Origin of the sequence: Pseudoalteromonas sp. P80D2 (assembly GCF_036680945.1) — a bacterium.
Classification (GTDB): domain Bacteria; phylum Pseudomonadota; class Gammaproteobacteria; order Enterobacterales; family Alteromonadaceae; genus Pseudoalteromonas; species Pseudoalteromonas shioyasakiensis.
The window spans coordinates 1-202,718 of the sequence record NZ_JAZDAR010000017.1 but is presented as its reverse complement, the minus strand read 5'-3'; the positions used below and the strand labels follow the sequence as shown (position 1 = coordinate 202,718).

The 202,718-nt window shown below is 41.5% G+C and carries 180 protein-coding genes, 10 tRNA genes and 1 pseudogene; 110 read left to right on the top strand and 81 right to left on the bottom strand.

What is annotated here, in order from left to right; translation table 11 throughout:
• The first annotated feature begins 417 nt into the window (after window positions 1-417).
• The 5 genes from VRK28_RS01965 (at window position 418) to ihfA (ending at window position 5,946) form a co-directional block, all read left to right on the top strand.
• On the top strand, window positions 418-1,473 hold the full coding sequence (locus VRK28_RS01965) for a DUF2066 domain-containing protein (RefSeq protein ID WP_062565108.1): 1,056 nt from the start codon (window positions 418-420) through the stop codon (window positions 1,471-1,473).
• Window positions 1,473-2,183: a DnaA regulatory inactivator Hda gene (hda, locus tag VRK28_RS01960; protein ID WP_171037157.1), complete on the top strand. Its 711-nt coding sequence runs from the start codon at window positions 1,473-1,475 to the stop codon at window positions 2,181-2,183. The genes VRK28_RS01965 and hda overlap by 1 nt, the downstream gene beginning before the upstream one ends.
• A gap of 77 nt (window positions 2,184-2,260) precedes the next feature.
• A complete protein-coding gene (pheS, locus tag VRK28_RS01955; RefSeq protein ID WP_054552893.1) occupies window positions 2,261-3,241 on the top strand; it encodes a phenylalanine--tRNA ligase subunit alpha in 981 nt (326 codons plus the stop codon).
• A gap of 15 nt (window positions 3,242-3,256) precedes the next feature.
• Complete coding sequence (pheT, locus tag VRK28_RS01950; RefSeq protein WP_062565109.1) at window positions 3,257-5,644, top strand: phenylalanine--tRNA ligase subunit beta; 2,388 nt, start codon at window positions 3,257-3,259, stop codon at window positions 5,642-5,644.
• Between the two features lie 2 nt (window positions 5,645-5,646).
• Entirely contained in the window at window positions 5,647-5,946 is a 300-nt protein-coding gene (ihfA, locus tag VRK28_RS01945) for an integration host factor subunit alpha (protein WP_002960690.1), read from the top strand.
• Window positions 5,947-6,010: 64 nt separating this feature from the next.
• Here the strand turns inward: ihfA and VRK28_RS01940 are convergent, their stop codons facing one another.
• Window positions 6,011-6,817 (bottom strand): DUF2989 domain-containing protein, encoded by an 807-nt coding sequence (locus VRK28_RS01940; protein WP_058584753.1) that lies wholly within the window; start codon window positions 6,815-6,817, stop codon window positions 6,011-6,013.
• Window positions 6,818-6,991: 174 nt separating this feature from the next.
• On the opposite strand from VRK28_RS01940, the gene VRK28_RS01935 reads away from it, so the two are divergent.
• From VRK28_RS01935 to ccoG, 9 genes are all read left to right on the top strand, one after another.
• Window positions 6,992-8,434: a glyceraldehyde-3-phosphate dehydrogenase gene (locus VRK28_RS01935; protein WP_054561210.1), complete on the top strand. Its 1,443-nt coding sequence runs from the start codon at window positions 6,992-6,994 to the stop codon at window positions 8,432-8,434.
• 202 nt (window positions 8,435-8,636) lie between these two features.
• Window positions 8,637-9,764, top strand: a complete 1,128-nt coding sequence (locus tag VRK28_RS01930; protein ID WP_054561211.1) for a M14 family metallopeptidase — start codon at window positions 8,637-8,639, stop codon at window positions 9,762-9,764.
• Window positions 9,765-10,049: 285 nt separating this feature from the next.
• On the top strand, window positions 10,050-11,552 hold the full coding sequence (locus VRK28_RS01925) for an alanine/glycine:cation symporter family protein (protein ID WP_062565110.1): 1,503 nt from the start codon (window positions 10,050-10,052) through the stop codon (window positions 11,550-11,552).
• A 151-nt stretch (window positions 11,553-11,703) separates the two neighbouring features.
• Entirely contained in the window at window positions 11,704-12,030 is a 327-nt protein-coding gene (locus tag VRK28_RS01920; RefSeq protein WP_054553080.1) for a hypothetical protein, read from the top strand.
• Between the two features lies 1 nt (window position 12,031).
• Entirely contained in the window at window positions 12,032-12,313 is a 282-nt protein-coding gene (locus tag VRK28_RS01915) for a YeaC family protein (RefSeq protein ID WP_054561213.1), read from the top strand.
• Window positions 12,303-14,984: a DUF349 domain-containing protein gene (locus tag VRK28_RS01910; RefSeq protein ID WP_062565111.1), complete on the top strand. Its 2,682-nt coding sequence runs from the start codon at window positions 12,303-12,305 to the stop codon at window positions 14,982-14,984. The genes VRK28_RS01915 and VRK28_RS01910 overlap by 11 nt, the downstream gene beginning before the upstream one ends.
• 54 nt (window positions 14,985-15,038) lie before the next feature.
• Entirely contained in the window at window positions 15,039-15,596 is a 558-nt protein-coding gene (locus VRK28_RS01905; RefSeq protein ID WP_332393178.1) for a DUF1439 domain-containing protein, read from the top strand.
• Window positions 15,597-15,708: 112 nt separating this feature from the next.
• Window positions 15,709-17,115 carry a sigma-54 interaction domain-containing protein gene (locus tag VRK28_RS01900; RefSeq protein ID WP_062565112.1) on the top strand — a complete coding sequence of 469 codons (1,407 nt, stop codon included), beginning with the start codon at window positions 15,709-15,711 and terminating at the stop codon, window positions 17,113-17,115.
• Between the two features lie 151 nt (window positions 17,116-17,266).
• The gene (gene ccoG, locus VRK28_RS01895) at window positions 17,267-18,649 is read left to right on the top strand and encodes a cytochrome c oxidase accessory protein CcoG (RefSeq protein WP_062565113.1); all 1,383 of its coding nucleotides are present in this window, start codon (window positions 17,267-17,269) and stop codon (window positions 18,647-18,649) included.
• A 36-nt stretch (window positions 18,650-18,685) separates the two neighbouring features.
• Here the strand turns inward: ccoG and VRK28_RS01890 are convergent, their stop codons facing one another.
• The 3 genes from VRK28_RS01890 to VRK28_RS01880 all read right to left on the bottom strand — a co-directional run bounded on the left by VRK28_RS01890 (window position 18,686) and on the right by VRK28_RS01880 (window position 20,847).
• A complete protein-coding gene (locus VRK28_RS01890) occupies window positions 18,686-19,102 on the bottom strand; it encodes a hypothetical protein (protein WP_062565114.1) in 417 nt (138 codons plus the stop codon).
• 185 nt (window positions 19,103-19,287) lie between these two features.
• Entirely contained in the window at window positions 19,288-20,193 is a 906-nt protein-coding gene (locus VRK28_RS01885) for a M14 family metallopeptidase (RefSeq protein ID WP_062565364.1), read from the bottom strand.
• Window positions 20,194-20,256: 63 nt separating this feature from the next.
• Window positions 20,257-20,847: a hypothetical protein gene (locus VRK28_RS01880; protein WP_062565115.1), complete on the bottom strand. Its 591-nt coding sequence runs from the start codon at window positions 20,845-20,847 to the stop codon at window positions 20,257-20,259.
• Window positions 20,848-20,999: 152 nt separating this feature from the next.
• Between VRK28_RS01880 and VRK28_RS01875 the strand changes: the two genes are divergently transcribed.
• Window positions 21,000-22,037, top strand: coding sequence for an AI-2E family transporter (locus VRK28_RS01875; protein WP_058584824.1), 1,038 nt, complete (start codon window positions 21,000-21,002; stop codon window positions 22,035-22,037).
• 63 nt (window positions 22,038-22,100) lie between these two features.
• On the opposite strand, the gene VRK28_RS01870 is transcribed toward VRK28_RS01875, so the two are convergent.
• From VRK28_RS01870 to VRK28_RS01850, 5 genes are all read right to left on the bottom strand, one after another.
• On the bottom strand, window positions 22,101-22,517 hold the full coding sequence (locus VRK28_RS01870) for a hypothetical protein (protein WP_062565116.1): 417 nt from the start codon (window positions 22,515-22,517) through the stop codon (window positions 22,101-22,103).
• Window positions 22,504-23,841: an ATP-binding protein gene (locus VRK28_RS01865; protein WP_058584761.1), complete on the bottom strand. Its 1,338-nt coding sequence runs from the start codon at window positions 23,839-23,841 to the stop codon at window positions 22,504-22,506. The genes VRK28_RS01870 and VRK28_RS01865 overlap by 14 nt, the downstream gene beginning before the upstream one ends.
• Window positions 23,835-24,509, bottom strand: a complete 675-nt coding sequence (locus VRK28_RS01860) for a response regulator transcription factor (protein WP_054552907.1) — start codon at window positions 24,507-24,509, stop codon at window positions 23,835-23,837. Before VRK28_RS01860 ends, VRK28_RS01865 begins: the two co-directional genes overlap by 7 nt.
• A 2-nt stretch (window positions 24,510-24,511) precedes the next feature.
• Window positions 24,512-24,763 (bottom strand): PepSY domain-containing protein, encoded by a 252-nt coding sequence (locus VRK28_RS01855; RefSeq protein ID WP_054552908.1) that lies wholly within the window; start codon window positions 24,761-24,763, stop codon window positions 24,512-24,514.
• A gap of 151 nt (window positions 24,764-24,914) precedes the next feature.
• Window positions 24,915-25,214 carry a YciI family protein gene (locus VRK28_RS01850; RefSeq protein WP_062565117.1) on the bottom strand — a complete coding sequence of 100 codons (300 nt, stop codon included), beginning with the start codon at window positions 25,212-25,214 and terminating at the stop codon, window positions 24,915-24,917.
• A 176-nt stretch (window positions 25,215-25,390) separates the two neighbouring features.
• On the opposite strand from VRK28_RS01850, the gene VRK28_RS01845 reads away from it, so the two are divergent.
• Window positions 25,391-26,815 (top strand): sodium-dependent transporter, encoded by a 1,425-nt coding sequence (locus VRK28_RS01845; protein WP_062565118.1) that lies wholly within the window; start codon window positions 25,391-25,393, stop codon window positions 26,813-26,815.
• A 60-nt stretch (window positions 26,816-26,875) separates the two neighbouring features.
• Here VRK28_RS01845 and VRK28_RS01840 read toward each other — a convergent pair whose 3' ends face one another.
• Both VRK28_RS01840 and VRK28_RS01835 read right to left on the bottom strand, forming a co-directional pair.
• Window positions 26,876-27,514 (bottom strand): CPBP family glutamic-type intramembrane protease, encoded by a 639-nt coding sequence (locus VRK28_RS01840; protein ID WP_054552911.1) that lies wholly within the window; start codon window positions 27,512-27,514, stop codon window positions 26,876-26,878.
• A 58-nt stretch (window positions 27,515-27,572) separates the two neighbouring features.
• A complete protein-coding gene (locus tag VRK28_RS01835) occupies window positions 27,573-28,160 on the bottom strand; it encodes an inner membrane-spanning protein YciB (RefSeq protein WP_054561224.1) in 588 nt (195 codons plus the stop codon).
• A gap of 194 nt (window positions 28,161-28,354) precedes the next feature.
• On the opposite strand from VRK28_RS01835, the gene VRK28_RS01830 reads away from it, so the two are divergent.
• Window positions 28,355-28,624 carry an HU family DNA-binding protein gene (locus VRK28_RS01830; protein WP_054561225.1) on the top strand — a complete coding sequence of 90 codons (270 nt, stop codon included), beginning with the start codon at window positions 28,355-28,357 and terminating at the stop codon, window positions 28,622-28,624.
• Window positions 28,625-28,761: 137 nt separating this feature from the next.
• Window positions 28,762-29,325: a type 1 glutamine amidotransferase domain-containing protein gene (locus tag VRK28_RS01825; protein ID WP_062565119.1), complete on the top strand. Its 564-nt coding sequence runs from the start codon at window positions 28,762-28,764 to the stop codon at window positions 29,323-29,325.
• A gap of 223 nt (window positions 29,326-29,548) precedes the next feature.
• Here VRK28_RS01825 and trpA read toward each other — a convergent pair whose 3' ends face one another.
• From trpA to VRK28_RS01795, 6 genes are read right to left on the bottom strand one after another with little or no spacing between them, the layout of a single operon-like run.
• Window positions 29,549-30,361: a tryptophan synthase subunit alpha gene (gene trpA, locus VRK28_RS01820; protein WP_062565120.1), complete on the bottom strand. Its 813-nt coding sequence runs from the start codon at window positions 30,359-30,361 to the stop codon at window positions 29,549-29,551.
• The gene (gene trpB / locus VRK28_RS01815) at window positions 30,358-31,542 is read right to left on the bottom strand and encodes a tryptophan synthase subunit beta (protein ID WP_062565365.1); all 1,185 of its coding nucleotides are present in this window, start codon (window positions 31,540-31,542) and stop codon (window positions 30,358-30,360) included. Before trpB ends, trpA begins: the two co-directional genes overlap by 4 nt.
• Before the next feature lie 7 nt (window positions 31,543-31,549).
• Complete coding sequence (trpCF, locus tag VRK28_RS01810) at window positions 31,550-32,914, bottom strand: bifunctional indole-3-glycerol-phosphate synthase TrpC/phosphoribosylanthranilate isomerase TrpF (RefSeq protein WP_332393175.1); 1,365 nt, start codon at window positions 32,912-32,914, stop codon at window positions 31,550-31,552.
• Window positions 32,907-33,926, bottom strand: coding sequence for an anthranilate phosphoribosyltransferase (gene trpD, locus VRK28_RS01805; RefSeq protein WP_062565122.1), 1,020 nt, complete (start codon window positions 33,924-33,926; stop codon window positions 32,907-32,909). Before trpD ends, trpCF begins: the two co-directional genes overlap by 8 nt.
• Before the next feature lie 9 nt (window positions 33,927-33,935).
• Window positions 33,936-34,541, bottom strand: a complete 606-nt coding sequence (locus VRK28_RS01800) for an aminodeoxychorismate/anthranilate synthase component II (RefSeq protein ID WP_062565123.1) — start codon at window positions 34,539-34,541, stop codon at window positions 33,936-33,938.
• The gene (locus VRK28_RS01795; RefSeq protein WP_062565124.1) at window positions 34,541-36,109 is read right to left on the bottom strand and encodes an anthranilate synthase component 1; all 1,569 of its coding nucleotides are present in this window, start codon (window positions 36,107-36,109) and stop codon (window positions 34,541-34,543) included. Before VRK28_RS01795 ends, VRK28_RS01800 begins: the two co-directional genes overlap by 1 nt.
• Window positions 36,110-36,633: 524 nt before the next feature.
• Between VRK28_RS01795 and rnm the strand changes: the two genes are divergently transcribed.
• The 8 genes from rnm to VRK28_RS01755 all read left to right on the top strand — a co-directional run bounded on the left by rnm (window position 36,634) and on the right by VRK28_RS01755 (window position 42,333).
• Window positions 36,634-37,473 (top strand): RNase RNM, encoded by an 840-nt coding sequence (gene rnm / locus VRK28_RS01790; protein WP_062565125.1) that lies wholly within the window; start codon window positions 36,634-36,636, stop codon window positions 37,471-37,473.
• 9 nt (window positions 37,474-37,482) lie between these two features.
• Window positions 37,483-38,103 (top strand): L-threonylcarbamoyladenylate synthase, encoded by a 621-nt coding sequence (locus VRK28_RS01785; protein WP_055021149.1) that lies wholly within the window; start codon window positions 37,483-37,485, stop codon window positions 38,101-38,103.
• An 8-nt stretch (window positions 38,104-38,111) separates the two neighbouring features.
• Window positions 38,112-38,948, top strand: a complete 837-nt coding sequence (locus tag VRK28_RS01780; RefSeq protein ID WP_062565126.1) for a segregation and condensation protein A — start codon at window positions 38,112-38,114, stop codon at window positions 38,946-38,948.
• A gap of 169 nt (window positions 38,949-39,117) precedes the next feature.
• Entirely contained in the window at window positions 39,118-39,411 is a 294-nt protein-coding gene (locus VRK28_RS01775) for a putative quinol monooxygenase (RefSeq protein ID WP_062565127.1), read from the top strand.
• Window positions 39,412-39,545: 134 nt separating this feature from the next.
• Window positions 39,546-39,908, top strand: coding sequence for a hypothetical protein (locus VRK28_RS01770; RefSeq protein ID WP_062565128.1), 363 nt, complete (start codon window positions 39,546-39,548; stop codon window positions 39,906-39,908).
• Between the two features lie 167 nt (window positions 39,909-40,075).
• The gene (locus VRK28_RS01765) at window positions 40,076-40,927 is read left to right on the top strand and encodes a GNAT family N-acetyltransferase (RefSeq protein ID WP_062565129.1); all 852 of its coding nucleotides are present in this window, start codon (window positions 40,076-40,078) and stop codon (window positions 40,925-40,927) included.
• A 271-nt stretch (window positions 40,928-41,198) separates the two neighbouring features.
• On the top strand, window positions 41,199-41,753 hold the full coding sequence (locus VRK28_RS01760; protein WP_062565130.1) for a cytochrome b: 555 nt from the start codon (window positions 41,199-41,201) through the stop codon (window positions 41,751-41,753).
• 1 nt (window position 41,754) lies between these two features.
• Window positions 41,755-42,333: a YceI family protein gene (locus VRK28_RS01755; RefSeq protein ID WP_054552925.1), complete on the top strand. Its 579-nt coding sequence runs from the start codon at window positions 41,755-41,757 to the stop codon at window positions 42,331-42,333.
• Window positions 42,334-42,394: 61 nt separating this feature from the next.
• On the opposite strand, the gene VRK28_RS01750 is transcribed toward VRK28_RS01755, so the two are convergent.
• Together VRK28_RS01750 and VRK28_RS01745 are read right to left on the bottom strand one after the other, a co-directional pair.
• A complete protein-coding gene (locus tag VRK28_RS01750) occupies window positions 42,395-43,258 on the bottom strand; it encodes a TIGR02285 family protein (RefSeq protein ID WP_062565131.1) in 864 nt (287 codons plus the stop codon).
• A gap of 113 nt (window positions 43,259-43,371) precedes the next feature.
• Window positions 43,372-43,539, bottom strand: a complete 168-nt coding sequence (locus VRK28_RS01745) for a hypothetical protein (RefSeq protein WP_165381452.1) — start codon at window positions 43,537-43,539, stop codon at window positions 43,372-43,374.
• Window positions 43,540-43,901: 362 nt separating this feature from the next.
• On the opposite strand from VRK28_RS01745, the gene VRK28_RS01740 reads away from it, so the two are divergent.
• From VRK28_RS01740 to icd, 6 genes are all read left to right on the top strand, one after another.
• The gene (locus VRK28_RS01740) at window positions 43,902-44,477 is read left to right on the top strand and encodes a hypothetical protein (RefSeq protein WP_062565133.1); all 576 of its coding nucleotides are present in this window, start codon (window positions 43,902-43,904) and stop codon (window positions 44,475-44,477) included.
• A 46-nt stretch (window positions 44,478-44,523) separates the two neighbouring features.
• Window positions 44,524-45,471, top strand: coding sequence for an acetoacetate decarboxylase (locus tag VRK28_RS01735; RefSeq protein WP_332393174.1), 948 nt, complete (start codon window positions 44,524-44,526; stop codon window positions 45,469-45,471).
• A gap of 2 nt (window positions 45,472-45,473) precedes the next feature.
• The gene (locus VRK28_RS01730) at window positions 45,474-47,705 is read left to right on the top strand and encodes an NAD(P)-binding protein (protein WP_332393173.1); all 2,232 of its coding nucleotides are present in this window, start codon (window positions 45,474-45,476) and stop codon (window positions 47,703-47,705) included.
• Window positions 47,706-47,847: 142 nt separating this feature from the next.
• On the top strand, window positions 47,848-50,112 hold the full coding sequence (locus tag VRK28_RS01725; RefSeq protein WP_332393172.1) for a TonB-dependent receptor: 2,265 nt from the start codon (window positions 47,848-47,850) through the stop codon (window positions 50,110-50,112).
• 37 nt (window positions 50,113-50,149) lie between these two features.
• Window positions 50,150-52,831 (top strand): 7TM diverse intracellular signaling domain-containing protein, encoded by a 2,682-nt coding sequence (locus VRK28_RS01720; protein WP_332393171.1) that lies wholly within the window; start codon window positions 50,150-50,152, stop codon window positions 52,829-52,831.
• Window positions 52,832-52,923: 92 nt separating this feature from the next.
• Window positions 52,924-54,198, top strand: a complete 1,275-nt coding sequence (icd, locus tag VRK28_RS01715) for an NADP-dependent isocitrate dehydrogenase (RefSeq protein ID WP_332393170.1) — start codon at window positions 52,924-52,926, stop codon at window positions 54,196-54,198.
• Here the strand turns inward: icd and VRK28_RS01710 are convergent.
• Together VRK28_RS01710 and VRK28_RS01705 are read right to left on the bottom strand one after the other, a co-directional pair.
• Window positions 54,195-54,638, bottom strand: a complete 444-nt coding sequence (locus VRK28_RS01710; RefSeq protein ID WP_054561244.1) for a hypothetical protein — start codon at window positions 54,636-54,638, stop codon at window positions 54,195-54,197. The genes icd and VRK28_RS01710 overlap by 4 nt on opposite strands.
• A gap of 111 nt (window positions 54,639-54,749) precedes the next feature.
• Entirely contained in the window at window positions 54,750-55,697 is a 948-nt protein-coding gene (locus VRK28_RS01705; protein WP_054561245.1) for a LysR family transcriptional regulator, read from the bottom strand.
• 105 nt (window positions 55,698-55,802) lie between these two features.
• Here VRK28_RS01705 and aceK point away from each other — a divergent pair, with 105 nt between their 5' ends.
• The 4 genes from aceK to VRK28_RS01685 are packed head-to-tail and all read left to right on the top strand — an operon-like array spanning window position 55,803 to window position 59,362.
• Window positions 55,803-57,632 (top strand): bifunctional isocitrate dehydrogenase kinase/phosphatase, encoded by a 1,830-nt coding sequence (gene aceK, locus VRK28_RS01700; protein WP_332393169.1) that lies wholly within the window; start codon window positions 55,803-55,805, stop codon window positions 57,630-57,632.
• Window positions 57,633-57,684: 52 nt separating this feature from the next.
• Complete coding sequence (locus VRK28_RS01695) at window positions 57,685-58,077, top strand: hypothetical protein (protein WP_332393168.1); 393 nt, start codon at window positions 57,685-57,687, stop codon at window positions 58,075-58,077.
• An 8-nt stretch (window positions 58,078-58,085) separates the two neighbouring features.
• Window positions 58,086-59,048: a zinc-binding dehydrogenase gene (locus VRK28_RS01690; RefSeq protein ID WP_332393167.1), complete on the top strand. Its 963-nt coding sequence runs from the start codon at window positions 58,086-58,088 to the stop codon at window positions 59,046-59,048.
• A 53-nt stretch (window positions 59,049-59,101) separates the two neighbouring features.
• Window positions 59,102-59,362, top strand: coding sequence for a DUF2999 family protein (locus tag VRK28_RS01685; RefSeq protein WP_054561248.1), 261 nt, complete (start codon window positions 59,102-59,104; stop codon window positions 59,360-59,362).
• A 58-nt stretch (window positions 59,363-59,420) separates the two neighbouring features.
• On the opposite strand, the gene VRK28_RS01680 is transcribed toward VRK28_RS01685, so the two are convergent.
• Both VRK28_RS01680 and VRK28_RS01675 read right to left on the bottom strand, forming a co-directional pair.
• The gene (locus tag VRK28_RS01680) at window positions 59,421-59,627 is read right to left on the bottom strand and encodes a helix-turn-helix transcriptional regulator (RefSeq protein ID WP_054552938.1); all 207 of its coding nucleotides are present in this window, start codon (window positions 59,625-59,627) and stop codon (window positions 59,421-59,423) included.
• Window positions 59,628-60,086, bottom strand: a complete 459-nt coding sequence (locus VRK28_RS01675; protein ID WP_062565141.1) for a hypothetical protein — start codon at window positions 60,084-60,086, stop codon at window positions 59,628-59,630.
• 186 nt (window positions 60,087-60,272) lie between these two features.
• Here VRK28_RS01675 and lepB point away from each other — a divergent pair, with 186 nt between their 5' ends.
• Complete coding sequence (lepB, locus tag VRK28_RS01670; protein ID WP_332393166.1) at window positions 60,273-60,932, top strand: signal peptidase I; 660 nt, start codon at window positions 60,273-60,275, stop codon at window positions 60,930-60,932.
• An 83-nt stretch (window positions 60,933-61,015) separates the two neighbouring features.
• Window positions 61,016-61,831: a hypothetical protein gene (locus VRK28_RS01665; protein WP_332393165.1), complete on the top strand. Its 816-nt coding sequence runs from the start codon at window positions 61,016-61,018 to the stop codon at window positions 61,829-61,831.
• A gap of 93 nt (window positions 61,832-61,924) precedes the next feature.
• Here VRK28_RS01665 and metG read toward each other — a convergent pair whose 3' ends face one another.
• Entirely contained in the window at window positions 61,925-63,949 is a 2,025-nt protein-coding gene (gene metG, locus VRK28_RS01660) for a methionine--tRNA ligase (RefSeq protein ID WP_332393164.1), read from the bottom strand.
• 178 nt (window positions 63,950-64,127) lie between these two features.
• Between metG and apbC the strand changes: the two genes are divergently transcribed.
• The 3 genes from apbC to VRK28_RS01645 all read left to right on the top strand — a co-directional run bounded on the left by apbC (window position 64,128) and on the right by VRK28_RS01645 (window position 71,207).
• Window positions 64,128-65,207: an iron-sulfur cluster carrier protein ApbC gene (gene apbC / locus VRK28_RS01655; RefSeq protein WP_332393163.1), complete on the top strand. Its 1,080-nt coding sequence runs from the start codon at window positions 64,128-64,130 to the stop codon at window positions 65,205-65,207.
• A gap of 318 nt (window positions 65,208-65,525) precedes the next feature.
• The gene (locus VRK28_RS01650; protein ID WP_332393162.1) at window positions 65,526-68,177 is read left to right on the top strand and encodes a family 16 glycosylhydrolase; all 2,652 of its coding nucleotides are present in this window, start codon (window positions 65,526-65,528) and stop codon (window positions 68,175-68,177) included.
• Window positions 68,178-68,255: 78 nt separating this feature from the next.
• Window positions 68,256-71,207: a TonB-dependent receptor gene (locus VRK28_RS01645; protein WP_332393161.1), complete on the top strand. Its 2,952-nt coding sequence runs from the start codon at window positions 68,256-68,258 to the stop codon at window positions 71,205-71,207.
• A 73-nt stretch (window positions 71,208-71,280) separates the two neighbouring features.
• Here VRK28_RS01645 and VRK28_RS01640 read toward each other — a convergent pair whose 3' ends face one another.
• Window positions 71,281-71,607 carry a hypothetical protein gene (locus VRK28_RS01640; RefSeq protein WP_062565147.1) on the bottom strand — a complete coding sequence of 109 codons (327 nt, stop codon included), beginning with the start codon at window positions 71,605-71,607 and terminating at the stop codon, window positions 71,281-71,283.
• A 281-nt stretch (window positions 71,608-71,888) separates the two neighbouring features.
• Between VRK28_RS01640 and dcd the strand changes: the two genes are divergently transcribed.
• Window positions 71,889-72,476: a dCTP deaminase gene (gene dcd, locus VRK28_RS01635; RefSeq protein WP_062565148.1), complete on the top strand. Its 588-nt coding sequence runs from the start codon at window positions 71,889-71,891 to the stop codon at window positions 72,474-72,476.
• Window positions 72,477-72,768: 292 nt separating this feature from the next.
• Window positions 72,769-75,105 carry an EAL domain-containing protein gene (locus tag VRK28_RS01630; protein ID WP_332393160.1) on the top strand — a complete coding sequence of 779 codons (2,337 nt, stop codon included), beginning with the start codon at window positions 72,769-72,771 and terminating at the stop codon, window positions 75,103-75,105.
• Here the strand turns inward: VRK28_RS01630 and VRK28_RS01625 are convergent.
• Together VRK28_RS01625 and VRK28_RS01620 are read right to left on the bottom strand one after the other, a co-directional pair.
• Window positions 75,071-75,847, bottom strand: a complete 777-nt coding sequence (locus VRK28_RS01625; protein WP_332393159.1) for a CLCA_X family protein — start codon at window positions 75,845-75,847, stop codon at window positions 75,071-75,073. The two genes, VRK28_RS01630 and VRK28_RS01625, sit on opposite strands and share 35 nt — an antisense overlap.
• Window positions 75,847-76,446, bottom strand: a complete 600-nt coding sequence (locus tag VRK28_RS01620; protein WP_332393158.1) for a tRNA-uridine aminocarboxypropyltransferase — start codon at window positions 76,444-76,446, stop codon at window positions 75,847-75,849. Before VRK28_RS01620 ends, VRK28_RS01625 begins: the two co-directional genes overlap by 1 nt.
• A gap of 129 nt (window positions 76,447-76,575) precedes the next feature.
• On the opposite strand from VRK28_RS01620, the gene VRK28_RS01615 reads away from it, so the two are divergent.
• A complete protein-coding gene (locus VRK28_RS01615) occupies window positions 76,576-76,920 on the top strand; it encodes an Hpt domain-containing protein (protein WP_058584795.1) in 345 nt (114 codons plus the stop codon).
• Between the two features lie 93 nt (window positions 76,921-77,013).
• Window positions 77,014-78,231: a pyridoxal phosphate-dependent aminotransferase gene (locus VRK28_RS01610; protein ID WP_054552951.1), complete on the top strand. Its 1,218-nt coding sequence runs from the start codon at window positions 77,014-77,016 to the stop codon at window positions 78,229-78,231.
• Between the two features lie 25 nt (window positions 78,232-78,256).
• On the opposite strand, the gene VRK28_RS01605 is transcribed toward VRK28_RS01610, so the two are convergent.
• The 4 genes from VRK28_RS01605 to VRK28_RS01590 are packed head-to-tail and all read right to left on the bottom strand — an operon-like array spanning window position 78,257 to window position 81,157.
• Window positions 78,257-78,724 carry a glycine zipper 2TM domain-containing protein gene (locus VRK28_RS01605; protein ID WP_130166277.1) on the bottom strand — a complete coding sequence of 156 codons (468 nt, stop codon included), beginning with the start codon at window positions 78,722-78,724 and terminating at the stop codon, window positions 78,257-78,259.
• 12 nt (window positions 78,725-78,736) lie between these two features.
• A complete protein-coding gene (lpoB, locus tag VRK28_RS01600) occupies window positions 78,737-79,348 on the bottom strand; it encodes a penicillin-binding protein activator LpoB (RefSeq protein ID WP_054561262.1) in 612 nt (203 codons plus the stop codon).
• Window positions 79,349-79,358: 10 nt separating this feature from the next.
• Complete coding sequence (locus tag VRK28_RS01595; RefSeq protein ID WP_054552954.1) at window positions 79,359-79,784, bottom strand: YcfL family protein; 426 nt, start codon at window positions 79,782-79,784, stop codon at window positions 79,359-79,361.
• A gap of 8 nt (window positions 79,785-79,792) precedes the next feature.
• Window positions 79,793-81,157 (bottom strand): COG3014 family protein, encoded by a 1,365-nt coding sequence (locus VRK28_RS01590; protein ID WP_332393157.1) that lies wholly within the window; start codon window positions 81,155-81,157, stop codon window positions 79,793-79,795.
• Window positions 81,158-81,294: 137 nt separating this feature from the next.
• Here VRK28_RS01590 and VRK28_RS01585 point away from each other — a divergent pair, with 137 nt between their 5' ends.
• The gene (locus tag VRK28_RS01585; protein WP_332393179.1) at window positions 81,295-82,164 is read left to right on the top strand and encodes a DMT family transporter; all 870 of its coding nucleotides are present in this window, start codon (window positions 81,295-81,297) and stop codon (window positions 82,162-82,164) included.
• On the opposite strand, the gene VRK28_RS01580 is transcribed toward VRK28_RS01585, so the two are convergent.
• The 7 genes from VRK28_RS01580 to VRK28_RS01550 form a co-directional block, all read right to left on the bottom strand.
• A complete protein-coding gene (locus VRK28_RS01580) occupies window positions 82,151-82,831 on the bottom strand; it encodes a M15 family metallopeptidase (protein ID WP_332393156.1) in 681 nt (226 codons plus the stop codon). The two genes, VRK28_RS01585 and VRK28_RS01580, sit on opposite strands and share 14 nt — an antisense overlap.
• Window positions 82,828-83,958 carry a succinyl-diaminopimelate desuccinylase gene (dapE, locus tag VRK28_RS01575; RefSeq protein WP_332393155.1) on the bottom strand — a complete coding sequence of 377 codons (1,131 nt, stop codon included), beginning with the start codon at window positions 83,956-83,958 and terminating at the stop codon, window positions 82,828-82,830. The genes VRK28_RS01580 and dapE overlap by 4 nt, the downstream gene beginning before the upstream one ends.
• Window positions 83,958-84,302 carry an ArsC family reductase gene (locus VRK28_RS01570; RefSeq protein WP_054561266.1) on the bottom strand — a complete coding sequence of 115 codons (345 nt, stop codon included), beginning with the start codon at window positions 84,300-84,302 and terminating at the stop codon, window positions 83,958-83,960. The genes dapE and VRK28_RS01570 overlap by 1 nt, the downstream gene beginning before the upstream one ends.
• Window positions 84,303-84,307: 5 nt before the next feature.
• On the bottom strand, window positions 84,308-84,805 hold the full coding sequence (locus VRK28_RS01565; RefSeq protein WP_054561267.1) for a PTS glucose transporter subunit IIA: 498 nt from the start codon (window positions 84,803-84,805) through the stop codon (window positions 84,308-84,310).
• A 3-nt stretch (window positions 84,806-84,808) separates the two neighbouring features.
• Window positions 84,809-85,201: an ACT domain-containing protein gene (locus VRK28_RS01560; RefSeq protein ID WP_054552960.1), complete on the bottom strand. Its 393-nt coding sequence runs from the start codon at window positions 85,199-85,201 to the stop codon at window positions 84,809-84,811.
• A 209-nt stretch (window positions 85,202-85,410) separates the two neighbouring features.
• The gene (gene pta / locus VRK28_RS01555; protein WP_063529714.1) at window positions 85,411-87,567 is read right to left on the bottom strand and encodes a phosphate acetyltransferase; all 2,157 of its coding nucleotides are present in this window, start codon (window positions 87,565-87,567) and stop codon (window positions 85,411-85,413) included.
• A gap of 4 nt (window positions 87,568-87,571) precedes the next feature.
• On the bottom strand, window positions 87,572-88,786 hold the full coding sequence (locus tag VRK28_RS01550; RefSeq protein WP_332393154.1) for an acetate kinase: 1,215 nt from the start codon (window positions 88,784-88,786) through the stop codon (window positions 87,572-87,574).
• Window positions 88,787-89,076: 290 nt separating this feature from the next.
• Here VRK28_RS01550 and yfbV point away from each other — a divergent pair, with 290 nt between their 5' ends.
• The gene (yfbV, locus tag VRK28_RS01545; RefSeq protein ID WP_054552963.1) at window positions 89,077-89,523 is read left to right on the top strand and encodes a terminus macrodomain insulation protein YfbV; all 447 of its coding nucleotides are present in this window, start codon (window positions 89,077-89,079) and stop codon (window positions 89,521-89,523) included.
• Here yfbV and VRK28_RS01540 read toward each other — a convergent pair.
• From VRK28_RS01540 to xthA, 3 genes are read right to left on the bottom strand one after another with little or no spacing between them, the layout of a single operon-like run.
• Window positions 89,520-90,317: a putative RNA methyltransferase gene (locus VRK28_RS01540; RefSeq protein WP_332393153.1), complete on the bottom strand. Its 798-nt coding sequence runs from the start codon at window positions 90,315-90,317 to the stop codon at window positions 89,520-89,522. The two genes, yfbV and VRK28_RS01540, sit on opposite strands and share 4 nt — an antisense overlap.
• Window positions 90,314-90,964, bottom strand: coding sequence for an energy-coupling factor ABC transporter permease (locus tag VRK28_RS01535; protein ID WP_332393152.1), 651 nt, complete (start codon window positions 90,962-90,964; stop codon window positions 90,314-90,316). The genes VRK28_RS01540 and VRK28_RS01535 overlap by 4 nt, the downstream gene beginning before the upstream one ends.
• Window positions 90,961-91,770 carry an exodeoxyribonuclease III gene (gene xthA / locus VRK28_RS01530; RefSeq protein ID WP_269407719.1) on the bottom strand — a complete coding sequence of 270 codons (810 nt, stop codon included), beginning with the start codon at window positions 91,768-91,770 and terminating at the stop codon, window positions 90,961-90,963. The genes VRK28_RS01535 and xthA overlap by 4 nt, the downstream gene beginning before the upstream one ends.
• Window positions 91,771-92,013: 243 nt before the next feature.
• On the opposite strand from xthA, the gene VRK28_RS01525 reads away from it, so the two are divergent.
• The 4 genes from VRK28_RS01525 (at window position 92,014) to rluB (ending at window position 94,763) form a co-directional block, all read left to right on the top strand.
• Window positions 92,014-92,445, top strand: coding sequence for an exonuclease III (locus VRK28_RS01525; protein ID WP_269407720.1), 432 nt, complete (start codon window positions 92,014-92,016; stop codon window positions 92,443-92,445).
• A 206-nt stretch (window positions 92,446-92,651) separates the two neighbouring features.
• The gene (locus VRK28_RS01520; RefSeq protein WP_054561272.1) at window positions 92,652-93,173 is read left to right on the top strand and encodes an EF-hand domain-containing protein; all 522 of its coding nucleotides are present in this window, start codon (window positions 92,652-92,654) and stop codon (window positions 93,171-93,173) included.
• A 130-nt stretch (window positions 93,174-93,303) separates the two neighbouring features.
• Window positions 93,304-93,894 carry an SMC-Scp complex subunit ScpB gene (gene scpB, locus VRK28_RS01515; protein ID WP_054552968.1) on the top strand — a complete coding sequence of 197 codons (591 nt, stop codon included), beginning with the start codon at window positions 93,304-93,306 and terminating at the stop codon, window positions 93,892-93,894.
• Window positions 93,891-94,763 carry a 23S rRNA pseudouridine(2605) synthase RluB gene (rluB, locus tag VRK28_RS01510; protein WP_055198703.1) on the top strand — a complete coding sequence of 291 codons (873 nt, stop codon included), beginning with the start codon at window positions 93,891-93,893 and terminating at the stop codon, window positions 94,761-94,763. The genes scpB and rluB overlap by 4 nt, the downstream gene beginning before the upstream one ends.
• Window positions 94,764-94,858: 95 nt before the next feature.
• On the opposite strand, the gene ald is transcribed toward rluB, so the two are convergent.
• Window positions 94,859-95,980, bottom strand: coding sequence for an alanine dehydrogenase (gene ald, locus VRK28_RS01505; RefSeq protein ID WP_054552970.1), 1,122 nt, complete (start codon window positions 95,978-95,980; stop codon window positions 94,859-94,861).
• A 142-nt stretch (window positions 95,981-96,122) separates the two neighbouring features.
• Here ald and lrp point away from each other — a divergent pair, with 142 nt between their 5' ends.
• The 8 genes from lrp to VRK28_RS01465 all read left to right on the top strand — a co-directional run bounded on the left by lrp (window position 96,123) and on the right by VRK28_RS01465 (window position 106,109).
• Complete coding sequence (lrp, locus tag VRK28_RS01500) at window positions 96,123-96,602, top strand: leucine-responsive transcriptional regulator Lrp (RefSeq protein ID WP_054552971.1); 480 nt, start codon at window positions 96,123-96,125, stop codon at window positions 96,600-96,602.
• A 141-nt stretch (window positions 96,603-96,743) separates the two neighbouring features.
• Window positions 96,744-99,236 (top strand): DNA translocase FtsK, encoded by a 2,493-nt coding sequence (locus tag VRK28_RS01495; protein WP_332393151.1) that lies wholly within the window; start codon window positions 96,744-96,746, stop codon window positions 99,234-99,236.
• Window positions 99,236-99,862 carry an outer membrane lipoprotein chaperone LolA gene (lolA, locus tag VRK28_RS01490; protein ID WP_062565165.1) on the top strand — a complete coding sequence of 209 codons (627 nt, stop codon included), beginning with the start codon at window positions 99,236-99,238 and terminating at the stop codon, window positions 99,860-99,862. Before VRK28_RS01495 ends, lolA begins: the two co-directional genes overlap by 1 nt.
• Before the next feature lie 3 nt (window positions 99,863-99,865).
• Window positions 99,866-101,203, top strand: coding sequence for a replication-associated recombination protein A (locus VRK28_RS01485; RefSeq protein ID WP_332393150.1), 1,338 nt, complete (start codon window positions 99,866-99,868; stop codon window positions 101,201-101,203).
• Window positions 101,196-101,582 (top strand): fluoride efflux transporter CrcB, encoded by a 387-nt coding sequence (gene crcB, locus VRK28_RS01480; protein ID WP_082389253.1) that lies wholly within the window; start codon window positions 101,196-101,198, stop codon window positions 101,580-101,582. Before VRK28_RS01485 ends, crcB begins: the two co-directional genes overlap by 8 nt.
• Before the next feature lie 9 nt (window positions 101,583-101,591).
• Window positions 101,592-102,896, top strand: coding sequence for a serine--tRNA ligase (gene serS, locus VRK28_RS01475; RefSeq protein ID WP_054552975.1), 1,305 nt, complete (start codon window positions 101,592-101,594; stop codon window positions 102,894-102,896).
• 174 nt (window positions 102,897-103,070) lie between these two features.
• Window positions 103,071-104,615, top strand: coding sequence for an arylsulfatase (locus VRK28_RS01470; protein WP_135925089.1), 1,545 nt, complete (start codon window positions 103,071-103,073; stop codon window positions 104,613-104,615).
• Between the two features lie 171 nt (window positions 104,616-104,786).
• The gene (locus tag VRK28_RS01465) at window positions 104,787-106,109 is read left to right on the top strand and encodes an ABC1 kinase family protein (protein ID WP_332393149.1); all 1,323 of its coding nucleotides are present in this window, start codon (window positions 104,787-104,789) and stop codon (window positions 106,107-106,109) included.
• Between the two features lie 28 nt (window positions 106,110-106,137).
• Here the strand turns inward: VRK28_RS01465 and VRK28_RS01460 are convergent.
• Window positions 106,138-106,214: transfer RNA gene (locus tag VRK28_RS01460), tRNA-Pro, on the bottom strand.
• Window positions 106,215-106,319: 105 nt separating this feature from the next.
• Complete coding sequence (locus VRK28_RS01455) at window positions 106,320-106,937, bottom strand: arylesterase (protein WP_332393148.1); 618 nt, start codon at window positions 106,935-106,937, stop codon at window positions 106,320-106,322.
• On the opposite strand from VRK28_RS01455, the gene VRK28_RS01450 reads away from it, so the two are divergent.
• The 21 genes from VRK28_RS01450 to VRK28_RS01350 all read left to right on the top strand — a co-directional run bounded on the left by VRK28_RS01450 (window position 106,938) and on the right by VRK28_RS01350 (window position 120,816).
• A complete protein-coding gene (locus tag VRK28_RS01450) occupies window positions 106,938-107,657 on the top strand; it encodes an ABC transporter ATP-binding protein (RefSeq protein WP_054553007.1) in 720 nt (239 codons plus the stop codon).
• Window positions 107,647-110,148: an ABC transporter permease gene (locus tag VRK28_RS01445; RefSeq protein WP_332393147.1), complete on the top strand. Its 2,502-nt coding sequence runs from the start codon at window positions 107,647-107,649 to the stop codon at window positions 110,146-110,148. The genes VRK28_RS01450 and VRK28_RS01445 overlap by 11 nt, the downstream gene beginning before the upstream one ends.
• A gap of 138 nt (window positions 110,149-110,286) precedes the next feature.
• Window positions 110,287-110,811 carry a crossover junction endodeoxyribonuclease RuvC gene (gene ruvC, locus VRK28_RS01440; protein WP_054561285.1) on the top strand — a complete coding sequence of 175 codons (525 nt, stop codon included), beginning with the start codon at window positions 110,287-110,289 and terminating at the stop codon, window positions 110,809-110,811.
• A gap of 1 nt (window position 110,812) precedes the next feature.
• On the top strand, window positions 110,813-111,433 hold the full coding sequence (gene ruvA, locus VRK28_RS01435; RefSeq protein ID WP_274167852.1) for a Holliday junction branch migration protein RuvA: 621 nt from the start codon (window positions 110,813-110,815) through the stop codon (window positions 111,431-111,433).
• Window positions 111,434-111,440: 7 nt separating this feature from the next.
• Window positions 111,441-112,445, top strand: coding sequence for a Holliday junction branch migration DNA helicase RuvB (ruvB, locus tag VRK28_RS01430; RefSeq protein WP_332393146.1), 1,005 nt, complete (start codon window positions 111,441-111,443; stop codon window positions 112,443-112,445).
• Between the two features lie 1,014 nt (window positions 112,446-113,459).
• Complete coding sequence (gene tolQ / locus VRK28_RS01425) at window positions 113,460-114,164, top strand: protein TolQ (protein ID WP_054561288.1); 705 nt, start codon at window positions 113,460-113,462, stop codon at window positions 114,162-114,164.
• The gene (gene tolR, locus VRK28_RS01420) at window positions 114,151-114,585 is read left to right on the top strand and encodes a protein TolR (protein ID WP_054561289.1); all 435 of its coding nucleotides are present in this window, start codon (window positions 114,151-114,153) and stop codon (window positions 114,583-114,585) included. The genes tolQ and tolR overlap by 14 nt, the downstream gene beginning before the upstream one ends.
• A gap of 1 nt (window position 114,586) precedes the next feature.
• A complete protein-coding gene (tolA, locus tag VRK28_RS01415; protein ID WP_332393145.1) occupies window positions 114,587-115,525 on the top strand; it encodes a cell envelope integrity protein TolA in 939 nt (312 codons plus the stop codon).
• Between the two features lie 9 nt (window positions 115,526-115,534).
• Window positions 115,535-116,893 carry a Tol-Pal system beta propeller repeat protein TolB gene (gene tolB / locus VRK28_RS01410; RefSeq protein WP_054561291.1) on the top strand — a complete coding sequence of 453 codons (1,359 nt, stop codon included), beginning with the start codon at window positions 115,535-115,537 and terminating at the stop codon, window positions 116,891-116,893.
• 34 nt (window positions 116,894-116,927) lie between these two features.
• Window positions 116,928-117,470 (top strand): peptidoglycan-associated lipoprotein Pal, encoded by a 543-nt coding sequence (gene pal / locus VRK28_RS01405; RefSeq protein ID WP_054553016.1) that lies wholly within the window; start codon window positions 116,928-116,930, stop codon window positions 117,468-117,470.
• A gap of 12 nt (window positions 117,471-117,482) precedes the next feature.
• A complete protein-coding gene (gene ybgF, locus VRK28_RS01400) occupies window positions 117,483-118,244 on the top strand; it encodes a tol-pal system protein YbgF (RefSeq protein WP_054561292.1) in 762 nt (253 codons plus the stop codon).
• Window positions 118,245-118,412: 168 nt separating this feature from the next.
• A tRNA-Lys gene (locus VRK28_RS01395) sits at window positions 118,413-118,488 on the top strand.
• Window positions 118,489-118,551: 63 nt separating this feature from the next.
• Window positions 118,552-118,627, top strand: a tRNA-Lys gene (locus VRK28_RS01390).
• A gap of 56 nt (window positions 118,628-118,683) precedes the next feature.
• Window positions 118,684-118,759: transfer RNA gene (locus tag VRK28_RS01385), tRNA-Lys, on the top strand.
• A 57-nt stretch (window positions 118,760-118,816) separates the two neighbouring features.
• Window positions 118,817-118,892: transfer RNA gene (locus tag VRK28_RS01380), tRNA-Lys, on the top strand.
• Window positions 118,893-118,950: 58 nt separating this feature from the next.
• Window positions 118,951-119,026, top strand: a tRNA-Lys gene (locus VRK28_RS01375).
• Window positions 119,027-119,077: 51 nt separating this feature from the next.
• Window positions 119,078-119,153: transfer RNA gene (locus VRK28_RS01370), tRNA-Lys, on the top strand.
• A 56-nt stretch (window positions 119,154-119,209) separates the two neighbouring features.
• Window positions 119,210-119,285 (top strand) — tRNA-Lys (locus VRK28_RS01365).
• Window positions 119,286-119,336: 51 nt separating this feature from the next.
• Window positions 119,337-119,412: transfer RNA gene (locus VRK28_RS01360), tRNA-Lys, on the top strand.
• A 129-nt stretch (window positions 119,413-119,541) separates the two neighbouring features.
• Entirely contained in the window at window positions 119,542-120,582 is a 1,041-nt protein-coding gene (nadA, locus tag VRK28_RS01355; RefSeq protein WP_332393144.1) for a quinolinate synthase NadA, read from the top strand.
• A 146-nt stretch (window positions 120,583-120,728) separates the two neighbouring features.
• Window positions 120,729-120,816 (top strand) — tRNA-Ser (locus VRK28_RS01350).
• Between the two features lie 62 nt (window positions 120,817-120,878).
• Here the strand turns inward: VRK28_RS01350 and VRK28_RS01345 are convergent.
• The 4 genes from VRK28_RS01345 to VRK28_RS01330 all read right to left on the bottom strand — a co-directional run bounded on the left by VRK28_RS01345 (window position 120,879) and on the right by VRK28_RS01330 (window position 124,663).
• Entirely contained in the window at window positions 120,879-122,603 is a 1,725-nt protein-coding gene (locus VRK28_RS01345) for a GspE/PulE family protein (protein WP_332393143.1), read from the bottom strand.
• Window positions 122,604-122,605: 2 nt separating this feature from the next.
• Window positions 122,606-123,028: a hypothetical protein gene (locus VRK28_RS01340; protein WP_054561295.1), complete on the bottom strand. Its 423-nt coding sequence runs from the start codon at window positions 123,026-123,028 to the stop codon at window positions 122,606-122,608.
• A gap of 18 nt (window positions 123,029-123,046) precedes the next feature.
• Window positions 123,047-123,901: a prepilin-type N-terminal cleavage/methylation domain-containing protein gene (locus VRK28_RS01335; RefSeq protein ID WP_332393142.1), complete on the bottom strand. Its 855-nt coding sequence runs from the start codon at window positions 123,899-123,901 to the stop codon at window positions 123,047-123,049.
• Between the two features lie 237 nt (window positions 123,902-124,138).
• Window positions 124,139-124,663 (bottom strand): carboxymuconolactone decarboxylase family protein, encoded by a 525-nt coding sequence (locus VRK28_RS01330; protein WP_332393141.1) that lies wholly within the window; start codon window positions 124,661-124,663, stop codon window positions 124,139-124,141.
• Window positions 124,664-124,892: 229 nt separating this feature from the next.
• On the opposite strand from VRK28_RS01330, the gene VRK28_RS01325 reads away from it, so the two are divergent.
• On the top strand, window positions 124,893-125,777 hold the full coding sequence (locus VRK28_RS01325) for an AraC family transcriptional regulator (RefSeq protein WP_332393140.1): 885 nt from the start codon (window positions 124,893-124,895) through the stop codon (window positions 125,775-125,777).
• A gap of 27 nt (window positions 125,778-125,804) precedes the next feature.
• Here VRK28_RS01325 and VRK28_RS01320 read toward each other — a convergent pair whose 3' ends face one another.
• Both VRK28_RS01320 and VRK28_RS01315 read right to left on the bottom strand, forming a co-directional pair.
• The gene (locus VRK28_RS01320) at window positions 125,805-126,203 is read right to left on the bottom strand and encodes a DUF2750 domain-containing protein (protein WP_054561299.1); all 399 of its coding nucleotides are present in this window, start codon (window positions 126,201-126,203) and stop codon (window positions 125,805-125,807) included.
• A gap of 85 nt (window positions 126,204-126,288) precedes the next feature.
• Entirely contained in the window at window positions 126,289-126,870 is a 582-nt protein-coding gene (locus VRK28_RS01315; RefSeq protein ID WP_062565206.1) for a TetR/AcrR family transcriptional regulator, read from the bottom strand.
• 121 nt (window positions 126,871-126,991) lie between these two features.
• Between VRK28_RS01315 and VRK28_RS01310 the strand changes: the two genes are divergently transcribed.
• From VRK28_RS01310 to VRK28_RS01275, 8 genes are all read left to right on the top strand, one after another.
• Entirely contained in the window at window positions 126,992-128,035 is a 1,044-nt protein-coding gene (locus tag VRK28_RS01310; protein ID WP_130166481.1) for an alkene reductase, read from the top strand.
• 212 nt (window positions 128,036-128,247) lie between these two features.
• A complete protein-coding gene (locus tag VRK28_RS01305) occupies window positions 128,248-130,605 on the top strand; it encodes a TonB-dependent receptor domain-containing protein (protein ID WP_253108681.1) in 2,358 nt (785 codons plus the stop codon).
• Between the two features lie 57 nt (window positions 130,606-130,662).
• Entirely contained in the window at window positions 130,663-131,790 is a 1,128-nt protein-coding gene (locus VRK28_RS01300; RefSeq protein ID WP_130166479.1) for a sulfatase-like hydrolase/transferase, read from the top strand.
• 41 nt (window positions 131,791-131,831) lie between these two features.
• Entirely contained in the window at window positions 131,832-132,848 is a 1,017-nt protein-coding gene (locus tag VRK28_RS01295) for an alkaline phosphatase D family protein (RefSeq protein WP_240701470.1), read from the top strand.
• Between the two features lie 153 nt (window positions 132,849-133,001).
• Window positions 133,002-136,346 (top strand): exodeoxyribonuclease V subunit gamma, encoded by a 3,345-nt coding sequence (gene recC, locus VRK28_RS01290; protein WP_130166477.1) that lies wholly within the window; start codon window positions 133,002-133,004, stop codon window positions 136,344-136,346.
• Window positions 136,333-139,908 carry an exodeoxyribonuclease V subunit beta gene (recB, locus tag VRK28_RS01285; protein ID WP_130166476.1) on the top strand — a complete coding sequence of 1,192 codons (3,576 nt, stop codon included), beginning with the start codon at window positions 136,333-136,335 and terminating at the stop codon, window positions 139,906-139,908. The genes recC and recB overlap by 14 nt, the downstream gene beginning before the upstream one ends.
• On the top strand, window positions 139,905-141,989 hold the full coding sequence (gene recD, locus VRK28_RS01280) for an exodeoxyribonuclease V subunit alpha (RefSeq protein ID WP_332393138.1): 2,085 nt from the start codon (window positions 139,905-139,907) through the stop codon (window positions 141,987-141,989). Before recB ends, recD begins: the two co-directional genes overlap by 4 nt.
• Window positions 141,976-142,431 carry a GNAT family N-acetyltransferase gene (locus tag VRK28_RS01275; protein WP_332393137.1) on the top strand — a complete coding sequence of 152 codons (456 nt, stop codon included), beginning with the start codon at window positions 141,976-141,978 and terminating at the stop codon, window positions 142,429-142,431. The genes recD and VRK28_RS01275 overlap by 14 nt, the downstream gene beginning before the upstream one ends.
• Here the strand turns inward: VRK28_RS01275 and VRK28_RS01270 are convergent.
• Both VRK28_RS01270 and VRK28_RS01265 read right to left on the bottom strand, forming a co-directional pair.
• Window positions 142,428-143,057: a trimeric intracellular cation channel family protein gene (locus VRK28_RS01270; RefSeq protein WP_062565213.1), complete on the bottom strand. Its 630-nt coding sequence runs from the start codon at window positions 143,055-143,057 to the stop codon at window positions 142,428-142,430. The genes VRK28_RS01275 and VRK28_RS01270 overlap by 4 nt on opposite strands.
• A 116-nt stretch (window positions 143,058-143,173) precedes the next feature.
• Complete coding sequence (locus VRK28_RS01265) at window positions 143,174-144,463, bottom strand: amidohydrolase (protein ID WP_055198688.1); 1,290 nt, start codon at window positions 144,461-144,463, stop codon at window positions 143,174-143,176.
• A 109-nt stretch (window positions 144,464-144,572) separates the two neighbouring features.
• On the opposite strand from VRK28_RS01265, the gene VRK28_RS01260 reads away from it, so the two are divergent.
• The 6 genes and pseudogenes from VRK28_RS01260 (at window position 144,573) to VRK28_RS01235 (ending at window position 150,608) form a co-directional block, all read left to right on the top strand.
• Entirely contained in the window at window positions 144,573-145,235 is a 663-nt protein-coding gene (locus VRK28_RS01260; RefSeq protein WP_130166474.1) for a Crp/Fnr family transcriptional regulator, read from the top strand.
• A gap of 54 nt (window positions 145,236-145,289) precedes the next feature.
• Window positions 145,290-145,694 carry a hypothetical protein gene (locus tag VRK28_RS01255; protein WP_130166473.1) on the top strand — a complete coding sequence of 135 codons (405 nt, stop codon included), beginning with the start codon at window positions 145,290-145,292 and terminating at the stop codon, window positions 145,692-145,694.
• A gap of 104 nt (window positions 145,695-145,798) precedes the next feature.
• The gene (locus tag VRK28_RS01250) at window positions 145,799-146,302 is read left to right on the top strand and encodes an Mpo1 family 2-hydroxy fatty acid dioxygenase (RefSeq protein ID WP_130166472.1); all 504 of its coding nucleotides are present in this window, start codon (window positions 145,799-145,801) and stop codon (window positions 146,300-146,302) included.
• Window positions 146,303-146,323: 21 nt separating this feature from the next.
• Window positions 146,324-147,112, top strand: coding sequence for an SDR family oxidoreductase (locus tag VRK28_RS01245; protein ID WP_063704783.1), 789 nt, complete (start codon window positions 146,324-146,326; stop codon window positions 147,110-147,112).
• A 178-nt stretch (window positions 147,113-147,290) separates the two neighbouring features.
• Window positions 147,291-148,292 (top strand): annotated as a pseudogene (locus VRK28_RS01240) (branched-chain amino acid aminotransferase); the annotation flags it as partial.
• Between the two features lie 162 nt (window positions 148,293-148,454).
• Window positions 148,455-150,608, top strand: a complete 2,154-nt coding sequence (locus VRK28_RS01235) for a prolyl oligopeptidase family serine peptidase (protein WP_130166471.1) — start codon at window positions 148,455-148,457, stop codon at window positions 150,606-150,608.
• 68 nt (window positions 150,609-150,676) lie between these two features.
• On the opposite strand, the gene VRK28_RS01230 is transcribed toward VRK28_RS01235, so the two are convergent.
• Window positions 150,677-151,768, bottom strand: a complete 1,092-nt coding sequence (locus VRK28_RS01230) for a DUF481 domain-containing protein (protein WP_130166470.1) — start codon at window positions 151,766-151,768, stop codon at window positions 150,677-150,679.
• A 101-nt stretch (window positions 151,769-151,869) separates the two neighbouring features.
• Window positions 151,870-153,165 (bottom strand): anti-phage deoxyguanosine triphosphatase, encoded by a 1,296-nt coding sequence (locus tag VRK28_RS01225; protein ID WP_055021046.1) that lies wholly within the window; start codon window positions 153,163-153,165, stop codon window positions 151,870-151,872.
• A gap of 214 nt (window positions 153,166-153,379) precedes the next feature.
• Between VRK28_RS01225 and VRK28_RS01220 the strand changes: the two genes are divergently transcribed.
• The 6 genes from VRK28_RS01220 to ttcA all read left to right on the top strand — a co-directional run bounded on the left by VRK28_RS01220 (window position 153,380) and on the right by ttcA (window position 158,233).
• Window positions 153,380-154,198, top strand: a complete 819-nt coding sequence (locus tag VRK28_RS01220) for a glucosaminidase domain-containing protein (protein WP_058584850.1) — start codon at window positions 153,380-153,382, stop codon at window positions 154,196-154,198.
• Complete coding sequence (locus VRK28_RS01215) at window positions 154,191-154,859, top strand: DUF2987 domain-containing protein (protein ID WP_054561320.1); 669 nt, start codon at window positions 154,191-154,193, stop codon at window positions 154,857-154,859. The genes VRK28_RS01220 and VRK28_RS01215 overlap by 8 nt, the downstream gene beginning before the upstream one ends.
• Window positions 154,860-155,355: 496 nt before the next feature.
• Complete coding sequence (ppk2, locus tag VRK28_RS01210; protein ID WP_138519627.1) at window positions 155,356-156,249, top strand: polyphosphate kinase 2; 894 nt, start codon at window positions 155,356-155,358, stop codon at window positions 156,247-156,249.
• An 11-nt stretch (window positions 156,250-156,260) separates the two neighbouring features.
• The gene (locus VRK28_RS01205; RefSeq protein WP_130166468.1) at window positions 156,261-156,575 is read left to right on the top strand and encodes a hypothetical protein; all 315 of its coding nucleotides are present in this window, start codon (window positions 156,261-156,263) and stop codon (window positions 156,573-156,575) included.
• A gap of 118 nt (window positions 156,576-156,693) precedes the next feature.
• Window positions 156,694-157,113: a hypothetical protein gene (locus VRK28_RS01200; RefSeq protein ID WP_138519626.1), complete on the top strand. Its 420-nt coding sequence runs from the start codon at window positions 156,694-156,696 to the stop codon at window positions 157,111-157,113.
• Between the two features lie 226 nt (window positions 157,114-157,339).
• Window positions 157,340-158,233, top strand: a complete 894-nt coding sequence (gene ttcA, locus VRK28_RS01195) for a tRNA 2-thiocytidine(32) synthetase TtcA (protein ID WP_054561325.1) — start codon at window positions 157,340-157,342, stop codon at window positions 158,231-158,233.
• 48 nt (window positions 158,234-158,281) lie between these two features.
• Here the strand turns inward: ttcA and uspE are convergent, their stop codons facing one another.
• The 10 genes from uspE to ccoN form a co-directional block, all read right to left on the bottom strand.
• A complete protein-coding gene (gene uspE, locus VRK28_RS01190) occupies window positions 158,282-159,205 on the bottom strand; it encodes a universal stress protein UspE (protein ID WP_054561326.1) in 924 nt (307 codons plus the stop codon).
• A 102-nt stretch (window positions 159,206-159,307) separates the two neighbouring features.
• Window positions 159,308-160,042, bottom strand: a complete 735-nt coding sequence (locus VRK28_RS01185) for an FNR family transcription factor (RefSeq protein WP_054553050.1) — start codon at window positions 160,040-160,042, stop codon at window positions 159,308-159,310.
• Window positions 160,043-160,080: 38 nt separating this feature from the next.
• Entirely contained in the window at window positions 160,081-160,752 is a 672-nt protein-coding gene (locus VRK28_RS01180; protein WP_332393136.1) for a sulfite exporter TauE/SafE family protein, read from the bottom strand.
• Window positions 160,745-160,912 carry a cbb3-type cytochrome oxidase assembly protein CcoS gene (gene ccoS, locus VRK28_RS01175; protein WP_054553052.1) on the bottom strand — a complete coding sequence of 56 codons (168 nt, stop codon included), beginning with the start codon at window positions 160,910-160,912 and terminating at the stop codon, window positions 160,745-160,747. The genes VRK28_RS01180 and ccoS overlap by 8 nt, the downstream gene beginning before the upstream one ends.
• Window positions 160,909-163,284, bottom strand: a complete 2,376-nt coding sequence (locus VRK28_RS01170; RefSeq protein ID WP_332393135.1) for a heavy metal translocating P-type ATPase — start codon at window positions 163,282-163,284, stop codon at window positions 160,909-160,911. Before VRK28_RS01170 ends, ccoS begins: the two co-directional genes overlap by 4 nt.
• A gap of 9 nt (window positions 163,285-163,293) precedes the next feature.
• Window positions 163,294-163,785, bottom strand: coding sequence for a FixH family protein (locus VRK28_RS01165; protein ID WP_062565225.1), 492 nt, complete (start codon window positions 163,783-163,785; stop codon window positions 163,294-163,296).
• A gap of 149 nt (window positions 163,786-163,934) precedes the next feature.
• Window positions 163,935-164,900, bottom strand: a complete 966-nt coding sequence (gene ccoP / locus VRK28_RS01160) for a cytochrome-c oxidase, cbb3-type subunit III (protein WP_054561330.1) — start codon at window positions 164,898-164,900, stop codon at window positions 163,935-163,937.
• A complete protein-coding gene (locus VRK28_RS01155) occupies window positions 164,897-165,082 on the bottom strand; it encodes a cbb3-type cytochrome oxidase subunit 3 (RefSeq protein ID WP_054561331.1) in 186 nt (61 codons plus the stop codon). Before VRK28_RS01155 ends, ccoP begins: the two co-directional genes overlap by 4 nt.
• Before the next feature lie 5 nt (window positions 165,083-165,087).
• Window positions 165,088-165,762 carry a cytochrome-c oxidase, cbb3-type subunit II gene (gene ccoO, locus VRK28_RS01150; RefSeq protein WP_054561332.1) on the bottom strand — a complete coding sequence of 225 codons (675 nt, stop codon included), beginning with the start codon at window positions 165,760-165,762 and terminating at the stop codon, window positions 165,088-165,090.
• Window positions 165,763-165,774: 12 nt separating this feature from the next.
• The gene (gene ccoN, locus VRK28_RS01145) at window positions 165,775-167,208 is read right to left on the bottom strand and encodes a cytochrome-c oxidase, cbb3-type subunit I (protein ID WP_036967883.1); all 1,434 of its coding nucleotides are present in this window, start codon (window positions 167,206-167,208) and stop codon (window positions 165,775-165,777) included.
• A gap of 346 nt (window positions 167,209-167,554) precedes the next feature.
• Between ccoN and VRK28_RS01140 the strand changes: the two genes are divergently transcribed.
• From VRK28_RS01140 to VRK28_RS01130, 3 genes are all read left to right on the top strand, one after another.
• Complete coding sequence (locus VRK28_RS01140; protein WP_138519624.1) at window positions 167,555-167,974, top strand: hypothetical protein; 420 nt, start codon at window positions 167,555-167,557, stop codon at window positions 167,972-167,974.
• Between the two features lie 590 nt (window positions 167,975-168,564).
• Window positions 168,565-171,156, top strand: a complete 2,592-nt coding sequence (locus VRK28_RS01135; protein ID WP_062565227.1) for a TonB-dependent receptor plug domain-containing protein — start codon at window positions 168,565-168,567, stop codon at window positions 171,154-171,156.
• Window positions 171,157-171,264: 108 nt separating this feature from the next.
• Window positions 171,265-172,641, top strand: coding sequence for a hypothetical protein (locus tag VRK28_RS01130; RefSeq protein ID WP_138519623.1), 1,377 nt, complete (start codon window positions 171,265-171,267; stop codon window positions 172,639-172,641).
• 49 nt (window positions 172,642-172,690) lie between these two features.
• On the opposite strand, the gene VRK28_RS01125 is transcribed toward VRK28_RS01130, so the two are convergent.
• The 10 genes from VRK28_RS01125 to VRK28_RS01080 all read right to left on the bottom strand — a co-directional run bounded on the left by VRK28_RS01125 (window position 172,691) and on the right by VRK28_RS01080 (window position 186,024).
• Window positions 172,691-172,954, bottom strand: a complete 264-nt coding sequence (locus VRK28_RS01125) for a hypothetical protein (RefSeq protein ID WP_062565372.1) — start codon at window positions 172,952-172,954, stop codon at window positions 172,691-172,693.
• Window positions 172,955-172,965: 11 nt separating this feature from the next.
• Window positions 172,966-173,796: a peptidoglycan binding protein CsiV gene (locus VRK28_RS01120; RefSeq protein ID WP_332393134.1), complete on the bottom strand. Its 831-nt coding sequence runs from the start codon at window positions 173,794-173,796 to the stop codon at window positions 172,966-172,968.
• Complete coding sequence (gene mfd / locus VRK28_RS01115; RefSeq protein WP_063529151.1) at window positions 173,796-177,269, bottom strand: transcription-repair coupling factor; 3,474 nt, start codon at window positions 177,267-177,269, stop codon at window positions 173,796-173,798. The genes VRK28_RS01120 and mfd overlap by 1 nt, the downstream gene beginning before the upstream one ends.
• A gap of 29 nt (window positions 177,270-177,298) precedes the next feature.
• Window positions 177,299-178,192, bottom strand: coding sequence for a carbon-nitrogen hydrolase (locus VRK28_RS01110; protein ID WP_054553061.1), 894 nt, complete (start codon window positions 178,190-178,192; stop codon window positions 177,299-177,301).
• On the bottom strand, window positions 178,185-179,243 hold the full coding sequence (locus tag VRK28_RS01105; protein WP_332393133.1) for an agmatine deiminase family protein: 1,059 nt from the start codon (window positions 179,241-179,243) through the stop codon (window positions 178,185-178,187). Before VRK28_RS01105 ends, VRK28_RS01110 begins: the two co-directional genes overlap by 8 nt.
• An 84-nt stretch (window positions 179,244-179,327) precedes the next feature.
• A complete protein-coding gene (locus VRK28_RS01100; protein WP_058584935.1) occupies window positions 179,328-179,921 on the bottom strand; it encodes a PilZ domain-containing protein in 594 nt (197 codons plus the stop codon).
• A gap of 105 nt (window positions 179,922-180,026) precedes the next feature.
• The gene (locus VRK28_RS01095; RefSeq protein WP_062565233.1) at window positions 180,027-183,200 is read right to left on the bottom strand and encodes an efflux RND transporter permease subunit; all 3,174 of its coding nucleotides are present in this window, start codon (window positions 183,198-183,200) and stop codon (window positions 180,027-180,029) included.
• 14 nt (window positions 183,201-183,214) lie between these two features.
• On the bottom strand, window positions 183,215-184,420 hold the full coding sequence (locus tag VRK28_RS01090) for an efflux RND transporter periplasmic adaptor subunit (RefSeq protein ID WP_054561341.1): 1,206 nt from the start codon (window positions 184,418-184,420) through the stop codon (window positions 183,215-183,217).
• 202 nt (window positions 184,421-184,622) lie between these two features.
• Window positions 184,623-185,315 (bottom strand): haloacid dehalogenase type II, encoded by a 693-nt coding sequence (locus tag VRK28_RS01085; protein ID WP_332393132.1) that lies wholly within the window; start codon window positions 185,313-185,315, stop codon window positions 184,623-184,625.
• 55 nt (window positions 185,316-185,370) lie between these two features.
• Window positions 185,371-186,024 carry a peroxiredoxin-like family protein gene (locus VRK28_RS01080; protein ID WP_332393131.1) on the bottom strand — a complete coding sequence of 218 codons (654 nt, stop codon included), beginning with the start codon at window positions 186,022-186,024 and terminating at the stop codon, window positions 185,371-185,373.
• Window positions 186,025-186,130: 106 nt separating this feature from the next.
• Here VRK28_RS01080 and VRK28_RS01075 point away from each other — a divergent pair, with 106 nt between their 5' ends.
• The 5 genes from VRK28_RS01075 to phnW all read left to right on the top strand — a co-directional run bounded on the left by VRK28_RS01075 (window position 186,131) and on the right by phnW (window position 192,987).
• Window positions 186,131-187,006: a LysR family transcriptional regulator gene (locus tag VRK28_RS01075; RefSeq protein ID WP_332393130.1), complete on the top strand. Its 876-nt coding sequence runs from the start codon at window positions 186,131-186,133 to the stop codon at window positions 187,004-187,006.
• A gap of 85 nt (window positions 187,007-187,091) precedes the next feature.
• Complete coding sequence (locus VRK28_RS01070; protein ID WP_055021034.1) at window positions 187,092-187,652, top strand: RNA polymerase sigma factor; 561 nt, start codon at window positions 187,092-187,094, stop codon at window positions 187,650-187,652.
• Window positions 187,649-188,719: a FecR family protein gene (locus tag VRK28_RS01065; protein WP_130166452.1), complete on the top strand. Its 1,071-nt coding sequence runs from the start codon at window positions 187,649-187,651 to the stop codon at window positions 188,717-188,719. The genes VRK28_RS01070 and VRK28_RS01065 overlap by 4 nt, the downstream gene beginning before the upstream one ends.
• A 125-nt stretch (window positions 188,720-188,844) precedes the next feature.
• Window positions 188,845-191,751 (top strand): TonB-dependent receptor plug domain-containing protein, encoded by a 2,907-nt coding sequence (locus tag VRK28_RS01060; protein WP_442961229.1) that lies wholly within the window; start codon window positions 188,845-188,847, stop codon window positions 191,749-191,751.
• A 141-nt stretch (window positions 191,752-191,892) separates the two neighbouring features.
• Window positions 191,893-192,987: a 2-aminoethylphosphonate--pyruvate transaminase gene (phnW, locus tag VRK28_RS01055; RefSeq protein WP_332393127.1), complete on the top strand. Its 1,095-nt coding sequence runs from the start codon at window positions 191,893-191,895 to the stop codon at window positions 192,985-192,987.
• 56 nt (window positions 192,988-193,043) lie between these two features.
• Here the strand turns inward: phnW and VRK28_RS01050 are convergent, their stop codons facing one another.
• From VRK28_RS01050 to VRK28_RS01020, 7 genes are all read right to left on the bottom strand, one after another.
• Complete coding sequence (locus tag VRK28_RS01050; protein WP_063527497.1) at window positions 193,044-193,730, bottom strand: UTRA domain-containing protein; 687 nt, start codon at window positions 193,728-193,730, stop codon at window positions 193,044-193,046.
• Between the two features lie 64 nt (window positions 193,731-193,794).
• On the bottom strand, window positions 193,795-194,355 hold the full coding sequence (locus VRK28_RS01045; RefSeq protein ID WP_062565240.1) for an HD domain-containing protein: 561 nt from the start codon (window positions 194,353-194,355) through the stop codon (window positions 193,795-193,797).
• A gap of 12 nt (window positions 194,356-194,367) precedes the next feature.
• Window positions 194,368-195,762: an FAD-dependent oxidoreductase gene (locus VRK28_RS01040; protein ID WP_332393126.1), complete on the bottom strand. Its 1,395-nt coding sequence runs from the start codon at window positions 195,760-195,762 to the stop codon at window positions 194,368-194,370.
• The gene (phnX, locus tag VRK28_RS01035) at window positions 195,762-196,571 is read right to left on the bottom strand and encodes a phosphonoacetaldehyde hydrolase (protein WP_332393125.1); all 810 of its coding nucleotides are present in this window, start codon (window positions 196,569-196,571) and stop codon (window positions 195,762-195,764) included. The genes VRK28_RS01040 and phnX overlap by 1 nt, the downstream gene beginning before the upstream one ends.
• A gap of 20 nt (window positions 196,572-196,591) precedes the next feature.
• Window positions 196,592-197,896 carry a DUF5690 family protein gene (locus VRK28_RS01030; protein WP_332393124.1) on the bottom strand — a complete coding sequence of 435 codons (1,305 nt, stop codon included), beginning with the start codon at window positions 197,894-197,896 and terminating at the stop codon, window positions 196,592-196,594.
• 48 nt (window positions 197,897-197,944) lie between these two features.
• A complete protein-coding gene (locus VRK28_RS01025; protein ID WP_332393123.1) occupies window positions 197,945-200,758 on the bottom strand; it encodes a TonB-dependent receptor in 2,814 nt (937 codons plus the stop codon).
• Window positions 200,759-200,897: 139 nt separating this feature from the next.
• Window positions 200,898-201,296, bottom strand: a complete 399-nt coding sequence (locus tag VRK28_RS01020) for an ExbD/TolR family protein (protein ID WP_055021032.1) — start codon at window positions 201,294-201,296, stop codon at window positions 200,898-200,900.
• A 290-nt stretch (window positions 201,297-201,586) separates the two neighbouring features.
• Here VRK28_RS01020 and VRK28_RS01015 point away from each other — a divergent pair, with 290 nt between their 5' ends.
• The gene (locus VRK28_RS01015; RefSeq protein WP_332393122.1) at window positions 201,587-202,564 is read left to right on the top strand and encodes a catalase family peroxidase; all 978 of its coding nucleotides are present in this window, start codon (window positions 201,587-201,589) and stop codon (window positions 202,562-202,564) included.
• Window positions 202,565-202,718 lie beyond the last annotated feature (154 nt).

The following is a 202,718-nucleotide window of genomic DNA, read 5'->3' as shown; positions in this document are numbered from 1 at the left end:
GTACAGAGACTCCCTCAGCAACAACCCCCGTAGGAGGCACTTCAGTGCCGAATCTAGACCATAACAAACACATTCACGGCTAAAGCCATTCCTACAAGGACACTTTGCCTAGAGCCTAGAGCCTAGAGCCTAATTGCATAGGAAGACGCAGCAACAAACACCCACACCGCGCGGCTGATAGCTGACGGCTTAAAGCTGATAGCTCTGTGATGTGTTGGGTTTCGCTTCGTTCTACCCAACCTACGCCAGACTTGCAAACTTTACTCTTGCTAACTTTCCCCTTGCTAACTCGCTAACTTTACTCTCGCTAGCTCGTAACTCACGAACTCGCTCAGCTACCGTTCATTAAATTAACTTTGCTTTGTTTATGGCTTTGATTTAGGATCAAATCAGTTTAAAAGCAAGAACTAATGGCCTGTGTCTAGATTACTTATTTGTTTATTATTATTATTTTCGAGTGCTTCAACTTTCGCTGTTGAGGTGACTAATTTATATCAAGATACTCTTAAAGTTGCAGACAAATCACGTGATGCTCGTTTGGCAGCAAGCCGTGAAGCACTGCTAAATGTGCTGGTGAAAGTGAGTGGTGATACAAGCGCAGATCAAAACCCTGTTGCTAAACAGCGCACGCGTGACATTTCAGATTACATGCTCAAATTCGAATATGACGAAAAAGCAGATGGAAGTTTAAATCTGGTTGTTAAGTTTGAGGCAAATAAGATTAATGCATTAATCAAAGATCTTGGCTTGCCATTGTGGGGCACGCGTCGTCCTTTAGTGGCTATCTGGTTAGGCATTGAAGATAACTGGCGCCGTGAATTGGTTACTCAAGAGTCTTATCCGCAGCTTGAACAGCTTATATACGACAAAGCTGGTCGCCGTGGTTTACCTGTGGTTGTGCCATTACTTGATTTACAAGACCGCGCTATTGTTGGTATCCCAGAAGTGTGGGGTAATTTCTCAGAACCCGTAGAGCGTGCATCGAGTCGTTATAGTGCAGAGCGCAGTATTACTGCAAGAATGTACCAACAAGCTGATTCAGAAACCTGGATCCTAGATTGGCGTTTCACTAATGCAGAATTATTTGATACCAATCGTTTGATGGGTGATAAGCAGCAAATTGTTGCAGATATGATTGACAGTTTAGCAGGTGGTTTAGCAGCAGAATATGCCATTGATCCAACAATGATTGGCCAACTTGCGACAGCAACCTTCTATCTTAAAGGTATCAATAACTTTGTTGATATTGAATTTGCTAAACGCCGTTTAGAGAGCTTAAGTGTTGTTACTCGCGCTGTGATATCTGTACGTACGCCTGATACCGTACAATTTATAGTTAATCACACTGGCAGCATGAATGATTTTAGAAAAGCGTTAGAACTTGATAGTGCCTTTAAAGCGTATCAGGACCCGCGTGATTTTTATCAAGTGGTCAATAAAGATGAGCTTGAATATCAGTGGCAGGGGCTTTAATCGAAGTGCAAGAACCAATGCAAATGGCATTGCCAGTTACTTTGCCTGATGATGAAACATTTACTTCTTATTTTGGTGGCGAAAACTCTCTTGAAGTGAGTCACCTTAAAGATGCGTTCACAAAGCTCAGTAATAAATTTCAATATACCTACTTATGCGGTTTAGGTGATTCTGGTAAATCCCACCTATTGTACGCGACCTGTATTCATGCCCAAGAGCGCGGTTTATCAACCATGTTACTTTCAATGCGTGAAGTGATTGATTATGGTCCTGTTGTGCTTGAAGGTCTGGAAAATCTTGATGTGTTATGTATCGATGACGTGCACTTAGTGGCAGGCAACGATGCATGGGAGAAAGGATTATTTAACTTTTTTAATCGCTTTAATGAGCCGGGCAAATACCTTGTGGTTACAGCTGATTTATTACCTGACATGCTGCATATCAATCTTCCTGATTTAGTATCGCGTTTGAAGTGGGGCACAACATTACAAATTCGCTCTATGAGCGATGATGATAAAGCGGAAGCCCTCGTACGCCGTGCTCATATGCGCGGCCTTGAACTAACTGATGAATGTGCGCGCTTTTTATTAACGCGATTAAGCCGTGATATGCGTGCATTATTAGACGTTTTAGACAAACTTGACCATGCCTCAATGGCTGCACAAAGAAAATTAACAATTCCTTTTATAAAATCAACGTTAAAGCTTTAGTAGGGCTAGAATCTAGTCCTTGCTTTCAGTTATCATTAGCTATTACAAAAATCCTTCTGTGAAAGACCAGGTACTCAATGAACTTAGAAAATATTTTAGCGCAAGCACTTGAGGCAGTTGCCAGTGCGAATGAAATCGCGCAACTAGAAGATATCAGGGTTAATTACCTTGGTAAAAAAGGTGAAATCACCAGCTTACTTAAAACGCTAGGCAAGATTGCCCCTGAAGAGCGTAAAGAAGCGGGTCAAGTGATTAACCAAGCAAAACAAGAAGTACAAACAGCCATTAACGAAAAGCGTGAGTTACTAGCAAGTAAGGCTCTTGAAGAGAAACTAGCTGCAGAAACGATCGACGTAACTTTACCGGGTCGTGTTATGCCAACAGGTGGCTTACACCCAGTAACTCGTACTATTGAACGTATTGAAAGCTTTTTTGGTGAGTTAGGTTTTGCGGTTAAATCAGGTCCTGAAGTTGAAGATGATTTTCATAACTTCGATGCGCTAAATATTCCTGAGCACCACCCAGCGCGAGCTGATCACGATACTTTCTATTTCAACCCTAAGCTTGTGTTACGTACACAAACTAGTGGCGTACAAATCCGTACTATGGAAACTGAGCAGCCACCACTACGTATCATTTCACCAGGTCGTGTTTATCGTAACGATTATGACCAAACACACACGCCAATGTTCCACCAAGTGGAAGGCTTAATGGTTGATACAGATGTAAGCTTCACTGAGTTAAAAGGTATTCTGCACGACTTCTTACGTAACTTCTTTGAAGAAGATATGGAAATCCGTTTCCGTCCTTCTTACTTCCCATTTACTGAACCATCAGCTGAGGTTGATGTTATGGGTAAAAACGGCAAGTGGTTAGAGGTATTAGGCTGTGGCATGGTTCACCCTAACGTTCTTAAATCAGTGGGTATTGATCCAGAAAAATACACGGGCTTCGCATTCGGTATGGGTGTAGAGCGCTTGACTATGCTGCGTTACGGCGTAAACGACTTACGTGCATTTTTCGAAAACGATTTAAAATTCCTAAACCAGTTCCGTTAAGAGTGAAGATATAAAATGAAATTTAGTGAAAAGTGGTTAAGAGAGTGGGTTAACCCAGCAATCGACACACAGGCTCTTTCGGAACAGTTATCAATGGCTGGTCTTGAAGTTGACGGTGTTGAGCCTGCAGCAGCAGAGTTCACAGGCGTTGTTGTTGGTGAAGTGGTTGAGTGTGGTCAACACCCTGATGCTGATAAATTACGTGTAACTAAAGTAAACGTAGGTGGTGATGAGCTACTTGATATCGTGTGTGGTGCACCTAACTGTCGTCAAGGTTTGAAAGTAGCTGTTGCGACAGTTGGCGCTGTATTACCTGGCGACTTCAAAATTAAAAAAGCCAAACTTCGTGGTCAACCTTCACACGGTATGCTGTGCGCATTCGTTGAGTTAGGTATCAGCGAGGAAGGTGATGGCATCATGGAATTACCAAGTGATGCACCAATCGGTACTGATTTACGTGAGTACTTAAGCCTAGACGACAACATTATTGATGTTGACTTAACACCTAACCGCGGTGATTGCCTAGGTATTAAAGGTTTAGCGCGTGAAGTAGGCGTACTTAACAGTGTTGATGTAAACACACTTGAAATCGCACCAGTTGCTGCAACGATTGATGACAAAGTATCGATTGAGCTTGTGAATGATGAAGCGTGTCCTCGTTATTTAGGTCGTGTAATTAAAGGTATCAACCTTGATGCAGAAACACCTCTTTGGATGGTAGAGAAGCTTCGTCGCAGTGGTATTCGCTCAATTGACCCTGTTGTTGATGTAACAAACTACGTGTTATTAGAGCTAGGTCACCCAATGCACGCATTTGATTTAAATGCGATTGAAGGTGGTATTAAAGTACGTAGCGCAAACGCGGGTGAAGAGTTAGTTCTGTTAGATGGCAACACAGCTAAACTAAACGAGTCTACGCTTGTTATTGCTGATCACAACAAAGCGCTTGCTATTGCAGGTATTTTTGGTGGTGAAAAATCAGGTGTAACTGAAGCAACATCAGATATTTTATTAGAAAGTGCGTTCTTTAATCCTGTCGCTATTGCTGGTCAAGCACGTAGCTACGGTTTACACACTGATGCGTCACACCGTTACGAGCGTGGTGTCGATTTTGCACTGCAAAAAGATGCAATGGAACGTGCGACAGCATTACTTCTTGAGATTGTTGGCGGTGATGCAGGCCCAGTTGTTGAAGCAGTCGCAACTGACAAGTTACCAAAAGTAACAGAAGTGCGTTTACGTCGTGAGCGTTTAGACCGTGTAATTGGCCACCACATTGATGATGCAAAAGTAACTGACATCCTAACGCGTTTAGGTTTAGACGTGAAAATTGTTGATGGTGTATGGAGTGCTGACGTACCTAGCTATCGCTTTGATATTCGTATTGAAGAAGATTTAATTGAAGAAGTTGCGCGTGTTTACGGCTATAACAGCATTCCTAACGTTGCACCAACTGCTAAATTAAAAATGACTAACCATGACGAGTCACATGTTGCGGTAACTAAATTCCGCAATACGCTTGTTACTCGTGGTTACCAAGAAGCAATTACGTACAGCTTCGTTGATCCAAAAGCACAAGCAATTTTACACCCGCAAAGTGATGCGCTTGTATTGCCACACCCAATTTCGGTTGAAATGTCGGCAATGCGCGTGAGCTTGATGCCGGGTCTATTAGCGTCTCTAGTTTATAATCAAAACCGTCAGCAACCACGTGTACGTTTATTTGAGCACGGCTTAAAATTCTTACGTGACGAAAATGCTGAAAACGGTGTAAACCAAGTTGCTGTCATTGGTGGTGTAATCTCAGGTCTTGCACACGGTGAACATTGGGTTCAAGAAAAGCGTAGCGTTGATTTCTATGACTTAAAAGGTGATGTTGAAGCACTTTTAGCAATTAGTAACGATTCATCACGTTTTGAGATAAAAGCAGAGCAGTCTGATGGCTTACATCCAGGCCAATCAGCCGTTATTTATGTTGATGGTAAAAAAGTAGGTTTCTTTGGTGCAGTGCACCCACAGGTGCAAAAGTCACTAGATATCAACAACACAGCATTTGTGTTTGAAATCGAAATGTCTGCACTAGAAAAAAGAAAATTACCAGAAGCAGTGGCAGTGTCGAAATTCCCGTCAAACCGCCGTGATATCGCGATTTTAGTGGAAGATCACGTAAAATCTGGTGATATTTTAAATGTCATAGAAAAAGTTGGCGGAAATCAATTGGTTGACCTAAACTTATTCGATGTGTATAAGGGCAAAGGTATTGAGCCAAATTATAAGAGTTTGGCGATTGCTCTAACACTGCAAGCGGTTGATAGAACGCTCGAAGAGAAAGATATCAATCAAGTAGTTGATAATGTGGTGGCCGCACTGGCCGAACAATTTAACGCATCGTTGAGGGACTAGATATGGCGCTTACTAAAGCCGACATAGCTGAACACCTATTTGAAAAACTCGGGATCAATAAAAAAGATGCCAAAGATTTAGTTGAAGCGTTTTTTGAAGAAATCCGCTCAGCGCTAGAAAAAGGCGAGCAGGTTAAGCTCTCTGGATTTGGTAACTTTGATCTTCGAGATAAGAAAGAACGTCCAGGCCGCAATCCGAAAACAGGTGAAGATATTCCTATTTCGGCGCGCAGAGTTGTGACTTTTAGACCAGGTCAAAAGCTAAAAACTCGTGTAGAAGTTGGCACAAGCAAAGCTAAATAAGAAAAGGCAGCGTTAGCTGCCTTTTTTATTTGTCTGAGCACTGCACATTAGCGAGTTGGAATTATCAAAACCCGCGTGGTGATACGAAGCTTCCTTCTTGGATACTGTCGTAGGTTTTTTGTGCTAAATCATCTAAGCTGTCTAGGCTTTTGCCTGCGGCAGCGAGTTGATGCTCAATAGGTAAAATATCGACATCTTCATACCCTGATAATTGTGCTACACGTGCAAAGGTGTAGGCATGCTTATACTTTTCGTGTTTGTAGAATAAGCTCACAAGAGTAGGGTAGATCTCAGGATTGGGTGTTTCACCTGCTTTATTTAACTCTAGCGTTTTGTAAAGCAAATCAATGGTTTTTTCATCATCAAACTTCACGTAGTAGCTTGCTAAGAAAAACTGCATTTCGGCATCTTCAGTCACCCGTTTATCTTGCTTTTCTTCCAGGGCGAGTAATTTAGTTAACGCAGATTGGTCGTTATTACGCGACCAATGGTAATACAACAAGCCTGGGTGGTCAGTATTTTTGGTATCTTGAAAAATTCGTGTCATTTCTTTGATACTTGTTAAATGACCCTCAACACGAGACGTGGTTTTTTCTTTTAGTTTTATATGCTCAATCTTGGCGGCAAGCGACACACATTGATCGTATTTCTCAAAATCCTTTAATAATTGGTATTTGTTTTCATCTGTTGGTGACTTATATTCAACATAACGTTGAATGATGACCTCGGCACGTTGCTCTTTACAGTGACTATCTTTATTTAAATCACTGCAGAAGCCAGGTGTTTCGTCGCACACTTTCGCTAGTGTAAGCGGATCTTCACAGCCTGCTAATGCCAATAAACCAAGCAACACGCTTGCTCTTAATAACATTCCTTAACCTCTACTTAATTTGTACTACTTTATTCTAGCGCAATGATTTGTTCTGTAACAGTGGAGAATCGTTCGAGTTTAAATTAGAATACCCCTGCCTGAGATGTGTTGCTCTCAAATCACAACACATTTTTTAAGGCTATCCGTTCAAAATTGTTTAATTAGGTAAAAAAAATGACCTCATCTCACGAGTTAGAATACACAAGCAGCTGGCAAGAACGTCAAGATTACGCAGAAAGTATGCAACCTATTATTGGTAGACTTTACCGTAATCGTGGTATCGAAATCGCTGTATATGGCCGTCCTCTCGTTAATGCCAGTACAATCGATATCATCAAAGCACACAAAACAGTTGCTCAGTTTGAAGGTACAAAACTACGTTTACGTGAAAGCTTCCCTTTCTTAGAAGCAATTAGCAAAATGGACTTAAACTCAGCACGTATCGATATTGGTAAACTAGCGTATGGTTATTTGTTTAACGATGCTGCGAAAGGTCGCTCAGTTGAAGAATACTTAACTGACGAACTAGCAGAAATCGCAAACTCAGAGCGCAAAGAGCCACGTGATGTTGTGTTATACGGTTTCGGTCGTATCGGTCGTTTATTAGCTCGTCTATTAATCGAAAAGTCAGGTCCTTATGCAGACCTTCGTTTACGTGCAATCGTTGTACGTGGCGGTAAAGACGGCGACTTAGAAAAGCGTGCAAGCTTACTTCGCCGTGACTCTATCCACGGTCCATTCAATGGCTCAATCACAATTGATAAAGAGCGCAATGCAATTAAAGCTAACGGTAGCTACATTCAAGTTATCTATGCTAACTCTCCTAGCGAAGTTGATTACACAGCTTACGGCATCGAGAACGCACTTGTTGTTGATAACACAGGTATCTGGAAAGACGAAGCAGGCCTTGGCCAGCACTTAGAAGCAAAAGGCGCAGCAAAAGTATTATTAACTGCACCAGCTAAAGGCAACATCAAAAACATCGTATACGGTGTAAACAACCAAGATATCAAATCTGAAGATAAGATTGTCTGTGCAGCAAGCTGTACTACCAATGCTATTACCCCTACGTTAAAAGCACTTAACGATAAGTTTGGTATCAAAAACGGTCACGTTGAAACAGTTCACTCGTACACAAATGACCAAAACTTAATTGATAACTACCACAAAGCTGAGCGTCGTGGCCGTGCTGCTGCACTTAACATGGTTATCACTTCAACAGGTGCTGCAAAAGCGGTTTCTAAAGCTTTACCTGAGCTTGAAGGTAAACTAACTGGTAACGCTATCCGTGTTCCTACGCCAAACGTATCAATGGCTATCTTGAACTTAAATCTTGAAAAAGGTACAACTGTTGAAGAACTAAATGCGTTCTTACGTGAAACAGCACTTCATTCAGACCTTCGTGATCAAATCGATTACACAGCGTCTACTGAAATCGTATCGACTGACTTAGTAGGTAGCCGTTACGCAGGTGTTGTTGATTCACAAGCGACAATCGTAGATGACAACCGCGTTGTACTTTACGTTTGGTACGATAATGAGTTTGGTTATAGCTGTCAGGTAGTACGCTGTATGCGTGATATGGCTGAAGTAACTTTCCCAAGCTTACCTCGCTAATACCTAAGTTATAAAGAATCTAGAAGCCAGCATTATGCTGGCTTTTTTAGTCGTGAAAGTTTTTGCAAATTTTCAGCATGTGATAGGCTGTTAAGGGTCTACACCATATTACTAACAAAACGTTCTAACTACAGAGCGTTGACTTAATTCTTAACTAACAAGCGAATAGCTAAGAATTATTTTTAACCAATAGGTTTATAGAATGAAAATCACCAGCAATTTTGACAGTGGTAATATCAAGGTTATTGAAGCCGTTGATCCACTGAATATTCAATTAGAAATTAATAAAGACAATCAGTCTGATTTTTTCCAGTGGTTTCACTTTCGTCTTGAAACAACTGCGTTTCAAAACCATAAATTACACATTAATAACCTAGAGAACTCAGCATACCCTGATGGCTGGGAAGGTTATCATGCGGTTGCATCATACGACCGTCAAACTTGGTTCCGTGTACCATCTGAGTACGCAAACGGCACACTATCATTTGAAGTAGAGCCTGAGTGTAGCAGCATGTACTTTGCTTACTTTGCGCCATACAGCTATGACCGCCACTTAGATTTACTAGCATGGGCACAAAGCCAGCATGCTTGTGAATTAGAAACATTAGGCGAAACCCTTGATGGTCGTGACATGAGTGTTTTACGAGTGGGTATTCCTAGCAGTGAGAAGAAAAAAATCTGGATCACGGCGCGCCAGCACCCAGGCGAAACTATGGCTGAGTGGTACGTTGAAGGTTTACTTCATAAATTACTTGATGATGAAGACCCACATGCAGCGGCACTATTATCTAAAGCGGTATTCTACATCGTGCCAAATATGAACCCAGATGGCAGTGTGCGTGGTCACCTACGTACTAACGCTAAAGGCGTTAACTTGAACCGTGAATGGCAAACACCGAGCATGGAAAATAGCCCTGAAGTTTTCTTAGTGCTTAACAAAATGCGTGAAACGGGCCTTGATATGCACTTAGATATTCATGGTGACGAGGCAATTCCTTATAACTTTGTTGCGGGTAGTGAAGGTATCCCAGGCTACGATGATCGCTTAAAAGAGTTAGAAGATAGCTTTAAAGCTGCGCTTTTAACTGTGACGCCTGAGTTCCAAGACGAACATGGTTATCCAAAAGATGAGCCGGGCCAGGCTAACTTAACTGTCGGTTCTTCTGCTGTCGCGCATGAATTTAATGCATTAGCTTACACGGTAGAGATGCCATTTAAAGATAACGATGATTTACCAGATCCAGATTACGGCTGGTCAGATCGTCGCTCGTATCAATTTGGTCAAGATACGTTAGCGGCTATTGTTAACGTGGTTGATAAATTAAGATAACGAACCTTACGGGCATCAGCAAAACTGATGCCCGTAATTGTATCTATTGACTGAAAAATGACGGTGTAGAGCAGGATGCATCAAATGTTAACGAGGTAGGTACATTTAGCATATTGAAAATTAACTGTTAACAAACTTGGTGGGTTTAAGTTAATATTCAATATGTTCAGCTGTGAAGTAACAAAATCTCATTTTTATTTCTCACAGTCATCGTGTCGCGCATTCTCACAAGCTCACGCTGAGTATCGTAACTAACAATAAAAAATATAATCATAGAGGATATCCATGGAAGCTTTAGTAAGCGCCGTTAATGACATAATTTGGAGTAGTGCACTCATTTATTTATGTCTAGGTGCAGGTCTGTTTTATTCCGTTTTAACCCGATTCGCACAAGTAAGACATTTTAAAGAAATGTGTAAATTATTGCTTAGCTCTAATAATTCAGATACGGGTATTTCTTCGTTCCAAGCACTTGCTGTATCGTTATCAGGCCGTGTAGGTGTCGGTAATATTGCCGGGGTTGCTGCAGCAATCGGCTTTGGTGGTCCAGGGGCGATTTTTTGGATGTGGATAGTTGCGTTCCTTGGCGCAAGTACTGCGTATGCCGAGTCAACTCTTGGTCAGATTTATAAATCAGAAGAAGATGGTCAATATCGCGGTGGTCCAGCATACTACTTCGACCGCTGCTTACAGCAAAAGTGGTTAGCAGTATTATTTGCAGTATCGGCGATTATTGCTTGTGGTGTGTTCCTTCCGGGCGTTCAAGCGAATGCAGTAGGTAATGCATTCACACAAGTTTTTGGTGAAGGCACATTGGTTAGCACCAGCTTTGGTGAAGTAGGTAGCTTTAAGCTTGTTGCGCTTGCAATCATCTTAATTGTACTTGCATTTATCATCTTTGGTGGCATTAAACGTATCGCAAACTTCACACAAATCGTGGTGCCATTTATGGCACTAGGTTACATCGTGTTAGCTTTAATCGTGGTGTTCTTAAACCTAGATAAAGTGCCAGGTATCTTCTCAATGATCTTATCTGATGCATTCACCGCGCAAGCAGGCTTTGGTGCTGCTATTGGTTGGGGTGTGAAACGTGGTATTTACTCAAACGAAGCAGGCCAAGGTACGGGTCCACATGCAGCATCAGCTGCTGAAGTTGATCACCCAGCTCAACAAGGCTTAGTGCAAGCATTTTCTGTTTATGTTGATACCATTTTTGTTTGTACAGCAACGGCGTTAATGATTCTAATCACTAAACAATACAACATTGTGGGTGAGTTACCTGCAGGTCAATTCATTGTGCAAAACGTTGATGCGGCAACAGAAGTAGGCTCTGCTGCTTTCACACAAATGGCATTATTTAGCGTATTTGGTGGCTTCGGTGAAGCATTCGTTGGTATTGCTTTATTCTTCTTCGCATTTACCACAATTCTTGCTTATTACTATATTGCTGAAACGAACGTTGCTTACTTAAACCGTTATTTCAAAGGCAACATTCCACTGGTTATTGTTAAGCTAGTCATCATGTTTATGGTTGCTTACGGCATGGTAAACAGCTCTGGTTATATCTGGAATATTGGTGATATTGGCGTAGGCTTAATGGCCTGGATTAACATTGTCGGTATTTTGGCTATTTTCTTTGTCGCAAAACCTGCCCTTAACTGCTTACGTGATTACGAAGATCAAAAGAAAGCCGGTGGCGAAATCACTTTTGATCCAGTTAAATTAGGCATTAAAAATGCGACTTTCTGGGAAAAGCGTCTAGCTGAAAAGGCGAAACAGAAACAATAAATCAGGTTTTTGAGTTTTTGTAGTGAATTTAGTTGTGCAGCTTTTCGAATCTTCACAAATGAATGAAATTCAAATAAGACATCGACTCATAAAACAAGTACAATAAAGGGCGCCTAAAGGCGCCTTTTTTATGCGTAGTATGGAGAAAGATATGGCGATTATTAGTTGCCCGCAGTGTGCAAAATCAATATCTGACAAACATAAGCAATGCCCGCATTGTGAATGCCAAGTCACCGATCTAAGCAATGAGCAATTGCAGCAAATGCAAAAAGAAACGCGCATTCGTAGACAACAAAAGTTTATGAATCAGTCTTTCCTCGCACTGATTTTATTTTTAGGGGGCTTTTTCTGTTATTACTTTATGCACCCCGAAGCAAAGTCTCTTGAGTGGTATGCCTATACATCGGCAATGGCAGTAGGTTTTGTGTGGTATCTTGTAAGCCGCATCTATTTAGTTGTTTTAAAAAAGAAAAAGTAACATGAATATTGATCACATCGTTAAAAATATCACCCCAGAAGTATTTGAACGTCTTCAGTATGGTGCCTCAACGGGTAAGTGGCCTGACGGCACTCCATTATCAGAAGAGCAAAAACAACAAACCGTTCAACTCGTGATGCTTTATCAAGCTAAAGTTTCGCAAAGCAATGAGCAGTTTACCATTGGCGCAAATGGTGAAATGGTGCAAAAGAGCAAAGCTCAATTGCAAAAAGAATTCGCATCAGAAAATGAAATAGCTAGGTTTAGTGAAAATGATCTTTAAACACCTGTTTACTCCAAAGTGGAAGCACCCTAAAAACCAAGTGCGTTTAGCTGCGGTAGAACGTCTTGATACAGAGCGTGACCTTAGCATCTTAAATAGCATTGCCCTTGAAGACAGCTCAGCTGAGATCCGCAAAAAAGCATTAAACAAAGTGAACGATATTGTTTTATGGTGGCAAGCATACAAGCAAGACCAAGCACTTAAAGACGTTGCAGAACAGCATATTAACCAAGCGGTTTTAAATACCGATAGCCAGCTAGATGCAAATATCAAAAATGAGTTTATTGAGCGTTATGCACCAGTCAAAACTCTTGAGAAACTCGCCTTTGCAGAAAAAGAACTTCAAGTTCGTGTTAAGTTATTAAAGCGTTTAGCAAACCCAAGCTTAATTGATAAAGCTTTTAAAGAAGGCCGTGAAGAGCTGCAATTGCAACTTGTTGAGCTTGTGATTAATCATCAACTTGCTAAATCACTATTAAAGCATGCAAAAGGTGAGGCACACACACAACTGGCGACTCATCTTGACAATGAACGCTTAGCGATAGAAATGCCTGCCAAAGTAGAAGCTGATACACGTGTAGTATTAGCAAAGCTTAATGCGCTTCGTGATAAAAATGACTTTCAGTTAGTGTCGATGCAACATGCTGAGTTATTACAGCATTGGCAAGCTATCGAACTAAAATGGCTGAGCGATGAGCAAGTAAGCACGCTAGATAAAAAATATTCAGCGATTACGCAAAAGCTTGAATCTCATATTGCAGTTTTAAGTAAAGAGCATGAAGCAGCGCAGCAAGCGTTAGCTGAGCAACAACGTCAGGTATTAGCACTTGCAAGCCTTGAAGCAATTGGCGAAGAAATTGAAAATGCATTGCAATTAGGCTTAGAAACGCCAGAGCAAATTCAGCAAGATTGGCTCGAGGCAAAAGTTGCAGAGGCAAAAGATGCGTTAGCAGAGGCGAACTTATCTGAGAACAAACATGTTAGTGATGTAAAACTGCACTTAACAAATTTATTTAACCAAGTCGAACAGTTACCGCAACTGGTTAGTGCTATTGCTGAGTTTAAAGAGGCATTTGATCAATTAAACTCAGTTGCGACAACCGAAGACGAAAGCGAGTTTGACGGGCTAAAACAGCAGTTTGAGCAACAGCAAAAATTAGCACGCAAAAAGCTGGCAAGTATTCCTAGTCGTTTACAGGGTCGCTTTAAAGCCAATTTAGCTGAAGTAGTAAACAGCTGGCAGCAAGCGATGGCACCGCTAACGAATAAGTTTGAGAAAAATCAACAAACAGCGAAGCGTAAAGCTCGCGATGTAAAACGCTTAATTGACCAAGGTCGCTTTAATGTTGCCTTTGGTGTGTTTAAAGGTTTTGAAGAGCTATACGCAACACTTACAGACTATTACAAGCAGCCATTAAATAGCTTGAAAGCTGATTTAGAAACACAGTTAGCAGAAGCAAAAGATTGGCAAAAATACGCATCAGCGCCAAAGCGTGATGCATTACTTGTTGAAGTAAATGAACTTGTTGCAACCGAGTGCACAGACCCTAAACAACGCGCAGAGCAAGTTAAACAGTTACGTCGTCGTTGGAATGAGTTAGGGCGTTTAGATACTGATGCAGAAAAGCAGCAAGGCGAGTTATTCGATCAACAAATTGAATTACTGTTTGCGCCGTGTCGTGAGTATTTTGCAGAGCAGGAGCAACAACGTGAGCAAGCTAAAGCACAGCGCGTTGAAATAATCTCGCAAATGCAGCAGTTAACAGAGCTTGATACCTCTTCTGATGAGTTTGATTGGAAGCAGTTTGAAAGCAAGTTTAACCGTACCGCTAAAGCGTGGCGCTCTGCAGGCAATGTAGATCCTAAAACATACCGTGAACTACAAACGCAATTTAAAGCTGCGCAATCACAAGTTCAAGGTCAACTTGCTGCATTTCATAAAGCAAATGCTGAGCAAAAAGCTGCACTTGTTGAGCAAGCAACACAGTTATCGCAAAGCGATGATTTAGCTGCTGCGTGCCAGGAGCTAAAAGCACTTCAACAAACATGGCAGACTATTGGCTTTGCTGGAATGAAAGCTGAAAACACTTTATGGCAGCAATTCAGACGAGTTAATGACGACACCTTTGCTAAGCGCAGTGCCGAGTTTGAACAGCAAAAGCAAGTTCAGCAACAAAATGACGAAGTTGCCGCAGAGCAATTAAGTGAGCTTGAGTCTGCACTTGAGACCGTGGTGCACCTTGCACAGCTTAAAGATTTAACAGTGAAGCTTGCAGAGCTTGAGTACTCAAAAGCATTATCGGCACGCGTGACTCAGTTAGAGACAGCGATTAGCGCAAAAACAGCGCAAATCAGCAAACAAGCAGAGCAGTCTAAGTTAACGGCTTTATTTGCTGCTCTTGAGAGCGGCAGTGAACTGCCTTCGCAGTTCCAAGCTTCATTAATAACTAATCTAAACGCTGCGCAGCTGTTAACTCGTATCGAAATTCTAGCGGGCGTTGAATCGGCTGATAGTCAGTTACGTATGACAGAGCAAGTTGCGATGTTAGATGATAAACACCGTGGCGAGCACGCAGATGTTTATTATTACTTAAAGCAATTACTTGCAGTCAGTGAGGGTTCAGTTTCAGCTGACACACTAGCAAGGCTTAAAGCAATATTTGCAATTTAACGAATAAAACCGCTTTTTTAAGCGGTTTTTTTCCGTGTGTTTTTGAGGAAAACAATGAGAATTTTATTACTACTTACCTGTTTATTTTTAGGGGCATGTAAAAGTACAGATCAAGGGATGTCTGTTTACTCGTTTACCAATTCTGAAATTGAAGCAGCCCTTGCTAATCAATTACCAAAACTAAGTGAACAGATTAAGCTGATGGGCTTACCAGTTGATTTTGCGGTAAACGACCTAAGTGTCAATGTTGGCCCAGATAAGCGTGATGTGGTGGTTTTAGGGGCCGATTCTAGCGCTGTTATCAAAGCGTTTGCACTTAAGTATCCAGTACGCTTAAAACTACAAATTGAAGGCAGCCCATTTTATGACAGCGAGAAAAAAGCGGTCTTTTTACGTAATGTAAAACTGGTTGATACAACAATCGACACCGCGGGTTTCAAGGGCAGCTTAAACTTATTAAATGACCAAGCAATGCAAGTAATTAACGGCTTTTTAGCGGTTAACCCTGTCTACAAGCTAAATATGAATGACCCTAAAGTCGCACTATTGAGTAAATTGCCATTAGATATGAAAGTATCTCAGGGTGAAATTATATTAGTGCCAACACTATAAAACTATTCGATATATTAAAGCGGCTTCTAGCCGCTTTTTTTGTAATTGCTTGTTAAGCATGTTCAACCTTGTCATAATTGCTTCGTGATATTTCGCGAATTGAGTGATGGCTATGATCAAGGAATTTTTAAACGACCCCACATTACTGCTAAATGCCGTAGGTGAAGGTATTTATGGCTTCGATTTATCGGGTAATGCAGTTTTTGTAAACCCTGCTGCGGAGCGCATGACGGGCTGGAAAGCAGACGAACTCCTTGGTAAAAAAATACATCAATATCATCATCATACTCGTAAAGATGGCTCACCATACCCGGCGGATGAATGCCAAATATATTGCACTATGTTCGATGGCAAGCACCGTCATGTAAACGATGAAGTATTCTGGCGTAAAGATGGAAGCTATTTTGCTGTTGAGTATACTTCAACGCCAGTTTATAAAAATGGTGCCTTGATTGGGGCAGTCGCGATTTTTCGCGATGTATCCAAACAACAGCAAACAGAAGTGGCGTTACGTGATGCCTTAGCACAAGTTCAGCACTTATCTGAGCAGCTACAAGCTGAAAATGCTTACCTTATTTCAGAGTTAAACGAAGATTGGCAAGACTCTGGCTTAGTTGGGCAAAGTCATTCATTTCAAAGTATGCTCGAGCAAATTACCTTGGTAAGCCAAACCAATAGTACGGTTTTGATTTTAGGTGAAAACGGCACGGGTAAAGAGCTGGTGGCTCGAAACCTTCACCGCTTGAGCAATCGTGCTGAGCAACCTTTCATAAAAGTAAACTGCGCGGCGTTTTCCGCCAACTTAATTGAGTCTGAGTTATTTGGTCATGAGAAAGGGGCGTTTACTGGCGCTAATGAACGCAGAAAAGGGCGTTTTGAACTGGCTGATAAAGGCACTTTATTTTTAGATGAAGTGGCAGAGCTGCCATTAGAGGCGCAAAGTAAATTACTGCGTGTCCTACAAGAGCAAGAGTTTGAGCGCGTTGGGGGCAGTCAAACTTTAAAAGTTGATATCCGAGTGTTAGCTGCAACAAACCGTAACTTGTGGCAAATGGTTGAGCAGGGTAGCTTTCGAATGGACTTGTATTATCGCCTAAATGTCTTTCCTATTCGTGTGCCTGCGCTTCGTGAACGCAAGGAAGATATTCCACTACTTGCAGCAAATATTATTACGCAGTTAAACAAGCGCTTAGGTAAACAGTTAAAAGGGCTAAGCAAAGCAACACTCACTAAGTTAGCTAATTATGATTGGCCTGGTAATATTCGTGAGCTACAAAATATCCTAGAACGTGAAGCTATTCTGTCTAAGCAAGCTGTATTACAGCTGTCTGCACCTTTGAGTAACGAGCAATCAAATGAGCAGGTGGTTTCTCTTGATGCTGTACAAAAGCAGCATATTTGTGAGGTGCTAAAACGCTGTAACGGGCAAATATCAGGTGAAAATGGTGCCGCAACCTTGCTGGGCCTGCCAGAAAGTACCCTTAGATCAAAGATGAAAAAGCTGTCAATAAAGCGCTAATTCGTGATATATCGCGAGTATTCGCGATATATCGTGCTTTTGAACGTTCAAATATAAATTTAATTATTTAATATCAATGACTTATTTTGAATTTGTGTTGGCCTGATTGTTGCTCTGTCAGGCTATTACCGACACAAAAGTAAGTAGCAAAATGAAATTTGATATTAAAGAGCAAGACTTAATCATCAAGCCCTACAACCAAGAAGGGCCAATTTATATTCGTGAGCAAAAGGGGTATTTCCAACGTATCCGCCGTTACTTAGGCTGGGTGCTAATGCTGACGTTCATCGCCATTCCGTGGATCCCCTATGATGGCCGTCAAGCTGTATTACTCGACGTAGCCAGCCAAAAATTTACTTTATTTGGCTTAACGCTATTACCACAAGATTTTATGATCTTAGCCATGTTATTTATGACAGGGGCGTTTGCTTTGTTTTTCGTCACTAACTGGTTAGGTCGTGTCTGGTGTGGTTACACTTGCCCACAAACAATTTGGATGCTGATGTTTACTTGGGTCGAACATAAAGTGGAAGGTAACCGTAATCAGCGTATTAAACTTGATAAAGCTGATTGGTCAGTGAGTAAATGGCAAAAGAAAATCACTAAGCATGCAGCTTGGCTGGTGATCTCTTTGCTTACATCTATGTCATTTATGGCTTATTTCATTCCCGCTAAGTCTTTATACATGAGCTTATTTACCTTAGAAATGTCTGGGATCGTCAGTTTTTGGGTATTCCTGTTTGCATTTTGTACCTATGGCAATGCGGGATTCTTACGTGAAAAAATGTGTACTGTGGCATGCCCTTATTCACGTTTTCAATCAGTGATGTTTGATAAAGACACGTTAGTTGTTACCTACGATCAAGCGCGAGGGGAGTCTCGTGGTGCGCGTAAACGTAAAGCCGATCCTAAAGAGTTAGGCTTAGGTGACTGCGTAGACTGTAACCTATGTGTTGAAGTATGTCCGGCGGGTATCGATATTCGTAATGGCTTGCAGTATGAATGCATAAACTGTGGCTTATGTATTGATGCGTGCGATAGCACTATGGAAAAATTCAACTATCAAAAAGGCCTTATCAAGTACGCCTCTGAAAAACAAATGGAAGGCAAAACGACCAATCCATTTAGGTTAAAACTGCTTGGCTATGGTGGTTTAACAGCGCTGTTTGTCGTTGGCATGGTTGTGTGGATGGCAATGCGTACACCTATTGAGGCTTCTGTCATTCGTGACCGTAATGCCCTGTACCGTGTAAATTTTGAAGGATTAGTAGAAAACCCATATACCTTATCAATTATCAACAAAACACAGCATAGCTTGAGCTATTCAATCGGCATCAGTGGTATTGAAGAAGCAAGCTTACAAGTGCCTGAAACGATAACTGTTGAGGCAGGTCAGATGAAGCGTGTGCCTGTCACTGTGGTTGCAGATGGCTACGAGCTGAAATCAAAAGTAACGCCTATCAGTTTTCACATTCAAGCATTAGAAGATGCTGATATAGCAATAACTAAAGAATCTAAGTTTTACCGAGATTAACCCAATCACGGGTCTAGAAACGAAAATGGCTTGTTTTTAACAAGCCATTTCTGCAAATTCGAGCTGCTTCAGCACATAAGCCTTAGCGCTGTCTAAATCATCAAATAAGCAGTCCATTATTTGAATCGGTGATTGCGCTTGTGCAATGATGCGTTTCATCTGATTAAGCACAATAGACGAGCTAAACATATAAGCGGTGGCTATACAGTTAGTGCCTTGCAGGGCACGAAATAATTGGGTAAAACCACGTTCTGCATCAGGGGTGGTAGCAAGTAATTGGGTAGAATGACTAATATACGCCCACGGCTTTCCAGCTAAAGCAGTAATATGCTTTTTTAAATCGACTGCAAAGTCATTGACCAAACGTGCGTTAATATTACCAGAAAATTGCCCAATAATAATTGGACCATCGGTGATGATACTGACACTGCCATAGTGATTCTTAAATTCCAATTTGCTTCCCTTTTGAATTAAAAAGAGCGCGAATTTTATACAATTCTATGTATGTGTCTAGTTATTTAGTATACAAATTTCAAAAAACATAACTTTTTCATTAAATTTGTATATGTGTAAATTTTATCTAGTTATTTAGGTTTGGGGTGGATAAATCATTCACCCCAGATTTAAAATATAACTAACTATTTGTTAACAATATAGTTCAAAGCACCGGTAATTGAGGCTACTTGTGCATCAATACAAATTGCGTCATTGGCCTGTGGGCTATCAGGGTAAACCTCTGTTGTTGTGACATATTCTGCATCGGTTAAGCCCATACATAACCCCAGTTTTTTCGCTTGGTAATTAATTACACCAAATTGAGTTTGTGGCACACCAATCAACTGGTTATTCTCATCACTTGGTGCGATGTGGGTTACTTTTTCAACTGATTTTATAATCGCTGTTTGAAATGCATCATGCGGGCGCTCACTATCAGCAACAAGGTAAAAGCCATCCGGGATGTTCCAGTTATCGTGGGTCGTTGCATCACGTGCTGCAAGCGCAGGGCGAAACTCACTATTATCAGTGTCTGTAGTTTCGTGTAGGTCAATATGCACATAAGGTGCAATAGCGTTGTCGGCTAAATACTGCATGATTGCTGCAGACTCTTCAGCTGGGCTATCTGCATAGAAAGAGCGATTTGGATCAGTGGCATTTGGATTCCAGCGGTTAATCGTTTCATAACCCCATGGGCTGATACACGGAGCCACTAAAATATTAAAATCAGCAAAGTAGTCTTTGGCACTTCTCTTAGCGAACGCTAAAGCACCATGCACACCACTTGTTTCGTAACCATGAACACCACCGGTAACCAGCACAACAGGTTTATCAGCTTGCCACTGCTTGCTCTTTAAAATGTAAAGTGGGTATTTGTCGCTGTCGTAACTTAATGCGCCATATTGCTCAATACTGAAATCGCTTGCTAAAGAGTCTAGTTGCGATACAACATCATCTAAATAGCTACGCTTTACTGACTGTAATTCAAACCATGCTTTCTTATCTTCTTCGTTCCACGGCTTACCTGGGGTTCCAATAGGGTAACTCATAAAATACCTTGTTGTGACTTGCTGCAAAACGCCAAGCTTATCTAAGCTGTTAAGCTGCTGCAACTAGATAAGCTCAGTAGTAAAGTTACCTTGCTCGTACAGCTTTGCATGATGGTGCTTATGGGTCTCAAATAAGTATTTACGCAGTGCATCTTCACCCTGACACACTTTCACTATTTTTCCGGCAATTCCTTTGCTGGTCGTTCGTATTGGCTTTACGCTAAGTATAACGTGTTCTTCACTAGGTAAATTAAATGCCAACAGTATCTCTTTATTAAGATCGGGTGATTGACGCTTTGGCTTGAGTAACACGCCTGTGCTTGATAAAGACAATATTTGAAATTGCTCTGTGTGTATTTCGAGATCAGGCGTACGCCAGCTGCGTTCGATACCTTTGGTATCTATTACTTCTGGTGCGCTAAGTACAGGGATAAGCTGGCCATTCTTGTCCTTGGTAAATTCAAGCGGAAACCACAACTGGTAAATTCCTACTTCAGCAAGTAGTGTCAGTTTGGCATTGGTAAGTAAGCCGTTTAATTTATCAGGCAAATTAAGCCTAACAGACATTTTTGTATCGGTTGGATCGCTATCAGTCCGTTCAGCCTCGAATAAACGGTTGAAAAAAGAGAGTTCTTGTTCGGATAAATGTGCCATATAAAGCTCCTTTTAAAGCACGCTTACTTATATGTATCATAAATTGTTCAAATTATGCACGTATAACGAGCATTAATTGTGCCAGCTGCTTTGTGATTTCTTTTGCGGCGTATTTCACTTACACTGATAAAAAAACTAACAAGGATTTTATTTTGTCGAGCCTGACTGGTGTAAATAAAAGTTTAGTGATATTTGCTGCTTTAGTCGTTGTTTTAGCGGGTATTAAAGCTGCAAGTGTGATTGTTATCCCATTTGTGTTGGCAGCCTTTATTGCCATTATTTGTAATCCCTTAATTCGTTTCTTTGCTAAATACGGTATCCCTAAAGGGATTGCCGTTGTGTTTGTGATGTTGATGATTGTTGGTGTAGGGATAAGCCTTGCCGGGTTGGTAGGGCAATCGATGACCGATTTCTCTGAAAAGCTGCCTGAGTATAAAGCACAACTAAAAGAAGAGTTTGTCTGGGTGGTTAATGTCGCAGCGAGTTATAACATTCTGATTGATAAAGAGCAGATCATCTCTTTATTCGATCCGGGCAAAATGATTGATGTTGCAACCAACATGCTCACAGGCCTCGGTGGCGTGATGGCGAACCTGTTTTTGATCATCCTAACCGTGGTGTTCATGTTGTTTGAAGGACCTATGCTGAGTAAAAAAGTGCATTTAGCACTGGACGATCCTGAAATGAAAATGCAGCAGGTTGATCGCTTTTTAGATTCAATTAACTCTTATCTGGCTATTAAAACGCTGGTTAGCTTAGGCACAGGTATGCTTGCAGGCTTTATGCTTTGGGCTCTTGATGTTGATTATTTTATACTTTGGGCTGTAGTGGCCTTTATGCTTAACTACATTCCTAATATTGGCTCTATCATTGCCGCTGTGCCTCCAGTGTTACTCGCTTTGATCACTCAAGGCCCACTGGTTGCAGGATTTATTGCTGGTGGCTATTTAGTTATAAACACGGTGATGGGTAATATCGTCGAGCCGCGTTTTATGGGTAAAGGGCTGGGTTTATCGACGCTAGTGGTGTTTTTATCCTTGATTTTCTGGGGCTGGCTGATGGGGACCGTGGGTATGCTGTTATCAGTTCCATTGACCATGATAGTTAAAATAGCCTTAGAGACTAGTCAAGAAGGGCGATGGCTTGCTACCTTGCTTGGCAATGGCGAAGAGCTAAAACTTGAAGATTAAAAAAGGCGCTTAAGCGCCTTTTTATCTTTCAAAATGATTAAGTGTTATTGCGGATTGGTATTATTACTTTAGAGGTCGCTGTAAAACCTGCACATGGTTTTTTAGGATCTCAATTTCACATTGCTTGTAGGCAATAGCGGCTTTCGTACCATTTGGCATTTTTTGTAAATAACGCCAACGACAGCTGTCTTCTAAATAACGCTCTTGGTTCTTGATGCTGCGATTAAAAATCGGTAGCAATTGGCTGTTACCGGTATCTTCTTTAATTTTCTCAAGATCCATAGTGAGCTTATTAATCCACATCTTTTGGTCACGCTGAATATCAGCGATAACTTGATCAAGACATTGAATATAGCGTTTTGTGTCATCGGTATTGTTGCTTGCAAGCTCACAGGTTTGCTCTGCTTGAGCATGCGATGCACTTGCAATTAAAGCTAAAAAGCTGCCTTTTACGAGTATTGATGTTTTATTTTTTATCATGGTAATTAAACTCTAATATAAACTCAGCACCGGCTAGTTTCTCTGCGTCTTTAATGGTTAATGTGCCATTATACGAGTTGACTAAATCCGACACGATAGCCATGCCGACACCATGGCCGCTTTCGTAGGTATCGAGTCTGGTACCGCGAGTTAGTAATGATTCACGCTTGTGCTCAGGTACACCTGGGCCATCATCACTTATACTGAGCGTTAACTTTTTGTTCTGCTTAACCTTTATATCGACCTGTGAACGGCAAGCTTTACAGGCATTATCGATTAAATTACCAAGTAGTTCCATCAAATCTGTTTTATCACCTAAGAAATAGTCTTTTTCACTAACCTCTGAGGTAAATATAATATCTTTGTCGCGATAAACCTTGCTCATCGCGCTTAAGATTGAATCAATAACAGGCTTGATATGAGTTTGTTTCTTCCAGGTGTCAGACGCACCTGTTGCAGCGCGCTTTAACTGGTGTTCGATCATCACATTAATACGGTCTAGCTGCTCTTGTGCATCCGCATCATTGGCCAATGGGCTAGATTTAAGCACTGCCAAAGGTGTTTTTAATGCATGAGCAAGGTCGCTTAATGACGCGCGATAACGTTCTTTTTGGCGCTGCTGCGATTCAAGCAATAAGTTTAAATCGGCTTTAATGGTTTGTAGTTCAACCGGGTAAAGACCTTTAATTTGTTGGTTATCACCCGACTCAATGGCTTTAATTTCTTTATCGAGTCGTTGCAGTGGCCTTGCGCTCCAAACAAAACCAATCGCCATTAGCGCTGCAATGGCCACACCCATCACATACATCCAATTTACGAGTGTTTGCTTAAAGCCATCCATCAGCCTCAGTAGGGCATCATTACGCTTTAATAGAATAAAACGTGCATGCTCTGATTGGTCAATGTTTTCTAAAATAACAGTAAGCGTTAATTGCCAGTAAACAGTATTGTTGTATTCAACACGGCGAAAATCCGCAGAGCCTGCGGGGGCTTCAAAGTTATCAGGAATAAAGTTGATATTGGTCGCCGACTCAGAGTACCAAACCGGCAAGTCACCGCGATAAACCATCGCATAGGTGTCTGAGTTTAATCGGTTTAGCTCTGGCGTTAAGATAGTACTTGGCATAACGATGCCGCGTTCAGTGAAATCAACTTCAGAGATTAATGAATATAAGTGAGCTTCGAGGGTTTTTTCGGTCGCTTCGACCAAAGAGGCGTAGTAAGCCTTACCAATTGAGAAAAACAGAATTGGTAGGGCGACTAATAAAACAAAGACAAGGATAAATCCTTGCCTTACTTTAAGCGGTATTTGCGATGCTACCACTGACTTTTTAGCCTATAACCACGGCCGCGTAATGTTTCAACTGGGTTAAGGGTACCATCAGGGTCAAGCTTCTTACGTAAACGCAACACGAATACTTCGATTACGTTTGAATCAAGGTCGAAGTCTTGGTCGTAAATGTGCTCTGTTAGTTCAGATTTAGAAATTACCTTTTGTGGGTTAACCATTAGGTATTCTAAAACTTTGTATTCGTATGCCGTTAAGCTAAGTTCTTTATCGTTAACCCATACTTGCTGTGAGCGAGTATGAATTTTAATAGGGCCAGCTGTCATTTCTGGGTTTGCTTTACCTGCACTGCGGCGGATAAGTGCATTGCAGCGGGCAATTAGCTCTTCAACGTGGAAAGGTTTAGTTAGGTAGTCATCTGCACCTGCATCTAAGCCTTCTACTTTATCTTGCCAACGGTCACGTGCCGTTAAAATCAAAATAGGAATAGTAATACCTTGCGCACGTGCTTTGGTAATTAATTCAATACCATCTACTTTTGGTAAGCCTAAATCGACTACCGCCATATCTAGCGGGTATTCGGTAATATGGAATAAACCAGCTTCACCATCGTGACAAAGGTCAACGCTGTAACGCTCTTTTTCTAGGGCATTACGAAGGTTATCTGCTAAGTGTAAATCATCTTCAATAACTAAAATTCGCATTCTTAATCCTTTTTCACTTCGCCAGTCTTTTTGTTCACATGGACATCAACCACGTGGCCGTTCGTTTTTAAAATTCTTACGGTAAATACTTTATCTTGCTCTGTGATTTTTAGGGTTCGGCCGTCTTCAGATTTTTTGGCGATCGTCACAGCCTGCTTTTTAGTCACCTCTTGGGCTTGTTTCTTATTGGCATCAGCATGAAAGCTTGATAATGCAAATAAAAGACTAAAACTGAAGGCTAATAATATGCGCATGACGGGGAACTCCTAAACCAGACCCATTTAGTTTAATTAACCAATTAACTAAAATTCAAGTAATTACGTTAAATTCTGTAATTCAATAGCCAAATCTTAGTTAATAAGCCGTGAACAAACACTGAATTATTGATTCAGTTAAGTTCAGAGGTTAACCAAATACTTTTTTAAATGGTTTTACGACTGAGTTGTCGTAAACACCCGCCGCAATATACGGATCGTTTGCAGCCCATTCGCGTGCTGCTTCTAATGACTCAAATTCAGCAACCACTAATGAACCAGTAAAACCTGCTTCAGCCGGATCTTCACTATCTATTGCTGGTAATGGGCCTGCCGTAAATAAACGGTTTTGATCGTCTAACTCTTGAAGGCGTGCTAAGTGAGCAGGGCGTGCAGATTTGCGAGCTTCTAAACTATTTTCAACATCAGTTGAATAAATCATATACAGCATGGTGTGTTCTCAATGTTATTTTTAAAAAATAGTAGCATATTCTTAGCAATAGACGAGAGATTATTCGCGTAATAATCTTTACACAAACCCATATAACTTTAACTTATAAAGCTTGAAATACGCGGTGTAACACTGGTAGAGTCGCTGGGTTGAGAAAATAATAATAAGGTTTTTAAATGAGCGAAAAACGCGAGCATTTTAGCTCCCGCCTCGGTTTTATTTTAGCGGCAGCCGGTTCTGCTGTAGGTATCGGAAACTTAGTGGGTTTTCCTGTTTCAGCTACAAAAAACGGCGGTGGTGCTTTCCTTTTAGTCTATGCATTGTTTGTCATTTTCATCTGTTTGCCAGTGATGATGGCTGAAATGGCCATGGGTCGTAAAGCACAAAAAGATCCACTTGGTTCATACAAATTTTTAGCGGGCAACGATCCAAAATGGAACTTTGCTGGCTTTTTAGCCGTATTGACGCCATTTATGATTGCTGTTTTTTATATGGTGATCACAGTATGGATTTTCGGTTATTTATCGCAAACCGCTTTTGGTAATCTAGATGCTTTGGCACAGCCAGATAATTTTGGCTCTTTTATCAATAGCTACACCGTGTTTGGTTATATGGCCGTGGTTGCCATCATCGTTAACTTGATTTTAGTGGGCGGTGTTAAAGAAGGTATTGAAAAAGCGGCTAAGTTTATGATGCCAGCTTTATTTGTACTACTCACCGCATTGGTTGTATACGTACTAACACTTGATAACGCAATGGCCGGTGTTAAGTACTATGTTGTGCCTGATTTTTCAAAAATGGATGCCAGCGTATTAAATGGTGCATTAGCTCAAGCGTTTTTCTCGTTGTCGTTAGGTATGGGTATTTTAATGACCTATGCATCGTATATTTCTAAGAAAGATGACATTGTTGGTAGTGCAAAAATGGTTGCAGTTACTGATTCGATGGTGGCATTTATTGCTGGTCTAATGGTGCTTCCAGCTATTTTCAGTTTTAACCCAGATACTGACCCAAGTACTTTATCTGACTCGTCAGTATCGATGATTTTTGTATACCTACCAAAAATTTTATTAGCGTTACAAGCTGATATTGGCTACGTGGGTGCATCAATTGTTGCGTTTGTATTCTTCTTACTTGTCTTTTTTGCTGCAATTACGTCACTTGTATCAATTGTAGAGGTGCCAACAGCAACATTAAGTGACCGCAAAGGTATCAGCCGTAAAAAAGCACTGGCTATCTTAACTTTATCTACAGGTGTATTGACTGTGCTGTGTACCATGTCATTTGGTATGGTTGACTCGCTTACAAAGTTTGTTAGCTATGGCGGTGCAGATAAGAGCTTATTTGATATTGTTTATGATGTGTTTTACGACACAATTTTACCGCTAAATGGTTTAATGGTGTGTTTATTCGTTATGTATCGTTGGAAAAAAGCAAACTTATCGGCAGAGCTAAGCCAAGGCTGTGAAGGCTATGTTGGTAGCTTTACAGAGAAGTATGTGAACTTCTCGCTATCAACGTTTATCCCTGCCATTTTATTACTAATCTTTGTAAATACGGTGGCGACTAAGTTCTTCGCATTTAGTATTTTCGGATTTTAAAAACCAGCTCAATACTTGGCCGCGCATTTTGCGCGGCTTTTTTATACCTACCTTTTTATTTTAAAAGGCCCCGGCATCGAGCACATCACCCAAGCCAAGGGTAAACATCCACAGTCCCCATAAGCTGTGTTCAATCACGCACACGAAGGTCGAGCGGCTTTGCGCATAGGTGTAAGAAAAAAGCAGCCCACCTAAAAATGCCAACAATACGGCCAATACATTCGCATAGACAATGTGAGCCAACGCAAACACTGATGCGCTGACAATAATACGCACTGTTTTACTTGGCATAATGCGTTTATAACGATGGAAAAAATAGGTTCTAAAAATAAGTTCTTGCGGCATCACCGATAAAATGGGGTAGAGCAATAACAACATTAGCCAATCGTTAAATGAGTTTCGAGGCAGTGAAAACCAATTTTCTTGATTCATGATGCCGTAAAACATTCCAGAGAATAGCGCCCCTAAAAAGAAGAAACTAAATAAGCGACGTTTTACCGCACTAAATTGCCCAAGGCTTGTTAAACGAAAGCGTTTAAAATGGGGATCAGATAAAAGCAACATGCCGCACACAGCCATTAAAATAATAAGGGCAGGAATAAGCCAGTTAGCGAGGTAGGCACGAAGAAAGAAGCCTAATAGCGGCAAAGAAACAAATATGAGGGTAAATTCAAGCCAGCGGTATTGGTTAGCGTTCAATGTCGTCTCAGCGTGTTTTTTGTTTACGCTAACAAGCTAAGACGACAGATTTATGACATTAAGATTGCTTTGGATCTTTCTCTTCGTCATCTTCAGGTAAGTATTTGAACAGGGTGATGATCGTTGCTAACACGCAAACAAAGGTAATGCCCATTAAGCCAAACACTTTAAAGTTAACCCAAAAATCGAGCGAGAAGTTATAGGCAATGTAGATATTCAGCGCCGAGATACCTGCAGTCACGGCAACCCAAAATAGGTTAAGCTTATTCCAAAGGGCTTCAGGTACATTGATTTCTTGTTTACTTTCAGAGGCATTTTCTAAAATCGAGCTAAGTGCTTTTTTCACTAAGTTTTTGCCAAGTACATAGCGGCTTACTAACAAAGTAACACTGAAAATGGCATACACAATGGTGGCTTTCCATTTAACAAACTGCTCATCGTGGAACACTAAGGTGAGGGTACCTAACACCACCGCTATAGCAAAAAACACCCAGTGACGGGTTGGCACTTTACCATCTTTAAAATAACAGTAAGCAACTTGAATTAAGGTGGTTAGCATCAGCAAGGCTGTTGCCCAATAAATATCAACTAACTTGAAAACCGCAAAAAATAAAATCAGCGGGATGTATTCAATAATCGCATGCATAAATTTATAAATGCTCTAATTTAAAAAGATACTGGGTTGTATCAAGTTATCACGCAAGATACAAGGTTGACTTAACAGCCCTGAAAGCTTAGCCTCCCGGGCCAATCTGGCCTAAACCTGCGTTTAGGTTGTTTTACCTTATCTTTTTCCGCTTAACCTCAGATGATTAAGCGGCGTATTTTGGAGCACTTTTTATGAATAAAGCCGCGTTAGTATCGCAAATGGCTGCCCACAGTGAATTAACAAAAAAAGACACACAAGCTGCATTAACCAGCATGTTAAATGCTATCGAAAAGTCTCTTTCTGAGGGCGACCAAGTGCAAATTAATGGCTTTGGTACGTTTGCTCTAAGTTATTACCCAGCACGCAAAGGACGCAACCCACAAACCGGTGAAGAAATTGAAATAGAAGGCGCTAACAAGCCAGTTTTTAAACCTGCTAAAGCACTCAAAGACGGTTTATAAGCAGGATTTGCAAAGCGGGTGTAGTATTTACAGAGCATAAATAGAACACCTGGAAATTTATTCAATATTTTCAACCTATTAAGTTTGGCATGTTGTCTGCTATTAATTGTTTAGGTTTACCTAAATAAGGAGATAGCATGTCAAATTTAAATAGCCAACTGAATGGTAAAAAGATTGCCATTCTTGCAACCAATGGTTTTGAGCAAAGCGAGCTATTGTCACCACGAAGCGCATTATTAGAAGCTGGTGCACTTGTCGAAGTTGTGTCACTTGAGCGTGGTGATATCACAGCATGGGATGAAAACCAATGGGGTGAGCGAGTCAGTGTTGACCGTGTAGTCAGTGAAGCTGACTCTGCAGAGTATGACGCGTTACTTCTGCCTGGTGGCTTATTCAACCCAGATACGTTACGTCAAGATAGCGAAGCAAAAGCCTTTGTTGATGGTTTTTTCAGTGCCGGTAAAAATAAACCTATCGCTGCGATTTGCCACGGTCCATGGCTATTAGCCGAAATTAACAAACTACGGGAGCGCAAAGTAACCTCATACCCAAGTATCAAAACAGATTTGATCAATGCAGGAGCTAATTGGGTTGATCAAGAAGTATGTGTTGATGAGGGTATAGTCACAAGCCGAAGCCCAGCCGACTTAGAGGCCTTTAATCGAAAATTCATAGAAGAGATAGATACCAACTCGCACTAATACGCACTCATTTTGAGGGATTAAACCTTACGTTAACGGCGTTAAAAATTTTTTATTTAGAACAACTAAACTACAAAATTTTTGCCTTGTTACCGAACAGGTTTTCTTGCCTCAAAAAGCCCGCTTAATTAAGCGAATTGGTATTGAGGGCATTCACCGCCATCATTAATTGTTAAGCACAAAAAAGGGCCTTTATGGCCCTTTTTGAAGTAATAAAACAAACTTACTTTGTAGCTGCTTTCATACTGGCTACAAATTCTTTTAAACCAGTTAGCATCGCTGCTTGGTCATCAAGGTTTGCCTCGATAATTTTAACAACAGCTGAGCCTGAAATCGCACCAGCGGCTCCTGACTCAAGTGCTGATTTAACATCTTCTGGTGTTGATACACCAAAGCCTAATAATGCCGGTGCAGCATGGTAATCTTTTAGTTTTTTGACTAATGAATCTGCTGGCATTTGTGCCTTGGTTTCTGTGCCTGTTACACCTGCGCGTGAAAGAAGGTATGTATAACCACGGCCATATGACGCACATTCTCGAAGAGTGTCATCATCTGCATTCGGTGTAGCAATAAAAATTGGGTCGATGCCATTTTTCATTGCTGTTTGGCGAAATAGCTTTGATTCATGCAGCGGTACGTCAGCCACTAAAATTGAATCAACACCTGCTTCTTTAGCATCTTGATAGAACTTTTCAAGGCCACGCTTAAAGACTAGGTTTGAATACAATAATAGGCCAATTGGAATATCGGCATTGTACTGGCGCACTTGTTTAATGATATCAAAGCAATCTTGGGTATTAATGTTTTCATCAAGTGCACGAATGTTAGCAGCTTGGATCACTGGGCCATCAGCAATCGGATCAGAAAATGGAATACCTAGCTCAAGGGCATCAGCGCCGCCATCAATTAAGCTTTTGATTATTTCTACACTCAGTGCTTTATTAGGATCGCCAATCGTAACGAAGGGTACAAAAGCACCTTGGTTTGTTTCATTTAATGTGGCGAACAGTTGTCCGTAACGGTTAGTCTGGCTCATAGTGCGCCTCCTTCTGATAAAACACTGTGTACGTGAGCCAAATCTTTATCGCCTCGGCCGCTTAGGTTAACCACTAAAATGGTGTCTTCGGTTTGTTGCTCGGCATATTTAAGGGCATATGCAAGGGCATGGCTTGATTCAAGTGCTGGAATGATCCCTTCGTTTTTAGCCAGTAGTTGGAATGCTTCAAGTGCTTCAGTATCGGTAATACCTACGTACTCAGCACGGCCAGTTTCATGCAAATGAGCATGCTGTGGGCCAACAGCTGGGTAATCAAGACCTGCTGACACTGAGTAAGACTCTTCAATTTGACCATCATCATCTTGCATAATGTAGGTATAGGTCCCGTGTAAAATGCCTTTGGTGCCTTTACATAAGGTGGCACCATGCTGGTGGGTATCTAAGCCTTTACCAGCAGGCTCTACACCAATTAGTTTTACGCTTGGCTCATCAATAAAGTCTGTGAACATACCAATGGCGTTAGAACCACCACCTACACAAGCCAGCACCGCATCCGGTAAGCGACCTTCAGCTTTAAGCACTTGTTGTTTTGCTTCTTCACCAATCATTTTTTGGAACTCACGCACCATGGTTGGGAATGGGTGAGGGCCTGCTGCAGTGCCTAGTAAATAGTGAGCATCTTTATAATTTGCTGACCAGTCACGCAGTGCTTCGTTTACTGCGTCTTTTAAAGTACCAGAGCCCGCTGTGACAGGAATAACCTCTGCGCCCATTAGTTTCATACGAAATACATTTGGTTGCTGACGTTCTACGTCTTTTGCACCCATGTAAACGCGGCATTTTAAGCCAAGTAGGGCACAGGCAAGGGCCGTTGCAACACCGTGTTGGCCGGCACCTGTTTCTGCAATGACTTCTTTTTTACCCATGCGTTTGGTAAGGAGTGCTTGACCAAGTACTTGATTGGTTTTGTGCGCACCACCGTGCAGTAAATCTTCACGCTTTAAATACAGTTTTACCTTAGGGTTTTTAACTAAGTTACGTGTCAGTGTTAATGGTGTAGGGCGACCTGCGTATTCATTTAATAGTTTTTCAAACTCAGCCTGAAAAGCTGGATCGTTTTGTGATTTATTAAACTCTGCTTCTAGTTGCTTGAGAGCTGGCACAAGCAGCTGTGGTACAAACATACCACCGAATTCACCGAAATAAGCTGGATTTTGCATTCTAACCTCAATAATTTCTGATATGCGAAAACGCATTTTGTAATTTTGTTTGGCACTTTTTACCCGCTGACGCTTCAACGCCAGAATTTAGGTCAAGGCCGTTAGCACCGCGATAAAGCGCTGCATGGATATTCTCTGGGTTTAAACCCCCGGCTAACATAAACGGCACGGTTGCCGTCTCTAGCACTGACCAATCAAATGCTTCACCTGTGCCGCCTTTTTGGCTCTTGCTGTAAGTGTCGTATAAATGGCGATCAACCCCTTCAAGCGGTTTAGGTAATTCGCCTTTAACTGCTTGGGCTTTCCAAATTTCACAGCCAAGCGGTAATTGCTTTCTGAGACTTTGAATATACTCGCTATTCTCATCGCCATGTAATTGCACGGCCGCTAATTTTAAGCTTTGTGCATAATCGACCACTTGTTCAAGCGGTGCATTGACAAACACACCCACATACGCGAGTGGGGCACTTTGCGTAACTTGCTTGGCACAGTCGATATCGACATAGCGCGGTGACTTAGGATAAAAAATTAAGCCACCATACACAGCACCACTGGCGTAGGCTGCCATCGCATCTTGTGAACGGGTTAAACCGCACACTTTGTTCTCACCTAAAATCACTTTACGACATGCGGCTTCTAAGTCTCGCTCAGCCATCAGTGAGCTGCCAATTAAAAAGCCATCACACAATGGCGCAAGGCGTTTTACATCTTTATGGGTATAAATGCCCGACTCTGAAATCACCACTTTGTCATTTGGGATAAGCTGACGTAAACGCTCTGTTGTTGCAAGGTCAGTACTTAAATCACGAAGGTCGCGGTTATTAATACCGATAAGGCTGGCATTAAGTGCAAGAGCACGGCTCACTTCTTGCTCATTGCTAACTTCAGTGAGCACCGACATATTTAAAGAATCAGCCACCTTATGAAGCGCTAAATATTGCTCGTCATCAAGGACAGAGAGCATTAATAAAATGGCATCACCACCAGATAAGCGTGCTAAATAAACTTGGTACTCATCAATAAAGAAGTCTTTACAAATAAGCGGCTGTTCAACTTGGCTGCGCACATACTCAAGGTACTCATAGCTGCCTTGGAAATATTTTTCATCCGTTAGTACGCTCATACAGGTTGCGTACTTTTTATAAACCGATGTAATTTCCTCTAAATTGAATGGTTCGCGAATAAGTCCTTTTGACGGTGAGGCCTTTTTACATTCTAAAATAAACTGCGTACCGGTTGCTGCTAATGCGCCTTCAAAGTCTCGCTTGGTTGGCACAACCTCGCTAATGAATGACCCAAGCGGGCGCTGTGCTTTTCTTTGTTCTAATTCAATACGTTTGTCGGCAACAATTTTGTCTAACACGTTAGCCATGACTTACCTCAATAATTGCGTTCAATGTGTCCATCGCTTTGCCTGATGCTAAAAATTCGCTTACTTGATCTGCGGCTGCTTTTAAATCACTTGCTTTATCGGTTAAATAAAGAAGAGCGGCAACGTTGGCTATAATGGCTGCGTTATGCGCCATTTCACCTTGACCTTGTAAAATCGCTAAGCTTGCTTTTGCGTTATATTCTGGGCCTTGGCCTGCTAGTTGTTCAAGTGAATAGTTTGCAAGACCAAAATCGCTCGCTGTTAGCGTGTATTCGCTCAGTTCACCGTTATTAAGTTCAACCACTTTGGTTGTCCCGTGTAAGGCAATTTCGTCAGTGCCTGCACCGTGAACCACCATAGCGCGTTTTGTGCCAAGGGTTTTTAAGGTTTCGGCCATTGGTAAACACAGCGATGGGTCATAAACACCAAGCAATTGCACCTCAGGGGCAGCAGGGTTGGCCAGTGGCCCTAAAATATTAAAAATTGTGCGGCTTTTAAGGGCCGTACGCACACCCATCGCATGGCGTACACCACTGTGATAATGCGGGGCAAATAAAAATGTAAAGCCGGTATTTTCTAAACAATGGGCAGCTTGCTCAGGGCTCACATCAATATTGATACCCAAGGCCTTTAGTAAATCCGCAGAGCCCGAATTACTCGACACACTGCGATTACCATGTTTGACCATGTTGATGCCCGCAGCGGCGGCAACAATAGCAGCCGTGGTACTAATATTGATTGTGTTTGATCCATCGCCACCGGTACCACAGCTATCGGCAAGCAAGGTTTTGTTGGTTTGAAATGGCACTGCATTGGCGCGCATTGATGCTGCAGCACCGGCGATTTCATCACTTGTTTCGCCTTTTAGTTTTAGGGCGATAAGTGCGGCAGTTAATTCAATATCATTAAGCTTGCCATTCATGATGGCGTCAAACAATTCAGTTGCTTGCGAAAATGATAAATCTTGCTTTGCTAATAATTGGTTTAACTGGGTTTGAGTTGTTGCTTCCATGTTATTCCTCTACTGCACGCGTGCTGTTAAAAATTCAATGCTTTGCTGTAATAGCAATGCGCCATTTGGCGTTAAAATTGACTCAGGATGAAACTGATAGCCAAGGGCATTATCTTGTTGATGGTAAATTGCCATTGGAATATTTTCATAACAAGCAATTACTTCAACATCATCAGGGACTTTAGTTGCCATTAATGAATGATAACGAGCAACCGGCATTTTATCGCCCATACCCGCAAATACAGGGTGCTCAGTCAACGTAATAATTGATGACTTGCCATGCACAGTTTCGCCGGCATGACCAATAACCCCGCCGTAGCTTTGTGTTAGAGCTTGCTGTCCTAAACAGATACCCAGCATAGGGAAGCGGCCTTTACATAGTTCAATGAGTTCCATTAAACAACCCGCATCAGATGGCGCGCCAGGGCCTGGTGAAAGCACTAATAACACGGGTACTGTCTCTTGGCACATTTTGTCAAAGATGCTTTGTGCACTGATGTTATTACGGTATACCACTAACTGGCACCCTAACATAGAAAGTTCATCGACTAAGTTATAACTAAATGAATCAAAGTTATCTAAAAAGTAGATTTTATAGGCTGATGTTGTCGTCATTATTGTGCCTCGTAAGTCGATTGAATCGCAGTGATCACAGCTTGTGCTTTAGCGCGGGTTTCATTGGCTTCTGATTGTGGGTCTGAATCAAACACCACACCTGCACCTGCTTGTACGTAGGCCGTGCCGTTTTTAACAAACGCAGAGCGAATAACAATACAGCTATCCATGGCGCCATCGCCCGTTAAATAACCCACTGCACCTCCATAGCTGCCGCGGCGTTTTTGTTCGGTTTGACGAACTAACTCAGCAGCGCGTACTTTAGGTGCACCCACTAAGGTGCCCATGTTCATACAAGCTTGGTAAGCATGCAGCGCATCGAGTTCAGGTTTTAAAGTACCCACCACACGTGAAACTAAATGCATTACTTGTGAGTAGCGGTCTACTTTTAATAATTCTTTTGCATGACGTGTGCCTGGTACGCTAATACGGGCTACATCATTTCGCGCTAAATCAACTAACATCAGGTGCTCGGCACGTTCTTTTTGGTCGTTACGAAGTTCAAGCTCAATGCGGCTGTCTAGGTCTGGATTAATTTGCCCGTTAGCAAACTTGCCACGAGGGCGAGTACCAGCAATTGGGTATACCTCAACTTGTTTACTCTCTGCGCAATATTTGAGGGCTGACTCGGGTGATGCGCCGAATAACACAAATTCTTCATCGCGCATGTAAAACATATATGGGCTTGGGTTTTGTAGTTTTAATTGGCTGTAAGCATGAAGTGAGTCTGGGCAGGCGAGAGAAAAAGTACGTGACGGAACAACTTGGAAAATATCACCATCAACGATGTTGTTTTTTAACTTGATGACGTGTTCGCAGTATTGCTCGTCGCTAACATCAACAGAAATTGGGTTTGAGCCTGTTTGCTTTTGCCCTTGGTAGCTTTGTGCATTGTCACATACGGCATTTAAACGCTCTAACTGTTGACCAACCTCAAAGCAATTAGCATGAACTTCAGGGCCGTTAAATACATTGCCAATTAGTTCGGTTGTTTTTGCTTGATGGTCGATGACAACTAACGTTTCGGCTAGGTAGAAAACATAATCAGGGCAGCTGTTTTCGCCGTCAGGCACATCAGAAAGAGTTTCGAAATTAGCAACCATATCGTAGGCAAATACACCGCCTAAGAACACAGAAAATGGGTTATCTGTGGTGCTTTTAATACTATTAATACAGCTACGTAGCGCACTAAAAGCGTTATCTGCTACTAATTTACTGGCTTCATCAATGTCGCTTGCTACTTCGTTGTAGGTTAACGTTAATGTGTCTTCTACAAGCTCAGCAGAGCAGTTTTGCACATGAGTTTGTAAATAAGGCAGTAATTGTTTGCCGTTATTTGACTGTGCAGTGAGTGTGACCTGTTTGCCTTGGCAAACAATACGTAGCGCTGAGTCAACCAAAATTAGACTTTTTACACTGTCTTTAGAATCAATTTCAGCAGACTCTAACAGCAGTGAATTAGGCTTATCGAGTAAACTGTATAACGCAAGTGGGCTACTGATGTAGTCGCGCACTTGAGTGATACTGGTTACTTCACCCGGTGTCGTTGTTATATGACTAAAAATCAAACCTCATTCTCCCTCATTCCCAAAAACTCTTTAAAAAACAAAACCCCGCGAAGCTATGCTTGGCGGGGTTCGTATAAAGATGCCTATAAATTAGATAGACCCTTACCGTCCCGCTAAGCCAGGCGCCACCACCAATGATGTGTAAGAGTTGCTATGTAATTCATTATAAAGCCTTAAAATTTAGATATAAAAAAACCCGCTACATGAGCGGGTTTTGAAATCGTTAGACACGACAATTCGTCACCCGCTAGTTACGAGTGCCACCACCAAATTGTGATTTGAATTGTTTTGTTCATTGTTATTACTTATTTAACGTGTCTGAAAGTGCATACAGTAAAGCGTACCTAAGCCGATACTGTCAAGCATTAATTTACATATTAATACGTGTTGGGCATTTACCTCTCGTAATTGCCCAATTATGTGGGTATATATGTCTAACCTAAAAAGATAATCACGCCCTGACACTAAATTTTTGTTATACTCACATCATTGATTCAAGAACTTACGTAAAGCAGTCTTTCCCTTTGATAAAATACGATTTACATAGCCATACCACATACTCAGATGGTCAGCTATCAGTCGAGCAATTGTTACACCGCGCGGTTGAGAAAAACATAGATGTGTTTGCAATTACCGATCACGACACGTTAAGTGCAATAAAACCAGCACGCCAAGTTATTGCAGATGATAATTTACCGCTTAAACTAATTGCTGGTGTTGAAGTATCGACAAAATGGGAAAGCTTTGAAATTCATATTGTTGGCTTAAATGTTGATGATGAAAATGACGCACTTTTGTCATTATTACAGGCGCAACAAGCCAAGCGTGAAGAGCGCGCTTTAGAGATAGGTCGTCGCCTTGCGAAAAATGGTTTTGAAGGCATTTACGACCAAGCAAAAACATTTGCTGAAAACGCCCAGATCACACGCGCGCATTTTGCCCGTGCACTGATTGAGCGTGGTGTTGCTAAAAACTTTCCTGGAGTATTTAAAAAGTACTTAGGGCGAGGAAAAACAGGCTATGTACCAAGTAGTTGGTGTGATATGCAAACCGCAATTGCTGCCATTCACCAAGCCGGTGGGGTTGCCGTTCTTGCTCATCCTGGGCGTTATCAAATGTCTAACAAATGGCTACGTAAGTTAATTATTGAATTTAAAGACGCAGGTGGCGATGCGATGGAAGTTGCACAACCACAGCAAGCACCCAGTGAGCGCCAGTTTTTAGGTGAACTGAGTCGTGAATATGGCTTACTTGCATCACAAGGGTCAGATTTTCATTTTCCGACCAGTTGGTTGGAGTTAGGTAAAAATTTATACTTACCAAAAGATTGCCAAGGGGTTTGGCAAGCATGGGAAGGGCAATAGGAGCGTGTAATGAGTCAGTTTTTTCATATTCATCCAGATAATCCGCAACCACGCTTAATCAGCCAAGCGGTTGATATTATCAAGCAGGGCGGTGTTATCGTATACCCAACCGATTCGGGTTATGCACTTGGCTGTAACATTGGTAATAAGCAAGCAAAAGAGCGCATCGAACGTATTCGTGGTATTGAAAAACACCATAACTTTACTTTGGTCTGTCGTGACTTATCAGAGCTATCTACTTATGCTCGTGTTGATAATCAGTTATTCAGATTAATTAAAAATAACACCCCTGGGCCTTATACGTTCATCTTTAAAGGCACTAAAGAAGTACCAAAGCGTTTATTAAACGAAAAGAAAAAAACCATTGGTATTCGTGTTATCGAACACCCAATCACCTGTGCTTTATTGGCTGAATTAGGTGAGCCGTTAATGTCGTGCTCTTTAATTTTACCGGGTGAGCAATATACCGAGGCTGATCCTGATGAAATTCGCGATCGCATTGAAAAGCAAGTTGATTTAATTATTCATGGTGGTTATCTTCCTGAACAGGCAACCACAGTAATTGACTTGTCGGATGATGATATCGAAATCTTACGTGTCGGTTGTGGTGATACTAAACCATTTGAGTAGAGACTTCATTGACTAGCCCAGAGCTTGACGCGCCAGATAATTTACAAGAGCCAGTACAGCAAAAGCTGCCACTGGCTTTTTTGCATGGCAAAGCGGTGGTCGATAAACCTGAAGACTTATATATTCCACCCGATGCGTTAGAGATCATTTTAGAAACCTTTGAAGGTCCTCTCGATTTACTTCTGTATTTAATCAAAAAACATAAACTCGATGTACTAGAACTCTCTATTTTTAGTATTACAGAGCAATACGTTAGTTATGTTGAAATGATGAGTGAGTTTCAGCTTGAACTGGCTGGTGAATACCTTGTCATGGCAGCGTTATTAGCACAAATTAAATCAAGATTATTGCTACCAAAACATGAAGAGCTTGAAGAGGAAGAAGACCCACGAGCTGAGCTTGTAAGACGTTTACAAGAATACGAACAATTTAAAAAAGCCGCAGAAAATCTTGATGAGATCCCTCGCGAAGGCCGCGATATATTTGTAGCCGAAGCACTGGTGCCAGAATTGAGTGAGCGTGAGGTACTGTTACCTGACGTTGACATGAAAGACCTGTTAGTTGCCCTAAGCGACGTTATGGCCCGAGCCAAAACATTTGAACACCATCATATTACCGCAGAAGCCTTATCGACCCGTGAGCGCATGAGCTTAATTTTAGATAAACTCTCAGAAGCGCAATCACAGTTGCCTTTTAGTACTCTTTTTACGGTAGAAGAGGGCAGAAGTGGTGTTGTAGTAAGCTTTATCGCGATGTTAGAGCTGGTGAAAGAAAACCTGATCAGCTGCTTTCAGGTAGATGCCAATAGCCAGATTTATGTTGGTTTGGTGGAAGAAGGCGAATAGCTGAAAGTTAATAGTTTTAAGCTTTAAGCGGTAAGTTTTAAAGGCAGTAGATCAATTATTAAAACTGGGTCATTACTAGTTGAGGGCCTGATAAATATATCAGGGCGCCTGCAATTTGCGACTACCCAGTTCTTGTCGTTATGTTCCGACTCGTTCTAAAAGGATATTTATGTCAAAAGTAACGTTGAAAGGGTTTATTTTAGTTCCTGAGTCTGACTTAGAGAACGTTAAATCTGAGTTGGTGACTCATAGGCGTCTTACCCTAGAAGAGGCAGGTTGCATTACTTTCAGTGTTACTGAACATACAGAAAACCCACTTCGCTTTGATGTATACGAAGAGTTTATAGATAAATCGGCATTTGAATATCATCAGCAAAGAGTTAAAAACTCTTTATGGGGTAAAGTAACAACTTGTGTTGAGCGACATTACGAGATCTTTGAGTCATCACCAGTCAAGAAGTAGCTCGTAACGAAAGTTTGCTTCATATGGAATAAAAACACTTAACTTACAGAATGTTAAAAAATTGCACCAAGTCTCAGTACCTGATAAGTTGGCTTTCCCCATTTTGGGGTAAGCCTACTATTAAGGAAAATATAATGAAAAAGTTAGGAATGGTACTGTTATCTCTCGTTGCATTTGGAGCCTCAGCTGCAGAAAATTTGCAATTAGACCTTAACCTTTATTTGAATAATCAACTTGTAAAAACGCACGTTGTTAAAACTGAAGAAGACAAAACTCAAACAGTGACTGCAGATGATATTCTTAAATTTGATGTAACCCCTACATTGGACGACCAAACTGTGACACTAACATCAGCACTCTATAAATTTGAAAATGGCTCTTACAATAAATTTCAAGAACCTAAGTTAATGGTAAACCTTAATGAACCTGCAACGATTGAGGTTGGGACTGAGGGTGTTGAAGTGTATAAGATTGAAATAACAGCAAGTAAAATATAATTGTAATAGCATCTTTTATACGTTCTTATAGCGGCTAACTTTAGTGTGCTCCAATTAATTAGCCGTCTATATTTAGGTATGCACTTGTAAAAATAGGCATGCTCTAAGTAGCATCATTTACAAGTATCTTTAAGTTTCACCTATATTCAAATTTTTAAGGAAATCAGATGCAAAGTAAACACATTACAATCAAAACCATGACCAAGAAGGAAGTTGAACTCATGATTGATTGGGCTGCAGCAGAAGGCTGGAATCCAGGCCTTAATGATGCAGAGTGTTATTTTGCTGCTGATCCTGAAGGATTTCTTGTTGGTTTTCTTGGCGATGAGCCTATTGCTACAATTTCTGCCATTAATTATCACGATGCATTTGGCTTTATCGGCTTCTACATTGTTAAACCTGATTACCGTGGCAAAGGTTACGGAATACAAATTTGGAATGCCGCGTTAAAGCGCCTTGAAGGGTTGAATATCGGCCTTGATGGTGTGGTGGAACAGCAAGAAAACTATAAAAAGTCTGGTTTTAACCTGGCTTATCGCAATATTCGTTTTGCAGGAGTCGGTGGTGGTAATTCACAGCAAAATTCAGATATTGTTGATCTTGCTACTGTGCCATTCGAAATTATTGACGCATACGAACAGGCTTTTTTCCCAGTAAATAGAGCAAACTTTACCAAAGCCTGGTTAAGCCAACCCCAATGCGACGCTTTGGGCGTAATGCACAATGGGGAATTGGCAGGATACGGGGTAATTCGCAAATGCCAGAACGGCTTTAAAATTGGCCCTTTATTTGCCGACTCACCAGAATTGGCCGAATCTTTGTTCCTTGCTTTTAAATCTAAAGTGAGTGCATCTGAAGCTATTTTCCTTGATACGCCAGAAATTAATCAAGCTGCTGTTGTTCTAGCACAGAAGTACAACATGCAAGTGTCGTTCGAAACCGCCAGGATGTATACCGACGAATGTCCTAGCTTGCCATTAAACCGTATTTTTGGCGTGACTTCTTTTGAAATCGGCTGAGTTTATTGGGTTGAGTGATTAAACGGTTGTGAGTAAAACTAAAAATTTATCACGTTAAAAATTAAACGCTTTTATCAACGAGTATTCATAATATTGCTAGCACCTTGCACCTAGCACCTAGCACCTTTTTCTCTTTCCCCTTTCCCCTTACAACTTTCTCCTTTCCCTGGGTGTGCATATACGCACAGAAGCTGTTCGTTTTACGCTATTTTCATTATATAACCCATCGGTTAATCTATATTTAGTTTCACGATTCTCATGGGAAATGAGCATGTTAAAGAATTCAAAGTCAAGTTATGGCTGGGTTGCCATCTTATTGCATTGGTTAATGGCACTTGGGGTGTTTGGTTTGTTTGGCTTAGGCGTGTATATGGTTGAGCTAACCTATTACGACGCTTGGTACAAAGGCTCTTTGGACTTACATAAAAGCGTGGGCATTACCTTAGCGGCATTATTGCTGTTTCGATTTGGTTGGCGCTTATTAGGCACCCAACCTGAGCCTGTTGCAGGTAGTCCAAAAGCAATGAATCGAGTTGCACACTCAGTCCATAAACTAATTTATTTAGCTTTAATCGTCATTGTGACATCAGGCTATTTAATCTCTACGGCTGATGGCCGTGCAATTGAAGTATTTAATTTATTTGCTGTACCGGCATTACCCGAGTCGGTCGCGAACCAAGAAGATATTGCAGGTAAAATTCACTTTTATGCCGCGTATGGGCTAATAGCTGTGGTTGTTTTACATGCTTTAGGGGCACTAAAACATCATTTTATCGATAAAGATAAAACCTTAATTAGAATGATCAAACCATTGAAGGATGATTAATATGAAAAAATTACTATTAGGCACAGCACTAAGTGCTGCACTTTTCTCAACAGCAAACGCAAATGCAGCTGACTACGTTATTGATACAGACGGTGCCCACGCATTTGTTACATTTAAAATTAAGCACTTAGGTTACAGCTGGTTACATGGTCGTTTTAATACTTTCTCAGGTGATTTTAGCTATGACGATAAAGCGCCTAATGCATCTAAAATCAATGTAACGATTGATACTAAAAGCATCGACTCAAACCATGCTGAGCGTGACAAGCACTTACGCGGTAAAGACTTCTTAAATGTTGATAAATACCCAACTGCAACATTTAAAAGTACCTCAATCAAGTTTGATGAAGACGGTGATGAAGCAGATGTTACTGGTGAATTTACCTTAAATGGTGTGACTAAAACCATTACTTTTGAAATTGATAAAATTGGTGAAGGTAAAGATCCATGGGGTGGTTACCGTGTTGGTTTTGAAGGTGAAACAAGCCTAAAACTAGCTGACTATGGTATTGACTACAACCTTGGCCCTGCGTCAACGCATGTTGATATTGGCTTATTTATTGAAGGTGTGCGTAAGTAAGCACCATTCATACGACCACCAATTCGCTTTATTCTCGGATTGGTCAATATAAAAGTGCCGCTCAATGAGCGGCACTTTCGTTTCTATCTTTTAATCTCTTTTCTAAAATTGGTTGCAAATTATCGGGTAGCCAGCGTACTAAAACGTCATGAAAAGCATCTGTATGCGCTATTTTTTCAAGGGCTTCATCTAATAATTTTGCTGTTTCTTTACCTTGTTCGTTGTTTGTACAACCTATGTAACCAACACTTAATGCAGGTGCTTCAGTGAGTGACAGTTGGGTCAATTCATCTTCAAAGCCCATAGAATGCGCCAAATAGTAATGCTCGCTTGGGTAGCCAAGTAATATATCAATACGCTTTTTTTGTAGCATATAAGTCAAGCTTGCGAGGGTGTCTCTGCCGGGGCGTGAGATGATATTTGAATCATGGCTTTCGTTAATCACGCTATCTATATCAGCGCCAAAAGAGCGGCTCATTGATACCCCTAATGCCAAGTGTTTATCGTCTAATAACGATTTTAAGGACACTGGTTTTGTGACGTCTAACTCAAGTTTTGCGGCTAACTCTTTACGTATGGCAATGGAGGGTGATAAGCCCACTGTTGATGAGTGTTTTGTAAACTGAATATGCTGCTTACGGTGCTCGTTTTGATACAACGACAGCATACAGTAATTGTTGTGCGGGTTTGATAGTTCATGTACGGCACGACTAGCCGGCAATAAAGTGCGTTTAAATGACACTTCAGGGAGTGCTTTTTCTAGTAATTTGATCACACTTTCATCACGACCTGTGCCTTCGTACTTGTCATTCATGATGTAGTAGGGGGCAAAATCGACCATGATCCACTCAATGGTCTTCGGTTGCTTGGTTGCAACAACGGGCAGGCAAAAAAGTAATAGTAAAATAGACCACACACAACGCATTTTTACTACCTATTTATGGGCTAAAAATATAAGTGTAGCAGGAATTTAGCTATATGCAGGCTGGTGGTAAAAACTAAAACGCCAGCTTGTTGGCTGGCGTTTATCGGTAGGGTTTAGTTGGCTTTTAACCACTTCACAAATTGGCGTGCATCACTGGCCTTTTGGAAGATGGCATTTTTTAAGCCCTGCGTGTCACTAAAAATTACACGCTGTTTATTTACCGAGATTGATTGCACTGGATGTGCGATCTGGATCAAAGATCCGTTGTATTTATATGACATAATAAAACTCACTCTTTCTTTTGTCAGTGTCTGTAGAGCTTTAAAAGGCATTTAAAAATACAGACCGACATTTGTTGTCTTGCTAACAGTGTTGACTAAGTTTGTGACAGTTTGGTGATGATTTGAAAATTCATCAAAATGTCATTTAGCAAACAAGTTGCAAGTATTTATACGAATATGCGGGAATTACTGGATCAAGGTAAGGGGTTAACCGCGTGGTTTCTAAAAACCAGACAAGTAGATTACTGTAAGAATTAACTAAGCGCAAGGTTTATTTTTTAAACATCAAAAATAATCTCTGGATGTTTAACAGAAACAGGCGTATTGTGATTAGGCACAAAATAACAATAAGAAGTATGCTTATGAATTACCTTTTGGTATCAGATATATTCGGTAAAACAGCGCATTTATCGCTGCTTGCTCAGCAGCTTCGCGGTAAAGTGAGTCTTTGTGACCCTTACATGGGGGAAATTCAGCTCCCCATAAATGAGCAGTTTCAATATCAACATTTTATGACTCAATGCGGCCATGACAGTTATTTTGAGCTAGTGCATTTAAAAATGGCTACTATTCGTCAGCCAACCACGATTATTGCATTTAGTGCAGGCGCAGCCGCTGTTTGGCGAGCTCAAGCAGAGTTAAAAAATTCTTTCATTAAAAAAATCATTGCCTTTTATCCATCCCAAGTTAGACATCATCTTGAGCTTGAGGCTAACGTTCCTTGTCGATTTATTTTTCCTCACAGTGAAGAGCATTTTGATATTAAGCCTGTGATTGCAACATTAAAAAGTAAAGCCAAGGTGAGCTGTGAAATAGCCGACTATGGTCATGGGTTTATGAACCCGCTATCTGAGAATTTTAATCAGCTCGGTTATCAGCAATTTACCGAACAGCTACTAAAAGAGTGTTGTAACTCAGAACTTGTCCCCAACGATTAAAAAACTGGTCTATAGTCATTACTAAACAACAATATAAGTAATGACTATGATGGACCAAACAAATTACAGCCACTTTTTATCTAACCCTGTTGCTAAACCACCTTGTCGAATGATCAACGCGCAAATGTACGGATTTTTTGTGTCTGGCTGTGAGCAAAAAATGCAGCAGTATGTTGATGCAACTTTAAACCTACTAGCAACCGAATCAACCTCGTTTAATGTGTTAGGAAGCACGTGTTTACTTACCTTCACTGATATCGAAAAAATTTCTTCCTTAACGCCACCGTTTTCAGAGCATGGCTGGATGCAAGAAACCGATATTATTATTTGGCTCCCAGTAGCAAAAATGCTCGATGGAGATATTAGTCATTTATATTGGTATCCGGCATTTATTAGCGTCAATAACATTTATGCTTTGATTAATGGCCGAGAAGCCTGGGGCTACAATAAATACCTCTGTGAATATCAAATGCCTGCGACTGTGAGTGATGCGGGCGCCTTTAGTATTTCTTTAGAATGTTTTGATGTGTTTAACCCTGACTCTAAATTAGCGATGCATGAGCTATTAACCATTGAGCAAACACAGGCAAGTACCAAGGAAAACTTACTCGATAACTTATCGCATTTTTCTAAACACGTTACCGATTTGTTTGATGCGCAAATTAAAGGCATTGATTTATCGCTTCTTAAACAATTGTTAGACGGGTTTATTCATCCGCAGATGGATCAGATTTTGTTTAAACAATTTCCCGATGGCCAAGGAGATAAAGCCGTTTATCAAAGCGTGGTTCACTCACCATCGTTAATCAAAAAAATTCACCAATTAAAACTTTTACACAATGATTTTAGTTTGGATGTAAAAGCTCTTGCGAGCTTTCCTCTAAATGACATGTTTGGTATCGCACTTGGCAAACAAACGGTTCATTTACCTTTTTACGTCAATATGGACTTTGACCAGCTTGGCGCAACACAACTGTTACCAGCACAGGGGTAACCATGGAAAAAGAAAAAATCACCATTGTCGGTGGCGGTGTTGCAGCGATGACTGCGGCAGTGTATTTAACCGAGCAAGCTAATTGGCAAAGCCAGCGCGAAATTACCGTTTATCAACAGGGTTGGCGACTTGGCGGTAAAGGGGCGAGTGGCCGAAACGCCCATTTTGGACAGCGAATCGAAGAGCATGGTTTACATGTTTGGTTTGGCGCCTACGTGAATAGCTTTCGCACCTTAGAAGGGGTGTATAACTCACTCAATCGACCAGCTAGTTGTTCATTGGCAACTTGGCAGCAGGCATTTAAACCACACAGTTTTATTGCTTTACAAGAGTTTATTGATAACGAATGGCAAACTTGGCCGATAGATTTTCCTACCGTTGAAGGGAACCCCGCTGATGGCAGTCTAGATATAACAGTGTGGGACTTTGTCACCATGACATTAGCATGGCTAAAAAAATGGACCGAAGGCATTGAGCATGTTTGTCAGCAGCAAGATGCTAAAACCATTTTAGTGACTAAAAAATCACGGGATCAATCGTTACTCAAACACATGTATCAAGAAATCAAAGCAGACATTGATACCCATTTAAATGGCGCAAAGCAGTTTATTGATGATATTGAAGCAGGTGCAACTGAAATTGCCTCGAACCCACGAACATTGATAACTCATTTGCTGCAGTTCACCGAAAAGCAGGCCACCCATACAGATAAACAGGCCGATCGACTGGTTATTTGGTATATCGTCAGAAAGTTAAAACGTTGGTTTAAAGACCAAGTTATTGATTTACTCGAAGACAACCCAGAGCTGCGCAGACTTTATATTTGTGCCGATCTTGCGATTGCAATGCTCACAGGACTGATTAAAGACAAAGTATATCGCGACGGTTTTGGTGTCATTAATTGCTACGATTTTCGTCAGTGGCTCGAAAAAAATGGTGCTAACAAAACTTACAGCGTTGATTCAGCGCCAGTGCGCGGCTTTTATGATTTGGTGTTTGCTTACCCTAAAGGTGACTTTAGTAAACCCAATGTTGAAGCAGGCGTTGCCGCCCTTGCTATGTTACGTATAGGGCTTTGCTATAAAGGCGGCGTGATGTGGAAAATGCAAGCAGGCATGGGCGATGTCATTTTCGGACCAATTTATGAACTTTTAAAGCAGCGCGGTGTTAAGTTTAAGTTTTTCCATCAGTTAACTAACTTATCTGCTGGGCAAACTGCCCAAGGTGAGCCGCTGGTGAGTGAAATTGAGCTTTGCCAACAGGTGAGTTTAGTTGGCCAAGATTATCAACCGCTCATTGATGTAAAACAGCTGCCATGCTGGCCAAGTGAGCCACTGTATGAGCAAATCAGCCCTGAACAAGCGCACTTATTGCAAGAATATCAAATTAATTTAGAGTCATTTTGGAGTAATTGGCCAGAGGTGTATCAAGAACACTTTAGTACCCCATTGCCAACAGTGACGCTTCGCTACGGTATTGATTTTGATACACTGATTTTAGGGGTCTCGGTTGCCTCTCTTGAACACGTTGCCTCTGAACTTTTAGCTGTAGATTACGCGCTTTCTCAACAAGCAACAAAAGTGCAAAGTGTGGCGACTCAGGCTTGCCAAGTATGGTTGAATAAAACCGACCCACAACTTGGCTTTACGCAAACTAATGCTGCTCATGAAGGGCCTATTTTAAGTGGCTTTGTAGAGCCGTTTGATACTTGGGCTGCAATGGGCAACTTGCTCGATAAAGAAGATTGGCCAAGTGACAACTCACCAGTTAATGTTGCCTATTTTTGCAGTGCATTTAGCTGCGAAAACTACCCACCTGCCAGTGCACATCAATTCCCAGAGCAAATGAAAGCCGAAGTAAAATTGAATATGCATAATTTGTTTAGCTCAGATATGCGGCCACTTTGGCCTGAAGCCTATACTGATAACAAGTTTGATTGGCAGGTTTTTTACAGTGATCCGCATAGCATTTTACCTGTACTAGAGCAGCAATATTGGCGCGTAAATTTCGATCCCAGTGAGCGCTATGTCCTATCTGTGGTTGATTCGAGTAAATACCGCCTGGCTACAGATGGCAGTCAGTTTGTCAATTTGCGCATCACTGGCGACTGGATAAAAACCGGCGTTAATGCAGGCTGTGTTGAGGCTGCTGTGATGGCCGGTATGCAAACAGCGCGGGCACTATGTGGTTGGCCAAGCGAAATCAGCGGAGAGCATGCATTCGAAAAAGGTTAGTGTGAATAAAGTTGTAAAAAAGTATGCGTATAAGTCATGAAATTTCATGATTTATATGCGACTTTAATCTATTGTTTGGTCTATACTTACCACTAAATTACAACAATTTAACAATTTTCCCTCTTTTAAGGTCTAAAAGCCAATGAAGCGTCCTTTTCTTAAAGATCCTAAGTTTATGATGTTGTCGAGCACCAGCTTGGCGGCATGTGTAATGGCAAGCGCTGTTGCACAAGGAGCTGAGACTGAAAAAGACATGGAAGTTATTAGCGTTTATGCACAAAAGCGTCCGCAAGCAATTGAAGACGTAAGTGTGGCGGTAAGCCAAGTGAATGGCGAAATTTTAAAAGCTCAGCATTTTAAAGATTCAACTGAAATTGGTTTGTTTGCGCCAAACGTTAAAATCACCCAAAACGCCGCAGAAGGGACGCCTCCCGCTGTGAGTATCCGTGGGGTGGGGTTACTTGATTATAATACGGCGAACACTTCACCTGTTGCCATGTATATTGATGGTGTTGCGGTGGGGTCTGCCAATAATCAAATTGTTAACTTGTACGATATTGAACAACTCGATATTTTACGCGGCCCGCAGGGTACTTTGTTTGGTCGTAATTCTACCGGTGGTGCAATACTTATACGCTCAAATCGCCCTGAGTTTGATAGCTATGGCTCGCTAACATTAGGTGCTGCCAATAACAACGCCACCAGCATCGATGGTGTGTGGAACCAGCAACTCTCAGACTCCAGCGCAATGCGTATTGCTGTTAACTATCAAGACTATGAATATTCAACAAAAAATACTTATGCAGACTCACCAACAGCAGGCATGGAGCAAAAAAATGCACGTGTGTCTTTTTTGTCCGAGTGGGATGATGTTGATCTTTACCTGCAAGCGCATATTGAAGATTGGGATGGTATTGCCCAGCCAGTTGGTAGTATTGGTATTGTCGCAAACCCTTTAACGGGTGAGCTGTGTTCACCAGCAGATGCGGGCTCAACACGCTGTTTTGATAACTTTGGTTTTAATGATGGCAGTGATGATTTCTTTGCTGTGAGCGTCAATAACGACTCACCTCATAAATCCGATGGTTATGGTTTTATTGCTGAAGTGAATTGGCATTTAAACGAGCAAAGTACATTTACCTCGCTGTCAAGCTTTAACGATTTAGAAAGAAGCCATGCTTTTAACTGCGATGGCTCGCCAGCTCGTTTGTGCGAAGGAGTATTAGGGTTAGATACCCAACTACTCAGCCAAGAATTCAGGTTATTAAACGAATTTGCTGATTACACACTCACCAGTGGTGTTTATTTTGCCGATGAGACGATTGAGCAAGATAATCTAAATGATATTTTGCGTGATTTCCGGGGTATTTTACCGACAAACTTAACCGCGACCTTTATTTACGATAATGAAATCAAGATGCAAAATTTGGCTGTATTTAGCCAAATTGAAGTACCAGTCGCAGATAAATGGATGATCACAGCCGGTCTTAGATATGACTATGAGTCACTTGAGTATGACTCAATCGCCACGTTAAATGCGGTGGTTGATGTGAATGACTTAGGCGGAGTGCTTGTACCATTTTATCGCGTTACCGATGAGCAATCAGACAATGGCTTTACTGGTCAATTTGCCGTTAATTATCGCTATTCAGATGCAAGCAATCTTTATTATCGTTTTGCTAATGGTAGTAAAAGTGGTGGCTACAACGGCGGCTTTTTGTCATCTGAAGAACAAGCAATCTTAGCAAACTACGGTAAAGAGCGCTTAAATGCCCATGAAGTTGGCTTAAAGTCGTTCTGGCCTGGAAAGCAACTTAGAATGAATTGGGCGGCGTTTTACTATGACTATAACGACCAACAAGTGTTTATGAACCAAGCGTCAGAAACACCGCAAATGCCTCCTGTGCAGTTGCTTGAAAATGTCGCTGATTCAACTATTTATGGTCTTGAAACTGAAATCAATTACCAAGCAACTAAGCAATTAGCCATGCTACTTTCAGTTGGCTATATCCCTCATGCTGAGTTTGAAGAATACGTTGACCCACTTGGCAATAGTATTACTGATAACCAACTACCATTTACTTCTAAATGGAATGTATCAGCGGGATTAAAATATGATACCAGCTTGGCGTCATATCCGTTATCGGCCAATATTATTTACGATTATCAGTCTGAGTTTTATTTTGATCAGAACATGAACCCTTATGCCCGCCAAGACGGCTTTAGCATTGTTAATGCGCATCTAAAATATGATGTTGATAATTGGTCATTTACTTTATGGGGCAAAAATTTATTTGATACTGAATACAGTCAGTTAAAGTTCGATTTAAGCTCGTTCTTAGGCATGCTTGAAGACTTTAAAGGGGAAGGGCGTCGCTATGGCTTTGATGTTTCACTGCAATTCTAGTCGTTGCCAACTCCACGATGGTACAGGGGTTTTGTGAATGCGGTTAAAGCTGTATTTTAGCACTCTGCTGTTTGTGGTTTTATTAAGTGTTTCGGCTAATGCACAAGATACGTTTGTCTACACCGACGCTGTAGCTGAGCAAAACCTTCATGATGTCGGTGAAGTGTTTACGGCAAATGATAATATGTTTCCACAATCTGTGGCTGCGATTGATGCTTGGCGAGCCAGCAAAAAACCACAATCTAGAATAAGCTCTGTCGGCGGTAGCTATTGGTTAATTGTTGAAATTGAAAATCTAAGTGATATCGAAGATTTAGTTCTCTACCCTTACAACACCCTGGTTTCGAAAATAGAAAGCCGCATATACGATATAACTGATCCAAGTGCCCCGATACAGCACTTTGTAACCGGCGGGGTCGAGCCTAACCAATTTGCTTTTCACTATGGTAATCGCTTATCTCTTGAAAAAGGTAAGCGCTACACGCTAATCACTTATTTTGAGAGTGACTACTTTTATACTCCCGCAAAGCTGGTATTAACGCCTTATCAAGATTATTTTCAGAACATAACCGTCGAAAATATGATCATGATGCTGTGCTTTGGGGTGGGCATTGCACTTGGTTTATATAATTTATTAATTTACTTGGTTTCCCGTGATGTTACACACCTGTATTACGCATTATTTACAGCATCCTGGGTGTTTGCTTGGAGCCATTTTTTCCATATTTCTGATCAGCTGTTTGGTTACTATAATCCCCATCTTCACTGGCTCGGCTTTGCCCTCACACCCTTAACCAATATTTTGTTTTACAACAACTTACTTAAACTCAAAGAAACATTTCCGAAACTGGCGCAATTATCACTCACGGTGGGTGTAATCGCCACTTTGGGTATTCCGTTTTGTATTTTATGGCCAAGCTTTGGTTTTTATTGGTCAACGTTAGTAACGGGTGTTGCTTTATGTTTAGGCTTATACATAGGTATTCGCTGTATGCTCATTGGCTTCAAGCCAGCACGCTATTTTGTGCTTGCTTACATTGCCATGATGCTACCGAATATGGTCGGTAATTTAACTAATTTAGGCTTGCTGCCAGCTACTTCCATTAATTTATATTTATTGGGGTTGATAGGCACAGCCATGGACGCCATGTTGCTGGCGTTTGCTGTGGCCGATAAGTTTAGGTTGCTTCACGATGACAACGTAGAGCTCAACAAAAATCTAGAAGAAAAAGTCCATTTAAGAACCTTGGAGCTTGAAGAGCTTGCCTCTGAGCTTCGCGATGCGAATGAAGCTAAAAGCCGTTTCTTAGCGAATATCAGTCATGAGATTCGCACCCCAATGACATCAATTATTGGCTATGCAGATGGCATTATGCTCGGGGACATTAAGCCTCATGAGCGCAACCATGGGATTGGCGTTATATTGCAAAATAGCCGCCATGTCCTTGGATTAATAAACGATATACTCGATATGTCGAAGATTGAAGCCAACAAGCTAGAAATAGATTTAGTCGAAACAGACTTGTTTGCCACGATTGCCAATATTGAGTCACTTATCGGCAAGCAAATTCGCGATAAGGGCTTAAAGTTCAGTGTTGATTATCAGTTCCCGTTGCCAGACTACCTAATTACCGATCCGAGTCGTTTAAGGCAGATCTTATTAAACTTAACAACCAACGCCCTTAAGTTCACTCAAGTGGGGCGTATAACTTTAACGGTGAGCTGTCATAACGATAAGTTGTCGATAAGCGTAAAAGACACAGGTATTGGCATGACAGACAAAGAGCAACAAGCCCTGTTTAGTGCCTTTTATCAAGCGGATTCAAGTATTTCTAGGCAGTATGGTGGCACGGGTCTTGGCCTTAATATTTCAAAGAGCCTTGCGCAGAAATTGGATGGGGATATCAGCGTTAAAAGTAATGTCGGCTCTGGCAGTGAGTTTATTTTCACCATGTCGATTTATACTACAGATAATACACGCTGGCTTAATGATATGAGCGAAGTGAAGCTCGTTGAAACCTCACCGTTTAGTAAGCTTGATGCACCAGAGAACTTAAAGGGCAGAGTATTACTTGCCGAAGACCACCCAGACAACCGACGTTTAATTGCGCGAATATTAGAGCGTATGGGGCTGACAGTGACCACCGTTGAAAATGGTAAAGACGCAGTGCAAGCAACCCTCGAAGACAGCTTTGACCTTATTCTACTGGATATTCAAATGCCGATTATGGACGGTCAAGAAGCATTAAAAATGATGCAAGCAACGGGAGTGAGTGCGCCAATCATTGCACTGACAGCGAATACCATGAAGCATGAAATTGCCCGTTATATGAAACAAGGCTTTAATGATTTAATCGCCAAACCAATTGATAGAAACGCGTTTAGCCATAAAATTGCCAGTTACTTAGATTGCGATGAGTTAGCCGATATCAAGTTACCTGAAAAAGAGTTTCAGGCGCTTAAAGATGACTATATAAAAGGTCTGGAAGAACAGTATCGAGAAATGCGCGAGCAATACAAAAAGATGGATATTGATGGCTTAAGCAGAAATGTTCATATGCTTAAAGGCGCTGCGAACATGTTCGAATGTGAAACGCTTTATGTTAAAGCGGTCGCCGTTGATGCAGCGCTTAAAAAAGATACCGTCACGCTCGATACGCAGCTTATTGCATCCTTATTTTGTGCCATGCAAGACGAGATAACCAAGGTAACGCATTGATTGCTTGAATAGCGGCTATTTCTTTGTAAGCACAGACAAATTAGCTATTTCTTGATATTAATATTGTTAAAACTCTTTGCTGGGAAAGCATGATGCAGTATCAACACATTTCAGTACCCTCGAATGGCGCGCAAATTACTATCGATAGTAAGGGTCAATGGCATATTCCTGATAACCCGGTTATTGCTTACATTGAAGGCGATGGTGTGGGTCAAGATATCAGCCCGGTGATGCGAGATATTGTTGATGCTGCAGTGAATCAGGCTTATCAAGGCGATAAACAAATACATTGGATGGAAGTGTTCAATGGCGAAAAAGCAGCAGCGCTTTACGATGGTGACTGGTTCCCGCAAGAAACCCTGCATGCTGTTAGGCAGTATAAAATTGCCATAAAAGGGCCATTAACAACCCCCCTTGGCGGTGGTTTCCGTTCTTTAAATGTGGCTCTTCGTCATGAGATGGACTTATTCGTTAACATGCGGCCCATTCGCAGTTATCCGCATTTACCATCGCCCTTAAAAGAGCCTGAAAAAACCCAAATCACAGTAATACGTGACAGCTCAGAAGACGTTTACTCAGGCATTGAGTGGCAGGCTGGCAGTATTGACAACGAACGTATGCTTGATTTTCTGTGCCAAGAAATGGGGGTCACCCGACTTCGTTTTGATAACCAATGTGGCATTGGCATAAAAAATAGCTCGAAAGAGGCAGCAGAGCGACTAATGCGTTACGCCCTAAACTTTGCCCTCAAAGAGCACAGTGAATCACTGACTGTGGTGCACAAAGGCAATGTACTTAAATTTACCGATGGCGCCTTTAAACGCTGGGCATTTGCCCTTGCTGAGCAAGAGTTTAACGCTGTAGCGCATGAAAATGGTCGTTGGTTAGTGATCAAGCGAGACAAGCAAGATGATTTAATCATCAAAGAAGTCATTGCTGATAACATGCTACAACAAGCGCTACTCACCCCAGAGCAATTTGATGTGGTGGTAACAACCAATCAAAACGGCGATTACTTAGCTGATATGCTAACCGCACAAGTTGGTGGCGTGGGTATTATGCCTGCGGCAAACTTAAATAATGAAGTGGCCTTTTTTGAACCGACTCATGGCACATTTAATCGCATTGCCGGAGAAGACAGTGCAAATCCAACAAGCAGTATTTTAAGTGCGGTCATGATGCTACGTTTTATGGGCTGGCACGAAGCGGCGAATAATATAGAAAAAGCCCTAGAGCAGACGCTTAGCGCAAATGAAATGACGTTTGATTTGGCTAACCTAGTAGCCGATGCGACGATGCTTAGTTGCAGTGATTTTGCAACAAGCATCATCGCGCGAATAAGTAACTCAAATAATGAACCATATTAAGCGGCATTGGCGCTTTTAACTGCGTAGACACATGGTTTACCTGTTAACTGTGCTGCACGTTGGTAAATGTGCTCTGCACCAGGTTCGTTGCTTGTCATGCCTGTTAATGTATCCATTAACGCAACCACTAAAATAGCTGGTACTTGGCAGCAGTATTCATCTAGCACTGCGGTTGTTGTTTGTGCATCAACATGACAGTGAGGGTGAGTACGTACTGTGCTATACGCTTTTAACAGTGTCTCTGCTTGTAAAACATCATCATCTTGATGTTTGGTTTTACGGCATTGGCAACCAAACTCATCAACCATTGTTGCCAGTGTTTGGTAAATCTCATCGCAGGCTAAATCGCTTTTTTTACAAAGCTGCTGCTCGATGAATGAGTGTAATTGACCATTGATGTAAAGGCCGTCCTGTTGAGTGAATTGCGCTGAAGTTTCCATAATCATTTTCTCTTTGTTTATGTGCTTAACTTCACTCTAGCCCTTCACTCATTATTAATGAAATTGTTGTTTTCAATAACTGATATTGATTTTATCAATATTATACTGTTTTTAACGATCAGCCACGGTACTGGCAAAGGCAAGTAGCTCTCTACGCAGCCACTGATGCGGGTTTGCGTGATGTAGCAAAGGGCTCCATAACATTTTTACTTCAATAGGCACGATTTGAAATGGCACTGGACTTATTACCAAATCAGTGTGTTTTGCTAATAACATAGCTTGGCGACGGGGCAATGTGGCAATAAGTTGAGGTGATTGGCAAAGTAGGCTCGCCACCATGTAATGGCGGGTGAATACGCGAATATTGCGGGTTTGTTCTAGTTGCCATAATGCCTCATCGACCCAGCCGAGTTTTTGGCTGCCTGATTTATTTGTTACTGCCGCTTCTACGCCCCAACCAGCCCGATTCACCCAAATGTGTTCTTGTGCAAGGTAGCCTTCGAGGTTTTGCTGTTGTAAGTAAGAGTTGTCTGGGTGTGTTAAGCAGCAGTAATTGTCGCGCCACACACTTGCCTGGTGGAATGAGCGGGGCAGGCCGTTAAAGCGATTAATGGCAAGGTCGATGGTGCCTTTTTCCATATCTTGAAGGTTAACATCGCTTGGGCTCAAAATATCAAAATTAAGCCCCGGATTTTTTGCTAGCTGCTGGGTGATAAACGGCGCAATAAGGGTTGATTCAAGATAGTCGTTTGCCATGATCCGAAACGTAATATTCGCGGTGCTCGGGTCGAATACCTCACTTGGCTGAGTAATTTCCTCAGCCATTTTTAACAGTGATTCTATTTCAGGTTTAAGGCTGAGCGCTTTTGCCGTTGGCGTCATTGTGCCAGCGGCTCTCACTAATAATGGATCATCAAACAAATCTCGCAAACGCTTAAGGGCGTTACTCATTGCAGGTTGAGTCAAAGCTAGTTTATTGGCGGCTTTAGACACACTTTGTTCGTCAATGAGGACATTTAAATACACCAATAGGTTGAGGTCGACGTGCCTAATATTCATTTGATCAATCTTATTTATTATCTTTATTAATTACCTAAATTAAAGCGCGCTTGCTATTGTGTGTAAACAAGGCGACTAAAATAATCAGCATAAGCGATAAAAATAATGCCACAGCAAAGTTCACATTTGGCTGTTAAATCACACAGCGAACAGTTAAATCAGGTCGTAGCGACTAAGCTTGCCCGTGCGGTGTATGCTGGCTTTGAGGCTATGTTTGCAGAGTTTTTAAATATTACCCTAGGTGCACAAAGTCGTTTTGAACAGCGCCAGTGGCATCAAGTTCAAGGGGCTATGAAATCGCGATTGCAAGTTTACGAAGGGCAAGTCAAAAAGGTAAGCCAAGCGGTAAAAATTATTGCTTATAGCGAAGTAGACGACCCAGCGCTTTGGTTATTAGCCAAGAAAATATACGCAGAAATGGTGCAAAGCCACGAAAACCAGCCCATTGCTCATACCTTTTTTAACTCAACCTTCGGTGCAATTTGGGACTCACGAAAAATCCGCAATGTGCACTTGTTTGTACTAAAAGCGCGCTATCAACTGGGGCCAAGACCCTTTGATTCATTGGTTAGCCGCATTTCCCTGCAAAATGGCTTTGAAAGTGCGATTAGTAGCTTGATCAAGCGCCATGTATTTCGGTCACAATACGCTGATTTTAATGATGATATTGCCATGTTACAGCGCACCTTGATTGCTGGAGCGAAACAGCAGTGCCCACAAGTTTATGAGCTGCTTGCTCTCAACGATGGCTATATCGAATATGCGAATTCATTGTTTTTCAGAAATAAAGCGTGCTACATAATAGGCCGCTGTATTGCTAAAAATGGCGATAACATGCCATTTGCGATTGCGTTATTAAACAGTGAAAAAGGTCTGCACATTGATGCTGTGATGATGGGAGCTGATCAACTTAGCTTGTTGTTTGGCTTTGCGCGTACTTATTTTATGGTCGACACAGATCAACCCGCCCGATACGTTGATTACCTCAGTGATTTAATGCCTCATAAGCAACGTTTTGAGCTGTTTAATGCCATAGGCTTTATCAAACACGCGAAAACCGAGTTTTATCGTTATAAAGTTGATACCACCCGTAATAGCCCCGTTGACGATAAATACACACTTGCGCCGGGGACGCCGGGCATGGTGATGCTGGTATTTACCACCCCAGGCTCAGATTATGTGTACAAGGTAATAAAAGATAAATTTAGTGCACCAAAAACAGCCACCAAACAACAAGTAATGGCCAAGTACGACTTTGTTAAACAAGCCGACCGAGTAGGACGGCTAGTTGATACCCACGAATTTCGTTATTTAGCGTTTGATTTAAGCCGATTTAGTGATGAGCTTATACAAATAATGCAGCAGCAAATTGGCGATAGCTTAGTGATCTCGGGGAATGCACTTATTTTGCGCCATGTTTATGTAGAGCGCAAAATGACGCCGCTTAATTTGTATATCAACGACTGTGATGAGCGAAAACTGCAGCAAGTAATGGTTGATTACGGTAAAGCGATAAAAGAGCTTGCGGGGGCTAATATTTTCCCCGGTGATATGCTGATGAAAAACTTTGGTGTAACCCGTTGGGGAAGAGTGGTGTTCTACGACTACGATGAAATTTGCCCGATGACAGAGTGTCAATTTAGAGAACTGCCAAAAACCGATGACTCATTAGATGAGCTAAGCAGCGAAAGCTACTTTGATATTGCCGAAAACGACGTATTTCCGAGCCAGTTTAGAGTATTTTTTAGCGCTAATAAGCGAGCGTTTGATCACTTCAATGCTGCACATCAAGATATTTTCACTGCCACGATGTGGCAGCAATTACAAACTGCGATAAACGATGGGCAATTGCTTGATGTTTATCCTTATAAGCAGTCTTGGCGCTTTTCGTCGATGAGAGATCAAATGAAAAAATCTCAACCTATAACTGTTTAATAGGAACATAGTGTTAGCGTATGCTATTGAAAAAATTGCTAAGGAACGCACTATGAAAAACACACTGTTATTATCGAGTTTATTTATTTCGTCTATGGTAAGCGCCAATCCGTTATTAGGTAGCTGGCAATTTGTTGAAGGCAAATATGCAACCAATGACGGCTATGTGACGGCAAAAGCGCCAGAAATTACCTCTGTTAAACTGATTACACCCAGTCATTTTAGCTATATCACCCAAAAGCAAGGCAACTTTCATTATGCTGGTGGCGGCAAATATGTTATGCAAGATCAGCAATTTATCGAAACTTTTTCCTATGGTAATGTACCTTCACTACTTGGTAAGACCATGTCATTTGATTACAAAATAGAAGGTGACTTGTGGCACCACACTTTGTATGAAAATGGCAAATTAGTCGAAGCTGAGATCTGGCAACGAATTAAATAGAAGGTGATATGCGTTATATTAAGCACGAAGACTCACAGTTACATTTTGCGCAAACAGATAAACCAGCCCTAAAAGATAACGAAGTTCTTATTGCTGTTGCAGCAATCGGCGTTAATCGGGCAGATTGTTTACAGCGACAAGGTAAATACCCTGCGCCCAAAGGTGACAGTGAAATATTAGGTTTAGAATGCGCCGGTACCATTGTTGAGAAAGGTAGTGCAGTATCCGGTGACTGGCTTAATAAACGTGTTTTTACCTTGTGCTCGGGCGGTGCTTACAGCGAGTATGTTGCCGTTGATGCTGCGCAAGTGATGCCGTTACCAGATGAAATGACAATGGCAGAGGGCGCTGCTATCAGTGAAGTATACTTAACGGCTTTCTCTGCCTTATTTCAATTTGGTCAGCTCAAAGCGGGGCAAACGGCACTGATCCATGCGGGAGCTAGTGGTGTCGGAGGGGCGGCAATTCAAATGGCAAAACGCGCGGGTGCTCAAGTAGTGATAACCGCAGGCAGCGATGAAAAGTGTGAGCATGCCAAACAGCTTGGTGCAGACCACACCATTAATTATAAAACCACCGACTTTGTAGAGTATTTCAAAGCCAATAATTTACAGGCTAATACCATTGTTGATCCTGTCTCAGGAAGCTATTTAAATAAAAATGCTGCCGTTGCAGCAATGGATTGCCAAATTGTAATGTTAGCGTTTTTAGATGCGCGCTTTGCTGAGGTTGACTTTGCAAGGTTGCTTAGTAAGCGCATATCATTTCATGCATCAACCTTGCGTAACCGTTCAATTGAGTTTAAACGTGATTTAAAAGAGCAGTTTATTTCGCGCTTTTATGATGACTTGGCCAACGGGCTGTTCGATTGCAATATCTATAAAACCTTAAATTGGCAAGAAGCGAATGAGGCGCACCGTATTTTAGATAACAACGAAAATTCGGGAAAAGTGGTGATGTTAGTTGAATAACATCAATTTGCCCATATTATTGGTTTTATTAGTAGTTAAAAGTAAAGGTTAATATGAACCCTATTATTGCAATGCTCAAAGAGCACAATGTAAGTGACGAGAAAGTGCGTGAGCTGTTTCAAGCGTTTATGGAAAACCCAATGATGGCAATGGGTCTGGTCCAACAGTTAGGTATCCCACCAGAAAAGCTTCAACAATTGATGGCATTAGTGATGACGCAGCCACACCTTATTAAAGAAGCGGCTGAATCAGTTGGCATCAGTGATGATGAAGTTGAACAAGCCAAAGCGCAGTTCAAAAATCAGCAGTCATAAAATTTAATGATTCGAATTGAAAAAAGGTTAGCTATTTGGCTAACCTTTTTTGTTGGTATTATTGATACGAAAACACGTCGTCTAGTTTCTTATCAAACAACTGTGCAATCTTAAAAGCCACCTCAAGAGAGGGGGAATATTTACCTTTTTCAATCGCTACTATAGTTTGCCTTGAAACACCAACAGCCTCTGCTAATGCTTGCTGAGTCATTTCATTGTGATGAAATCGAAGTTCTCGAATGGTATTACTGAGCTGTTTTGTCATTTAGCTGTCTCTTCGATATAAATACGCTTTGCTAGCAATAGTAATAATTTCACTCACTAAAAAACCAATAATAAGAAAGTGCATAATATTATATAGATCAGAGACCTCAGGTAACAGCATACGTCCAGACACACGCTCAATTTGCGTTGTTAAAAATACACACATTAAGATAATTGCAGAGCAAAACCAATGACCAAGTTTGGTGCTTTTTAGCTCGATGAGCTTATCGCGCTCATCATCTCCTAAGTCTGCTTCTTTGTGTTTAATACCCGCAAGCACAGATTGCATAATGATCTCTAAGATCACCGCTACTACAACAACCTTATACAAATAAGATACCATGGTCTCTTGGCTAAGAGCCCCCGCGGCTTGTAGTGAATTAATACCTAACAGGTAATAGCTTAAAAGGCCTATGGTTACCACCAAGGTGCCCCAAATTGTCATTTCTTTGTAGCTCATTTTATATCATCCAATGTAAAAAATATTTGACTTGGTGTTAAGTAAACTACTCATTGCTTACTGTGTCAAATATTTTTAACATCATGTATGGTTTTTTTATCATTGACGTATTTCGTTACATTTAGTTAAGAACTAATTTGTATCGCAGTGGCTCTTATGAAAACAAACAACAAATAAGGAACGAATATGAACTGGCTTTTGAAGGTATGGAAAAATAACCGCTCTTTGATTTTATTCATCTGTTTGATGAGTGTTTTTAGAAGTGCGGTGGCTGATTGGTATGAAGTGCCAACAGGTTCAATGAACCCGACCATCGTTGAAGGGGATCGAATTTTAACGGATAAAATGGCTTATGATCTGCGTGTGCCATTTAGTCATATTTCGCTAATGCGCACAGATGAGCCAAAAGCCGGTGATATCATTGTATTTGATTCTAAGGCTGCAAATAATCGCTTAATAAAGCGTGTTATTGGCGTGCCGGGCGATACAGTGACATTAGTAGATAATAAATTGATCATTAACGGTAAAGCACTTGATTACGCATTAACTGATGATAAGCAAGAGCAGCAAACACTGATTGAAAACCTTGCAGGTGTTCAGCACGCTATTCAGGTATCAAAAACGCCCTCGGTGATGCAGCATTTTGCACCTGTCGTTATTCCCAAAGATATGTATCTAGCGATGGGCGATAACCGTGATAATAGTGCAGACTCACGAGTGATTGGTTTAGTGCCTCGCAGTGAGTTATTAGGTAAAGCTAAAAGGGTGCTTGTGTCACTTGATTATGATGATTATTACTTACCTCGAAAAGAGCGAGTTTTACATGATTTGTACTTAGCACCCTAGATAAAAATCGTACAAAAATTGGCAATTTATAATTTTGTGTTTCAATATTAACGACATAAAAATAATAAGCCAAAAGGTAAAGTATGATAAATGATAAGTTTACTAGATTAATTCGATATTATTTGTTACTCGTCTTTTTGATTAGCCTAGTTGCATGTGGTTCGAGCTCAAAAAACGAATCTACAAAAGTTGATGACACTAACAGCTCAACACCAGATACAGGTGCTCAGCTTGTCGATAACAGTGGCAGTGCTGACTATCATATTATTATTTATGGCAATAGCCATAGCGCTAGATTAGGGGATTTGCTTGAACAGCTTATTTCCAGTGAGTTAACCAACGCTCAAGTTTCAACTCTTACCGTCAGTGGTCGCTTTTTAGATGAAATAGTGAACACATCGGGCAATGTTGAAAAGCTACAGCAAGCCAATTGGAGCCATGCTATTTTTCAAGGTCAAAAGTATTCTCAGTCTGGCTCTGTTAATTATTCTACAAGTGAGGCTGAGCGATTAATTGCCAGTGCAAAAGAGCTGGAAATTACACCTATTTTGTTTCCAGAGCATCCACAGCAAGGTGACAGCAAAGAAGGGGAGCTTGTCTATCAATTGCATTTGTCGATTAGCGAAAAAGATGCAAGCTGTGTAGCACCAATCGGCTTAGTTTGGGACAAAGCAATCGCCGCATTACCGGAGCTTAATTTTTACAGTGCAGATGGAAATCATGCTTCAGATGCAGGGCACTTACTGACCGCGATGACTTTTTATGAAGTTATAACAGGTGAGCTTGCAGATACCCTAGCTTACAATGCTGCTTTTGCGATTACCGAACAACAACACCAGCAGTTTGGGCAAATAATTACTCAAGTACTGACTGAATATCCTGCATGCCCCAGCTCTTAAGCTAACAACATTAATCTAAAGCATTCATTAAATACAAAAAAACCGTTGTGTCTGAAACACAACGGTTCTTTATATTAACTAGCAATTGTGTAATTACATTACACGCATGCCAGGCTCTGAGCCTTCATCTGGATTAAGAATATAAATTTCTTTACCGCCAGGGCCTGCAGCTAATACCATGCCTTCAGACATACCGAAACGCATCTTACGAGGCTTAAGGTTCGCTACCATTACCGTTAGCTTGCCTTCAATGTCTTCTGGTGCATACGCCGATTTAATGCCTGCGAATACTTGGCGTGTTTCGCCACCTAAATCTAAAGTTAGTTTTAATAACTTATCTGCGCCTTCAACGTGTTCTGCTTTAGCAATTTTTGCTACACGTAAATCAACTTTCGCAAAATCATCAAATTCGATTTCTGGGCTGATTGGCTCTTTTGCTAGTGGGCTGTTTGGATCAATCTTGTCTTTTTCAGCAACTAGGCTTTCTTTTGATTCTTCAATCATTTTATTTACTTTATCCATTTCAACACGCTGCATTAGCGGTTTGAACTTATTAATTGCGTGACCAACAAGCGCAGTTTGCGCGCCTTGCCATGTTAAATCGTCGTTTAAGAAAGCTTCAACGTTTGCAGCCATACCTGGAAGAACAGGTTTTAAGTAGGTGATAAGTACACGGAACATATTTAAGCCAAGTGAACAAACATCGTGTGTTTCTTGTTGTTTTGTTTCGTCTTTAATCAATACCCAAGGCGCTTTAGCGTCGATAAATTGGTTTGCTTTATCAGCAAGAGCCATGATTTCACGAATTGCACGGCTGTAATCACGGTTTTCATAGTGGTTTGCGATGCTTGCAGCAGCTGCTTGGAACTCACCTAATAGCGCTTCGTCCATTACGGTGTCGCTAAGCTTGCCGTCAAACTTCTTGGTGATGAAGCTTGCACAACGACTTGCGATATTAACCACTTTACCTACTAAGTCTGAGTTTACACGTAGTGCAAAGTCTTCAAGGTTTAAATCAAGGTCAGTGATGCCGTTGTTTAGTTTTGCTGCGTAGTAATAACGAAGATATTCAGGATCTAGGTTATCAAGGTAAGTACGTGCCTTAACAAAAGTGCCTTTTGATTTAGACATCTTCGCGCCATTCACAGTTACAAAACCGTGGGCAAATACATTTGTTGGCTTTCTGAATTTTGCGCCATCTAACATTGCAGGCCAGAATAAGCTGTGGAAATAGATGATATCTTTACCAATGAAGTGGTAAAGCTCTGCATCTGAGTCTTCGCTCCAGAATGCATCAAAATCAATCCCTTTTTTATCACACAGGTTTTTAAAGCTTGCCATGTAGCCGATTGGTGCATCGAGCCACACGTAGAAATATTTACCCGGTGCACCAGGGATTTCAAAACCAAAGTAAGGTGCGTCACGGCTGATATCCCACTGCTGTAGGCCATCTGCAAACCATTCATCAAGCTTGTTCGCCATTTCTTGTTGAATCGTACCTGAGTGTAACCACTCTTTAAGCATGTCTTCAAAAGCAGGTAGGTCGAAGAAGTAATGCTCAGAATCTTTTAAGATTGGCTCAGCACCCGACATAACAGAGCGTGGGTTGATAAGCTCAGTTGGGCTGTAAGTTGCACCGCAAGAATCACAGCTGTCACCGTTTTGATCTTCAGACTTACACGTTGGGCAAGTACCTGTTACAAAGCGATCTGGTAAGAAGATACCTTTCTCTGGGTCGAAAAGTTGAGAAATAGTGTGCTTTTTAATGTGACCCGCTTCATTTAAACGGTTGTAGATTAACTCGCTGAAATGACGGTTTTCTTCACTGTGCGTGCTGTGATAGTTATCAAACTCAATGTTGAAATCAGCAAAGTCGCGTTGACGTTCAACACTCACGTTTTTAACCATCTCTTCTGGCGTGATCCCTTGCTTTTGCGCATTAAGCATAATTGGTGTGCCGTGAGCATCATCCGCGCAAACGTAGTAGGTTTCATGACCTTGTTGTTTTTGGAAACGCGCCCAAATATCAGTTTGGATATATTCTAGTAAATGACCTAAGTGAGTCGGGCCATTGGCATAAGGTAATGCGCTAGTAATCAGGATCTTTCGCTGTGCCATAATCATTCCGAATTGAGATTAGTTCGATGCAAATATGCTCGAATATCATTATTTAATTCATTGTGAGTTGCTTATATACAACCTAAAGCAATGATATTATCTAATTGTCTGGTTTTAATGCCATGAATGTTACATAATTCCGCAGCACTTTTCATCAAAGAAACGCTAATTTATTGCTATGTTTGGACTGTCAAAACTATTCTCAAGTAAATCGGCTGAAAAAGCACCTATCATTGCTGCCTTAGCCGCCTACCGTAGTAGCGCATTTGCCATTGGCATTGAGCAAGACTGGCTCGAAGAGCTTAATCAAAACAGCGATAAAAGCTGGCAGGTAAAACTTAGCCTACCTTTTGCTGGCTGTGGCGAAATTAACGAGATTGAAAAATTTGTCGCTGATAAACTATCAGTGCCTGTGTCAATTAGCGCTAAAGTGAAATTACCTAGCACATATAGTTTTAAGCAAATTAAACATATTGTGCTCGTTGCTTCAGGTAAGGGCGGCGTAGGAAAGTCAACTACGGCGGTGAATCTTGCCTCGGCTTTAGAGCAAGAGGGTGCCAAAGTGGGTATTCTTGATGCTGATATTTATGGCCCTTCTATTCCGCTGCTTCTTGGCCTACAAGGTGCTGAGCCGAAAACAGCAGATAATAAAAACTTACTTCCTTTTGAAGCGCACAACCTCAAGGCGCAGTCGATCGGCTTTTTAGTACCTAGCGATGATGCAACCGTTTGGCGCGGACCGATGGCATCGGGAGCACTTAATCAATTAATGAACGAAACCGCCTGGGGGGAGCTTGATTACCTAATTGTTGATATGCCTCCAGGCACCGGTGACATTCAATTAACCATGAGCCAAAAAGTACCAGCAAGTGGCGCTGTGATCATTACCACGCCTCAAGATTTGGCCTTAGCCGATGCACATAAGGGCATTGCTATGTTCAATAAAGTGAACGTGCCTGTGCTTGGTTTAATTGAAAACATGAGTTATTTCTTGTGTGGACATTGTGGTGAGCCCAATCATGTATTTGGTAAAGATGGCGCTGTGACATTAGCGCATCGTCATGGCGTGCCTGTGCTTGCTAATATTCCGCTGGCTATTGAAATTCGCGAAAGCTCAGAGCAGGGCAATTTAATAGCCAAAGACAACGCGGCTAAAATAAGTGAAACCTACAAAACCGCTGCCCGTGTGCTTGCTAGTAGCTTGTATTATCAACAGGCGCAGTCAAGTTCTGTAGAAATCATCATTACCGAAGACTGATCGCAGCAAATATTTTTACAGCGAGACTTTTTCAATTAATAAAGTTGTTATTAGTGAATTTGTCTTGCTGTGAGGGTACTTCCTCATTTTTTGTTCACGTATTGCCTTGTTAATCACTTAGACTAAAAACAATTTCGCAGTAAATGTTAATATTTTATTGACGTTTTAGTAACCGTGTCATACTCTAATGAAAGCGCTTACATTAAAAGGGCTTTTTATTTGACCTCCAATGTAAGCGCTTACAATTGACTGATTAAAACTATACTCTATATATATCAGTTGAGTACTAACAAACACATAATGTTAGGGTTCAATGCAATGAACAAATTCAAAACACACTTAACACAACTAGCAATGGCGCTTTCTGTAGCGACTTTAGCTGGCTGCGGTGGCTCTGCCACAGATACAAAAATAGACACTGTCGATCCAACTGAACCAGTTTCAGATTGGGTGATGGTTTGGGAAGATAACTTTGACGGCGATGCCATTGATGACAACAAATGGAATTTCGAAATAGACTGTGCGGGTGGCGGTAATAACGAAAAACAATGTTATACCGACAGTGAAGAAAACGCTTTCGTTGCAGACGGTATTCTTAATATTGTTGCATTACCTGCAGAAGAGGGTGCAGCAAAACCATATACATCTGCACGTATCAATACTCGCTATAAAGCTGATTTTAAATATGGTCGCTTTGAAGTACGCGCAAAGCTACCTAGTGGGCAAGGCTCTTGGCCTGCGTTTTGGATGATGCCAACCGACGAAGTATACGGTGAATGGCCTCGTTCTGGTGAAATCGACATTGTTGAGTCGGTGAACCTAAAAGTCGAAAATGATGATGGTCTAGAGTCAAATATCTACGGCACATTACATTATGGTCAAGCATGGCCAAATAATGATAGTAGTGGCAAAGCCTATACCTTCGCGCAAGATTCTAATCCTGCTGATGATTTCCATACTTATGCTATTGAATGGCAAGAGGGTGAAATTCGTTGGTACGTAGATGACTATTTATATGCAACACAGCGCCAATCAGAATTACTATATAACGCTGACGGTGAGGCACTGGCTCTTAAACATAAGGGTTGGTACACAGAGTACTTTGATCAAACAACTGGTGAGTTAACAACTTTCTGGGATGCAGCGCCATATAACCAAGAGTTTTATTTAATCTTAAACTTTGCTGTTGGCGGTGATTGGCCTGAAAATGTTAATGCCCTTGGTGTTGATGCAACTGCATTCGAAAATGGTCAAACTTTTGAAGTTGACTATGTACGTGTTTATGAATGTGCTCAAGACCCAGACACAGGTAAAGGCTGTGAAACAGTTCGCCCAGGTTATGACAATTTAGAAGATGCACTTGTGCAAGGCGCAGCTCCTGCTCCAACACCACCAAGTGATGGCACTGTAACACCGCTTACTATCTTTGATAGCAGCTTTAACCCTAACTGGCCTGCATGGGACTGTTGTGGTGGCACAACGCCAGGGTTAGTTGAAGATGCAGACCGTGGTAATGTAGTTGAATTTAGTGTGGGTGCAGAGCCTACAGTAAATGGCTTTATTAGCCGTGATGCCTTTATTACCGATGAAAACGGTGAAGCGTCACCTTATGATGCAAGTGCAATGTTAGAAGACGGCTATGTAACTTTTGATATGCAAGTGACTTCGCTGCCCGCTACACCAGATGCACCTTGGTTATTTAAAATCGAAAGTGATGAAGGCGCGACAGCCGTTGAGCTCAACCTAAGTGATAGTACTGAAGGTGTTAGCCCAGTTGCTGGTGAATGGCAAACATATACCTTCCCACTGCAAACATTAGCTGACGCAGGTTTAAATGTATCGCTAATTGATGTAATCATGATTTTCCCTGCATGGGGTCAAGGTGAGGGTGCTGTTTACCGTGTTGATAATGTTGAAATTACCAATGGCGGCACAACAACATTACCTTCATTAACTTTATTCACTGATGAAACTAATCTTGATTGGCCGCTATGGGATTGTTGTGGTGGTTCAACACCTGTTGAAGTAGTCGACGACGAAGAACATGGTGTTACTGCAGAGTTCTCTATTGGTGCAACTCCTACGGTAATGGGCTTTATTAACCGTACTTCATCAGGTGGTAGTGGTACGCAGTTTGATGCATCAGCATTGGTTGATGATGGCATGCTGCAGTTTGAGATGAAGATCACCTCTTTATCATCAACACCAGATGCGCCTTGGCTATTAAAAGTTGAGTCTAATGAAGGTGCAACAGCAGTAGAAGTTAACCTTAACACAAGCTCAGAAGGTGTTGACCCTGTTGCTGGTGAATGGCAAACATACACGTTCCCAATCAGTACTTTATTAAACGCAGGTTTAGATGTAAGTGCTATTGATGTAATCATGATTTTCCCTGCATGGGGTCAAGGTGAAGGTGCAGTTTACCGTGTCGACAATGCTCGCATTTATGCACCAGAGCAAGAATCGGCAGCATCAGAGCTGACGCTGTTTGCCGAAAACGTGGCAGATCAGTGGAGCATTTGGGATTGTTGTGCTGGTAGCACGCCAACAGTCGAAACTGACGATGAAACTCATGGCTCTGTGGCAGAATTCCAAATTGGTTCTACCGCTACGGTAATGGGCTTTTTAGCTGATGATGGCGTGAGCTTTGATGCATCACACTTATTATCTGAAGGTGTGGTTCGTTTTGAAATGAAGATAGTTTCAAACGCCAGCGACCAAGATGCTCAGTGGTTATTTAAAATTGAATCAAACGATGCAGGTCAAGCTGTGGAGCTTGCGTTAAGTGCAAGCCAAGAAGGTGTCGAGCCTGTGGTTGGTGAGTGGCAAACCTATACTTATACACTTGCCGATTTACTAAGTGCAGGTCTTGATATTAGTGCAATCGACGTTGTTATGGTGTTCCCGTCATGGGGGATGGGTGAAGGTGCGGTTTACCGTATTGATAATGCAGTTATTGCAAACCCGTAATTAACATTGGCAACAAGTGATGGGTGCTGATTACAGCACCCAGTATCCATGACAACATATTGCAAAAGCAGGTATATCATGAAAAGCACAAAATTTATTAAAACACCTCTTGCAGCGTCAGTTGCGATGATTTTAACCGCAGGGCTAGGCACTATGTCTGCCTATGCACAGGATGAGCAAGAGAAAGCTGATAACGATATTGAAGTTATCGAAATTAAAGGTATTCGTGGCAGTATGATCCGCGCCATGGATATGAAACGTGATGCAACAGGTGTTGTAGATGCGATTTCAGCAGAAGAGATGGGTAAATTCCCAGATACTAACTTAGCTGAATCATTACAGCGTATTACCGGTGTATCAGTGAGCCGTTCAAACGGCGAAGGTAGCGAAATTACGGTACGTGGTTTTGGCCCTGAGTTTAACCTAGTAATGTTGAATGGCCGTCAAATGCCAGGCACGGGTTATACTCGTTCTTATGCCCTTGAGAATATTGCCGCTGATGGTGTAAGTGCACTTGAAGTTGCAAAATCAGGTCAAGCTGATGTACCAAGTGGTGGTCTAGGCGCTACCGTAAATATTATTACAACTCGCCCATTAAATAGCCCAGGCGAAAAGTTTAGCTCGTCTATTAAAGCTATTCATGACTCGTCAAATGAAAAAGGTGATGATGTAACGCCAGAGTTCTCAGCGATGTACAGCAATACCTATGCTGATGATACATTTGGTTTTGCGGCATCATTCTCTCATCAAGAACGTGATTTTCAACAGCAAAGTGCCAATATTCAAGGTTGGCAGGCCAATGTTGACCTACCAACCCTTGATGAAGGTGACTACATTGACCCACGTGCAGTAGATAGCGAAGGCAACCGTGTCGGTAATCATTTCTTCCCGAAAGACATGAACTACAGTATTGCTGATGTTGAACGTGAGCGTACTAATGGCCAAGTAACTTTGCAGTACTCGCCAATTGAAAGCTTTACTGCAACGGTTGATTACACGGCAAGTCGTGCAATCACCGGTGTTGAAACTGCAGGTTGGGGTATTTGGAATGAGTTTGGCAGTAACATCAATAGTTATGAGCTTGATGAAAATGGTACAGCACTTTATGCCGATATCAGTGGTAATGATGGTTCATTCACCGCAAGCCGTGCCACTACAGAAGTTAAAGCACGTTCAATTGGTTTAAACCTAGAATGGCAAATCAATGACCAGTGGGAAGTTGAGTTCGATTATCATGATTCGAAAAACGAAACAGATAACGGCGCAGATGATGGCTTAGGTTCTGATGGTCAAATCATTCTTGGCTCAGATCAGTTACAGAGCAAAGTATATGATTATCGCACTGGTGAAGTTCCGCATGCCTATGTTAATTGGAACAATGGCACTACTGTACTAGACCCAAGTGAAATAGATTCGAACTTCAGTCAGTTTATTTACTCTCCAGGTGAGTCTAATGTTGAGCAAGCTCAGCTTCATGCAACTTGGTTCAATGAAAGCTTTGAAATTCCACTAGTTAAAGTGAAATTCGGTGCAGCCAATACTAAGCAAACTATGGGTGGTTTTACTGCATGGAGTGGCTTACGTGGCGGCCCTGGTTTTAATCCATCATTCACCGAAATTTTCCCTGATGGTATGTTCACTTATAATGATACTGGCGACATGCTAGATCAGTTTGCAGGTGGTGGTAGTGCCCTTGAACCAAATTACTATTACACCTATAGCTTTGAAGAAGCGTTAGCTCGTCAGCTTGCTTATTTAAACGAAGATTTATTAGGCGATAATCAATATTCAATTGACCCATTCTTTGATGGTATCGACAGTGAAAGCTACGTAGAAGAAAAAACACAAAGCTTCTATGTGAATAGCTTGTGGGAATTTGAATTGTCTGATTACTTTGTTCAAATCAACGCAGGTCTTCGTTATGAAGAAACTGATGTGACCAGTACGGTTCGTCAACGTGTTGAAAGCCAAGTTAACTGGGTGAGTGCATCTGAGTGGATCATGCAGTACGAAACTGGCGGTACAGATAACTTTTACCAAGAAGAAGGTAACTACGATATCTGGTTACCAAATATCGACGTAAAAGTTGAAATTACAGACGAGCTTGTTGGTCGTGTTTCGTGGGGTAAAACCATGGCACGTGCGCCGCTGGGTAATTTGGCTGGTGGCCGAAGCTTGACGGGTAGCCCGAAACCAGGTTCGCGTACAGGTAGCCAAGGCAATACTAATCTGTTGCCATTTGAATCAACTAACCTCGATTTATCACTTGAGTACTACTACGGTGAAGGTAGCTACGCGTCGGTTGGTTACTTCAAAAAAGACGTAGATAACTTTATTCAAACGCAAATCACTGAAACAACCATTGAAGGTTTATACGATATCTTAAATGGTCCTCGTTACCTTGAAGCTGTTGCATCTGTAGAAGCACGTGGCGAGCAGGCAACGAGTGACGCTGTGTTCAATGAAATGCTGGCATTAGGTTATGGTAATGCGGATGGTGCCATTGAGCCAACGAGTGCAGATCCACTGATGGTATGGAACATTTCTCAGCCACAAAATACTGATAGCAAATCAGTTGATGGCTTTGAACTTGCTGTTCAACACTTATTTGGTGAAAGTGGCTTTGGTTTAGGGGTTAATGCTACGTTTGTTGATGGTGATGTTGAATTTGATGTAGCAAGTTTGACTCAACAAGCTCCTTTATCTGGCTTAAGTGATTCAGCTAACTTCCAAGCTTTTTACGATAAAGACGGCTTATCAGTAAAAGTAACCTACGCATGGCGTGACTCTTACTTAATTGGTGTTGGTCAAGCGCAAGGCTCGTCTGATGCTCCGCCACAGTTTGGCGATACCTACGGTCAATGGGACTTAAGTGTTAACTACGACATCAACGAAAACATGACTGTTTTCTTTGAAGGTATAAACCTTAATAACGAAACTGAGCGTGGCTACGGTCGTTACGAAGAGCAGTTCTTATTTGCTCGTCAATACGGACCTCGTTACACAATTGGTGCCCGTTATAGCTTTTAATATGTGATCCCGATGGAACAAAAGCCGCTCAATGAGCGGCTTTTTTTATTTTAATCTGATAATTAAGACGTTTTTAAAGAGGCTTCTTGCGATAAAGTAAGTAGCCCAAAAAATAGCAAAAAATAGCAATACCAGGATTAATTAATAAATTAGGCATGAACACAATATCGGTTTCACCAAAACAGTAGAAGTAAAAGGCAATAGTGAGTAATGAAGGTAGCGGGAAAAAGAAAGTTTCGTTAGCAACTAAGCCCACTACCGACCAGCTAGTTAATAGTAGTGAACCGACAAAAACGAGAAAGCCATGCCATAAATCGTGCTTTTTAGCATAGTGTTTGGCTATTAAAATTGCGACAACGCATGCTGGCAATGTTATTACGGATAAAATAACGTAATCCATAACAACTTATCCTCATTCTCCTTGTAATCGCGTAATTAAAACAAAACCCAGTACTTTAGATAAATCAGAAAACACTGATCTTATTAGCTGAGATGGCTTATCTTATTTTGTTGAGAATTATTCGCGCAACACGCTGTTGATTTGTGTAATATATGTCACACTATATCCACCCCATTTGGCTTTACTGATACACACTCGACTTTTGTTGTGTTTCAACTAGAGCTTAGCGTGTTTTTTCAGCTTAAAATCATATGTTTAAGTTGTATTAGGTAGAATAATAAATGAGATTATCAGATACCCATATTCAGCAGTTTATTGACGAAGGCCGCATTGTTATTGAGCCAACACCGAGCAAAGAAATGATTTCAGGTGTTACGGTGGACTTGCGTTTGGGCAACAAGTTTAGAGTTTTCCAAGATCATACCGCAGCCTATGTTGACTTAAGTGGTCCAAAAGACCAGCTTAACAAGGCGATGGAATCAATCATGAGTGATGAGATTGTGCTTGCTGAAGAAGAAGCATTTTTCCTCCACCCAGGTGAACTGGCACTGGCTATCACCCATGAAAAAGTTACATTACCAGCAGATATTGTTGGTTGGTTAGACGGTCGCTCATCTTTAGCACGTCTTGGTTTGATGGTTCATGTAACAGCACATCGTATTGATCCAGGCTGGTCGGGTAATATCGTGTTAGAGTTTTACAATTCAGGTAAATTGCCATTAGCTTTACGCCCAATGATGAAAATTGGTGCTATGAGCTTTGAAACCATGACAAGCCCTGCAGAAAACCCATACAACGTTCGTAAAGACGCAAAATATAAAGATCAAAATTCGGCGGTTGCAAGTCGTATCAGTGATGATAATAAATAATTAGAGTTTGTGTGGCTTTCGGGCCACATAACATTTTGTTACTGAACTTTTTACCTAATAAAAGCCTGCATAATTGGCAATTTAAGCGTATTCCTCCCATACTTTTAGCTGGTGTTTAAAGCACGGAGCTAAAATGCACTTTATTGGCAAGCAAGTCCAACGGGTTATAAAAAAATTGCTCGTATTTCTCTGTTGTGTGTTGTTACACAGCGTAAGTACTTTTGCTGCCAGTGATAGTGCGTCAGTTTGGCTGCTTGACTCCGCTGAGCCACTTGCCAAATTAAGTGAATCCTTGGAACAATCACTACAAAATGCTAAAAAGCTAAATGCACTCGAAAGTAGTTCTATTCGCCTTGCCCCGCAAACATCTCATTGGTTAATAATCGATTTATTCCAACTTCCCGACAATAGAAATTATGTTGTATATCTTGGTGAGCCTAATTTAACCTGGGCTAAATTTTACCTTTTAGATGAAAACTATCAGGCTACCAATAATCAGCGACTCGCTTCACTAGAAAGTTTATCAAATGTTCGACCGCACTGGTTGATTGAGCATAGTCAGGGGCATCGCTGGGCGTTAGTTAACTTTGAGCATGATAGGGCACTGACAATTGAAGTTGGGGTGATTTCAGCCAAGATATTTGAAACCAATTTACATCAAATAATTTTAAGCTATGGCGCTATTTTAGGCGTGCTAATTTTATGTATGTTTGTGTGTGCTATTTATTTTTTTGTATCACAGCAACCAAAATACTTGGTACTGGATGCGTACTTCGTGTTGGTTTGTATCGGATTTTTGATTGATAACGGGTTAATAAGCTATCTTGTTAATGGTTTAGATTGGGAAACAAAATGGCCTGTTAATGAGTTTGCATTATGTTTTGTAAGCTATTTTTTATATCACTTTCTAGCGATCCATACCTATACAGTTAAATTTAAAAAGGCTTGGCAAGCTATGATGGTTTGTTTACTAAGCGCAGCTGTGTTGTCATCAATATTGCCTCAGTTTAATCGTCAGTGGCTTTTTATAGTCAGCTGTTTGGGCTTTTTGTGCTTTGCTTCTATAATCTTTTATCGTTTGATTAAGCGTAAAAACAACCGTACTCACCTGCGTGTTTTTATGCTTTTAACTATTGTTATTCAGGTGCTTAGTCTATTTATTTGGAATGGCTTTGGCATTGGTTACCATGGTGTCCATAACACCATCTTACTTATCACATCACTGGCGATATGTTCCGTTCTATTGTTAAAAGATCGTCAGCAAATTTCAGCATTTAATTATTCGATGCTGCATGATGCAGATACTAAACTGCCAAATAAGCAATTTTTGCTCGCGCAGATTGTGAAAAAAGTTTCGAAAAAACAACACTTTTCAGTTTTATTATTTAAGGCTCATGTACTTTCAAATGCCCGTTCTACCTTTGGCTTTGAACAGGCCAATATTTGTATCAATGAAAGATTAAGTATCTTAAATACTCAGTTGCAGAGTATGAATGCACTAAAGCTCGAAATCCAAACCAGTAGAAGCGCTTGGCTTGCGCATGTAGATGACAGCACATTTGGTTGCCTAATAATGGGAGAGCTTGAACTAAGCCACATAGAGCAGTTTGCATGTTTGATCCATGGTGTGTTTGAAGAAGGGCTCACCCATGAAGAAATTAATTTAGTCGACAGTGTTGATATCGGCGTTGCTTATTACCCAATGCACGGTAATACCGCGAAGCAAATTTTCCAATGTGCGATACAAGCAATGTCTGAAAAGCGTTTACAAGGTGAGCGTTGGCGAATGTTTGATTCAGAAACTGCACGCCTGTCTGAGCAAAGGTTATCGATTGCTGCAGCGCTTAAAATAGCGATTGATGAAGACCAACTCAGCTTGCATTTTCAGCCACAGATTTGCTTAAAAACAGGCAAAGTTGTTGGCTGTGAAGCATTACTGCGTTGGCAGCATCCCGTATTTGGTGCAGTAAGCCCTGATGTGTTTATTCCAATTGCAGAGTCAGCCGGGGTGATCAATCAGTTAACTGAATGGGTTGTTGAAAGAGGTATTGAGTGGCAAGCAAAATTTTGCAAACTGATACCCGATCACGTTATTTCTATAAATATTTCAGCAAAAGATTTATTAAATAAAGACTTACCCGTGCTGTTAATTACTATTTTAAATGAGCAAAAAGTAGCGGCTGAATCTGTGATGTTAGAGCTTACAGAATCAGCCACTTTAGAAGAAAGTAAAAAGATTAAAGCAACACTTGATGACTACCGTTTAATCGGCTTAAAGCTTGCAATTGATGATTTTGGTACTGGCTACTCATCGCTTGCATATCTGAGCCAGCTAGGCTTTGATGAGGTGAAAATAGATAAACAATTTGTGTTAAACCTGCCATTTTCATTGAACGATCAGAGTATCTGCCGGGCAACCTGTGACATCGCCACTACTTTGGGTGCACATGTTGTTGCTGAGGGTATTGAAGATGAGCAAAGCCTAGCAATGCTGCAAAGTTATGGCTGCCAATTTGGACAAGGGTATTATTTTTCAAAACCGCTTTGTGCAGATGATTACTTAACTTGGATAAGCGAGGTGCAGAAAGTTGAAATTAGCCTTGATGCAACAGCGAACCTAACTGATTAAAGTAATTCAGCAGTGCTGAAAAGCAGCGCATTGTATGCTGCTCATCCGGGTAGATTAAGCCACTTGTCGATAACCCACTCACTAAAAAGCTATTTTTTATATCAGGGTGCATGGCAATACACTTTTCAAAACAGCGAGCCGCTAGTTCTTCAGGCATACTCATATAAAGTTGCTTTACCTGCCTATCAAAAGCGATAGATTGCTTCACGAACGCATTTGGGTTTTCACCTGAGGAGTCTAAAAATACCTGATGATAAAACTCATTTAAGCGCTGATTAAGTGGATGACTCAAATCTGGTGACTGTTCGAGCCACAGTGCTGAGCAAAATTGCATGCTCTTTCTGCCTTTGAATAAATGCTGACAAATATGATGATCAAACGCATGAAACCATTCATGGGCGAGAGCGCCTCCGCCGGCATTTTTTGCAAGTGCAAGGGTTTGGCTGTGGGCATTGTAATGAGCCTGCACACCTTTTTGCCCACCATGACCAAAGGCAAAATTAAGCTTACCCCTAAGGCCAATTGCTGTTGGGGGTAAAGCCAGTATTTGTGCAAGATCAGCTAAGGCATCGTAAATTAAATTCGCCGCTAATAGTCGCTCTTGCTTATTAACCCAATTGCCAACCACCATGGTACGAAAACCAAAGGTATCGCGAATATCGACAAAATCAACCTGATCATCAAAGCGATAATCTGGTCCTTGACGATGAAAACCCGCGCTAAGTCGTTTTGATACACGCATTATAGATAGCGTGCCTTAACATCATCTGGCATATGCTGGATTTGCTTATCGACTAGTGCTGCTAATAATTTGTATAAAGGTGTTACATCAAGGCCTTCAATTAATTTAAGGCTATGAGCAACAGCTTCTAAAGTTGACAAACTATCTGCTCGTGGTGCTTTACGGATGACATATTTGTTTTGTGGTACTTGCTTAAAACTCACGGCTTGAAATGCGTGGAGGCTAGGAGTTAATTGCAGCATTTTGTAGGCTTTTTTCCATGTACCATCTATCACGATTAAATGAGTTAAAGACTGTTTGAAAGCATCTGTAGTGGCAGTGTGTTCATCTAAACATAATGCATTATCAGCAGGGTAGAGTACCGCTGTTGTTGCTTTTGGCAATGTTGCAAGCTGTAAGAAGTCTTGTTCTGACTCACCCGCAAGGATCTGGCAATTATCTAAGCCTAAATTCAGTAAATTAGCGGTGTTTTTAGTAACTTTTTCCTCATTAGGGTGGCGTAATATAATGATTTTTAGTCTATTATTGATTATGCTTATTGAATCACATAAACAAGTTTTAACTGAAAAGCCACAATGTGAGCACAATTCTCTAGCCATACGAACTCAGGTGTAAATCAAAACTATGCCTAGTATACATGAGCTTAACTCGCAAAGCAGGTTTGCTTTTTAGCTATGAACGGCTAAAGTTGCGATTTATATAATTACGATTTTGATTAAGGGATAAAGATGACGACAATCACAATTGATGAGAGTGCACTTGAAGGGATGGAATCACTTTTAGGTGACCAATTTGCCGACACCTTGACCTTTTGTTGTAGTGAATTTCAGCGTTTAGGCTCTGAAGTACTTGCAAATCTTGGTTCAGATAATGAAGCTGCAGCACGACATGCACACAGTTTAAAATCAAATGCAGCCCAATTTGGTGCCGCGAGTTTATCATCGCTTGCGCAAGAAATTGAACTCACCCTAAACCAAGGTGATGTAGCTACTGCACAAGAAAAATCTCAAACCCTTGATGAACAAGTTTCAGGTTCTGTAGAAAAATTACAAGCTTGGTTCGCTACTCGCTAAAAACTTGAATTTATTTCAGTTATAACCGCAAAAATCCTCTGGCATGGTACCCCTTTACTAGGGTAGTCTTAAGGCTAATTAGTAGAGGTAACCATGTCACAAATCAAAAAGAGTCACAAACTAGACGGTGTCTGTTATGACATACGTGGGCCTGTGCTTGCACAAGCTCGAAAAATGGAAGACGAAGGGCAAAAAGTATTAAAGCTAAACATTGGCAACCCAGCTGCCTTTGGCTTTGATATGCCTGAAGATATGCACAAAGATATCATCCGTAACTTATATTCAGCCCAAGGCTACTGTGACTCTAAAGGCCTCTACTCAGCCCGTGTGGCTGTCTATCAACACTATCAGCAACGCGGTTTATTTAATCTTGATGTCGATAATATTTATATCGGCAATGGGGTCAGCGAACTAATTCAAATGACCACACAAGCATTACTTGATAATGACGATGAAGTGCTTATTCCTGCACCGGATTATCCGTTATGGACAGCATCAGTTAAATTAGCAGGGGGTAACCCTGTGCATTATCTATGTGATGAAGAACAAGATTGGTTCCCTGATATTGCTGATATTAAATCGAAGATCACCTCAAAGACCAAAGCATTGGTGCTTATAAACCCGAATAACCCAACAGGGGCGGTGTATAGTGATGATCTGTTGATGGAACTTATCAATATTGCTCGCGAGCACAAGTTATTGTTACTGAGCGATGAAATTTACGAGAAAATCTTGTATGACGGTGTCAGCCACAGCTCGATTGGTGCGCTGTGTGATGATGTGCCAATTATCACCTTTAATGGCCTAGCAAAAACGTACCGCGCTGCGGGATTGCGTATGGGCTGGATGGTGTTAAGCGGTCGTACTAGCATGATGGACGACTTAAGCCGTGGCCTAGATATGCTGGCATCAATGCGCTTATGTGCCAATGTGCCTGCTCAGTATGCTATTCAACAAGCTTTAGGCGGTGTGCAGTCAATCGATAACTTGATAAACCCAGGTGGTCGACTGTACGTTCAGCGTGATATTGCATGGCGTGGCTTAAATGCCATTGATGGTATTAGCTGTAAAAAGCCTAAAGGAGCACTTTACGCATTTGCGAAAGTGGATACGGCGCACTTTAACATTAAAGATGATGAGCGCATGATTTTAGATTTACTCAAAGCTGAGAAAATCTTATTAGTGCATGGTCGCGCATTTAATTGGCCTGATCCTGATCATTTCAGGTTAGTATTTTTACCAAACAAAGATGATTTAACAGAAGCCATGAGTAAGATGCAGCGATTCTTCGCTGATTATCGACAAAGCTAAAAAAAGCGAGCCGAGGCTCGCTTTTTTAATAAGCTTTATCAACACGCACCGTGTTATCGGTGAGGTACACCAAACGTACTTTATCACCTTGGTTGAACAGCATTTGGTTGTCTTTATCTTGCACAACCATAAATTGTTCGCCGCTTTCTACTTTGATCATCAATTCAACGAGCTGATACTGTATAATGCGACTGTTTTGTTGGCGGTTGTGGGCAACAGAGCCACCAATCATCGAACCTAAAATGGTTGCTACAGTGCGGCCACTGCCGCCACCAAACTGATTACCGATAACACCGCCAATTAGCGCACCACCAAACGTTTCCCAGCCGTTGGTTTTATCTCTGACCAGCTCTTGTTCAGTAATGGTTCGCACTGACTGTACTGAGCCGAACAACACCTGCTGTACTGGTACTGCTTTGTTACGCTGATAGTCAGCATAACTTGGCGAGCTCAGTAATAAACAGCTTGCTAGGATTGCTACTAGGTATTTCATAAATCCTCCTGACTACCAGCCAAAAGTTGATTTCTCACGTGTTTTACGGATTTCAGTTTCATCAGCCCACTCAACTAGGCCGCTTTTTAAATCCATTAAACGCATAGTGAATTTATAATACACATCAGCCTTGTCAGCATTTGATTTAACAATGCTCGATAAGTTGCCGTATAACATATATTGCGCACCAACTTGCTGGCCAAAAGCAATAGCGGTATTTGGGTTTACAAGTGGGTCAACGTTTTGGAAATTAAGTTGCTCGCGCACAGCTTCAACGCGGGTCATATCAACAAAGCGGAACTTACCACTGCGTAATAACTGTGTTGAGATTGAATCAGTAATAGATTCAGTATCAATATGCTCGCTCGTTTTGTTTTTAATACGCTCAACAAACACGATAGGGCGGGTATTTGCTGTCATGGTACCTACCACAGGTGAAGCAAGTAACGAGTCTGTCATTTGGCTTGCTACTTTTTGTAGATCTGTTGAACCAAAGTTGATATCTGTGGTTTCTACGGCTTGCGCATCACCATAGCTAACAACGGCTTTATTAGCACAACCAGACAGCAATAAAGCGCTTGTCATTGCAACGGCCGCAGCCGACTTAACAGAAAGTAATTTCATTGTAGTATCCTTAATCTTCAAATTCTTGTGCTTCTGTTGACACTTCACGCACTGCAAGCGAGAAGGTGACAGCATTTGCTGTCGGGGCTAGGCCCGGTAATTGGGTCTTGGCAAATCCAAATAATGTAATAGGTTGCCAAGGTGAGTGGTTGCCGCGAATAACAAAGCCATCAGCGTCATACCAAGTAAATTGATACTGTAAGTATTGAGACTTTTTATACTGGCTTGCCAGTGTCACAACAACATCTGTTAAGCCATTTGTTTGGCGTGTTTTTACATCTGTAATGGCTAATTTCTTGCCAAGTTCAGGGTTATTAACAATCAGTTGTTGGTTATACTGTTGTGATGCCTGCTCAACACCAATGCCAGAAGTGGTAGGGCGTGAGGAGCAAGCCGCAACAAGTAAAATGGTTAATAGTGGCACTAAGTATTTCATCATTGCTCCTAGAGTTGTACGACATGTGTGTCGTAGTAGTTATTTATAGAGGTTAGAAAAATCAAGGTTAACCCTTGCTTACTAACCGTAAAGTCTATTTCGCCGTGCCCTGGCACGCTTAAAGCGTGCTGACCTGCTGGCATCGCGTGCTGCGCAATACTCAGTTGACTAGGTAAAGTAGACCAACTTCGCGTATCAGCCTGCTCTGATGCAATGTTATAAATATTCGCTAAAATATTACCGACATCGCCGCCGCTTCTTGCCAATTCTGCGCGCATCTTTTCTTTCGCAACCAAACGCATAACTTGGCGGGTTATTCTACCAGCACTTTGATCTTTCAAAGTTTTTGCTGCCAAGGCTTCAAGCCTAACAATGGGCGTCAGTGGCAAATTTTCGCCACCGAGACTCACGGTTTTATCACTGCCTGCATAAGGCCCATCGCGATAAACTGGCATGGCAATACTGTAAAAGCGTGCATCACCACGGGAGGTATAAATGGGTAATCGTAAATGAAACTCTTGCCTTGCTGGTATCAAACCTTGCTCTGCAATTACAATTACTTGGCCCGTGTTTGCTTGAGTCTGTTTTAGCTTGCCAAAGCGTTTGCTAAATTCTTCAAAGTCCTGATCAAACCCTTGTTTTTTGGCAAGGCGTAACACTGTTTGCTGTAAGTAGCTATTTTCGCTATTTATTTCGAGTGCTTTCTTATAATCGATATAGGCATCATCAAACTGTTTATCTGCCTCATAAAGTAGGCCAGACAAATAAAACGTAAAGGCATTTTGAAAGCCATTTTTGACATTACCAATAAGCTCAGCCATATCAGGGTAGCCTTCGGCTGCCTTTTCTGCTTGTTCATCAAGTACAGCTTGGTTGTCTTTTAGTGCATCTTCTTGCACTTTATTTGCACGTCTAACTTCAACTAATGCAGATTCAAGTTGTTTATCAAATACATAACTCAGTGCTTTGTAGCTATGCAGCATCGTCATTTCATAGGCTGCTGGCTCATAACCAATCACTGAGTCATTGGTTAATAATGAATTTGTTTGCTCAAGGCCTGCACTTAGCTGTACTTTGGCTGCTTGACGCTTTTTTTCCATATTTTGATAAACAGCTTCAAAGGTCTCATTGGCCTGAGAATTTTGTTTAGCCAAAAAATCAAGACGGGCCGTTTCAAGCTGATTTAACAAATAGTTACTATGGCCTCGGCTGTTACTTGGCAAAAGTTGCTGCGCACTTGCTATGTTATTTTGAGAAATAGCTTGGCGCACAGGTCTTAGCTGCGTCGCATAATCTTGGAATAGATCAGTAATACCTATGGTACTGCAACCAGATAACAGTAGAGCAGCTCCAATAAATAAACGTCGATGCACTGAACACTCCTTTTAAACAATGTACTGAGATTAGCATACGCGGCTTAACCTTCTATGATAAATTATGTAAAAAATCGTAAGTTAATTGTCTAATTTTAGGTCTTATCTTTTTTAAAACCAAAAGGATAACTCATTTGTTGAGCACCATACTGTATACCTTGATTGCACTTTGTGCGTTTGCAGCTAATTCTTTGCTGTGCCGGATGGCATTACAAAGTGGTGATATTGATCCGTTAAGTTTTACTGCTATTCGCTTAGCCAGTGGGGCATTTATGTTGCTTGGCTTACTTTTATGGCAAATAAAGCTAAGGCGAACAAAATCGCCAACAGCACAACCTTTAACCGATAAAGGTAACAATATCAGTGCCCTTAGTTTATTTGTTTACGCGCTGTGCTTTTCAGTTGCCTATGTTGATTTAAACACAGGCACAGGCGCACTTATCTTATTTTCGGCAGTGCAGTTAACCATGATAGGCCATAGTGTTTTAAATAAAGAACCACTCAGTAAAGTGCAGTGGGGGGCTTTGTTTGTTGCTTTTGCGGGTTTTATTTACTTAATGCTGCCCTCAGCCACAGTGCCTTCTTTCATGCCAGCAATGCTTATGGCGTTAAGTGGCGTGGCATGGGGTGTTTACAGTATTCGCGGAAAATCATGCAGCTCACCGTTGCAAGCAACCAGCTTTAACTTTCTAAGAAGTTTAATACTCGTGCCAATTTTAGTGTTTCTAGCCGTGGTTGATTGGCAAGGTATTACTGCGAGTGGGGTTTATTTAGCGATAGCTTCAGGAGCGCTTGCATCCGGGCTTGGTTATAGCATTTGGTACATAGCATTACCTAGGCTTAAAAGTAGCCAAGCAGGGGTGGTGCAGCTAACCGTGCCTGTGCTTGCCACATTAGCTGGGGTGGTGGTTTTAGATGAGCAATTAACAGCGCGTTTAGTTTTAGCCAGCGCCTTAATTCTTGGCGCTGTACTGGTGTTTTTAATGGCTAAAATTAGGGCGTATTAATATTTAATACGTAGCGTTCATACAGAGTGTTAAGTTCAGCTAGTATCGCTTGTTTGCCGCTGAGCTCACTTTGTTCAATACAGTGTTGTAATGTTGCAACTGATAAATACTCCATCATCTTTGCAGATACACCGATATGGCTGATATGCCAAGGCTCAGGGGCAACCCCACCTTTGTATTCTTGGTAAGGGCGATAAAAACCATACTTTTCTAGGTTATCGTCAAGCCATACCGCAAGCTTGGCAAAGGGCCCTGTGGGCGAATACTCATCAGGCGTTAATTGCAGCTGGTAATTATCGTCAATAGGGCGGGTATCGTAGATATCGAGGTCGGTACCAAAGTGGTGCCTGCTTGCCCCAGGCAGTGCTGAGTAAAGCATAATAGCATGGCACTTTTCAGTATCACTTAGGCTTTCTATGTCTACCGTTTGTTGCTCAAGGGTGTAAACCGGTCGAAGGCCCTGAAATTTAGCATTCCAAATAGCACTTTGACGATGAAAATCGCGAAAGCTAGAGGCAATTGTCAGATCAATACCTGCTTCTTTTGCTCCTTGCTGCAGAGCTAAAAAATCATTAACAATATCACGATGCAAGCGATGATTTTGTAGCTCAACTAAATGTGAGCTACTTAACCCCGTGGCGCATTGTTTAAGCTCGGTTTGGTTCATGTAAGCAGTTGCTCTAAAATGACTTCGTAAATATCAGCTAGTTGAATTAAATCATCCGTGCTAACACATTCATCTACTTTATGAATAGTTTCATTACGAGGACCAAGCTCAATGACTTTGGCACCCGTTTGCGCGATAAAGCGGCCATCAGAAGTACCGCCGGTGGTTTCAAGTGCGGTGTCGCGTCCAGTCACCTGCTTAATAGCGTGCACGGTGGCATCAACTAACGGGCCATGTTCGGTTAAAAACGGCAGTCCATTGACAATCCAATTTAACTCGTAATTCAGGTTGTGTTTCTCAACAATTTCCACGACTCGCTGCTGTAGCTGTTGGTGAGTTACTTCGGTGCTAAAGCGAAAGTTAAATTGAATTTCAAGCTCACCAGGGATCACATTACCGGCACCAGTGCCACCGTTAATATTCGAAACCTGAAAGCTCGTTGCAGGGAAAAATTCGTTACCTTGATCCCACTCGGTTTGACTCAGCTCAGTTAACGCAGGAGCAGCTAAATGAATTGGGTTTTGCGCTAAATGCGGGTAAGCAACATGGCCTTGCACACCTTTAACAGTTAAAAAGCCAGTTAAAGAACCGCGACGACCATTTTTTACTACATCGCCAAGTACATCTCGTGAAGAGGGTTCGCCAACTAGGCATAAATCAATTTTTTCGCCTCGTGCTTCAAGAGTGTCGATAACACGGGTTGTGCCGTTGATAAACGGGCCTTCTTCATCAGACGTAATTAAAAACGAAATTGACCCTTTATGATCTGGGTGCTTAGCAACAAAACGCTCGGTGGCAACCACCATGGCAGCCAGTGAACCTTTCATATCGGCTGCGCCGCGACCATGTAACATACCGTCTTTTACCAGTGCAGAAAAAGGCGGGTGCTGCCAATTTTTTGCAGGACCTGTTGGTACAACATCTGTGTGACCAGCAAAACAAAAATGCGGTGATGCATCTCCCTTACGAGCCCAAGTATTCAAGGTATCAGTGAAAAACAGTGATTCAATATTAAAGCCTAGTTTTTCAAGGCGTTCGTTCATTAACGCTTGGCAACCAGCATCTTCAGGCGTTACTGATTCACGCTGAATAAGCGCTTGAGCAAGTTCAATAACAGGGTGAGTCATTAGGCAAAGATCTCATCGTATTGAGCTGCTTTAAAACCTAAGTGGTATTGGCCGTTATGCACAAGTACCGGGCGCTTGATCATCGCAGGTTGCTCAACCAGCAATGCTAATGCAGATTCTTTATCTAGGTTTTGCTTTTGCTCATCAGATAATTGACGGTAAGTTGTGCCGCGTTTATTAACTAAATCTTGCCAATCAATGTGCGCTGCAAATTCGTTAACTAGCTCAGCACTAATGCCGTCTTTACGGTAATCATGGAAAGTAAATTCTTGATTGTTATCAGTTAAATATTTCTTGGCTTTTTTGATTGTATCGCAATTGCTGATACCGTACATGATAGTCATAAATTCTACTTTTTAGTTACAGTGAGTAATGTGTCTACCCCAGCAGTGACCTGAGATAGTGAATAATATAGGGGTCCAAGGTGTTGGCTATTGAGAACGCACAGTGTACCAAGCATAGGGCTGCTCAGCTCGCGTAAATCAAAATAGGCTAATCGTTCACCTTTGCTAATTTTACTGCCGTTTAATTTAGCAATATTGGTGTGGTTGATATGTTCTTCAACCGAAGAAAACGATAAGTTTAATAAAACTTTTAAACCGTTTTTTGCCTGTAAAATGTATTCTTTACCGGCATTTTTAACTTGTAATAGGGTGCCATCGAATGGCGCGATGATGTTGTGGCTAGTTAGTTCAACACTAATCCCTGGACCAAGGGTAGCAAAACGAAAAAATGGCTCAGGGTGCTCGCTAATGCTTTTAACACGCCCTGTAAATGGGCTTTTAATGGCCATGCAGCGCGCTTTTCTGAGGCTGCGTTCGGGTAAGTATTGAACTTCGTTAGTCATGGCTTATTTAACATCACCTAGCACATGGTAACCGTCTTTTTTCAGGGCTGTAATAGCTTTTGCCATACTTTGCTTTTTCACCAATACATAATCTGTATCGTAGGTTGATAATGCAAAAATTGAAATCGACGCTTTTGCTAACACGCCAGAAATATTCGCCATAATACCAGTTAACGAAAAACCAAGTGGGCCAATAACTTCAAGTGCTTGCCAGTCGGTTTCTTGATCAAGACTGTCGAGCTGGAAACTACTTGGGCAGACAATAGACAGCTCATCAGCCGTTTTTGCAATAAAGAAAATAGCTTGTTGGAGTAAGGCAGGATCAATCGTCGCATCGACATCTAAACTATGAATGGTAAGTTCTTCACTATGAAGTTGTAACGTTTGTTTTGACATCTGCGATCCTATCTTTGAAGCCTTTGAATTTATAGTATAGGTAAACAAAGTTAAGATAAAGCGCAATAATTTTGATTGCTGAGGTTTTACTCAATATCACTGTTGAGGTTGTCCACAGAATCTGTGGATAAATATGGGAATAGGTCAGTATAAAGAAGCTAATAGGCTAATTTATAAAGGTTTTATAAATTAGCCTAAATTTTGAAGGGTTAATTTTCTAAGCTTTCAACTTGCTTAGCTTGAATCGCTGTAAGGGCAATGGTGTAAACAATATCGTCTACTAATGCACCACGACTCAAGTCATTTACCGGCTTACGCATACCTTGCAGCATAGGGCCAATACTAATTAAATCGGCACTACGTTGTACGGCTTTATAGGTTGTATTACCCGTATTTAAATCAGGGAATACAAACACTGTTGCTTTACCTGCAACCGGGCTGTCTGGTGCTTTTTTAAGTGCTACGTTTTCCATAATTGCAGCGTCGTACTGAAGCGGGCCATCAATCACTAAATCAGGGCGCTTTTGCTGGGCAAGCTTAGTGGCTTCACGCACTTTTTCTACGTCAGCACCTGAACCCGAGGTACCCGTACTGTAGCTGATCATTGCAACACGAGGCTCAATACCAAACGCGGCCGCTGAATCCGCAGATTGAATCGCGATATCGGCCAGTTGCTCTGCCGTTGGATCAGGGTTGATAGCACAGTCACCGTAAACCAGAACTTGATCAGGTAACAACATAAAGAACACTGACGATACCAACGATGAACCCGGTGCAGTTTTAATTAACTGTAGCGGTGGGCGAATCGTGTTGGCTGTGGTATTTACCGCACCCGACACTAGGCCATCTACTTTGCCTTGCTCAAGCATCATAGTACCAAGCACCACGTTATCCAGTAGTTGCTCTTGGGCAACCACTTCTGTTAAGCCTTTGCTTTTACGAATTTCGACCATAGGCGCAACGTAATCGTTGATCACATCACCTGGCTCAACAATGGTTACATTATCGTTAAGCTCAACACCTTGTTGCTCAGCAATACGTAAAATTTCTTCTTTGTCACCAAGTAGGATTGTTTTTGCAATGCCACGTTGACCACAAATTGCTGCGGCTTTAATCGTGCGCGGCTCATTACCTTCAGGTAAAACAACCGTTTTCTTCGCTTGACGGGCTTTGTCTGTCAGTAAGAAGCGAAACGCTGGCGGAGACATTTTACGAGTACGACCAACACTTTGTGCAAGGCTGTCTAACCAGTCAGAGTCAATGTTACTCGCGTTGTGATCTTTTACTTTATCGATACGTTGGTCATCATCACACGGTACTTCCATATTGAAGTTGTGCAGTAATAAAGACGTGCGCCATGTATCTTCTTGTGTTGCAAGAATCGGCAGGCCGGTATTCATAGCTTGTTCGCACAATTTCATGATGCGATCTTCAGGTTTAAAGCCACCGGTTAATAAAATAGCCCCAAGCTTGGTACCATTCATGGCTGACAAACAAGCGGCAACGAGTACATCAGAGCGATCGCCCGGAGTGACCAGTAATGCACCCGGGGTAAAGTGGCTTAAAATATTCGATACAGTACGAGCACAGAAAGTAACGCGACGTAAACGACGGTGAGCCATGTCGCCTTCGTTAATAACTTCGGCCTTTAGGTATTCACATAAATCTCGCACACGTGGCGCTACTAGGTCGAAATCCCACGGGATTGAACCTAATAATTTAAATGGGTGCTTTCTGAAAATAGGCAATGATGCTAAACGGTTTAATTCGTTTTCAAGTTGCTCAGGCTCATGGGCTTCAACAAGGTCTGCACGTGCGCGACCTTCGTCATCTAAAGGAGCATTAACTTTATTGAAAATACAGCCTAGCACGCGAGGGTGGTTAACACCGCCATAGTTGCCAGAAGCAATTTCTAAACGGTCTTCAATTTGGTCGTTGCTATCGTTACTAGGTGTTAAAACAAAAACAATATCAGCACCCAGTGTTTGCGCGATTTCACGGTTTACACGGCCAGCATAAGGCTGACGACGTGTTGGCACCATACCTTCAATAATAGCAATTTCGTCTTCTTTAATGGTGCTTTCAAAGCGCTCTACGATTTCTTCTAGTAAATCGTCGCCTTTACCATCACCTATCATTTGCTCTGCATAGCTAAGCTCAAATGGTGTCGGCGGATTAATTGGCGAGCCATGGGTGACAATTTGCGTCGACTTTTCAGGTCCTGTATCGCCAGAGCGCGGCTGCGCAATTGGTTTGAAAAAGTTCACTTTAAGCGCTTTTTGCTCAAGTGCGCGCACTAAACCAACAGAAACAGATGTTAAACCAACCCCAGTCGAAATAGGGATCAACATAATTCTACGTGCCATTTACTTAACCCTCCTTTGCAATGCGGGCTGCATCGTTAGCAATAACCCATTCTTCGTTAGTCGGGATCACAAACGCTTTAGCATGCGATTGGCCTTTTGAAATTAAGCCTTCTTTACCAAAACGTGCCGCTAAGTTTGCAGCTTCGTCACACTCAAGGCCTAAAAAGCCTAATTGAGTGATTACTTTGTCACGAATGATATCTGAGTTTTCACCAATACCACCGGTGAAAATAAGTGCATCAAGGCGTTGTACTGGCACCAAGAATGCGGCGATTTGTTTTGCTAAGCGGTAGCAAAAAATATCGAGTGCAAGGTTCGCTTGTGGGTGGCCCTCAACGGCGGCTTCTTCAATAGTGCGACAATCATTTGATAATTCACTAATACCTAACAAACCGCTTTGTTTATTAAGTAAATCATCAATTTCTTGCACTGAATAATTTAGTTGCTGAGTTAAAAACGTGAATAAACCCGGGTCGATACTACCACTGCGGGTACCCATCACTAAGCCTTCAAGCGGTGTAAGGCCCATACTAGTATCAACACTCTTACCATCTTTAATCGCACATACCGAACAACCATTACCTAAATGCGCACTGATCACATTGGTTTGTTCGCGCTCTTTGCCTAATAATTTTGCCGCTTCACCTGCAACATAATAATGGCTCGTGCCATGGAAACCATAGCGTCTTACGCCGTGCTCTTTATAAAGCGAGTAAGGCAGGGCGTATAAGTACGCAATATTTGGCATGCTTTGATGAAATGCCGTATCAAATACAGCAATTTGTGGCAGCGCTGAGAACGCTTGCTGTGCAGTGCGAATGCCCAATAAGTTCGCTGGGTTATGAAGTGGAGCAAGTGCGGCTGTTTTTTCGATAGCTGCAAGTACATTATCGTCGATAAGCACAGATTCAGTGAAATGCTCACCACCATGCACAACACGATGACCCACAGCAATTAAATTATCCGCAAGGCCTAACTCATTAACTAGCTTCACAAGCTCAGCAATGGCTGCATCGTGGGCTTGGCCCTTTGCAAGCTCAATAAGTTGTTTTTCACCATTATATTTATATTTGATTGAAGGCGTGTCTGAGCCAAGGCGCTCAGCTAAACCAGAAATAACTTCGTCAGAAGTGGCGGCATCTAAAATGGCAAATTTTAAACTTGAACTACCACAGTTCAGTACTAAAACATGTTGTGGTGAGCAAAGGGGCGTCGGCATAGCTAGGTCCTAAAAGTACGATATCAGTCAGTGTATATTAAGGCTTGATAATTAGAATTCTTTGCCAGTATAGTAAATAAGTATTTTGTTGCTACACTTAACAAAGCTAGGCTGTAATTATACTAAAGTCTGGTTGACTTAAGCCGATAACATTTTATCTCATTTAGACTTTAAACGTTAGTCTCCTAACCATTAATTTGGTATTAAAACTAGGACAGGTTTTGCAGGGATTGTATCCGGGAGTGTGTTACACTCGGTTGTGAAACAAGTTGAAAACCCTAGGAGTGATGATGCAAAAAGGTGTCATGTCACAAGTGCAAACAGGTCGTCAATACGCTAAAAAATGGCCGATGCGACAAGAGCTCGCTCCATTGTTTGCCGAATTCAGAGTGATCAAGGCCACTGATCTGGCAATTACAGTGATGCCAATATTGGCAATGCTGACCGTTTTTATGCAAGTGAATTACTTAGGTAGTGATTATTTTCCACAAGCTATCACTATCGCGCTTTTCTTTTTATCACTACCACTTCAAGGTTTGTTGTGGCTGGGCCGCCGTGCAGAAACCCGTTTAGAGCCAGCAATGCTAAGTTGGTATACCGAGTTGCACAGTAAAATGAAGGCGCATGGTTATCAGTCACAATTAACGACTGAAAAACCACGCTACACTGACTTAGCTCAATTATTAAAAGATATGTTCGAAAAAATGGATAAAGCCTTCACTAAAGAACACTTCTAATCGCGAACAAACTGGCTCACATAAAACGATAACGTTACTTTTTGTGGGCCTTGTTGCTCTATCTGCTGCCAATGCTCTGGGCGAAACTTCCACGCAAATGGCGTCATCATAATTAAATGTTTTATCTCATCGACAGACAACAGCACCTGTTGCTCTAACAAGTTTATTGACTCTTTGCTGAAGCCTGCTGGTGGTTCTATCTCTGTATGTGGTTTCACATCAGCATAAATAAACGCTTTTAACTCTTTAAGGTGCCAAGGGCCAGGGCTTGCAACAATTAAACTAGCTTGCGGTTTGGCAAGGCGAGCAAGTTCTTGTGCAAATAAAGGGGCAAACACACTAACAAGCACATCAGCCTGCGCATCTGCAAAAGGGGCTTGGCTAATCGACGCGACACTAAAATGCGCATTTTCATAACGCTTAGCGGCGTATTTTACCGCGGGCTTAGAAATATCAACACCATATACATCGGCACTAGACTGCGATGCAATTGCTTGAGTGTAAAAGCCTTCACCACAGCCTAAATCAATCACTGAACTCGGTTCGAGAGATGCCACTAGCTCTGCTAAAGCTTGCTGTAAAAACAAATAGTGTCCGGCACTTAAAAAAGCGCGGCGAGCTTGCACCATTTCAAGATTATCACCCGGTTGTTTAGACTTTTTATTTTGCACGGGAAGTAAATTGACATAACCCTCTTTGGCGATATCAAAACTGTGGTTGTTGTCACAACGGTAAGTTTTGTCGTTTAGAGTAAGTTCAAGTTTGCAAAGCGGGCAGTGATAGTGAAGACTCATGAGTCTAAATAGTCCTTATCATAAAAGGTTTTAACCCAATGAGGGCGATAGGTGATCATCAAGGTAATGGCCATGCCATTGAGCATTGCTTCAGGAAACCAAATTATGGCACACAGGATCAGATAGTTTTCTGAAATCTCAATAAAACTGTAATCACCAAGCAAGTAATAAAACACACCGCTGGTAAGTATTTTAATACAGGCGATAACAGCAGCGGTTAAAAACGCGCATAAAAAGATATAAATAAAAAAGTGTCTTGGTAAATAGGTATAGCAAATTACAAAACACAAATAGCTCAATGTAATTGGTAAAAAAGCAGTAAACAATAAATGCACTGGCAGTATTGATACTGGCAACTGAGCGACTAATACCAAGAGTAAACTTGCAAGAAGGCTTGCAAAAATAGCCAGTCGCCAGCCTAAAATTAGGGTCACTGCAGTGACCCCTAAAATATGCAATTCGAGGCCTGGCAATATCCCCGCTTTAATGCGCCACAGTACCGCAAGTACTAAAGCACATGCGAGCACACCAACTTGTCTTATTGGCGTTGCCAATAATTGTGATGCGCTTTGCTTATCAAAGCTGAGCCAAAGTATTAGAGCCACACAGCTCCACAAAGGGAGCTGCCATTGCAGTGTGTCTATCATGCGTTAAATGTTGACCAAATTGGCGCATGATCAGATGGTTTTTCGATACCACGTAATTCGTAATCGATACCAGACTCAACGCAACGCTCAGCAAGAGCAGGGGTTGCTAAGATCACATCAATACGTAGACCGCGGTTGTCATCAAAACCTTTTGAGCGGTAATCAAACCACGAGTATTGCTCAGTTTTTTCTGGGTAAAGTTCACGGAAGGTATCTTTAAAGCCCCAGTTTAATAAAGTGCTTAACCATTCACGCTCTTCAGGTTGGAACGAACACTTACCTGTTTTTAACCAGCGCTTACGGTTTGGTTCACCAATACCAATGTCGAGATCGGTCGGTGAAATATTAATGTCGCCCATCACAATAACATCTTGCTCTGGCGTGTGGTTATCTTCTAAGTGAGTCATTAAATCTTTATAGAATTGACGCTTGTAAGGAAATTTGGTTTCGTGGGCAATATTATCCCCTTGTGGGAAGTAGCCATTCATCACCGTTAGGTCACGACCATTTTCTTGTCTCACGGTAACACTGATCATACGACGCTGTGATTCGTCAGTATCGGTAGCAAAGCCTTTAACAACTGATTTCGGCTCTTGTTTACATAACATAGCCACGCCGTAATGCGCTTTTTGACCGTGAAAATAAACGTGATAACCCATTTTTTGCACGTCTTCGAGAGGGAAGGCCTCATCATGTACTTTGATTTCTTGTAAGCCAATAATATCTGGTTGATGTTTATCAATTACGGCTTGCAATTGGTGTAAACGAGCGCGCAGGCCGTTAATGTTAAATGAGATTACCTTCATGGTGCACCTATTATTTTTGTTTCAGTGTTTAGCGCAATTCTATCATCAAACTAGGGCTTATTCATGAGCTAATTACGAAAATCAAATTGGGTAAATGTTGATCAATTGCTGCTTAATTTAAAAACATTGTTAACTCACTATTAATTATTAAATTAAATAAATAATTCAGTTGATCTACTGGTTTTTGTTTATATAATGCGCGCAAACCATCCGTTCATATTATGTACTATTTAAAGGTAAACCATGAAAAAACAATTAGTGATGCTTTCTCTTGCATGTATCTCATTTGGCTCATTAGCAAGCAACCCGCACTACTTTTCAGCTGATAACCGTATTGAATCAAAGTTATGTATCTTAAGTGCGAACGAAGGGTTTACCGCTGCACGTAAAGAAGCAGCAAAGCATGGCATTTCAATGTCACGTTTTTCAAAAAGCATTTTATGTAACGGTACTGACATCCGTGAAATTGCTAAAAAAGCACAATCACAAGAAGCAGCAAAAGCAGCTGTTGAAGTGTTTGCTAAAAATGAGCAAAAAGAAACTCAACTTTGCATCACTGCACTTAAAAAAGGTTTAACACCTGTGCGTGAAAAAATTGGTAACTTAAATACGTTAAAATGTAATGGCGAAGCAGTAACAGACTTCGTTAAGCGTTACCAAAACGCAGCTATCTAATAGCGGCATTTTTGTTATTTGTAAAAAGCGCTCTTCGGAGCGCTTTTTTTATGAAAAAATTACAGTAATCCATGAAAGGCTTGCTAAATCATAGGCTTAACCTCAACTTAACCAGGCTGTAAGTGCTTGATTTTAGCCAATAAGGCATTTTGGCATTCAACTTGTAACAGTCGAAGTGAATCTAATCGACTACAAGGAAATGTCTTATGAACAAGTTAACTTTAGCATCAACAATTTTAGCAGCACTAAGTCTTTCAGCATGTTCTGCAAGTAACTCTTTAGCAAAAATCGACAGCGATTTTGGCAGCCTAGATAATGACAATGACGGTTATATCTCTAAGGTAGAAGCTGACGATGATGCAATTTGGGATCATTTTTCAAATATCGATACCAATATGGATGAGCAAATCAGCCGCACTGAATTTAATGCATACATGCAATTAAATACGGGCAAGGTAGCAACTGATAGTGAGGTATCTGAATCAGCATTTAAAGCTGAAATCGCTAAATTTGACCCAATCGAAAATGACTTTAAATCGTTAGATAACGACAAAAATGGTTATGTTTCTATTGAAGAAGCCGATGACGACGATATCGCAAATCACTTTGGCTATATGGATAGCAACAAAGATAAGCGTGTAAGCCGCACTGAGTTTGTTAATTACATTAGCAAATATGGCAGCGACGTTGCCGAAGATGATGCCCTTGAAATGGTTAAAAATAGCTAATTTCAATATTCATTCGTAAATATCCCCTAAAGCCAGTGTTTTACACTGGCTTTTTTACAATAATTTTTCCAACCTTGGCCGACTTCTGTCATAATAGAGCGTTAGTGATTTAAAATGACCTTTAGTAGTGATGGCCACAAAACGTATCAGTGATGAACAGTTAGTCGAAATCATAGAAGCCGCGATTTTTGTTGCTGGAAAACCTGTGTCTAAACGTCATTTAAAAGAGACAGTATTAGCTGATTTAAGCGTTTCTATGCCGCGCATTAATAATGCAATTGAACAAATTCAAACGCATTATCAAACCCGAGGCATTAAGCTTGTTGCAGTAGGCAGCGGTTACAGGTTTCAAGCCTGCGCTAGTTTAGCGCCTTGGCTGGCAAACTTATGGCAAGAGCGCGCACCTAAATACTCACGAGCACTACTAGAAACTTTATCCTTGATTGCCTATAGACAACCTATTACCCGTGGTGAAATTGAACAAGTACGGGGGGTTGCTGTTGGCTCAGGAATTATTAAAACCTTATTAGAAAGAGAGTGGGTCAGAGTTGTTGGCCATAAAGAGGTGCCTGGGCGCCCAGCGTTATATGCCACAACATCCGCTTTCTTAGATTATTTTTCATTAGCTGGTTTAGATGAATTACCGCCGTTACCTGAACTTCAGGAGAGTAAAATCAACCAGCTATTGAGCGATCCTTCTGTGAGAGAACTATCTGAATGAGTAATGTAGAAACTGAAAAGTTACAAAAAGTATTAGCCCGTGCTGGCGTGGGTTCACGTCGTGAGATGGAAAAATACATCGATGCCAACCGTGTGAGCGTAAATGGTAAAGTGGCACGTTTAGGCGACCGTGTTGAAGCAACCGATGTAATTCGAGTTGACGGTCACGTAGTAAAAATTGAAGACAAAGCCGACCGTATTTGTCGTGTACTTATGTATAACAAGCCAGAAGGCGAGTTATGTACACGTAAAGACCCTGAAGGTCGTCGTACGGTATTTGATCGTTTACCACGTGTTGATGGCGAGCGTTGGATTGCAGTTGGCCGACTAGATATTAATACCGCTGGTTTAATGCTGTTTACTAACGATGGTGAACTTGCTAACCGTTTAATGCACCCAAGCTACGAAGTAGAGCGTGAGTACTCCGCTCGTGTGTTTGGTGAAGTGACTAACGAAACGCTACGCACTTTAACAAAAGGCGTTGAGCTTGAAGATGGTCCTGCAAAATTCTTAAACATCAAACCTATGGGTGGTGAAGGTATCAACCGTTGGTTCAATGTCACTTTAACAGAAGGTCGTAACCGCGAAGTACGTCGTTTATGGCAATCACAAGATGTTGAGGTATCGCGTCTTATCCGTATTCGTTACGGTAAGTTAGAGCTTGATAAGCGCTTGCCACAAGGTGGTTGGGCTGAGCTTGATTTAGACACGGTTAACTATTTACGTAAAACAGTACAACTAGGCCGCGAAACGCAAACTAAGCTGTCGGTTATTCCTGAAAAGCGTAAAGACAAGCGTGCTAAAATTAACCAAATCCGTAAGGCGGTTAAAAAGCACAATCAACGTGCTAAACAAACTAAGCGTCGTTAATCAGAAATATAATTGTTTGCAGATAAACTAATTTATTTGCAAACAGGCATAAAAAAAGCAGCGATATCGCTGCTTTTTTTGTTTCAAAATGCTACTTATGCATTTTCAACTGCTGTACGTGGGTCAACATATTCCATGTTGAAAGCTTCAGCTACTTCTTTATAAGTAACTTGGCCTTTGATCACGTTTAAGCCTTTTAAGAAGTTAGCATCGTCAAGAAGCGCTTTCTTATAACCTTTGTTAGCAAGGTTGATGATGAACGGTAATGTTGCATTATTAAGTGCGAACGTAGAAGTACGTGGAACAGCACCTGGCATGTTAGCAACACAGTAGTGAACAACGTCATCAACAATGTAAGTAGGATCAGCGTGAGTTGTCGCTTTAGAAGTTGCGATACAACCACCTTGGTCGATTGCAACGTCAACGATTGCAGAACCAGGCTTCATTGCTTTGATGTGCTCAGCTGTTACTAGTTTAGGCGCTGCTGCACCTGGGATTAGTACGCCACCGATCACAAGGTCAGCTTCTAGTACGTGTTTTTCTAGTGCGTCAGCAGTAGAGTAGATAGCTTTAACTTTATTACCGAACTGTGCGTCTAATGCACGTAGTACGTCGATGTTACGGTCAAGAACAACAACGTCAGCACCTAGACCAACAGCCATTTGCGCTGCGCTACGACCAACCATGCCGCCGCCGATAACAACAACTTTAGCTGGCTCAACACCTGGTACACCACCAAGTAACATACCACGGCCGTGGTTTGATTTTTCAAGCGCTTGTGCACCAGCTTGGATAGACATACGACCTGCAACTTCACTCATAGGAGCAAGAAGAGGTAAACCGCCACGTGAATCAGTTACTGTTTCGTAAGCGATACACACTGCGCCACTTTTAACTAGGTCTTCAGTTTGTGGAAGATCCGGTGCTAAGTGAAGGTAAGTAAATAGAATTTGGTCTTCGCGTAACATTGCACGCTCAACAGCTTGTGGCTCTTTTACTTTAACGATCATTTCAGCTTTAGCAAAAACGTCTGCTGCTGTTGGTAAAATTTCAGCACCAGCTGCAACATAATCTTCGTTAGTGAAGCCAATGCCCATACCAGCATCAGTTTCAACAAACACTTGGTGGCCATGGTTTACTAGTTCACGAACACTCGCAGGAACCATACCTACACGGTATTCATGGTTTTTGATTTCTTTAGGTACACCAATAATCATAGTTTTTCGCCTTAATAGAACGGGATAAAATTTTTGACTATTATATTCATGACCAGCCAGTGTGTCTCACCTTTTTTAAGTGTCATTCTAGTGATATAATCTGAAAATAAATTTTAAACAGTGCAAAACTCTGGTTTGGCTTATGCATCAATTACTCGACAGAATAGACCGTAAAATTTTAATGGAATTACAGCTCGATGGTCGGATCTCTAACGTAGAGCTGGCAAGGCGTGTAGGGCTAAGTGCCACCCCTTGTTTGGAGCGGGTAAAAAAGCTCGAAAGAGAGGGTTATATACTCGGATATAAAGCAGTAGTGGATCCTGCTAAACTTGGCCAAGGTTTGTCGGTTTATGTAGAAGTAACCATCACTAAAACCTCACCAGATGTTTTCGAAGAGTTTAACGCTGCAGTTAAAAAGCACGACGAAATAATTGAGTGCCATCTAGTATCAGGTAATTTCGACTTTCTATTAAAAACGCGGGTAAATGATATGTCGGAATATCGAAATGTACTGGGTGATATTCTACTAAAACTACCAAATGTCAGTGAAAGCCGAACTTATGTGGTAATGGAAGAAGTAAAAGGTGAAGAAGGGGTCATTATTCGCCCATATATTGCCTAAACTGTTAAAATACATATTGAGTAACAAAAACTTGTTCATTATCAGTCCATCAAGGCTAAGATAAAGTGCATCAAACGGCATTTCCTGCTAAGGTATTTCACTGCTAATCGATCAGTAAAGAATAATAAGGAATAGGGAGCTATGCGCCTAAATGGTGTTCAAAGACTGTTAGAAACGGGGCTAATCATCAGCACCTTTGCTGCAGTATTTATTTTATGTGCATTAATCAGTTTTGATCCTGCGGACCCTTCATGGTCACAAACCGGTGAATTTGTTAATGTTAAGAATATTACCGGCACAGCGGGAGCTTGGGTTGCAGATATCCTATTACTCACTTTTGGCTGGCTTGCTTATTTAGTGCCTGTTGCCATTCAATTGTTCGGTTATTTATTGTTTAAACAGCCACACCGTATTTTCCAGCTAGATTACACCACGCTTGCCTTACGTGTTATTGGTTTTGCGCTGTTTATTACTTCAGCGACGGCAATCAGCAGCATTAATTTTGACGATATTTATAACTTCTCATCTGGTGGGGTAGTGGGGGATGTTATTGCGACAGCAATGATGCCTACCTTTAATTTTACCGGCACCTCAATTTTATTACTGTGTTTTTTCTTTGCTGGTTTAACCCTATTAACCGGTATTTCGTGGGTGCAATTTGTCGATTTTGTCGGCAAGTGGGTAATGAAAGCATTTTACTTTTTACGTGAGCAATTTTCTGCTTGGTTACATCGTGAAAAAGAAGCTGTTAAAGATATCGGCACTTCAGAGCCAGACGCTAACTTTGTAGAACCAGAAAACGAGCCAGCTATAAGCTTTAATGATGCAGATGAAGAAGAACCAAAACCTACTAAGGCTAAGCAAAAGCCTGCTGAAAAAGCTGATGATGACTTTAAAGGCTTTGATGAACTAGACGATATTCTTGACCAAGAAATTGGTTTTAGTGCCCTTGATGATGAATCATTCGATACCGTATCGGCACTGAATGCGCTTGATCAGAGCCCAGTTGTTGAGCCAGAAAAACCTGTCACAACGGTTGTTTCGCCTGCCCGCCCTATGCCTAAACCAAAACCTGCATATGAGCCACCGCCAACGGCAAAGGAAAAGTTTGAAGCACTGCTTGAAGAGCAGCCGCCTACAAACCCGTTACCATCACTTGATTTATTAGACCGCCCAGATAAAGCGAAAAACCCATTATCGCAAGAAGAGCTTGATGGTATTTCGCGTTTAGTTGAAACCAAATTACTTGATTTTAACATTCAAGCTGCGGTTGTGGGTGTGTACCCAGGTCCGGTTGTAACGCGCTTTGAGCTTGATTTAGCGCCGGGTATTAAAGTCGCTAAAATCACTGGCCTAGCGAAAGATTTAGCGCGTTCACTGTCTGCTGTAAGCGTGCGTGTAGTAGAAGTTATTCCGGGTAAAACCTATGTTGGTTTAGAGCTGCCAAACAAACACCGTGAAATAGTGCGTTTAAGTGAAGTTATTAACGCGCCTAAGTTCGAATCAAATCCATCACCACTGACTATGGTGTTAGGTAAAGACATTGCTGGCGAGCCGGTATGCGCTGACCTTGGCAAAATGCCACATTTACTTGTTGCGGGTACCACAGGTTCAGGTAAGTCAGTGGGCGTTAATGTAATGATATTAAGCTTACTGTACAAATCGGGCCCTGATGATGTTCGTATGATCATGATCGACCCGAAAATGCTTGAACTTTCTGTGTACGAAGGCATCCCACATTTATTATGTGAAGTTGTTACCGACATGAAAGAAGCAGCCAATGCATTGCGTTGGTGTGTAGGCGAAATGGAACGTCGTTATAAGCTAATGTCGGCACTTGGGGTACGTAACTTAAAAGGTTACAACCAAAAAGTGTTGGATGCCAAAGAAGCGGGTCAACCGATTCTAGATCCACTGTTTAAAGACACCGATGGCATGGCCGATGGCCCTGAAGAGCTAGATAAACTGCCAAGTATTGTGGTGGTCATTGACGAATTTGCCGACATGATGATGATCGTGGGTAAAAAAGTGGAAGAGCTGATTGCACGTATCGCGCAAAAAGCCCGTGCTGCAGGTATTCACTTAGTGCTAGCAACACAGCGCCCATCGGTTGACGTAATTACAGGTTTGATTAAAGCGAATATTCCAACCCGTATGGCGTTCCAAGTTTCAAGTAAAATTGACTCGCGTACCATTTTAGATCAGCAAGGTGCTGAAAACTTACTTGGTATGGGTGACATGCTTTACTTACCGCCGGGTACTAGTGTACCAGTGCGTGTGCATGGCGCGTTTGTTGACGACCACGAAGTACATGCGGTTGTAGACGATTGGAAAAAACGTGGCAAACCAAATTATATTGATGAAATTTTAAGTGGCGATGCCACAGAAGAAATTTTACTACCAGGAGAAACCAGTGAAGACGGTGATGAAGAGTCAGATCCGCTTTACGATGAAGCAGTATCATTTGTAATTGAAACCGGCAAAGTGTCGGTATCGAGTGTACAGCGTAAGCTCCGTGTAGGTTATAACCGCGCAGCACGCTTAGTTGAACAAATGGAAACATCAGGCATTGTTAGCGCACCAGGACATAACGGTGCCCGCGAAGTCTTAGTGCCAAATGGTGGAGCAAATTAATGAAAAAAATTAAATACCTAGCCCTAATTATGGGTTGTTTATTAAGTGGTCAAAGTTTTGCAGACGACAGCGAAGCGTTGCAACAACAACTGGCTGCGATTAAAAGTTTTAAAGCAGAGTTTTCACAGCAGGTTACCGATTCGCAAGGCGAAGCTATCATGCAAGGTGAGGGGAATATTGCCCTTCAGCAACCTATGATGATCCGCTGGCAGCAACAAAGCCCAGACGATACTTTGTTTGTATCAAATGGCGACAAAACGTATTACTTCGACAGCTTTGCTGAGCAAGTAACGATTATGAATACCCACAGCCTGATTGATTCAACACCGTTTGTATTGTTGACGTCAAAAGATCCAGAGCAGTGGGCTAAATACCAAGTTGTGGCAACTGATGCAGGCTTTAGTGTCACACCAAACAAAGGCGTTGAGAGCCAAGTTGAAAAGTTAGATATTAGCTTTAATGCTAAAGAGCAAGGCCTAGCATCACTGACAGTATTAGATACCTCTGGTCAGCAGTCTTTATTTACTTTTAAAGATGCTAAAGTAAACGAAGCACTTGCAACTCAAACCTTTGAATTTACCATTCCAGAAGGCGTTGAAGTTGACGACCAAAGCCAAGGTGATTAAGGCTTGAGTAATCTCGGATTTAATTTTGGTCCTGATGTGCGCCCACTTGCGGCGCGCATGCGACCAGAAACACTCAATGACTACATAGGTCAGCAGCACCTTTTAAGCCCCGATAAACCTCTTTACCAAGCGATTCTTGCAGGTCGATGCCACAGCCTCATTTTGTGGGGGCCGCCAGGTGTTGGTAAAACCACGTTAGCGCAGATTATTGCAAACCATGCCGATGCCAGCCTTATTCAAATGTCGGCAGTCACAGCAGGTGTAAAAGACATTCGTGAGGCTGTAAGCGAAGCAAAAGCAAACCTTGCTGGGCGAGGGCAGCGCACTTTATTGTTTGTTGACGAAGTGCATCGCTTTAATAAATCTCAGCAAGATGCATTTTTACCACATATCGAAGATGGTACTTTTATTTTTGTCGGCGCGACCACCGAAAACCCATCATTTGCACTTAATAACGCGATATTGTCTCGTGCCCGTGTATATGTATTAAAAGCACTTGAACAAGCCGATTTATTTAACGTAATTGAACGCGCCTTACGTGAAGACGTAGAGCTTAGCCAAAAACACATTGCAATTGCCGAAAACGCTAAACAAGCGCTTTGTCAAGCAAGTGATGGCGATGCACGTAAAGTGCTTAACCTGTTAGAACAAGCGGTTGATTTAACTACGGAGCAGCAGGGCAAATACCTTGTTGATCAACATGTTTTAAGCCAAGTGCTGCCAACTCACTTAGCCAAGTACGATAAAGGCGGCGATGAGTTTTACGACTTGATTTCAGCGTTTCATAAGTCAGTACGAGGTAGTTCACCTGATGGCGCCTTATATTGGTACTGCCGTATTTTAGCAGGTGGCGGCGACCCACTTTATGTGGCTAGGCGCTTATTAGCGATTGCTACAGAAGATATTGGCAATGCCGACCCGCGAGCAATGGAAGTCGCACTCAATGCGTGGGATATTTTTCAACGTGTTGGCCCAAGTGAAGGTGAGCGCGCTATTGCACAAGCCACCATTTATTTAGCCAGTGCTCCGAAAAGTAACGCAGTTTATATGGCGTTTAATCAAGCTATGCAAGATGCTAAAAATGAGCCGAGCCATCCGGTGCCAGAGCATCTACGCAATGCGCCAACTAGCTTAATGAAAGACTTAGGTTATGGTGCTGAATATCGGTATGCACATAATGAGGAAGGTGCGTTTGCAGCAGGTGAGAAGTATTTCCCTGAGGCAATTAATGATCGCCAGTATTACTTCCCAACCGACCGCGGGCTTGAACAAAAAATAAAACAAAAGCTGGACTATTTAACTCAGCGCAACGAGCAAAGTGATATTAAACGTTATGAATAGTTTGAAACTTTACATGATGATTGCAATGGGTGGCGCTTCAGGGGCATGTTTACGCTATTTTCTTAGCGAAACCATGCTAAAACTGCTCGGAAGGGGATTCCCTTTTGGCACGTTGACAGTTAATATTCTTGGTTCATTGTTAATGGGCATTTTATACGGCTTGATTGAAAAAGAAATAATCGCTGTTAGCCCCGCTAAAACCTTAATTGGTATTGGCTTTTTAGGTGCATTGACCACCTTTTCAACATTCTCAATGGATTCGTTGTTGCTCTTGCAACAAGGTCACTTTTTTAAAATGGCCCTCAATATCACCTTAAACGTGGTGGTGTGTATATTTATGGCTTGGCTGGGCCTTCAGCTGGTAATGCAAAAAGGTTAAAAATCGAACATGTTAGATTCTAAATATTTACGTCAAGATATCGAACAAGCGGCTGCACGTTTAGCATCACGCGGTTACGAACTTGATACTGCAGCGGTAACTGCACTTGAAGAAAAACGCAAAACATTACAAGTAAAAACGCAAGAACTTCAAAGCGAGCGTAATGCAAGTTCCAAAGCTATCGGCCAAGCAAAAGCGAAAGGCGAGCACGAAAAAGCACAACAGCTGCTTGATTCAGTCAGTAATCTTGGCGATCAACTAGACAGCGTTAAAGCAGAGCAAGACGCAGTACTTGAAGAGCTTAAGCAAATTGCGCTTGCTATTCCAAACCTACCTGATGAGTCTGTACCAGTAGGTGAAGACGAAGATCAAAACGTTGAAATTTCAACCTGGGGTACGCCTAAGTCATATGACTTTGAAGTAAAAGATCACGTTGATGTTGGTCAAGACGTAAACGGCCTAGACTTTGAAATGGGCGTTAAAATCAGTGGCGCACGTTTTACTGTTATGCGTGGTCAAGTTGCACGTATGCACCGTGCTCTTACGCAGTTCATGCTTGATACGCACACAGAGCAAAACGGCTATACAGAAATGTATGTGCCTTACCTTGTTAATAGCGCAAGCTTATACGGCACAAGCCAATTACCTAAGTTTGCTGGTGACTTATTTCACACTTTAGGTTTAGTGGATGACGACGGCCAGCAACAACCAGGTTTTAGCTTAATTCCTACTGCTGAAGTACCACTTACGAACAGTGCTCGTGACGAAATTTACGACGAAAGCGACTTACCAATTCGTTTAACAGCGCATACGCCTTGTTTCCGTAGTGAAGCGGGTAGCTATGGCCGTGATACACGTGGTCTTATTCGTCAGCACCAATTCGACAAAGTTGAATTAGTACAACTAGTAAAACCAGAAGATTCAATGCAAGCGCTCGAAGAGCTAACAGGTCACGCTGAGCAAATCTTACAAGCATTAGAACTTCCATACCGTAAAGTGATTTTATGTACGGGTGATATGGGCTTTGGTGCAGCAAAAACTTACGATTTAGAAGTATGGTTACCTGCACAAAACACTTATCGTGAAATCTCATCATGTTCAAACATGGTTGATTTCCAAGCACGTCGTATGCAAGCGCGTTTCCGTCGTCAAGGCGAGAAAAAGCCAGAGCTACTTCATACACTAAATGGTTCTGGTTTAGCGGTTGGTCGTACACTGGTAGCAATCTTAGAGAACTACCAACAAGCAGACGGCTCAATTGTTGTACCAGAAGTATTACGCCCTTACATGGGTGGCTTAGAAGTAATTAAATAGGCTTAATTTTTAGTCATTTTATGAAACCGCATTGGGAAACCATGCGGTTTTTTTTTATTTTTTGATAATAATTAATTGCGGTAAGCAGTATGTTTAGTAAACTAAAAATAGGTACTATCAGTTTTAAAACTAAATCACATAGTATTTTATTACAATACACGAAGGACTGCTGTTATGAAAAAACTACTCGCCGTAGCATCTGCTGCTTTGTATTTAGCAAGCTCTGTCGCTTTTGCTAAAGATAAGCCCAATATCCTCATAATATTCCCCGATGATGTAGGCTGGCAAAACGTCAGTGCATATGGGCTTGGTACCATGGGTTATAAAACCCCAAATATTGATAAACTTGCCCATGAAGGTGCAATGTTTACCGATCACTATGCACAACCATCATGTACTGCTGGTCGCGCTGCCCTTATTACCGGCCAGTACCCAATCCGTAGTGGCATGACAACTGTTGGCAGACCAGGCGCAGAGCTTGGTTTAAAAGCGGGCTCTTATACCCTTGCTGAGGTTCTTAAAGAGCAAGGTTACGCTACAGGTCAATTTGGTAAAAACCACTTAGGTGATCGCAACGAGCACTTACCAACCGTTCATGGTTTTGATGAATTTTTTGGAAACTTATATCACTTAAATACGCAAGAAGAATTCGAGCAACGTGATTATCCAAAAGACCCTGAATTTTTCAAAAAGTATGGTACGCGAGGTGTTTTACATACTTACGCAACTAATGTAGATGATAAAACGGTTGATCCACGTTTTGGTAAAGTAGGTAAACAAAAAATTGAAGATACCGGCCAGCTTTCTCGCGAACGTATGAAAAACGTAGATAAAGAGTTTATGGCTGCGAGCCTAGATTTTATCAAGCGTGCAAAAAAAGCTGATAAACCTTTCTTTGTTTGGTTTAACCCAAGTCGTATGCACATGTATACGCGTTTAAGTGACGAAAGTCGTTATTTAGCTGAAGAGTACACCACAGAGCATGATTTATACGGCAGTGGCCTAATTGAACATGACCAGCAAGTGGGTGAGTTAATGGCTGCGCTAGATGATATGGGTGTACTTGATAACACTATCGTTATTTACTCAACAGATAATGGTCCTGAGCACAGCGCTCGATTACACGGCGGTACAACACCTTTCCGTGGTGAAAAGATGACAACTTACGAAGGCGGCGTACGCGTTCCTATGATTGTTCGTTGGCCAGGTAAAGTCCCTGCAAATACGATACTAACGGGTATTCAATCGCACATGGATATTTACACAACCCTTGCAGCAGCAGCGGGTGAACCAAATATCGCGAAAAAAGCCCTTAAAGAGCATAAGCAACCGATTGATGGCGTAAATAACTTAGATTATTGGTTAGGTAAAACAGACGAAAGTGCGCGTGATAGTTTCCTTTATTATTACGAATCAAGCATCAAGGCTGTGCGTTATAAGCAGTGGAAACTTCATTTCGAAACGAGCGAAAACTATTACGCTCAGTATGAGAAGCAAAAGTTCCCGATCATCTATAACTTACGTATGGACCCGTTTGAAAGCTTTGATGGCCTAACAGACCGTTCAGACATTGTGCAAGCTAAGCAATGGTTAAATGAGCCTGTGCAACATCTACTTGGTGAACACATTAAGTCATTGACTGAATATCCACCACTGCAAAAAGCAGCGAGCTTTGACTTTAGCCAACTGATGGAACAGTTGATGTCTGGTAAGCAGTAACACTCAATAAAACGATTTATTAAGTTGTTAATCTAAATAAATAGCCGCATCGGGAAACCATGCGGCTTTTTTAGTTTTATGCTAATGGGCAAAAGATTGTAAAAAGCTAAAGTGGATCTAAAACCGAGCAATCAACGTATTCAAAGCATTAAGTTAATAGTGTGAAACATTATGAGTAATAAACAAAAATCTGTTCCAACATCACGGTTTTCACGCGCTGTTCGGCTTGGCTCTTTAGCTGGTAAAGTGGCGGGAAATATGTTGTTTGAAGGCACAAAAGCATGGGCGGCTGGCAAGCAAACATCACGACAAGAGTTATTGTTACAACCAAAAAATATTCAGCGCTTTGCCGAACAGCTTGCAAATCTTCGCGGGGCTGCAATGAAATTGGGCCAGCTGTTATCTATGGATAGTGGCGAATTACTTACTCCTGAGCTATCTGCAATTTTAGCAAGGCTGCGTTCAGAGGCGACAGCTATGCCGCAAAAGCAGCTAGTTAAAGTAATGCGTGAGCATTGGGGTGATGCGTGGTTAGAGCAATTATCGCATTTTGAACTCAGACCATTTGCTGCGGCATCAATAGGGCAAGTGCATATTGCTTACAGAGAATCGGGCGAAAAGTTAGCAGTTAAAGTGCAATACCCAGGTATTGCAAAAGGCATTGCCAGTGATGTTGATAACTTAGCTTACCTTCTTAAGCTCAGTGGCTTATTACCTAAAGAGGTAGAAATACAGCCTCTTATCGATGAAGCAAAACAACAGCTTATAAACGAAGCTGACTACGAATTAGAAGCTAATTATTTAAAACGCTACAGCGAGTGTTTAAAAGGTGACGACAATTACCTTATTCCTAATGTAGTAGATTCGCTTAGTTCTTCTCAAGTTTTAGTAATGAATTTTGTTGAAGGACAAGAGCTAGATGAACTAGTAAACACTGAGCAAGCGCTGCGTAATAAAGCGGTTGAACAGTTACTCAGCCTATTTTTACGTGAATTATTTAGCTTTAAACTAGTTCAAACAGATCCAAACTTTGCCAATTATCAATATCAAATCGACAATCAACGCTTAGTACTTTTAGATTTTGGCGCCACCCGCGAACTACCTCAGCATATTAGTGATGGTTACTTACAGTTATTATCTTCCGCGATTAGTAACGACAGAGCAGGCGTTGCAACAGCAGCACAGCAAATTGGCTATTTTCAACAAGGGCTTGCTCAAGAATATATAGATAATGTCGTCGATATATTTCTACTCGCCTGCGAGCCACTGCGCCATCAAGGTGAGTATGACTTTGCAAATAGTGACTTACCAAAACGCATTAAAGAACTCGGCCTTAAAATGAGCACCGCCTCAGAGCATTGGCATGCACCACCGGTAGATGCCTTGTTCGTTCACAGAAAACTAGCAGGCCTCTTTTTAATCGCTGCAAAGCTTGGCGCAAAAGTGAATGTGAACAGTATTTTTAAGGAGTTTGAAGCACAGAGGGATAAATAATAGAGCGGGAGTTTGGGGGGTAGAAAAATGGTCGGCATAGCAGGATTTGAACCTGCGACCCCTGACACCCCATGACAGTGCGCTACCAAGCTGCGCTATATGCCGACATTGCAAGCCATAGTACGGCTTTTTTTATAAAAATCAATATCTCCGCTGTTCGATTGCTTGTTTATTGTTCAGGTAATCCACATTAAATCAATGGGCTAGAGGTTAATCTAGCCAATCGTTGATCGTTTTGTACATAAAGTCGCGTATTAATGGCTGAGCATCGGCATTAGGGTGCAGGTTATCGTTTTGCATAAGTTCTGGACGGCCTGCAATACTTAGCATGAAAAAGGGCATGAGCTCGGAATCTGTTTCATCGGCAATGGTTTTAAAGCTATCGGTGAAAAGTTTGGTATAACGCGGGCCATAGTTAGGTGGAATTTGCACTTCCATTACGGCGGTTTTCGCCCCGATTTGTTGGCTTTTTGTTATTAAATCACGTAGGTTAGTTTGCAGGCGTTTAATAGGGAAACCTCGTAAACCATCGTTTCCGCCTAGCTCAATGAGTACATGAGTGGGTTCAAATTCGCTCAGTAACGCGTCGAGTCGTCTTAGGGCACCGCCTGTGGTTTCACCGCTAATACTGGCGTTTACTAGGTATACAGATTGGTCTTTTTCATCGTACTTATCTTGTAACAATTTAACCCAGCCTTGCTCTTGTTTAAGTCCGTAAGCGGCGCTTAAACTGTCACCTAGAATTAAAATTGTGTTGTCAGCTGCTGCCGTAAGTGGTTTGATTACTAACAGTAAAACGAATATAAAACGTAGGATTGGATGCATCATATGTCAGCGCTTTCTCAATTAAACATCATTCAAGTTAAAGGACTTTCTAAAACGGTCACCACGGTTGAGGGCGACCTGACCATCCTCAGTGACATCAGCTTTAATGTCAAGTCGGGCGACTCAGTTGCAGTGGTAGGCACCTCAGGTTCGGGTAAGTCTACTTTATTAAGTTTATTAGCAGGCCTTGACCAATCTACCGGTGGTAGTATCCATTTAGATGGAGCCGCATTACACGAATTAGATGAAGAAGCACGGGCAGCACTTCGCGCTGAAAAAGTAGGTTTTGTGTTTCAGTCTTTCATGCTTGTACAAAGTTTAACAGCCCTTGAAAACGTAATGCTTCCCGCTGAGCTTGCGGGTAGCAAAGACGCTAAGCAGCAAGCACTTGAGCTACTCGAAAAAGTAGGCTTAAGCCATCGTGTTGGTCATTACCCCTCGCAATTATCTGGTGGTGAGCAGCAACGTGTAGCAATTGCGCGAGCATTTATTGGCACACCGAAAATTTTATTCGCCGATGAACCATCTGCGAACCTAGATAGCAAAAACGGTAAGTTAATTGAGTCTTTATTATTTGAACTAAATAAAGAGCACGGCACGACACTCATTTTAGTAACCCATGATGAGCAGCTTGCACAAAAGTGTCAGCAAATTTTACATATTGAAGCAGGGCAGCTAGTAACTGTAAAAGAAAACGAAGGAGTGCAAGCGAATGTGGGCTAAATTAGCACTAAAACTGTTTTCACGTGAGTTTAAGCGTGGCGAATTAACAGTGATCAGTGCAGCAATAGCCTTAGCTGTTCTCACTGTTTTAACACTGTCTATGGTTACCGACCGAATTGGTCAAAGTATTGAAGAAAAAAGCAGTGCCTTTATTGCCGCTGATCGCGTTTTAGCAAGTAACCATGCTTTACCTGCTGAGTTTTTAGATAAAGCCAACCAAGATAACTTACGCACCGCTAAAATAACTTACTTCGATACCATGTTATTTGCCGGTGACGAAATGCAACTTGGCTCGGTTAAAGCGGTATCAAATACCTATCCATTAAAAGGCGAGCTAAAAGTAAAAACCAGCCTGACTGGCCAACCACAAGTAACAAACGACATTCCAAGTCGTGGTGAAGTGTGGTTAAGTGAATCTGTGTTTTATGCGCTGAATATTAAGGTGGGGGATAAAGTAGAGCTTGGCGCTGCTACGTTTACGGCTAGTCATGTTGTAGCCGAAGAGCCAGATGCACCGTTTAATGTATTTTCAAGCAGCCAGCGAATCTTAATCAATGAAGCAGACATTGCTGTTACAGAGGTAATTCAGCCGGGCAGCCGGGTGTTTTACCGCCAACTTTATGCTGGCGACAAAGACAACTTAGATAACTTCTATGCGTGGTTAAAACCACAAATGAAAGAAAACCAGCGTTGGTATGGTGTTAAAGACCGCCAGTCACCTATTTCTAATAGTTTAAATCGTGCCGAAAGCTATTTATTGCTAGCTGGTTTACTTGGCATTATTTTAGCAGCTGTTGCTATTGCGGTATCGGCAAAACGGTATTGTGAGCGTCAGTACGACCCAGTTGCAATGATGAAAACGCTTGGCGGTAGCCGCGCTATGATCCGTAAAATCTATTTATTACATTTGAGCCTTGTATGTTCAATGTCGGTGATTGTCGGTTTACTGATTGGTTATGGTTTACAAGCGGTTGCCACTGATTATTTGGCACAAACCATGGGCTCAGCATTGCCAAGTGCATCGGCAAAACCTTGGATCATTGCGATTAGCACGGGTGTGATTTGTGCGGTTATGTTTTCAATTAAACCGCTACTCGATTTATTTGATATTCCGCCGCTACGTGTACTTCGCCGTAACTTAGGCGACCGTTTATTAGTAAGTAAAGTGCACCTTACTATGTCGGCGCTTACTGTGTTTTTACTGATGTGGTTATTTAGTAACAACATCAAAATTAGTGCAATTTTGTTCCTTTCGACGGCATTTTTAATAGCTGTGTTATTTGGCTTATCAAAGGTTATTTTTGGTGGTGGCCGAAAGCTCGGTTTAAGCCCTGGTAACAGTTGGTCATTGGCGATTGCGTCAATTCAAAAGCGTGCCAATGTGAATGCAGTACAATTAATTAGCTTTGCTTTGGCTATCAAGTTATTACTGTTTTTAATTGTACTTAAGAACGACATGATTTCGGATTGGCAGTCTCAGCTTCCTGAAAATGCACCTAATTCATTTTTAGTGAACATTACTGAGCAAGAGTTAGAGCCTATAACTAGCTTCTTAGCGCAAAACGATATGCCAACGTCTGATTTCTATCCGGTTGTGCGTGGCCGTGTAAACGCCGTAAATGGTGAGTTGGTTGCCCGCGAAGTATCGCAAGAAGATAACGAAAAGAAAGATGAAGAAGCCCGCTCTGGTATTGGCCGTGAGTTAAATCTAACTTGGCGTAAAGACTTGCCTAATCAAAACGAGCTTATCGACGGTGCATGGTTTAGTGAAGACTCAGTAGCTGAGGCATCGGTAGAAGAGTCGATGCTTGAACGCCTTGATGTAAAAATTGGCGATACGCTTACCTTCTTAATTGGTGCACAATCATTCGATGCAAAAATTACCAGTGTGCGTAAGGTTAATTGGACCACGCTTAAACCTAACTTCTTTATTATTTTGAGCCCTGATGTGCTTGCGAGTTTTCCTGCTACTTATATTTCATCAGTAAATGTTAAAGCAGAGAAAAAACGAGAGTTTAATGAGCTAATGCGTCAATACCCCACGGTTAACGTGATAGATGTTGAGAGTTTTATTAAACAAATTCGTTCAACCATAGAGCAAGTATCGTTAGCGATTGGCTTTGTACTAGCGATTGTGGTTGCCTGTGGCGCTTTAGTACTTATTTCGCAAGTGCAAGCAAGTTTAGGCGAGCGAATGCAAGAGATTGTTATTTTGCGAACTTTAGGTGCTAAAGGGCGCTTAATTAAAAATGCCACCTTATATGAGTTTTTACTATTAGGCGTTACTGCTGGTTTAGTCGCTGCCATTGTCAGTGACATCGCTCTGTTAATAGTACAAAAACAAATGTTCGATTTAGCAGGTAAGTTCCACCCCCACATTTGGGTGATTGGCCCAGCCGTCGGAGGCTTATTTGTGGCATGTTTGGGCTATTTGATGATAGCGCGAACAATGCGAAAAAATACCCAAGGCTTATTACGCTCGCTCGCGTAAATGTCTTACTTAAAGGTTGGCTATAAAATGCTCGCAATTGCGGGCATTTTTTATGAATTGCAATTGGTTACTGGTAATTTATACAGTGCTCTGGCATTATTAACCGCAGATAATAATGATAATAGACGGATCAGTTAGTTGGCGATTATTTTAGGGATTGATCCTGGTTCACGATTAACAGGGTACGGCGTGATTGCTCACCAAGGTGCTAAGTTCACTTATTTAGGTAGTGGCTGCATTAAATTGGCCGATCACGATTTTCCGGTACGCTTAAAAATGATTTACCAAGGGATCAGTCAATTGGTAGAGCAATTCTCACCAGACAGTTTTGCTATCGAAAAAGTGTTTATGGCACACAACCCAGACTCAGCGCTTAAACTCGGTCAAGCACGTGGTGCAGCGATTGTTGGCGCTTCAATGGCAGAGCTGCCAGTTTATGAGTATTCAGCTAGGCAAATTAAGCAGGCCGTTGTAGGTAATGGCGGCGCCGATAAGTCTCAAGTACAGCATATGGTTAAAAACATTTTAAAGCTGCCAGGTACCCCTCAAGCCGATGCCGCAGATGCCTTAGCAATTGCTATTTGTCATGCACACTCAGAACAAAATTTAATAAAACTTGCGGGCAGTGCAAGCAAAACCGTAAGAGGAAGATTAAGGAAGTAATATGATTGGTCGATTAAATGGCTTACTAGTAGAAAAACAGCCGCCAGAAATTCTTATTGAAGTAAGTGGTGTAGGCTACGAAGTACAAATGCCCATGACTTGCTTTTATGATTTACCGGCAGTGGGTGAGCAAGCGATTATTTATACCCATTTTGTGGTACGTGAAGATGCCCAGCTATTATTTGGCTTTAACAACAAAACCGAGCGCGCTTTATTTAGAGAGCTTTTAAAAGCCAATGGTGTAGGGCCAAAACTTGGTCTAGCTATTTTATCGGGTATGTCGGCGCAGCAATTTGTAAGTTGTGTTAATAATGAAGATGCGACCACACTGGTAAAATTGCCGGGTGTTGGTAAAAAAACGGCTGAGCGTTTAGTGCTCGAAATGAAAGACAGACTCAAAGATTGGGGTAATGACTTATTTACACCATTTAGCGATAATGCCGTCATTGAGCCATCAAGTGATGATACCCTAGTGGCAAATAATGCTGCTGATGACGCTGTATCAGCACTAGTGGCATTAGGCTATAAGCTACCGCAAGCACAAAAGGCGGTTAAAACAGTGAACAAACCAGATATGACGACCGAGGTTCTAATTAAAGAAGCTCTAAAATCAATGTTGTGAGTAAACCATGATTGAAGCAGATCGCTTAATAGATGCGAGTGAACAAAGTAACGAAGACAGTGTTGACCGTGCCATACGACCAAAGCTGTTAACCGATTACACAGGCCAGCCGCATGTTAAGCAACAAATGGAAATTTTTATCGAGGCAGCTCGCCATCGTTGTGAAGCGCTGGATCACTTATTAATATTTGGTCCACCGGGTCTTGGTAAAACCACACTTGCAAATATTGTAGCTAACGAGCTTAACGTTAATATTAAAACAACATCAGGGCCAGTACTCGAAAAAGCAGGCGATTTAGCCGCACTTTTAACGAACCTTGAAGAAGGCGACGTACTGTTTATTGACGAAATTCATCGCTTGAGCCCGCAAGTCGAAGAGATTTTGTATCCCGCAATGGAAGATTATCAGCTGGATATAATGATAGGTGAAGGCCCTGCAGCACGCTCAATAAAGCTTGATTTGCCGCCATTTACTTTAATTGGTGCAACAACTCGTGCTGGCTCACTCACCTCACCACTTAGAGACCGTTTTGGTATTGTTCAGCGATTAGAATTTTATTCGGTTGAAGACTTATCAAAAATTGTTGCCCGCTCAGCAAGCTTTTTAGACTTAACCATGTGTGATGAAGGTGCAACCGAAATCGCCAAGCGTTCACGCGGTACACCGCGCATAGCAAACCGTTTATTACGCCGCGTTCGTGATTACACCCAAGTGAAATCAGACGGTAAAGTGAACGCCACAGTTGCAGAGCAAGCCCTCGATATGATTGATGTCGATAAAAGCGGTTTTGACTACATGGATAGAAAATACTTGCTAGCTATTATCGAAAAATTTATGGGCGGCCCCGTTGGCCTTGATAACCTAGCGGCTGCAATTGGCGAAGAAAAAGAAACCATTGAAGATGTCATAGAGCCGTTTTTAATTCAACAAGGCTTTATTCAGCGTACCCCCCGCGGACGACTTGTTTCAGACATTGCTTATTTACACTTTGGGCTAACGCCAGAGAAATAACTAAAACCCCGCGAAGCGGGGTTTTTTGTAGTTAGACATTAGAAGTTAGGTTTTTTAGTAGTTAGACTTCAGAAGTTAGATTTCAGTTGACCGAGAGGGTGGTTTTATTTGTGTAATTAAACAAAAAGCTTGCTATAGATGATATTAGTTTTACTTTGTTCTAACCACTAACCACTAACCACTAACCACTAACCACTAACCACTAACCACTAACCACTAACCAGTGGGTTGTTGTCTCATTTTAACATCTGTAATTCACATGCTGTTAAGTTATCGGTAGGTATTCTCATTGGCGTTTGTGTAGGCAAAAAAAAGCCCGCATAAGGATGCGGGCAAACAACAAGTTGAAGGAAGTAATCCAGGGAACTACGGTCTACTTGAATAAGGTTTTATCCCGATTTAAGTAAACCTAGAGCAATACGAAACTTCATATTGCTAAAAACGGAGCTTGATGAAAGAAACTTTCATGAGGTTGCTAGCTCGGTATAGGTAAATAATACGCAATGATGGATTTTTCTTCAAACTAGAAAAATTTTATTTTCAGATAAAAAAAACTAATGTGAGCTAAAAATTGAATTGTTTTCTTTTTGTTCACTTTGTAACTATTTTGTTTTTAACCTTCTGAATAAAAGGGTTTTTATAAATTTTGTGATCTTTATTCAGGATTAGTTTAAGTATTCTGTAGTAGATTTGCAAAAGTGCTTTTGGGTGTTTATGCGTAATTTATGAATAAACGTCGTGTTTTTGGCTGTTTTGGTTGCTTTTGAGAGCTATTCTAGTGACTTATTATTAAGGTGAAAATATGCGTAAATGTGTTGATAAAACCTAATATGGCTAAAAAATAACTAAGCAAATTGCTTTTTACCGTTATTTGCCGCTAATTCACAGCAAGAGCGTTGTCAGTTTATAACTGACTAGATACACTAGATGTAACTTTTGGCCATGATTGTGGTCAATAAATGCAAGTGTAAAAAATATAACAAATTACATAGAAATCTATTTTAGGAGTTTAACGTGGGATCAGGGCTTAACTTTTTAGATCTTATTCTAGAAGCCAGTGTACTTGTCCAGCTAGTAATGTTGGCATTAGTCGGTATGTCGGTAATGTCATGGGCAATTATTTTTCAACGTAAAAAAGCGATTTCTGATGCACTTAATGGCGCTAAGCGTTTTGAGCAAAAGTTTTGGTCAGGTATTGATTTAAGTAAATTATATAACGAAGTATCTGCTCGTCCTGGTGGTGCATCAGGTGTTGAAGCATTATTCGTTGCAGGATTTAAAGAGTTTGCACGTCATAAGAAAAATACATTTCAAAGTGCAGGCATCGTAATGGAAGGCACACATCGTTCAATGCGTGTTGCGCTATCGCGCGAAGTTGAAAAGCTTGAGTCTAGTTTATCGTTTTTAGCAACAGTGGGTTCAATTAGTCCTTACATCGGTCTGTTTGGTACGGTATGGGGTATCATGAACGCATTCATCGCGTTAGGTGAAGTTAAACAAGCAACGCTACAAATGGTAGCGCCAGGTATCGCCGAAGCGTTGATTGCAACTGCAATGGGCTTATTTGCTGCAATCCCTGCTGTAATTGCTTACAACCGTTTTGCTAATAAAGTAGAAAAGCTTGAAGGTAATTACATTAACTTCATGGAAGAATTCGCCAATATTTTACACCGCCAAGCAGCTGCGCAAATAGAGGCTAAAGCGAATGTATCAGCGTAAGAAACGTCGCCCTGTAGGTGAAATAAACGTAGTACCTTACATTGATGTAATGTTGGTACTACTAATTATATTTATGGCAACTGCGCCACTTATTACCCATGGCGTAAAAGTGGACTTGCCGAAAATGGAAGAATCGGATTTAGTTGATACCAAAGATACGCCACCTATCATTGCGTCAATTGATGCTGAAGGTAAGTACTATGTAAGTATTGGTACTGACCCAGAAGCACCAATGGAAGCGCTGGATGTTGCGGCGGTAATTAAACTTCAACTGCAAAAAAATCCAGATACACCTGTGATGATTAAAGGTTCTGGCCGTGTTTCTTATCAAGAAGTGCTGCTGCTTATGGACTTTTTGAAAAATGCTGGTGTGCCTTCAGTGGGTCTTATGACCGAATCATTCGAGGGGACGAAAGGCTAGTATGGGTGCATCAGTAGTAAAATCGATTCTTTTGCACCTTGCAATAGCAGGTTTATTAGTAGCAACAGCTAATTTTCATATGCCAGCGCCTAAGGTGATGGAAGTAACGCTGAACCCTGCTTTACCAGAGCCAGAAAAAGCCGTTGCCGCAGTAACGGTTGATCAGCAAAAGGTTGAGCAGAAAATTGCCGAGCTTAAAAAGCAAGAAGAAGCAAAAAAACGAGCCGAAGCAAAACGTATTCGTGACCTTGAGCGCCGTGCAAATGATGCGCGTAAGCAACGTGAAGCTGAAGACAGACGCCTTAAAAAGCTAGAGCAGCAACGCCGCGCGAAAGAGAAGGAAAAAGCAGAAGCAGAAGCACAAGCGAAGAAAGCACGTGAAATTCAAGAGAAAGAACGAGCTAAAGCGCAACAGGCTGAAAAGCAAAAGCAAGAAGCTGAAGCCGCAGCGAAAGCTGCAGCTGAAAAACGTAAAGCTGAAGAAGAAGCGTTAAAGAAAGCGGAAGAAGAGCGTAAGCGTAAAGCTGCCGAAGCTGAAGCTGAACGTAAACGCAAAGAAGCTGAAGCAGAGCGTAAACGCCAGCAAGCATTGCAAGAGCAAATGCTACAAGAACAATTAGCTGCTGAGCAGGCTGCACGTAATAAAGTGCGCCAGCAACAAGTAGTGGGCGAAGTTGAAAAATATAAAGCGTTAATTATGGCGCGCATTCAACAAAACTTCTTAAAAGATGAGAAGATGAAAGGTAAAGAATGTCGTCTTAATATTCGTCTTGGTTTTAATGGCTTAGTGACTCAAGTAAAATCACTGGGCGGAGATACCTTGGTATGTGAAGCTGCAATGCGCGCGGTGCGTATGGCAGACACACTACCAGTATCACCAGACCGTGAAGTATTTGAGCAACTTAAAAATATTAATTTAACAATAGCGCCTCAATTTTAAAGGAATGATATGTTTAACCAGATAAAAACAGCATGTTTTATTGTATTACTGGGCTTTCATGGCATTGCCAGTGCTGCACTAGAAATTGTGATCACCGATGGTATTGACGGTGCACGTCCAATTGCGATTGTACCTTTCCAGTACAATGGTGTAGGAACTATCCCTGAAAAATTAAGCTCAGTGATTGCAGCTGACTTAATGCGTAGTGGTAAGTTTAAGCCAATTGACGTTAACACAATGCCGCAGCTTCCAGCTACTGACACCGACGTTGATTACGGCGCTTGGGTTAATAAAGGCGTTGAAGCGGTTCTTGTAGGCCAAGTCGAGCAGCAAACAAATGGCCGTTACTTAGTTAAGTATGAGCTTATTGATGTTATTCGTGGTCAAATTACCGGTGGCGAAACGCAAATGATGAGCAATGGCCAATTAGTTAAAAGCCAAGATCACATTTTAGACGCACGTGAAAGCGTAATTGCTGAAACAGGTTTTCGCCGTTACGCGCACCGCATTAGTGATGTAGTTTACGAAGCGCTTACGGGTGAAAAAGGTGCATTCTTAACGAAGATTGCTTATGTGATTGTTCGCGAAGAAGAACCTAAGCCATACCAGCTTGTAGTTGCTGATTACGATGGTTTTAATGAGCAAGTGTTACTTCGCTCTAAAGAGCCATTAATGTCACCAGCGTGGTCACCTGATGGTACTAAGCTTGCGTACGTAACATTTGAGAATCGTCAAAGCCAAATTTACATTCAAGATTTATACACAGGTAAACGTGAGCTGATCACAAGCCACCCTGGTATTAATGGTGCACCGCAGTTCTCGCCTGATGGTAAAAAGTTATTATTAGTGCTTTCTAAAGACAGAAATGGTGCAACAGAAGTATATGTTTTAGACCTTGCAACTCGTAAAGAAAGACGTCTTACAAACCACCGTAGTATAGATACTGAACCATCTTGGTTCCCTAATGGGCAAGATATTGTGTTTACGTCTGAAAGGGGTGGTAATGCCCAGATTTATAAGTTAAATTTGCAAACTGGTAGGTCAAAACGCATGACGTTTGACGGAGATATGAACCTAGCAGGTTCGGTTTCTCCAGACGGAAAAGAATTAGTGATGGTGAACCGTACCAACGGTCAATACCATCTTGCTAAGAAAGAGCTAGCTACAGGCGCGTTCCAAGTATTAACTAGAACTCGCTTAGATGAATCACCGAGTATCGCTCCAAACGGCTCGATGATTATCTACAGCACGCTTCATAATAATAAACAGGTGTTGGCGTTAGTTTCTATGGACGGTCGCTTTAAAGCACGCTTACCTGTGCTAAACGGACAAGTAAAGGCACCAGCTTGGTCGCCTTATTTACAGTAATTTTACTGGTTTACTCAATATAGGAATCAATTAAATGCAACTTAATAAAACTTTAAAAGGCCTGCTAATTGCTGTGCCAGTGATGACATTAGCGGCGTGTAGCTCTTCTTCAGGTGTTGACGAAGGTGCTGCAAACCAATCTAACCAAGGTATGGTTGAGCAATCAAACAACACTGATACTGTTGAAGTTGCAACGCTTACTCCAGAGCAACAAGCTGAAGAAGCACTTCGTGAAAAATACGAAGCGTTACGTCAAGAGCAAATCATTTATTTTGGTTTTGATAACGCAAAAATCCAAAGCAAATATGCTGAATTATTACAAGCACACGCTGAGTTTTTAGTACAAAACCCTTCAGTGAAAGTACTAATCGAAGGTCACGCAGATGAGCGCGGTACGCCTGAGTACAACATCGCACTAGGTGAGCACCGTGGTCAAGCAGTAGAAAAATACCTACAAAGTTTAGGTGTTTCTGCTAGCCAAATGTCAGTAGTGAGCTATGGTGAAGAGAAGCCAATGGTTAAGTCTCGCACTGAAGAAGCGTTCGCGAAGAACCGTCGCGCAGTATTAGTTTACTAATAAAGAGTCATTATGAAGCCGAAAATTATTTTGGCAGCAATGATCTTAAGCGGGAGCACCCAGTTATGGGCTGCTCCCGCTCCTGTTTCAGAAGCTGCAAGCTCGCAATCGAGCATTGAGAAGCGTTTAGTCGCTTTAGAAAACATGATGAAGTCACGTAATTTATTGCAAGCTGAGCTTCAGCAGCAGCTTAATATTTTACAAGACGAAGTGAGCCAAGTACGTGGTATTACTGAAGAGCAAAGCTATAAGCTTGAAAAAGTATTACAACGTCAGCGTGAGCTTTATCAAGAGATTGAGAACCGTGTAAGCCAAGCTTATAGCCAGCCTGCTGCAACACAAACTCAACCTACTAACACTTATACGGATGTGGGTGCATCACAGGCAATCAGTTCAGACTTATCTGAAAACGAAGCCTATGAGCGTGCTGTAGCGTTAATCATGAAAGATAAACGTTATGAGCAAGCAATTCCTGAGTTCCAAACATTCTTAACTACTTACCCTAATTCAGTGTATGCATCTAATGCGCATTATTGGTTAGGTCAGCTGTTAACAATCCAAAACGATCAAGCTGGTGCAACTGAGCACTTTAAAGTTGTTGTGAATGAATACCCTAATTCTAATAAGCGCCCAGATGCGATGTTAAAGTTAGGAAACTTATTAGCGGATCAAGGTTTAGGCGAGCAAGCCCTTAAAACCTTTAATGATTTAATTAATCAGTACCCAAGTACTACCGCTGCTAAATTAGCCACAGAACGTCTGTCGCAAATGTAGATTTGACCTGATTAGACTGCTTTTTGACATAAGCGGTCTAAAATTAGGCAACTAGACATAAAAACTTAAAAAAAGAGATATTTTCTGTTGCACTCAGCATTTAAATAAGTATTATAAGCGCCCGCAGCAGGCGATTGGTAACAACAGCCAAAATGCGGAAAAAAGAGCGGGTCATTAGCTCAGTTGGTAGAGCAGTGGACTTTTAATCCATTGGTCGATGGTTCAAGTCCATCATGACCCACCATTCTCTTAGAATGGTAATCTTTAATCGACGGATTTACGTATAGCTTTTATAAGCAATTAGAGCGGGTCATTAGCTCAGTTGGTAGAGCAGTGGACTTTTAATCCATTGGTCGATGGTTCGAGTCCATCATGACCCACCATTCTTTGAATGGTCTTATATCGGCGGATTTACGTAGCTTATTACAAGCATCAGAGCGGGTCATTAGCTCAGTTGGTAGAGCAGTGGACTTTTAATCCATTGGTCGATGGTTCGAGTCCATCATGACCCACCATTCTTTTGAATGGTTCTATATCGGCGGATTTACGCAGCTTTTTACAAGCATCAGAGCGGGTCATTAGCTCAGTTGGTAGAGCAGTGGACTTTTAATCCATTGGTCGATGGTTCAAGTCCATCATGACCCACCATTCTTTTTGAATGGCCTTATATCGGCGGATTTACGCAGCTTATTACAAGCATCAGAGCGGGTCATTAGCTCAGTTGGTAGAGCAGTGGACTTTTAATCCATTGGTCGATGGTTCGAGTCCATCATGACCCACCATTCTTCGAATGGTCTTATATCGGCGGATTTACGCAATTCAACATCCAGAGCGGGTCATTAGCTCAGTTGGTAGAGCAGTGGACTTTTAATCCATTGGTCGATGGTTCGAGTCCATCATGACCCACCATTCTTTGAATGGTCTTATATCGGCGGATTTACGTAGCTTATTACAAGCATCAGAGCGGGTCATTAGCTCAGTTGGTAGAGCAGTGGACTTTTAATCCATTGGTCGATGGTTCGAGTCCATCATGACCCACCATTTTTCGAATGGTCTCATATCGGCGGATTTACGCATCTAAATATTCAGAGCGGGTCATTAGCTCAGTTGGTAGAGCAGTGGACTTTTAATCCATTGGTCGATGGTTCAAGTCCATCATGACCCACCATTGCTGATTTATCTTTTCTTTCTAAGTTATCCTTTATTTATCTTAACAGCCCACAGCAATACTGTTCTTTAGCTTAAGATTCTCGTATAATTCGCGCCATGAATGCACTGTGGACTAAGTGGTCGAGAAATGAGTCTAGCTGAACAATTTATGCCTGAAGATTATATCTTCCCTCCAAAGCCAGCTCCGTTATCAAAAGACGAGCAAGCTGAGTATAAGGCACGTATCAAACAATTATTAAAAGACAAGAACGCGGTTCTTGTTGCCCATTATTACACTGATCCTGAAATTCAAGCTCTAGCTGAAGAAACAGGCGGTTGTGTTGCTGACTCGCTAGAAATGGCGCGTTTTGGCGCTAAGCACGACGCAGATGTAATTGTGGTAGCCGGTGTTCGCTTTATGGGCGAAACAGCAAAAATCCTAACGCCAAATAAAACAGTTGTTATGCCAACACTTGCTGCAACTTGTTCATTAGACGTAGGTTGCCCAATTGAAGAATTCTCAGCGTTTTGTGATCAGCACCCTGATCGCAAGGTAGTAGTGTATGCAAATACATCAACAGCTGTTAAAGCGCGTGCAGATTGGATTGTTACTTCTTCATGTGCCCTAGAGATCGTTGAGCACCTTGATGAGCAAGGCGAAAAAATCATTTGGGGTCCAGATAAACACTTAGGTTCTTACATTCAAAAGAACACAGGTGCAGACATGATAATGTGGAATGGCGCCTGTATCGTTCATGACGAGTTTAAAACCAAAGCACTTAAGGATATGAAAGCCTTACACCCAGATGCGGCTGTATTGGTTCACCCAGAGTCTCCTGCGGAGATTGTAGCCTTAGCTGATGCGGTTGGCTCAACAAGCCAACTAATCAAAGCAGCGCAAACTATGGACAACAAAAAGTTCATCGTAGCGACTGACCGAGGCATTTTCTACAAAATGCAGCAGTTATGCCCAGAGAAAGAATTCTTTGAAGCCCCAACAGCGGGTGAAGGCGCAACATGTAAAAGCTGCGCACATTGCCCGTGGATGGCAATGAATGGCTTAAAAGCGATTGAAGAAGCACTGACAGACCCAGAAGGTAAAGAAGTGTTTGTTGATATGGACTTACGCGAAGGCGCATTAAAGTCGCTTAACCGTATGTTAGATTTTTCAGCAACGCTTCAGCGTTAAGAACGAACCGTCTATACAAAAGGCAAGGTGTTTACCTTGCCTTTTTTGTTTGATTACTAATCACTTAACTGCACGATTTTAAAAAGCCCTTGCGTCTATAGGGTTGTTTTCATACTATAACGCCGCGCTTTACTCTAAGCGCCTTAGGTGACGTGTCCGAGTGGCTGAAGGAGCACGCCTGGAAAGTGTGTATACGGCAACGTATCGAGAGTTCGAATCTCTCCGTCACCGCCATTTCTAATCTTATAAGCTAACTTTAGTCATTTACAAATACTTTAAACCGCATTTTAGCTTGTCTAATTATCTAAGCTGTTATTTCTTTCACACTCTTTCCAAAAAGACTGTCCTAATACTCTATTTATTTCTTCTACTGAAGTGAGGCCTTTTGAAAGTGCTTCTAAGGCTACTTTATATAAAGATCTCGCACCGCATTTAGCTGCAATCTCTCTTAACTTACTGGTACTTTCTCCAGCACGAATTGCATCGGCTAGTTGATAATCAATAGTGATTATTTCGAACAGAGGAATACGTCCTTTGTAACCGGACTGATCGCAGTCATCGCAACCCGATGGCGACATAATATTTATATCAGGAAAGATGCTTTTAAAGCGTTTACCATAGGTATCTGTGGACAACGGGCCACTTAGGTTACATTTAGGGCATAGTTTTCTAATTAATCGCTGCGCTGCAACACCTTTTAAAGAGTCTGCAATAATAGGACGTGACACACCTAAACCTATTAACCTTGAAATAGTCGTAATTGCATCACTTGTATGTAAGGTAGTCATCACAAAATGCCCAGTTATTGCAGCGCGAAAGGTCATTTCTGCCGTTTCTTCATCGCGAACTTCACCCATTAATATTACATCGGGGTCTTGTCTTAAAATGCTTCTGAGGGCGCTGGAGAAGGTGAGGTTCTGATGTGGGTTAATATTAACCTGGGCAATACCTTCAATCTCATATTCAATTGGGTCTTCAACAGTTACAAGGCATTTTTCCGGAGTGTTTAATTCTTTTAGAGCAGCATAAAGCGTACTTGTCTTTCCTGACCCAGTAGGGCCTGTTATTACAAAGATACCTTCGCTACTTTGCAGTAAGTTTTTAAATGTATTGAGCTCTTGCTGTTGTAAACCAATATCATCTAACTTGTTTACAACAGATTTAATCAGTAGACGGATGACTACTTTTTCTCCCCCTTTAACTGGTAGTGTCGATACCCGTAGATCCACATCCTGACCTTTGAGCTCTAAACTAGCACTTCCATCTTGTGGAACCATTTTTTTTGCTAAGTTAAGGCCAGATAATGCTTTTATTCTTTGTACTATTGGAATAAAAACTTGTGCTGGTAATTCTGATATGACCCTTAACATACCATCTATTCTGTAACGAATTATGCCGCCATTATTAAAGGGTTCAATGTGAATATCACTGGCTTTGAATATAAACGCTTCTAACAGCATTTCGGATACAATTTTAACTATGGCTGAGTTTGAAGAGTCGGGCTCATTTTGTTTTGTTCGTGTGTTGAGTTGGTTTGATTTTATAATAATGTCATTTTCAGATAGCATTTGCTCCTGATAAAACATTTCCGTCCATTTTGCTATGAGCTCGGGTGATGCCAATACCGATTTAACATGAAGGGTCGTTAAAAATTCAACCATTGATTCCATATCAGTATCAAATGGGTGAGGGGAAGCTACTGTTAATAAGCCATTTTTAAAGCCTAAAGGAAAAATTCCATACTCTCTAGCTACTTTAAGAGAAACATAATGAAGCAATTCTTCTGATATATCATCAGGAGGTTTTGCTACATCTAACTGGTAACTTTTTGCAATCATTGCTGTTAACACTTTGCTGTCGACTTGCAAAATTGCCTCTGCACTTTTCCATGCTGAAATGGCTGACTCACCGTTATACATTTCTTCAATATTAATATTGCTGTTAGTCGATTTTTCAATGCAAAATCGTTTTAGCCAGTTAAAAGTGGCATTACTTCTGTGTACCTCATTTTTATCTATCATACTCATTCCATATATATTTTGTCGTCTTTGGCATCAAACGTGATTGTTGAATCACCATGTGGAATGGTTAAGCGAAAATGTTCATTGGTAATTTTTTCATAAGTTACATCCATGACAGACGCGATAGGGCTTGGTAAATCGTCTGGCAGTTCTCCGTAAGTTGTGCGGTAATGTTCAACATCTTCTGCAATCATTAATAATGCCACTGAGCTGCCTGTTTGATAATCTCTGTCGTAATTTACAGGGTGGGTTTCATGGCCAATTAGTAGAGTTTTTGCTAACAAAAATCCAAAAGCAATATATGCGGCATAAGGAAGCCAGCTAGGTAATACAATGGAAGCTCTATTTTTATTTCGTTGATTATTTTGCGTTTCATCCATCGCTTCCGCGATACTTTCTTGCCATCGTTTATTGGTTGAAATCATTTTTATCTTCCTAATTTTTTAATCATGATGCCCATGCTGTTGGCCTATATGTTGATCTGGATGTTTTACCCAGCCAGGAGGCCAATTCAAGTTAGAACCAGCATTGCTTCGACTGCCCGATTCTGAATCACCATTGGTACTAGTTTCTGTACTTGTACTCGTTTGGCTACCTGTGTTGCTATCTCCACTATTTCTATCTGGAGGTTGGGTGTTACCTGTGTTACTTGCGTCAGGAAGTTGAGTATTACCTGTATTGCTAGCATCAGGTTGCTGATTAGTCCCTGCATCAGTTAGTTTTGGTGGTTGATTTATTTTGGGAGGGTTTGTATTTGTTTCTGAAGGTATTAAATTGGTTTGGTGAGTCTCATAAGGTGTTGCTAATGCAATAATCATCATATTAGGAGTCACAAAAGAATGTTTTAATTCAGTTACATGATCCAAGGCATTGAGTACATTCAATCCGTTTTGACTATTTGCTTTTAAAAATAAAACAGGAAAAGCCTCATGACCCGTAAAATTAAAATAACCAGAGTGATTAACTAACTGAGCTGAAAATTGAATACCAAACTCTTCTGAAAATTGATTGGCAAGCCCAGGTAAATAGCTTGGGGCTTGACTAAAGCTTGAACTCGAAAGCTGGTTTGGCTTTGCTAATGCGTCAGGTGAAGTTGCAATAACATCCTGATAAGCAAGGCCAATAGAGTGGATTCTATATAATAAGGTGGCTGCCTTAGATTCATTTACATAGCCTTGATAATTAGGCAAGGCGATTAAGGATAAGATCCCTATAATTGAGATTGCTACCATAAGCTCAACTAATGTGAACCCTTTACTTTTAAAAGAGTTGAGCTTTATCAAAATCGTTGATTTCATTAATACAATTCACTATTTAAGTAATATCTTCTTAAATATAGACAAACTTATAGTTTTTTCATCTTAGTAGTATTTTTATTTTTTATAACTTAAGGCGGGTTAATCAAGTGATTTCAATACTCTATAATTTATTTAGTTGAAGCTTAGCAGAGGCGTTTTCTAAACTATCCGAAAACTTAGCCAAATTTCAATGTGCAGCAAAGTTCTCGGATAAAATAGAGTACTTATACGCTTTTCTTAACCCACCTTAGCAAAGTGTTTTTCAAGATTACATTTAGCGCGCATTGCTATGTGGCTACTGACCTTTCTGGCAAGTTCTATTACTAATAATTCAAGTTGTTCACGACTATAACCAAGCAATACACAGCGTTTAAGTTGCTCGCTAACTAAGCTGCTGGCATCGTCTAGGGCAAATAAAGCGCCTAAAGAGGCAAGCTCAAATACTGTGTTGTTTTGCTGCTCTATGCCAAACGGCAGCTGACCAAATGTGAGTGCGGTTTTTAGCTGTTGCTCTGTGCGCTTGATAAGCAACGTATTTAAACCTTGAATATCATCAAGGGACTTTAAAATCTCTAGCGCCAGCAATGCTTTTGGCACCCCAGAATACACACTAATATGCGGTAAAATATCACACAACTCTTGCATTGAAACGCCATCATTCAATGCGTGCTGACATGCTCGTTTTAACAAAGGCTTGTCATGAACGGTGACCAAAGCAGCGATCGCGACAAACACAAATAAATCCGTGTTGTTATGGTTCATAATTTCTCTTTTGATTTTAGATATTGAATGTATTGAGGTTTTGTAGCTTTGGCTGATTGCAAAGAGCATGCAATCGAAAAATTGAAAATACATTATGGTTGATGATGGCGATTTCTGCTTGCCATAAATGATTTAATTTTTGCCTAAAATAACGAACTGTTACCCAAAATGGTCCTAACCTCAAATTACGGTGATACACTTAATTGAGTATTTCTTAGAGGTAATCTAAATGCGTCAGGCATTAATAGAAGCGGTTAAAGCGATAGCGATTTCAGACGGTAATTTTGAAACAGCAATTCCTGAGTTATTGGTGTTTAGACGAAGCGAAGTTTCATTACCGATGGCCTGCGTGTATGAGTTAGGGCTGGGTATTAGCTTGCAAGGTGCAAAGCGAGTTGTGTTGGGTGAACATAGTTATGATTACACTGACGGCCAATCATTAGTGACCTCAGTCGATGTGCCCGTAGCTTCACAAATAACGCGTGCTAGTAAAGAGCAGCCATTTTACGGCATTTACTTACGCTTAGATGCCCATGAGATCAGCCATATTGTTGCTGAAATGGATTTTGCCGGGCAAGACAAGTTCCCTAAACACCAAGCTATGTCGGTGGTTGATACTGATAATGGCCTGCTTGATGCTTTACTTAGGCTTATTCAACTCGACAAAGAGCCTCAATTAAAAGCTAACCTTGCGCCACTTATTAAAAAAGAAATTATATTGCGCTTGTTAAATAGTCCGCACAGCCCTTATTTAAGGCAAATTGTGATGTCTGGTTCTGCCCATCAAAAAATAGCCAAGACCTTATGTTGGTTAAAAGAAAACTACACGAGTCAATTTTCAATTGATGATTTAGCCCGTGATGCGCACATGAGTCCGTCGACATTCAGGCTACATTTTCGTGATGTGGTAAAGATGAGCCCATTGCAATACGTAAAAAACCTACGGTTGCAAGCGGCAAGGCAATTAATGCTGAATGAGCGAATTGATGTAGGCTCTGCGGCTTTAAAAGTGGGCTATGAGAGTCCATCCCAGTTTAGCCGCGAATACACACGCTTTTTTGGCAAGCCACCGATAAAAGATATTTCGGCACTTCGGTTACAACAAATCGCATAAAAAAGGGAGCGCTTAGCTCCCTTGTACTTAAAATCGTCTTTTTGGCATTCTCAGTTGTGAGTCAAACTCATCGGGGAATAAAATTGTGCCGTCGTCTTGGTCTGTTGGGAATACAGCGATGAGTAAGTCATCTTGCTCAAGGCCAGGTGTCCAGCGACTTAACCAGTCTTTTACAGGGATGGCTTTTGGGGTGCAGTCTTGCCATTCACCGGTTGCCCAGCTTTGGGCAAATTCACGGCTAGGCCATACAGGCACGCAGTCGTCGTCTTCGTTTGAGAGCATGACGCAGCCATGTTCATCATTGAGGATCCACACTTGTTTAAACTCTTGAACCGTTTCAAACATATAAGCGAGTCGTTTCTTAGCGCCTAAGGCGAGTACAGCATCAAACTCAGTTTCAACACGTTTAGCAGTTGCATTATTCATGACAGGCTCACTCTTTTAGTTATACACAGCTACACCTTAATCATAAGGTGATAAATTAATATGACAAGTAAAGTTAATAGCTAAATTAATTTACTAATGCAGCAAATAGATCGTCAGCAAGTTGTTGCAGAGATTTAGGGTCTTGATTTGTTAGCGCATAGGTACGAATACCGTATATGCCCATGACTAAAAAGCGCGCCAACTGTTGCGCTGACTTGCTACTTACAAATTCGTTGTTATCTAGCGCTTTTTGAAGTTGTTCAGCGAGGGCATGCTCATAAGCGTTTAAGTTACCACGAAGCACAGTACAAATCTGAGGGTCGTTGCCTTCAACCTCAGAAATACTCTTTGTAAGTAAGCACACTTTAGCTACTTCACCTTCAATACATTCATCAACAATCACAGTTAAGTAATGTTTGAGGGTCGATAAAATTGATTGTTGGTCATTGAAAAGAGCAGTAAATTGTTGGTTTCTATCTTTTTGATACTGCTCCGTAGCGGCTAAAAACAAGCCTTTTTTGTTGCCATAAGCCGCGTAAATTGAACCCGGGTGAAGGTGAGTTACTTCTTTTAATTTTTGCATACTGGTCTTCGCATAGCCATATTGCATAAAAGCATGCATGGCTTGGCGTAGTACAAATTCAGTATCAAATTCAGCAGTTCTCATTAAAGCTCCTCACGGTATATAAACGAAGTTTACGTAATCTTGAACGATTATTCAAAATAAACCTTGAAGTGTGTATGTTTCGCCCTTATCTTGAATGTATGTTCAAGATAAGGATAAAACCATGACAACCGATTTACTTTCTCCGTTTAAATTAAACGACAGCATTGAGCTGCAAAACCGAGTACTAATGGCACCACTTACGCGCTGTATGAGCGACGATAACCTAGTACCTACACAAGCAATGGTTGATTATTATGCACGCCGTGCTGATGCGGGCTTAATTATTAGTGAAGCAACGATTATCCGCCCAGATGCCCAAGGTTATCCAAATACGCCGGGTTTATTTACCAGTGAACAAATTCAAGGTTGGAAGAAAGTGACCGATGCTGTGCACGCCAAAGGCGGCAAAATGTTTGCTCAGCTTTGGCATGTAGGTCGTGTTGCTCATCCTCACTTTTTTGGTGGTGATGTACTGGCACCATCAGCAATTGGTATTGAAGGTTCGGTACCAAGAATGCGTGAATTAACTTACGTTACTCCAAAAGCGGCAACCATCGAAGACATCCAAGGTTTGATTGCTGACTACGCAAAAGCGGCGGAAAATGCAATTGAAGCGGGTTTTGACGGGGTTGAAATTCATGGTGCGAATGGTTACTTAATTGATCAATTCTTACACTTTGCTGCCAACCAACGTGAAGACCAATACGGTCAAACACCAGAAAACATGTCGCGTTTTGCTCTTGAAGTCGTTGATGCAGTAGTGGCAGCAATTGGTGCAAATAAAACTGCATTACGTTTATCGCCAGGCGCGTATTTTAATATGACTGAAAGTGACGGTGATAAGGCGGTATTTGATTATCTATTACCAGCCCTTGAAACACGTAACCTTGCGTACTTACATGTTGGTATTTTTGATGACAGCATGCGCTTTGCAAGCTTAGGTGATAAGTCGGCGTCTGAATATATGCGCGGTGCATACAAAGGTACCTTAGTCGGGGTAGGCAGCTATAGCTTTGAGACAGCTAATCAAGCTATCGATAATAACCAATTTGACTTAATTGCGATTGGTCGCCCATTCATTGCGAACCCAGATTACATCAGTAAAGTTAAAAATGGTGAAGCGTTAACACCATACAGCGACGAAATGCTGGCTGAACTGATTTAAGCAAACCTAATAATATTGTCCAACCAACAAGCGCTCAGTTAATTTAACTGGGCGTTTTTTCTAATACTTTCTTATTTATTAAACAGTTAAGTCTTAAATCTGCCATGAAAATGCATTAATTGTTTAATTGTTGTGTCAAAAATTTTGACCCTAAATGTCATACACGCTCTGCATACTGTGCCCGCTTTTAAATACGTAACCTTGGAAAAACAATGAGCACAGTAACTAAAAAAACAAAGCTAAGCCTTATAGTCGCAACGCTTTTAGCAACATCGGCAAATGCAAACTCGAATAACGAAATTGAAGAAATTACCGTTGTTGCAAAGCCAACCAGTTATGCAAATAACGTTATTGAACCTGCCATGCTTGAGCAACAAAGTTCAGTATCAAGCGTGTTAGCCGTGATTGATAACCTACCGGGTATCAGCATCAACGAAGGTGATGCGTTTGGTGGTGACGATTGGTCAACCACCATTACTATGCGTGGCTTTAGTATTGATGGTAATCAACAGCAATTAGGAATGACGATTGATGGTATTCCTAATGGTGGTTCTAACTATGGTGGCGGTGCAAAAGCAAACCGTTACTTAGACAGCGAAAACTTAGCAACAGTTGAAGTAGGGCAAGGTACGTCTGATATTGCCTCAGCCTCACTCGAAGCATTAGGCGGTACTTTCAATTTTGTGAGTGCACAACCGAGTACCGAGCAAAGCACCACGTTTGCTTACACAACGGGCGATCATAACGCTAGCCGCTACTTTGTGAAGCACGAAACCGGCACTGTGTTTGATAACACGCAAGCCTATATCAGCTATTCGCAAACAGACACTAGCCGCTGGGTTGGTGATGGCAGCAATGGTGGTAAAGACAATCAGCACATCGAAGCGAAGTTTGTATCAGACTTTAGTGACTTAACTGTAACAGGTCGTGTTTCGTATGATGATGTTCACGAAATTAACTATAACAGCATCAGCATTAGTGAGTTTGAACAAAACCCTGATTGGGATCGTTTAACTTGGAATTGGACTGGCGTGCCGCATTTTGATCAAATGTTTGCTGAGGGCTGGGGTACACTGCGTGAAAATACCCTTGCGTATGTAAAGTTTGATTACGCGTTAAGTGCCACTTCAAACTTAAGCTTGTCACCTTACTATCATAAAAATTCAGGTCGTGGTGATTGGATCCCGCCTTATTTAACGTCACCGGTTGATGGCGATGGCAATCCAACAACAATTGGCGGCGAAAACGCTGGCAGCTACGGCTTTACAGATAGCGACGGTAATCCACTTGCACCAGCTGCGGGTTGTACTGCAAGTTTAGAATGGCCATGGTCTTCAGGCCCTGGCTTAAACCCAGCCTGTTACCCAGATGATGCTATTCCGGTTATGTCGTATCGTCATACTCACTACAAAAAAGACCGCTTAGGTATGACCGGTGAGTACCAAGTAACCCTTGGCAATCATGATATTGAAGCCGGTTTTTGGTTTGAGCAAACAGACCGTGATGAGTCACGTGACTGGCATAAAGTTATTGATGCCCGTATTTATCATCACTTTGACCATACGCCGTATTGGACACAGTATAAAAACACCTTCGAAACAGATACATTCAAGTGGTACGTACAAGACTCAATCAGTTTAGGCGACTTCACACTTAATTTAGGTGCTAAACAGTATCTTGTTGAGCTGCAGCGTTATAATCATTTTGAAGATGAATACTCAGATAAAATCGACAGTGATTCAGACGTCCTATTCAGCGGTGGTGTGCTTTATCAGCTATCTGCAAGCACAGAGTTATTTACCAGCTACAGCGAAAACTTTGCAGCAATTAAAGATGGTGTACTTGAACGAGATTCATCAACACTGACCGAAATTGAACCTGAAACAGCTGAAAACATCGACCTAGGTGTACGTTACAGTGATGACCGTTTACGTTTAACGGCAACCGCTTACAGCATCGAATTTGATAACCGTATTACCTTTATTGCTCCGGGCAGTGATACCGATGGTATTGACTACACCATTGGCACGAACGGTTCTTACATCAACGTTGGTGGTATTGAGTCAACGGGTGTTGAGCTTTCAGCAACCTATATGCTGACTGACAAATGGAATCTTTACACATCGTATACCTACAATAACTCTGAGTATCAATCGAACGATCCAAGTGCTTACAACAGCGAGGGTGAGTTACTTGAAGAGGCATCAGCCAGCTTTAAAGCGGGTGATGAAGTGATTGACTCAGCACAAGATTTATTTGTGGTATCGGCAGACTACTACAGCGGTGATTTCCGCTTTGGTTTATCGGCTAAATACACAGGTGAGCGTTTAGGTGCATGGACTGATGAGCAAACCCGTTCGCGTAACGAGGTTGATGGTTACACCTTGGTTGATTTAAACATTGGTTATAACACCAGTCTTGATGCAGGCGTGTTTAAATCAATCGACCTTGCATTTGTGGTGAATAACCTGTTTGATAAATCATATCTAGCGGGTGGTACAGGTAATGGTTCAACCTACTTTATTGGTGCACCACGTACCGCAGCTTTAACACTTACAGCGCAGTTTTAAGTAATAAGCTAAAGTTTTAAATAGCCCATCGTTGATGGGCTTTTTTACAGGTGAAATATGAAAAAATTAATTTTAGCCACGGCGGTTGTAGCGGCATCACTATTAAGCTTAAACAGTAAAGCTGCCGACAATGTTGTGCTCGTAACTCTTGATGGGCTTCGCTGGCAAGAAGTGTTCTCTGGTGCAGATAAAAACCTAATCGATAACACTGATTTTGTTGCAGATACAGATGAACTAAAGGCGCTTTTTTGGCGAGATGACCAAGCACAGCGAACTCAAGCGTTAATGCCATTTTTTAGCGAAACATTGGCAAAACAAGGCGTTTTGATTGGCGATAGAACGCAAGGCTCATTGATGTCGGTAAGCAACCCGTGGTATTTCTCATACCCAGGTTACAGTGAAATTTTAACCGGTATAGTAGATGAAAATATCGATAGTAACGATAAAGTGCCTAACCCCAATAAAACCATTTTAGAGAGTTTAAATACTCAGCCAGAGTTTAAAGATAAAACCGCGCTTTTTGGTAGCTGGGATGTGTTTCCCTATATTGTAAATCGTGAGCGCAGTGGGGTTTATGTTAATGCTGGCTTTGAAGCTTTTGATGCTGTGAAGTCAAAGGAAGTGACTCTGCTAAACCAAATGCAAAGCGAGATCCCAAGTCCTTGGCACAATGTTCGCCTCGACAGCTTTACCTACCGATTTGCCAAACAATATTTATTAAATAAACAGCCGCGTTTGCTTGTTATTAGCTTGGGTGAAACCGATGACTTTGCCCATAACGGTAAATACGATGCCTATTTAAAATCGGCTAAACAAAGTGATGCGTTTATTCGTGACCTTTGGCAAACAATTCAACAAACACCGGGCTATAAAGACAACACCACAATGATCATTACCACCGATCATGGCCGTGGCAGTCATGCAGATGATTGGCAGCATCATAGTTCGAAGCGTGCTTTGGCACGTTCAGAGCAAGGTAAGCAACGTTTTCCAAACGGCATTGTTGGCTCTGAGCATATTTGGTTAGCGGCCATTGGCCCAGATATAAAAGCAAAAGGCTTAATAAAGCCCAAAAATGAACTTAAACAAGCGCAAGTGGCTGCAACCGTGTTGAGCGTTTTAGGCATCAACAGTCAGCAAGTTAACCCGAAGATGGCCGCGCCGATTAAGGAGATTTTAAAATGAGTTTAACGCTTAGTTTTTTTAGAAGCGCCTTATCTGGATTAATGCTGGTTAGTTGTGCGAGTGCGATTGCCGCACCGAGTAAAATTTTGTTTGGCTCATGTGGTCATCAAGACAAAGCTATTCCAATTTTTGATGCTATCAACAAAGAGCAAGCCGATTTATTTATGTTCCTTGGCGATAACATTTATGGAGATACCGAAGATATGTCGGTACTTGCCGATAAATATCAACGTTTAGGGCAAAAGCCGGGCTTTAAAACATTACGTGCAAATACACCAATAATAGCCATGTGGGATGACCATGATTATGGCGAAAATGACGCTGGCAGCGAATACCCAAAAAAACAGCAATCACGAAAAATCATGCTCGACTTTTGGCAAGAGCCTGCGGATTCTGCTCGTAGAACTCGCGAAGATGGTATTTACACTTCGTACACGTACGGTGAAGGTGAGCAAACAGTAAAAGTCATCATGCCTGATCTGCGTTTTAATCGCGCACCGTTGAATCACGTATCGGCGATAACCTATCAACTGGAACGAAAGCCTGCAAAACAAGGGCCTTATAGCCCAACAACTGATAAAAACGCCTCTATGCTTGGCGAAAGCCAATGGCAATGGCTCGAACAAGAGCTTAAGTCAGACGAAAAGATAAAAATCATTGCCTCAAGCTTACAGCTATTGGCTGATTTTACAGGTTGGGAGTCATGGGCTAATTATCCGGCTGATCGTGAGCGCTTATTTGCGCTTATTAAAAAGCATAAAGTAAATGGTGTGATTATTGTCAGTGGTGATACCCACTGGGGTGAGCTGTCTAAGTATCAACAAAATCTAGATTATCCTTTATATGAAATGACCAGCTCGGGGCTTACAGAAAAGTGGAAAGATGTTAGCCCTAATAAACACCGTGTGGGTGATTACACTCATGAGGTTAACTACGGCGATTTAACAATCGATTGGCAAAAAGCAGACCCTACCATTCGTATTGCGCTTAAAGGTATCAAGGGTGATGAGATAATGCACACAGAGTTCGCGTTATCGACGATAAGCCCATACCAGTAAATATTGCCAGCTGCGCATATATTTAACACATGCCCGCAGCTCATGCCCGCAAACATGGAATAAGCCTTGTTTGCGGGTATTTCTCTCTATCCCATCTAATTAAAATATCTTACACTGTGTCAATTAGTTAGTTTCAAGCAAGGACAGTGTAGAGTGCTGAATATAATTCAATCAAATCGCATGGAAGCACTGCAAGCGCGGTTTCACGCTCTTCTTAAAGTTAATCCATTAACGAGTCCCTTTAAAAAAGAAATTGTGCTTGTGCAGTCACCAGGTATGTCGCAGTGGCTAAAAATAGGTTTAAGTGAACACTTAGGGATTGCCGCTCAGGTTGATTTTCCGCTACCTTCGAGTTTTATATGGCAGCTTTACCAACAATTATTGCCAGATGTACCCAGTGAATCACCGTATAACAAAGCGAACCTTGCTTGGAAGCTGTTTGCTATTTTACCAAACTGCATTGATGAGCCGCTGTACTTACCGCTGAAAACCTATTTGGATGGTGACAGTGAAGGGCAAAAAACCTTTGCCTTGTGCGAGAAAATTGCCGACGTTTATGACCAATATTTAATGTATCGCCCCAATTGGATTGCCACTTGGGAGCAGGGCATCGATGAACTTGATGATGTTGATGTGGGCATTGCGCCATGGCAGCCAGATCTCTGGCGTAAGCTGGTGGCGCACAGTAAAGAACTAGGGCAAAGCCAATATCACCGCGCCAATATGCAAGACAAACTCCTTGCAGCCCTTGAAAAAATGGACGCAAGCCAATTACCTGAGCGTATTAGCTTATTTGGTATTTCTGCAATTGCGAGTAGCCAGCTTGAAGTGTTTCAGGCCATTGCGAAAAAAACGCAGGTGTTTTTGTTTTTCTTTAACCCAAGTGAACATTACTGGGGCGACACACTCGATGAAAAAACAGCAGCCAAAATTGCTGCTAAATATGCCAAACGCCCGCAGTTACAAGCGCTTGAAGACAGCGCTAAAAACCCTGATCACGAGTACTTTTTTATTGGTAACCCGTTACTATCGTCGTGGGGTAAATTAGGCCGAGACTATTTTGAGCAGTTACTACAACTAGACGCGCAGTGGCTTGACGGATTCGATAACGAGTTTGATCAAAGCTTGCTATCGCAAATTCAGTCTGAAATTTACCAATTAGCTTTTAAGGGTGAATCACTAACGCCTGATAAAGAATGGTTTATTAATGATGAAGGCAAATTGCCAATTCAGGCTGATGACACCAGTATTGTGCTGAGCGATTGTCACACGCCACTTCGTGAAGTCGAACGACTACATGATTATTTACTCAATTTATTCAATGAAAATAAAGCGCTAACACCAAAAGATATTATTGTAATGATGCCGGATGTTGGCACATACAGCCCGTATATTGAGGCGGTGTTTGGTGGTGCAGAAGGACGACGCTTTATCCCTTATGCGTTAGCCGATTTAGCCATAGAGCAAGAAAAACCTGTGCTTAGTTCGTTTGCTAGTTTAGCTGACTTACCATACTCACGCTTCGGTGTATCTGACATTCTTGATTTACTGCAAGTCACACAAATTGCCGAGAAGTTTAACCTCGAAGCCCATGAATATGAGCAAATTGGTTTTTGGCTTGAACGTGTTGGCGTTAAATGGGGCTTAGATGCCGCCCACAAAGACAGTTTTGGCTTACCCGCAATAGATTTAAACACTTGGCAACATGGCCTAAACCGCTTGTTACTTGGCGTTGCACAACGTGATGAACAATTGCCGTTTTCGGGGATTTACAGTGCCGATGAAGTTGAGGGCATGGCATTAAATACCTTAAATAAACTCATTGAATTTATTGATGTACTGGCCCGTTATAAAGCCAAGCTGCAAGCTGATGCACCACTTAACGAAAAAGCAGAAATTCTAAAAGAATTATTAAACGATGTGTACAGCGATGAAGGCGAACAAAGCTGGGATTTATTAGTGCTGCAAAAAGTGCTCGATACACTGATTAAGCATTATGACAATGGCGATTACCAACAAGCTGTTTCGCAGCGCATTGTTAGTTACCTTGTAAAACAAGGTATTCAAGAAAAAGGCGTAGGACAGCGCTTTTTAGTGGGGCAAGTTAACTTTTGTACGCTGATGCCAATGCGTGCAGTGCCATTTAAAGTGGTGTGCATGCTAGGTTTAAATGATGCAGATTACCCGCGTACCGTTCAGCCAATCGGTTTTGACTTAGTGCCTTTCTCAAAACGCCAAAAAGGCGACCGCTCTCGCAAACTTGATGACCGTTACCTGTTTTTAGAAGCGATTTTAAGTGCCCGTGAGAATTTATACATCAGTTATATTGGCCGTTCTTGTTTTGATAACCAACCAAGAATGCCCTCAACTTTAGTGAGCGAGCTTTTGGAATACATAGCCCGTAGCTTTGAGTTTGCTGATCAAGACACTCACTTAAAGCTACCAGAGGCGCTGATTAATTATCAGCACTTACAGCCATTTAACTCGGCTTATTATCTGACCACTAACAAAGAAGGTAATAAAAGCCAAACTGATGACGAGCAAAAAGCAAACAAACCGTTAGCCACACAATTACACAGCTATAACCCTGTGTGGATGCCAACTCAAGCTGTTAACCCTGAGCCACAGCAAGCGCTTAGTGTTCAGCCAGAAAGTAGTGTTGAGTTAACTCAGTTTATTCGCAGTATTTGCCAGCCGCACGAGAGCTTTTATCAGCAAAGTTTGGGTTTACGCCTACCGCAATTTAACGATATCGCTAAAGATGAAGAGCCATTTAGTTTAGATGCATTACGCCGCTACTTTTACCTTGACGAAATTCTCGAAGCTAGCATTCAAGAGCTACCGCTTAACAAAGCGCAAATAATGCAGCGCGGTGAATTACCCCAAGCCCATGTTGGCGATCTTGTATTTGAAAGTATGCAGCACCGAGTTGATGCGCTTGCTGGGCAAGTAAAAGCGCATATTCAAGGTGATGAAGCATTACCCGTTGAAGTAAATATTAAAATAGCCAACACCACTTTAGAAGGTTGGTTAAATCATATTTATGGTCAAAAACAGGTGTTTTATCGCACCGCCAGCATTAAAGCAAAAGATGTTATTCGCGGCTTTGTGCATCATTTAGCGGCGCAAATAATGGGGCAACCTGTTGAAACCCTTATTCTTGGTTTAGACAAGCAAATTAGTTTTTCCCCCTTGTCAGAAGACGATGCCCGCAGCTATTTAAATGATTGGTTTTTGCTTTATGAAACGCTTTTAACTCGCCCAGTGGCGTTTTTTCCGGTCAGTGGTTACGAGTACATAAAAACAGATAAAGACATGGTCAAAGCAAACAATAAATTCACGCCGCAATACATAGGCATAGGTGAAGGTGAAAACCCATACATTCGCTTAACCATAAAAAGCCTTAAAGACTGTGAAGAAGAGTTTATAAAATGGAGCGAGCTGCTGTTATCGCCAATTGTTGAATTAGCACAGGAGGCAGATCATGCAAACGCTTAATCCAATGAGTATGGCGCTGTGTGGGCAAAGCCTTATTGAAGCCAGTGCCGGTACAGGTAAAACCTACACCATCACAGGTTTGTATTTGCGGTATTTGTTGGGCTTACAAAAAGCGACCGTTGAAGATGAACAATTAAATACGCCGCTGAGTGTTGAGCAAATACTGGTGGTGACCTTTACTGAGGCTGCAACTCAAGAAATTAAAGACCGTGTACGGGCGCGTATAATCAATACCAGAGATGCACTGCTTGGTAAAAAGCCAGATGATGAGCTGATTGAACAAGTAATTAACGAGGTAACTGACAAACACGCCGCATTTGATTTGCTAGACGCTGCAGCAAAGTCGATGGATGAAGCCGCTATATTCACCATTCATGGCTTTTGTCAGCGAATGCTGAAACAACATGCTTTTGAGTCAGGGGTGGCGTTTAACTTAGAGTTTATTTTAGATGAGCGTGAGCTTATTCAAGAAACCCTTAATGACTTTTGGCGTGCCTTTGTTTACCCACAATCAAAAGAGCGCACGCAAGCAATTACCGATATTTTCCCAGTGCCGGCGTCACTGTATTCACAGGTAGTGAGTTTACTCAATAAACAAGGGGCAACAATTACCCCTGAGTACGACCTTGACGATATATGGCAAGCGCGCGACAACTTTGTGGCAAAAGTACCGGCATTTAAAACGGCGTGCCGTGAGAGTGAGTTTATTAATGCTGTAAAAGCATCAGATTTAAGTGGTTCAAAAACCCCAGGGCGAAAAAACAGCCTTGCAGCGCTTGAAGAATACTTAAGCAATGACGAGTTGTTTTTTGTATTTGGTACCAATAAATACTCGTTTGAAGTGTGGAGCACAGAGAATTTAAGCGACCCTGCAAATTATAAGAAAAACGGTAGCTTACTCAGTCACGAAATGCTGGCTCAGTTTGATGAAATGGCTAAACTCAGTAGCCTTATCAATAACGGATTGAATATTGCGATAGTTCAATACGCAGCTAAATGGGTGGCAAATGCATTAGCTAAACGCAAGCAAGAGCAAGGCGTTATTACTCCAGATGATTTACTGAGTAACTTGCATCAGGCGCTTTTAAGTGAGCAAGGCCAAGCATTAAGTGAAAAAATTGCCGCTTTGTTTCCGGTTGCCATGATTGACGAATTCCAAGATACCGACCCAGTTCAATATGGCATTTTTAGCCGCATTTATGGCATTAAAAACACCACGCTTGCCATGATAGGTGATCCAAAACAGGCTATTTATGGCTTCCGTGGTGCAGATATTTTTACTTATATTGGCGCAAAACAAGCCGTTTCAGATGACAAGCAATACACCCTAGATACCAACTACCGCTCAAGTGAAGGGGTTGTTGATAGCGTAAACCGCTTATTTGCTAAAAATGCTAATAGCTTTATTTACAACGATGCGATTCCATTTCAAAAGGTCAATGCCAAAGGAAAACAGCAAGACAAAGCGTTTTTAATAAACGGTGAAATGCCCAGTGCGTTTGAATTTTCGGTTTTTGTTGATGAGTACGCCGAAGCCAACAACAAGCCAACCAGCAAAGGGGTGGCTCAACAGGCACTGGCTTTGCAGTATACGAAAAAAATTACTGAGCTACTCAAGCAAGCTAATGCAGGCGCTGCAACCATTGCAGGAAAGCCTCTCACCGCCGCTGATATCTGTGTGTTAGTGCGTGACCGCAACGAAGCACAGTTGATGAAAAACGCACTAGCAGAAGCCGCCATTGCCAGCGTGTATTTGTCCCGTGACAGTGTGTTTAACCAAGAGCTTAGTCATCATTTACTGAACTTTTTAACGGCATTGCATGGACAGTATGATGAATCATTACTGCGTGGTGTGCTTGCTGGGCCATTGTTTTGTTTAAGCTACAACCGTATTTATGAGCTTCACGAAAATGAAAGTGCATGGCAAGAACATCTAAACTTTTTTGCTCAACTTGCCCACATTTGGCATAAACAAGGCGCTATGGCGATGCTCGAGCGTTTATTAAGCCATAATCAGCTCGCAGCGCGTTGGCAAGGCTTAGGCTACAACGTTGAACGCTGGCTCACCGATTTCCGTCATTTAGGGGAAATCTTGCAGCAAAAGCAAATTGAGCTTGAGGGCACCCACAGATTACTGCGTTGGTTTGCACAAAAAGTCAGTCAACAAGATGGTGAAGCGGTGCAAGTACGCCTAGAAAGCGATGCTAACTTGGTGAAAATTGTCACTATGCACGCCTCAAAAGGCTTAGAGTACCCGATTGTATTCATGCCGTTTGCCTGTGGCTACCGTGAAAGCAAAGAAGCCCTTTACCATAAAGACGGTAAGCTTATTTATGACCTTGCTAAAAGTGACGACGCAATGCAAAAAGCAGAGCAAGAGCGCTTAGCTGAAGATTTACGTTTACTTTATGTGGCATTGACACGTGCCGTGCATTTTTGTTCTGTGGGTATGTATAACATTGCCCAAGGTCGTAGCGCTCGCCCTGGTATTCAAAGTACCAGCATTGGCCACGTATTATTTGCAGGGTTAGAGATTAAATCGGGCGATGAATGGCGCGCATTGTTACAAACATTTTGTGAAGGCTCTGCACACATGTACTATGAGGCGTTTAGCGAAGCGGATGAGCTTGAAAAGTTAACATTTGCTGGCGCTGACAGTGAGCAAGCCTATCAAGTTAATACTGTTAAAGCAGACATTCAGCGTGATTGGCGCTCAACCAGCTTTAGTAGCTTAACGCTGAAAAAGCATACTGATCATATTGAGCTTGGTCGCAGTGATGAAGATCACGAAAAGGATGAGTTTTTAGCCCAAAATGCCAATGCTTTAACACCGTACAGCTTCCCTAAAGGGGCAAAGCCAGGTAGTTGTTTGCATGAAATATTTGAGCAATTAGACTTTACCGACCCTTATGCGTTAAAGCGTCCAGCGAGTGAGCAAGACGACCACGCACTAGATAAAGTGATCAAAACGTTATTCGAAAAATACCATATTGACGATAGTTGGCAGGAAATGACCGAGCAGTGGATCCTTGCTGCACTGAATTGCCCATTAAACGATAAAGGGCTTAGTTTATCAGTACTTGAGCCTGATACCTGTTTGGTCGAAATGGAATTTAACTTACCGCTGTTGTCACTCTCAAGCGATAAGCTTAATCAAGTGTTGGTAAAGCACTTTAATTTACCCGGGCAGCTTGATTTTAGTGAGGTACAAGGCTTACTAAAAGGCTTTATAGATTTAATATTTTGCTGGCAGGGTAAGTATTATATTCTTGATTATAAATCGAACTTTTTAGGTAACAGTGCGGCTGATTACCAACATGAGCAACTAGAACAAGCCATGACCAGTCACCAGTATCATTTGCAGTATTTGATATATACCGTGGCATTGCACCGTTTATTAAAACAACGTATTCATGATTACGATAGCGACACGCATTTAGGCGGTGTTTACTACACCTTCTTACGTGGTATGAGCGAAGGGCAAGGGGTGTACTTTAATCAGCTTACTAAACAGCAAATAACTGAGCTTGATAGCTTATTCGCACAAGGAGCCATGCTATGAGTCAAATGACATTCGGCTTTGATGACCATGAGCAAAACGAGCCAATTAATAAGCAACCACAGCAGCCAGCACAACATGCTGAGAGTAACTCAGTGTTGCCTGCCAAAGAGATTAAAACGCAGCCATTACTGAGTTATTTACTTGAGGCAAAACGTATTCGCTTAGTTGATGTGAAACTTGCAGAGCTATTGACTGGTACAGAAACAGTAGCCGGTTCACAATCGTTGATAGAGAATAACGATGCAGCGCACAATGAGGTTTTTTACCTGATTTTATTACTTGCGGCTGCGCAGCAAAGTCAGCACAGCTGTTTAGAGCTCGTGAATATAAACTGGCAAAACCCGTTTGAAATAAGAGAGCAAAGCCTAGCTGATGCCAGCATTGCAGCCCCTGAGGTTTTAACCTCGTTTGATATGGAATTTGGCCTTAATGAGGCTGTTAATAAACTAATGAATGCTGAGTGTGTCGGGGACGACAAACCACTGCTATTGTTTGCGAATAAACTTTACTTTGCCCGATTGGCAGAGTACGAAACCACACTGGCTTCGCGTTTACATCATTTAGCAACGAAAGAACTCACCCTTGATGAAGCCGAATTAACGGCATTACTTGAGGTGTATTTTCCTAGCAGTGAACATACACCCAACCCAAGCGATCCTATTAAAACATTAAACTGGCAAAAAGTAGCCTGTGCGATTGCTGCAACAAAAGGTTTTAGTGTGATCACCGGTGGCCCGGGTACCGGTAAAACCACCACAGTAACTAAGCTACTAGCAATATTACAATCCTTGTATGCCAGTGCACCGCTAACAATAAAGCTGGTTGCACCGACAGGTAAAGCGGCAGCTCGTTTAACCGAGTCGATTTTAGGGGCAAAGCAAAAGCTTAGTATGATCCCTGGTAATATCGCGCCACTTATTCCTGAAAGCGCGCAAACGATTCACCGTTTACTGGGCGTTATTCCGCATACCAATAAGTTTCGCCATAACAAGCGTAACCCACTGCATTTAGATGTACTGATCATTGATGAAGCATCGATGGTTGATTTGTCACTTATGGCAAAACTCATCGAGGCATTACCGAGCCATGCAAGGCTTATTTTACTGGGTGATAAAGACCAATTAGCCTCGGTTGATACGGGCAGTATTCTTAGCGACCTATGCCAAGGGTTAGAGCTTGGCAAAATGCCTGCTTACAGCAGTGAAAGAGCAGCGCAGCTTAATCGCGTTTGTTTTAATAATCAGAGCGAGATACCTGCGGCGAGCAGTCATTTTGTACTTAACGATTGTATTGCGTTTTTACAGCAAAGTTATCGTTTTGATGGCAGCAGCGGCATTGGTCAATTAGCACAAGCTGTAAATACCAATAACACAGGCTTACTGGGCTATGTAGAGCAAACGATTAATCAAGGTGGCTTTAAAGACCTTAAACTTAATTACAGCGTAATTAGTAAACCGATAGAGCAGTTTGTGCAACAAGCGGCGTTGCAATACCACGATTATTTGCAACTTATCCAGCAAGGGGCAAGTGTTGCAAGTGTGCATAAAGCATTTGCGCATTATCAGTTACTGGCAGCCGTCAGAGAGGGTGATTACGGTGTAAATAGCCTTAATCAACGTATTGAAAAAGCACTGGCTCAACAAGGTTTAATTTCGCCATATCAAAGGCATTATGTCGGTATGCCAATTATGATCAGCCAAAACGACTACCAGCTAAAACTGTTTAATGGCGACATAGGTATTTTAATGCATGATGAGCAAGGTCAGTTAAAAGCCATGTTTGTTGATGAACAAGAAAATATTCGCGCCTTTTCGCCCGCACGTTTACCTGCTCACGATAAAGTGTATGCCATGACAATTCATAAGTCGCAAGGCTCTGAATTTGCTTATACCGCAATGATTTTACCGCCAATAAAACAGGCTAATCAGGGCATTAACAGGCAATTGGTTTACACGGGTATCACCCGCGCGAAAACCACATTTGAGCTGGTGGCAGATAAAAATGTATTGCTTATGGCAATGAATAAATCTGTTACTCGTGCATCAGGTTTATACGATAGGTTAAAACATGAAGCTAGTTAAAGTAACGAGTGATCAACTCAACGAGTTAATGGGTTGGTTTAACACAGAGGCCGAACTGCGTATTTGGTCTGGGCCATTTTTTAATTACCCATTTGATAAGCAAAGCTTTAAAAACGATTTAAACCTAGATGCGCTGAATTCCTTCGTGCTGGTTAATGACGAAGGCCGCATGTTAGGGTTTGGGCAATACTATTTACGCGAAGGGCGTTGTCATTTAGGGCGGCTAGTTATCGCGCCAAGCGAGCGTGGCAAAGGTCTTGCAAAAGTGTTGATAAACTTACTAGGAGAGCAGGGCAAACAACAGTTGCAGTGCAATAGCTTGTCGTTGTTTGTGTATAGCCACAATACCCTTGCTAAAACGGCCTATGAAAAGCTGGGGTTTATTCAAACTCAGTACCCCGCTGACATGCCACTCGATGGCTGTATTTATATGACTTGCTAAGAGCGTTTAAAGCTGCTTTTACGAAACAGATTAGGTTGCCAGCCAAAGTGTATGGCGCCTAATCTTAAACATACTGTCACAGCAAATGCGCCAAGAATGCACCAAATATAACTCACCTCAAGGGTGAATAAAGCCGCGTAAGTTAATCCGCCAGATAAGCAAGCGGTTGAATAAAGTTCTTCGCCCATTACTAAAGGCACTTCTCGGCAGATCACATCACGCATCAGGCCACCAAAAATACCTGTGGTCATACCCATGGTGATGGCTACAACCATATCTGCGCCGCCGATCAGTGCCTTTTCGATACCAATAATGTTGAAAATAGCCATCCCTACGGCATCCATTAATAGCATGGTGGTGTTACTTAAATCGGGTAAGTGACGAATAGATAAAATAGACGCGAATATGGCTATGTAAGTTGCGTACAAATAATCGGGCTGAGCTATCCAAAATACTGGTTTGTTGAGCAATATGTCTCGAAGTGTGCCACCACCCAGAGCTGTGACTGTGGCAACAACCACCACACCAAAACCACCGACACTTTTTTCATGGCCCAGCAAGGTGCCAGAAATAGCAAAAAACGCTACACCGATAATGCTTAAAAAATGAAAGTATTCTGATGTCATGGGGTTTCCTTACCTGTTTATAGTAATCTAACCCTAGCAAAATGAACTTTATTGATGCTGAACAGCTAAGAAAATAGGGCGGGTAGTGATGTCACCCGCCGGTAAGAAAATTTTTATTATTTTAGGTAATCAACCACTAATTGCGTCATTGCATTTACGCCAAGCTGTAAAGCTTTTTCGTCTGCAAAAAAGTGTGGTGAATGGTTACTAGGTGCTGTAACTGCATCTTGACCTTTTGGTGTAACACCTAAGAAAAAGAACATGCCTGGTGTTTCTAAGGCGTAGTAACTAAAGTCTTCGGCACCTGTGATAAGTGGCGTTGTGATCAGGTTTTCTTTGCCAACCACACCAGCAAGAGTTGGTGTCATTTTCTTGGTTAATTCAACATCGTTCACTGTTACTGGGTAACCATGATCAATGTGAACATGGGCTTCTGCGCCACCTGATTCAGCTACCATCTCAGCGGTTTTAGCTAAACGTTTTTTAATGTCAGCACGCATTTCTTGGTCAAAGGTACGGATTGTGCCAACCATTTCAACTTCATCAGGGATGATGTTGTTACGCACACCGCCGTTAATGGCACCAAATGAAACCACAGAAGGCGCTTTGGTTACATCAACTTGGCGTGAGGCAATGGTTTGTGTTGCCATAATAATTTGTGATGACGCCACAATTGGGTCAACCCCATTCCAAGGACGTGAGCCGTGAGTTTGGCGACCTTTTACTGTGATTGTAAATTTGTCGGCGCTGGCCATTAGCGGCCCTTCACGAAAACCAATTTGTCCGGTATTAAGTGAGCTGGTTACGTGTAAACCAAATACGGCTTCTGGCTTTTCTTTAAATAAGCCTTCTTTAAGCATCAGCTCAGCACCACCTTCTTCGCCATCAGGAGCACCTTCTTCAGCAGGTTGGAAGACAAACAGAATATCACCCGCTAGTTGGTCTTTAATTTTTACTAAAGACTCAGCGGCTGCCATTAAAATAGCCACATGGTTATCATGACCACAGGCATGCATTACGCCAACGGTATTGCCTTTGTACTCTGTTGTTTGAGTTGACGCGAAAGGTAAGTCTACTTGCTCTTTTACAGGTAGTGCATCCATATCTGCACGTAGCGCAATGAGCGGACCTTTTTTGCCCCCTTTAAGTTTGGCAACCACACCGGTATGAGCCACACCTGTTTGAACCTCAAGGCCTAACGAACGTAAATGCTTAGCCACGTATTTGGCTGTTTCAAACTCACGGTTACTAAGCTCTGGGTATTGGTGTAAATGACGGCGCCATTTAATGACTTTTTCGCTGACGCTTTTATTGGCAGATTTAAGTTCAGTATTAATATCACTAGCAAATGCAGGTGTAGAAATAGCACTGAGAAGTAGGCTGGTCGAAAGTAGTTTGTTTAACATCCCGTATCCTTTTATTATTTAGATATCCAAATAACCTGTGAAACGCTGAATTCTGCATTTTGAGGTGGCTTGGATATATGCACACTACAACAATGTAAAGGATAAACACTTGAATGAACAAGACCTTTCGGTAATTAACCAAGACAAATGGTTTAAAAATCGCACACAATTATTTAGGGACAAGCTAGTAAAAAATGCTAAATTAATCACCTTAAATGCGGGTGATGCATTGTTTTTGCGTGGTGATGAAAATACCGGTCTGTATTGTGTTATTAATGGCGTGCTTAGAGTTTCTGGGGTTAATAGCCAAGGCAAAGAAGCCGTGCTCAGTTTTGTAACCAGTGCTATGTGGTTTGGTGAAGTTGCTCTGTTTGATGGTGGTAAGCGCACCCACGATGTGTATGCTCAAACTGCGGTACGACTTTTACACGTACCTGAGCGGGCATTAACTCAGTTATTACAAGAGCATCCTGCTTATTGGCATGATTTTGGTCTGCTGCTTACCAACAAAGTGCGAAACCTGTTTGACTCATTAGAAGATCACGCACTCCTTACAGCAAAGCAAAAGGTGAGTAAGCGGTTGTGCATGCTTTATCAGTCGTCACTCCAAAGTTGTTTGCCGCTTACCCAGCAACAACTTGCCGATATGACCTATTTAACACGGCAAACCATTAACCAAATTTTACAATCTCTGCAAGCTGATTCAATTATTAATCTTAAATATCAAACGATTGAGATTATTGATATCGATAAATTGCAATCTCAATGCTAGCTTGGAACTAAAATTGCTACAAGGTTGTAATCAAGCTTAAATGGAAGACAACTTGTGGCGATTACATTTCATAATCAATATAACCCTTATCACGCTTCGGCTACAGCTAAGCTGTCGCAAACGGCTCGCACTGAGGGTGTGAAAGCCATACATACGCCTACATCTTCAGCACAACAACTTTTACAAAAGCAGCCTGAGCCCAGCTCTTTTTTAGCGCAGGCACAAGAAGCTTTGGTTTATCAGCGACTCGGGGTTGATAAAGAGAAAATTGATGAAATAAAAGCGCAAATAGAGAAGCTTGCTGAACAAATGCAACAACAAGGTGCCGATACTAAAGCACTGCAAGAAAAAATGAATGAGCTGCAAGCGATGCTCGATGAAGAGTATCAAAAAGGTCGCGAACGCATGGATATGCGACCAGAAGCTGAAAAAGGCAAAGATATTGATGCGCTGGTTTAATGTGTGAGTTTAAGCTAGCAACTTAAAATGTCGGCTAGTTGACATTCTTGTTGGTGAATTTTCTGCTAATCTGAATTTTGAACACAGTTTTGGCAGGAAAAACAATGAAAACATTAAAACAACAACTGACAAATTACGCCCTCTATCACCGTTCTAAACGCAATATTTACACTCACTTTATTGGCATTCCATTAATTGTGTTTGCAATTACTTGTTTATTACAACGCGTCACGCTTATCTCAGAGCCTGCTGTCATCTCTTTAGCAACCATGGTGATTGTACTCACCTGTCTTTATTACTTAATGCTTAGCTTATCTATGGGGTTAATTATGGCTGTTTGCTTAAGTTTGTTAAGCATTGCTGCTGAGCCTGTGGTGTCGCTTTCAACAGAGTTATGGCTAGCTGTGAGCATTGGCAGTTTCGTTGTTGGTTGGGTGTTTCAGTTTATTGGTCACTATTTTGAAGGTAAAAAGCCAGCCTTTGTTGATGATTTAATTGGTTTGGTCATAGGGCCGTTATTTGTATTAGCAGAGTTCTTGATTATGCTTGGTTTTTATAAAGATATTGCTGATCATATTGAACAACATGCAGGGCCTAACAAAGCATAACAACAATAATAAGGAACACACATGCAATTAAATGGCAAAACAGTTTGGGTTACAGGGGCATCTTCTGGGATTGGTGAGGCACTTTGTGAGCAACTAGCAGCTAAAGGGGCAACGCTAATACTGTCTGCCCGCAATGAAGATAAGCTCAATAAGCTGAATAAACGGCTCGGTGGCAATCATCACGTGGTCGCTCTTGATTTGGCGAAACCTGAAGCCTTACTTGAAGATATGCCCGCAGTGATTGAGCGAATTGGCCGCATTGATGTGCTTATCAATAACGGTGGAGTGTCGCAGCGCAGTTTATTTTTAGAAAATGAATTCACTGTGTATCGCCAACTGATGGAAGTAAACTACTTTGGTTTAATTGCCTTAACCAAGGCGGTCGTACCCCAGATGGTTAACCAAGGTATGGGCATGGTGGTCTCAATTAGCAGTGTGGCGGGTAAAGTCGGTTCAAAGTTCAGAACTGGTTATTCGGGCTCTAAATATGCGGTTGTTGGCTTTATGGATTGCTTAAGAGCAGAATTAGCCGATAAAAATGTGAATTGCCTGACTATTTGCCCGGGTTCAATTAAAACAGCGATTGCGCATAATTCGTTAGATGGCCAAGGTAAGCCGCAAAATAAACCAGAACAATCAATCGAAAACGGCATGGATGTGGCAAAAGCGGCTGCAAAAATGATCAAAGCCATTGAAGCCGAGAAAGATGAGGTCGTTATTGGTGAAGGAATAAGTGGTTTAGCACCGACTATTAAGCGTTTTTTTCCGGGCTTTTTTAATCGACTCACAGCAAAAATGAACTATAGATAATTTATTATCATTTGTTAGCGAATGATTCTCAGTAAACAATGCGCAACTTGGGTTGCGCATTTTTTGTACCAAATGGTCGGATTATTATCACTTTAATCGATAAAAGGCACTAGTTTGCTATGGTTAAACGGGGATGGATTAGCATACAATGGGGTAAAAGTAGTCCAAACAAGAGAGAACAACAATGGCCGCATTTGGTACTGTATTTATGCCACAAATGATCCAAGCACGTTTTGCTGATAACTCATGGAGTGAAAGCGCGCTGGTCCCATCTGATAAAATCGAATTACATGCGGGTGCTCACGTATTACATTACTCAAGCACCTGTTTTGAAGGATTAAAAGCATTTCGTCACGAAGATGGCTCGGTCTATATCTTTCGTATGGATGCTAACATTGCTCGTATGAAACAAAGCTCTAAGTTACTAAACTTACCTGACTTTGACGAAAGCATGCTTGAGCAAATGATCAAAGACATTGTAAAAGAGTACGCAGACGAAACACCAACACCGCCGGGTTCAATGTATATTCGCCCAACTCACATTGGTACAGAAGCGGCAATTGGTAAAGCGGCTGCGCCGTCAATGAGTTCCTTGCTTTACGTATTGCTTTCGCCAGTAGGTGATTATTTCTCAGGCGGTGCTACAGCATTACGTGTATTACTTGAAGAAGACGGCATGCGCTGTGCACCACACATGGGTATGGTTAAAAGTGGTGGTAACTATGCAAGTGCATTAGGTCCAATCTTAGAAGCTCGCTCAGAGCATCAAGCAGACCAAATTTTATTCTGCCCTGGTGGTGATGTACAAGAAACGGGTGCTGCAAACTTCATTCTAATTGATGGTGATGAAATCATCACAAAAGCACTTGATAGCACATTCCTACACGGTGTGACGCGTAATAGTATTTTAACGATTGCGAAAGATTTAGGTATGACAGTATCTGAGCGTAACTTTACTGTGTCTGAGTTACTAGAAAGAGCCGCTAAACCAGGTACTGAAGCTGCGTTATCAGGTACCGCTGCGGTACTGACCTCGGTTGGCACACTTATTCATAACGACCAAGAGTTTAAAGTGGGGTCGGGTGAACCAGGTGAGAAAGTTGCTAAATTACGCCAAGCATTGAACGATATTCAATGGGGCAAATCAGCAGATACTCATGGCTGGTTAACAAAAGTATAATCGCTGAGCAAATACATGCTTTGAAGAGCCACGTTACTACGTGGCTTTTTTTGTTTTTACATTGGTTTACAGCACTTCCTGTGTTTAACCGCAAATTACTAGACATTCTAGTGCTTTAATTTTACTTTCATTTTATTAACAATAACTAAAAGTAAATTTATTATGATCAAGAAAACACTAGCATGTGCAATTGTTGTTGCATTGGCGGGCTGCGGTGAATCTACCCCAACAAAAACAGAACAAACAGTAAAAACTGCAGAGGTTAAAGCTGCTGTGAATTATCCAGAAACTAAAAAAGGCAATGTTGTTGATGAATACTTCGGTGAGAAAGTAGCCGATCCGTATCGTTGGTTAGAAGACGATATGAGCGACGAAACAGCCCAGTGGGTTAAAGCCGAAAATGACGTTACCTTTTCTTATCTAAAAAATATTCCGTATCGCGATGAGCTAAAAACTACGCTTGAAAAGTTGATGAACTACGAAAAAGTCACAGCGCCATTTAAAGAGGGTGACTACACCTACTTTTATAAAAACGATGGTCTGCAAAATCAGTATGTAGTTTATCGTAAAAAAGGTGACTCAGAAGCTGAGGTGTTCTTAGATCCAAATACTTTCAGTAGCGACGGCACAACCTCAATGTCGGGCTTAACATTCACAGAGGACGGCACGCTAGCGGCCTATCAAATCTCTGAAGGCGGCAGTGACTGGCGTAAAATTATCATTATTGATACAGCGACTAAACAACCAATTGAAGAAGCATTAGTCGATGTAAAATTCAGCGGTATTTCTTGGCTTGGCAACGAAGGATTCTATTATTCGAGCTACGATAAGCCAAAGGGTAGTGAGCTGTCTGCAAAAACAGATCAACATAAAGTTTACTACCATAAGTTAGGCACGGCACAAGCAGATGACCAATTAGTTTATGGTGGCACAGAGGCTCAGAAACATCGTTATATTGGTGCTGATGTAACCCGTGATAATCGTTATTTAATAATTGCTGCAAGTACTTCAACTTCAGGTAATAAACTGTTTATCAAAGATTTAACTAAGCCTGACAGCGAGCTAGTGACTATTTTAGATAACACTGACTCAGATACCTCAATTATTGATAATGACGGCTCGAAACTGTATTTAGTGACTAACTTAAACGCGCCAAATAAACGTGTTGTAACTGTTGATGCAGCTGATCCAAGCCCTGAAAATTGGCAAGATTTAATCCCAGAAACTGACAATGTGCTTAGCCTTTCAAAAGGTGGTGACTACTTCTTTGCTAAGTATATGGTTGATGCGATTTCACAAGTAAAACAATACGATAAATCAGGCAAATTGGTGCGTGATATCAGCCTGCCAGGTGTGGGTACTGCATATGGCTTTAGCGGTAAGCACGATGCACAAACGCTGTATTACTCATTTACTAATTACACTACACCAGGCAATACCTATTCGTTTGATGTTGAATCAGGTAAGTCTGATGTGTACCGCAAGTCGGGCGCTAAATTTAATAGCGAAGAATATATCTCTGAACAAGTGTTCTATACATCAAAAGATGGCACCAAAGTTCCGATGATAATTTCGTACAAAAAGGGCACCGAACTTAACGGTAAAAATCCGACTATTTTATATGGTTATGGTGGCTTTAACGTGAGCCTAACACCAAGCTACAGCCCTACAATTGCGGCATGGCTTGAGCACGGTGGTGTATATGCTGTTGCTAATATTCGTGGTGGTGGCGAATACGGTAAAGAATGGCATGTAAATGGTACACAGCTTAAGAAACAAAATGTATTTGATGACTTTATTGCTGCGGCTGAGTACTTAAACGAAAAACAATACAGCTCACCTGATTACCTAGCGGTACGTGGTGGCTCAAATGGTGGCTTATTAGTAGGTGCGGTTATGACACAGCGCCCTGAGCTATTTAAAGTTGCGCTTCCTGCTGTAGGTGTTTTAGATATGCTGCGTTACCACACTTTTACAGCGGGTGCTGGTTGGGCGTATGACTACGGTACGAGTGAACAAAGTAAAGAAATGTTCGAGTACTTAAAAGGCTATTCACCAGTTCACAATGTAAAAGAGGGTGTTAGCTACCCAGCAACCTTAGTAACAACAGGGGATCATGATGACCGTGTTGTGCCTGCGCATTCATTTAAGTTTGCAGCCGAGCTACAAGAAAAAGGTGCGAAACAAAATCCGTATCTTATTCGCATTGAAACAAATGCAGGTCATGGTGCAGGAACACCAACAAGTAAGATCATTGATCAATACGCTGATATTTATGGCTTTACCCTATATAACATGGGTGTTAAATCGCTATAAGATATTTATTAACTAAAATGAAAACGCCGAGCTAAGCTCGGCGTTTTTATATCGATTGATTGAGATGTTTATAAATCGATACCCAGCGCGAAAATCATTTTGTAATCTTCTTTTTCTGGTACTACACCGTTTTCATCGGCAATCGGGTCAGCTAAATAGTCCCATACTAATGACATATCAAAATCAATATCATCAGTGATCTCAAACTCAAACGCAGCCATCGCATATTGAGAGTCACCACCTGCATCACTGTTTGCAGTTAGGTAGCGATAATTAAAGGTAAAATCAATTTTCTTGGTGACCTCTAGCTCGTAATTAGTGCCGACAAAATATGACCAAGATGAATTTGATTTTTCTTCACCCGTAGCGACAGTATCAAACTCAGTTTTTTGATAAGCAGGGCCTGTTGAAAAATCCCATTCTGTTTTATCGGTATCCATTACATAGTAACCAACACCGGCACCCACTGTGTACTTGTTAGCGATATTTTGAAACGGATCACGGTAGTACTCAAAGAAGATAGGGCGGTAATACATTTTTTGGGTCTGAAACCAGTCGAAGGTACCGTTAGCGCGAATGTTGTTTTTAGTGACTTGCTCATCGCTGGTGGTGCGATAACCTAAAAACTCAGCGAGGAAACGGCTAGACGCCGTACGGCGCTTGATATCTGCACGAGCCGAATACTCTGTTTGGTCAGTATTACCTTTTGATATATCGGCACCTAGAGATATTTTCACTGTCCATGCACTGAGTTCGCTTTCAACTGAAGGAGCAATAGAGACCAAATCGCGATAACGGTATTTAGCTTCTTGTTCGCCAACTTTTACATAACCACCAGAGATATTTAATGTGCCGCTTAGCTCATTACCATCGTTAAAGCGAACGGTATGGTGACGATCTGAGATAATCATGTAGACATCTTCGCGATCAATAATCAAGGTGTCGAGCACATCACTGTCGAACTCGATTTCTTTATCGTACATGGAGACCAGCTCGCCTTTGAGCCATTCGCCCGAATTCAGCCGTACCCAATCGAAATGAGTGGCATCTTTTATGATTATGCCGCGTTCTTCAAGAAGCGGATCAGGAAGTGATTCTGCACCATAGCAAGCAAATGAGCTTGCTACAGCAGCAATAATAAGCAGGTATTTTTTGAGCATTATTTCAATCCATGTTAAATAAAATGCATTCAAGGGGTGAGATTGTTATTACTATAACCTGTTCGATTTTAGAACAATTTTAACTACTGTTCAAAAATTACTTAAGCAGATGGCAAAAACAAGCGCTGATAGGTTTTATAAGCATATTCATCACTCATCCCAGATAAGTAGTCACATATTATGCGCATTGCATTATCACCTTGCTGATGCGCATTTAGCCACATTTCTTGGGTTGTTTCCGGTAATAAGCGCATTGGGTCGCTGGCAAAAGCACTAAATAGCTCAATCAGCAGGTTTTGCCCTTTAAATTCAACTTGCTGCATCTTTGGCTCGCGAATTAAACGTTTAAAAACAAAATGTTTTAGCACGTTAAGAATTTCGGCAAATTCATCCGGTAGGCTTACTGTGTATTGCAGTATTTCTGATTCGAAATCTGCGTTTTGTACAACTAACTGAGCGTTAATAATAAAGGTGTTAACCAACTCACCAATAGCGTCTTTACGCTCATACTCGTGATGAGAAAAGAGTCTGGCGGTTATCGAGCTTAAATGGGTAGTTAGCCACGCTGAATCGAGCTCTTGTAATTGTACAAGGGCGTGGTTTTGCCAATCAGCCAGCGTTAAAACCTCTGTAGCTATGGCATCTTCTAAATCGTGAACGGCATAAGCAATATCGTCGGCTAATTCCATAATTGCTGAGTCTATCGATTTGTAATGGGTTTTAGCTCTAAACTCATCAACCTTATAATGACTACTCAGCAGCGCTTTATCGTTATTCGACAGTGGCTCAATGATCCAATCGAAAACATCTTTATCGTCTTTATATAAGCCTTTGGCTGGTCGCCAATGGTCAGCTTTAATAAAACTACGTTGCTCACTCAAAGGTGGAATGCTGTGCCACAAATCATCAATAAAGGCTGGATATTTAATAAAGCCTAATAAGGTGCGTCTGGTTAAGTTCATGCCATAGCCATTAGAATAGGGCTCAAGCTTAGACACAATTCTTAATGTTTGGGCGTTACCTTCAAAGCCACCATGCTCGCGCATCATGTAATTTAATGCTATTTCACCACCATGACCAAAAGGAGGGTGGCCAATATCATGAGCAAGACATAGGGTCTCGAGTAGGCTACCGCTCGGAAAATTCGTAAATTCAGGGTGCTGCTTTTTTAGATGACGTAATAAACCACTGCCAATTTGAGCAACTTCTAAAGAATGGGTCAGACGGGTTCTATAAAAATCATTTAAGCCAATACCCATAATTTGGGTTTTAGCCTGCAACCTCCTAAAGGCTGCGGCGTGGATGATTCGAGAGCGGTCAACTTGCCAAGCTGAGCGGTTATCGTTTGGACGATATTTTTGCTGATCAATAATGCGAGCTTGCCAAGATTGGCACATAAAAATAACCTACCTTTTTCTCGTTTGCTTGCTTTTCAGTATACGCAAGCGCTTGAAAATTGCGAGTAAATTGGCGCTAAATCACGCTATTTTGGTAAAGGTTTAGGTAATTTCCTTAGGGCAAATTCGCCAAAAATAGACGGTTTTGGTATACTTCGCCTTTGTGTGTGCGTGACGTTACCGCACATGAGTAGTAGTTTATATGAGAGAATACATGCTTAATTACGTTTTTCGAGCTTTACTTGCTGCTTTTTTTGCATGGGCGTTGTTATCGCCATTTGTAGATAAAGAAGTAGTAGAAAGTGGGTCTGAACAATCGCAGACAACGCCAAAAGGGACCCAGCGCGTAATCAAAAAAGAAAAGCCATTACATAATGTGAAACTGCCAGATTTTGCAGCTTTTACTGATGTGAAAGAAAAGAAACATGCATTTTTTGATTTTATTCGCCCTCATGTTGAGGCCGAAAATAAAAAGATTCTACAGCAGCGTGCGACTTTAGAAATCGCGCGCATGATGCTGGAGTACAATGAGCCACTAAGTAGCAAACAGCAATCAGATATTAAAAAAATACTGAATAGCTACAAGTTGCCTACCACCATAGATACTTTATCGCTTACCCAGGCACTTCGTCGTGTTGATATTATTCCTAAAGAGCTTGCGCTTATGCAAGCAGCTAATGAGTCAGCATGGGGTACGTCACGCTTTGCACGTATTGGCTTAAACTTTTTCGGCCAGTGGTGTTATAAAAAAGGCTGTGGCATGGTTCCTCGTCGCCGTGCCAACGAAGCAGCTCACGAAGTGGCTGCATTTCAATCGGTACGTGCTGCTGTAAACTCTTATTTTAAAAATATTAATACCCATGCGGCGTATAAAGATTTAAGATCAATTCGTGCTGATTTACGTCGCCAGCAAAAGCCAATTGATGCAACTAAGCTAACACAAGGTTTACTGTCTTACTCTGAACGACGTGAAGCGTACATTGAAGAATTGAATAAAATGATAAATCAAAACAGAGCTTACTTTGATGAATAAACTCCTTCCATGGTTAAAAGCAGCAACCATCGCGGTTGCGCTAGGTGCAGTTGCTTCAAAGGCCGCTGCAACAGAATTTGTTGTTGCCTATGATGGCTTTTACGATCGTTTGAAAGTTGTTAATAAAGGCGAGTTTCAATACGCTCAAGTTAACTTTTATTTGTCTGATATTGCTAGCAACGAAGTATGCACAATTAAATCAGGTAAAATAATTACAGAAAAACAAGAGTTTGACCTAACTTATACAGATAAGGCTCAACTACTTTTACCATTCGATAAGCAACTAGATACTGATAAAGCCGTAATAGTTGTTCAACCAGAAAATCCAAAACATGAATGCCAGTTAAAGTTACAAATTGAAGCAACGGATCTGGCTGATTTTGAACTCAGTAAAGCGAACTTATATACGTTAAATGAAGAATTTGACGAGCTTTTATCTGATTTGTCAGGCTTTTTTGTTAGCAAATTAATGTGGTTTTTACTGCCTGAACAACAAGGTGTTGTACTTAAATTTAACGGCCAAGATGCTATTTCGGCAAATGACGTTAGCTGTAAAGAGCAGCGTTGTTCAATAAAAGTAACAGACGACTGGCAAGACGATAACACAGTGCTTAGCAGTCATGCTGAGCTTATCAGTGCCACACCGTGGATTGTTAAATAGCGACCATATATTGGTAAAAGCGTTTAAACATCGACAAAAGGGACCTTATTAGGTCCTTTTTTCGTTGTGAAGCAGATAGTTCTTATGTCTCTTTTTTTAAAGAGTTGCCTCGGTATTTTGGTTTAGCATCAAAATCTGAAATTCATCGTAAGCAGAGCAGTTACTTTGACTGTTTATTTTATCTACATTATTCCCTTTAATTCATATCTTTTCTAACTATTTGTATTGCTGTGCATTTAAGAATTAGCGTGTTTTTAGATCTGAAAACAGTATGAAGATATGAGTCTTTACTGATTGTTTCTTGCTATAGATAAAAGGTTTAATTTTATTTTAGCATCCTTATTTTCACTTAATTATTAAGTGCTAACCTTCTATTTTTAAATGATTTTTCAAGAATTGAAAATATAGATTTAGATCAAGTTACTTAGCAATAACTGGCTTAAAGTAAAACTATAAAGATCTCAATATAGGTAGTTATAGTTTAAAAGGAGTCGTTATGCAGACAGTCAATGTCGAACCTGTATCAGTTAAACAACTGAAATTAGCCGAAGCCAATGCGAAGCAGGATGTGGTTTTTGATCTAAATGTTAAAAACCCAAGCTTAAAGTGGAATGCTGACGGTAAATACCCATATAAACGCAAAATGGACGTAGTTGAATACGAGCGCCATAAACACGAACTGCAAATCGAGCTTTTAAAAATGCAAGGCTGGGTAAAAGAGACCAACCAGCAAATTGTGATTTTATTTGAAGGTCGAGATGCGGCGGGTAAAGGTGGCACTATTAAGCGCTTTATGGAGCATTTAAACCCTCGTGGGGCGCACGTAGTGGCTTTAGAAAAACCATCTGCAAGAGAGCGTGATCAATGGTACTTTCAGCGTTACATTAACCACCTACCTACAAAGGGTGAAATTATATTATTTGACCGTTCTTGGTATAACCGAGCCGGTGTTGAGAAGGTAATGGGGTTTTGTGATGATCACGAATATTTAGAGTTTATGCGTCAAACACCTCAACTTGAACGTATGTTGGTGAATAGCGGTATTAAGCTATTTAAATATTGGTTTTCGGTCAGCAGAGAAGAGCAATTTAGACGCTTTAAATCGCGCCAAAATGACCCGCTCAAACAATGGAAGCTAAGCCCAGTTGATATGGCATCACTGGCTAAATGGCATGATTACAGTGATGCCAAAGATGCCATGATGTTTCATACCCATACTAAGGATGCACCTTGGACACAAATTCGCTCTGATGATAAAAAGCGCGGGCGTATCAACTGTATGCGTCATTTCTTAAGCTGTTTGGATTATCCAGAAAAAGATCACGAAATTGTGAATCGTCTCGACCCGCTTATTGTCACCGAACCTACCCGCATGTCTGCACGTAAGTAAAGGAAAATACTATGCAAAATTCACAGTCAGTATTTGAGAAGCGTCTTGCTAAGCTCGAAAAAATTCTCGAAAAGAGTAAAAAAGAAGTGGCTAGAACCTCTGAAATCGCAAAAGATGCAGCACTAAAAGCACAAGCAGCTGTAGAGTGTGCCAGTGAAGCAGAGAACCTAGCCGAAAATGCTAAAAAGCGCTTGAAAGCAGCTAAAAAGCAATTAAAAGAGGCCAAAGTGTTAAAAATAGCGCAGAAAAATGCGTCGAAAAAGTCGGCAATAAAACGTGCTAAACGAATGGCAAAGAATAAAAAAGCTAAAACTAAAAGCGCTTAACGTTAACAAAGGGCACAGGGCTCATGTGCCCTTTGTTTTTTATTAAGCGTATAGCTGGACATTTTTACGATTCTCGATATGCTAAACCTTACTTTTTCAGGGACTTAAAAGCATCTTAATGAAAACTTCAGCGCCTATTTTTGTTATTTTACTGCTATGTTCAGCTTGTAGCAGTCATTCACCTATCAACCAAGAAATGCAAACTAAGTTGCAAGGCTCATGGCAGTCTACAAATAGCCGAGTTTGTGAAGCTAATTTTCATACCATAACGTTTAAAAATAAAACATTAGAAATCTCTTATGATGAGCAGGGCTATATTTCCGCGTCTGAAGCGAGAAAAACCTTCGTTTATAATATTCTCTCAGCAGAGAAAAATTTAATCCGTGTGCAGCTTGAAAATGAAACTCGCTTAGATAAAAAGGGCAAGCCAGTAGTTTGGCATCTAAAACCTCTTAGAAATGATAAATACTGTTGGGGCAGAGATGATTGGCCTGACCTTGCTTGTACAGCTTCTCGTTACAAATGCACAGTAAAATAAATCAGCAGTTAGTTTACAGAGGTCAGAAAATTAGAGCATTCAGCCTATAAATTCATAAACTTTTGAGTCTATTCCCAAAGCGCTGTGCTTTACGTGGTATCTCTACGAGTGAAGCGCTTTAATTATCCCATGCTAATCATTTCAACTGGCTCAAAAAGTCCGTATAATCCACGCCGAACTTTTTACTATGAAACATGGCTTACAAAAGCCTGTATGAGCAGAGCAAATGAATCAAACTGATACTAGAAAAGAAACTCTTGAATTTAATAAACTTCAAAAGCGTCTAAGAAGGCATGTTGGTAACGCAATTACTGATTACAATATGATTGAAGACGGTGATGTTGTTATGGCATGTATCAGTGGTGGTAAAGATTCTTTTGCAATGCTAGATATTTTGCTTAATTTACAAAAAGCAGCGCCGATTAAATTTGAAGTAATTGCAGTAAACCTTGATCAGAAGCAACCTGGTTTTCCTGAGCACATTTTGCCTGATTACTTTGAAACGCTAAATATTCCGTATTACATCGTTGATAAAGATACTTACTCAGTAGTAAAAGAAAAAGTACCAGAGGGCAAAACAACCTGTGGTCTTTGTTCACGACTTCGTCGCGGCACACTTTATTCATTTGCAGAAAAAATTGGTGCAACCAAACTAGCACTTGGTCATCACATGGATGATATCGTTGAGACAATGTTCTTAAATATGTTCCATGGTTCACGACTAAAAGCGATGCCACCAAAATTGCGCTCTGATGATGAACGTAACGTGGTAATCCGTCCGTTGTCATATTGCCGTGAAAAAGACTTAATTAAATACGCTGAGCACAAAGACTTCCCAATTATTCCTTGTAATTTATGTGGCTCACAAGAAAACCTGCAGCGTCAATCAATCAAAGCGATGCTTACAGAGTGGGATAAGAAAACTCCAGGTCGTGTTGAGAGTATCTTTAAGTCTTTACAAAATGTTAGCCCAAGCCAGCTTGCAGACAGAAACTTATTTGATTTTGAAAATTTACCACTTGATAGAGAAGGCAATCGTGAAAGCTATGACTTTAGCGAGGCGGTGGTCTCATCAACAAACATTGATGAATCATTATTTATTGATGTAACAAATATATAAAAAGAAAAAAGCCCCAAACTGGGGCTTTTTTAATGCATATTTAAAAGGTTATTTAGCAAGTGGGCTCACATAGCCGTCTGGTTTTAGTGCTAAAACATCGCAGTCAAGGCTATCAATAACATGCTCTGCTGTGTTACCGACAAGCGCTGCACTTAAGCCAGTACGTCCAACTGTACCTATCACTACTAATTCGCTGTTGAGGCGTGAAGCCACATCAGGAATAACATCTTCTGGTAAGCCTTCTTCAATGTGGCAATGAGCTTTATCAATATCAAACCCTTCAGCTAATGAAAGCGTTGATTCAAAGTGATGTTTTTTAACTGATTCGTTATAAACACCTGGGTTGAATTCAGGGATTTCAATAGCGATATTAACTGGAGTTGCTGGGTAGGCATTAACTAAGTTAAGCGTTGCGTTGGCCAAGTCACAAATGAAACGAGCGTCATTGATAATACGCTTATTAAGTTCAAGGTGTTGTTCATTCTCACTCACTGCGTTCACAGCAGCTAAAATATTGCCTTTTGCCGGCCACTCTTTCTCTTTAACAAGTAAAACTGGAGCAGGGCACTTACGAATGAGGTGCCAGTCAGTTGGCGTGAAAATAACAGACTTAAGTGTATCGTGTTGATGAGTGCCTTTGACAACAAGGTCAAAACCATCGTTGATCACGGTATTGATTATGGCTTCGTAAGGGCGGTTATGCCAAACCACACAGCTATCAATGGTAAGCTCTGGGTAAAGGGCAATTTGTTCATTTAACCATTCTTGGCGGTCTTTTATTACGGCTTCGCGCATTGCTTCACGCTCATCAGCAGAAAGCATTGTGGTCATTTCATAAGAGAAGTCGTAGATACTGAGGAAAGCGGTAATGGTCGCGCCAGATTTTTTGGCTAGATCAATTGAGCGGCTTAAACTATGCTGCTGCTCTTTGGTTGGGTCTATAACTGCTAAAATTCGTTTAATTGCGTCCATGTGCTGCTCCTTAACTGTTCCGCAAAAAGTAGTACTTTGAGTGTAACCTAAATTTAGAACAGTTAAAGGGGCAAACCATATAAAGTTGCGTTAAATCAAACTCTATTTACATTTAATCGCTGCTGTTGCTGCAAGCGCTTGCTGGTCCAAAATGGTGATAAATTTACCTTCAACCTTAATAAAACCAGCTTTTTGGAAGCGGCTTAAAAGGCGGCTAATTGTTTCAACAGTAAGGCCTAAATAATTACCGATTTCACCACGTGTCATGGTTAAACGGAATTCTTTACGTGAGAAACCACGTTCACCAAAACGCTCTGCAAGATTATAAATAAAACTGGCTAGACGCTCTTCAGCTGACTTCTTATTGAGTAACAATAACATTTCTTGGTCATAGTTAATTTCATTACTCATTAAACGCATAATTTGTTGGCGTAGCTTAGGTAGTTTACCCGCTAATTCGTCTAGAGTATCGAATGGAATTTCACATACCATTGAAGTTTCAAGGGCTTGTGAGAAGCTTTGATGAGCCATTTTGTTAATAGCATCGAAACCAACCAAATCACCAGCTAGATGAAAACCAGTAATTTGTTCATCACCTTGTTCTGACAAAGTATAAGACTTAAACGAGCCAGAGCGTACCGCATAAATGGCATTTAAGCTTTCGCCAGACTCAAATAAATAATCACCTTTATGCAGTGGTTTCTTACGTTCGATGATTTCATCGAGACGATCCATTTCTTGACCGTTTAATGAAAATGGCAAACATAGCTGGCTGATACTGCAATTATTACAGCTAATTGTGCATAAGCCTTTTGACTTGTTTTGTGAGAAGTCCATACATCAAATCCATTCAAATAAGTTAACAACCCGTAAGATTAATGAATTAGCTTATCGGTTGCTATAATTAATAAGTATATACCGTACCATATTATTACGCTTCCTAGAATAACCCTAGTCCAAACATGGTTGAAAATAGTGTTTATTTTCTGGCTGACGAGTCCTACGCTTATCATCGCAGGAAAGGTGCCTAACGCGAAAAATAACATCACACCTGCACCATGTGATGCTGATGGGCTAGTCAGTGCCCAGGTTAGCGCTGAATAAACTAATCCACAGGGCAACCAGCCCCATAAAGCGCCATAGAGTAGGGCTTTAGGGGTAGTATCGACTGGTAATAAATAACGATTAAGTTTAGCTAAATGCTGCCATACTAGGGTTTTGCCAAGTTTTTCTAGCCACTGAAGAGTTGCCGCTAAACGCATAATGTAAACCCCAACAAGGAGCATAAAAATACCACTCAAAAACGACAACGCTATCGATATAGAAGTATTTTGCGCTGCAAAGCGACTACTAATTCCTGCAACAAGAGCACCGGCAAGCATGTAACTTAGTGCGCGGCCTAGGTTATAAGCAATCGAAAAGCTCACAGCACGGTTTTTGTTGGCGGCAAGTTGTAAACTACTGGCAATGCCACCACACATAGCTAGGCAATGACCACTGCCTAACAACCCCATTACAAATGCACTAATAAACAGCGGTTCAATCATTACTTTTGTTGTGCTGCTCTTTATCGTCTTCGAACAGGATACTGTGGCCCTGTTTGTTTAAATCAGAAAATTGTTCGCTTTTTACAGCCCAAAAGAACACCCCAATAGCAATCAGCACAAATAAAATGGCAATTGGGATAAGCATGTAGATGATACTCATAGTTTTAATAACCTTAATGAGTTGGTAATAACCAAAATGGAGCTTGCAGACATACCAATTACAGCCATCCAAGGAGCAACAAGCCCAAGAGCTGCCAATGGTAAAATCGAACCATTGTAAATAAGTGATAATGCCAAGTTTTGCTTAACAATACGGCGAGTCTTTTTCGAGACAGTAAGCAAATGCTCTATGGCCGTTAGATCACTATTGAGTAATACCACATCGGCACTATTTTTGGAAATATCAGCGCCGGTTTCCATCGCAATAGATAAATGGGCACTGGCAAATACAGGGCTGTCATTCACGCCATCACCGACCATAGCAACAATGGCACCTTTACTTGCAAGTGCTTCAACATGGGTTTGTTTGTCGCGAGGGCTACATGCAGCATGCACGGTATCTAAATTAAGCTGTTTTGCAATTCGCTCACCACTGTTAGAGGCATCGCCCGTTAACATATGGCACTTAATTTGTTGCAAGTGCAGTGTAGTAATCAATTTTTCTGCGTTATTACGTAGGCTGTCGGCTAAGTAAAAGCGCGCAACGACTTGTTTATCGATATATAAGGTTGCTTGCGCATCTGCTTTTTCGGTATCAAACCAACCGCTTTTACCTATCGCAAGGTGCTGATCATTGAGTAAAGCGGTAATGCCTTTACCCGGTTCGATAGTCACATTTTCAATAGGGTTCACTGTGTCGTTGAAACCAGCGAATGCATTAGCAATAGGGTGCTCAGAGAAACTTTCAAGTTGCGCTGCTAAGCGTAATGCATCAGCTTCACTGTATTGGGTGTTAACAAGTTCAACGCGTTCAATGGTAAAGCGACCTTGCGTTAAAGTACCTGTTTTATCAAAAGCGATATCTGTTAATTGTGGTAGCGTTTCTAACACATGGGCTTGTTTAATTAAAATTCCACGCTTCGTAAGGCTGGCTACAGCGCACGTGAGAGCGGTTGGAATTGCTAAACTAAGCGCACAAGGGCAGGTTGCAACAAGTACAGAAATAGTAACCCAAAAGGCATGATCGGGGTCTATTTGATACCAACCAATTGCTGTTATTGAGGCAAACACTAATAAACAGGCAACAAACCACTGCGCTACTTTATCTGTTATCTCAACTAAACGCGGGCGCTTGGTTAACGCTGTGTGTTGTAACTTAATAATTTGATTAAGCAGGGTATTTTGACCGATTTTGTTGATCTCAATACTGATCACACCATCATGGTTAATCGTTCCTGCGTAAACTTGATGGCTGACAAACTTATTAACGGGTTGATGCTCGCCAGTCATCATGGCTTCATCAACGGTTGTTTGACCTTTGGTAACAATACCATCAGCAGGAATTGTCTCGCCTGCTTTGATTAATACAACATCACCCAGTTTTAGTTTTTTAGCGGCAATTATCGATTCTTGATTATTTTCATCAATAATACGAGCTGTAAGCGGCAGTAACTTTTGCAAGTTAGCGGTAAATTCACTGGCTTTTAAACGAGCTCTAAATTCTAAATATTTACCTAATAATAATAAGAAGGTAAACATACAGATAGATTCAAAATAAACTTCGCCAACCGACATTAATGTGGCATAACAGCTTGCCCCATAAGCACCAAAAATAGCTAATGAGACGGGTAAATCCATATTCAGTTGTTTGGCTTTTAAACCATTAATGGCATTGGTTAAGAATGGCAGGGCACTATAAAGAATAACTGGAGAAGCAAGCACTAGGCTTATCCATCGAAAATACTGCTCGAAGTTCTCTTCCATGCCAGAGAACATGCCAAAATACATGGCAAAAGCAAACATCATTACTTGCATGGTCATCAGACCGGCAACCCCTAAACGGCGAATGTAGGCTTTTGCGGCTTGTTGTTTTTGGCTTGCTTCAAGGTCTGCCTGAAACGGATAGGCTTTATAGCCGATTTCATGTAGTGAGGTAATAATTTGGCTAAGCGGTGTAACCGATTTATCCCATTGGATCATGGCACGGTTAGTCGAAGTATTTACATCAACACGTTTGATTGCTTTTAAGTTAAGTAGTTGTTTTTCGATTAACCAAGCACAGGCAGCACAGGTGATGCCTTCAACCGTTAATAGCACTTCTGATAAATCATTAGTGGCTGAAATAAACTCGTCTTGAATATCTTCGTTATCGTAACTTTTAATCAACTCGAGTTGCTCTGGAACAAGTTGTTCAACTTTACCAGAGCGTACAGTTCTAAATTTATAGTAATCGGTCATGCCTTGGGCGACGATATTCTCAGCAACCGTTTGGCAACCAATACAACACATAGGTTGTGCCTTACCGTCTATTTCGACAGTCGCATTAAAGCCTTTTGGCACACTTTCAAGACAATGAAAGCAATTATCGGACATTAGAGTTTACTACTTATATTCAGGGCTAATCGAAATCGTTTTTTCAGTTGGTAGAATTACATCTTCTTTAAGTTTCCAACTGTTATCGATTGGTTCAATAAACACTGTGTATGCACCGTCAACATGGGTGTCGAGTAGGGCGGTAAAATCGCCATGGGCGTTTTTCATTAGGCTTACATCAAAGTCATTGGCTTTAATGGTGCGATGATAAAATGACATTTTTAAAGAATGAACATTACTTGCATCACCCTTGGTGAAAGTGAAAGTTACTTTGTCGCCTGCAACATTTAAATCGCCATGTAAATAAAGTGCTTTTGCTTTATTAAATTTGCTGAGTTCAAGGTTAATTGCTTTGCCTTTTTTATAGTAATCATCAACAACCATATCTGGGCCGTTGCCAATCGCCATATAAATAAGACCAGCACAGCCGATGATGGCTGCAAGAGGAAAAGAGATTAAAAACCATGGCCAAAAGTTTTTATACCAAGGAGTGGGTTTCATAGTACTTATACCTTTAAAAACGTTGTACGCATTTTATCGGATTTAAAAGCAAAAGACTAAAAAAAAGCCTCCAGATGGAGGCTTTTTTGATCTTAATTAATCTATTGAATTAAAAGATTAATTGTTTATACATTTTATTAACCGCGTGGTTATTTATCTTGCGATAAGCTGTACACGTACGCTGTTAATAAGTGAACTTTATCTTCACCTAAAATGTCTTTCCATGCTGGCATTACACCGGCGCGGCCATTGATTAGTGTTTCTTCAACAGCACGTTTAGAACCACCGTATAACCAGATGTTATCTGTTAGGTTAGGTGCACCAAATGGTAAATTGTGTGCAACTGAACCTTTACCGTCAGCACCGTGACACGCAGCACACATTGCAAACTTAGCAGCACCTGCAGCAGCGTCTTTTTGGTTAACAGTACGGCCTGAAAGGCTAAGTACGTGAGCAGTCATTTCTTTAATGCCTTGCTCGCCAAGTGCATCACCCCAAGGTGGCATCGCAGCAACACGACCGTAAAGAAGTGTTTCTTTGATCTTGTCTGGTGTACCGCCGTATAACCAATCGTTATCCGTTAGGTTAGGGAAGCCTTGACCACCACGTGCATCTGAACCATGACATTGTGCACAGTTTTGTGAGAATAAACGTTGACCAATCTCAAGCGCTTTTTCATCTTTAACTAGTGTTTCAATATCTTGTTTTGCGAATGACTCAAAGATTGGGCCAAAACGCTCATCAGCAGCGATAAATTCTTGGTCTAATTGAACGTTCTCACCGTTAGCTAATGCTTGTTCAGTCGCTTCTTTAGACTCAGCTAAAGAAGTAATACCTTGGTTAGAACTTGTCCATTTACCTAAACCTTCCCAGTTACCTAAACCTGGGTAAGCAGCTAGGTAGTATACAGACCAAATGAATGTCGCGAAGAACATGTAAGTCCACCATTTTGGTAGTGGGTTGTTTAGTTCTTCAATGCCGTCAAACTCGTGACCACAGCTTTCGCCTTCTTTAACACCTGTGTAGTTTTTTAAGTTCCACAGAAGTAGGCCGAAGATGATAGCAAGACACGCTAGGGTTAATACGATAACCCATATACTCCAAAAGCTAGTCATTTCTCAGACTCCTTTTCCTCGTTAGAGATTGTGTTGTTGTGTTTTTTTTCATCTTCAAATATGGCATTAGCAGCGTTATCAAATCGGCTTTTGCTACGCTTGCTGTATGCCCATACAACAATCACAATAAACAGTACTAAAATTACCAGAGTCAAAATGCCTCTGTATGTTCCGTAATCCATAATAATTACTTCAAGTGTGTGCCAAGCTGTTGTAAGTAAGCGATTAGAGCTTGCATTTCAGTTGCGCCTTCACCATTGTTCATGGCTTCGATTTTCGCAATGTCAGCTTTTAGCTCTTCGTCACTACCGTAACCTTTACCATCGTAACGGTCGCTTGCTTTGTCGATTCCGAAGCTATCACGGAATACTTGAAGCTTTTTAAGTGTATGGGTCGTATCGACTCTGTTTTCGTCTAACCAAGGGAACGCTGGCATGTTTGACTCAGGAACCACAGCACGTGGGTCCATTAAGTGAGCATGGTGCCAATCGTCTGAGTAACGCTCACCAACACGAGCTAGGTCAGGACCAGTACGCTTAGAACCCCATTGGAATGGGTGATCCCATACTGATTCACCAGCTACAGAGTAGTGACCGTAACGCTCAACCTCGTCACGGAAAGGACGAATCATTTGTGAGTGACAGTTGTAACAACCTTCACGCACGTAGATATCACGACCTTCCATTTCTAACGCTGTAAGAGGGCGTAAGCCATCAACAGGTTTAGTCGTATCGTCTTGGAACATTAGTGGAGTAATCTCAACTAACGCACCAAAGCTGATTGCAAAGACAGTCAAGATAGCCATTAGGCCAACGTTCTTTTCGACTATTTCGTGTTTGTTTTGTGAATTATTATTGCTCATCGTGCTACTCCATTATGCCAATTGTGCGTCAGCGTCTAATTGAAGCGAATCTTTCTTCGCTGCAATAGTACGATAAACGTTGTAAGCCATAATTAGCATACCTGTTACGATGAATACACCGCCTAGGAAACGCATGATATAGAACGGATACGAAGCTTCTAATGACTGTACAAAGCTGTACATTAACGTACCGTCTGAGTTTACTGCACGCCACATTAGACCTTGCATTACACCTGAGATCCACATTGCTACGATGTATAGAACAACACCAACAGTGTGTAACCAGAAGTGCGTGTTAACTAGTTTAACACTGTACATACGGCCTTGTGAGAATAGTGCAGGGATTAGGTGATAGATAGCACCGATAGAAATCATTGCAACCCAACCTAGTGCACCTGAGTGTACGTGACCTACAGTCCAGTCAGTGTAGTGAGAAAGCGCGTTAACTGACTTAATAGCCATCATTGGGCCTTCGAACGTAGACATACCGTAGAAAGATAGAGAAACAACTAAGAAACGAAGTACTGGGTCAGTACGTAGTTTATGCCATGCACCTGATAACGTCATGATACCGTTGATCATACCACCCCAAGATGGAACGAATAGGATAACTGACATAACCATACCTAAGCTTTGCGTCCAGTCTGGAAGCGCAGTGTAGTGTAGGTGGTGAGGACCTGCCCAGATGTATAAAGAAACAAGAGCCCAGAAGTGAACTACCGATAAACGGTAAGAATAAACAGGGCGACCTGCTTGTTTTGGTACGAAGTAGTACATCATACCTAAGAAACCAGCAGTTAATAAGAAACCAACAGCGTTGTGACCGTACCACCACTGAACCATTGCATCTACAGCACCTGCGTAGATAGAGTACGATTTAGTTAGTGAAACAGGAATTGCCATGCTGTTTACAATGTGTAAAACGGCAACAGTAATGATGAAACCAGCGTAGAACCAGTTCGCAACATAGATGTGCGATACTTTACGCTTGATTAACGTACCAAAGAATACAACTGCGTAAGTTACCCAAACAACGGCGATAAGAATATCGATTGGCCATTCAAGTTCTGCGTATTCTTTTGAGCTTGTGATACCTAGTGGTAAGGTAATCGCTGCTAGTACGATAACAAGTTGCCAACCCCAGAAGGTGAAGGCTGCTAGTTTATCTGAGAAAAGGCGCGTTTGACATGTACGTTGTACGACGTAATAAGACGTCGCAAAAAGTGCACTTGTACCAAATGCGAAAATTACTGCGTTCGTGTGTAACGGACGTAGTCGAGAGTAAGTTAACCATGGTGTATCAAAGTTAAGTGCTGGCCAAGCTAATTGGGCAGCAATCAGAACCCCAACACTCATGCCAACGATGCCCCAAATCACTGTCATAATAGCGAATTGGCGTACAACTTTATAATTGTACTCAGTTTGTGATGCTACTGTTTGGCTCATTTTCTGGCTTCCGCTGCAATAAATGCGTTTTAGAAATGAATTACCCACTTTTATTCAAAGTGGGGCCTACTATTACTTCACAAGCGTGTTACCTAAAGCCAACTTAGCGGTGCTAGCTTCAGAAAACAAACTCGAGAAACCCTTATTTTTGCGATGGAAATGATAAAATTTTTGACCTTAAAAAGATAGGTCAATTGCATAAAATTATGACATCAATCAAATTTTAGCGCTTTGTTGGTTATTTTTTGTCAGAGATTGTATTTTTATTAGCTTATTCCATCTAGCATGGTTGTCTTTTCGCGGGTAGCTCACTAGTATCCGCTTTTATTTTATACAGGCAAATAGAGTGCGAACTAGTTTTTTACCCGTTTTCCTTTTCAGTGTATTTTTAGCTGCATGTGATAGCCAAAGTATAGAAGAGGGGAGCACAAGTACAAGTTGTGAGAACAATAGTCATTGTTATTACCCTAATAATGCAGAAGTTTGGCTGAGCAACCCAGCTGTCAGCCCTGAGTTGCCTTTTGCAATCAACCTAAAGCTGCCGAAAGATGCTAAAAACCTCTCTGCTAAACTTGAAGGTGTCACTATGTATATGGGTTTTATTCCACTACAGTTTAATCAGAAAGGGCAAGTTTGGGTTGCTGATACTATGGTTGGCGCATGCTCTGAGCCTGTAATGACCTGGAAAATGATGCTCACTTATACTACTGGTGACAATCAACCACAAACTTTGCTTTATTATTTCGATTCACTGCAAACTCGATAACATCTTCCATTATTATTGTTGATCACAGCTTTTGATTATTTAAAAGCTGTGATTGTCGTCATCCCTACGTCATCTTTTTCTACTTTAATGTTCTTTATTAGCCGTATCTTTATACGGTATTACAAATTGACGGAACAAAAACAAAAATTCTTCCTCTAATACACTGTTTAACGGGCTAACTTTGTCTATTTAGTTAATTTAAGTGAATAACTATGGTTAGCAGTCTTACCAAGCTTTTACGGTTTTTATAACGTTGTGTGATCAACTTGTAAAAATTTCATTTGTAGCACTAATTGGGCTTTAGTTACACTTGATTACAAAGTGCGTGCAATTGATTTCAATCGTGTTTTTTTTGCTACTTAATAATGTTACCTTGCTGATATAAAGGTGTTTTTTTCTGTTAACATTGATACATCGTGAAACCTTATTACCCAAAATGGATACGCCATTTCGGGGTTGTTTTTTCTTTAACCTGTCATTCAGTTTTCGTTCAGTTAACTGAGCCTAAGTTGCCCTCCGCTGACTCGTGATTCTAATAATAACGAGCGCTACCTAACTAAAGGTAAATTTCCAACAAGTAGGGTTTTCACATGAAAAAATCAATTCTTGGTTTAGCTGTTGTTTCAGCAATCCCAATGTTCTCAAGCATGCAAGTTTTAGCTGCTGATGATGCAGCAGAGTCTATTGAAAAAATTCAAGTTACAGGTTCTCGCATTAAGCGTACCGATATGGAGACGTCTAGTCCTGTAACTTTAATTGGTGCAGATGACATCAAAGCAATGGGTGCATCAAGCATCGATGGCGTTCTACAAAAAATGACTGCAGCAAGCGGTGCGATGACTAACCCTGCTGTTAACAACGGTTCAGGCGGTAACGCACGTGTTGACCTACGTGGTTTAGGCGCACAACGTACTCTAGTACTAGTAAATGGTCGTCGTATGATCAACTCTGGTACTGGCGCAGCATCTACTGTTGACTTAAACACAATCCCAGTATCAATGATCAAGCAAGTTGAAGTACTAAAAGACGGCGCATCTGCTGTATATGGTACTGACGCGGTAGCTGGTGTTGTTAACATCATCTTAAAAGACGACTTCGAAGGTCTAGACATGAACCTTAACGGTGCTATCACTGGTGAAGGCGATGCAGACGAAACGTCTTTCGATATCACAATGGGTTCAAGCTTTGACCGTGGTAACGTTGTAATTGGTTTACAATACACAGACCGTGGTGATGCTTCTCAAGCAGACCGTGATTTCTCTGATTGTCCAATCGAAGAAGATTACGAAAACGGTAGCTTCTACTGTGGTGGTTCTTCTTACACGCCTTTCGGTCACGTTTGGGCTGAAAATGCAAGCTTACAAGGTCAAGCAGACGGCGAGTGGCACGATTTCACTTCAGCTGGTGATGCTTACAACTACTCAGCAACAAGCTACCTTTACACGCCAATGCGTCGTTTAAACCTAACAGGTATTGGCCATTTTGACGTAACTGATGAAACGCGTTTAGTTTCTGAGTTCACTTACTCTAAGCGTTGGTCAACTCAACAAATGGCTCCACAGCCAGTATGGTTTGACTTCACTTACGATGCAGCAACTATGGGTGACTCACTTCTTTCTCACGGTGTAGCTGACGGTGAAGACATCTCTTACGGTCGTCGTATGACTGATGTTGGTCCTCGTGGTTATGAGCAAGTTGTTGATACTGTACGTGCAGTAATCGGTCTTGACGGTGCATTCGACAACGGTTGGGGCTGGGATACTTCAGTAGTATTCGGTCGTAACGACTCAGTTGACCGTGCAACTAACCTACTTAACATGGGTTCAATCCAAGACGCAATCGAAGAGGGTACTTTCAACCCACTTAACCAAGCTGATTGGTCAGGTAGCAACCTTGCACAGTACAACTACACTGAAAACAACTCAGGTGGTAGCCAATTATTAGTTCTTTCTGCTGGCCTTAACGGTGAAGTAATGGAACTTCCTGCAGGTTACGTTGGTTTCGCTGCTGGTATCGAGCGTCGTGAAGAAAAAGCATGGTACGTTCCAGATTCACTAACTTCACAAGGTCTTGCAAATGACCCACGTGTTGAACCAACTGGTGGTCGTTTTGACGTAAACGAAGCTTACGTTGAATTCGCTGTTCCACTTCTAGCTGACGCACCATTTGCTCAAATGGTTGACTTAAGCGCTGCTGTTCGTGCATTCGATTACAGCACATTTGGTTCAGATGAGACTTGGAAACTAGGTCTAACTTGGCGTGTAAACGACGAACTAATGCTACGTGCTGTTCGTTCAACTGCATTCCGTGCTCCTACAGTATCTGAGCTTTACCAAGGTAAATCACCTTCATTCGAACAAGTTAACTTCCCTGGTGCACAAGACCAAGCTGAAGTAACTGTTGGTGGTAACGACCAATTAACGCCAGAGCTTGCTGATACAGTAACTGCTGGTTTCGTATACGCTCCAGAGTGGTTCGACGGTTTCTCAATGACTGTTGACTACTACGAAATCGAAATTGAAAACTCAATTTCAAGCGTAAACAACCAGTACATCGTTGAAAACTGTCTTGATGCTTCTACTGGCGCATACAAGAACCAAGATACTGCTTTATGTCAGTCTTCTGCAATCAACTTCAACCAAAGCACTGGTCGCATTAGCTTCAACAACCAATTACAAAACATTGGTAATGAATCTACTAAAGGTTACGACGTAAACTTCAAGTATGCATTTGAAGCTGCAGGTCTTAACTGGCGCACAGGTCTTGATGTAACAATCCTTGATGAGTACATCGTTGATTCAGGCACAAGCACAATCGATTACACAGGTCTTGTAACTTCAGGTATCGGTAGCTACGCGAAAGTTAAGTCTAACTTCACTCTTAACGCGTCTGGCGACAACTGGGATGCACAATACCAAGCACGTATGATCGACGGCCTAGACAGCTACGCATGTCTTGCTGACGACAGCGAGTGTCTAGTACCAAGCGTTGGTACTGTTGTATACCACGACATCAGCGGTTCATACATCCTGAACGACACAGTGTCATTCTCTGCAGGTGTTAACAACTTATTCGATAAGCAAGCACCTTACTACTCAGGTAACAATGACTCAAACACTGACCCGTACACATACGATGTACTAGGTCGTCGTTTCTTCGCTGGTATGAACATCAAGTTCTAATCTAGTTTGAAATGATTACTAAGGCCCAGTTTTTACTGGGCCTTTTTTATTGTCTGAAAGCCTATCAACGCGTAAACTATAGAGGTACTTTTAACAAGCGAGGTGATATTGCTTAAACAAGACGAAAACTTATCTTTTATTATTGAGCCTGAGCTTAAACCACGCACAGAGCAACGACTCGACCTGTATTTCTCCATTCCGAATGAAATGAGTGTTAACCCACAAACACTGAGCGAAGAATCATTCTTTAATAATAACTTTAAATCGCACCTTGCGTATAACGCTAACAACATTCACTTACCCTTAGTGAGAAGCCGCTTTGTTAGTAAAAACAAAGGTGAACAGCAAGATTATCGTCAAAACTTAAACCTATATTGCTATCAAGTTCGACTCGCGCTGAATGCCGATATTAAAGACACCCTAAAGCACCAAGAAGCTGAAGAGTTTTACCCTGCAGCCATTGAGTTGTGCGAGCAAACCAAAGGTTTGTTAAAAAAACTAAGACGCTACACCCCAGATGACGAAAAGCTACTGCCATTTTATAAAAACGCTGATAACTACTTAAGCTGGCATGTAGAGCAGTCATTTTTAAAACTACTTGATGAAGGGCCGCGCAGTAGTGATTTTGCAAAAGAGCGCAGTGAGCTATTAGAGTTTTGCAAAAATGAAAACAGTTACCGTGAAGAGCAAGAATATAACTCGCAATCGACACTTGAAGATGCCAACCGTATCACCAACAAAATGCGCCTATTACAACGTTTGATTGAGCATGGAGTGGTGCTTACACGTAGCACGCGTCACTTAAACAGTTATTTAAAACGTATGGTAAAGGGCACGGTGACCGCTGTGATCATGGCCTTTGTGATGTTGGTTGTGTTAAATGCTCGTTCAAACTTTACCGAAGTAACAGCGACGTTGATTTTGATCTTGGGTGTTATTTATGGTCTTCGTGAAATATTTAAAGAAGACATAACACGGGTGATTTGGCGAGCTATCGTACGAGGGCGACCTAAATGGCGCTTTCAATTTAAAAACAGCATAACCAAAGACAAAATTGCCAGCCAATACATTTGGCTTGAATACACCAGTTTTAAACGCCTGCCTAAAGCGGTAAGAAGAATTTTTTCAAAGCGCCGCCATCAAAATAAACAGGCTGCTCAGTGGCTGCATTTTGCAAGCGAAACACAAGTTAACGCTAAAGAGTTTTTACCTGGCTACGATACCTTGCAACAAACCATGCAATTTAGCTTGGCACCGTTTGCTCGTTATTTAAAGCGGGGTGAAGGTAAGCTCTATCATCTAGATAGCAATAAAATCTCTAAGAAAGCCGTAGAGAGGCGTTATCAGTTAAATGTAGTATTAGTGTTTACACAAAGCGAAGATGAAACTTTGTATCAGCGCTACAAGATTACGTTAAATCGCAGCAAAATTGTTAATATTGAGCGTATTTACTCACAAACTGACATTCTGAAAGATGAAAGATGAAAGATGAAAGATGAAAGATGAAAGGGTGGCCTTGGCCACCCATTTCGGTTTATTTAGCGTCTAAACCTGTTTTGCTGTAAAGCGACACTTTGTCTGATACTAGCGTAATTTCGATGTTTTTATCTTTGTTACCCCAGATACAGTTAGTGTGCAGTGTCTTTTCTTCACACTTATCCGCTGAACCTAAAATAGCTTCAACCTCAGTTTTATCCATGCCAATTTCAATTTTTTCGTAGTTCTCTAAATTTACTTTTGAGCAACCTGCTAAAGTAAGTACCGCAGCCGCTGCTGCAATTGCCATATATTTTTTCATAATTGTATCCATTAATGGTTGTAGCGTCTTATTTGCACGATCATCCCCATACGTGGGTGATCAAAATAATGTATCTCGTTACTAATCACACGTTTAAATTGTGAAAAACGAGCTTTTTCGTAATCACCTGTTTCTAAGCGCTGACTAATATCAAAATCTGCGTTTATAAATAGGTAGTGACGAACATAAATCTTCATTAAACCGTCTAATTCCCACTCAGGCACATTTTTCACCAGATCGGGAATGTAGCGCTCAGTAGGGCCGACTAAACTAATAAAATCGTTGTTTTCTTCTACTGGACTTGCGTGTTTTGCTAAGTGATCGCCGGCAAAGAGGCGGATGCTAGGTGCTCTTTTTTCACTCATTTCAGGAAAGCGCCAGCCCGTGTGTAAAATAGGGGTTAAGCCTTTTCTATCAAGCTGATTTTTTTGCTCAACAAACTGTAATTGTTCTGGCGCCATTAAATAAATGTCGTCAGTGTCTTCACGGGTTTCAACAACGGGGGTCACAGGCAGTTGACTATAGCTAGCTAAAAAATCAACACTGTCATCACACACGTTTGAGTGAGGATTGCTATTGACTAAAGAATCTGTGAAAGAATCACTGCGAAAGCGGCTATCACCTTCAATACACGCTTGCTTCGCTTGTGCTGTGTATGCAGGAGATAATAGATCTTTGCTACGCTTAGCCCTTATTTCATCGTGTTTTAGGCTGAAATCTTCCTGTAAGTAGGGGGCTGGGCGCTGTTTATAAATAAGAACTTCTATTTCGAACCAACGTGTTGCAAATGACGAGCTTGTAAATAAGCAACAAAGCAGTAGTAAACTATTTCTAAACAACATTAATGGCTAACCTTTTTTTCGAAATCTGCAATCATTGCAGTGACCATTTTTAAGCGTTCGCGAGCGTTGGCTTCGCTAATTGCAAAGCGCAGTTTATTTGCGCCATCCATTTTATACACCTGCGGTGCACTTTGTATCAAACCTATAATGAAGCTAGGGTTAACCTTTGTATGCTGGCTAAACTCAAAATAACCGCCTTTCGGGTTTGCTTCAATCTTCTTAATGCCAATATTACTTGCTTGCAGTTTTAATTGCTGCAAACTGAATAAGTTTTTCGTGGCGTCAGGCAGTAGACCAAAACGGTCAATCAGCTCTACCTGTAACTCGTCCATATCATTGAGGTTAGCACAGCTTGCAATGCGTTTATAGATACCTAAACGTACGTTTACATCATGAATATAATCATCAGGTAATAACGCAGGCAGCTTTAAGTCCACTTCAGTTTGTTGACCGAGTAGGTTCTCAAGGGTTGGCTCTTTACCTTCTTTGAGGGAGTTAACCGCTTGCTCAAGCATTTCCATATACAAACTAAAACCAATGGTTTGCATTTGACCTGATTGGTCGTCACCAAGCAGCTCACCGGCACCACGAATTTCTAAATCATGAGTTGCGAGCGCAAAACCTGCACCCAAGTCTTCCAGTGATTCAATCGCTTCAAGGCGTTTAACCGCATCTTTACTAAGTGATTTAGGGTTACCAGTCAGAAGGTAGGCATACGCTTGGTGATGGCTACGACCAACACGACCACGTAACTGATGTAGTTGTGCCAGACCGAGCTTATCTGCTCTATCCATAATAATGGTGTTGGCAGTGGGTACATCGATACCGGTTTCGATAATAGTGGTACACACAATCACGTTATATTTTTGGTGATAAAAATCACTCATGATTTGTTCAAGCTCGCGTTCTCGCATTTGACCATGTGCGGTTGTTACGCTGGCTTCAGGTACCCATTCACTGATTTCTTCTGCAACTCGGTCTATGGTTTCAACATTATTATGTAAGAAATACACCTGACCTCCGCGTTTAATCTCACGCAGAATTGCTTCGCGAATTAGTTCTGCATCTCTTTGTCTAACAAAGGTTTTAACTGCTAAACGTTTCGCAGGCGGTGTGGCTATGATTGATAAGTCACGCATGCCACTCATTGCCATGTTTAATGTACGTGGGATAGGGGTCGCAGTGAGCGTTAAAATATCGACATCGGCACGTAATGCTTTGATTTTTTCTTTTTGGCGCACCCCAAAACGGTGCTCTTCGTCAACAATCAATAAGCCCAAATCTTTAAATTGAATATCTTGTTGAATAAGCTTGTGAGTACCAATCACGATATCTAATTTACCCTCAGCCATTTTATCTAGGGTGTCTTTTTGCTCTTTGGTTGAGTTAAAGCGCGACAAAACGCCAACCTCGATTGGTAAATCGGCAAAGCGGTCTTTAAAGTTTTCATAATGTTGCTGTGCAAGTAGTGTGGTTGGTACCAGTACCGCAACTTGCTTGTTATCATTCACGGCCACAAAGGCAGCGCGCATTGCCACTTCGGTTTTACCAAAGCCAACGTCACCACATACTAAACGGTCCATCGCTTGCTTACTTTGCATATCACCGAGCACAGATTCAATGGCGTTGCGTTGATCGTCAGTTTCTTCAAATGGGAAGCTGTCGCTAAACTGACGATAAGCACTGCCATCAAGCTTAAATTTATTGCCAGGCTTTGCTTGGCGTTTAGCGTAAATATCTAAAAGCTCAGCAGCAACATCACGAACTTTTTCAGCGGCACGTTTCTTGGCTTTTTCCCACGCATCGGAGCCTAATTTGTGGAGCGGGGCAGAGGCCTCTTCGCCACCTGAATAGCGGCTCAGCATATGTAACGCAGAAACGGGCACGTATAGTTTTGCCTCGTTAGCGTAGATTATCGTAACAAATTCAGTGATTACACCGGCTGCATCAATGGTTTCAAGGCCTTGATAGCGGCCTACACCGTGATCGAGGTGAACAATTGGTTGACCTTCACGTAGCTCAGCAAGGTTACGAATAAGCGCATCTTGGCTGGCTTCGTATTTATGTTTACGGCGTCGACGTTGCGAGACCTTAATGCCTAATAATTCTTGCTCTGTGATAATAGTTAAACGCGGCTTACCGTCTAGCACCACACTTTGCTCAAGTGGCGAAACTATTAGGCCAACATCACTCGAACTATTGGTAAAATCACTAAACGATTCAAATTCTTTAAGCTTTAAACCACTTGGCTTTAATAAGGTGAGTAATGATTCGCGGCGGCCATCCGATTCAACCGAGAGCAGCACGCGGCCTTTTTGTTTTTTCTCACTGGCAACATAGTCAATTAAACCTTGGTACGGTTCATGTAACTTATGATCAATACGAACATTTGGCAGCTCTTTACTAGCAAGGTTGGTGTGACCCGCTTTGGTGCCTAATTTTGCTTGCGATAAACGAATGCGCGCGTATTTACCAAATTCACCAAATAGCTCATTAACGCTTTGATACAGTTTAACAGGTTCAAGTAAAGGTCTGAGCGGATCAACACGGCGGTTTTCATAGCGTACATTCACATCATGCCAAAACTGATCAGCAGCATGCTCAATATCGCCAAAATGCATAAAGGTTGTATTGCTTGGTAAGTAATCGAAGATAGTTGCCAATTCATCAAAAAACAGTGGCATGTAATATTCGATACCGGCAGGCCAGGTTCCTTTAGTCACCTGCATATAAATTGAGTCTTGCTCAGAGCTTGCGCCAAATTGTTCACGGTAGTTGATACGAAAACGCTCAATGTCTGAGTCGTTGGTTGGGAATTCGTGAGCAGGCAGTAACTCAATTTTGTCGACCTTTTCATCTGAGCGCTGGCTTTCAACATCAAATAAGCGAATGCTGTCGAGCTCATCATCAAAAAAGTCTAAACGAAATGGGTGAGGGCTACCCATAGGGTATAAGTCAACGATAGAGCCGCGGATAGCGTATTCACCATGCTCCATCACTTGTTGTACATGTAAATAGCCCGCTTGTTCTAAGTTTTCACGCAATGTGTGGGTATCTAGGGTATCGCCCACTTTAAAGTTAAGGGTTGAACCATAAATAAACGAAGCAGGAGCAGTACGCAGCATCAAGGTCGACACTGGCACGATTAATACGCTTTGCTGTTCTTTTTTTAAGGTATTCAACGTGGCTAAGCGCGCCGAAATAATATCTTGATGGGGCGAAAAATGATCATAAGGGAGTGTTTCCCAGTCAGGGAAGACCATGACTGGGTTTTCAGGCAACAGAAATTCGAGTTCAGTTTCAAGGCGAAGGGCGCTTGGCGTATCTGGGGTGACAATCACAACCAGCTCGTTGTGTTGCTTTACACCTTCTGCGATGGCGATGCTAAGCCCGCTACCGGTCAGTTGTCCCCATTGAATCTTATCTTTTTCAGATTTTACCCAAGGCAATGCTGCCCATTGCGCAAACGCCATTTACTACTCCTTTAAACTGTTTTTACTGCTTAGTCTCGATAAATCTTGGTTAAGTCCTGATAGTGATCGATGCGACGATCACGAAGGTAAGGCCAAATTCGACGTATGTTTTCACTACGCGCTTGGTCTAATTCAACAACTAGTAATTGCTCATCGCTGTTGTTCGCTTCGGCTAAGATTTCACCTTGAGGGCCCGCGATAAACGAGTTCCCCCAGAACTGAATACCTTCACTTTGACCACTTGGATCACTTTCGTGACCAACACGGTTACAGCTGATCACAGGTACGCCGTTGGCAACTGCATGAGCGCGTTGCGAAATAACCCAGGCGTCTTTTTGACGTGTTTGCTCGTCTTTTTCATCACGCGGGTCCCAACCAATGGCTGTTGGGTAAATTAAAATTTCAGCACCGGCCATTGCCATTAAGCGTGCAGCCTCTGGGAACCATTGATCCCAACAAACTAACACGCCTAGTTTACCAACAGAGGTTTGAATAGGCTCAAAACCTAAATCACCCGGTGTGAAATAAAACTTCTCGTAAAAACCTGGATCATCAGGAATATGCATTTTACGGTATTTACCGGCAATGCTGCCGTCAGTTTCAAGTACCACAGCGGTATTGTGATAAAGTCCTGTAGCGCGCTTTTCGAATAATGATGACACGATCACCACATTAAGTTCTTTGGCAAGTGCACCTAAGGTGTCTGTGCTTGGACCCGGGATTGTTTCTGCTAAATCAAAAACGTCTACATCTTCGGTTTGACAAAAATACAAGCTACGGTGTAGCTCTTGAAGAACAATAAGCTTAGCGCCTTGGCTTGCTGCATCACGAATACCAGCAATTGATTTTGCCATATTGTCTTGAGCATTATCGGTGTTTGATTGCTGAACAAGAGCAACCTTTAAATGCGTTGGTTTAGTCATTGTTTGTTCCTGCTAAAAAGCCGCGCGGTAATTGCATTGTAATACAGTGTAAGCTGCCAAATTGGTGAATAATTGGCACACAATTAATACCCACAACAGTGTGATCTGGGTATGCTTTGGCAACCTGACCAAGCGCCAGTTGGTCGTTTTCGTCACCATAAATTGGCACTAAAACGGTTTTATTGATAATTAAATAATTAGCGTATGTGGCAGGTAATCTGTCACCATCTTCATCGAACACAGCTTTTGGCCAAGGTAAGGCAATCAGCGTGTAGTTTTCACCCTCTGCTGTTTTAAATGATTGCAGTTGCTTTTCCATTGCATCAAGGGCTGCAAAGTGCTCATCATCTTTATCGTCGCACTTAACATAAACAAGCGTATTGTTCGGGGCAAAACGTACCAGCGTATCAATATGGCTGTCGGTATCATCACCTGCAAGGTAACCGTGATCAACCCAAAGAAACGACGTAGCACCCAGTTGCTCGACCAGCGTTTGTTCTATATCTGCCTTTGTGAGTTCTGGGTTACGATTTGGGTTTAATAAGCACTCGCTGGTTGTAAGTAGCACGCCGTGTTCATTGATCTCGACGCCACCGCCTTCAAGAACCAGATCACTTTGCTGATAACCATTTTTAGGGCTCGCGACTTGATTTACAAGTACTTGATTAATTTGATTATCAAGATCACTTGCAAACTTATTGCCCCAACCATTAAAAATAAAATCCATTACTTTTAATTGAGTTGCGTCATCAATATTTGCACAGGTCAATGGGCCATGGTCACGTGCCCAAGTATCGTTACACGGTGTCACCACAAAGTGAATGCGATTAGCATCGACATCTGCATTTGCAAGTAAAGCTGCGATATGTGCTTTGAGAGCATTATCATGAGCTACAATCACAACATCTTGTTGTTGGCTTATTGCTTGGCAAAGTGCTACATACACAGGCTCAACAGCGGTTAAATTTGCTGCCCAATCTGTGTCTTGATGAGGCCAAGTGAGCATAACGGCATCTTGCTCAGCCCATTCAGGTAAAAGTCTAAATTTCATGAAGGTATTAAACAAACTAAGGTGGGGCTAGTTTAGCATTTTAGCCATAGATGTCAGCTTTTTGTGCGCGATAAAGCGTGATTTTTAACTGTCTTGCTGATTGTTTTCTTGCTGACGTTTTTTAAGTTGGCGTGTTTGTGCGTGCAGGGCTGCTCTTACGACTAAATCTTGGTCAGCATCGCGAATGGCAGTAAACAATAATGTGTATTGGTATTTATCATCATCACATTTTTCAATAGCCACTAATTCGGTATAGCAATAAATGGCAGATGCTTCGTGCTGCAAGAACAACTTAGTACGAAATGTTTGCCCTAATTCATACACATCAGCTGAGGTAAGTTTTACACCACCACCGCCATAACTATCGCAATAGTTTGCGTTATCGTCAGGCTGCTCTGAGGCTAAGATGTGGCTCATGATTAAATCAATTTTACGAGACTGCGCCTGTAAAAAGGCCGCCAGTTCTTGTGCAACATCACCTAGGTTACGCAGTGGTCGTAAGCTTGTTTGTTCAAGTTCGTTTACTTCGTTGGCAAGTTTAAATAGGGCAGGGATATCCGCTTCAAGTTCAGCATTGGTTTTTGGCACAGCACTTGGTTCAACCGCATATAAATTGACACGGTTGCTCTCGTTGATTTGAAAATACTGTTCAAATTCGGCTAATTTTTGATTATTCATGCTGTACTCCACACATCTTTCCTTAATACTAGCGTTCGAAGCAGTAAATTGCTAGTAATCAAATAATCAAAAAAAAGGGCAAACTCATTGTTTGCCCTTCATTTTTTACAGGTTACCCTCTTGGGTTTTGACATGTTCTTGTTGATGATGTTCTGCTATCTCATCAGCAAGCTCTTGTCTTGAACGTTTTTCAGTTAACTTACGCGCCGTTAACCAATAAAAGAACAGCGGCACAAAGAATACAGCAAGGAATGTCGCGGCCATCATACCGCCCATTACACCGGTACCAACACTATGACGGGCACCCGCACCTGCGCCAGAGCTAAGTACTAAAGGCACTACGCCTAAAATGAATGCAAGCGAAGTCATAATGATTGGTCGAAAACGTAAACGTGCAGCCTCAAGTGCAGCCGTACTTGCGCTCCAGCCTTGTTGATGTTTCATCAAGGCGTATTCAACAATAAGAATCGCGTTCTTACTGGCAAGACCAAGTAGTGTTACCAGACCAATTTGGAAGTACACATCGTTTGTCATGCCAACAACCCAAACCGCTATAAGCGCACCAAAGGTACCAAATGGCAGGGCAAGCATCACAGACAGTGGTAGTGACCAACGCTCATATAGCGCTGCTAGAATCAAAAATACCATGATCACAGCAAGGCCTAAGGCAATTCCTGTGGTGCCTGAACTGCGTTTCTCTTGGAATGCAGAGCCTGTCCACTCGTAGGTCATATTAGGTGGTAATACTGCTTGTGCAATACGTTCAACTTCAGCAATAGCTTGACCTGAGCTGTAACCCGGCGCTGCATTACCCATCAGTTTAACAGCAGGTAAGTTGTTATAACGATTTAGGTTTTCTGGGCCACGGCTATACTCGATAGTGGTAAAGGCTGAAAGCGGCACCATAGTACCTTGGTTGTTTTTAACATAGATACGGCCAATGTCATCAGGCTTCATTCTAAATTCAGCGTCTGCAGACATTAGTACTTGCCATGCGCGACCAAATTTATTGAAGTCGTTAACGTAATAAGTCCCTAAGTTACCTGCAAGAGCAGTGAACGCATCATCAATTTCGACACCCATGGCACGTGCTTGTTCACGGTCAACATCAACACGTAGCTGAGGTGCATCAGGGCGCCAAAGTGTTTGCAGGCCACTGATAATAGGGCTCTTTTGTGCTTCAGCTGTCATCAACTGCATTGCATGTTGAAGTTTGTCTGGGTCGCTATCACCTTTATTTTGAATATAAAACTCAAAACCACCTGTGTTACCTAAACCAAAAATAGCCGGAGGATTAAAGGCAAGAACGAGCGCCTCTTTAATACCTGCTGTTTTCATGAAGAGCTCTTGCACCAGCGCCTTGGTATCAACTTCACGCTCATCCCAATGCTTTTGCGTCACGAATAAAGTTGCAGCGCTGTTTTTGTAGCCGCCACCAATAAAGTCAAAACCGGTAAACGCCACAACGTTTTCGTTCGCTGGGTTTGATTGCACGGCCTCAACAACTTGCTGCGTGACTTGCTCAGTGCGCTCAAGCGATGAACCGTCAGGTAAGAAGATTGCTGAGATGTAATAACCTTGGTCTTCATCTGGCACAAGTGAACCTGGGGTGTTTTGCCAAAGGCCTATTGTTGCTGCAATCATACCTGTCATTAAGATAAGACCTAACAGACCGCGGCGCACCATAAAGCCAACAGCACCGACATAACGGCCGGTGATCTTGGTAAACATGTCGTTAAACCATAAGAAGAAGCGGGCAGTTTGCTTGTGTTCTTGCTTTAAAATAAGTACACAAAGCGCAGGTGTCATGGTTAATGCAACGACACCCGATAAACTTACAGCAATCGAAATAGTAATAGCGAACTGGCGGAATAGCTCACCGGTTAAGCCACCTAAAAACGCAATTGGCACAAACACTGAACAAAGTACTAAAACAATGGCTACTACAGGGCCGCTTACTTCGCCCATCGCTTTAACAGCGGCGTCTCTGGCACCTAGGCCTTCTTCGTGCATGATACGCTCAACGTTTTCAAGTACCACGATGGCATCATCAACAACAATACCAATCGACAGCACCATACCGAATAAGGTGAGTGAGTTAATTGAGTAACCCAGCATATACATGCCGGCAAATGTGCCCAGTAGTGATACTGGCACTGCAAGGGTTGGAATAAGCGTTGCGCGCCAGTTTTGTAAGAATAAATACACCACTAAGAATACCAATACCATGGCTTCAAGTAGTGTTTTTACAACTTCACGGATTGATACTTCAACAAAGCGGGTTGTGTCGTATGACGTTAAATGAGCAAGGCCGGTAGGGAACTGGCTTTTCATTTCTTCAATAACACTGTTTACTTCTTCAGCTACATCAAGAGCGTTTGCTCCTGGTTGCAAGAAGATACCTAACAGTACCGCTTCTTTACCGTTAATCGTTCCTTTGAAGTTATAGTCTTTTGAGCCGAGCTCAACGCGGGCTACGTCTTTTAAGCGTAAGCTACTGCCGTCTGTGTTTGAACGAATAATGATATTTTCAAATTGCTCAGGCTCAGACAAACGCCCTTGTGCAGTTACACTGTAAACCAGCTCTTGAGGAGATTGTGTCGTAGGCGTCGCACCAATTTTACCTGCCGCGTATTGCGAGTTTTGTACGCGAATTGCTCCTGCAATTTCTTCAACAGTGACACCTAATTGGCTCATCACATCAGGGCGCAACCAAATACGCATTGCGTAATCTTTGGCACCAAAAATTTGTACACTGGTAGTGCCAGGAATGCGTTTAACACGGTCAAGTACGTTCATAGTGACATAGTTTGATGTCCATAAACTCGAACGTGTTCCATCTGGTGAGTAAAAGGCATGAACTTGTAAAAAGCTAGAAGAACCTTTTTGAACCACCACACCTTGGCGGCGTGTTTCTTCAGGTAAACGGGCTTCAACCTGTTTAACACGGTTGTTTACGTTTACAGCTGCTTGGTCAACATCAGTGCCAATTTCAAAAGTAACTTCGATGGTGGTTGAACCTGCACTGGTTGACGTTGAAGACATATACATCATGCCTTCAACACCGGTAATGGCATTTTCAATCGGTGTCGCAACCGTTTGCTCAAGCACATCGGCAGATGCACCCGGGTAGGCTGCGGTTACTTGTACAACCGGTGGGGCTATTTCAGGATATTGCGCCACAGGTAAGCTGCGCATCGCAGCGAGGCCGGCAAGCACAATAACAATAGATATAACAAACGCAAAAATGGGTCTGTCTATAAAGTAACGAGAAAACATAAGACTCCCTGTGCTTATTCTGCGTGGCTTGGGTTAGCGGCAGGTTGGCCAACATTGACTGGCATACCCGGGAAGAAAATACGTGCCATGCCATCAACAATAACTTGGTCGCCTTCTTTTAAACCACTGCGAATTAACCAAAAGTTTTGGTATTGCTCGTTTTCTGGTTTTTTGATCCATTCACCTACAGTAACAGGGGCAGGTAAAGCGACATCCATACCTTGCTCGTTTTTACTTACTACATAAACAAACTTACCAGTGCCGTTATCAAGTACTGCACGTTGCGGAACGATGAAAGCGTTTTTGCGTACTGCACCACTTAACTCAACGCGCACGAATTGGCCCGGGCGAAGTTGAAAATCAGGGTTAGGAATAATTGCCTGAAACTCACTGGTACCTGTGTTTGGATTAATACGCACATCAGAGAAGTTAACTTCACCGGTTTGTCCGTATAAAGAGCCGTCTTGAAGTTTAATTTGTGTTTTCCAGTGGCCTTGCTCAGGTAAAGTCAGTGAGCCATTTTTAACATCTTGACGCATTTGTAGTTGTTCGCGCTCAGATAAGCCAAAGCGAATACGAATAGGGTCGAACTGAGTCATTTGAGTCAGTAATAAATCTGGTCCAGAAACATAGGTTCCTTCAGAAACAAACTCACGTCCCATTACACCTGCTACAGGGGCTTTTACTTGCGCATATTCAAGGTTTAGTTGCGCTTCTTTTAAGGCAACTTTTGCAGCGGCTAAATCAGTTTTAGCAATATCATTGGCTGAGCTTGCGTTATCGTAATCACGTTGTGAAACAGACTTTTCGGCACGTAGTTTAGCTAATCGTTTAACGTCACGATCAGCTTGAACAAGCGCTGCTTTTGCACCATCAAGTGCTGCTTGCGCACGATCAACCGCAAGTTGATAAGGTTCTAGGTCAATTGTAAACAGTGATTGGCCTTGCTCTACACGCTGACCTTCTTCAAAGTTGCGTGATTCAAGAATACCGGTGACACGGGCACGAACTTCAACCTCTTTTGAACCAGACAACGTCGCTGGCAGCTCAATAGTGAAAGGGGCATCGTGTGTTTCCATTGTCATAGTCGCGACAGCAGCGGGGTGCATTTGACCCTGTTGTTGCTGTGGCGCTTCAGAACAACCTTGCAGTAGCAAAGGAGCAGAAACTAATAACAACGCAGATAATGATAATTTGGCAGGTGCGAAAGGCAGACGCATGTTTACTCCACAGTCCAATTGTTAAGTAGGTATGCATAAAAAATAGTCTATTAGCATGAAAGACGTCACTATGCATATTCATTTAGCGTTTAGTTTATACCCAAAAAAGAGAAAGGTACACCCTGTAGTTTACTTTTTTGTTAGGCGCAAAAAAACGCAAAACATTTTCGCTTTGCGTTGATATAACGGTTTAAATCGCTTCTTACTTTTGAGCCAGTAATAAGGCTAACTCTTCTAGGTTTTTAACAATGTAGTCTGGTTGCTTTGCCAATGGGTAAAGCGCTTTACCGGGCCTTGCGATAAACGCTGTTTGCATACCCGCTTGTTTAGCGCCTGCAACATCCCAGCCGTGCGCAGCAACCATTAAAGCTTCGTGTGGCGCTACATTTAATTGTTCAAGCAACCACTTGTAAGCGCGCAGATCGGGTTTATACACTTTAATATCTTCAACACTGTAACGGTGAGTAAAGTAATCTGTTAAGCCAGCATGTTGAAACTGCGCTTTTACACCGTTATTTGACGAATTTGTGAAGCTGACCAGTTTATAATCTTGCTTTAATTGCGCCAACGCTGGTTTAACATCAGTATGGGCAGGTAAAGATAAAAGCGGTGGCACAATCGCTTGCTTTGCTTGCTCTTTAGTTAAGGAAATTTGATTATTACTTGCCACCATCATCAGTGCAGCAACGCCGATGTCAGCAAAGTCATGATAATCATTAGACACCGTACTCACTAAGGAATGATGCAGCATGGTCGAAAACCAAAGCGGTAATAGCTGGGTATTGCCATCAAGCGCTTTAGCGACCGAGCCTTGCATTTGTTCAAGATCAAGCAAGGTTTCGTTGACATCAAACACAATTACTTTTGGTTTTGCTTGGTGTTGAGACTCTGCCATTGTGCCTCCTGAGTAAGTTAGGGTTACCAATAAAACTAGACTAAAAAATGCTTTTTTAAACATGGTTTAGTGCCTTAACAGCGTTAAGAACATCTAAAGGCTCTGCTCTTAGAGTGTAATCTTCATGAGCAAATGCAAATTGAATCACCCCTTTGCTATCAATAACATAGGTTGCTGGTAGTGGTAATTCGTAGCTTTCGTCACCATTGGCTTTTGGAATATCTAAACCAAGTTGATGGTAAACAGGGATCAAGCGTTCATCTAAGGTGAATACCAAGCCACACTTTTTAGCCAAAGAGTTAGACACATCAGAAAGCACCGTATAAGCCAGCTCGTTTTGCTGTTGGGTAGACAGTGATTCATCAGGTAACTGCGGCGAAACAGCAATTAACTGTGCATTTTGATCAGCAAACGCTTGTTGCATATTGTTAAGTGCGCGAAGCTCTAAGTTACAATACGGGCACCAGCCACCACGGTAAAAACTCAGCACAAGCGGGCCTTTCGCTAGCAATTCTGATGAGCTGATTTGTTTGCCCTTGCTGTCGGGTAATTCAAATGCTGGAAACTTATCACCAACTTTTAAAGCATGTTTACTTAATTGCTCTGCAATCAGTTTTTCAGTCGTGACATCCATCAAATTTAAGATATCAGCTGGGACATTGGCTTTCTTTTGCACTTCAAATGCGTCGATTTGGGTTTTTAAAGACATACATACTCCAATCATTTTTTACAATTTGTAGTAAGTATAGAGTTTTAAATTTTTATATATACAATGAAAAACTGAAATCTAAATTCGAAAATATTGAATCAAAGCCATGTACAGTTTATGTGATTTAGAAACCTTTATTGCCATAGTTGAAAACCAAGGTGTGGTTGCCGCTGCTAAAGCTCAGGGCCTTTCACCTGCGACGGTTAGTCATCGATTAAGTAAGTTAGAAAAAGCGTTAAGTACAGTATTGTTGTTTCGTGATAGTCGGCGAATACGCTTATCTCCAGCAGGAGAGCTGTTCTATCAACGAGCTGGTGCCATTTTAGAAGCTTTATATGATGCTGAGCATCAAATTGGCGCTCGGGGCTCAGCAGTGACAGGGCTTTTGCGAGTTACTATGCCGCCTTGGGTCTTTTCAAAATTTGTGATGCCTGAGCTTGGCCATTTTGAACAGCAATTTCCCGACTTAAAACTCGATTTTATGATTACAGATCAATTTGTGAATATTGTTGATGATGCCCAAGATGTGGCTATTCGAGTAGGTCAGTTGGCAGATTCAAACCTGCTTTCTCGTAAGCTTGTTAGTAACTCTCGTATTTTGTGCGCAGCACCGAGTTATATTGAAAAATATGGGCAACCTAAGTCGGTGGTTGATCTTAAAGACCATTACTGGGTGTGTTTGCCATGGCAGCGACAGCTTAAGTTTAACGAAGGCGGGCAAATAGTTAATTATAATGCGAGAACGCGTTTTACTGTATCTAACTCAGATAACATGACACAGGCGGCGATTGCAGGCCATGGCATAGCGATTAAATCTTATATTGCAATTAAAGATGATTTAGCCGAAGGACGGTTAATCGAAATACTCCCTAATAGCCTCGTAGATGCTGACGCACCAGTGTGGTTTTTAAAACCACAAAACAGCCTAGTGACGCGCAAAACAGAGGTTTTTTATGAGTTTATGAAATCTTTGTTTACCTAAGGTACAAAAACTTAACAAATGGCTTGTAATTAAACTGAAATCTCGTACCCTAAAGCAATAAAAATATAATAAAGGTGAGTTAAGGATGACAGATCAAACTGGGGTTATCACCGCTTTTACCGAGATATCGAGCAAGCTTAGGCGCTTTGTATCACGTATCGTCAGCCCTGATGATGTAGAAGATATTGTGCAAGAGACGTTTATAAAAAGTTATGAAGCTGATCTTAAGCAAAATATCGAATATACTCACAGTTACATGCTGAAAACGGCTAAGCATTTGGCGCTTAATCATATCGCTAAATGGGACAATAAATACAAAGAATCGTTAGATGAACAACAGCAGGTTGAGCATCACATGCGTTCAATGGCACTTGAAGATGAAGTGACTTCTAAAGAGCGTTTTTTGTTTTTTTGCCGAGTGACTAACGAATTAAGCCCTCAGGTTAAAAAATGTTTTATCTTAAAAAAAGTCTATGGCTTAAGCCAAAAGGAAATTGCAGCTAAAATGAGTCTTAGCGAAAGTACTGTTGAAAAACATATAGCCAAAGGCTTATTACATGTTCACCGAGCAATGAAATCACACGACGTACAACCACAGGCATTTACCCCAACCACAGAGTTCACTGCAAAAGAGGTGAACAAATGAGTAATGTTCATCCATTTTCATCAAAAGACATGATTCAAGAGCAGGCGAGTCAATGGATCAGTGCAATTGATCGTGGCCTATCTAAAGATGAAGTAAGCCAATTACATTTGTGGGCTCACCAAAGTGCGGCTCATCAAGAGGCATTATTTGAACTTGCGACCTTATGGGATGAAATGAGTGTACTTAACGAGTTAAGTAGCTTATTTCCTTATAAAGCACCGCAAAAACAACCTGCAGTGTTTGGTATGGCAACCGCTGCCAGCTTTTTAGTAGCGATGCTGCTTGGTTCTATCATGCTTATTTATTCAAGCTATTGGCAAAGTGAAGAAAACGATTACGCCAAATTTAGCAAAATTTACCGCACCAAAGTGGGTGAGCAAGCTGAATTTGTGCTACCAGACAGCACTATTGTTCAGCTTAATACCAATACTAAACTCGAAGTTGCCTACTCAGGCGATCGCCGGCAGTTGATTTTGAGCCGCGGTGAAGGGCGCTTCAATGTTGCCAAAGATCCGAGCCGTCCGTTTACGGTTATTGCTGGTGATAAATCATTTACTGCACTTGGTACAGTGTTTAATGTTCAGCGAAATACCGCTTCAGACTTAGAGCTAGTGGTGACTGAGGGCAAGGTGATGATTGCTGATCCGAGTACTCTGGTTGATGCTAGCGACTTTAATCGTTTAAAAGATGCCTCAGATAACAGTGCAGATATTAAAGCGCTTCGCGCTAATGTTGTTGTATCTGGTGAGAAAGCACTAATAAAACAAAGTAAAACAGAGCCAATTAAACAGTTATCGGTTGATGACGTACAACGTGATTTAGCATGGCAACAAGAAATGCTGATTTTTAATGGCGAGTCTTTAGGCGAAGCTCTACAAGAAGTAAGCCGTTATACTGCCACACGTTTTGAATTAAATGATCCAGAGCTTGCCTCATTAAAAGTGGCTGGTGTGTTTAAAACTGGCGACATTAAAGGTTTGCTTGATTCTTTACAGGCCAACTTAGGTGTAGAACATCAACGTTTAGGTGAACATCGTGTTAGCTTAACTATCGCTGCAAAAGGTTAGTTCTGTCTATGAGAATACGCCAATGTAATGATGTTAATTGTGCGCCACCTTCTCGTCACAAAAAATTAATTAAAAAAAAGTTAAATTTACATAGCGGATTTTTCTTCCTCACTTGTTTGTTTAAATTGCGCAGTAAGCAATTGCCGTTGTTACCTGCCTCTTTTGTTATTTATGGCCTCACAGCAGGCCAAGTAGCAATAGCGGCTGAAAAACAGATGCTGCAATTTGACATCAAAGCGCAACGAGCTGATTTGGCGTTAATCGAATTTGCAAAGCAAACCGAACAAACAGTCATTTTTTCTTTCGAATTAGCAAAGCAATATCAAGCGCAATCTGTGTTTGGCTTTTACACCAAACTTGATGCACTGAATGCGATGCTAGAAGGCACTGAGCTCGATGCGGTTGTTGATCAACAAGGCTTGCTGAGTATAAAACTCAAACAAGTAGATAGGATAGATAATAACATGATCAAAGTATCAGGGGTCAGCGCTGCAGTCGTGCCATTACTGCTTGCCGCCAATACGCAAGCGTTAGCAGAAGATCAATCAGCAGAACAAAACATCGAAAAAATTGCCGTTGTCGGTAGCCGTGTAGCAGGACGCTCGGTTGAAGATTTACCGGTTCCGGTTGATATTTTAAGTGCCGAAGCACTCGAGAATACAGGTCAAACAGAAGTAGGCCGTATGCTTCAGGCTATTGCACCGTCTTTTAACTTTTCAAGCTCGTCTATCAGTGATGGTACTGATGCACTTCGCCCTGCAACATTACGTGGCTTAGGGCCAGATCAAACCTTAGTTCTTATCAATGGTAAACGCCGCCACCAAGCGAGCCTTATTCACATTAATACGTCAGTAGGTCGTGGTACGGCGGGTACCGACATGAATGCTATTCCTGCTGCTGCAATCAAACGTATTGAAGTATTACGTGATGGTGCTGCTGCGCAATATGGTTCAGATGCCATTGCAGGTGTTATTAATATCGTATTAAAAGACGCTGAAGAGGGCGGTAAAGCAGCGATTAATTACGGTGAGTATTCAGAAGGCGATGGCGAAACTGTGACTGTTGATTTCAACAAAGGTTTTGCTTTAGGTGACGAAGGTTATTTAAATACCACAATCAACTACCGTGACCGTGCGCCTACAAACCGTGCTGGCCTTCATGGCTCATGTCAATTTTACGGCTGTACTGAACTTGATGATGGTACGCTATTAGCAGGCGACCCTCGTGAGTTAACGGCACCTCGTGATACGTTTAGAATTGGTGATGCAGATTCACAGCAATTTGCTCTAACCGTTAATACTGGCTATGAGCTTGCTGGTGGTGAGCTATATGGCTTTATCACTTATTCAAATCGTGAAAATGAATCAGCTGCGTTTTTCCGTCACAACGCAAATGCTAATGGTAACCCTGTATTACAAGATGGTGATGCAACCATTCCTATGGGTTTCTTACCAAAAATTAATACTGTAATTGATGACGTGTCTTATAACTTTGGTTATAAAAAATCGTTCGATAATGACTCAAGCATTGATTTATCGTACACCTACGGTGAAAACAGCATTGATTACACAACTAGTGACACTATCAATGGCTCTTACGCTAACTACCTTCGCTATGACCAAGGTTTAACGGCTGATGAAATTCGTGCCACTATTCCGCGTTCAGCATATGCATATGGCCTTGAATTATCACTGCAAACTCTAAACCTTGATTACACCAAAGATTACGACAACTTCTCATTAGCACTAGGTGCTGAGCTTCGTACTGATGAGTTCCGTATTCTTGAAGGTACCGAATACGCATACCGTGATTACGATACAGTTGATGGTGTGAGCATCTATTCTGGCTTGAATGGCGGGGTTGGTAGTGTTGACGCTGCAAGCGGCACGCAAGGTTTTGGTGGTTCAGATCCGGCATCATCAGTTGATGAGTCGCGCGATGTGATCTCATTCTATATGGATGCAGAAACCTATGTTATCGATGATGTAATTATTTCAGGTGCGGTACGTTACGATAACTACAAAGGTTTTGGTGACACAGTTAACTTTAAGTTAGCGGGTAACTGGTCTGTCACTGAAGATGTGTCTCTACGTGGTGCATTAAGCACAGGTTTTAGAGCACCTTCTATGCAACAACTTTACTTTAATAACGTAAGTACTCAGTTTGTTGTAGGCGATGACGGCAGCTTAGTGGCTGAGCAAGTAGGTACGTTCAGAAACGACAGTACTTTAGCGCAATCAATTGGTATTCCTAAGCTAAAAGAAGAGAAATCACAAAACCGTAGTTTAGGTATTGTGTATAACGTAACCGACAATATCAATTTAACCATTGATTACTACTCGATTGATATCGACGACCGTATCGTTATTTCTAACCGTTTAGGTAAAGGTTTATCAGATACGCTAGATGCTGCACTTGAAAGCTCAGGCGCAGGTGCGGGTCAGTTCTTCTTAAATGGTGCAGACACAGAAACAGAAGGTGTTGATTTAGTTGCCACATGGAACACAGAAGGTCTTGGCGGTACGCTAGATTTCACCTTTGCTGCTAACTTCACTAAAACAGATGTAGTTGATTTATTTACGCCATCAGGCAGTGGCCTTGAGACTATTCCGGTAGAAGATGTGTTTTCTGCCCAAGAAACATCAATTATTGAAGAATGGCAACCAGAAGACCGCATTAACTTAAGTGCGCTTTACCGTTTAGAAGATTGGACTGTAAACCTATCTCTAAACCGTTACGGCGAATACACAGTTGAAGATGGTGGCCGTCAAACATACGGTGCTGAAATCTTAACTGATGTTAAAGTTAACTACTTCTTTAACGAAAACCTGTCATTTAACATTGGTGCAAATAACTTATTTGATGTTTACCCAGATAAGAACACCATTGGTAATTCACGCTCGGGTACGATTGTTGATGCTAGCGGCAACACAATTGTTTCAAGCCCTGGTGTATTCACTTACTCACGTCGTTCAGCACCATTTGGTTTTAACGGTGCGTACTACTACGTAGGTGCAGAGTACAAGTTCTAAACTCCCTTTAGATTCCTTTATTATTTAACTTGCAAAGGGCCGTTAGGCCCTTTTTTAGTGCAGTCATAAAAACTTCACTTTTTTTATCAACATAAATCCCTAATAATATCTGGACTAGACCAGATTTAGGCGATATTAAAAATGAATGAATACTTACTGTTAACTCCTGGCCCATTAACAACATCGGATACTGTAAAACAAGCGATGTTAAAGGATTGGTGTACATGGGATGACGATTATAACTTAGGTGTTGTACAGGCTATTCGTAGCAAACTTGTAACTTTAGCCACTAAAAGCAATGACTATACGTGCACATTAATGCAGGGCAGTGGCACTGCGAGTGTAGAAAGTGCTTTAGGTAGTTTAGTCGCAAATGAGCATAAGTTATTGATAATAAACAATGGCGCGTATGGTAAACGGATGGCAGAAATTGCCCAGTATTTAGGCATTGACCATTGTGTTTTAAATTACACTGAAACTCAGCTACCAAACTGCGACGACATTGAAAAAACACTCTTGAGCGATGAAAAAATTAGTCATGTTGCAATGGTGCACTGCGAAACGACGACTGGCATGCTAAACCCAGCAAAGCAAGTTGGCGAACTATTATTACGCCATAACAAAGTGTATATTTTAGACGCTATGAGCAGCTTTGGTGGCGTACCGTTTGACTTAGCAGATTGGCACATTGATGTAATGATAAGCTCATCTAATAAGTGTATTCAAGGTGTTCCAGGTTTTGGTTTTGTTATTTGCAAACGTGACTTAATTGAAGACTCTCAGGGTGTTGCACGTTCGTTGTCACTTGATTTACATGCACAGTGGCAGTGTATGGAGAACAACCAAGGTAAATGGCGTTTCACATCTCCTACACATGTTGTACGCGCATTTCATCAAGCTCTTATTGAATTAGAACAAGAGGGTGGTATTGCAGCACGTCATAAGCGTTATAAAAACAATCAGCAACTCTTAGTGACTGCGATGAGAGATTTAGGTTTTGAAACACTCTTAGATGAGAGCTTACATTCACCGATTATCACCTCATTTTATTCTCCAACAGCAAATGGGTATGACTTTAAAGAGTTTTATTTGTTGCTTAAAAACCAAGGGTTTGTGATTTACCCAGGTAAGGTGTCAGATGCTGATTGCTTTAGAATTGGCAATATTGGTCATGTGTTCGAAAACGATATTACACGTTTAATTAAAGCAATATCAAACAGCAGATATTGGTTATAAAGAATGTTCACCCGTGTAAAGGCTTTGTTTAACAAAGCCTTTTTTCATTTATTGCCTTAGTGACCTTCGACAGTCATTTCAATGGCATTATGCAACCAATACTCAATATTGTAATCCACTAAACTTCCTAGTTCATCAAAGCGTTTACGAATAACTTTTAAACAGGGAGTACCACTATTTTTTTGCAATACCTGTGCTACATCGTCAGGAAGGACAGTCACACTAATTGCGCACTGCTCATTGACTACATTTGTTGCGTATTGATTTGCCATTATTTGTGTTATCGAGCCATTTAGGTTGTGCTCAGCAAGGCCATCAAAACGCGCAGCATCACAAAAAATATCTTCAAACATCACTAAGCGCTCATCAAGGCTGCGGGCACGTTGCAAATGGTGCAAAGTTGATGCAGAAAATTCTGCTTTTAAATCATGATTGCTAATTTCTTGATGGCTAATCACTTGGGTATCAGCAACAAAGCCTTGTTGTTTTGCCAGTTCATAAAAGTTTACTTTAGTGGCAGGGTTCCACTTAAGTTTTGTTGGCGTTACAAACCAACCACGGCGCGTTTGGCTATAGATCAATCCTTCAGCTTCTAAACGAAGTAGTGCCTCACGGACTGTAATACGGGTCGAGTTAAATTGTTCTTGTAACAAACGCTCAGAAGGGAGCTTGTCACCCGTGTTCAGAGTCCCTTCGCTTAGTAATTGATGTATGTAATTTCTGATTTGTTGATATAAAAGCATACCGTGCCTTTTTGCTAAATACAGCTTTAGCTTAACTGATAATAAAAGGATTTATAACGTTTGATTATGAAATTAAATAGTTATCTAAGTAATCTAGCCAAAAAGAAAGTGGTTCAATATGCATATTTGGATCTTTTGCACAGTCGTCAAGTTCTCTTAATTGTAAAATTTCTTCAAAATATGGCTGGGCTGCAAATTGATTAGCTTGTTGTAACGACAAAGGGCCACCTTGTTGTTGCAAGGTGAGTGTACTGGCAGGCGAAAGTGTTTGCTCATAACCAGCATTCTTTGCGACTAAATAGCGTTTAGCTTGAACATGTTGAGAAACCATGGCAACGACAGCAGCATTAAAGTTATTTTCTTTTAAAAAAATTGCGCCAAGCTCGCAGTGATTCACATATCCTTGCTTGGTCATCGTGAGATTTTGCTGCTGTGCGATTAAATGCCCAATATCATGTAAAAATGCAGCAACGACAGTATCAGCGCTTAATTTTTGCTGCAATGCAAGCCCAGCGCACTGGGCTGCATGAGAATACTGAGTACAAATTTCGTCATAGTGTTGGTAACCAAACTGCTCAAATAAATAACGGATCTGTGTAATTGTTGGTTGGTGTGTAATGGTCATCTTAAAAAAGCTCTACGATTTCATATCAACTTTTCCTGCGCTGCCTATGAAGCTGGCAAGATACGTATCTATTTGATTTACATGCGTGTTATTGTCTTCTGCTCGTTCTTTACGACGAATTGCATTACGAATTAGGTAAGCGCCGACAGTTCGAAAGGGCTCAACTACAAAGTTGTCTAATGCTTGATTTACAAGGCCACAGTGTTGCCAAACAGGTGCATTTTTTAAGATTAAAGCACACAGAATATTAGCCCCTAAAAAAGACTGTACGACGCCATTACCAGAATAACCCCCGGCGTAGATAACGTTTGCTTGATTATTCAAATGTCCAAAAAACGGGAAGCCAGTGACACTTCGGTCAGAAGGGCCTGTCCAAGTTCGATCAATTTCAAAATTATGGTTAGGGAAAAAGTGTGATAAAGAGTTATTTAATAGCGTTTGATAGCGACTCGGTTGCTCAAATTTATCACTCATTCTGTTTGCGAAGCTAAAATAATTTCCGCCTTTGCCTAGCATTAATCGACCATCAGTAGTGGTGCGGTAATAGTTTACAAAAATACGGGAGTCTATTATTGCAGCGCCATGATTGAGACTTAAATGCGCAAGGGTTTCAGGCATCGGTTTAGTAATTGCCATATCGCTTGAAACCAGCACGATATTGCGTTGAAACTGCGGTTTTAGGGTAGGGAGCCACGCATTAACGGCAAATACAAGATGATTAGCACAAATATTACCTTGGTTTGTTTCAACATTTAGAGGGGACTGTCCGCTATGTGCTTTGTACTGGCACTGTTCAATAATTTTAACGCCTAAACTTTCAGCGACCTGTTTTAAACCACGAACTAATTTTGCCGGCTGAATACTACCACCATGAGGTGAATAATGACCGCTAATATTGGCGGCTGACCCTGTATTGATGAGTGTTTGAGTATCACAGTGTTGCCACGCATTAAGATTATTATCCTCAAGCATTTTTATTGCGGGGGTTAACAAGTGCTTTTGTGCTTCATTTGAGGCGGTGTAATAACAGCCATCAATTCGACAATCGCAGTCGATACCGTGCTGACGAACAAACTCTGCAATTTGATGAACCGCTGACTCAGACTCTTTGACTAAAAACAGTGCCTTTTCGAGACCAACTAACTTACTTAAACTGGGCAGCTTAGTTGACCAAGTTAACATTGCACCGCCATTTCTCCCTGATGCGCCTTGCCCGCAAAAGCCTTTTTCAATGATGGTAACTTTTAAATTAGCTTGTTGCTGCTTGAGTTTGATAGCAGTCCAAAGACCCGTAAAGCCACCACCTATGATACATACATCGCAATGGTGCTTCGTAGGTAATGCAAGAGGAAGCGCATTGGCTTCCTCTTGCATTGCGTTATCAAACCAAAAAGGTTGAAACTGCATTATGGGCGCTCCCCTCGGCTTAGTTTGGCATCAATCTGCATTAAAACAGTTTCAATATCAGCCAGCGAGTCAACCACGAAATGCGCACCTGCAGAGTACAAGCTTTGGTAAGCTTGACGTGTCAGTTGCTGCTTTTGTTCAGCACTACAAGCTTGCCACTCTTGTTCTGTTAAGCCGACAGCATTACCGCTTAATGCGAGGCCAATTGTCCACATGCCGGCATTCAAACCTTCTTCGATGCCGGGGGCAGAATCATCAATTTTGATACAGTTAGCGACTTTTTTAATGCCTAAAGCATTTACATTTTCAAGAGCCATCCAAGGGCCAGGGCGAGAACCGGCTTTAAGGTCGTCACTTGCTACCCAATGATCTGGTTGATAGCCATAGTCTGCAGCGGCACTGACTAACACTTCCATAACTTGGCGAGGATAGCCCGAACAACTGCCTACTTTGATGTTTTGCTGTTTTAAGCGATTGATCACTTCAAGCGCACCAGGAATAGGCATTGCTCTGTCTGCTACTTTTGCCTTTTGCAATGGCATGAAAGTTTGATAGATGTGATCAATATCTGAGTCTGACATTGCTCGGCCAAACTGTGAGTGCCAGCGTGAAGCAACTGACTCCAATTTTCCAAGTGTGGCAATGTGATCCCATTTTCCCATACCCATTGGAATACGCGCTTCTGCAAGTGAAATCTCAAAGTCATAAGCTTGTTTAAATGCTTCAACAAAAATGGTGGTAGGGGCAACTGAGCCATAATCCACGACAGTTCCAGCCCAATCTAAAATGATAGCTTCTATGTTTTTCATAAGATTCTCTTTTAATTGTTTCAGGTAACAACCTGTTTTGAGTGATGAGTTCGAATAGGGGATAAACGTACTGTGAAATAACACAGTGAACATGAAACTAAAGCGGCGGCTACAATGCCAACTAAGTAACAAGCATTAATAAAGAAGTTAAGCCAACTGAGCTCAGGCATAGCAAACGTTCTGTACAGTAAGATACTGACAGAGCCAAGATAGCCAGCAGAATCAGCAAGATAGATTAAAAAACCAGCATTAGCGACGGAGCCAACGGCTGAAATCATTCGGTCAAATAGAAAACAGTTATACGGGATGTAACTGATATAGAGACCTGAACCAAGTAATACCATCCACGCTTTTGCGGATATCAAGTTAGCTTCAAAAGCAAAGGTACTCGATAATAACAAAGCGGCACCGAATAAAATAAAGCCGTGATTGACATAAAATGCGGTTTTGTTGTTTTTTACCAAAACCATCGCACCTAATGCGATAAGGACAATAAATGACATTCTGATCCCCGCGTAGGCGAAAATGGCAGGTTCTTCACCATGGCCAAGAGCTTGCCAAATTTCAGCTGCAAAATTGTCACGGAAATCACGGAAACCAGTAAACAGCATAAAGCTTAAAATGAGGCAGCTAATACCAAACCAATATTGTTTAAAAAATTGCCAACGTGCTTTGCCATCCATAGGTAAGCGTTTTTGTCTTGCTTGTTCGTCCTCTGCTGTTGGTTCTGGAATGAGGGTTAAGCATTTAACACTAAACAATAGCAGCGGGAAAAATAGCGCACCTGTCGCTGCAGGCATCCATAGCTCAGGTACATTTAGTGTATCAATAAGCCATTTGCCTACACTGCGAACAAGGCCTGATGCCAATATAAATGTGACACTCAAAATTGCGCCTAGAATTTCACTGGTTTTTCTTCCTTCAAGAAAGCTAAAAACAAGTCCCCAAATCATGCCTAGTGAGAGGCCATTAAAAAATAGCCAAATAACATTTAACCCAATCGGAGTGATAGCAAATAACACCAGCGATATTTCTGCAGCGGCAATAAGGCCAATAATTGTTAAACCTCGTTGCTGATGCTGCATCTCTGAAATAACTTTTATGCCAATAAATTTAGCGCATAAATAGCCAAAAACTTGCGCCAAAATCAGTGCAATTTTAAAGCTTACCTGCCAACTCGGATCGTCGAATTCAGTGTAACTATTTGCAGTGAATGGCTTACGAAATGCGTACATAGAAAAGTAAGTGAGAAATGCAGCACTGGCTGCAAATAACACAAAACCGGTTCCTTGGGCACGTTTAAGCCAATTAGGGTGTGAAAACATTAGGTATCCTTTGCGGGGCAATGGCCCCGCATACAACTCAAAGACTGATTAGAACTGATAATTAAAGCCAACCATGCCGCGTACACCGTAGTACTCTACTTGTAGAGGACGGCTTTCATCGCCTAGGTAGTATTTAAGAGGCTCGTTGGTTAAGTTATTCAGTTCGAGGTAGACTAATGCGTTTTCGTTAAGCTGATATGACGTCGTAAAATCAACGCTTGTATTGTCGCCATAATAGCTGTCAAATTGTTTGCTGCTGCCATGCTCTTCAATGTATTCACCTTTGAAGTTAACGGCTAATCGAGCTGCAAAATGTGTGTTATCGTAATACACCGTAAAGTTGTAGAGACTATCTGCTTGGCGAGGAATTGAGACTTTGTCTGCGCGACCAGGAATCGTCATTTCTGAATCCATGAAGGTCGCATTAGCCATGATGCCAAAGTTATCTAGTTCAGGTGTAATAAAACCTAAATCACGATTAAACGCCACCTCGAGGCCTGCAAGCCATGCGCTATCGCCATTTTCAGGGCGAATAATATTAACCCCAGTGTTATTGCCGAACTCTCCTATAGAGCTACTTTGAAAAATAGGATCGGTAATATCTTTATAAAATACCCCCAGAGAAACTAACCCTAAGCGGTCAAAGAAGTATTCAGCCATTAAGTCGACATTATTTGAATAAGTCGGCTCTAAATTTGGGTTACCAGAAGTTAATTCGTTGTCTGCTTCTAAGTAAGTCGCCCCTGGAGTTAATGAGCCAAAGTCAGGACGAGCAAAAGAGCGAGTTAATGCGAGTCGATAATTGGTTTGGCTGTTAGGGTGGTAGGTTAAATGCAATGCAGGTAACACAGACAAGTAGTCATTGTTTGCTTTAACGCTTTCGACTTTATCTTCATCTGCAAGGTAAATATAACCGTCAACTTCGGTGTCTGTTTGAGTTAAACGAAGACCTGTTAGCATTTCCCAATTAGCGTTAATGGTATATGTTGCCATACCATATAAAGATGCATGTTGTTCATTAACATCAAAGTTTCTGCCAAGCGCTCCACCATTTTCGATTAAAGCAGATTCACTCTTATCAAGGACAAACTTGCCTTTATTGTTATTCCAAAAATTTGCTAAGTCATCAGTACTTGCAACTTGCGAAAACTGACTTTGATAATCGTAAGAAAGCTCGCTTAAATAGTCACTTCGGCCCGGTTGGTCCGCTAATGTAAAATCACTCAGAGTAGGGGCTGCGCCATAGTTTTCAGTATCCCATGCATAAAATTCATCGCTGAACCTAGCAACGCGTTCTTTATCGCGATATTTTGCACCTACTTTAACAATAAGGTCGCTATTGAGCTGCCACTCAAAGTCTAAAGCGGCAACAATTTTATCTTTTTCATTCACCTTAATTTTATATAGTTCGACCCACGATAAGCCCATTTGGCTTGGATCAAACGAAAAGCCACTTGGTAGATGAGTGCTGATTTGGTCCCATGGATCTGAGCCACCATCAATCGTGTTATAAGCGTAGTTTTTGCCTGTATCTCTGTCTTCAAGGCCTTCGTAACCGACATTTTTTTGGTCAAATCGAACTACAAAATAACTGTTATCTTCGCTGTTAGGCGTGTTGCCATACCTAAATTCGTTTTCATAGCTAGATAAAGACCAATTTAATGTTTTGTCGTAACCAAAGAAATGCTCACCAGCAAACTCAAAGCCAGTCATTTCTGTTATGAGCTCATTTCTTATATGTTGTAGCTCTGCTCTGTCTTTATCAAAACGCATACGATGCTTATAGTGCGTTTCATCGTCGATTAGTGTGCCGTACATGGCACTCGCACTAATACTGCCTTGTTCTAGCTGGTATTCAACAGAACCATTTAAACCGTAAGTTTCACGAGTTCCGGTGTAATCTCTTAGCTCTAAACGATAAATTCCTAAACCATCATTTCCTCTACGAGGCTCAAAGTTATCTGTTGCCCAGTCCCGTTGCCAAGCTGTTGCGTTAATTAAAAAACCTAATTTGTCATTTAAGATGCGATCGCCATAAAGTAAGTTGGCAGAGTAGTTATTTCCATCAGCTAGTTCATTTTGACCGAGTGCTAAATTGGCATTAAATACAAAATCATCAGGTGCTTTTTTGGTTATAAAGTTAACGTTACCACCAATAGCATCTCCCTCCATTTCTGGCGTTAATGCTTTTGATACCTCAACAAATTCAATAAGCTCACTCGGGAAAAAGTCAAACGCAGTGGCGCGGCTGGTGGTTTCTTCTTCTGCAGTTGGTAATCGGTTGCCATTGATTGTTGCAGAGCTCCACTGCGCAGGTAAGCCGCGAACAGCAACAAATCGGCCTTCGCCTTGATCGCGTTCTATAGAAACACCAGAGATGCGTTGAACTGCTTCAGCTGCGTTACGGTCTGGCAACTTACCGATGCCATCAGCTGAAATAACATTTTTAATATTTTTAGCATTTTTTTGGCTATTGGCCGCAGCCATTTCACCACGTTGAATTTGACCAACAGCAACGACTTCTTCAATGGTGTTAGCTGAATTATCCATCACAATAGGAGACAGTAATTTAACTTCATTGTTGCTTATCTCAACATCCACAATCTGGCTGCTATAACCCATATACGAAACTTCAAGTTGGTAGCGACCTGCATCTAATTTAGCAAGCTCAAACTTACCATCATAATCAGTCACTGTTGATTGATTTGTGCCAACGACTTTAACCAAAGCACCTGGCAAGCGATTACTATGATCTGTGATAGAGCCTTGAATTTTTGCATCAGTGGCAAAAGCGCTATGCGCTGATAAAAATGGGTAGCTGCACAAAAAAACAGCTGTGCTGAGTGTACGTCGTTTAATCATCTGTTGAGCCTCTTATTTTTAAATTTATCTGGACTAGACCAGATTTGTTGCAGACAATAATAGAGAGGCTTTTTTACAAAGATGTGACGGTTTTTTATTTTTAATATTAAAAAAGGGTCAAATGACCCTTTTAGGTAAGTTATAGAGACGTGCTTATAGAAATTGGCACATCTTGATATTGTTTTATTTTATCAAGCAAGGTGACCAAGGTTTTGTGGCTGCTTTGCTCACTTGCTGTTACTTGCACATTGGTCATTTCAAACTGTGCGGCAAATAACGCAAGGTTAGCGATTATCTGCTCTGGTGTGATAAGCCGGTTTGCAAAGTAAATACTGTCGTTTTCAGTAATAGTAAATTGCGCTTGTTTTTTAGGGTTTTCAAGACTTGGTTTTGCTAAAGGGCGATTGACTTCAATAGCGCGCTCTTTAACAAATGAGGTTGTGACGATAAAAAATATCAGCAAGATAAACACAATATCGAGCATTGGAGTCATATCTACATCAGCGTTTGCAGTGGTTTTTTTATGTTGTTTCACCATAATTAGGTCCTTGTTGTTTTTGACCAAGCCACAAAAGTTACGATTAAGTGGACTAGCCATAGACGTGATTAATACCACGGATTATTTTTAAAATGCTGGGCGCCACAGCAGTTTTTAGGATCCTAAATTTAAAGTTAGCAGCTTTTAAAAAAACGGTAGTTAAATAAATATTCTAAGTTTATTAAATGTTTGTAGCGTTTTTGTAGGTAAAAATATTTATTAGCTTTGATGAAATGATTTTCAGGTTAGTCAGGTCATTTTTGTTGGAACTAAGTTTAAAGGATGGATAAATGCTAAAAATTAAGTCTTTAGTTTGTGCTATGTGCCTTGTATTACCAACAGCAAGTTTTGCCGAACAACCAGTAAATGGGCAAGATTTTATAAATTTATTTGAGAAGCTGTCAGGTAAGCAGCCCGGTATCAGAAAAGGTCACGCCAAAGGGGTGTGCGCTGTTGGCACATTTACACCTAATCAAGCAGCAAAACAGTATTCAATCAGCCCTTTATTTAACGCACCGTCAAAAGCAAATATTCGTTTTTCTATGGGTGGTGGTAACCCTCATGCTGATGAAACATCACGTTCTCCACGCGGAATGGGGGTGCAGTTTGTGCTAGAAAATGGTGATGTGCATAATATTGCAGGGCTTACTACGCCAGTATTTGCAGGGAACAGCCCAGAAGCATTTTTTGGTTTGCTAAGTACCTTAGTACCTGACGAAAAAACAGGTCAAATCGATTTTGCGAAAGTAAAAGCATACAGAGAACAAAACCCGAGTACCTTAGGACAATTTAATTGGCTACAAAGTCATAACCCGCCAGCATCGTATGTGTCTTCGCGTTATTTTGGTGTGCATACCTTTTACATGGTTGATGAAAAGGGCGCTAAACATGCCTTTAGATGGACCATGGTGCCAGAAGAGCCAGAACAGGTGCTAACAGAAGAGCAAATGAAAACCTTCCCTAAATCATTTCTGGCTAAGCGACTTGAAGAAGATTTAGCAAAAGGGAAGGTTCATTATCGTTTTCAAGCTGAATTAGCTGAGCCGGGTGATACATTAACTGACCCTTCAGTGCAATGGCCTGCGGATCGCAAAACAATTAATTTAGGAAAACTCACCATAGAATCAACAGGTGAGTCAGGCTGCGATCTTACTAATTATGACCCAAACCTGTTGTCTAAAGGCTTTATGCCAAGTGATGACAAAGTACTTAAACTACGCTCAACAGCTTATGCGATTTCATTTGCAAAGCGTTTGACGGGTAAATAAGTCTTAAATGTATCTGTCAGGTTTGATTAAAAGGAATTAATAAATCTGACAGGTATGTATGAGTGAGAAGCAGACTGCCGGCTAAACTCGTTTTTGGACAGAATGTATGGTACGCCCCGTTTTGCAAGTTAATAACTAAAAATAACGGAGATGG

Excerpts from the sequence above, each read along its gene's own strand:
- VRK28_RS01845 (WP_062565118.1), top strand. The coding sequence starts at position 25,391 with ATGAGCGAAAAACGCGAGCATTTTAGCTCCCGCCTCGGTTTTATTTTA.
- VRK28_RS01680 (WP_054552938.1), bottom strand. The coding sequence starts at position 59,627 with ATGACAAAACAGCTCAGTAATACCATTCGAGAACTTCGATTTCATCAC.
- recD (WP_332393138.1), top strand. The coding sequence starts at position 139,905 with ATGAGTCAAATGACATTCGGCTTTGATGACCATGAGCAAAACGAGCCA.
- trpA (WP_062565120.1), bottom strand. The coding sequence starts at position 30,361 with ATGAGCCAGACTAACCGTTACGGACAACTGTTCGCCACATTAAATGAA.
- ihfA (WP_002960690.1), top strand. The coding sequence starts at position 5,647 with ATGGCGCTTACTAAAGCCGACATAGCTGAACACCTATTTGAAAAACTC.
- VRK28_RS01300 (WP_130166479.1), top strand. The coding sequence starts at position 130,663 with ATGAAAAAATTAATTTTAGCCACGGCGGTTGTAGCGGCATCACTATTA.
- VRK28_RS01595 (WP_054552954.1), bottom strand. The coding sequence starts at position 79,784 with ATGAAATACTTAGTGCCACTATTAACCATTTTACTTGTTGCGGCTTGC.
- VRK28_RS01170 (WP_332393135.1), bottom strand. The coding sequence starts at position 163,284 with ATGTCCGATAATTGCTTTCATTGTCTTGAAAGTGTGCCAAAAGGCTTT.
- VRK28_RS01070 (WP_055021034.1), top strand. The coding sequence starts at position 187,092 with ATGACAGATCAAACTGGGGTTATCACCGCTTTTACCGAGATATCGAGC.
- pta (WP_063529714.1), bottom strand. The coding sequence starts at position 87,567 with ATGGCACGTAGAATTATGTTGATCCCTATTTCGACTGGGGTTGGTTTA.
- VRK28_RS01135 (WP_062565227.1), top strand. The coding sequence starts at position 168,565 with ATGAAAAAATCAATTCTTGGTTTAGCTGTTGTTTCAGCAATCCCAATG.
- VRK28_RS01900 (WP_062565112.1), top strand. The coding sequence starts at position 15,709 with ATGATCAAGGAATTTTTAAACGACCCCACATTACTGCTAAATGCCGTA.
- VRK28_RS01050 (WP_063527497.1), bottom strand. The coding sequence starts at position 193,730 with ATGCTTTTATATCAACAAATCAGAAATTACATACATCAATTACTAAGC.
- VRK28_RS01745 (WP_165381452.1), bottom strand. The coding sequence starts at position 43,539 with ATGTCATATAAATACAACGGATCTTTGATCCAGATCGCACATCCAGTG.
- pheT (WP_062565109.1), top strand. The coding sequence starts at position 3,257 with ATGAAATTTAGTGAAAAGTGGTTAAGAGAGTGGGTTAACCCAGCAATC.
- VRK28_RS01940 (WP_058584753.1), bottom strand. The coding sequence starts at position 6,817 with ATGTTATTAAGAGCAAGCGTGTTGCTTGGTTTATTGGCATTAGCAGGC.
- VRK28_RS01025 (WP_332393123.1), bottom strand. The coding sequence starts at position 200,758 with ATGATTAAACGACGTACACTCAGCACAGCTGTTTTTTTGTGCAGCTAC.
- ybgF (WP_054561292.1), top strand. The coding sequence starts at position 117,483 with ATGAAGCCGAAAATTATTTTGGCAGCAATGATCTTAAGCGGGAGCACC.
- VRK28_RS01735 (WP_332393174.1), top strand. The coding sequence starts at position 44,524 with ATGATGGACCAAACAAATTACAGCCACTTTTTATCTAACCCTGTTGCT.
- VRK28_RS01775 (WP_062565127.1), top strand. The coding sequence starts at position 39,118 with ATGTCAAAAGTAACGTTGAAAGGGTTTATTTTAGTTCCTGAGTCTGAC.
- lpoB (WP_054561262.1), bottom strand. The coding sequence starts at position 79,348 with ATGAAATTACTTTCTGTTAAGTCGGCTGCGGCCGTTGCAATGACAAGC.
- VRK28_RS01520 (WP_054561272.1), top strand. The coding sequence starts at position 92,652 with ATGAACAAGTTAACTTTAGCATCAACAATTTTAGCAGCACTAAGTCTT.
- VRK28_RS01785 (WP_055021149.1), top strand. The coding sequence starts at position 37,483 with ATGAGTCAGTTTTTTCATATTCATCCAGATAATCCGCAACCACGCTTA.
- VRK28_RS01605 (WP_130166277.1), bottom strand. The coding sequence starts at position 78,724 with ATGAAATACCTAGTAGCAATCCTAGCAAGCTGTTTATTACTGAGCTCG.
- VRK28_RS01550 (WP_332393154.1), bottom strand. The coding sequence starts at position 88,786 with ATGCCGACGCCCCTTTGCTCACCACAACATGTTTTAGTACTGAACTGT.
- VRK28_RS01730 (WP_332393173.1), top strand. The coding sequence starts at position 45,474 with ATGGAAAAAGAAAAAATCACCATTGTCGGTGGCGGTGTTGCAGCGATG.
- VRK28_RS01860 (WP_054552907.1), bottom strand. The coding sequence starts at position 24,509 with ATGCGAATTTTAGTTATTGAAGATGATTTACACTTAGCAGATAACCTT.
- VRK28_RS01850 (WP_062565117.1), bottom strand. The coding sequence starts at position 25,214 with ATGCTGTATATGATTTATTCAACTGATGTTGAAAATAGTTTAGAAGCT.
- VRK28_RS01185 (WP_054553050.1), bottom strand. The coding sequence starts at position 160,042 with ATGGACTTCTCACAAAACAAGTCAAAAGGCTTATGCACAATTAGCTGT.
- ruvA (WP_274167852.1), top strand. The coding sequence starts at position 110,813 with ATGATTGGTCGATTAAATGGCTTACTAGTAGAAAAACAGCCGCCAGAA.
- VRK28_RS01645 (WP_332393161.1), top strand. The coding sequence starts at position 68,256 with ATGAAAAGCACAAAATTTATTAAAACACCTCTTGCAGCGTCAGTTGCG.
- phnW (WP_332393127.1), top strand. The coding sequence starts at position 191,893 with ATGAATGAATACTTACTGTTAACTCCTGGCCCATTAACAACATCGGAT.
- VRK28_RS01535 (WP_332393152.1), bottom strand. The coding sequence starts at position 90,964 with ATGATAGACACACTGCAATGGCAGCTCCCTTTGTGGAGCTGTGTGGCT.
- VRK28_RS01870 (WP_062565116.1), bottom strand. The coding sequence starts at position 22,517 with ATGATAAAAAATAAAACATCAATACTCGTAAAAGGCAGCTTTTTAGCT.
- VRK28_RS01205 (WP_130166468.1), top strand. The coding sequence starts at position 156,261 with ATGCAAAATTCACAGTCAGTATTTGAGAAGCGTCTTGCTAAGCTCGAA.
- mfd (WP_063529151.1), bottom strand. The coding sequence starts at position 177,269 with ATGGCGTTTGCGCAATGGGCAGCATTGCCTTGGGTAAAATCTGAAAAA.
- VRK28_RS01225 (WP_055021046.1), bottom strand. The coding sequence starts at position 153,165 with ATGTGCCAATCTTGGCAAGCTCGCATTATTGATCAGCAAAAATATCGT.
- VRK28_RS01235 (WP_130166471.1), top strand. The coding sequence starts at position 148,455 with ATGATCAAGAAAACACTAGCATGTGCAATTGTTGTTGCATTGGCGGGC.
- VRK28_RS01105 (WP_332393133.1), bottom strand. The coding sequence starts at position 179,243 with ATGAAATTTAGACTTTTACCTGAATGGGCTGAGCAAGATGCCGTTATG.
- VRK28_RS01930 (WP_054561211.1), top strand. The coding sequence starts at position 8,637 with ATGAAAATCACCAGCAATTTTGACAGTGGTAATATCAAGGTTATTGAA.
- VRK28_RS01075 (WP_332393130.1), top strand. The coding sequence starts at position 186,131 with ATGTACAGTTTATGTGATTTAGAAACCTTTATTGCCATAGTTGAAAAC.
- VRK28_RS01580 (WP_332393156.1), bottom strand. The coding sequence starts at position 82,831 with ATGAACCAAACCGAGCTTAAACAATGCGCCACGGGGTTAAGTAGCTCA.
- VRK28_RS01095 (WP_062565233.1), bottom strand. The coding sequence starts at position 183,200 with ATGTTTTCTCGTTACTTTATAGACAGACCCATTTTTGCGTTTGTTATA.
- VRK28_RS01455 (WP_332393148.1), bottom strand. The coding sequence starts at position 106,937 with ATGATGCATCCAATCCTACGTTTTATATTCGTTTTACTGTTAGTAATC.
- VRK28_RS01265 (WP_055198688.1), bottom strand. The coding sequence starts at position 144,463 with ATGTTAAACAAACTACTTTCGACCAGCCTACTTCTCAGTGCTATTTCT.
- rluB (WP_055198703.1), top strand. The coding sequence starts at position 93,891 with ATGAGTAATGTAGAAACTGAAAAGTTACAAAAAGTATTAGCCCGTGCT.
- VRK28_RS01090 (WP_054561341.1), bottom strand. The coding sequence starts at position 184,420 with ATGCGTCTGCCTTTCGCACCTGCCAAATTATCATTATCTGCGTTGTTA.
- trpD (WP_062565122.1), bottom strand. The coding sequence starts at position 33,926 with ATGGAAGCAACAACTCAAACCCAGTTAAACCAATTATTAGCAAAGCAA.
- metG (WP_332393164.1), bottom strand. The coding sequence starts at position 63,949 with ATGGCACAGCGAAAGATCCTGATTACTAGCGCATTACCTTATGCCAAT.
- VRK28_RS01695 (WP_332393168.1), top strand. The coding sequence starts at position 57,685 with ATGAAAAACACACTGTTATTATCGAGTTTATTTATTTCGTCTATGGTA.
- VRK28_RS01165 (WP_062565225.1), bottom strand. The coding sequence starts at position 163,785 with ATGAAACCCACTCCTTGGTATAAAAACTTTTGGCCATGGTTTTTAATC.
- VRK28_RS01045 (WP_062565240.1), bottom strand. The coding sequence starts at position 194,355 with ATGACCATTACACACCAACCAACAATTACACAGATCCGTTATTTATTT.
- VRK28_RS01495 (WP_332393151.1), top strand. The coding sequence starts at position 96,744 with ATGCGCCTAAATGGTGTTCAAAGACTGTTAGAAACGGGGCTAATCATC.
- VRK28_RS01755 (WP_054552925.1), top strand. The coding sequence starts at position 41,755 with ATGAAAAAATTACTATTAGGCACAGCACTAAGTGCTGCACTTTTCTCA.
- VRK28_RS01080 (WP_332393131.1), bottom strand. The coding sequence starts at position 186,024 with ATGTCTTTAAAAACCCAAATCGACGCATTTGAAGTGCAAAAGAAAGCC.
- VRK28_RS01910 (WP_062565111.1), top strand. The coding sequence starts at position 12,303 with ATGATCTTTAAACACCTGTTTACTCCAAAGTGGAAGCACCCTAAAAAC.
- pal (WP_054553016.1), top strand. The coding sequence starts at position 116,928 with ATGCAACTTAATAAAACTTTAAAAGGCCTGCTAATTGCTGTGCCAGTG.
- scpB (WP_054552968.1), top strand. The coding sequence starts at position 93,304 with ATGGCCACAAAACGTATCAGTGATGAACAGTTAGTCGAAATCATAGAA.
- VRK28_RS01650 (WP_332393162.1), top strand. The coding sequence starts at position 65,526 with ATGAACAAATTCAAAACACACTTAACACAACTAGCAATGGCGCTTTCT.
- dapE (WP_332393155.1), bottom strand. The coding sequence starts at position 83,958 with ATGACTCACCCTGTTATTGAACTTGCTCAAGCGCTTATTCAGCGTGAA.
- VRK28_RS01125 (WP_062565372.1), bottom strand. The coding sequence starts at position 172,954 with ATGAAAAAATATATGGCAATTGCAGCAGCGGCTGCGGTACTTACTTTA.
- lolA (WP_062565165.1), top strand. The coding sequence starts at position 99,236 with ATGAAAAAAATTAAATACCTAGCCCTAATTATGGGTTGTTTATTAAGT.
- uspE (WP_054561326.1), bottom strand. The coding sequence starts at position 159,205 with ATGGACGCAATTAAACGAATTTTAGCAGTTATAGACCCAACCAAAGAG.
- VRK28_RS01625 (WP_332393159.1), bottom strand. The coding sequence starts at position 75,847 with ATGCGTGTATCAAAACGACTTAGCGCGGGTTTTCATCGTCAAGGACCA.
- VRK28_RS01560 (WP_054552960.1), bottom strand. The coding sequence starts at position 85,201 with ATGTCAAAACAAACGTTACAACTTCATAGTGAAGAACTTACCATTCAT.
- VRK28_RS01750 (WP_062565131.1), bottom strand. The coding sequence starts at position 43,258 with ATGCGTTGTGTGTGGTCTATTTTACTATTACTTTTTTGCCTGCCCGTT.
- VRK28_RS01830 (WP_054561225.1), top strand. The coding sequence starts at position 28,355 with ATGAATAAAGCCGCGTTAGTATCGCAAATGGCTGCCCACAGTGAATTA.
- VRK28_RS01770 (WP_062565128.1), top strand. The coding sequence starts at position 39,546 with ATGAAAAAGTTAGGAATGGTACTGTTATCTCTCGTTGCATTTGGAGCC.
- VRK28_RS01245 (WP_063704783.1), top strand. The coding sequence starts at position 146,324 with ATGCAATTAAATGGCAAAACAGTTTGGGTTACAGGGGCATCTTCTGGG.
- serS (WP_054552975.1), top strand. The coding sequence starts at position 101,592 with ATGTTAGATTCTAAATATTTACGTCAAGATATCGAACAAGCGGCTGCA.
- VRK28_RS01725 (WP_332393172.1), top strand. The coding sequence starts at position 47,848 with ATGAAGCGTCCTTTTCTTAAAGATCCTAAGTTTATGATGTTGTCGAGC.
- VRK28_RS01720 (WP_332393171.1), top strand. The coding sequence starts at position 50,150 with ATGCGGTTAAAGCTGTATTTTAGCACTCTGCTGTTTGTGGTTTTATTA.
- VRK28_RS01275 (WP_332393137.1), top strand. The coding sequence starts at position 141,976 with ATGAAGCTAGTTAAAGTAACGAGTGATCAACTCAACGAGTTAATGGGT.
- ald (WP_054552970.1), bottom strand. The coding sequence starts at position 95,980 with ATGATTATTGGTGTACCTAAAGAAATCAAAAACCATGAATACCGTGTA.
- trpB (WP_062565365.1), bottom strand. The coding sequence starts at position 31,542 with ATGCAAAATCCAGCTTATTTCGGTGAATTCGGTGGTATGTTTGTACCA.
- VRK28_RS01465 (WP_332393149.1), top strand. The coding sequence starts at position 104,787 with ATGAGTAATAAACAAAAATCTGTTCCAACATCACGGTTTTCACGCGCT.
- VRK28_RS01920 (WP_054553080.1), top strand. The coding sequence starts at position 11,704 with ATGGCGATTATTAGTTGCCCGCAGTGTGCAAAATCAATATCTGACAAA.
- xthA (WP_269407719.1), bottom strand. The coding sequence starts at position 91,770 with ATGAAGGTAATCTCATTTAACATTAACGGCCTGCGCGCTCGTTTACAC.
- VRK28_RS01180 (WP_332393136.1), bottom strand. The coding sequence starts at position 160,752 with ATGATTGAACCGCTGTTTATTAGTGCATTTGTAATGGGGTTGTTAGGC.
- VRK28_RS01610 (WP_054552951.1), top strand. The coding sequence starts at position 77,014 with ATGTCACAAATCAAAAAGAGTCACAAACTAGACGGTGTCTGTTATGAC.
- yfbV (WP_054552963.1), top strand. The coding sequence starts at position 89,077 with ATGCAAAAAGGTGTCATGTCACAAGTGCAAACAGGTCGTCAATACGCT.
- VRK28_RS01315 (WP_062565206.1), bottom strand. The coding sequence starts at position 126,870 with ATGAGAACTGCTGAATTTGATACTGAATTTGTACTACGCCAAGCCATG.
- VRK28_RS01295 (WP_240701470.1), top strand. The coding sequence starts at position 131,832 with ATGCTGGTTAGTTGTGCGAGTGCGATTGCCGCACCGAGTAAAATTTTG.
- VRK28_RS01020 (WP_055021032.1), bottom strand. The coding sequence starts at position 201,296 with ATGGTGAAACAACATAAAAAAACCACTGCAAACGCTGATGTAGATATG.
- aceK (WP_332393169.1), top strand. The coding sequence starts at position 55,803 with ATGCCACAGCAAAGTTCACATTTGGCTGTTAAATCACACAGCGAACAG.
- ppk2 (WP_138519627.1), top strand. The coding sequence starts at position 155,356 with ATGCAGACAGTCAATGTCGAACCTGTATCAGTTAAACAACTGAAATTA.
- VRK28_RS01665 (WP_332393165.1), top strand. The coding sequence starts at position 61,016 with ATGATAAATGATAAGTTTACTAGATTAATTCGATATTATTTGTTACTC.
- VRK28_RS01925 (WP_062565110.1), top strand. The coding sequence starts at position 10,050 with ATGGAAGCTTTAGTAAGCGCCGTTAATGACATAATTTGGAGTAGTGCA.
- ccoG (WP_062565113.1), top strand. The coding sequence starts at position 17,267 with ATGAAATTTGATATTAAAGAGCAAGACTTAATCATCAAGCCCTACAAC.
- VRK28_RS01040 (WP_332393126.1), bottom strand. The coding sequence starts at position 195,762 with ATGCAGTTTCAACCTTTTTGGTTTGATAACGCAATGCAAGAGGAAGCC.
- VRK28_RS01570 (WP_054561266.1), bottom strand. The coding sequence starts at position 84,302 with ATGACTATCATGTACGGTATCAGCAATTGCGATACAATCAAAAAAGCC.
- VRK28_RS01015 (WP_332393122.1), top strand. The coding sequence starts at position 201,587 with ATGCTAAAAATTAAGTCTTTAGTTTGTGCTATGTGCCTTGTATTACCA.
- nadA (WP_332393144.1), top strand. The coding sequence starts at position 119,542 with ATGAGTCTAGCTGAACAATTTATGCCTGAAGATTATATCTTCCCTCCA.
- trpCF (WP_332393175.1), bottom strand. The coding sequence starts at position 32,914 with ATGGCTAACGTGTTAGACAAAATTGTTGCCGACAAACGTATTGAATTA.
- VRK28_RS01100 (WP_058584935.1), bottom strand. The coding sequence starts at position 179,921 with ATGAATAATCAAAAATTAGCCGAATTTGAACAGTATTTTCAAATCAAC.
- VRK28_RS01305 (WP_253108681.1), top strand. The coding sequence starts at position 128,248 with ATGAGCACAGTAACTAAAAAAACAAAGCTAAGCCTTATAGTCGCAACG.
- VRK28_RS01220 (WP_058584850.1), top strand. The coding sequence starts at position 153,380 with ATGCTTAATTACGTTTTTCGAGCTTTACTTGCTGCTTTTTTTGCATGG.
- pheS (WP_054552893.1), top strand. The coding sequence starts at position 2,261 with ATGAACTTAGAAAATATTTTAGCGCAAGCACTTGAGGCAGTTGCCAGT.
- VRK28_RS01835 (WP_054561224.1), bottom strand. The coding sequence starts at position 28,160 with ATGCATGCGATTATTGAATACATCCCGCTGATTTTATTTTTTGCGGTT.
- VRK28_RS01765 (WP_062565129.1), top strand. The coding sequence starts at position 40,076 with ATGCAAAGTAAACACATTACAATCAAAACCATGACCAAGAAGGAAGTT.
- VRK28_RS01085 (WP_332393132.1), bottom strand. The coding sequence starts at position 185,315 with ATGGCAGAGTCTCAACACCAAGCAAAACCAAAAGTAATTGTGTTTGAT.
- VRK28_RS01690 (WP_332393167.1), top strand. The coding sequence starts at position 58,086 with ATGCGTTATATTAAGCACGAAGACTCACAGTTACATTTTGCGCAAACA.
- VRK28_RS01525 (WP_269407720.1), top strand. The coding sequence starts at position 92,014 with ATGAAAAAACAATTAGTGATGCTTTCTCTTGCATGTATCTCATTTGGC.
- dcd (WP_062565148.1), top strand. The coding sequence starts at position 71,889 with ATGAGATTATCAGATACCCATATTCAGCAGTTTATTGACGAAGGCCGC.
- apbC (WP_332393163.1), top strand. The coding sequence starts at position 64,128 with ATGTTTGGACTGTCAAAACTATTCTCAAGTAAATCGGCTGAAAAAGCA.
- VRK28_RS01620 (WP_332393158.1), bottom strand. The coding sequence starts at position 76,446 with ATGGCTAGAGAATTGTGCTCACATTGTGGCTTTTCAGTTAAAACTTGT.
- VRK28_RS01915 (WP_054561213.1), top strand. The coding sequence starts at position 12,032 with ATGAATATTGATCACATCGTTAAAAATATCACCCCAGAAGTATTTGAA.
- VRK28_RS01335 (WP_332393142.1), bottom strand. The coding sequence starts at position 123,901 with ATGAAATCAACGATTTTGATAAAGCTCAACTCTTTTAAAAGTAAAGGG.
- VRK28_RS01320 (WP_054561299.1), bottom strand. The coding sequence starts at position 126,203 with ATGAATAATGCAACTGCTAAACGTGTTGAAACTGAGTTTGATGCTGTA.
- ccoN (WP_036967883.1), bottom strand. The coding sequence starts at position 167,208 with ATGAGCCAAACAGTAGCATCACAAACTGAGTACAATTATAAAGTTGTA.
- ccoO (WP_054561332.1), bottom strand. The coding sequence starts at position 165,762 with ATGAGCAATAATAATTCACAAAACAAACACGAAATAGTCGAAAAGAAC.
- VRK28_RS01120 (WP_332393134.1), bottom strand. The coding sequence starts at position 173,796 with ATGTTGTTTAGAAATAGTTTACTACTGCTTTGTTGCTTATTTACAAGC.
- VRK28_RS01030 (WP_332393124.1), bottom strand. The coding sequence starts at position 197,896 with ATGTTTTCACACCCTAATTGGCTTAAACGTGCCCAAGGAACCGGTTTT.
- phnX (WP_332393125.1), bottom strand. The coding sequence starts at position 196,571 with ATGAAAAACATAGAAGCTATCATTTTAGATTGGGCTGGAACTGTCGTG.
- VRK28_RS01640 (WP_062565147.1), bottom strand. The coding sequence starts at position 71,607 with ATGGATTACGTTATTTTATCCGTAATAACATTGCCAGCATGCGTTGTC.
- VRK28_RS01615 (WP_058584795.1), top strand. The coding sequence starts at position 76,576 with ATGACGACAATCACAATTGATGAGAGTGCACTTGAAGGGATGGAATCA.
- VRK28_RS01330 (WP_332393141.1), bottom strand. The coding sequence starts at position 124,663 with ATGAACCATAACAACACGGATTTATTTGTGTTTGTCGCGATCGCTGCT.
- lrp (WP_054552971.1), top strand. The coding sequence starts at position 96,123 with ATGCATCAATTACTCGACAGAATAGACCGTAAAATTTTAATGGAATTA.
- VRK28_RS01885 (WP_062565364.1), bottom strand. The coding sequence starts at position 20,193 with ATGAGTTACCCTATTGGAACCCCAGGTAAGCCGTGGAACGAAGAAGAT.
- VRK28_RS01710 (WP_054561244.1), bottom strand. The coding sequence starts at position 54,638 with ATGGAAACTTCAGCGCAATTCACTCAACAGGACGGCCTTTACATCAAT.
- VRK28_RS01155 (WP_054561331.1), bottom strand. The coding sequence starts at position 165,082 with ATGGATTACGGAACATACAGAGGCATTTTGACTCTGGTAATTTTAGTA.
- VRK28_RS01340 (WP_054561295.1), bottom strand. The coding sequence starts at position 123,028 with ATGATTTCAACCAATAAACGATGGCAAGAAAGTATCGCGGAAGCGATG.
- VRK28_RS01200 (WP_138519626.1), top strand. The coding sequence starts at position 156,694 with ATGAAAACTTCAGCGCCTATTTTTGTTATTTTACTGCTATGTTCAGCT.
- VRK28_RS01110 (WP_054553061.1), bottom strand. The coding sequence starts at position 178,192 with ATGACTAAACCAACGCATTTAAAGGTTGCTCTTGTTCAGCAATCAAAC.
- crcB (WP_082389253.1), top strand. The coding sequence starts at position 101,196 with ATGAATAGTTTGAAACTTTACATGATGATTGCAATGGGTGGCGCTTCA.
- lepB (WP_332393166.1), top strand. The coding sequence starts at position 60,273 with ATGAACTGGCTTTTGAAGGTATGGAAAAATAACCGCTCTTTGATTTTA.
- VRK28_RS01250 (WP_130166472.1), top strand. The coding sequence starts at position 145,799 with ATGAAAACATTAAAACAACAACTGACAAATTACGCCCTCTATCACCGT.
- VRK28_RS01740 (WP_062565133.1), top strand. The coding sequence starts at position 43,902 with ATGAATTACCTTTTGGTATCAGATATATTCGGTAAAACAGCGCATTTA.
- VRK28_RS01540 (WP_332393153.1), bottom strand. The coding sequence starts at position 90,317 with ATGAGTCTTCACTATCACTGCCCGCTTTGCAAACTTGAACTTACTCTA.
- VRK28_RS01760 (WP_062565130.1), top strand. The coding sequence starts at position 41,199 with ATGTTAAAGAATTCAAAGTCAAGTTATGGCTGGGTTGCCATCTTATTG.
- VRK28_RS01675 (WP_062565141.1), bottom strand. The coding sequence starts at position 60,086 with ATGAGCTACAAAGAAATGACAATTTGGGGCACCTTGGTGGTAACCATA.
- tolA (WP_332393145.1), top strand. The coding sequence starts at position 114,587 with ATGGGTGCATCAGTAGTAAAATCGATTCTTTTGCACCTTGCAATAGCA.
- VRK28_RS01685 (WP_054561248.1), top strand. The coding sequence starts at position 59,102 with ATGAACCCTATTATTGCAATGCTCAAAGAGCACAATGTAAGTGACGAG.
- VRK28_RS01270 (WP_062565213.1), bottom strand. The coding sequence starts at position 143,057 with ATGACATCAGAATACTTTCATTTTTTAAGCATTATCGGTGTAGCGTTT.
- VRK28_RS01935 (WP_054561210.1), top strand. The coding sequence starts at position 6,992 with ATGACCTCATCTCACGAGTTAGAATACACAAGCAGCTGGCAAGAACGT.
- VRK28_RS01565 (WP_054561267.1), bottom strand. The coding sequence starts at position 84,805 with ATGACTAACGAAGTTCAATACTTACCCGAACGCAGCCTCAGAAAAGCG.
- VRK28_RS01880 (WP_062565115.1), bottom strand. The coding sequence starts at position 20,847 with ATGGCACATTTATCCGAACAAGAACTCTCTTTTTTCAACCGTTTATTC.
- VRK28_RS01325 (WP_332393140.1), top strand. The coding sequence starts at position 124,893 with ATGCGTCAGGCATTAATAGAAGCGGTTAAAGCGATAGCGATTTCAGAC.
- ttcA (WP_054561325.1), top strand. The coding sequence starts at position 157,340 with ATGAATCAAACTGATACTAGAAAAGAAACTCTTGAATTTAATAAACTT.
- VRK28_RS01230 (WP_130166470.1), bottom strand. The coding sequence starts at position 151,768 with ATGCTCAAAAAATACCTGCTTATTATTGCTGCTGTAGCAAGCTCATTT.
- VRK28_RS01825 (WP_062565119.1), top strand. The coding sequence starts at position 28,762 with ATGTCAAATTTAAATAGCCAACTGAATGGTAAAAAGATTGCCATTCTT.
- ccoS (WP_054553052.1), bottom strand. The coding sequence starts at position 160,912 with ATGAGTATCATCTACATGCTTATCCCAATTGCCATTTTATTTGTGCTG.
- ccoP (WP_054561330.1), bottom strand. The coding sequence starts at position 164,900 with ATGACTAGCTTTTGGAGTATATGGGTTATCGTATTAACCCTAGCGTGT.
- VRK28_RS01065 (WP_130166452.1), top strand. The coding sequence starts at position 187,649 with ATGAGTAATGTTCATCCATTTTCATCAAAAGACATGATTCAAGAGCAG.
- VRK28_RS01800 (WP_062565123.1), bottom strand. The coding sequence starts at position 34,541 with ATGACGACAACATCAGCCTATAAAATCTACTTTTTAGATAACTTTGAT.
- VRK28_RS01705 (WP_054561245.1), bottom strand. The coding sequence starts at position 55,697 with ATGAATATTAGGCACGTCGACCTCAACCTATTGGTGTATTTAAATGTC.
- icd (WP_332393170.1), top strand. The coding sequence starts at position 52,924 with ATGCAGTATCAACACATTTCAGTACCCTCGAATGGCGCGCAAATTACT.
- VRK28_RS01445 (WP_332393147.1), top strand. The coding sequence starts at position 107,647 with ATGTGGGCTAAATTAGCACTAAAACTGTTTTCACGTGAGTTTAAGCGT.
- VRK28_RS01905 (WP_332393178.1), top strand. The coding sequence starts at position 15,039 with ATGAGAATTTTATTACTACTTACCTGTTTATTTTTAGGGGCATGTAAA.
- ruvB (WP_332393146.1), top strand. The coding sequence starts at position 111,441 with ATGATTGAAGCAGATCGCTTAATAGATGCGAGTGAACAAAGTAACGAA.
- VRK28_RS01450 (WP_054553007.1), top strand. The coding sequence starts at position 106,938 with ATGTCAGCGCTTTCTCAATTAAACATCATTCAAGTTAAAGGACTTTCT.
- tolR (WP_054561289.1), top strand. The coding sequence starts at position 114,151 with ATGTATCAGCGTAAGAAACGTCGCCCTGTAGGTGAAATAAACGTAGTA.
- recB (WP_130166476.1), top strand. The coding sequence starts at position 136,333 with ATGCAAACGCTTAATCCAATGAGTATGGCGCTGTGTGGGCAAAGCCTT.
- VRK28_RS01310 (WP_130166481.1), top strand. The coding sequence starts at position 126,992 with ATGACAACCGATTTACTTTCTCCGTTTAAATTAAACGACAGCATTGAG.
- VRK28_RS01470 (WP_135925089.1), top strand. The coding sequence starts at position 103,071 with ATGAAAAAACTACTCGCCGTAGCATCTGCTGCTTTGTATTTAGCAAGC.
- VRK28_RS01345 (WP_332393143.1), bottom strand. The coding sequence starts at position 122,603 with ATGATAGATAAAAATGAGGTACACAGAAGTAATGCCACTTTTAACTGG.
- VRK28_RS01215 (WP_054561320.1), top strand. The coding sequence starts at position 154,191 with ATGAATAAACTCCTTCCATGGTTAAAAGCAGCAACCATCGCGGTTGCG.
- VRK28_RS01855 (WP_054552908.1), bottom strand. The coding sequence starts at position 24,763 with ATGCGCATATTATTAGCCTTCAGTTTTAGTCTTTTATTTGCATTATCA.
- tolB (WP_054561291.1), top strand. The coding sequence starts at position 115,535 with ATGTTTAACCAGATAAAAACAGCATGTTTTATTGTATTACTGGGCTTT.